This is a genomic window from Nitrospirillum karajorum, assembly GCF_036348415.1.
Taxonomy (GTDB): domain Bacteria; phylum Pseudomonadota; class Alphaproteobacteria; order Azospirillales; family Azospirillaceae; genus Nitrospirillum; species Nitrospirillum amazonense_B.
This window is the reverse complement of record NZ_JAZBQB010000001.1, coordinates 684,317-908,192: the sequence shown is the minus strand read 5'-3', so window position 1 is coordinate 908,192 and position 223,876 is coordinate 684,317. Positions and strand designations below refer to the sequence as shown.

The 223,876-nt window shown below is 65.7% G+C and carries 212 protein-coding genes, 2 tRNA genes and 5 pseudogenes (2 of these 219 cut by a window edge); 114 read left to right on the top strand and 105 right to left on the bottom strand.

The annotated features are described in order from the left end of the window. Window positions 1-897, top strand: partial view of a glycine--tRNA ligase subunit beta gene (gene glyS / locus UCD39_RS04150; protein WP_330494823.1) — the final stretch only. Its footprint begins 1,233 nt before the window's first position; 897 of the gene's 2,130 nt are visible here — the last part of the coding sequence; its start codon lies beyond the left edge, outside the window; it ends in the stop codon at window positions 895-897. A gap of 260 nt (window positions 898-1,157) precedes the next feature. Beyond that, window positions 1,158-3,845, top strand: a complete 2,688-nt coding sequence (gene ppdK, locus UCD39_RS04145) for a pyruvate, phosphate dikinase (RefSeq protein ID WP_330494822.1) — start codon at window positions 1,158-1,160, stop codon at window positions 3,843-3,845. Window positions 3,846-4,049: 204 nt separating this feature from the next. Here the strand turns inward: ppdK and UCD39_RS04140 are convergent, their stop codons facing one another. From UCD39_RS04140 to UCD39_RS04130, 3 genes are all read right to left on the bottom strand, one after another. After that, window positions 4,050-4,835, bottom strand: coding sequence for a transporter substrate-binding domain-containing protein (locus tag UCD39_RS04140; protein WP_330494821.1), 786 nt, complete (start codon window positions 4,833-4,835; stop codon window positions 4,050-4,052). Between the two features lie 295 nt (window positions 4,836-5,130). Continuing rightward, window positions 5,131-5,952 (bottom strand): transporter substrate-binding domain-containing protein, encoded by an 822-nt coding sequence (locus tag UCD39_RS04135; protein WP_330494820.1) that lies wholly within the window; start codon window positions 5,950-5,952, stop codon window positions 5,131-5,133. A gap of 62 nt (window positions 5,953-6,014) precedes the next feature. Continuing rightward, window positions 6,015-6,503, bottom strand: coding sequence for an Lrp/AsnC family transcriptional regulator (locus tag UCD39_RS04130; protein ID WP_330494819.1), 489 nt, complete (start codon window positions 6,501-6,503; stop codon window positions 6,015-6,017). 138 nt (window positions 6,504-6,641) lie between these two features. Here UCD39_RS04130 and UCD39_RS04125 point away from each other — a divergent pair, with 138 nt between their 5' ends. Both UCD39_RS04125 and UCD39_RS04120 read left to right on the top strand, forming a co-directional pair. Beyond that, complete coding sequence (locus UCD39_RS04125; protein ID WP_330494818.1) at window positions 6,642-7,001, top strand: hypothetical protein; 360 nt, start codon at window positions 6,642-6,644, stop codon at window positions 6,999-7,001. Further along, complete coding sequence (locus UCD39_RS04120; protein WP_330494817.1) at window positions 6,998-7,279, top strand: hypothetical protein; 282 nt, start codon at window positions 6,998-7,000, stop codon at window positions 7,277-7,279. Before UCD39_RS04125 ends, UCD39_RS04120 begins: the two co-directional genes overlap by 4 nt. A gap of 49 nt (window positions 7,280-7,328) precedes the next feature. On the opposite strand, the gene pnuC is transcribed toward UCD39_RS04120, so the two are convergent. Genes pnuC through UCD39_RS04105 form a run of 3 tightly spaced genes read right to left on the bottom strand, consistent with a single transcriptional unit; the run spans window position 7,329 to window position 11,372 of the window. Further along, window positions 7,329-7,904 (bottom strand): nicotinamide riboside transporter PnuC, encoded by a 576-nt coding sequence (gene pnuC, locus UCD39_RS04115; protein ID WP_330494816.1) that lies wholly within the window; start codon window positions 7,902-7,904, stop codon window positions 7,329-7,331. A 51-nt stretch (window positions 7,905-7,955) separates the two neighbouring features. Further along, the gene (locus UCD39_RS04110) at window positions 7,956-9,155 is read right to left on the bottom strand and encodes a phosphotransferase enzyme family protein (RefSeq protein ID WP_330494815.1); all 1,200 of its coding nucleotides are present in this window, start codon (window positions 9,153-9,155) and stop codon (window positions 7,956-7,958) included. A 33-nt stretch (window positions 9,156-9,188) separates the two neighbouring features. Next, window positions 9,189-11,372, bottom strand: a complete 2,184-nt coding sequence (locus UCD39_RS04105) for a TonB-dependent siderophore receptor (RefSeq protein ID WP_330494814.1) — start codon at window positions 11,370-11,372, stop codon at window positions 9,189-9,191. Between the two features lie 239 nt (window positions 11,373-11,611). Between UCD39_RS04105 and UCD39_RS04100 the strand changes: the two genes are divergently transcribed. Beyond that, a complete protein-coding gene (locus tag UCD39_RS04100; protein ID WP_330494813.1) occupies window positions 11,612-13,918 on the top strand; it encodes a TonB-dependent hemoglobin/transferrin/lactoferrin family receptor in 2,307 nt (768 codons plus the stop codon). 129 nt (window positions 13,919-14,047) lie between these two features. Continuing rightward, window positions 14,048-15,064, top strand: coding sequence for a DUF6607 family protein (locus UCD39_RS04095; protein WP_330494812.1), 1,017 nt, complete (start codon window positions 14,048-14,050; stop codon window positions 15,062-15,064). A gap of 64 nt (window positions 15,065-15,128) precedes the next feature. Here UCD39_RS04095 and UCD39_RS04090 read toward each other — a convergent pair whose 3' ends face one another. The 4 genes from UCD39_RS04090 to UCD39_RS04075 form a co-directional block, all read right to left on the bottom strand. Then, the gene (locus UCD39_RS04090; protein ID WP_330494811.1) at window positions 15,129-15,491 is read right to left on the bottom strand and encodes a DUF1304 domain-containing protein; all 363 of its coding nucleotides are present in this window, start codon (window positions 15,489-15,491) and stop codon (window positions 15,129-15,131) included. 122 nt (window positions 15,492-15,613) lie between these two features. After that, on the bottom strand, window positions 15,614-18,037 hold the full coding sequence (locus UCD39_RS04085; protein WP_330494810.1) for a TonB-dependent receptor plug domain-containing protein: 2,424 nt from the start codon (window positions 18,035-18,037) through the stop codon (window positions 15,614-15,616). A gap of 326 nt (window positions 18,038-18,363) precedes the next feature. After that, window positions 18,364-20,376, bottom strand: coding sequence for an FAD-dependent oxidoreductase (locus UCD39_RS04080; protein ID WP_330494809.1), 2,013 nt, complete (start codon window positions 20,374-20,376; stop codon window positions 18,364-18,366). A 78-nt stretch (window positions 20,377-20,454) separates the two neighbouring features. Then, window positions 20,455-21,018 (bottom strand): RidA family protein, encoded by a 564-nt coding sequence (locus UCD39_RS04075; RefSeq protein WP_330494808.1) that lies wholly within the window; start codon window positions 21,016-21,018, stop codon window positions 20,455-20,457. A gap of 268 nt (window positions 21,019-21,286) precedes the next feature. On the opposite strand from UCD39_RS04075, the gene UCD39_RS04070 reads away from it, so the two are divergent. From UCD39_RS04070 to UCD39_RS04060, 3 genes are all read left to right on the top strand, one after another. Then, a complete protein-coding gene (locus tag UCD39_RS04070) occupies window positions 21,287-21,655 on the top strand; it encodes a hypothetical protein (protein WP_330494807.1) in 369 nt (122 codons plus the stop codon). 168 nt (window positions 21,656-21,823) lie between these two features. Next, a complete protein-coding gene (locus tag UCD39_RS04065; protein WP_330494806.1) occupies window positions 21,824-23,101 on the top strand; it encodes an MFS transporter in 1,278 nt (425 codons plus the stop codon). A gap of 144 nt (window positions 23,102-23,245) precedes the next feature. Further along, window positions 23,246-23,917: a LysE family translocator gene (locus tag UCD39_RS04060; protein ID WP_330494805.1), complete on the top strand. Its 672-nt coding sequence runs from the start codon at window positions 23,246-23,248 to the stop codon at window positions 23,915-23,917. Between the two features lie 38 nt (window positions 23,918-23,955). Here the strand turns inward: UCD39_RS04060 and UCD39_RS04055 are convergent, their stop codons facing one another. After that, window positions 23,956-24,699, bottom strand: coding sequence for an acetoacetate decarboxylase (locus tag UCD39_RS04055; protein WP_145734615.1), 744 nt, complete (start codon window positions 24,697-24,699; stop codon window positions 23,956-23,958). Between the two features lie 443 nt (window positions 24,700-25,142). Here UCD39_RS04055 and UCD39_RS04050 point away from each other — a divergent pair, with 443 nt between their 5' ends. After that, window positions 25,143-25,589: a hypothetical protein gene (locus tag UCD39_RS04050; protein ID WP_330494804.1), complete on the top strand. Its 447-nt coding sequence runs from the start codon at window positions 25,143-25,145 to the stop codon at window positions 25,587-25,589. A gap of 75 nt (window positions 25,590-25,664) precedes the next feature. Here UCD39_RS04050 and UCD39_RS04045 read toward each other — a convergent pair whose 3' ends face one another. Then, entirely contained in the window at window positions 25,665-28,004 is a 2,340-nt protein-coding gene (locus UCD39_RS04045) for a HAMP domain-containing protein (RefSeq protein ID WP_330494803.1), read from the bottom strand. Window positions 28,005-28,333: 329 nt separating this feature from the next. Here UCD39_RS04045 and UCD39_RS04040 point away from each other — a divergent pair, with 329 nt between their 5' ends. After that, window positions 28,334-29,530: a glycosyltransferase gene (locus UCD39_RS04040; RefSeq protein ID WP_330494802.1), complete on the top strand. Its 1,197-nt coding sequence runs from the start codon at window positions 28,334-28,336 to the stop codon at window positions 29,528-29,530. Here UCD39_RS04040 and ygfZ read toward each other — a convergent pair. Then, the gene (gene ygfZ / locus UCD39_RS04035; RefSeq protein WP_330494801.1) at window positions 29,499-30,419 is read right to left on the bottom strand and encodes a CAF17-like 4Fe-4S cluster assembly/insertion protein YgfZ; all 921 of its coding nucleotides are present in this window, start codon (window positions 30,417-30,419) and stop codon (window positions 29,499-29,501) included. The genes UCD39_RS04040 and ygfZ overlap by 32 nt on opposite strands. A 181-nt stretch (window positions 30,420-30,600) precedes the next feature. Here ygfZ and UCD39_RS04030 point away from each other — a divergent pair, with 181 nt between their 5' ends. From UCD39_RS04030 to UCD39_RS04020, 3 genes are all read left to right on the top strand, one after another. After that, entirely contained in the window at window positions 30,601-31,551 is a 951-nt protein-coding gene (locus tag UCD39_RS04030; protein WP_330494800.1) for a glycosyltransferase family 9 protein, read from the top strand. A 131-nt stretch (window positions 31,552-31,682) separates the two neighbouring features. Beyond that, the gene (locus UCD39_RS04025) at window positions 31,683-33,092 is read left to right on the top strand and encodes an O-antigen ligase family protein (RefSeq protein WP_330494799.1); all 1,410 of its coding nucleotides are present in this window, start codon (window positions 31,683-31,685) and stop codon (window positions 33,090-33,092) included. Window positions 33,093-33,173: 81 nt separating this feature from the next. After that, a complete protein-coding gene (locus UCD39_RS04020; protein ID WP_145732618.1) occupies window positions 33,174-33,518 on the top strand; it encodes a hypothetical protein in 345 nt (114 codons plus the stop codon). Between the two features lie 71 nt (window positions 33,519-33,589). Here the strand turns inward: UCD39_RS04020 and UCD39_RS04015 are convergent, their stop codons facing one another. From UCD39_RS04015 to UCD39_RS04000, 4 genes are all read right to left on the bottom strand, one after another. Further along, window positions 33,590-34,552 (bottom strand): NAD(P)H-dependent flavin oxidoreductase, encoded by a 963-nt coding sequence (locus UCD39_RS04015; protein ID WP_330494798.1) that lies wholly within the window; start codon window positions 34,550-34,552, stop codon window positions 33,590-33,592. 264 nt (window positions 34,553-34,816) lie between these two features. Further along, window positions 34,817-35,098 (bottom strand): hypothetical protein, encoded by a 282-nt coding sequence (locus UCD39_RS04010; protein WP_330494797.1) that lies wholly within the window; start codon window positions 35,096-35,098, stop codon window positions 34,817-34,819. Window positions 35,099-35,368: 270 nt separating this feature from the next. After that, window positions 35,369-36,262: an SDR family oxidoreductase gene (locus UCD39_RS04005; RefSeq protein WP_330494796.1), complete on the bottom strand. Its 894-nt coding sequence runs from the start codon at window positions 36,260-36,262 to the stop codon at window positions 35,369-35,371. 35 nt (window positions 36,263-36,297) lie between these two features. Continuing rightward, window positions 36,298-37,050: an SDR family oxidoreductase gene (locus UCD39_RS04000; protein ID WP_330494795.1), complete on the bottom strand. Its 753-nt coding sequence runs from the start codon at window positions 37,048-37,050 to the stop codon at window positions 36,298-36,300. 178 nt (window positions 37,051-37,228) lie between these two features. Here UCD39_RS04000 and UCD39_RS03995 point away from each other — a divergent pair, with 178 nt between their 5' ends. Next, the gene (locus tag UCD39_RS03995) at window positions 37,229-38,095 is read left to right on the top strand and encodes a LysR family transcriptional regulator (RefSeq protein WP_442943557.1); all 867 of its coding nucleotides are present in this window, start codon (window positions 37,229-37,231) and stop codon (window positions 38,093-38,095) included. On the opposite strand, the pseudogene UCD39_RS28430 reads toward UCD39_RS03995, so the two are convergent. From UCD39_RS28430 to UCD39_RS03970, 4 genes and pseudogenes are all read right to left on the bottom strand, one after another. Then, window positions 38,085-39,040 (bottom strand): annotated as a pseudogene (locus UCD39_RS28430) (NAD-dependent epimerase/dehydratase family protein). The gene UCD39_RS03995 and the pseudogene UCD39_RS28430 sit on opposite strands and share 11 nt — an antisense overlap. Window positions 39,041-39,114: 74 nt before the next feature. Then, window positions 39,115-39,468, bottom strand: a complete 354-nt coding sequence (locus UCD39_RS03980; RefSeq protein WP_330494791.1) for a hypothetical protein — start codon at window positions 39,466-39,468, stop codon at window positions 39,115-39,117. Between the two features lie 232 nt (window positions 39,469-39,700). Continuing rightward, a complete protein-coding gene (locus tag UCD39_RS03975) occupies window positions 39,701-41,071 on the bottom strand; it encodes an MFS transporter (RefSeq protein WP_330494790.1) in 1,371 nt (456 codons plus the stop codon). Window positions 41,072-41,078: 7 nt separating this feature from the next. Next, window positions 41,079-41,774 (bottom strand): PadR family transcriptional regulator, encoded by a 696-nt coding sequence (locus tag UCD39_RS03970; RefSeq protein WP_330494789.1) that lies wholly within the window; start codon window positions 41,772-41,774, stop codon window positions 41,079-41,081. A 120-nt stretch (window positions 41,775-41,894) separates the two neighbouring features. Here UCD39_RS03970 and UCD39_RS03965 point away from each other — a divergent pair, with 120 nt between their 5' ends. Continuing rightward, the gene (locus UCD39_RS03965) at window positions 41,895-42,242 is read left to right on the top strand and encodes a winged helix-turn-helix domain-containing protein (RefSeq protein ID WP_330494788.1); all 348 of its coding nucleotides are present in this window, start codon (window positions 41,895-41,897) and stop codon (window positions 42,240-42,242) included. Here UCD39_RS03965 and modC read toward each other — a convergent pair. From modC to modA, 3 genes are read right to left on the bottom strand one after another with little or no spacing between them, the layout of a single operon-like run. Next, complete coding sequence (gene modC / locus UCD39_RS03960) at window positions 42,239-43,339, bottom strand: molybdenum ABC transporter ATP-binding protein (protein WP_330494787.1); 1,101 nt, start codon at window positions 43,337-43,339, stop codon at window positions 42,239-42,241. The two genes, UCD39_RS03965 and modC, sit on opposite strands and share 4 nt — an antisense overlap. Beyond that, window positions 43,339-44,040 carry a molybdate ABC transporter permease subunit gene (gene modB, locus UCD39_RS03955; RefSeq protein ID WP_330494786.1) on the bottom strand — a complete coding sequence of 234 codons (702 nt, stop codon included), beginning with the start codon at window positions 44,038-44,040 and terminating at the stop codon, window positions 43,339-43,341. The genes modC and modB overlap by 1 nt, the downstream gene beginning before the upstream one ends. 24 nt (window positions 44,041-44,064) lie before the next feature. Further along, window positions 44,065-44,865, bottom strand: coding sequence for a molybdate ABC transporter substrate-binding protein (gene modA / locus UCD39_RS03950; protein ID WP_330494785.1), 801 nt, complete (start codon window positions 44,863-44,865; stop codon window positions 44,065-44,067). A 266-nt stretch (window positions 44,866-45,131) separates the two neighbouring features. On the opposite strand from modA, the gene UCD39_RS03945 reads away from it, so the two are divergent. Beyond that, window positions 45,132-45,506 carry a hypothetical protein gene (locus tag UCD39_RS03945; RefSeq protein WP_330494784.1) on the top strand — a complete coding sequence of 125 codons (375 nt, stop codon included), beginning with the start codon at window positions 45,132-45,134 and terminating at the stop codon, window positions 45,504-45,506. Window positions 45,507-45,610: 104 nt separating this feature from the next. Continuing rightward, entirely contained in the window at window positions 45,611-46,093 is a 483-nt protein-coding gene (locus UCD39_RS03940) for a glutathione peroxidase (protein WP_330494783.1), read from the top strand. On the opposite strand, the gene UCD39_RS03935 is transcribed toward UCD39_RS03940, so the two are convergent. The 8 genes from UCD39_RS03935 to UCD39_RS03900 form a co-directional block, all read right to left on the bottom strand. Then, the gene (locus UCD39_RS03935) at window positions 46,090-46,671 is read right to left on the bottom strand and encodes a GNAT family N-acetyltransferase (protein ID WP_330494782.1); all 582 of its coding nucleotides are present in this window, start codon (window positions 46,669-46,671) and stop codon (window positions 46,090-46,092) included. The genes UCD39_RS03940 and UCD39_RS03935 overlap by 4 nt on opposite strands. Before the next feature lie 68 nt (window positions 46,672-46,739). Continuing rightward, window positions 46,740-47,168: a hypothetical protein gene (locus UCD39_RS03930; RefSeq protein WP_330494781.1), complete on the bottom strand. Its 429-nt coding sequence runs from the start codon at window positions 47,166-47,168 to the stop codon at window positions 46,740-46,742. Between the two features lie 82 nt (window positions 47,169-47,250). After that, entirely contained in the window at window positions 47,251-48,663 is a 1,413-nt protein-coding gene (locus UCD39_RS03925) for a short-chain fatty acid transporter (protein ID WP_330494780.1), read from the bottom strand. A gap of 89 nt (window positions 48,664-48,752) precedes the next feature. Then, complete coding sequence (locus tag UCD39_RS03920; protein WP_330494779.1) at window positions 48,753-49,328, bottom strand: RDD family protein; 576 nt, start codon at window positions 49,326-49,328, stop codon at window positions 48,753-48,755. A gap of 537 nt (window positions 49,329-49,865) precedes the next feature. Then, window positions 49,866-50,912 (bottom strand): aspartyl protease family protein, encoded by a 1,047-nt coding sequence (locus tag UCD39_RS03915; RefSeq protein ID WP_330494778.1) that lies wholly within the window; start codon window positions 50,910-50,912, stop codon window positions 49,866-49,868. A 180-nt stretch (window positions 50,913-51,092) separates the two neighbouring features. Then, window positions 51,093-52,166, bottom strand: coding sequence for an aspartyl protease family protein (locus UCD39_RS03910; RefSeq protein ID WP_330494777.1), 1,074 nt, complete (start codon window positions 52,164-52,166; stop codon window positions 51,093-51,095). Window positions 52,167-52,396: 230 nt separating this feature from the next. Beyond that, entirely contained in the window at window positions 52,397-53,473 is a 1,077-nt protein-coding gene (locus UCD39_RS03905; RefSeq protein WP_330494776.1) for an aspartyl protease family protein, read from the bottom strand. 426 nt (window positions 53,474-53,899) lie between these two features. Beyond that, window positions 53,900-54,583 carry a Crp/Fnr family transcriptional regulator gene (locus tag UCD39_RS03900; RefSeq protein WP_330494775.1) on the bottom strand — a complete coding sequence of 228 codons (684 nt, stop codon included), beginning with the start codon at window positions 54,581-54,583 and terminating at the stop codon, window positions 53,900-53,902. 107 nt (window positions 54,584-54,690) lie between these two features. On the opposite strand from UCD39_RS03900, the gene UCD39_RS03895 reads away from it, so the two are divergent. Further along, the gene (locus UCD39_RS03895; RefSeq protein ID WP_330494774.1) at window positions 54,691-55,479 is read left to right on the top strand and encodes a class II aldolase/adducin family protein; all 789 of its coding nucleotides are present in this window, start codon (window positions 54,691-54,693) and stop codon (window positions 55,477-55,479) included. A gap of 45 nt (window positions 55,480-55,524) precedes the next feature. On the opposite strand, the gene ppk2 is transcribed toward UCD39_RS03895, so the two are convergent. Then, a complete protein-coding gene (gene ppk2 / locus UCD39_RS03890) occupies window positions 55,525-56,520 on the bottom strand; it encodes a polyphosphate kinase 2 (RefSeq protein ID WP_330494773.1) in 996 nt (331 codons plus the stop codon). A 196-nt stretch (window positions 56,521-56,716) separates the two neighbouring features. Between ppk2 and UCD39_RS03885 the strand changes: the two genes are divergently transcribed. Further along, window positions 56,717-57,211 (top strand): PaaI family thioesterase, encoded by a 495-nt coding sequence (locus UCD39_RS03885; RefSeq protein WP_330494772.1) that lies wholly within the window; start codon window positions 56,717-56,719, stop codon window positions 57,209-57,211. Here the strand turns inward: UCD39_RS03885 and UCD39_RS03880 are convergent. After that, window positions 57,155-58,633, bottom strand: coding sequence for an MFS transporter (locus UCD39_RS03880; RefSeq protein ID WP_330494771.1), 1,479 nt, complete (start codon window positions 58,631-58,633; stop codon window positions 57,155-57,157). The two genes, UCD39_RS03885 and UCD39_RS03880, sit on opposite strands and share 57 nt — an antisense overlap. 261 nt (window positions 58,634-58,894) lie before the next feature. Here UCD39_RS03880 and UCD39_RS03875 point away from each other — a divergent pair, with 261 nt between their 5' ends. Then, the gene (locus UCD39_RS03875) at window positions 58,895-59,944 is read left to right on the top strand and encodes a LacI family DNA-binding transcriptional regulator (RefSeq protein ID WP_145732574.1); all 1,050 of its coding nucleotides are present in this window, start codon (window positions 58,895-58,897) and stop codon (window positions 59,942-59,944) included. Between the two features lie 17 nt (window positions 59,945-59,961). Here the strand turns inward: UCD39_RS03875 and UCD39_RS03870 are convergent, their stop codons facing one another. Beyond that, on the bottom strand, window positions 59,962-61,611 hold the full coding sequence (locus UCD39_RS03870) for a tryptophan halogenase family protein (protein WP_330494770.1): 1,650 nt from the start codon (window positions 61,609-61,611) through the stop codon (window positions 59,962-59,964). Between the two features lie 344 nt (window positions 61,612-61,955). On the opposite strand from UCD39_RS03870, the gene UCD39_RS03865 reads away from it, so the two are divergent. The 3 genes from UCD39_RS03865 (at window position 61,956) to UCD39_RS03855 (ending at window position 67,193) form a co-directional block, all read left to right on the top strand. Continuing rightward, window positions 61,956-64,256, top strand: coding sequence for a TonB-dependent receptor (locus UCD39_RS03865; protein WP_330494769.1), 2,301 nt, complete (start codon window positions 61,956-61,958; stop codon window positions 64,254-64,256). 218 nt (window positions 64,257-64,474) lie between these two features. Next, complete coding sequence (locus UCD39_RS03860; RefSeq protein ID WP_330494768.1) at window positions 64,475-65,530, top strand: LacI family DNA-binding transcriptional regulator; 1,056 nt, start codon at window positions 64,475-64,477, stop codon at window positions 65,528-65,530. A 196-nt stretch (window positions 65,531-65,726) separates the two neighbouring features. Continuing rightward, window positions 65,727-67,193 (top strand): hypothetical protein, encoded by a 1,467-nt coding sequence (locus UCD39_RS03855; RefSeq protein WP_330494767.1) that lies wholly within the window; start codon window positions 65,727-65,729, stop codon window positions 67,191-67,193. 17 nt (window positions 67,194-67,210) lie between these two features. Here the strand turns inward: UCD39_RS03855 and UCD39_RS03850 are convergent, their stop codons facing one another. Both UCD39_RS03850 and UCD39_RS03845 read right to left on the bottom strand, forming a co-directional pair. Continuing rightward, entirely contained in the window at window positions 67,211-68,200 is a 990-nt protein-coding gene (locus tag UCD39_RS03850; protein ID WP_330494766.1) for a tetratricopeptide repeat protein, read from the bottom strand. Window positions 68,201-68,252: 52 nt separating this feature from the next. Next, entirely contained in the window at window positions 68,253-69,221 is a 969-nt protein-coding gene (locus tag UCD39_RS03845; protein WP_145732563.1) for a LysR family transcriptional regulator, read from the bottom strand. A gap of 78 nt (window positions 69,222-69,299) precedes the next feature. Here UCD39_RS03845 and UCD39_RS03840 point away from each other — a divergent pair, with 78 nt between their 5' ends. From UCD39_RS03840 to UCD39_RS03820, 5 genes are read left to right on the top strand one after another with little or no spacing between them, the layout of a single operon-like run. Then, on the top strand, window positions 69,300-70,544 hold the full coding sequence (locus tag UCD39_RS03840) for an acyl-CoA dehydrogenase family protein (protein ID WP_330494765.1): 1,245 nt from the start codon (window positions 69,300-69,302) through the stop codon (window positions 70,542-70,544). A 4-nt stretch (window positions 70,545-70,548) separates the two neighbouring features. Then, window positions 70,549-71,430, top strand: coding sequence for an SDR family oxidoreductase (locus tag UCD39_RS03835; RefSeq protein ID WP_330494764.1), 882 nt, complete (start codon window positions 70,549-70,551; stop codon window positions 71,428-71,430). After that, window positions 71,427-72,545 carry a phosphotransferase family protein gene (locus UCD39_RS03830; protein ID WP_330494763.1) on the top strand — a complete coding sequence of 373 codons (1,119 nt, stop codon included), beginning with the start codon at window positions 71,427-71,429 and terminating at the stop codon, window positions 72,543-72,545. The genes UCD39_RS03835 and UCD39_RS03830 overlap by 4 nt, the downstream gene beginning before the upstream one ends. 4 nt (window positions 72,546-72,549) lie before the next feature. Beyond that, window positions 72,550-73,281, top strand: a complete 732-nt coding sequence (locus tag UCD39_RS03825; protein WP_330494762.1) for a histidine phosphatase family protein — start codon at window positions 72,550-72,552, stop codon at window positions 73,279-73,281. 25 nt (window positions 73,282-73,306) lie between these two features. Further along, complete coding sequence (locus UCD39_RS03820) at window positions 73,307-74,071, top strand: SDR family oxidoreductase (RefSeq protein ID WP_330494761.1); 765 nt, start codon at window positions 73,307-73,309, stop codon at window positions 74,069-74,071. On the opposite strand, the gene UCD39_RS03815 is transcribed toward UCD39_RS03820, so the two are convergent. Then, window positions 74,068-74,967, bottom strand: a complete 900-nt coding sequence (locus tag UCD39_RS03815; RefSeq protein ID WP_330494760.1) for a DUF4349 domain-containing protein — start codon at window positions 74,965-74,967, stop codon at window positions 74,068-74,070. The genes UCD39_RS03820 and UCD39_RS03815 overlap by 4 nt on opposite strands. Window positions 74,968-75,208: 241 nt before the next feature. Here UCD39_RS03815 and UCD39_RS03810 point away from each other — a divergent pair, with 241 nt between their 5' ends. The 3 genes from UCD39_RS03810 (at window position 75,209) to UCD39_RS03800 (ending at window position 78,783) form a co-directional block, all read left to right on the top strand. Continuing rightward, window positions 75,209-76,696 carry a metallophosphoesterase gene (locus tag UCD39_RS03810; protein WP_330494759.1) on the top strand — a complete coding sequence of 496 codons (1,488 nt, stop codon included), beginning with the start codon at window positions 75,209-75,211 and terminating at the stop codon, window positions 76,694-76,696. 14 nt (window positions 76,697-76,710) lie between these two features. Beyond that, window positions 76,711-77,421, top strand: coding sequence for an HAD family acid phosphatase (locus UCD39_RS03805; RefSeq protein WP_330494758.1), 711 nt, complete (start codon window positions 76,711-76,713; stop codon window positions 77,419-77,421). Window positions 77,422-77,532: 111 nt separating this feature from the next. Next, window positions 77,533-78,783, top strand: coding sequence for a DUF3667 domain-containing protein (locus UCD39_RS03800; RefSeq protein ID WP_330494757.1), 1,251 nt, complete (start codon window positions 77,533-77,535; stop codon window positions 78,781-78,783). Between the two features lie 25 nt (window positions 78,784-78,808). Here the strand turns inward: UCD39_RS03800 and UCD39_RS03795 are convergent, their stop codons facing one another. Beyond that, window positions 78,809-79,720 (bottom strand): hypothetical protein, encoded by a 912-nt coding sequence (locus UCD39_RS03795; protein ID WP_330494756.1) that lies wholly within the window; start codon window positions 79,718-79,720, stop codon window positions 78,809-78,811. A 505-nt stretch (window positions 79,721-80,225) separates the two neighbouring features. Here UCD39_RS03795 and UCD39_RS03790 point away from each other — a divergent pair. From UCD39_RS03790 to UCD39_RS03780, 3 genes are all read left to right on the top strand, one after another. Then, window positions 80,226-81,926: a methyl-accepting chemotaxis protein gene (locus UCD39_RS03790; protein ID WP_330494755.1), complete on the top strand. Its 1,701-nt coding sequence runs from the start codon at window positions 80,226-80,228 to the stop codon at window positions 81,924-81,926. A 191-nt stretch (window positions 81,927-82,117) separates the two neighbouring features. Then, the gene (locus UCD39_RS03785; RefSeq protein WP_330494754.1) at window positions 82,118-82,525 is read left to right on the top strand and encodes a hypothetical protein; all 408 of its coding nucleotides are present in this window, start codon (window positions 82,118-82,120) and stop codon (window positions 82,523-82,525) included. Between the two features lie 207 nt (window positions 82,526-82,732). Then, on the top strand, window positions 82,733-85,258 hold the full coding sequence (locus tag UCD39_RS03780) for a DUF3141 domain-containing protein (RefSeq protein ID WP_330494753.1): 2,526 nt from the start codon (window positions 82,733-82,735) through the stop codon (window positions 85,256-85,258). A gap of 7 nt (window positions 85,259-85,265) precedes the next feature. Here UCD39_RS03780 and UCD39_RS03775 read toward each other — a convergent pair whose 3' ends face one another. After that, window positions 85,266-86,144, bottom strand: a complete 879-nt coding sequence (locus UCD39_RS03775; protein ID WP_330494752.1) for a hydrogen peroxide-inducible genes activator — start codon at window positions 86,142-86,144, stop codon at window positions 85,266-85,268. A 158-nt stretch (window positions 86,145-86,302) separates the two neighbouring features. On the opposite strand from UCD39_RS03775, the gene UCD39_RS03770 reads away from it, so the two are divergent. The 9 genes from UCD39_RS03770 to UCD39_RS03735 all read left to right on the top strand — a co-directional run bounded on the left by UCD39_RS03770 (window position 86,303) and on the right by UCD39_RS03735 (window position 93,175). Continuing rightward, window positions 86,303-87,784 carry a catalase gene (locus tag UCD39_RS03770; protein ID WP_330494751.1) on the top strand — a complete coding sequence of 494 codons (1,482 nt, stop codon included), beginning with the start codon at window positions 86,303-86,305 and terminating at the stop codon, window positions 87,782-87,784. A 521-nt stretch (window positions 87,785-88,305) separates the two neighbouring features. Continuing rightward, a complete protein-coding gene (locus tag UCD39_RS03765) occupies window positions 88,306-88,716 on the top strand; it encodes a LysE family translocator (protein ID WP_330494750.1) in 411 nt (136 codons plus the stop codon). Between the two features lie 38 nt (window positions 88,717-88,754). After that, a complete protein-coding gene (locus UCD39_RS03760) occupies window positions 88,755-88,994 on the top strand; it encodes a hypothetical protein (protein WP_330494749.1) in 240 nt (79 codons plus the stop codon). 132 nt (window positions 88,995-89,126) lie between these two features. Then, complete coding sequence (gene hisG / locus UCD39_RS03755) at window positions 89,127-89,870, top strand: ATP phosphoribosyltransferase (protein WP_330494748.1); 744 nt, start codon at window positions 89,127-89,129, stop codon at window positions 89,868-89,870. After that, a complete protein-coding gene (gene hisD / locus UCD39_RS03750; protein ID WP_330494747.1) occupies window positions 89,860-91,152 on the top strand; it encodes a histidinol dehydrogenase in 1,293 nt (430 codons plus the stop codon). Before hisG ends, hisD begins: the two co-directional genes overlap by 11 nt. Window positions 91,153-91,164: 12 nt before the next feature. After that, window positions 91,165-91,665, top strand: coding sequence for a UPF0262 family protein (locus UCD39_RS03745; RefSeq protein WP_145732515.1), 501 nt, complete (start codon window positions 91,165-91,167; stop codon window positions 91,663-91,665). Between the two features lie 8 nt (window positions 91,666-91,673). Further along, on the top strand, window positions 91,674-92,162 hold the full coding sequence (locus tag UCD39_RS03740) for an arsenate-mycothiol transferase ArsC (RefSeq protein ID WP_145732513.1): 489 nt from the start codon (window positions 91,674-91,676) through the stop codon (window positions 92,160-92,162). A gap of 86 nt (window positions 92,163-92,248) precedes the next feature. After that, window positions 92,249-92,770, top strand: coding sequence for a type VI secretion system amidase effector protein Tae4 (locus UCD39_RS28425; RefSeq protein WP_442943592.1), 522 nt, complete (start codon window positions 92,249-92,251; stop codon window positions 92,768-92,770). Then, window positions 92,771-93,175 (top strand): hypothetical protein, encoded by a 405-nt coding sequence (locus UCD39_RS03735; protein WP_330494746.1) that lies wholly within the window; start codon window positions 92,771-92,773, stop codon window positions 93,173-93,175. It begins immediately after the preceding gene. 8 nt (window positions 93,176-93,183) lie between these two features. On the opposite strand, the gene UCD39_RS03730 is transcribed toward UCD39_RS03735, so the two are convergent. After that, window positions 93,184-94,110, bottom strand: a complete 927-nt coding sequence (locus UCD39_RS03730; protein WP_330494745.1) for a transporter substrate-binding domain-containing protein — start codon at window positions 94,108-94,110, stop codon at window positions 93,184-93,186. A gap of 390 nt (window positions 94,111-94,500) precedes the next feature. Between UCD39_RS03730 and UCD39_RS03725 the strand changes: the two genes are divergently transcribed. The 3 genes from UCD39_RS03725 (at window position 94,501) to UCD39_RS03715 (ending at window position 98,562) form a co-directional block, all read left to right on the top strand. Continuing rightward, window positions 94,501-97,755: a S41 family peptidase gene (locus UCD39_RS03725; protein ID WP_330494744.1), complete on the top strand. Its 3,255-nt coding sequence runs from the start codon at window positions 94,501-94,503 to the stop codon at window positions 97,753-97,755. 103 nt (window positions 97,756-97,858) lie between these two features. Next, the gene (locus tag UCD39_RS03720; RefSeq protein WP_330494743.1) at window positions 97,859-98,095 is read left to right on the top strand and encodes a type II toxin-antitoxin system Phd/YefM family antitoxin; all 237 of its coding nucleotides are present in this window, start codon (window positions 97,859-97,861) and stop codon (window positions 98,093-98,095) included. A gap of 8 nt (window positions 98,096-98,103) precedes the next feature. Further along, complete coding sequence (locus UCD39_RS03715) at window positions 98,104-98,562, top strand: PIN domain-containing protein (RefSeq protein ID WP_330494742.1); 459 nt, start codon at window positions 98,104-98,106, stop codon at window positions 98,560-98,562. Here the strand turns inward: UCD39_RS03715 and ybaL are convergent, their stop codons facing one another. The 6 genes from ybaL to tyrS all read right to left on the bottom strand — a co-directional run bounded on the left by ybaL (window position 98,563) and on the right by tyrS (window position 107,663). Next, the gene (ybaL, locus tag UCD39_RS03710; protein ID WP_330494741.1) at window positions 98,563-100,305 is read right to left on the bottom strand and encodes a YbaL family putative K(+) efflux transporter; all 1,743 of its coding nucleotides are present in this window, start codon (window positions 100,303-100,305) and stop codon (window positions 98,563-98,565) included. Window positions 100,306-100,490: 185 nt separating this feature from the next. Next, entirely contained in the window at window positions 100,491-104,129 is a 3,639-nt protein-coding gene (locus UCD39_RS03705) for a M1 family aminopeptidase (protein WP_330494740.1), read from the bottom strand. Between the two features lie 41 nt (window positions 104,130-104,170). Beyond that, window positions 104,171-105,061, bottom strand: a complete 891-nt coding sequence (locus tag UCD39_RS03700) for an ABC transporter ATP-binding protein (RefSeq protein ID WP_330494739.1) — start codon at window positions 105,059-105,061, stop codon at window positions 104,171-104,173. A gap of 134 nt (window positions 105,062-105,195) precedes the next feature. Further along, on the bottom strand, window positions 105,196-105,945 hold the full coding sequence (locus UCD39_RS03695; RefSeq protein WP_330494738.1) for a hypothetical protein: 750 nt from the start codon (window positions 105,943-105,945) through the stop codon (window positions 105,196-105,198). A gap of 129 nt (window positions 105,946-106,074) precedes the next feature. Continuing rightward, window positions 106,075-106,380 carry a hypothetical protein gene (locus UCD39_RS03690; RefSeq protein ID WP_145732499.1) on the bottom strand — a complete coding sequence of 102 codons (306 nt, stop codon included), beginning with the start codon at window positions 106,378-106,380 and terminating at the stop codon, window positions 106,075-106,077. After that, window positions 106,377-107,663, bottom strand: coding sequence for a tyrosine--tRNA ligase (gene tyrS, locus UCD39_RS03685; protein ID WP_330494737.1), 1,287 nt, complete (start codon window positions 107,661-107,663; stop codon window positions 106,377-106,379). Before tyrS ends, UCD39_RS03690 begins: the two co-directional genes overlap by 4 nt. A 146-nt stretch (window positions 107,664-107,809) precedes the next feature. Here tyrS and UCD39_RS03680 point away from each other — a divergent pair, with 146 nt between their 5' ends. After that, entirely contained in the window at window positions 107,810-108,901 is a 1,092-nt protein-coding gene (locus UCD39_RS03680) for an anhydro-N-acetylmuramic acid kinase (RefSeq protein ID WP_330494736.1), read from the top strand. 12 nt (window positions 108,902-108,913) lie between these two features. On the opposite strand, the gene UCD39_RS03675 is transcribed toward UCD39_RS03680, so the two are convergent. Further along, window positions 108,914-109,693 carry a substrate-binding periplasmic protein gene (locus UCD39_RS03675; protein ID WP_330494735.1) on the bottom strand — a complete coding sequence of 260 codons (780 nt, stop codon included), beginning with the start codon at window positions 109,691-109,693 and terminating at the stop codon, window positions 108,914-108,916. Window positions 109,694-109,799: 106 nt separating this feature from the next. Next, window positions 109,800-110,456 carry an alpha/beta hydrolase gene (locus tag UCD39_RS03670; protein WP_004271979.1) on the bottom strand — a complete coding sequence of 219 codons (657 nt, stop codon included), beginning with the start codon at window positions 110,454-110,456 and terminating at the stop codon, window positions 109,800-109,802. Window positions 110,457-110,717: 261 nt separating this feature from the next. Between UCD39_RS03670 and cysE the strand changes: the two genes are divergently transcribed. From cysE to UCD39_RS03650, 4 genes and pseudogenes are all read left to right on the top strand, one after another. Then, window positions 110,718-111,458, top strand: coding sequence for a serine O-acetyltransferase (cysE, locus tag UCD39_RS03665; RefSeq protein ID WP_330494734.1), 741 nt, complete (start codon window positions 110,718-110,720; stop codon window positions 111,456-111,458). A 40-nt stretch (window positions 111,459-111,498) separates the two neighbouring features. Continuing rightward, window positions 111,499-112,662 carry a cysteine desulfurase family protein gene (locus UCD39_RS03660; RefSeq protein ID WP_330494733.1) on the top strand — a complete coding sequence of 388 codons (1,164 nt, stop codon included), beginning with the start codon at window positions 111,499-111,501 and terminating at the stop codon, window positions 112,660-112,662. A gap of 81 nt (window positions 112,663-112,743) precedes the next feature. Further along, window positions 112,744-113,436 carry a hypothetical protein gene (locus UCD39_RS03655; protein ID WP_330494732.1) on the top strand — a complete coding sequence of 231 codons (693 nt, stop codon included), beginning with the start codon at window positions 112,744-112,746 and terminating at the stop codon, window positions 113,434-113,436. 156 nt (window positions 113,437-113,592) lie between these two features. Then, window positions 113,593-114,336, top strand: a pseudogene (locus tag UCD39_RS03650) (YoaK family protein); the annotation flags it as partial. A gap of 43 nt (window positions 114,337-114,379) precedes the next feature. Here the strand turns inward: UCD39_RS03650 and UCD39_RS03645 are convergent. After that, window positions 114,380-115,558, bottom strand: coding sequence for a CocE/NonD family hydrolase (locus tag UCD39_RS03645; RefSeq protein ID WP_330495483.1), 1,179 nt, complete (start codon window positions 115,556-115,558; stop codon window positions 114,380-114,382). Window positions 115,559-115,587: 29 nt separating this feature from the next. Next, window positions 115,588-116,448, bottom strand: a complete 861-nt coding sequence (locus UCD39_RS03640; RefSeq protein ID WP_330494731.1) for a CocE/NonD family hydrolase — start codon at window positions 116,446-116,448, stop codon at window positions 115,588-115,590. Window positions 116,449-116,761: 313 nt separating this feature from the next. Between UCD39_RS03640 and UCD39_RS03635 the strand changes: the two genes are divergently transcribed. The 5 genes from UCD39_RS03635 to UCD39_RS03615 all read left to right on the top strand — a co-directional run bounded on the left by UCD39_RS03635 (window position 116,762) and on the right by UCD39_RS03615 (window position 121,063). Then, the gene (locus UCD39_RS03635; RefSeq protein WP_145732486.1) at window positions 116,762-117,076 is read left to right on the top strand and encodes a ferredoxin family 2Fe-2S iron-sulfur cluster binding protein; all 315 of its coding nucleotides are present in this window, start codon (window positions 116,762-116,764) and stop codon (window positions 117,074-117,076) included. Between the two features lie 205 nt (window positions 117,077-117,281). Beyond that, window positions 117,282-118,424 carry a tRNA 2-thiouridine(34) synthase MnmA gene (gene mnmA, locus UCD39_RS03630; protein ID WP_330494730.1) on the top strand — a complete coding sequence of 381 codons (1,143 nt, stop codon included), beginning with the start codon at window positions 117,282-117,284 and terminating at the stop codon, window positions 118,422-118,424. 38 nt (window positions 118,425-118,462) lie between these two features. Further along, window positions 118,463-119,338, top strand: coding sequence for a class I SAM-dependent methyltransferase (locus UCD39_RS03625; protein ID WP_330494729.1), 876 nt, complete (start codon window positions 118,463-118,465; stop codon window positions 119,336-119,338). Window positions 119,339-119,402: 64 nt separating this feature from the next. After that, a complete protein-coding gene (locus tag UCD39_RS03620) occupies window positions 119,403-120,425 on the top strand; it encodes an alpha/beta hydrolase family protein (RefSeq protein WP_330494728.1) in 1,023 nt (340 codons plus the stop codon). 116 nt (window positions 120,426-120,541) lie between these two features. Next, window positions 120,542-121,063 carry an META domain-containing protein gene (locus UCD39_RS03615; protein ID WP_330494727.1) on the top strand — a complete coding sequence of 174 codons (522 nt, stop codon included), beginning with the start codon at window positions 120,542-120,544 and terminating at the stop codon, window positions 121,061-121,063. A gap of 100 nt (window positions 121,064-121,163) precedes the next feature. On the opposite strand, the gene UCD39_RS03610 is transcribed toward UCD39_RS03615, so the two are convergent. After that, a tRNA-Met gene (locus UCD39_RS03610) sits at window positions 121,164-121,238 on the bottom strand. A 255-nt stretch (window positions 121,239-121,493) separates the two neighbouring features. Between UCD39_RS03610 and UCD39_RS03605 the strand changes: the two genes are divergently transcribed. Then, complete coding sequence (locus UCD39_RS03605) at window positions 121,494-122,066, top strand: hypothetical protein (RefSeq protein ID WP_330494726.1); 573 nt, start codon at window positions 121,494-121,496, stop codon at window positions 122,064-122,066. Here UCD39_RS03605 and UCD39_RS03600 read toward each other — a convergent pair. Together UCD39_RS03600 and UCD39_RS03595 are read right to left on the bottom strand one after the other, a co-directional pair. Further along, window positions 122,036-123,382 carry an AmpG family muropeptide MFS transporter gene (locus UCD39_RS03600; RefSeq protein ID WP_330494725.1) on the bottom strand — a complete coding sequence of 449 codons (1,347 nt, stop codon included), beginning with the start codon at window positions 123,380-123,382 and terminating at the stop codon, window positions 122,036-122,038. The genes UCD39_RS03605 and UCD39_RS03600 overlap by 31 nt on opposite strands. A 103-nt stretch (window positions 123,383-123,485) precedes the next feature. Next, entirely contained in the window at window positions 123,486-124,124 is a 639-nt protein-coding gene (locus UCD39_RS03595; protein WP_330494724.1) for a TetR/AcrR family transcriptional regulator, read from the bottom strand. Window positions 124,125-124,187: 63 nt separating this feature from the next. Between UCD39_RS03595 and UCD39_RS03590 the strand changes: the two genes are divergently transcribed. The 5 genes from UCD39_RS03590 to UCD39_RS03570 all read left to right on the top strand — a co-directional run bounded on the left by UCD39_RS03590 (window position 124,188) and on the right by UCD39_RS03570 (window position 126,767). Continuing rightward, window positions 124,188-124,637 carry a phenylacetaldoxime dehydratase family protein gene (locus UCD39_RS03590; RefSeq protein ID WP_330494723.1) on the top strand — a complete coding sequence of 150 codons (450 nt, stop codon included), beginning with the start codon at window positions 124,188-124,190 and terminating at the stop codon, window positions 124,635-124,637. 102 nt (window positions 124,638-124,739) lie between these two features. Then, entirely contained in the window at window positions 124,740-125,852 is a 1,113-nt protein-coding gene (locus UCD39_RS03585) for an isoaspartyl peptidase/L-asparaginase family protein (RefSeq protein WP_330494722.1), read from the top strand. A gap of 4 nt (window positions 125,853-125,856) precedes the next feature. Next, window positions 125,857-126,018 (top strand): hypothetical protein, encoded by a 162-nt coding sequence (locus UCD39_RS03580; protein ID WP_330494721.1) that lies wholly within the window; start codon window positions 125,857-125,859, stop codon window positions 126,016-126,018. Between the two features lie 27 nt (window positions 126,019-126,045). Continuing rightward, window positions 126,046-126,333, top strand: coding sequence for a type II toxin-antitoxin system Phd/YefM family antitoxin (locus UCD39_RS03575; RefSeq protein ID WP_330494720.1), 288 nt, complete (start codon window positions 126,046-126,048; stop codon window positions 126,331-126,333). Continuing rightward, on the top strand, window positions 126,330-126,767 hold the full coding sequence (locus UCD39_RS03570; protein WP_330494719.1) for a type II toxin-antitoxin system VapC family toxin: 438 nt from the start codon (window positions 126,330-126,332) through the stop codon (window positions 126,765-126,767). The genes UCD39_RS03575 and UCD39_RS03570 overlap by 4 nt, the downstream gene beginning before the upstream one ends. Here UCD39_RS03570 and UCD39_RS03565 read toward each other — a convergent pair whose 3' ends face one another. The 4 genes from UCD39_RS03565 to UCD39_RS03550 form a co-directional block, all read right to left on the bottom strand. Next, window positions 126,768-127,376 (bottom strand): glutathione S-transferase family protein, encoded by a 609-nt coding sequence (locus UCD39_RS03565; protein ID WP_330494718.1) that lies wholly within the window; start codon window positions 127,374-127,376, stop codon window positions 126,768-126,770. A gap of 147 nt (window positions 127,377-127,523) precedes the next feature. Then, a complete protein-coding gene (locus tag UCD39_RS03560) occupies window positions 127,524-128,030 on the bottom strand; it encodes a DUF1993 domain-containing protein (protein ID WP_145732463.1) in 507 nt (168 codons plus the stop codon). A 118-nt stretch (window positions 128,031-128,148) separates the two neighbouring features. After that, the gene (locus UCD39_RS03555) at window positions 128,149-128,520 is read right to left on the bottom strand and encodes a hypothetical protein (protein WP_330494717.1); all 372 of its coding nucleotides are present in this window, start codon (window positions 128,518-128,520) and stop codon (window positions 128,149-128,151) included. Continuing rightward, entirely contained in the window at window positions 128,433-130,526 is a 2,094-nt protein-coding gene (locus tag UCD39_RS03550; RefSeq protein ID WP_330494716.1) for a S8 family serine peptidase, read from the bottom strand. Before UCD39_RS03550 ends, UCD39_RS03555 begins: the two co-directional genes overlap by 88 nt. Window positions 130,527-130,864: 338 nt before the next feature. Here UCD39_RS03550 and UCD39_RS03545 point away from each other — a divergent pair, with 338 nt between their 5' ends. Beyond that, window positions 130,865-132,259 carry a class II 3-deoxy-7-phosphoheptulonate synthase gene (locus UCD39_RS03545; RefSeq protein WP_330494715.1) on the top strand — a complete coding sequence of 465 codons (1,395 nt, stop codon included), beginning with the start codon at window positions 130,865-130,867 and terminating at the stop codon, window positions 132,257-132,259. A 78-nt stretch (window positions 132,260-132,337) separates the two neighbouring features. Here UCD39_RS03545 and UCD39_RS03540 read toward each other — a convergent pair whose 3' ends face one another. Continuing rightward, window positions 132,338-132,769 carry an OsmC family protein gene (locus UCD39_RS03540; protein ID WP_145732457.1) on the bottom strand — a complete coding sequence of 144 codons (432 nt, stop codon included), beginning with the start codon at window positions 132,767-132,769 and terminating at the stop codon, window positions 132,338-132,340. 269 nt (window positions 132,770-133,038) lie between these two features. Between UCD39_RS03540 and UCD39_RS03535 the strand changes: the two genes are divergently transcribed. Next, window positions 133,039-133,812: a hypothetical protein gene (locus UCD39_RS03535; protein WP_330494714.1), complete on the top strand. Its 774-nt coding sequence runs from the start codon at window positions 133,039-133,041 to the stop codon at window positions 133,810-133,812. A gap of 11 nt (window positions 133,813-133,823) precedes the next feature. Here UCD39_RS03535 and UCD39_RS03530 read toward each other — a convergent pair whose 3' ends face one another. Together UCD39_RS03530 and UCD39_RS03525 are read right to left on the bottom strand one after the other, a co-directional pair. Beyond that, window positions 133,824-134,327 carry a hypothetical protein gene (locus UCD39_RS03530; protein WP_330494713.1) on the bottom strand — a complete coding sequence of 168 codons (504 nt, stop codon included), beginning with the start codon at window positions 134,325-134,327 and terminating at the stop codon, window positions 133,824-133,826. A gap of 167 nt (window positions 134,328-134,494) precedes the next feature. Beyond that, window positions 134,495-135,043 (bottom strand): TetR/AcrR family transcriptional regulator, encoded by a 549-nt coding sequence (locus UCD39_RS03525; RefSeq protein ID WP_330494712.1) that lies wholly within the window; start codon window positions 135,041-135,043, stop codon window positions 134,495-134,497. Window positions 135,044-135,141: 98 nt separating this feature from the next. On the opposite strand from UCD39_RS03525, the gene UCD39_RS03520 reads away from it, so the two are divergent. Then, the gene (locus UCD39_RS03520) at window positions 135,142-136,011 is read left to right on the top strand and encodes an alpha/beta hydrolase family protein (protein WP_330494711.1); all 870 of its coding nucleotides are present in this window, start codon (window positions 135,142-135,144) and stop codon (window positions 136,009-136,011) included. On the opposite strand, the gene UCD39_RS03515 is transcribed toward UCD39_RS03520, so the two are convergent. Beyond that, the gene (locus UCD39_RS03515) at window positions 136,008-136,724 is read right to left on the bottom strand and encodes a hypothetical protein (RefSeq protein WP_330494710.1); all 717 of its coding nucleotides are present in this window, start codon (window positions 136,722-136,724) and stop codon (window positions 136,008-136,010) included. The two genes, UCD39_RS03520 and UCD39_RS03515, sit on opposite strands and share 4 nt — an antisense overlap. A 208-nt stretch (window positions 136,725-136,932) precedes the next feature. Here UCD39_RS03515 and UCD39_RS03510 point away from each other — a divergent pair, with 208 nt between their 5' ends. Continuing rightward, the gene (locus tag UCD39_RS03510; protein WP_330494709.1) at window positions 136,933-139,293 is read left to right on the top strand and encodes a DUF6600 domain-containing protein; all 2,361 of its coding nucleotides are present in this window, start codon (window positions 136,933-136,935) and stop codon (window positions 139,291-139,293) included. Between the two features lie 23 nt (window positions 139,294-139,316). Here UCD39_RS03510 and UCD39_RS03505 read toward each other — a convergent pair whose 3' ends face one another. Beyond that, window positions 139,317-139,634 (bottom strand): chorismate mutase, encoded by a 318-nt coding sequence (locus UCD39_RS03505; protein ID WP_145732443.1) that lies wholly within the window; start codon window positions 139,632-139,634, stop codon window positions 139,317-139,319. A gap of 303 nt (window positions 139,635-139,937) precedes the next feature. Between UCD39_RS03505 and UCD39_RS03500 the strand changes: the two genes are divergently transcribed. The 4 genes from UCD39_RS03500 to UCD39_RS03485 all read left to right on the top strand — a co-directional run bounded on the left by UCD39_RS03500 (window position 139,938) and on the right by UCD39_RS03485 (window position 143,792). Next, window positions 139,938-140,189, top strand: a complete 252-nt coding sequence (locus UCD39_RS03500) for a hypothetical protein (RefSeq protein WP_330494708.1) — start codon at window positions 139,938-139,940, stop codon at window positions 140,187-140,189. A 271-nt stretch (window positions 140,190-140,460) separates the two neighbouring features. Further along, window positions 140,461-140,970 (top strand): hypothetical protein, encoded by a 510-nt coding sequence (locus UCD39_RS03495; RefSeq protein WP_330494707.1) that lies wholly within the window; start codon window positions 140,461-140,463, stop codon window positions 140,968-140,970. 203 nt (window positions 140,971-141,173) lie between these two features. Then, on the top strand, window positions 141,174-142,382 hold the full coding sequence (locus UCD39_RS03490) for a glycoside hydrolase family 27 protein (protein WP_330494706.1): 1,209 nt from the start codon (window positions 141,174-141,176) through the stop codon (window positions 142,380-142,382). A gap of 150 nt (window positions 142,383-142,532) precedes the next feature. Then, window positions 142,533-143,792, top strand: a complete 1,260-nt coding sequence (locus UCD39_RS03485) for an alkaline phosphatase family protein (RefSeq protein ID WP_330494705.1) — start codon at window positions 142,533-142,535, stop codon at window positions 143,790-143,792. A gap of 7 nt (window positions 143,793-143,799) precedes the next feature. On the opposite strand, the gene UCD39_RS03480 is transcribed toward UCD39_RS03485, so the two are convergent. The 4 genes from UCD39_RS03480 to UCD39_RS03465 form a co-directional block, all read right to left on the bottom strand. Continuing rightward, the gene (locus tag UCD39_RS03480) at window positions 143,800-146,244 is read right to left on the bottom strand and encodes a methyl-accepting chemotaxis protein (RefSeq protein ID WP_330494704.1); all 2,445 of its coding nucleotides are present in this window, start codon (window positions 146,242-146,244) and stop codon (window positions 143,800-143,802) included. Between the two features lie 165 nt (window positions 146,245-146,409). Then, window positions 146,410-147,513 (bottom strand): alpha/beta fold hydrolase, encoded by a 1,104-nt coding sequence (locus tag UCD39_RS03475; RefSeq protein WP_330494703.1) that lies wholly within the window; start codon window positions 147,511-147,513, stop codon window positions 146,410-146,412. Window positions 147,514-147,604: 91 nt separating this feature from the next. Further along, the gene (locus UCD39_RS03470) at window positions 147,605-148,966 is read right to left on the bottom strand and encodes a chloride channel protein (protein ID WP_330494702.1); all 1,362 of its coding nucleotides are present in this window, start codon (window positions 148,964-148,966) and stop codon (window positions 147,605-147,607) included. Window positions 148,967-149,068: 102 nt separating this feature from the next. Next, a complete protein-coding gene (locus UCD39_RS03465; RefSeq protein ID WP_330494701.1) occupies window positions 149,069-149,410 on the bottom strand; it encodes a BufA1 family periplasmic bufferin-type metallophore in 342 nt (113 codons plus the stop codon). 190 nt (window positions 149,411-149,600) lie between these two features. Between UCD39_RS03465 and UCD39_RS03450 the strand changes: the two genes are divergently transcribed. Next, the gene (locus tag UCD39_RS03450) at window positions 149,601-151,871 is read left to right on the top strand and encodes a tetratricopeptide repeat protein (protein WP_442943553.1); all 2,271 of its coding nucleotides are present in this window, start codon (window positions 149,601-149,603) and stop codon (window positions 151,869-151,871) included. A 63-nt stretch (window positions 151,872-151,934) separates the two neighbouring features. Further along, the gene (locus UCD39_RS03445) at window positions 151,935-152,618 is read left to right on the top strand and encodes a hypothetical protein (RefSeq protein ID WP_330494700.1); all 684 of its coding nucleotides are present in this window, start codon (window positions 151,935-151,937) and stop codon (window positions 152,616-152,618) included. A gap of 26 nt (window positions 152,619-152,644) precedes the next feature. On the opposite strand, the gene UCD39_RS03440 is transcribed toward UCD39_RS03445, so the two are convergent. The 6 genes from UCD39_RS03440 to UCD39_RS03415 all read right to left on the bottom strand — a co-directional run bounded on the left by UCD39_RS03440 (window position 152,645) and on the right by UCD39_RS03415 (window position 157,205). After that, on the bottom strand, window positions 152,645-152,845 hold the full coding sequence (locus UCD39_RS03440) for a helix-turn-helix transcriptional regulator (protein ID WP_330494699.1): 201 nt from the start codon (window positions 152,843-152,845) through the stop codon (window positions 152,645-152,647). Window positions 152,846-152,878: 33 nt separating this feature from the next. Further along, window positions 152,879-153,295: a hypothetical protein gene (locus UCD39_RS03435; RefSeq protein ID WP_330494698.1), complete on the bottom strand. Its 417-nt coding sequence runs from the start codon at window positions 153,293-153,295 to the stop codon at window positions 152,879-152,881. 155 nt (window positions 153,296-153,450) lie between these two features. Beyond that, window positions 153,451-154,206 (bottom strand): substrate-binding periplasmic protein, encoded by a 756-nt coding sequence (locus tag UCD39_RS03430; RefSeq protein ID WP_330494697.1) that lies wholly within the window; start codon window positions 154,204-154,206, stop codon window positions 153,451-153,453. A 195-nt stretch (window positions 154,207-154,401) separates the two neighbouring features. Then, entirely contained in the window at window positions 154,402-155,283 is an 882-nt protein-coding gene (locus UCD39_RS03425; RefSeq protein WP_330494696.1) for a protein phosphatase CheZ, read from the bottom strand. Further along, window positions 155,283-155,666: a chemotaxis response regulator CheY gene (locus UCD39_RS03420; RefSeq protein ID WP_276509093.1), complete on the bottom strand. Its 384-nt coding sequence runs from the start codon at window positions 155,664-155,666 to the stop codon at window positions 155,283-155,285. The genes UCD39_RS03425 and UCD39_RS03420 overlap by 1 nt, the downstream gene beginning before the upstream one ends. A 297-nt stretch (window positions 155,667-155,963) precedes the next feature. After that, a complete protein-coding gene (locus UCD39_RS03415) occupies window positions 155,964-157,205 on the bottom strand; it encodes a glycosyltransferase (protein WP_330494695.1) in 1,242 nt (413 codons plus the stop codon). Window positions 157,206-157,563: 358 nt separating this feature from the next. On the opposite strand from UCD39_RS03415, the gene UCD39_RS03410 reads away from it, so the two are divergent. The 4 genes from UCD39_RS03410 to UCD39_RS03395 all read left to right on the top strand — a co-directional run bounded on the left by UCD39_RS03410 (window position 157,564) and on the right by UCD39_RS03395 (window position 163,018). Then, window positions 157,564-158,121 carry a hypothetical protein gene (locus tag UCD39_RS03410; protein ID WP_330494694.1) on the top strand — a complete coding sequence of 186 codons (558 nt, stop codon included), beginning with the start codon at window positions 157,564-157,566 and terminating at the stop codon, window positions 158,119-158,121. A gap of 117 nt (window positions 158,122-158,238) precedes the next feature. Beyond that, window positions 158,239-158,781 (top strand): FKBP-type peptidyl-prolyl cis-trans isomerase, encoded by a 543-nt coding sequence (locus UCD39_RS03405; protein ID WP_330494693.1) that lies wholly within the window; start codon window positions 158,239-158,241, stop codon window positions 158,779-158,781. Between the two features lie 180 nt (window positions 158,782-158,961). Further along, window positions 158,962-162,090, top strand: a complete 3,129-nt coding sequence (locus UCD39_RS03400) for a ligand-binding sensor domain-containing diguanylate cyclase (protein ID WP_330495481.1) — start codon at window positions 158,962-158,964, stop codon at window positions 162,088-162,090. 136 nt (window positions 162,091-162,226) lie between these two features. Continuing rightward, window positions 162,227-163,018, top strand: a complete 792-nt coding sequence (locus tag UCD39_RS03395) for a crotonase/enoyl-CoA hydratase family protein (RefSeq protein ID WP_330494692.1) — start codon at window positions 162,227-162,229, stop codon at window positions 163,016-163,018. Here UCD39_RS03395 and gcvA read toward each other — a convergent pair. The 4 genes from gcvA to UCD39_RS03375 form a co-directional block, all read right to left on the bottom strand. Continuing rightward, complete coding sequence (gene gcvA, locus UCD39_RS03390) at window positions 163,003-163,923, bottom strand: transcriptional regulator GcvA (protein WP_330494691.1); 921 nt, start codon at window positions 163,921-163,923, stop codon at window positions 163,003-163,005. The genes UCD39_RS03395 and gcvA overlap by 16 nt on opposite strands. A gap of 76 nt (window positions 163,924-163,999) precedes the next feature. Further along, window positions 164,000-165,283 carry a UDP-N-acetylglucosamine 1-carboxyvinyltransferase gene (gene murA / locus UCD39_RS03385; protein WP_322484463.1) on the bottom strand — a complete coding sequence of 428 codons (1,284 nt, stop codon included), beginning with the start codon at window positions 165,281-165,283 and terminating at the stop codon, window positions 164,000-164,002. Window positions 165,284-165,431: 148 nt separating this feature from the next. Further along, window positions 165,432-165,986 carry a dCTP deaminase gene (dcd, locus tag UCD39_RS03380; protein WP_088873773.1) on the bottom strand — a complete coding sequence of 185 codons (555 nt, stop codon included), beginning with the start codon at window positions 165,984-165,986 and terminating at the stop codon, window positions 165,432-165,434. Window positions 165,987-166,178: 192 nt separating this feature from the next. Next, on the bottom strand, window positions 166,179-166,334 hold the full coding sequence (locus UCD39_RS03375) for a hypothetical protein (protein WP_186455766.1): 156 nt from the start codon (window positions 166,332-166,334) through the stop codon (window positions 166,179-166,181). 222 nt (window positions 166,335-166,556) lie between these two features. On the opposite strand from UCD39_RS03375, the gene UCD39_RS03370 reads away from it, so the two are divergent. From UCD39_RS03370 to UCD39_RS03360, 3 genes are all read left to right on the top strand, one after another. Then, window positions 166,557-166,631 (top strand) — tRNA-Thr (locus tag UCD39_RS03370). 294 nt (window positions 166,632-166,925) lie between these two features. After that, the gene (locus tag UCD39_RS03365) at window positions 166,926-168,341 is read left to right on the top strand and encodes a DUF2252 domain-containing protein (RefSeq protein WP_330494690.1); all 1,416 of its coding nucleotides are present in this window, start codon (window positions 166,926-166,928) and stop codon (window positions 168,339-168,341) included. 320 nt (window positions 168,342-168,661) lie between these two features. Next, the gene (locus tag UCD39_RS03360) at window positions 168,662-171,067 is read left to right on the top strand and encodes a TonB-dependent receptor (RefSeq protein WP_330494689.1); all 2,406 of its coding nucleotides are present in this window, start codon (window positions 168,662-168,664) and stop codon (window positions 171,065-171,067) included. On the opposite strand, the gene UCD39_RS03355 is transcribed toward UCD39_RS03360, so the two are convergent. Continuing rightward, window positions 171,061-172,122 carry a helix-turn-helix transcriptional regulator gene (locus UCD39_RS03355; RefSeq protein ID WP_330494688.1) on the bottom strand — a complete coding sequence of 354 codons (1,062 nt, stop codon included), beginning with the start codon at window positions 172,120-172,122 and terminating at the stop codon, window positions 171,061-171,063. The genes UCD39_RS03360 and UCD39_RS03355 overlap by 7 nt on opposite strands. 108 nt (window positions 172,123-172,230) lie before the next feature. Between UCD39_RS03355 and UCD39_RS03350 the strand changes: the two genes are divergently transcribed. The 3 genes from UCD39_RS03350 (at window position 172,231) to UCD39_RS03340 (ending at window position 173,791) form a co-directional block, all read left to right on the top strand. Further along, window positions 172,231-172,872, top strand: a complete 642-nt coding sequence (locus UCD39_RS03350) for a hypothetical protein (RefSeq protein ID WP_330494687.1) — start codon at window positions 172,231-172,233, stop codon at window positions 172,870-172,872. A 76-nt stretch (window positions 172,873-172,948) separates the two neighbouring features. Continuing rightward, the gene (locus tag UCD39_RS03345; RefSeq protein WP_330494686.1) at window positions 172,949-173,341 is read left to right on the top strand and encodes a hypothetical protein; all 393 of its coding nucleotides are present in this window, start codon (window positions 172,949-172,951) and stop codon (window positions 173,339-173,341) included. Window positions 173,342-173,455: 114 nt separating this feature from the next. Then, window positions 173,456-173,791, top strand: a complete 336-nt coding sequence (locus UCD39_RS03340; RefSeq protein ID WP_330494685.1) for a hypothetical protein — start codon at window positions 173,456-173,458, stop codon at window positions 173,789-173,791. On the opposite strand, the gene UCD39_RS03335 is transcribed toward UCD39_RS03340, so the two are convergent. After that, window positions 173,701-174,339 carry a hypothetical protein gene (locus UCD39_RS03335; RefSeq protein ID WP_330494684.1) on the bottom strand — a complete coding sequence of 213 codons (639 nt, stop codon included), beginning with the start codon at window positions 174,337-174,339 and terminating at the stop codon, window positions 173,701-173,703. The two genes, UCD39_RS03340 and UCD39_RS03335, sit on opposite strands and share 91 nt — an antisense overlap. Window positions 174,340-174,894: 555 nt before the next feature. Between UCD39_RS03335 and UCD39_RS03330 the strand changes: the two genes are divergently transcribed. Continuing rightward, window positions 174,895-175,254, top strand: coding sequence for a hypothetical protein (locus UCD39_RS03330; RefSeq protein WP_330494683.1), 360 nt, complete (start codon window positions 174,895-174,897; stop codon window positions 175,252-175,254). 44 nt (window positions 175,255-175,298) lie between these two features. On the opposite strand, the gene UCD39_RS03325 is transcribed toward UCD39_RS03330, so the two are convergent. Then, window positions 175,299-175,772, bottom strand: a complete 474-nt coding sequence (locus tag UCD39_RS03325; protein WP_330494682.1) for a helix-turn-helix domain-containing protein — start codon at window positions 175,770-175,772, stop codon at window positions 175,299-175,301. 126 nt (window positions 175,773-175,898) lie between these two features. Between UCD39_RS03325 and UCD39_RS03320 the strand changes: the two genes are divergently transcribed. Together UCD39_RS03320 and UCD39_RS03315 are read left to right on the top strand one after the other, a co-directional pair. Then, window positions 175,899-176,315: a hypothetical protein gene (locus UCD39_RS03320; protein WP_330494681.1), complete on the top strand. Its 417-nt coding sequence runs from the start codon at window positions 175,899-175,901 to the stop codon at window positions 176,313-176,315. A 45-nt stretch (window positions 176,316-176,360) separates the two neighbouring features. After that, window positions 176,361-176,843, top strand: coding sequence for a hypothetical protein (locus tag UCD39_RS03315; protein ID WP_145616825.1), 483 nt, complete (start codon window positions 176,361-176,363; stop codon window positions 176,841-176,843). 1,252 nt (window positions 176,844-178,095) lie between these two features. Here the strand turns inward: UCD39_RS03315 and UCD39_RS03310 are convergent. Beyond that, complete coding sequence (locus UCD39_RS03310; protein WP_330494680.1) at window positions 178,096-178,782, bottom strand: hypothetical protein; 687 nt, start codon at window positions 178,780-178,782, stop codon at window positions 178,096-178,098. 22 nt (window positions 178,783-178,804) lie between these two features. Further along, window positions 178,805-179,056, bottom strand: coding sequence for a hypothetical protein (locus tag UCD39_RS03305; protein ID WP_330494679.1), 252 nt, complete (start codon window positions 179,054-179,056; stop codon window positions 178,805-178,807). A gap of 203 nt (window positions 179,057-179,259) precedes the next feature. Here UCD39_RS03305 and UCD39_RS03300 point away from each other — a divergent pair, with 203 nt between their 5' ends. Then, window positions 179,260-180,123 (top strand): hypothetical protein, encoded by an 864-nt coding sequence (locus UCD39_RS03300; RefSeq protein ID WP_330494678.1) that lies wholly within the window; start codon window positions 179,260-179,262, stop codon window positions 180,121-180,123. Window positions 180,124-180,503: 380 nt separating this feature from the next. On the opposite strand, the pseudogene UCD39_RS03295 reads toward UCD39_RS03300, so the two are convergent. The 3 genes and pseudogenes from UCD39_RS03295 to UCD39_RS03285 form a co-directional block, all read right to left on the bottom strand. Continuing rightward, window positions 180,504-180,680 (bottom strand): annotated as a pseudogene (locus UCD39_RS03295) (IS5/IS1182 family transposase); the annotation flags it as partial. A 178-nt stretch (window positions 180,681-180,858) separates the two neighbouring features. Next, window positions 180,859-182,799 carry an ATP-binding protein gene (locus UCD39_RS03290; protein WP_330494677.1) on the bottom strand — a complete coding sequence of 647 codons (1,941 nt, stop codon included), beginning with the start codon at window positions 182,797-182,799 and terminating at the stop codon, window positions 180,859-180,861. Window positions 182,800-183,630: 831 nt separating this feature from the next. After that, window positions 183,631-183,939 (bottom strand): annotated as a pseudogene (locus UCD39_RS03285) (helix-turn-helix domain-containing protein); the annotation flags it as partial. A gap of 165 nt (window positions 183,940-184,104) precedes the next feature. Between UCD39_RS03285 and UCD39_RS03280 the strand changes: the two are divergent. From UCD39_RS03280 to UCD39_RS03250, 7 genes are all read left to right on the top strand, one after another. After that, entirely contained in the window at window positions 184,105-185,412 is a 1,308-nt protein-coding gene (locus tag UCD39_RS03280; RefSeq protein WP_330494676.1) for an exonuclease SbcCD subunit D, read from the top strand. Continuing rightward, window positions 185,331-189,071 carry an AAA family ATPase gene (locus UCD39_RS03275; protein ID WP_330494675.1) on the top strand — a complete coding sequence of 1,247 codons (3,741 nt, stop codon included), beginning with the start codon at window positions 185,331-185,333 and terminating at the stop codon, window positions 189,069-189,071. The genes UCD39_RS03280 and UCD39_RS03275 overlap by 82 nt, the downstream gene beginning before the upstream one ends. Then, window positions 189,068-189,241, top strand: coding sequence for a hypothetical protein (locus UCD39_RS03270; RefSeq protein WP_330494674.1), 174 nt, complete (start codon window positions 189,068-189,070; stop codon window positions 189,239-189,241). The genes UCD39_RS03275 and UCD39_RS03270 overlap by 4 nt, the downstream gene beginning before the upstream one ends. A 146-nt stretch (window positions 189,242-189,387) precedes the next feature. Beyond that, complete coding sequence (locus UCD39_RS03265) at window positions 189,388-189,813, top strand: hypothetical protein (protein WP_330494673.1); 426 nt, start codon at window positions 189,388-189,390, stop codon at window positions 189,811-189,813. A gap of 24 nt (window positions 189,814-189,837) precedes the next feature. Then, complete coding sequence (locus tag UCD39_RS03260) at window positions 189,838-190,683, top strand: hypothetical protein (protein ID WP_330494672.1); 846 nt, start codon at window positions 189,838-189,840, stop codon at window positions 190,681-190,683. Window positions 190,684-190,758: 75 nt separating this feature from the next. Next, on the top strand, window positions 190,759-191,052 hold the full coding sequence (locus UCD39_RS03255) for a hypothetical protein (RefSeq protein ID WP_330494671.1): 294 nt from the start codon (window positions 190,759-190,761) through the stop codon (window positions 191,050-191,052). A gap of 15 nt (window positions 191,053-191,067) precedes the next feature. Further along, window positions 191,068-191,280: a hypothetical protein gene (locus UCD39_RS03250; RefSeq protein ID WP_330494670.1), complete on the top strand. Its 213-nt coding sequence runs from the start codon at window positions 191,068-191,070 to the stop codon at window positions 191,278-191,280. 10 nt (window positions 191,281-191,290) lie between these two features. Here the strand turns inward: UCD39_RS03250 and UCD39_RS03245 are convergent, their stop codons facing one another. Beyond that, a complete protein-coding gene (locus UCD39_RS03245) occupies window positions 191,291-191,899 on the bottom strand; it encodes a hypothetical protein (protein WP_330494669.1) in 609 nt (202 codons plus the stop codon). Window positions 191,900-192,073: 174 nt separating this feature from the next. On the opposite strand from UCD39_RS03245, the gene UCD39_RS03240 reads away from it, so the two are divergent. The 4 genes from UCD39_RS03240 (at window position 192,074) to UCD39_RS03225 (ending at window position 194,830) form a co-directional block, all read left to right on the top strand. After that, window positions 192,074-192,268 (top strand): hypothetical protein, encoded by a 195-nt coding sequence (locus tag UCD39_RS03240; RefSeq protein WP_330494668.1) that lies wholly within the window; start codon window positions 192,074-192,076, stop codon window positions 192,266-192,268. 142 nt (window positions 192,269-192,410) lie between these two features. Further along, window positions 192,411-192,890 carry a toll/interleukin-1 receptor domain-containing protein gene (locus tag UCD39_RS03235; RefSeq protein ID WP_330495480.1) on the top strand — a complete coding sequence of 160 codons (480 nt, stop codon included), beginning with the start codon at window positions 192,411-192,413 and terminating at the stop codon, window positions 192,888-192,890. Window positions 192,891-192,914: 24 nt separating this feature from the next. Further along, window positions 192,915-194,504: a competence protein CoiA family protein gene (locus UCD39_RS03230; protein ID WP_330494667.1), complete on the top strand. Its 1,590-nt coding sequence runs from the start codon at window positions 192,915-192,917 to the stop codon at window positions 194,502-194,504. 113 nt (window positions 194,505-194,617) lie between these two features. Further along, on the top strand, window positions 194,618-194,830 hold the full coding sequence (locus tag UCD39_RS03225; protein ID WP_330494666.1) for a hypothetical protein: 213 nt from the start codon (window positions 194,618-194,620) through the stop codon (window positions 194,828-194,830). A gap of 172 nt (window positions 194,831-195,002) precedes the next feature. Here UCD39_RS03225 and UCD39_RS03220 read toward each other — a convergent pair whose 3' ends face one another. Beyond that, a complete protein-coding gene (locus UCD39_RS03220; protein ID WP_330494665.1) occupies window positions 195,003-195,506 on the bottom strand; it encodes a hypothetical protein in 504 nt (167 codons plus the stop codon). Window positions 195,507-195,598: 92 nt separating this feature from the next. Here UCD39_RS03220 and UCD39_RS03215 point away from each other — a divergent pair, with 92 nt between their 5' ends. After that, window positions 195,599-196,135 carry a hypothetical protein gene (locus UCD39_RS03215; protein WP_330494664.1) on the top strand — a complete coding sequence of 179 codons (537 nt, stop codon included), beginning with the start codon at window positions 195,599-195,601 and terminating at the stop codon, window positions 196,133-196,135. Window positions 196,136-196,787: 652 nt separating this feature from the next. Next, the gene (locus tag UCD39_RS03210; RefSeq protein WP_330494663.1) at window positions 196,788-197,768 is read left to right on the top strand and encodes a toll/interleukin-1 receptor domain-containing protein; all 981 of its coding nucleotides are present in this window, start codon (window positions 196,788-196,790) and stop codon (window positions 197,766-197,768) included. A gap of 161 nt (window positions 197,769-197,929) precedes the next feature. On the opposite strand, the gene UCD39_RS03205 is transcribed toward UCD39_RS03210, so the two are convergent. From UCD39_RS03205 to UCD39_RS03160, 12 genes are all read right to left on the bottom strand, one after another. Next, window positions 197,930-198,229 carry a hypothetical protein gene (locus UCD39_RS03205; protein ID WP_330494662.1) on the bottom strand — a complete coding sequence of 100 codons (300 nt, stop codon included), beginning with the start codon at window positions 198,227-198,229 and terminating at the stop codon, window positions 197,930-197,932. After that, entirely contained in the window at window positions 198,181-199,833 is a 1,653-nt protein-coding gene (gene tnpC / locus UCD39_RS03200; RefSeq protein WP_442943550.1) for an IS66 family transposase, read from the bottom strand. The genes UCD39_RS03205 and tnpC overlap by 49 nt, the downstream gene beginning before the upstream one ends. Before the next feature lie 59 nt (window positions 199,834-199,892). Next, a complete protein-coding gene (tnpB, locus tag UCD39_RS03195; RefSeq protein WP_330494661.1) occupies window positions 199,893-200,240 on the bottom strand; it encodes an IS66 family insertion sequence element accessory protein TnpB in 348 nt (115 codons plus the stop codon). Beyond that, entirely contained in the window at window positions 200,237-200,605 is a 369-nt protein-coding gene (gene tnpA / locus UCD39_RS03190) for an IS66-like element accessory protein TnpA (RefSeq protein ID WP_330494660.1), read from the bottom strand. Before tnpA ends, tnpB begins: the two co-directional genes overlap by 4 nt. Window positions 200,606-200,852: 247 nt before the next feature. Further along, window positions 200,853-201,824, bottom strand: coding sequence for a CBASS cGAMP-activated phospholipase (locus UCD39_RS03185; RefSeq protein WP_330494659.1), 972 nt, complete (start codon window positions 201,822-201,824; stop codon window positions 200,853-200,855). Between the two features lie 463 nt (window positions 201,825-202,287). Next, window positions 202,288-202,731: a type II toxin-antitoxin system prevent-host-death family antitoxin gene (locus UCD39_RS03180; protein ID WP_330494658.1), complete on the bottom strand. Its 444-nt coding sequence runs from the start codon at window positions 202,729-202,731 to the stop codon at window positions 202,288-202,290. Window positions 202,732-203,325: 594 nt separating this feature from the next. Next, window positions 203,326-204,021, bottom strand: a complete 696-nt coding sequence (locus UCD39_RS03175; protein WP_330494657.1) for a hypothetical protein — start codon at window positions 204,019-204,021, stop codon at window positions 203,326-203,328. A 243-nt stretch (window positions 204,022-204,264) separates the two neighbouring features. After that, the gene (locus UCD39_RS03170) at window positions 204,265-204,972 is read right to left on the bottom strand and encodes a metallophosphoesterase family protein (RefSeq protein ID WP_330494656.1); all 708 of its coding nucleotides are present in this window, start codon (window positions 204,970-204,972) and stop codon (window positions 204,265-204,267) included. 17 nt (window positions 204,973-204,989) lie between these two features. Further along, entirely contained in the window at window positions 204,990-205,895 is a 906-nt protein-coding gene (locus UCD39_RS03165) for a metallophosphoesterase (RefSeq protein ID WP_330494655.1), read from the bottom strand. A 103-nt stretch (window positions 205,896-205,998) separates the two neighbouring features. Then, window positions 205,999-206,292: a DUF6634 family protein gene (locus tag UCD39_RS28420; protein ID WP_442943591.1), complete on the bottom strand. Its 294-nt coding sequence runs from the start codon at window positions 206,290-206,292 to the stop codon at window positions 205,999-206,001. 208 nt (window positions 206,293-206,500) lie between these two features. Then, complete coding sequence (locus UCD39_RS28415; RefSeq protein WP_442943590.1) at window positions 206,501-206,695, bottom strand: response regulator transcription factor; 195 nt, start codon at window positions 206,693-206,695, stop codon at window positions 206,501-206,503. A 96-nt stretch (window positions 206,696-206,791) separates the two neighbouring features. Beyond that, window positions 206,792-207,013 carry a response regulator transcription factor gene (locus tag UCD39_RS03160; RefSeq protein WP_330494654.1) on the bottom strand — a complete coding sequence of 74 codons (222 nt, stop codon included), beginning with the start codon at window positions 207,011-207,013 and terminating at the stop codon, window positions 206,792-206,794. 106 nt (window positions 207,014-207,119) lie between these two features. Between UCD39_RS03160 and UCD39_RS28410 the strand changes: the two genes are divergently transcribed. The 3 genes from UCD39_RS28410 (at window position 207,120) to UCD39_RS03145 (ending at window position 209,506) form a co-directional block, all read left to right on the top strand. Next, window positions 207,120-207,461, top strand: a complete 342-nt coding sequence (locus tag UCD39_RS28410; RefSeq protein WP_442943549.1) for a helix-turn-helix domain-containing protein — start codon at window positions 207,120-207,122, stop codon at window positions 207,459-207,461. A gap of 298 nt (window positions 207,462-207,759) precedes the next feature. Then, window positions 207,760-208,908 carry a hypothetical protein gene (locus UCD39_RS03150; RefSeq protein WP_330494652.1) on the top strand — a complete coding sequence of 383 codons (1,149 nt, stop codon included), beginning with the start codon at window positions 207,760-207,762 and terminating at the stop codon, window positions 208,906-208,908. A 118-nt stretch (window positions 208,909-209,026) separates the two neighbouring features. Then, a complete protein-coding gene (locus UCD39_RS03145) occupies window positions 209,027-209,506 on the top strand; it encodes an antitoxin Xre/MbcA/ParS toxin-binding domain-containing protein (RefSeq protein WP_330494651.1) in 480 nt (159 codons plus the stop codon). A gap of 331 nt (window positions 209,507-209,837) precedes the next feature. On the opposite strand, the gene UCD39_RS03140 is transcribed toward UCD39_RS03145, so the two are convergent. Both UCD39_RS03140 and UCD39_RS03135 read right to left on the bottom strand, forming a co-directional pair. Further along, window positions 209,838-210,137, bottom strand: coding sequence for a contact-dependent growth inhibition system immunity protein (locus tag UCD39_RS03140; protein WP_330494650.1), 300 nt, complete (start codon window positions 210,135-210,137; stop codon window positions 209,838-209,840). 9 nt (window positions 210,138-210,146) lie between these two features. Beyond that, a complete protein-coding gene (locus UCD39_RS03135) occupies window positions 210,147-211,007 on the bottom strand; it encodes an RNase A-like domain-containing protein (RefSeq protein WP_330494649.1) in 861 nt (286 codons plus the stop codon). 479 nt (window positions 211,008-211,486) lie between these two features. On the opposite strand from UCD39_RS03135, the gene UCD39_RS03130 reads away from it, so the two are divergent. Further along, complete coding sequence (locus UCD39_RS03130; protein WP_330494648.1) at window positions 211,487-211,912, top strand: Ros/MucR family transcriptional regulator; 426 nt, start codon at window positions 211,487-211,489, stop codon at window positions 211,910-211,912. A gap of 476 nt (window positions 211,913-212,388) precedes the next feature. Next, window positions 212,389-212,817, top strand: coding sequence for a hypothetical protein (locus UCD39_RS03125; protein WP_330494647.1), 429 nt, complete (start codon window positions 212,389-212,391; stop codon window positions 212,815-212,817). A 90-nt stretch (window positions 212,818-212,907) separates the two neighbouring features. Here UCD39_RS03125 and UCD39_RS03120 read toward each other — a convergent pair. Beyond that, window positions 212,908-213,216: pseudogene (locus UCD39_RS03120) on the bottom strand (transposase); the annotation flags it as partial. 134 nt (window positions 213,217-213,350) lie between these two features. Here UCD39_RS03120 and UCD39_RS03115 point away from each other — a divergent pair. Beyond that, complete coding sequence (locus UCD39_RS03115; protein WP_330494646.1) at window positions 213,351-214,091, top strand: DUF4365 domain-containing protein; 741 nt, start codon at window positions 213,351-213,353, stop codon at window positions 214,089-214,091. Between the two features lie 96 nt (window positions 214,092-214,187). Here UCD39_RS03115 and UCD39_RS03110 read toward each other — a convergent pair whose 3' ends face one another. Further along, window positions 214,188-215,405, bottom strand: a complete 1,218-nt coding sequence (locus tag UCD39_RS03110) for a hypothetical protein (protein ID WP_330494645.1) — start codon at window positions 215,403-215,405, stop codon at window positions 214,188-214,190. Window positions 215,406-215,600: 195 nt separating this feature from the next. Between UCD39_RS03110 and UCD39_RS03105 the strand changes: the two genes are divergently transcribed. Together UCD39_RS03105 and UCD39_RS03100 are read left to right on the top strand one after the other, a co-directional pair. Beyond that, window positions 215,601-215,861, top strand: coding sequence for a hypothetical protein (locus UCD39_RS03105; protein WP_330494644.1), 261 nt, complete (start codon window positions 215,601-215,603; stop codon window positions 215,859-215,861). Window positions 215,862-215,947: 86 nt separating this feature from the next. Beyond that, on the top strand, window positions 215,948-216,424 hold the full coding sequence (locus tag UCD39_RS03100) for a hypothetical protein (protein ID WP_330494643.1): 477 nt from the start codon (window positions 215,948-215,950) through the stop codon (window positions 216,422-216,424). Between the two features lie 50 nt (window positions 216,425-216,474). Here UCD39_RS03100 and UCD39_RS03095 read toward each other — a convergent pair whose 3' ends face one another. Then, a complete protein-coding gene (locus UCD39_RS03095) occupies window positions 216,475-217,044 on the bottom strand; it encodes an OB-fold nucleic acid binding domain-containing protein (RefSeq protein WP_330494642.1) in 570 nt (189 codons plus the stop codon). Window positions 217,045-217,054: 10 nt separating this feature from the next. Further along, window positions 217,055-217,390: an SOS response-associated peptidase family protein gene (locus UCD39_RS28405; protein WP_442943548.1), complete on the bottom strand. Its 336-nt coding sequence runs from the start codon at window positions 217,388-217,390 to the stop codon at window positions 217,055-217,057. Between the two features lie 333 nt (window positions 217,391-217,723). On the opposite strand from UCD39_RS28405, the gene UCD39_RS03090 reads away from it, so the two are divergent. From UCD39_RS03090 to UCD39_RS03065, 6 genes are all read left to right on the top strand, one after another. Next, window positions 217,724-218,002: a type II toxin-antitoxin system Phd/YefM family antitoxin gene (locus tag UCD39_RS03090; protein ID WP_330494641.1), complete on the top strand. Its 279-nt coding sequence runs from the start codon at window positions 217,724-217,726 to the stop codon at window positions 218,000-218,002. 3 nt (window positions 218,003-218,005) lie between these two features. Next, window positions 218,006-218,467 carry a PIN domain-containing protein gene (locus tag UCD39_RS03085; RefSeq protein ID WP_330494640.1) on the top strand — a complete coding sequence of 154 codons (462 nt, stop codon included), beginning with the start codon at window positions 218,006-218,008 and terminating at the stop codon, window positions 218,465-218,467. Between the two features lie 1,403 nt (window positions 218,468-219,870). Then, window positions 219,871-220,392 carry a hypothetical protein gene (locus tag UCD39_RS03080; protein WP_330494639.1) on the top strand — a complete coding sequence of 174 codons (522 nt, stop codon included), beginning with the start codon at window positions 219,871-219,873 and terminating at the stop codon, window positions 220,390-220,392. Further along, window positions 220,389-222,539, top strand: coding sequence for a TnsB C-terminal domain-containing protein (locus tag UCD39_RS03075; protein WP_330494638.1), 2,151 nt, complete (start codon window positions 220,389-220,391; stop codon window positions 222,537-222,539). Before UCD39_RS03080 ends, UCD39_RS03075 begins: the two co-directional genes overlap by 4 nt. 1 nt (window position 222,540) lies before the next feature. Further along, complete coding sequence (locus tag UCD39_RS03070; protein ID WP_330494637.1) at window positions 222,541-223,524, top strand: TniB family NTP-binding protein; 984 nt, start codon at window positions 222,541-222,543, stop codon at window positions 223,522-223,524. A gap of 2 nt (window positions 223,525-223,526) precedes the next feature. Beyond that, window positions 223,527-223,876, top strand: partial view of a TniQ family protein gene (locus UCD39_RS03065; protein ID WP_330494636.1) — the 5' end (the start) only. It continues 1,063 nt past the right edge of the window; the window shows 350 of its 1,413 coding nt (coding positions 1-350); the start codon lies at window positions 223,527-223,529; its stop codon lies off the right edge, out of view.

The window sequence follows — 223,876 nt, the reverse complement described above, 5'->3', positions numbered from 1 at the left end:
GATCTGGTGACTGGTCTGGTGGGGGAGTTCCCCGAGGTGCAGGGCGTCGTCGGCCGCTACATCGCCTATGAGCAGGGCGAAAGCGCCGCCGTGGCGGAGGCCATCGCCGACCATTACAAGCCCCTGGGCCCCAGCGACAGCTGCCCCACGGCCCCGGTTTCTGTGGCGGTCGCCCTGGCCGACAAGATCGACACCCTGGTGGCCTTCTTCGGCATCGATGAGAAGCCCACGGGATCGCGTGATCCCTACGCTTTGCGCCGCGCCGCCCTGGGCGTCATCCGCCTGGTGGTGGAGAACGGCCTGCGTGTGGACCTTAGCGACCTGTTCCTGGTGGCGCGGGGCCAACTGGGCCTGGACCACGCCGCCTTGGATGGCGAGTTGCTGGCCTTCTTCGCCGACCGCCTGGTGGTGGCCCTGCGCGAAAAGGGCGTGCGCCACGATCTGATCGCCGCGGCGCTCGCCGGCCGGGCGGAGGGTGACTTGGTCCGCCTGCTGGCCCGCGTGGAGGCGTTGGCCGGCTTCGTCAACACCGACGATGGCGCCAACCTGCTGGCCGCCTTCCGCCGTGCCGCCAACATCCTGCGCATCGAGGAGAAGAAGGACGGCCACGCCCATGATGGCGTGCCGGACGCGGCGCTGTTGCAGGTGGATGAGGAAAAGGCGCTGGCGGCGGCGCTGGATGCCGCGCGCACGGCGTCGGAGCCGGCCCTGGCCGCCGAGAACTATGTGGGCACCATGGCGGCGCTGGCCACCCTGCGCGGCCCGGTGGACGCCTTCTTCGACAAGGTGACGGTGAACGCGGACGATCCGGCCCTGCGGGCCAACCGGCTGCGTCTGCTGGCCGGCATCCGTCGCACGCTGAACCATGTGGCGGATTTCTCGGTCATCGAGGGATGAGTTCGCGGGGGCCGGGAAACCGGCCCCCGTTTTCGTATGGGCCGCCCGCGCCCACCGCATCGGGCGGTCACAATCTTGGCCCTTCCGCTGGCCGGGATAGTTTGCAAGGCTTTGATATCAGTACGCGTGACCAAAACGGGGCCGGTCTTGGCCGGACCCCGAAAAAACATAAATCGCAGTGAAAACTTCGGGGAAACTGGCGAGCGGCGGCCCAACAGACAACCGGCCGCGGCCCCGCCGAACGCATCGGGTGAGGAACCATGAGCAGCGTGTCCAAGTGGGTGTACAGCTTCGGCGACGGCAAGGCCGAGGGCCGGGCCGAGATGAAGAACCTTCTGGGTGGCAAGGGTGCCAACCTGGCGGAGATGAGCAATCTGGGATTGCCCGTGCCGCCCGGCTTCACCATCACCACCGAGGTCTGCACCTGGTTCTATGACAACGGCCGCCAGTACCCGGCCGAGCTGAAGGACCAGGTGGCCGCCGGCTTGAAGGCGGTGGAGGGCATCATCGGCGCCACCTTCGGCGACGCGGACAACCCGCTGCTGGTCTCCGTCCGCTCCGGCGCCCGCGCCTCCATGCCCGGCATGATGGACACGGTGCTGAACCTGGGCCTGAACGACATCACCGTCCGCGGCCTGGCCAAGCGGTCGGGGGACGAGCGTTTCGCCTATGACAGTTACCGCCGCTTCATCCAGATGTACGGCAACGTCGTCCTGGACGTGGACCATCACCATTTCGAGGAGATCCTGGACAGCCACAAGCGCGACCGGGGCCTCAGCTACGATACCGACCTGGAGGCCAGCGACTGGCAGGCGGTGATCGAGGGCTATAAGGACGTGGTGCAGGAGGCCCTGGGCCGCCCCTTCCCGCAGGATGTGCAGGAACAGCTGTGGGGCGCCATCGGCGCCGTGTTCGGCAGCTGGATGAACCAGCGCGCCATCACCTATCGCAAGCTGCACGAGATTCCGGCCAGCTGGGGCACGGCGGTGAACGTCCAAGCCATGGTGTTCGGCAACATGGGCAACGACTGCGCCACCGGCGTGGCCTTCACCCGCAACCCGTCCACGGGTGAGAACGCCTTCTACGGCGAATATCTCATCAACGCCCAGGGCGAGGACGTGGTGGCCGGCATCCGCACGCCGCAGCACCTGACCATCGCCGGCCGCCAGGCCAACGGGTCCGACCTGCCGGCCATGGAAGAGAGCATGCCGGAGGTGTTCCAGCAGCTGGACGCCGTGCGCCTGAAGCTGGAGCGGCACTACCGCGACATGCAGGACATCGAGTTCACGGTGCAGCAGAAGAAGCTGTACATGCTGCAGACCCGCAATGGGAAGCGCACCACCGCCGCCGCGCTGAAGATCGCCGTGGACATGGCGCGGGAAGGGCTGATCGACGAGGCCGAGGCCGTGCGCCGCATCGAGCCCAAGTCCCTGGACCAGCTGCTGCACCCCACCCTGGACCCCAAGGCCGAGCGCAAGATCATCGCCAAGGGCCTGCCCGCCAGCCCGGGGGCGGCCTGCGGCAAGGTGGTGTTCTCGGCGGACGAGGCGGAGCGCCTGTCCCAGATGGGCGACGCCGTCATCCTCTGCCGCGTGGAAACCAGCCCGGAGGACATCCACGGCATGCACGCCGCCGCCGGCATCCTGACCACCCGCGGCGGCATGACCAGCCACGCCGCCGTGGTAGCGCGCGGCATGGGCCGGTCCTGTGTGTCGGGTGCCGGTGAACTGCGCATCGACTACAAGACCGGCGTCATGACCGTGCGCGGCGAGAAGATCGCCGCCGGCGACATCATCACCATCGACGGCTCGACCGGCGAGGTCATGCTGGGCCACGTGCCCACCATCCAGCCGGAACTGTCCGGCGACTTCGCCACCCTGATGGGCTGGGCCGACCGTTTCCGCCGCATGAAGGTGCGCACCAACGCGGAAACCCCGCTGGACGCCCGCACGGCGGTGAAGTTCGGAGCGGAGGGCATCGGCCTCTGCCGCACCGAGCACATGTTCTTCGATACCGAGCGCATCATCGCCGTGCGCGAGATGATCGTGGCGGAGACGGAGGCCGGCCGCCGTGCGGCCCTGGCCAAGATCGCCCCCATGCAGCGCCAGGATTTCGTGGAGCTGTTCCGTATCATGGCCGGCCTGCCGGTCACCATCCGCCTGCTCGATCCGCCGCTGCACGAGTTCCTGCCCAACAGCGAGGAGGAGATGGACGAGGTGGCCAAGGCCGCCGGCACGGACATCCAGCGGGTGCGCCACCGCGCCCTGCAGCTGCACGAGGCCAACCCCATGCTGGGCCATCGCGGCTGCCGCCTGGGCATCTCCTACCCCGAAATCTATGAGATGCAGGCCCGCGCCATCTTCGAGGCGGCGGTCGAGGTGGGCAAGGCCGGTCAGACCGTGACGCCTGAGATCATGATCCCCCTGGTCGGCACCAAGAAGGAACTGGACATCCTGAAGGCCGTCATCGACCGGGTGGCGGGCGAGGTGAAGCAGTCCTCCGGCGTGCAGATCGACTATCTGGTCGGCACCATGATCGAGCTGCCGCGCGCGGCCTTGCGGGCGGCGGAGATCGCCCAGTCGGCGGAGTTCTTCAGCTTCGGCACCAACGACCTGACGCAGACCACCTTTGGCATCAGCCGCGACGACGCCGCCAGCTTCCTGCCCGACTATCAACGGGCCGGCATCTTCGAACACGATCCTTTCGTGACCCTGGACACGGAAGGCGTGGGCGAGCTGGTGTCCATCGCCGCCGAACGCGGCCGCAAGACCCGCCCGGACATCAAGCTGGGCATCTGCGGCGAGCACGGTGGCGACCCGGCGTCGGTCTATTTCTGTGAGAAGGTGGGGCTCAGCTACGTTTCCTGCTCCCCCTACCGCGTGCCCATCGCCCGCCTGGCGGCGGCGCAGGCGGCCCTGATGGGCGACCGGCCGGCCAGCGAGGCGTAAATCCCCGAGGCGTAAATCCCGCCAGGGGGCATCAACGGGTACCGGGGCCGGGAGGGCAACTTCCCGGCCCCGTTCTCCCAGCGGTGTCTGTGTCGACTGCCGGGTTGGGTCCGAGAGCACCAAGCGTCACGATCCGCATTGGAAGCTTTGGGAAATATATTCGTCAGGGTGTGATCGGCTCAGGTGGGCTCACCTGAGCCGTGATCAGCTGCCGTTGTCGGCCTTGTGGAAATACGGCCTGGCGATGGCGTCCAGCCGGCCTTCGCGGTACAGCGCCTCGGCCGCCTCGCGCAGGGCGGCGGTTTCCGGCGCGTCTTGGGTGGTGGGGCCACCCGCCAGCCAGGCCTCCATGGTGGTGATCTCCAGCCGGTCCCCCAACTGGTCGGCCAATCCATCCTCCCGCGCCACCACGTCGATGACCGAGGCGATGCCCAGCATGGCGTCCACCCGCCCCCGGGCCACCATGCGCAGGCCATTCACCATGGACGGCACCGCCTGCACCGATAGCCCGTAGTGCTGGATAAGGGGGGTCAGCACCTGGATGCCGGCCGCACTGACCGCTACCACCCCCAACCGGCGCAAATCGTCCGGCGTCGCCAACGGCACGCCTCGGCGGGCAAGCGCCACCACCGTTGCGCGCATGGTCAGGGCCAAGGGCACGATGGCCTGGTGACGTGCCTCAAGGGGAAGCGCGATCATGCCGTAGGTCTTGGGGCCATCGCTGCCCTGGTCCCGTAGCAGCTCGGTATAAAGGCGCACGCCTGGCAACAGTTCGATGGTGCCGCGCACGCCAGCCCGGTCCAAGATGGACTGCGCCTGTTCCACCATGACCCCTGTGGGCAGCCCTTGGGCGTTCCATGTCCCCAATACCGGCAATTCCGGCACCAGCAGGCGGATCGGCCCCGTCGGTGCCCGCGCTTGGGCGCGCCCCTTGGCGCTGGCGGTCATAGCCAGCAGCGCGAACAGCAAGGCGCGACGATCTAGAATCATGGGGCTAGAATCATGGGGCTAAAATCATGGGGCAGGCCCGCCTGGGAATGGTGACGTCATCGGTTAGGTGGGCGATAGGCGCCCTTTGGACTACCCCAATTCGACAGGTATTGGACCCAACGGCAACGCAGTCACGTCGACGCCGCCATCATCAAATTGATTTCCCGCGCGTCCAGGCGGTGTGACGGGCTCTCTTCCCGCACTCTCCCTTGGCGTCAATGCGCAGCAGGAAGTCCGCCGTCGCCTTGCCCGGCTGCAAGGGTGAGGCGTCCGGGCATGCCGGCTGACCGATGGTTCAGCTGCCGCTGTCCGCCTTGCGGAAATGCTGGTGGGCGATGGCGTCCAGCCGGCCTTCGCGGTACAGCGCCTCGGCCGCCTCGCGCAGGGCGGCGGTTTCGCGCGCGGTCCGCGCGGTGGGGGCGCAGGCCAGCCAGGCGTCCATGGTGGTGATCTCCAGCCGGTCCCCCAACTGGTCGGCCAGGCCATCCTCCCGCGCCACCACGTCGATGGCGGCGGCGATGCCCAGTATGGCGTTCACCCGTCCACGGGCCAGCATGCGCAAGCCGTTCACGACGGAGGGCACCGTCTGCACCGCGAGGCCGTACCGCTGGATGACGGGGGTCAGTGCCTGGGTGCCCGAGGCGCTGACCGCGACCGGCCCCACCTGGCGCAGATCCTCCAAGGTGGCCAGCGGCACGCCCCGGCGGGCGACCGCAATCAGGCGCGCGGACATGGTCAGGGCCAAGGGGACGATGGCTTGATAGGGCGCGCGGATGGGCAGGGCGATCATGCCGTAAGTTTTGGTGCTGCTCGCATCCGCCGGCGCCCCTGCCGGCGTCAACTCCGCCCGCGCCAGCTCGGCATAGAGGCGCACAGCCGGCACCAGCTCAATGGTGGCGGGAATGCCGGCGCGGTCCAGGATGGCCCGGGCCTGGTCCACCACCAGCCCGGTGGGGTGTCCTTGCGGATCGCGCTCCCCCAGAACCGGCAGTTCCGGCACCAACATGCGGATGCGGGCCGATGGCGCCTGCGTCCCTTCCTGGGCCGGGGCGACGCGCACCCCGCCGGCGCTGAAGGCCAGCAGCAGGGACAGGACGGTGCGGCGGTGCAGGGGCATGGTTGGCGGCCGGCCGGTAGCAAGAACGTTCCCGCTTAGGTGGGAAACGTTGGGCCTCTAAACTACCCTAAATCCGCGCGTAGCTGACCCAACGGCAACGCGGTCGTTTCCTTGACGGTCGACACTGCCATCATCGAATTGATTTCCCGCACGCCCGGCAGCTGCGACAGCCTCTTGAAGAACAGGGCCTCATAGGCCTCGACATCCTTGGCGACGATGCGCAGCAGGAAATCCACCTGGCCCATCAGCACGAAACATTCCAGCACCTCCGGGATGTCGGCGATGGCGCGGCGGAAGGCGTCCAGACTATCGCCGGCGTGCGCCTCCAGCTTCACATGGGCGAAGACCAGGAAGTTCAGGCCCAGTTCCCGCCGGTCCAGCAGGGCCACCCGCTGCCGGATCAGGCCCGTTTCCTCCAGCCGCTGGATGCGGCGCCAGCAGGGGGACTGCGACAGCCCCACCTTGTCGCCCACGTCCGCGGCCGACGCGGCGCCGTCCTGTTGCAGCACGTCGAGGATTTTCCAATCCAGCCCATCCAACTTATGTCGCATGACTCATTTCCTAAATGGTAGTTTCAAACATGACACATGCCGAGAATGGCAAAATTACACCGTCTTCGCAAAGACTATGCGCGCCATGGTCGCTATTGTTGCTCTCATCGGAACACGATTTGTTGAAGAGCCGCCGCCATGCCCCCCTTGGATTGTTCCCCCGCCGATTACGCCGTCCTGCATCCCACCCTGACGCTGGTGCGCAGCGGCGAAGGCTTCGTCGCCCTGGCCGTCAACCGCGCCGGTCCGTTGGACGTGACCCTGGACTGGAGCCGCCTGGACCCGGTGGAGAACACCGACGGCCTGGACGCCGCCATCGACTACGCCCTGTCGGTCGCCCGCCATCGGGGCGAGGCCGACCGGCGGGCCGGCCGGCCCTGGGCCACGGCCCACGCCGTCGTCGTCGGGCACGAGGGGGCCGCGGCTGAGGCTGCCGTGCGCCGGGCCGTGGCCGTGGCCGCCGTGCCGGTGGCCGGCCTGCCGGAGACCCGGGTATGAGCGCGGCCGCGGCCGCCGCGCCCCTGAACTCCAGCCCCGTCATGCTTTCGGTGGCGGCCGACGCCAGCCCCGGCCTGCTGTCCCGCTTGATGGGCACGCTGGCCCGGCTGGACATCGTTCCTCTGCACGTCTACGCCCGCCGCCGCGCCGACGCCCCGGGTGAGGACATGCTGGAGGTGGACATCCAGCTGCCCGATACGGCATCGGCCTACAGCGACCGGGTGGCGGCCCTATTCCGCAACGTGGTGGGCGTGCATCAAGTCGCCGGTTCGGTCTAAGGAAAAAATTAGGACGCGACCGCGTCCACCCGGCAATTAAGGGAACAGCTTAAAGCGGCTGCACGGCCGGTGCTTCGGTGCCGGCCCGCCAGCTGCGCAGGCCCAGGATGGCCAGTACGATGAAAGCGGCGTAGAGGCCGGCGGTCAGGTACAGGTCCTTGACCAGGTACAGGGCGACATAGGCCACGTCGACCGCGATCCACAGCCACCAATTCTCGATATGCTTGCGGGCGGTCCAATACTGGGCCACCAGGCTGAAGCCGGCCAGGGTGGCGTCCAGATAAGGCAGGGAGGCATCGGTCCAACGAGCCATGGCCAGGCCCCAGGCGGCGCTGGCGACGGCGCCGGCGGCCAGGGCCAGGATGGCGTTCCGGGTGGACAGCGGCCGCACCACCACCTGTCCCTCATCGCGCACGCCCCGGCGCCAGCAGACCCAGCCATAGACCAGGAAGGCGCCGAACACCGCCTGCAGCACCATGTCGGAATAGAGATTGGCCTCCAGGAAGACCACGCCGTAGAGCGCGACGGACGCCAGACCCAGCGGCCAGCACCACAGGGACCGGCGGGTGGTGGTCCAGACGGCCAGGGCGCTGACGACGACGGCGACGATTTCCAGCGGGGACATGGGGGCGGCGCCGTTCGTTGTTACAGGGGGGCGTTGTTACGGGTTTCGTTGTTACAGGGGCAGGTCGCGGATGAAGGCCAGCAGGGCCTGGCCGTCGGCGCCATGGAACCATTCGGCATGGCTCAGGAAATAGCCCTCGTAGGCCAGGCCGGCATTCCCGGCCGACCGCGTGACCCCGTGGAAATAATCGGTTTCCGCCAGGGCGAATTCCGCATGCACCAGGGGCAGCAGGGCGGCCAGCGCCTGGCGCCGTCCGGCGTCCAAGGGGCTGACGGCATGATAGCCGGCCAGCAGGGCCGCCACCTGGTCGTGATGTACCTTGGGGGCCCGCGATTCCGTCAGGGCCAGCCATTCCACCGTGTTGCGCTCGATGGCCGTGGCCAGGTCGTAGAGCGCGGTGGTGCGGTCGGCCAGCCCGAAATCCAGCACCGCCGCCACCGTCGCCGTGGGGCCGGCCCCCGTCCAGGTGAGGTTGGAGGCGTGCAGGTCATTGTGCGTCCACAAGGGCGCCAGGTGGCCCAGATGGGGCCTCAGCCGGTCATGGAAGGGCAGCAGCAGGCGCCGCGTGTCGTCTCGCCAGGGCCGGATGGACAGATAGTCGGCCAGGGCGGGCCGGGCGGCGACATAATCCGCCATGGCTGCCAGCGGATCGTCGCCGGCGAACAGGGTGAAGCCTGACACCAGCGGCTGGCCGGCACGATGCGGCCGGTTGAACCCCGCCGCCGCCTGGTGCAGGCGGGCCATGACCCTGCCCGCCGCCTGGGCGTGGGTGACCTCCTGGAACGGGGTCCAGGATGGCGCCTCCCGATACACATCCAGGCCCGGCGCCAGGCCGTGCACCTCGTAGGTCCACTCGCCCAGGGTCAGGGCGCGGGCGCCCGTGCCGGTGACCAACACCTCGCAGATCCCCACCCCCAAGGCCGCGCCGTTGCGGCGCAGGTGGTCCATGAAGGCGTGTTCGTCTTCCAACTGGGCGGCGCTGCGCACCCGCGCGTGGTGGCGCTTCACGAACACCGCCGCGCGGCTTCCCCCCACCGTCGCCACCACCGAGGCGGCGGAGAACGGGCGGGGGCTGTGGCTCAGGATGCCGCGCACCGCGCCCGCGTCGGGGTAATGGCGCAGCAGGCCCGCCACCTCCGCCACCGTCAGGGGGGGCCAGTCGGGCAGCACCGCGTCCACGCCCATGCCGTGGGCAAGGGGAGGGGCGTGGTGCGGGCTCTCTAACCGGGACCGGGCGGGGGAGGCGCTCATGAAAAGGGGCGGACCTTACAGAGACTGTTGGCCTTACAGGGAATACTGGATCGTGAAGCGCGCCGTGCGCGGCGCCCCCAGATGCAGATAGGCGTCGCCGGCGCTTTCGCCAACATCCTTCCAGTAGCGCCGATCCAGCAGGTTGTCGACCGACAGCCGCAGGGTCAGCTTTTCGTCCAGCGCGCTGGGGGCGTAGCGCAGGCCGGCGTTGAACAAATGATAGGCCGGCGCGGTGGCCACGGCGTCGCGCGCCGCCGCCCGCGCGCCCACATACTGCCACCCGGCCAGCAGGGCCAGCCCGTCCAGGTGGGGCAGGGTGTAATCGGCGTACAGGGCCGTGCGCACATGGGGCACGTTGATGGCCTGGTGGCCGTCATAGGCGGGCGTGCCCGTGCCATAGGCCACGGCGTGCATGAAGGTGGCGCTGGCCGTCAGGCGCAGGGCCTCAGTCACCTGGCCGGCGGCGTTCAGTTCCAGCCCGTCGTGCCGCTCCGTCCCCTGGCGCACATAGGTGAAGCCATAGGCGCTGTCGTCGGGCTTGGCATACTCATAGGCCTTGCTCAGGCGGAAGACGCTGGCGCCCAGCAGCAGGCCGTTCCAGTCGTACTTGGCGCCCACCTCGTCCTGCCAGGACAGCGACGGCGACAGGATCTCGCTGGCGTTGGTGGCCCAGGCCGGCGCCTGCCCGCCCAGCGACAGGCCGCGCGAATGGCTGGCATACAGGGTCACGGCCGCCAGCGGCTTGTAGACCAGGGCCGCCTGCGGCAGGGGCAGGGTCTCCGCCGTGTTGCGGATGGTGGTGTGGCTGACGTCATAGGCGCGTTCGCGCAGGAACACGCCACGCACGCCGGCGTCCAGCTCCAGCCCCCGGACCAGGGCGCCCAGGTCCACCCTGTCCATGCCGATGAGCGCGTATTGGCGGCTGTCCAGCCGCTGGTAATTGGCGCCCGGGTTGTTGGGAGAACGGTCGAAGGCCAGGGGGGTGGGGTTATAGATGTTGTCGCTGCCGACATAGTCATAGACGTAGTCGGTCTGCGTCACCGTGCGGCGAAAGACGCTGGCGCCCAGGGTCAGGCTGTGGCCGATGGCGCCCGTCGCCGCCTTGCCCAGCAGCAGGGCCTGGGCCTGGTCATCCTCCCGCGCGTCGTTCGGGCTGCGGTAGTCGTAGACGTCGAAGTCGCCGTTGGGCGCGAAGTAGTAACCGGGTGACTCGCCGGCGGCGCAACTGGGGACGTTGTAGCAGCCATAGGCGAAGGCCACGTTGTCGTCGATGACCGTGCGGCTGTGGCCGGCCGAAACCGCCAGGCGCCAGTCTTCACTGAACCGGTGCTCATACTGGCCGGACAGGTTCAGGGCGTTGATGGTCACCGGCTTGGTCCAGGACTGCGCGCCCAGCATCCGTTCCGGCGACACCGTGTCCAGCGCCGGCAGGGCGGTGCCGCCCAGCAACTGGTAGCCGGAGACGGAGTGCTGCACCCGGCGCTGGTATTCCAGGTCCAGATTAAAGGTATCGTCCTCCGTCGCCCGCCAGTCGCCGGCGATGGAGCCGAAGTTGCGGTAGCCATCGGCATGGTCGACGTAACTGGCGATGTCCTCATGCGCCGCATTCAGGCGCAGGCCGTACTGCTTGCGCTCGCCAAAGACGGAACCGACGTCCACCGCGCTGTAGAAACCGCCCCGGTTGTCGGTGCCCAGGGTCAGGCTGCGCACATTCGCCGGCCGCTTGGTGACGTAATCGACCAGGCCGCCCGGAGCCACCACGCCGGCATCCACCCCGGCCAGGCCCTTCAGGAACTCCACCCGCTGCTTGTTTTCCAGCGCCACCGGCTGTTCCCCGGCGATGGTCAGGCCGTTGATCTGCAGGCCGGTGGCCAGATCCAGCGGGAAGCCGCGGATGGCGATGTCTTCGTAATAGCCCTCCGGCGCGTAGTTCTCACCGATGGAGGCGTCGTTGCGGATCAGATCGCTCAGGCGCCGGGCCTGCTGGTCGTCCATCAGGTCGCGGGTGACGACGCTGACCGACGCTGGGGTGTCCAGCACCGTGCCGGCGGCGCCGAACTGGGTGTCGGTGGCGCGGAAGCCCTGGTCGCGCACGCCGGTGATGATGACGGTGGCCGGCTGGTCGGCCGGCTCGGCCTGCGCGGCCCCACCCACCACCAGGGCGATCGCCGCCACGGAGTGCATAAGGCGGTGGGGGCGGCGGAGGAAAATCGTCACGGGGCTGTCATCCTGAAAGGGGCGGCCCGCCATGTCCGCCGCGGAAGAGCGGCGTGGGGCAAGCCACGAACAGAATTGGGATTGGCGGTTTTTTGGCGGATTCACGCCGCCGGGTCAAACCTCTGCCTGGTCAGGGCCGGGTTGCGCGCCCGCCAAACCGGCAATTAAGAATGATATTGATTCTTAATATCATGCATCATATAGCTGCGGCAGGAACCAACCTCACGGGGAAAACAAAAATGCAGCGAACGCTGTTACAGGCGACCGTTCCGCTTTGGCTGTTGGCGGCGCTGGGGGGCGCCACCCTGTCCCACGCCGCGTCGGCGGCGGTGTCCGATACCGCGTCGTCGGCGGCCCCACCTGACGCGGCGCCCGCGGATGCGGCCGACACCGCGGCGACGATCACCATTACCGCCACGCGCACGGCCAAGGACATCAGTGACGTCCCCGCCAGCGTCAGCGTCATCACCAGCCAGCAGATCGACGACCAACTGGTGACGGACATCAAGGATCTGGTGCGCTACGAACCCGGTGTCTCGGTCCGCAAAAGCCCGGCGCGCTTCACCTTGGCCGGGTCATCCACCGGGCGCGATGGCGACAGCGGTTTCAACATCCGCGGGCTGGAGGGCAATCGCGTCCTGATGCTGACCGACGGCATCCGCGTGCCCGATGCCTACAGCTTCGGCGCCCAGAACATGGGGCGCGGCGATTATGTCGACCTGGGGCTGTTGAAGTCCGTGGAAATCCTGCGCGGCCCCGCATCGGCGCTGTACGGCAGCGACGGCGTGGCCGGCGCCGTCAGCTTCATCACCAAGGATCCGGAAGATTTTCTGACCGCGGGCCCAGATGGGAAAACAAGGGATTGGGCGGCGCAGGGCTCGGTCGGCTACACCTCCGCCGATGGCGCCTGGTCCAAGGGGGCCGTGGCCGCGGGCCGGGTGGGCAAGCTGCAGGCCCTGGTGGCCTATACCCGGCGCGACGGCAACGAGACCGCGACCAATGGCGACAACAACGCCGCCAACACCGACCGCACGACCGCCAACCCGCAGGATCTGCAGTCCAACGCCGTCCTGGCCAAGGTGGTCTATGAGCCGTCGGACGCGCACCGCCTGCGCCTGACCTTCGACCATGATGACAACCACACCAACACCACGGTGTTGAGCGCCATCGCCAAGCCGCCGCTGTCCTCCACCAGCGTGCTGGGCCTCATCGCCCGCGACCGCGAGGACCGCAACCGCGTCAGCCTGGACCACCGCTATGACATCGGCGCGGACGTGATCGAAAGCCTGCGCTGGACGGCCTACTACCAAGAAACCCACGCCACCCAGTATGGGGCGGAGGATCGCAACACCGCCGCCGATCGCACGCGCGACAGCACCTTCGACACCCGTGTCTATGGCGTCGACCTTCAGGCGCAGAGCAAGACGCTGGGCCACGACCTGACGCACACCTTCGTCTACGGCGGCGACTACTCCGTCACCCACCAGGAGTCGCTGCGCGATGGCACGGTGCCCTCCGCCGGCGATGCCTTCCCCTCCCGCGCCTATCCCACCACCGACTATACGCTGGCGGGCGTTTTCGTGCAGGACGAGATCAACGCCTTCGACCGCCGGCTGACGCTCTACCCCGCCGTCCGGTTCGACTATTACGATCTGTCGCCCAAAAAGAACGACCCGCTGTTCACGGCGCTGACGCCCATTTCCAAGAACGACAGCCATGTCTCGCCCAAGCTGGGCCTCCTCTACCACGTGCTGCCGGACGTGGGCGTGTTCGTGAACCTGGCGGAAGGCTTCAAGGCGCCGTCGCCGTCGCAGGTGAACAACGGTTTCGCCAACCCCACGCAGAACTACAAGTCCGTCTCCAACCCCAACCTGAAGGCGGAAACCAGCCAGACCATCGAGGGGGGCTTCAAGTTCAACGGGGGCTGGGGGGCTGGCGTCGAGAACGCCGCGTTGGGCGGCGGCCGCTGGGACGCCAGCGTCACCGGCTATGCCGGCCGCTACCGCGACTTCATCGACCAGGTGCAGGTTGGCGGCACCTTCACCGCCGCCAACCCGGCGATCTACCAGTACGTGAACCTGTCGCGGGTGACCTTGCGCGGGGCGGAGGCCAAGGGCCAGGTCACCCTGAACTCCGGCATCGGGGCGCTGGCCGCCTTTTCCTACACCCAGGGCGACAGCACCTCCGGCGGTGTCACCACGCCGCTGGACAGCGTCGATCCGTGGAAGGTGGTGCTGGGCTTGACCTACCGCGACCCGGCCGGCCGGTACGGTGGCCAGCTGACCATGACCCATTCCGGCGCCAAGGACCGGTCCGATGTCAGCAGCGCCACCTACTTCCTGCCCAAGGCCTTCACCATCGTCGATGCTACGGCCTACTGGACCGTGACAGAGAACGCCAGCCTGCGCGTCGGCATCTTCAACCTGACGGATGAGAAGTACTGGTGGTGGGGTGATGTGCGCGGCCAGTCCGCGACCTCCACCGTGCTGGATGCGTGGACCCAGCCGGGCCGCAACGTTGGCGCCTCGCTGACCCTGAAGCTGTGACCCTGATGCGCTGATACCGATCCGGCCGGCGGGGGGACGTCCGGCCGGATCCTGGTGGCGGCGGGCCCCGCCCGTGCCCGCCGCCACCTTCCTCCCCGCTCGCATGACCTGCCCAAGGAGGGCACCCCGATGACCATGCATGAGACGCTTAAAGCCGGCCGCCGCACTTTCATGACCGGCGCCGCCCTGCTGGGTGTCGCCACCCACCTGCCGCTGGCGGCCCGCGCGGCCGAAGCGGCCACCGCTTCCGTGGCCCCCACCCCGGAACAGGACAGGCGGGCCATCCTGGGCATGGCCGGCACCTACAAGGTGACCTTCGATTTCCGCGAGACCACGCCCTTCCTGCCCGACTACACGCCCATCGCGCCCAAGGTCAGCGGTGGGGATGAGGTGGTGCGGGTGGTGGAGGACGCTGGCTCCATCATTCGCCTGCAGCACATCCTGGTGGTGGACGGCGAGGACGGCCTGCCCGTGGTGGTCAAGCACTGGCGGCAGGACTGGACCTACCAGCCGGCCGCCGTGCTGGCCTACCAGGGCACGGGCCACTGGTCGCTGACCCCGGTGGACGGGGCGGCGGCCAAGGGGGCCTGGTCCCAGACCGTTTGGCAGACGGATGATTCCCCGCGCTATGGCGGGGTGGGCTGCTGGCGCCACGACGCCGGCGTCTCGCGGTGGACCGGTAACGAGACGTGGCGCCCCCTGGCCCGTCGTGACGCCACCCGCCACCCGCCCTATGACCGCTACAGCGGCACCAACCGCCACGCGCTGACGCCCGCCGGCTGGGTGCATGAGCAGGACAACGCCAAGCTGGGGCTGCGGGAGGGGGGCTTGGTCACCTTCGTGCATGAAACGGTGATCAACACCTACAGCCGGTCCAACGCCTTCCCCGTCGCCGTGGCGGATGAGTACTGGACCAAGACCATGACCTATTGGGCGGCCGTGCGCGCCGCCTGGGACCAGGTCATCGCCCGGCACCAGGGCGTCAGCGTGGCGGAAGAGGCCAACAACGGCTCCGTCACCGGCAAGGCGCTGATGGGCCTGGCCGACAGCATTGCCAAGGGGGGCAAGGGCGTCCCGGACGCAATCGCCGAAGCCCGCCGCGTCATCGCCGATGCGACGCAGGGCTCCGCGAAGTCCGGCGCCTGACGTCCCCCGGCCGGCGCCCCCTTTACCTGCCCGTACCAGGGGGCGCCGGTCTTTTTTCAGGAGTTCACGCCAGCCACAGCGCCGCCAGGGCCACGGCCGCCGGCAGGGCCTGGATCATCAGGATGCGGCGGCTGACAGACCAGGCGCCGTAAGCGCCGGCCACGATCACGCACAACAGGAAGAAGGTCTTGATGTGCAGGGCGGCCGACGGGTCCGGATAGACCAGGCCCCACAACAGACCCGCCGACAGGAAACCATTGTACAGACCCTGGTTGGCGGCCAGCACGGCCGTCTGTGCCGCCCTTTCCGGAGAGTTGCGGAAGGCCCGCAGGCCCGCGGGCTTGGTCCACAAGACCATTTCCAGCACCAGAATCCAGGCGTGCAACAGGGCCACGAGGGCCACCAGGATGTTCGCGATCATGCTCATGAAAAGGGCATTCCCCATTTTTGCGTTGTTATGGCTGCCACTATGACGGGAAAGACCGCGTTCGCCCAAAGAAAAAGCCGCCCGGTTTCCCGGACGGCCTTCCCTTGCGCCCTGTTGGGCGATCAGAACTTGTACGCCAGGCGGAAATAATACATGCCGCCGTCATAGCCGAAGGGCGAGGTGTCCGGGTACTGGTCGCCATAATTCAGGCGGGCGGTGCTGCGATTCTTCTGCGGATAGGTATCGAACAGGTTCTGCGCGCCGACGGTGGCGGTCAGGTCCTCGGTCACCTTGTAGGCGACCTCCGCGTCGAAGATCCAATTGGGGTCGTAATGCTGGCCGGCGCTGGAGTTGTCCTGCCAGGCGCCGTAATAGCTGCCGCGATACATGAAACTGAATGCGCCGACGTCATAGGTGGCGGTCAGGTTCACGCGGTAATGCGGCAGGCCGTTCTGGATATCCTGCTTGCGGTTGTCGTCGATCACCGTCGGGTCGTACTTGGTGACATCGGTGTGGTTGATGTTGGCCGCCGCCGTCAGGCGCAGTTCGCCGTCATACAGGTCAAAGGTCTTGTTGGCGACGATGTCGACGCCCTGGCTGCGGGTGTCGAAGGCGTTGGCGAAGTAGTTGACGTTGCCCAGGGTGTTGGCGCCCACCACGCCCAGCGCCGCCAATTTCACCTGGTCGGCGGCGGACACGGTGAAGTCGCTGGTGATGCCGATGCGGTCTTCGACCTTGATGTTGTAATAGTCGACGGTCAGGTTGACCCCGCCCGGCAGGTCGAAGACCAGGCCACCGGCGATGTTGAACGAGGTTTCGGGCTTCAGCGTCTTGGCGCCGTAGAATTTGGCCACAGGGCTGTCGACCGGGAAAGTGCCCAGCACAATGGGTTCCGGGCTGCCCGCCTTGAAGGTGGTCTGCGTGCTGCTGATGTGCGATTGGCCCGGCGTCGGCGCGCGGAAGCCGGTGTTGACGGACGAGCGGACGGCCAGCCAGTCGGTCAGCTGATAGCGGCCGAAGACCTTCCAGTTGGTGGTGTCGCCGAAATCGTCGAAGTCTTCATAGCGCAGGGCCACGCCGGCGCTCAGGTTCTTGATGATGTCGGCTTCCGCGTCGGCGTAAAAGGCGTAGTTGCCGCGCGGATACTGGCCGGCGTCATTGGCGGTGAAGCCGGGATAGCCGTTGGACCCGATGGGCATGCCGGAGGTGTAGTACTTGCCCGCCTGGTACGAGGCCACATCCCCCGACTTGATGGTGTAGGTTTCGCGCCGGTATTCGCCGCCGCCCGCCAGGGTCAACGGGCTGGCCAGCCAGCTGAGGTTCACGGGATAGGTCAGGTCCAGGTTCAGGTTGGTTTCCTCCTGAATCTGGGTGCCGACGTAGAACTGCCGGGGGCTGCTGGGCCCGAGCGAGGGGTTGACGGTGTTGCGGATGCTGTAGCGCAGCTCATCCTTGCCGTAGCTGGCGCTGGCGTCGATCATCAGGCCGTTCTTCAGCGTCGTCTTGTAGCCGCCGGTGATGCTGCTATCCAGGATGTCGCCGTAGAACCAGGGCGTGAAGCCGTTGGGGAAGACGCTGTTCCACTGGAAGGTGGCGCCGCTGTCCAACGCGAACGGCGTTTTCAACCACGACACCGTGGTGGGGTTGCGGTAGTTGAAGCTTTCCTTGGCGTAGCTGTGGCCGAAGTTGCCGAACAGATAGACCTTGGAATTGTCGCCCAGGTCGATGCCGCTGTTGACGAACAGGCGTTCCGCCTCCACCGCGGGGTCGCCGAAGCGCTGGGCGGGATTGGGGATGGTCAGGCCCTGGGCCGCCAGCTTGGCGGCGTCGGGGCGCTGGGTGCCGCGCGACGTCGGATCGTTCTTCACGTACTCGGCACTGATGTTGACGAAGCCGCGATCACCCAGGGGCAGGCCGGAATTGGCCTGGATGTGGGCGCTGCCGCCGTCGCCGGCATAGGTCTGGCCCCACTGGGCCACCACCGTGCCCTGGTCGGCGCTGTCCTTCAGGGTGAAGTTCATGACGCCAGCGATGGCGTCGGAACCGTACTGGGCGGCGGCGCCGTCGCGCAGCACTTCCAGCTGCTTGATGGCGATGGCCGGGATCTGCGCCAGGTCGGGGCCCTGCGATCCCTGGGTCAGGCCGTTGGCGCCGATCTGCACCAGGGCGGAGCGATGGAAGCGCTTGCCGTTGATCAGCACCAGGGTTTCATCGGGCGGCAGGCCGCGCAAGGTCGGCGGGCGGACGAAGGTCGACCCGTCGGAGATGGAGAAGCGGGCGACGTTGAAGGACGGCACCAGCTGGCGCAGCAGATCGTTGGTGTCGCCGCCAGCCTGGCGGGACAGATCCTCCGGCGAGAAGACGTCGATGGGCGACGGCGAGTCCGCGACCGACCGGTCGACGCGGCGGCTGCCGGTCACCACGATTTCCGACAGGCTGTCCGTGTCCGCCGCCGGTGCCGGTGCCGTGGCGGCGCTGGCCGTGCCCATGGCGAGATAACCTGCCGTGCAGAGCAGGGCGATGGTCCAGGCTTTACGCGCGCTCATGGCACGCGCACTTATGGCGTTGGTGTTGTTTGTATGCGTCATGTTGGCCCCCTGATCTTTGGATTTTGTTAGATCACGGCGCTTGATGGCGCGATTCCCCGCAATTTTTCAGAATAAGGCGGCTCATTAGCCCCGTCCGCCTCTTTTCAAAGTCTCAAACAACTGTTCAGCGCAAGTCCAGCCGCCTTTTGAAAAGGTGTCGTGACTTGCCATTGCACTCCTTTCGTTTTCCGCCCCTTGGGTTCCGGGTCCGGGCTGGAAGCTTCCCGACTTCCAGCCCGGTCACGATGTCCTTGGGGCCCGTTGAAACCTTGCCGCCGTTCCGCTCAATGCGTGACGGTCGGCGCCTTGTCCTGCGGATGGGCGTTCGTTTTCACGGTGACGACGAAGCCCGCGTTTACGGCTGGCGCGCTGTTGCCCCAGGCCTGCCGGATGTAGCTGATGATGTCGGCCAGTTGATCCTCGCTCAGCAGTGCCGCGAAGGTGGGCATGCCGCCCCGGCCCTGCAGCACGGTGCGCACCACCGGTTCGGGGTCGCCCAGGACGAAGGGGTCCCCCGCCAGCGCGGGGAAGGCGCCCTTCACCCCCAAACCCGTCTTCTGATGACAGGCGGCGCATTTATGGTTGAACAGATCCTGACCCCTGGCCACGTCTTGCGCCAGGGCGGGCGCCGTGGTCAGAAAGGTGCCGGCGACAAGGGCGGCGGCAAGAAGGGCTGTACGCATCCTGTCCCCCCTCACGCCGCGACGCGCTGATGGATTTGCGCGATCTGGTGCCAGGCGGATTTCGATGGCGCCGGCCTGCCAGCCGCCGATGTAGCTGATATGCTCCCCCGCCAGGTAAATGCGGCGGTCGGGCTTGTTCAGCACGGGATAGGCCACCTTCCGCGCCTCCGCGCTCCAGTTGCCCCAGCCGCCCAGATTGTACTGGATCAGGTGCCAGGACGCGGAGAACGAGGTTTCAAAGTTCTCCTTGTATTGCGGGAAGATGCGCTGCCCCACGTCCAACGCGATGGCCGTGCGCTCCGCCGGGGTGTTGCCGCTCATGTCGGTGGCGTCGGCCCCGAACATGTAATAGCCCAGCAGCACGCCCTTGGCCGACTGCCAGCCCGAGGACGGCAGGCTGATCAAATTGATGCCGGGCGCGTCGGTGTAGACATGGCCGCCATAGATGGCGTCGTCCTCCTCCCAGAACCGGCGCTTCATCTGCAGGCCGATCTTGCACACCGGGTCATAGGACAGCAGGGCCATGGCCTGCTTGTAGGTGTCGGAGAAATCGGCGTCGATGGTGCGCAGCACGCTGACCGGGATGGTGCACAGGCAGTAATCGGCGCTGATGGTGCTGCGCTTGCCGGTCTTGGTGTCGAGATAGTCCACCGTCACGCCACCGTCGGACTGGCGGATGCGCTCCACCTCCGCGTTGTACTTGATCAGGTGGCCGACGTGCTTCTCGAAGCCCTTGGCGATACGGTCCATGCCGCCCACCGGCTGGAACATGGTGTGCTGCTGGTCGAAGGTGCCGACCGACTGCACCATGCGCCACAGCTTGGACTGCACCAGGTCGGGGAAGGCGTAGGGCGTGCTGGGCACGCCGGGGCCGGGGTCGTCGATGCCGGCGCCCGGATTGACCTTGTACCCCCGGCCTTCCGTGCCGCGGTAGCTGAGGTCGTTTTCCAGATAGCCTTCGCCGCGCAGATACTCGACGAACAGTTCCACGTCATCCTTGGCCAGGCCGGTATCCAGCTTGCCCGAGGTGGCCGCCTTGGCCACCAGTTCCGAGGTATAGCCGCGCATGTCGGCCCGGACCTCGAACTGGCGCACCCGCTTGCCGGCTAGCGGCCCCTTCACCGTGTCGAAGCGGGCGTAGCTGGCGTCGTTCTCGTTGACCAGAACCTCCAGCGGGATGCCGAAGGTCTTGGTGTAATGAAGGGTGGAGCGGTGGCAGAACGGGATGCGCCAGGGGCCGTGGTTCAGGTACAGCCCCTCATCGAACTTGCACTCCTGTTCCTCCCCGCCCAGCTCCGTCAACTTGAAGCCCTTGCGCGCCGTCTGGCAGCGGCCGCCGCCGAAGGCGCGGGCCTCCAGGATGGTGACCTGGTAGCCCAGCTTGGACATCTCATAAGCCGCGGTCATACCGGCGACGCCGGCCCCCAGGATCAGCAGCTTGTGCCCCGCACCGGACCCACGCAGGGCGGGCGGCGCGCTGGTCATGGAGGCGATGCCGGCGCCCCAGGCGTTCAAGGCGGTCATCACCATGGCGCTGCCGCCCAGCAGCGCCGCCTTTTCCAGGAAATGGCGCCGTGTCACCCCGGCGCCGGGCAGTTCGGTCATGGCAGGCATATGCACCTTCCTCGTCTGCGTCAGCGATCGTCTGGCCGTTCCGTCACCCGGCGGTGGCCTGGTGGCGGACGCCCCGGCTCAGGGAGCGCGGGCGGCGATCACCTCGATCTCGACCAACAGGCCGGGGGAGGCGAGGCCCGCCACCTGCAGGGTGCTGCGGGCGGGCTTGTTCGGCTGGTCGGCGGTGCCGAAGAACTGGGTGTAGCCGGACATCATGCCGGCGAAGTCCATCTTGCCGTCATGGGCCGGATCGCCCACCAGGTAGACGTGCATCATGACCACGTCGCCCATGGTCAGCTTCTGGGCGGCCAGCGCCTCCTTGATCTTGTTCAGGACGCTGACGGTCTGGGTGGCGGTGTCGCCATACGACTCGATGCTGCCCTTGGGCGCGTTCGGGTCGGCGACCGACGGCGTCATGCCGCTGAGATACACGACGTCCGATCCCGCCGGGACGGACACGGCGGCGGAGATGGGGAAGCTGCCCGCATCGGTGCGGGTGATGGGCTGCTTGGCCGTGGCCGTCCCGCTGGACGAGATGACGCCGGCCTCGGTGATGATGGCGGCCAGCACGGCCGTCAGGGCCAGGGCGCCCAGGAAACGGGCCATGCGGCGCTCGGCGCGCTGCGGAGGATTCGTGGTCAAGGCAAGGCTCTCCTGTTCGATTATTTTTTGTGGTCCTGCATCCGCCCGCCCCAAGGGTGACGGGGGCGCGGCGTCGTCTGCGACTTTCGTCTCCGGCCCGCCGGGTCGGACCCGGCGGGCGGAGTGGGGTAATCGGCGGCGGCCGGGTGCGATGCACCAATCAATAGCCGCCGGTGACGGGTCGCGCTGCCGGGTCAGCGCCGCGCTCGGCTCCCGGGGCGTTGCCTCATGCTGGGGTTGAAGGGTAATGGAGGGTGCGGAAATACAAATGGCCGCCCTGACGGGCGGCGATATTAAAGGAGTATTTGTGTATTTTCGAAATATCGAGAGCTGGAATCATCCCGGGTGCCGTGAAAATGTGCCGGTCATCAGCGCCCGGCATCCGGCTTATGGCTTTGACAATGATGGTGACGGCCCGTTTCGTCATTCGTCTCTGTCAATTCATGGGTTGGGGAAAATCGGTTACTCGCTCTCTTTACTCGACCCATCTGCCAAAACAGTGCTGCCCGACGCCCGATTAAGGGGCGTGGGACCGCTTTCACTCTATCTTGGGGTGTCAGCAATAACCGGGCCAATTGCTTCGCTGCTGCGATATAAGCATTTCGGCTGCGCGCAGGGTGGGGCCAGCGCCCAGTGATTGGGCAGTTCTGGATTGTTACAGGCATGTTGCCGCAAAGCTGTGCAGCTTTTGGGCGATAAGCGCCCCGATGCGGCCGCTGTGGGGTTCGCCACTGCGCGGATCGTCCGCTTATTGTAAGCAGGGGCCCGCGCCCGTCCTTCCGGTCCTCAGCCTAAAGCCCCACCCATGCGCCTGTTGAAACCTTTGACGCACGGTCCCATCGCCCGTCTATGGGGCGCATTGTCGCTCTCGGCCGTGGGCGACCAACTGCACCAGATGGCCCTGGTCTGGCTGGCCGTGGGCCTGGTGGGGGCGGACACCGGCTATGTCGCGGCGGCCGACACGCTGGCGCTCATGACCGTGGCCCTGCTGGCCGGCGCCTGGGTCGGGCGATGGGACCATGGCAGCGTCATGATGGCGGCCGACCTGGCGCGGGCCGGGCTGGCGGCGGTGCCGGTGCTGGCGGCTGTGAGCGGCCATCTGACGCTGTGGACCCTGGTGGTGCCGTCGGTGGCGCTGTCCGCCCTGGCCGGCCTGTTCGATCCCGCGCTTCAGGCGTCGCTGCCCCGGTTGGCGGGCGACCGCAGCCTGCTGGCCGCCACCAATGCCCTGTTCGACGGCACGCTGCGCCTGGCCCGGCTGGTGGGCCCCACACTGGCGGGGGCCTTGGCGACGCTGATGCCGCCGGTGGCCCTGATGGGGGTGAACGGCATCAGCTTCCTGGCTTCCGCCGTCGCGGTATTCAGCGTGCGGCCCTACCTCGCCGATCCGCCGGCATCGGAACCGATGCCGCCCACCCGAGTCGCGGACGGATTGTCCGCCCGGCTGTTGGCGGGCTGGCGCCTGGTGCGGCGCGAACCGCCCTTCACCTATCTGCTCTGGCGCAACGGGCTGACCGGCGGACTGTGGACCCTGACCATCTGGCTGTCGCTGCCGCTGCTGGTGCGGCAGCAGGGCGTGGAAGGCTTCGGCCTCAGCGGCCTGTCGGCGCTGGCCCTGCTGTTCTCCGCCTACGGCGCTGGCAATCTGGTCAGCAACCTGGTGGTGGGCAGCCTGCCACCGGGCGGCATGCTCGCGCGGCGGCCGCTAATCCTCGTGATGGCTGGCGATATGCTGGTCGGGGGCGGCTTCGTCGTGCTGTCGCTGGCCACGCTGCTGCCGGCCCCCTGGACGTTGCCGGCCATGGCGATCGCAGCCATGGGGACCGCCACCGGCGGCCCGCTGTCGCAGATTCCGGTGACCACGCTGCGGCAGACGCGGTTCACCGGCGGGGAAATCGCGGCCGTCTTCCGCCTGTTCCTGGTGCTGGACTGCCTGGGGACGCTGGTGGCCATGATGGCGGCGCCCACGCTGCTGACCCTGCTGCCCACGCCCCTGGTCATGGCCTCCTGCGGGTTTGCCATCCTGGCCATGGCCGGCATCTTCGGCCGGCGGGCGGATCGGCAAGGCGCGGTTGCGGGCTGAGCCCGCAGCGGTTACGCTCCCCCATCCGCGTGACTGGCGCAGGCCCCGGGCGACGGGGCCAAAGATGGGGCACCATCGGTAAGCGCGGGGGCATCCCGTGCCGCGCGCCTGGGCCATCCACCGTCGCAACGGAAGGGACGCCCCATGCTTGCCAGCCTGATCCCTATTCTTGTCGCCTTGTTGCTGGGGGCCATGTCCCCCGGACCCAGCTTCGTGCTGGTCACCCGCACCGCCGTCGGCCAATCCCGCCGCAACGGCTTGGCTGCCGCAGCCGGCATGGGCGTGGGTGGCACCCTCTTCGGCACCCTGGCCTTGCTGGGCCTGACCGCGCTGCTGACCCAGGTGGTCTGGTTGAACATGGTCTTGCGCCTGGCGGGTGGCCTCTATCTTCTCTATCTCGCCGTGCGCATGTGGCAGGGGGCCGGCACGCCCCTTGCCACGCCCTTGGCCATGACTGATGGCGCGCCGGCGGGCGGTCAGGTGCCGTCGCTGGGCCGCGCCTTCATCGTGGCGCTGGCGACCCAGCTCAGCAATCCCAAGACCGCCATCGCCTATGCCAGCATTTTCGCGGCCTTGCTGCCCGCCCCGTCCCAGGTCGGGGAACCGTCGCGCCACCTGCTGGTCCTGCCGCCCATGATCTTCCTGATCGAGGCCGGCTGGTACAGCGTGGTGGCCCTGGCCTTTTCCTTGGAGGCGCCGCGCCGCGCCTACCTGAGGGCCAAGGGCGGCATCGACCGGGTGACCGGCACCGTCATGGGCGCCCTGGGCCTGCACCTCATGGTGGATGCCGTCCGCGACGCCGTCTCAGCCCGTTGAGCGGGGAAAGGTGGGCGCGGATGCGCCCACCAGCCGTATCAAGCCAGATAATCGTGCAGCACCCGCCCGAACGGCAGGGTGAAGTCCACCACCTGGTGCCGCCCGCCGACGATGCGGCGGACCGGCAGGTCGGCGACGCGGCAATTCACATGCGGCGTCAGGTGCAGGCGGGCGGGGCCGTCCCAGGCGCCATGCACATGGATGTCAGTCAGGTTGTAGCCCACCAGCTGGGCCACCTTGGGCCCGCCATCCACATCGGGAATGAACTTCAGGTTCACGTTCAGCTTGCCGATGCCCTTGGCCACCTCATCCAGGCGGTCGGCCAGGCTGTGGTGCTTATAGGTCATGGTGCCCATGGCCACCCGCTCCTCATCATAGTGCAGGGTGCCGGTCAGGGTGTCCTTCTGCACCTTGAGGCGTGGGACGCCGTATTTCTTGGGGAAGCCCCATATCTCGCGGCCGGCGGTGATGGGCGGCTCGTCATCCAGGTACATCTGTACCGAGAAGTTGCACGGCTCCCCGTTCCACTGGGCGACGATGCCGGTGCCGCTTTCCTCGTAATCGCCGAAGCCGGAGCTGTCGGGCATCTTCATCCACTCATAAAAGCAAAGGTTGCCCGGCGCCGGCTCCAACGGTTCGGGCAGGGCCCGGCGGATGGCCTCGGGATCGCTCTCATAGGTGATGATCAGGTATTCCCGGCGCATGAAACGGTAGGGCCCCCGCGGATAGCTGGGGCTGAACAGCGGCATGGAACTGGCGGAGAGGATCTCGTCACGATTCATGTCGGCACGACTCCCGGGGTTGGGGAAAAAAGGGAGATGAGGTGCCGGGACCGGTCAACGGGGCGGGTGGGCTGACGTGGCATGGACCGATACCCGGGCGGAGCGAACCCAGGATGACGGACACATCCCGGGAAAACCATTCCCCGCCCGAGTAATCTTTGTTGCGTTGCACCTAAGCCAAACGGGGGCGGGGGGCGGCGGATGGCCGCACCTTCCGACCCGAAGCCGATATCCCACGCGAATGCGGTTCTTATCCCTTCTTCAGCCAGCCGTCGGGCCTATGACGCGGCGCATTTAGAAGGGAGGAGTAGACCACAGCACCCCGGCGGTATGCGACATTGTGTCGCTGAGGCGGCGGGTCGTTAACCGCAATCGTGCAATGAATAACGGTCGTGCAACCAATATGCTCCCGAGCCTTACTATCCATTAAGTGGTGACTCGTTATGCATATTCGGTTAGCGCTTGCTGCCACCCTGGCCATATTCAGCTTGTCGGCTTGCTCCTCCATTATTGAGGGCACCTCCCAGGAAATCGCCATCAACACCAATCCCGCCGGCGCCAGCTGCGCCCTGGAACGGGAAGGCACGGTCATCGCCCGCGTGAGCCAGACCCCCGCCTCGGCCACGGTGAAGAAGACGAAACACGACATCACCATCCGGTGCACCAAGGATGGTTTCCAGGAAGCGACCTTCCTGAACAAATCCGGCACCGCCGGCGCCACCGTCGGCAATATCCTGGCCGGTGGCGGTATCGGTTGGGCGATCGACAGCGCCAGCGGCGCTGATAACAAGTACGACAGTCCCGTGAACGTCACGCTGGTGCCGGTGGGGACCGCCGCCCCGGCTCCGGCCGCCGCGCCCGTGGCGCCGGCCGCCCCGGCGGCGAAATAAGCCAGCCGCTGCGGAAGCCAAAAGGGCGGCGGCTGATTGGCCGTCGCCCTTTTTCTTTCCCCTGAGGGAACCTCCTCAGCCGCCGGTGGCGGCGCGCAGCTGTTCCGCGATGGCCGCCAGGCGGTCGCCCAGCTCCTTGGTCGCGGCGGTGCTCGCCTGCTCATGGGCGCGGCTGGTGTCGACCAGCGCCTTCAGATGGTCCGTCAGGTCCAACAGGCCGCGTATGGTGCGGTCGGCCGCCTCCATGCGGATGCGCAGGCCGTCGGCCAGCGTCGCGACGGTGGCCAGATTGGGGTCCACCCGCGGGGCCAGCGCCTCCGCCAGGCTTCCGGTCAGGGCGCGCAGCGCCTCCGTCGCCTCGTCCTGGCGTGCCAGGGCGCGGTTCAGCGCGTTGGTGGCGCCGCTGGCGTCGGTCGCCAGGCTGGCGGCCTCGCGCTGAAGGTCGCGCACCGCCCCCTCCACCTTGGCGCCGGCGTCGCCCAGGCCGGCGCTCAGCATGTCCGACAGGCGGGTGGCGGTGTCGCCGATGCTGCCCGCCCGGTCGCCCAGGGCGTGGGCGGTCGCCTCCAGCCGGGCGATGGCCTCGTCGGCGGCGGCTTTCTGGTCGGGATCGGCGCTGCGGCGTTCCAGCTCGGCGCGCATGGCTTCCGACACCTTGCCCAGTCCCTCCAGGGTGCGGGTCATTTCGCCGGCGCGTAGCGCCACACCGGCGGCGGCGCCCGCCAGGTCGCGCTGTACCGCGGCCAGGCTTTCCGCCACCGGCTCCAGCCGTGTGCTGTTGGCCTCGGCGGCCGTCTCGATCAGGCGGTTGGCCCGGTTCAGCCCCTCCAGCGCGCCCGACAGGTTGCGCGTAACCTCGTCCGCCGTGCCGCGCAGCAGCTCGGCCGAGCTTTCCACGCGGCCGGTCACCCGCTCCAGCCGGTCGCCGGCGTGGGCCAGGGCCGCCTGCAGGTTGCGGTCGCTGTTGCCCACCGCTTCCGTCGCCCGGGTCAGGCCGCTCGTGGCCTCCGCCGTGCTGCTGGCCAACATCTCACCCGACGCGCGCAGCAGCTTGACCGAGGCCAGCAACTTGGATTGCAGGTCGCCCATGGCGGTGTTCATGCGCTCGTTGGCTTCCTGCGCGTCGCCGGTGGCGCGGCGCAACGCGCCCTCCGTCTCCGACAGGCCGCGCACCACGCGGCCCACATCCTCGCCCGCGGTCAGGACCGTGCTGGCCACCAGGTCGGCGTTGCGGCGCAGGGCTTCCACCAGATTGTCCAGCCCGCCGCCGCCGCCCCGGTCGTCAAAGGCGTGCACCTGCAGGGCGGCGCGGCTCAACAGCTCCGTCGCCTCCTTGATCTCGCGGTTGCTGTCGCCGGCCGCCTTGGCCACGGCGCCGCACAGTTCGCCCATGCGGCGCACGCCGTCGGTCAACTCCCGGCGCGTGTCGCCCAGCAGCGCCGTCAGGTCGCGCCGCGTATCGGCCACCAGGCTGGACACGGCGTCGCCGTTGCCGGCCAGGGTGTCGCCGGCGCTGCGCAGCCGGCTGGTCAGTTGGCCGAACAGGTCGCCGGCGCCCCCGTCGAACTTCAGGCGCGCCCGCCCGTCCTCGGTGATGATGGAGACGTCCGGCAGGTCGGCCACTTGGCGGCGGAAGGAGTCGATGGCGCGGGCCATGTCGCCCAACTCGTCGGCGCGGTCGGTGCCGGCCACCGGCACGCGCCAGTCGCCCCGGGCCACGCCGCTCACGCTGTCCCGCAGCTGGTCCAGCGGCACCAGCAGCCGCAGCCGGATCAGCCATAGCGCGGCGGCGGCGGTGGCCAGCATGGCGCCAACCGCCGCGATGCCCAACCAGAACCCGGCGCGGGCCGGCCCAGCCAGGACATCGGCCGTGGCCTGCACCTCTTGCCGGCGCAATTGGGCGATACGGTCGGCCACGGCGGCGTGCAGTGTCATCAGCGACAGGCCGGTGGCGCCGGACAGCGCCTGCGGCTTGTCGCCCGCCGCATTCACCGCCGCCCGGTACCGGTCGACCAGACGGTGGAGGTCGCGCGCCAAATCCGACTCGGCGGTGGTCAGGCGGTTGCCTTCAAAGGCCCGAACGTTGCGGTCGGCCGTCTCCAGGGCCTGGGAAATGTCGGCCCGCGCCTGCGCGCTGCCGGTCTCGGCATAGACAGCCAGGGCGTTCAGCAGGCCACCGTTGCCCAACGCCGAGCGCGCCTCATCCAAGGCGCGGGACTTGGCCGCGGCCACGGCCGGCGTTTCATCCAGCGAGCGGTCGACCCGGCTGAACAAGGCCATGTTATAGGTCGCTGCCGCCACCAGGGCGATCGAGACGGCGATGACCAGGGCGGTGATCCAGCGGCTGGCGCGACGCAGACTGCCCCCCGTCGCGCCCCTCTTGGCCGTGGGCGTTGAACTGACCCCTGACTTCATACCCCCACCCGCCTATCGCCCGCGCGTACCGGGCCACCGGAGGCGACCCATTTCCAAGGCGTCATGGTGTGTAAGGGTGGCCGGCCTTCGTCAATTACTTTGTAAGGCGCGGTTCGGCCACAGGGCGGCGATGGGTTGGTGTCGCTGGCGCGTAATAAGAAAGCGCGCCCTGCGACCTTACGCGCCGGGTGCCGCCCCGGGGCTTGCCCCCACGCCGGCCAGGGCGTAGGAAGGATCAGGTCGGGCAGGATGACATGCCTGGATCCTGGCTGCGGGGGCCCGGTTGGCCGCACCGGTGTGGCTGCGCGGGTTTCGTGTCGAGGGCCTGTATGCGTATCGTCCAGATTATCTTGTCCAAGGGCTTTCGCGGGGCCGAGCGCCACGTGGCCAGTCTGGCCATGTCCCAGGCGCGCCATCACGATGTTTTGCTGATCGTGCGGGCCGACTGCGCCGACGCGGGCGGCCGGTCCATTCGCGACGAGCTGCCGCCCTCCGGCGAACTGCCGGGTCTGAGGGTGGTGACGGTGGGACCTGGGCTGATGGCGCCGGGGATTTGGAGTCATATCCGCCGGTTCCGGCCGGATGTCATCCATTGCCATGGCGGCCGGGCGGGCCAAACCGTGGGACGGCTGCGGCCTTTACTCCCGGGGCGGCCATCGGTGCTGGCGACCATGCATCCCGATTACCGTCGCCGTTGGTACCAGAATCACGATGCCGTCGTCGCAACCACGGACTGGCAGGCGCAGGAAGCCAAGCTGGGCGGCTTCGAGGGGCGCATCGCCCGTGTGAATCTGTGGCAACAGGCCCATCCCGTCCCTGACAGGGGCCGCGTCGCCGCGTTGCGCGCCGAAATGGGCGCTGAACTGCCGGGCGACATGCTGGTGTTGGGTGTGGGGCCGCTGATGCGGGAAAAGGGCTTCGACCTGCTGGTCAGCGCCGTGCGGGGCCTGGATCGTCCGAACCTGAAATTGGCCATCGTGGGCGACGGGCCCGAGATGGGTCCCCTGCGTCAGCAGGCGGCCGATTGCCCCGCCATCCGTCTCATGGGCTTTCGCGGCGACGTTAAGGATTTCTACCACGCCGCCGACCTGTTCTGTTCCCCCTCCCGGTTCGAACCTTTCGGCCTGGTGTTCCTCGAGGCCTTGGACGCCGGCGTGCCGGTGGTGGCTTCCGCCTCGGAAGGCGCGCGCACCGTGCTGCAACCGCCGTCGCTGGAGGGTCATGACGCCTTCGGCGTGGCGGACGGCGTGCGCACGGGCAACGGACTTGCGCTGGCACCCTTGGCGGCGCTGGGCGATGCCGATGATTTGGCGGAGGCCCTGGGCGTGGCGCTGAACGCCGTGGCGCAGGCCCGGGACTCCGGTATCCGCCTGCGTCATCGCCCCACGCTCGCCGCATACAGCCAGGCCGCCAGTCTGGAGGCGTTGGAGCGCCTCTATGCCGAGTTGGTCGCGTCCGCTGAGGCCACGGCGTCCGCCGAAGCTGGCACGGTGCCTAAGGCCGGGGCGCCGGCACCGGGCCACTGACCACAAGCGGCACACCGCCGCTGGTCAGGGCCACGTCAGGCTTTTCCACATCCTCGATACGCAGCAGGGCCAGGCCGTGCGCGCCCAGGCCGCTGCGCATCTCCCCCACCTCGCGGTCGCCCCAGACGACCGGCGTCCCGGCGGGCGGCAGGGACTGGCCGGCGGTCGCCGCCACCCGCATGAGGCGCTTGCGGATAAGCGCGCGGTAGTGAGTGCGCGCCGTCAATTCCTGCCCCATGTAGCACCCCTTGTCGAAGGCCACGGCGTGCAGATGGTCCATGCCGTTTTCCAGCGGTATGGATTTCTCGGGCACCAGGTCGCGGCTGCCGTCGGGCACGCCGAGGTCCAGGCGCAGGCGGGTATAAGCCTCCGACGCGTCCGGCAGGACTTCCACCGCCGCGCGCGGCGCCAGCAGGCGCAGGCCAAGGCCGGGATGGCGCGGGTCGGTGTAGGCGATGGCGCTTCCGTCCGGCGTCTCCACCGTCCAGGCGCTTCCGGGCTCCCCGTTCCCGGCCGCGCCAGGAGCCACGGCCACGGCCCACTGCGCGCTGGCGTCGGCCAACGTCACCTTGGACCGCAGCTTGTACAGGGACAGGCGGCGCAGCAGGTCGGCGGCCCGCGCGGCCTCCGTCTCGATCAGCAGCGTCTCTTCCCCGGCGGCGTCGACATGGGCGATCACGAACATTTCGTGCAGGAACTTGCCCTGGGCCGTCAGGAACAGGGCATAGATGGCGTGCGACGGGGCGACGCGCCGGACATCGTTGGTGATCAGGCCCTGCAGGAAGGTGCGGGCGTCGGGCCCGGTCAGCGCCAGGACGCCCCGCTCTGCCAATCGGCCGGCACCCGCCGCCGGGACGGGGGGCCAGGAAAGTGCGACGCCTTCAGTCATGATGCCGAACCTGAACAGTTTCCCAAGGAATGGCTTCAACACGTAAGGGACGGGGCCCCTCACCGCAAGGGGTGCGGTTCCGAGGCAATGGTCCGCCGCCATCGCCGCATTGGCAAGCGTCTGATGACGCTTGTATAAGGGGCCGTCGCCGGAATCGGCCGTGGGTGTGGGGGTCAGTCTGTTGCGGGTTCTGTTCATCACCTCCACCCGTCTGGGCGACGCGGTGCTGACCACTGGCCTTCTGGGGCATCTGGTGGACAACCTGCCCGATGCGCGTTTCACCATCGCCTGCGGTCCAATCGCCGCCCCCTTGTTCCGTGCCGTGCCGCGCCTGGACCAGATCATCGCCATGCCCAAGCGGCGCATGGCCGGCCATTGGCTGGCCCTGTGGCGCCACGTGGTGGGCCATCGCTGGGATCTGGTGGTGGACCTGCGCGACAGCGCGGTTTCCTGGCTGATCCTGGCCCGTCGCCGAGCCACCTTCCGGGGCGGCGATGATCGCCAGCCCAAGGTCGTCTCCCTAGGCCGGGTGCTGGGCCTGGACCCGCCCCCCAGCCCGCGCCTTTTCCTGGATGACGCCATTCGGGCCCAGGCGCGCGCGCTGGTCCGCCCCGATGGCGGGCCCATCCTGGCGCTGGGGCCCGCAGCCAATTGGACGGGCAAGGAATGGCCCGCCGACCGCTTCGCCGCGCTGGCCCAATGCCTGGTGGCGGGGCCGCTGGCCGCCGGGCAAGCCCCCGCCCGGGTCATGGTCCTGGCGGCGGAGGCGGAACGGCCGCGTTGCGCCCCGGTGCTGGATGCCCTGTCCGCGGCGCTGGGCGCGCACCGCGTCATCGACCTGGTGGGCCGCACCGATCCCCTGCTGGCGGGGGCCTGCCTGGAACACGCCCGCCTGTTCGTGGGCAACGACAGTGGCCTTATGCATGTCGCGGCGGCGGCAGGAACGCCCACCCTGGGCCTGTTCGGTCCCACGCCGTCGCATCTTTACGCCCCTTGGGGCCCCCGGGCCCAGGCCGTGGTGGCGCCGGCCCCGGCGAATGGCGGGGGCGAGGCCACGGCCGAGGCCCGCATGGCGGCGCTGCCGCTGGAGCAGGTGGCCGCTGCCGCGGCCGGCTTGCTGGCCCGGATATGATCCCGCATGTCGTGCCAATGGTATGATTCTGTGAAAAAGCGCTGGGAGCTGGCCTATTCCCGAGTAAAAGGGGTGGGGCTTGCATGGCGGGGCTGGGGGGCCTTGAGCCATCGGACAGAGACTGGAGCGAGATGTCGTTGACCCGGACCACGCCTGACCTGCGGACCACAGCGCCGGTTCTCCCCCCGCCTCATCCCATCGGGCGTACCGTCGCCACCCCGGTGCCGCCGTTCAGCCTGCCATGGATGGGGCTGACGCTGTTCCTGGTGACGATACTCGGCTTCATCTGCGCCCTGCTGCCCCTGGGCACGGCACCCACGCTGATCAGCCTGTCGCTCCTGGGGGGCATCCTCTATGCGTTGCGTGCCCGGCGGCTTCCCGCGTTCCTGACCGCCCGCGCCACCTGGCGGGCCAGCCCGATGCTGCCGCTCGTGCTGTGCCTGGCGCTGGGCGCGGTTTCCGTGTTGTGGACGCCGGTGCGCAAGGACGGCGTCACCCAACTGCTGACCTTCCTCTACACGGTCGTGCCGTTCCTGTTCTGGATGGGCACCCTGCGCGAGGTGGATGACCGGCGGCGCTGGCTGCTGCTGCGCTGGGCCACCCTGGGCATGGTCGTGGGCCTCGCCATCTTCGCCATCGAGGTCCTGGGTGATCAGCCCATCTATCGTCTGGAAAAGGCGCTGGAGGGCACCAAGGTGGATCATGACCGGGCGTTGAACCGGCCGGCCGTGCTGTTCGCCACCCTGGCGTGGCCCCTGGGCCTGGCGCTGGCCCGCCTGGCCTGGGTCACCGGCCGCGGCGCGTTCGCCCGGCTGCCGGCGCTGGCGGCGATGGCGCCGCCCCCGGCGGGGCGCGCCATGCCCTGGGCCTGGGTCATGCCCGCCGCCTTTTTCCTGACGGCCTTGGGCGGCACCAGCGCCTCGGCCAAGGTGGGCCTGGGGGCCGGCCTGGTGTTCTACGGCCTGGCGCGGTTGTCGGCCCGCACGGCGCGGGTGGTGATGATCGCCGTGCTGCTGGCCGGGCCCGTGCTGTCGATCCCCATTTCCCTGGGCCTGCACCGCGCCGGCCTGACGGAAGAGACGAGGATGCCGTGGAGCTTCCGCCATCGGGTGGAAATATGGGACGTCGCCGCCCGCCGCATTCTGGAAAAGCCGGTGTTCGGCTGGGGGCTCGACAGCTCCCGCAACATCCCGGATGAAGGCGAAGTTTCCAAGTTCCATCCCGAATCCCCCATCATTCCCCTGCATCCGCACAACATTTTCCTTCAGGTGTTGTTGGAGCTGGGCGTGGTGGGCAGCATCCTGCACACTTGGCTGGGGGCGGGGCTGGCCTTGGCGACGCGGCGTCTGCCCGCCTATGCCCAGGCCACGGCGTTGGCGGCCATCGCCGCCACCATCGCGGTGGGCTGCTTCTCCTACGGCGCGTGGCAGACCTGGTGGCTGTGCGGCATCATGCTGGCGGCGGGCCTGCTGGAACTGAATTTGCCGGCGGGCTGGTGGGCGCGCGGCCAAGGATCGGCGAAGGCTCGTCAGAAACGCTGATGGCTTGCGGGCGGTGGGCTGGCGGGCGTAAATGGCAACCCCATATCACCGCTCTCCCATCATTCCTTTGAGGACCCGCCCATGTCGCCCGCGAAAAAGAACCCGCTGAAGCTGAATCCCCTGCAGCTCAAGACCCTGACCCTGCTGCAGGTTTTGGCCGGGATCGAGGGCGTGGGCCAGCCGGTGGTCGAGGGCGGCGTCCTGGTCGACCGTTTCCCCCATGCGCATGGCAACCATTTCCACCTGGGGCCCTATACCGTGATGTCGGCCGACGCCACGGGCCTGTCCAACCCGGCCGCCTGGGTGGCGCTGGAGCGCAAGGGCCTGATCAAGTCGCAGTTCCCCAACGCCGCCATCATCACCGAGGAAGGCCTGGCCTACGACACCGGCATCCGCGACCAGATCCTGCACGGCTCCGATCACTAAGCCTGGGTTGAATAAAAAGGGGCGCGACGGTCCGGCCGTCGCGCCCCCTTTTCTTTTGTTGGCATTTTTCCTTACAGGCTCAACCGGGCGCGGGCGGCGGCATACTCCGCCTTCAGCCGCGCGATAAGGTCGGCGGTGGGCATGACGTCACCTATGGCGCCCACGCCCTGGCCGGCCCCCCAGATGTCCTTCCAAGCCTTGGCGCCCGGTGCCGCCGCCGCGCCGAAGTTCATCTTGCTGCGGTCCACCTGGGGCAGGTTGTCGGGGTCCATGCCCGCGGCCACGATGCTGGACTTCAGGTAGTTGCCCGCCACCCCGGTGAAGAAGGGCGTGTAGACGATGTCGGACGCGCTGGCGTCGACGATGGCCTGCTTGTAGGCGGCGGCGGCGTTGGCCTCGGCCGTGGCGATGAAGCGGGTGCCCATGTAGGCGAGGTCGGCGCCCATGGCCTGGGCCGCCAGGATGGCGTCGCCGGTGGCGATGGCGCCGGACAGGATGATGGGGCCGTCGTAGAAGCGCCGCACCTCCCCCACCAGGGCGAAGGGGCTCAACGCCCCGGCATGCCCGCCGGCCCCGGCGGCCACCAGGATCAGCCCATCCACCCCGGCCTCCAGCGCCTTTTCAGCGTGGCGCAGGCTGATAACGTCGTGGAACACCAGGCCGCCATAGCTGTGGACATGGGGCACGATATCGCCGGGCGCGCGCAATGAGGTGATGATGATCGGCACCTTGTGCCGCACGCACACCTCCATGTCGTGCTCCAGCCGGTCGTTGGACTGGTGGATGATCTGGTTGACGGCATAGGGCGCGACCTTCGCGTCCGGGTTGGCGGCGCGGGCGTCGGCCAGGGTGGTGTCGATGCGCGTCAGCCACGCGTCCAGCGCCTCCTTCGGCCGGGCGTTCAGCGCCGGGAAGGATCCGACGATGCCGCCCAGGCACTGGGCGATGACCAGATCCGGGTTGGACACGATGAACATGGGCGAGGCGATGACCGGCAGCGCCAGGTTCTGGGCAAGGACGGGCGGCAGGCTCATGGAATGGCATCTCCCCTGTATTTCTTGAACGGCCGCGGGCGGCCGATCCGGCCTCAATGCCATGGGCCCCCGGGGCCGTCAATGCGGGGAGGGGGGCCGCTTTTCCAGGAGAAATGGCAAAGCCCAGGCGCAGCCCACTGCCGGTGCGGACAAATTTTTTCAGGGGACCGGCGCACAAGAAAACGGGTGGGGACCGGGGCCGCCGGTCCCCACCCGAGGCGCCTCAGACGGGAGGGGAACCACGAGACTGAGGACTGGGAGGGATTAAGGGTAGTTCCGCGGCACCGGCGCCGGGGGTGGCGCCATGGTGGTGGAATTGGGCGGGGCGACGCTGCCGATCAGGTTGTTGTCGGCGTCATAAACCGCGCCTCCGCCGGCGGGATAGAACACCACTTGGCCGGCGGTGCGGCCGCGCTCATCCACCATGCGGTAGCTGTGGCTGAGGTCCACGCGTTCGGGCCGGGGTGATCCGCAGGCGGCGACGGTGGTCAGCGCGGCGCCGGCCAATAGGCCGCGCCAAAGGAAGCGATGGCGATTATTTTCCATGATTTTCTCCGGTCGGCATGGGTTTCAACGACGCCCCCAAGTCTTTTTCGCGGATCAGGAAACGAGACTGCAAATAACCAATCACAGGTGGAACGCTAACATGGGCGCCGCCACCTGTCATGAAGCAGTCCGGCGTAGGCGGAAAGGACGGTGAATTCTGGTCTTTGTCTTTCCAATGACGAAAGGGGGTGCCAGACGACTAGGAAACCCCCTTCCGGTCTACGCGGGTCGGTCTATAAAAGGCTGGCTCGGACTATTCGGCTTGGCGTTTCAGGACTTAGGAGACAGCAGGTCTTCCAGCCCGATGCGGCGGAACATCTCGGCCCGCACGCGGTCGGCGACGCCGTTCACCACCTCCGCCCCGTCCTGCGACGGGTCAATGTGGGTACGGAAGGGGCGCTTGCCATGAGGTAAGCCCACCACCCGCACGATGGCCTCGGCCACGCTGGCGGCGTCGGCGTCCGGCGGCTCCAACGCGGCCAGGCCCTCCAGCGCTTGGGTCGGCACGCCGGCGTAGGGTCCCTCATCGTACTCGGCGGCGCGGGCGGTATCGGCGGGGGAGCCGGCATGGGCGAAGTGGTTGGTGCCTTTGGTGAAGGCGCCCGGGACGATGATGGTGGTCTCGATGCCCCAGCGTGTCAGTTCCGAGGCATAGCTGACGGCCAGGCTGTCCATGGCGGCCTTGGCGGCGAAATAGGGCGCCAGATAGGGTGGGGTTCCGCCCCGAGCGCTGCTGCTGGACACCCACACCACCAGGCCCTTGCCCTGGCGCCGCAGGTGGGGCAGGGCCGCGCGGTTCAGCCGCTGGGTGCTCAGCACGTTGATGTCGAACAGCTGGGCGTACTGCTCCGGCGTGAAGGCCTCGGCCGGGCCGAAGGACATGTGGCCCGCATTATGGACGATCACATCCAATCGGCCCGCCTCCTGGACGATCTGGGCCACGGCGGCTTCGACGGAGGCGTCGGACTGCACGTCCATGTCCGCCGTGCGCAAGGCCACGCCGTGCTCAGCGGCAAACGCTTTGGCCTTTTCCACCTGCGGGGCGTTGCGGCCCCTTGTGTCGCGCATGGTGGCGTAAACGGTGTGGCCGGCCCGGGCCAGGGCGCGGGCGGCCATCGCGCCGAAACCGCTGGAGGCACCGGTGATGACGATGATCTGCTTCATGATCGGGTCCTCGCAATTCTGTCAGGGTGCGGATTTCAGATGATGCCGCCGTTGGCGCGCAGCACTTGCCCGTTGATCCAGGTGCCGTCCGGGCCCACCAGGAACGCGACGGCGGCGGCGATGTCCTCGGGCTGTCCCAACCGCTCCAGCGGGGCCTGCTTGGCCAGGCGGTCCACCACCTCCTGCGGCTTACCGTCCAGGAACAGGTCGGTGGCGGTGGGCCCCGGGGCGATGGCGTTCACCGTGATGGACCGCCCACGCATCTCCCGCGCCATGACGATGGTCAGGGCCTCCACCGCCGCCTTGGTGGCTGCGTACACGCCGTACGTGGGCGGGTACAGCCCCACGATGCTGGAGGAGAAATTGACGATCCGGCCGCCGTCGCGCAGGCGCTGCGCCGCCTCCCGCAGGGTGTTGAAGGTGCCCTTCAGGTTGACATCGACCAGCTTGTCGAAGGTGTCGTCACCCATGTCGCCGATGGCCCCCAGGGGCATGATGCCGGCGTTGTTCACCAGGATGTCGATGCCGCCGAACGCGGCCTCCACCCGGTCGAACATGGTCTTCACCGCTGCGGCGTCGGCCACATCCGCCTGTACGGTCAGGGCCCGTCCGCCCGCCGCCTCGATCGTCGCGGCCACGGCATCGGCGGCGGCGGCATTGCCTGCGTAGTTGACGATGACGGTGTGGCCGTCGCGACCCAGCCGTTGGGCGATGGCGGCGCCGATGCCGCGGGACGCGCCGGTTACCAGCGCGATCCTCGGGGCGGTCTTGGTGGTCGTCGTGGTCATGGTGTGATCCTTTTCTTCGCCAGGGGCCTCTGCCGGGACCTCCCCGTTGCGGGGGCGCCCGTGGTGGTGATGAAGAAAAGGTGCCCACTCAGAGTTCCTTGGATAAACAGCCCGTTTTTGGCATTACTAGACAAGTTCCATCAACAATCCGCCGGGCATCATGGACCGCTTCGACGCCATGCGCGTTTTCACCCGTATCGTCGAGCGGCGCAGCTTTACCGCGGCGGCGGAGGATCTGGGCATGCCCCGCGCCACCGTGACCCACACCCTGCAGCAGTTGGAGGGGCGACTGGGCACGCGGCTGCTGAACCGCACCACCCGGCATGTCAGCCCCACGCTGGACGGCGAAGCCTACTACCACCGCTGCCTGCGCCTGTTGGCCGACATGGAGGAGGCGGAGGGCGCCTTCCGCGCCACCGATCCAAAGGGGCTGCTGCGGGTTGATGTGCACGGCACGCTGGCGCGCCACTTCCTGTTCCCCGCCCTGCCAGACCTCCTGGCCCGCCACCCGGGCCTGGAGCTGAGCATCAGCGAGGGCGATCGCCTGGTCGACCTGGTGCGGGAGGGGGTGGATTGCGTGCTGCGGGTGGGCGAACCGCGCGACAGCGCCCTCATCGGGCGCCGGGTGGCCTTGCTGCCCCAGGCCACGGTGGCCAGTCCGGCCTATCTGGAACGCTTCGGCATACCAGCGACGCTTGCGGCGCTGGAGGGCCACCAGGCGGTGAACTTCGTGTCCTCCTCCACCGGCCGGCCTTATCCCTTCGAATTCACGGTGGGGGAGGAAACGCGGCGCCTGACCCTGCCCGGACGGATCAGCGTCACCGGCGCCGACAGCTTCACCGCCGCGGCGCGCCTGGGGTTGGGCCTGATCCAGGTGCCGCGCTATCATCTGGCGGCGGACCTGGCGGCAGGCACCATGGTGGAGGTCCTGCCCCTGTATCCCCCGCCCGCCCTGCCGGTATCGGTGCTCTATCCGCAGAACCGGCAGTTGTCGCCGCGGGTGCGGGTGTTTGTGGACTGGGTCGCGGCGCTGTTCAGGGCGTAGGCCGGACGCCGCGCAGGTGAGCGCCCACCGTGCGGGCCAGGGCGTCGTCCTGGGTCAGCGGCGGCTGCCAGTCGAAGGCCGCACGGAAGGCGGCGTCATCGATCTCCAGCGACCCGGTCAGCCGATCGACGATGCCAGCCAGGCGGGGCAGGCGGCCAGCCAGGCGCCAGATGGCCGGCGGCAAGGTGACCAGCCAGGGGCGCTTGCCGGCCGCGGCGGCCAGGCGCGTCACCAGCTGGCTTGTGGACAGGGCCGGCTGGTCGGCGACCAGGAAGGTGCCGGTCACGTCCGGCCGCTCCACCGCGCGGGTGATGGCGTCGGTCAGGCTGTCCAGGCTGATCAGGCTGCGCCGGTTGCCGATGCCGCCCAGGGGCAGCACGGGCCAGTCCGTTGCCAGGCGCAGCAACGCCGCCATGTTGGCCTTGACGCCCGGCCCGTGCACCAGGGGCGGACGCAGGATGGCCAGTGACAGGGCGCCGTCCGGCGGGCATAGCGCCAGCAACGCCTGCTCCGCCGCGCGCTTGGAATCGCCGTAGGCGTCCTCGGGCCGGGCCGGGTCCCGTTCCGTCAGGGGGCGGCCGGGGGGCTGTGGTCGCCCTGGGCCTTCACGCTGCTGAGATAGACCAGGCGGCGCAGTCCCGCCGCTTGCGCCGCCTCCGCCAGCCGTACGGTGGCGGTGACGTTCAGGGCCTGCAGCGCCGTCGGCGTGACATGGCGCTGATGCGCCAGGCCCGCCAGGTGGATCAAGGCTTCCGCGCCTGCCAGCACCGGGGCCCAATTCACGGGGCCGGCGATGTCACCCACCGGCGCCGCCATCACGCCAGCCGGCAGGGGGGCGTCGGGTGTACGCACCACGGCCACGACCTCGTGGCCACCCGCCCGCAGGCGGGGCAGCAGGGCGCGGCCCACGAATCCGGTGGCCCCGGTCACCACGATCTTGGCCATGTCCGCCTTCCCGATCCCCGTCTCTTCCGGCGCCTCAATGACACGGACGCGCCCCGTACGGCAACCGGATACGGTCAATGCAGGTTCGCGGCGGTGGCGATCTTGTGGCGGACGCGGCCGGTCGCGGCCGCCAGGGCGGTCGCGCGCTGCAGCAGCCAGCCCCGCAACTCCACCGGTTGGCGCTGCAGGATGGCCTCCACCGCCAGGGCGTCGGCCGCGGTGAGATCGGTGTCGGCGTTCAGCAGCAATTCCGCCAGCGCGCGACAGTCGGCGGTTTGGGCCGCCGTTCCGGTGTGGAACAGGTGGCGCATGCGGGCGGCGGCACCATCCGGGTCCTGGCCATACGGCAGGCCCCCGCCCGGTAGGGTGTGGGGTTGGGCCTCGCACGGGGGCTTCGGCTCGATCTCGGGGATGTCTGGTGGCGTCATCGGGCCGTTCCTTCGGAGGGGAAGTGGTCGGTCGGGACTACGCGTGATTCGTTGGCGCCCCGCCAGCCCTCTTCGGGGCTGTTGACCGGCCTTTCATGCGATGGGCCTGAGGGTGGGGGACGGGATGTTGAACGCCGTCACCCTACCATCCGGGCGCCCCCGTCGGGAGGCTGCCAAACGGAGAGGGTCGTTCGGGCTAGCCCCCCTATTTTGACAGGCGGACACCAGGCGGTCAGACCGCCGATGGGGTTTCCAACGGCGTCTCTGCCGGCGCGGTGGCGGGCGGGGTGCGGGGCGGCAGGGCGATGGCCCGCAGCGACCGGGACGTCAGGCCCAGGCTGACGATGCCCCACAGGGCCAGCCCGCTGCCCAGGAACATGATCTGCGGCGGCACATAGCGCATCAGCCAGCCGCACAGGGCGGAGGACAGGGGCGCCAGGCTCATGACGATGAACATGAACAGACTCATGCCCCGCCCCAGCATGGCGGGCGGGATGCGGCGCTGGATCCAGGTGAAGACGCCGATCTGGATGAAGCCGGCCAGGCAGCCCGCGGCCCCCATCAGCAAGGCGGCTTGCCAGGTGTGCCGGGCCAACCCCATGGGCATGAACACCAGTGCCAACAGCGTGTCCACCAGCAGGATGGTGGCGCCCAGCGTGCGCAGGCGGAAGGACGGCCGGGCGCCGGACACCATCATGCCCACCAGGGTGCCCACGCCATGCAGACCCATCATCAGGCCGTAGCCATCGGCCCCATCGCCCAGCCGGTCGCGGGCGAAGACCGGCAGCACCGCCTGCATCGGCCCGCCGATGAAGAAGGTGGTGGCGGAGAAGTAGAGGCAGAGGGCCCGCAGCTCCGGGTCGTTCCAGAAGTGGCGGATGCCATCGCCGATGGATCGGAAGACCGTGCCCAGCCGTTCCACCCGTGCCGGCTGGCCATCCCCCGGCAGGGTCAGCATCCGCACCCGGTAAAGCGTGACGGCGGAGATGACAAACGTGGCGCAGTCCACCAGGAACGCGGTGCCCAGGCCGGCCAGATCGCCGGCCGCCTGTGCCCCGGCGGCGGCCCTTCCGCTGCCGCCCACCACCGCGATCAGGCCACCGGCCATCAGCGGTCCCAGCAGCAGGGTGGCCTGGCGCAGGCCCATCAGCATGCCGTTGGCCGCCTGCAACTGGTCGCCCGGCACCACACGGGGCAGGATGGTGGTGCCGGCCGGTATGCTGAAGGCGCTGGCCAAGCCTATGCTGAAGGCGACGACACACAGGATGGGCACCGTCAGGGTGCCGGTCAGCACCCCGATGCCCAGTCCGCCCAGCAGCACCGCGTTCACATATTTGGTCAACAGCAGCACGCTGCGGGCCGGATAGCGATCCACCAGCGCGCCCCCCACCAGCAGGAACACGGCGCGCGGCAGGCTGATCAGACCCAGCACCACCCCCATGGTCAGCGTGTCGTTGGTGACGGCCAGCACCAGCCAGGGCATGGCCAGCAGGCTGAACTGGTCGCCCAGCATGGAAATGACGCCGCCGCTCATCAGCCACAGGAAGTTGCTGTTGCGCATCAGGGAGTTCGGCGGGCGCTTGGGTTTGGCTTCGCGGCGCATGCGGGCCTCACGGGGATGGGGGTGGAGCGGGCTTGGACGCCCTGCGGGACCGTCTGGGCCGCGTGGCCTTGGCGGCGGGCGGCGGGGGCAACTGCTGGTATTCGGGCGGAAGAGTGACCTGGCCGGTGGGAAACAGCCCCATGCGGCGGGCGGCGTCATAATCGGGCGGGCGGATGTCGCCCGTCTCCAGCGTCTCCACCAGCTTGGCCAGCCAGGTGTTCTCCGTCTCCAGATGCGCCAGGCCGTTTTCCAGGATGGCCCGCATGCCGGTGGAATGGATGGGCGCCATGTAATCCGCCAGGGCCTTAAGGGGCGCGTAATAGCCGCGCTGCGCCTCCAGCCGCTGGCGGAGGGCCGCCGCCACTGTGGCTGGGTCGGTATGGTGCAGGAACATCAGCGCGGGATAGAGCGGATGATAGCGGGGTGTCAGGTCGGCCAGCCGTTCCGCCATCAGGGCGTGGAACCGGGCGCGGCCGGCGGTCGTCAGGCCATAGGTGGTGCGTTCGCCACCCCGGGCCACCGCCTCCACCCCCTTGGCCTCGATCAGCCCGTCCCGGGCCAGGCTGCGCACGGCGTAGTACAGCGTGCCCACGTCCACGTCGATGTAATGGTCGACATGGGCCGCTGTTAGCCGCCGCTTGATTTCATAGGGGTGCAGGTCGCCGCCGTGCAGCACGCCCAGGATGAGGAGTTCCGCTTTCATAGTTTAATCAAACTAATATAGTTGAATTAAACTATCAACCCGCTTCGGTCGAGCTTTTACGGGCGGGGCCCCCGCATGCCTCTTGCGGGCGGGCCCGCCCCGCGATTCAATGCGCGGGCCATGAACCGTCTCACCCTCCGCATCGATTTCGGTGACCAAGGCGCCGTCGGCCCCGGCAAGATCCGTCTGCTGGAGGCCATCGCCGAGCACCGCTCCATCTCCGCCGCCGGGCGGGCCATGGGCATGTCCTATCGCCGCGCCTGGCAACTGGTGGATGCCCTCAACCAGACGTTCGCCCAGCCCTCCGTCACCACCCAGGTGGGCGGTGGCGGTGGCGGCGGTGCCGCGCTGACGGAGTTTGGCCAGGAACTGGTGGCGGCCTATCGCGCCATGGAGAAGGCGGCCACGGCGGCCACGGCGGACATCCGGGCCGGCCTGGCCGCCCGCCTGCGGGCCCCGGCCGATTAGCTTCCCTGGTCCAAGGCCACGGCCTTGACGATGGCCCACAGCGATTGTCCGGGGGTGATGGCCAGCGCGCTTGCGCTGGTTCGGGTGACGCGGGCCAGAAGGGGGGCGCCCCCGCAGTCCAGCCGCACCACCCGGCTGCCGTCGGCATCCTCCCGCACGTCGTCCACCACACCCGGCAGGACGTTCAGGGCCGACAACCCCTGTGGCGGCCGGTCGGACAGCAGCACGTCACGCGCGGGAATGCGCAATCGGGTACGGGCGCCGGGCACCAGGTGCCCCGGCCCGTGGGGGACCAGGATACGGCCGGCAGGGGTGTCCAAGGCGAATAGCCCATCCCCGCCCTCGTGGCTCACCACGGCGTCCAGCAGCGCCCCCGCCTCCGCCCCGCCCGTCAGGTCCATCAGGTCGGGGCGGGACCAGAGGGTGGAGGGCGCACCCAAGGCGCGGACGCGGCCCTGGTCCATCATCACCACCGTGGTGGCCAGGCGTGCCACCTCCGCCACCGCATGGGTGACGTACAGGATGGGCAGGCCGGCATGGTCGCGCAGCCGCTCCAGATAAGGCAGGATCTCGGCCTTGCGCGCCTCATCCAGTGCGGCCAGGGGCTCATCCATCAGCAGGATGCGCGGCAGCGCCAGCAGGGCGCGGCCCAGGGCCACGCGCGCCTTCTCCCCGCCCGACAGCGCAGCGGGCCGCCGGTTCAGCAGATGCGTGATGCCCAGCAGGTCAGCCACCGACTCGCAAGTGGGCGACTCCGCCGTCAGATGCCGGCGCGCGAACCAGCGGCCGTACAACAGGTTCTGCCGCACCGTCAGGTGGGGCAACAGCCGCGCCTCCTGGAACACATAGCCGACGCGCCGACGGTGGGACGGCAGCCACAGGCCCGCGGCCGTGTCCACGAGGGGCACCCCGCCCACGGTGATCCGGCCCCGGTCCGGCCGCTTCAGGCCCGCCACCAGGTCAATCAGGGTGCTTTTGCCCGACCCGGACGGACCAAACAGCACGGTCAGGCCCGGGCCGGCGCTGATCTTGGCGTCAACTTGGAATGTCCCCTGGCGCAGGGCGATGTCCAGGTCCAGCGCCGCGGCTTGGGCCATCACGACACCCCGCCCAGGCGCCGCCCGACTTTGCGTGCCAGCGCTTCCGACAGCAGCAACGCCATCAGTGACAGCGCCACCGACACCGCCACCAGCCGTAGGGCCCCGGCGTCACCGCCGGGGGACTGGGTGTAGGTGTAGATGGCGCCCGACAGGGTTTGGGTACGGCCGGGGATGTTGGAGACGAAGGTGATGGTGGCGCCGAATTCCCCCAGCGCCTTGGCGAAGGCCAGCACCGCCCCCGCCAGCACGCCGGGCAGCATCAGGGGCAGGGTCACGGTGGCGAACACCCACAGCGGCGGTGCGCCCAGCGTGCCGGCCGCTTGCTCCAGCTTCGTGTCCACCGCCTCGATGGACAGGCGGATGGCCCGCACCATGAGGGGAAAGCCCATCACCCCCGCCGCCAGGGCCGCCCCCGTCCAGTTGAAGGCGAAGACGATGCCCAGGCTGGACAGGGGCTTGCCCAACCACCCCTGCCGGCCCATCAGCAGCAGCAGGCCATAGCCGGTCACCACCGGCGGCAGGATCAGGGGCAGGTGGATGACGCCGTTCAGCAGGTCGCGGCCCCAGAACCGGCCGCGCGCCAGCGCCAGCGCCACGGCGATGCCGGGGGGCAGCGCCGCCAGGGTGGCCCAGATGGCCACCTTCAGGCTGAGCTGGATGGCGGCCACCTCATCCGGGCCGAAGCCAAGGTCGATCATGTAGGCTCGTTGCTCAGCAGAGGGTCACTTCGCCGAGAGTACGGTGAAACCCTGTGCCTCGAACAGGGGGCGCGCCTTGGCGCTGGCCAGGAACTCCAGGAAGGCCTGCGCCTGGGGACTGGTGCTGTCCTTAACCAGGGCGATCGGGTAGAGGATGGGCGCGTGGCTGTCGGCCGGGAAGGTGGCGACGATGCGCACGCCCGGTTCCGCCACGGCATCGGTGGCGTAGACGATGCCCAGCGGCGCCTCGCCCCGCGCCACCAGGGCCAGGGCGGCGCGCACGTTTTCGGCCGGGGCCAGCCGGTCCTGCACCTTGTCCCAGGCGCCCAGCTTCTGCAGCGCGGCCTTGGCGTATTTGCCGGCGGGCACGGCGGCCGGGTCGCCCACGGCCAGGCGGCCGCCTTTCTGCGCGGCGTCCAGCGCCTGGTCCAGGGCGACGCCCGGCTTGATCTCGACGGCGGCTTTGCTGTCGGCGGCTGCGACCAGCACCAGGCGGTTGCCCAGCAGGTCGCGGCGGGTGGCGGGCTGGACCAGGCCCTTGCCGGCCAGATAGTCCATCCAGTCCTCATCGGCCGAGATGAAGATGTCGGCGGGCGCGCCCGCCTCGATCTGCTTGGCGAGGGCGGAACTGGCCGCGTACGTCACGGTGGCCTTGGCCCCGCCGCTGGCGACATAGGCGGCGTTGGCGGCATCCAATGCATTCTTCAGGCTGGCCGCCGCGAAGACCAGAGGGCCCGCCGATTGCGCCCGACCGGGGGCGGCCCCCACCGCCACCGCCGAAATCAGGACCGCGGCCAGCACCAGCCGATTTAAAAACCTACCCATGTTCCTGCCCCCTTGCGCTTAATCCGAACGCTATATCTAGAGGAATATAGCGTGTAGCGCCGTCCGCCGCCATGGGAACCGGTGCCACGACCGCATCACGGCCGATCCGCCAACGGCATGGGGGGAAAAGACAGTCGCGGTATTTACGGGCGGACCGCATGCCCTCTTGTCGCTGGCGACCGGATGGGCGCGCGCGCCACCTTGGTTCCTGTCCGCATGCGGGGGCTTTCCCCGCGCCTGTGCCACGCCTTTTGGGGGATGTCGCCATGACCAGCATTTCGTCGACCACCGGCACCAACATGACGGTTTCGCTCACCTCGCTGCTGCAAAGCGGCGGGTCCACCGCCAGCAGCGCGTCCTCGGCATCGTCGTCTTCATCGTCGACCGACAGCAGCAGCTCCGCCAGCGGCAGCTCCTCCACGAAGACCGTGACCAGCACGGTCACCACCACCGCCTCCGACGGGTCGACCACCACCACCGTCACCTATTCCGACGGCTCCACGACCGTGACCACCACCCCGGCCACCCAGTCGGCCAGTCAATCCACGGGCGGCAGCCAATCCGGCGCCGGCAATGATGGCGGTGCCAGCGATAGCGCCAGTCAGGGCTCGCAGATCAGCTCGCTCAACATGCTGGTGTAATCAAATTACATTGCGTACAATCGAATTAATCCTGTAGCCTCGGGATCGAATAGGATCCCGGGGGCGGCAGCCCTACGGGACGTCTGGTCTGGATGGGGGGCAACATGGCCACGGTTTACGACTACACGGTTCGGGACGCCGCCGGCGCCCCGGTGGATATGGCGGCCTACAAGGGCAAGGTCGTGCTGGTGGTCAATGTCGCCAGCAAGTGCGGCTTCACCCCACAGTACAAGGGGCTTGAGGCCCTCTATCGCAAGTACAAGGACCAGGGCCTGGTTATCCTGGGCTTCCCCTGCAACCAGTTCGGCCAGCAGGAACCGGGCGACGCGCAGGAAATCCAAAGCTTCTGTTCCCTGACCTACGACGTCACTTTCCCGGTGTTGGCCAAGGTCGAGGTCAACGGCCCCGGCGCGGAACCGTTTTATGAGCACCTGAAAGCCCGCGCCCGCGGCTTCCTGGGCAGCAAGTCCATCAAGTGGAATTTCACCAAGTTCCTGGTAGGCAAGGATGGCAAGGTGAAGCGCTACCCCCCGCTGGCCAAGCCCGAGCAACTGGAAAAGGCCATCCAGGCGGCGCTGGCGGCCTAACCCGCCTCTTCCCTGTACTCATCGGCCAGCAGGCCCATGACCAGGCTGTCGTGCCAGTGGCCCATCAGGGAAAAGGTCTGCCGCTCGCGTCCCTCGATGCGGAAGCCCAGCGTCTCATAGCAATGGATGGCGCGGGTGTTGATGGTCAGGACCCGCAGGCCGATGCGGTGCAGGCCCAGGGGGCCGAAGGCGTAGGGGAACAGCAGGCGCATCGCGCGCATGCCCAGGCCCCGGTCCAGCACGGCCGGGTCCAGCAAGCCGATGCCCAGGCTGGCGGTGCGCAGGCCAGGAGCCAGCGCCTCGTTCACCCCGCCCAGGCGGACGCTGCCCACCATGCGATCGGGCAAGGGGCCGCTCGCTCCTCCGGCGCCGGGCTCCGGCAGGGCGATGGCCCAGGTGTAGGGAAACTTGAGCTGGTCCGCCATCCATGCCTCGGCATCCGCCAAGGCATAGGGCGGGTTCCCGCCACTGCCATCCCAGCCCATCAGGCGGTGGATTTCCGCGTCCCTTCCCAGAGCGAGGCGCGCGACGCAGTCGTTGCCGCGCAACGGCCGCAGGATGACGCCGCCGTCGCTCAAGGTAGGGAGAATGGGGGGGCGGGAATCACCGCCGCATCGGTCATGATGGCATCGCCGCCTAGGGGTCGTCAGGACTCGATCTTGATCTGGTCTGGATCGGACACCACGATGTGGGTCTGGTAATAGAACTTGTCGGTGCGCTCCCCCTTCTGGTTCAGGTACCAGATGGTCACGCGCCGCGCCTCCCCCAGGACGATGATGCGATGACCCTTGAAGGTGGCATCGGCATCCTGGCCGTACGCCTGCTTGAACGCCGGCAGGGCGCTGGGCAGGATCTCGATCGTCAGGGTGCGCGGGTCCCGATAATCCTCCTGGGAGTTCAGGAAGATACGGCCGTTCTGCCGCCCCGTCGCCACCACGTCCAGGATGTACGTGTCGGACCAGACGTCGGGCGCGACGGTGGCCGCGTAATGGACCGCGTCCTCCGTCGTCAGGGGCTGGGTGGCACACCCCGCCAGCAGGGCGGAACCGAGGACGAGAAGGGCGGCGGTTTTCATGGGCGAACCTTTTGGCCAGGTTGAGGCGCCGGCAGGATAGATCAAGCCGGCGCCCGTCTTCAATTTCGGGCGTGGCGCCCCGTCAGGCCGCCGGTGCCAGCAGCCACAACAGGAACAACACCAAAGGTAGGTGGAACAGTAGCTGCGTAAAGCTGAAGCCCACGATGTCCTTGGCCTTCAGGCCCAGCACGCCCAGCAAGGGCAGCATCCAGAACGGGTTGATCAGGTTGGGCAGGGCCTCGGCCGCGTTGTAGATTTGCACGGCCCAGCCCTTGTGGGCGTTCACGTCGATGGCGGCCTGCATGACATAGGGCGCCTCGATGATCCATTTGCCGCCGCCCGATGGCACCAGAAAGCCCAGCACGGCGGAATAGACGCCGATGACCACGGGGAAGGTGCCGCCGTTGGCCAGGCTGACGAACAGGTGCGCCAGATGGTGGGAAATGGATTGTCCATCCGCCCCCGGCACCTGGGTCAGCAACTGGGCGATGGCGCCGTAGAAGGGGAACTGGATCAGGACGCCGGCCGTGCTGGGCACGGCCTTGGATACCGCGTTCAGAAAGCCGCGCAGCCGGCCGTGCAGCAGCAGACCCAGCATGACGAAGAAGAAATTGTAGGTGTTGAGGTTGGAGATGACAGCCAGCGCCGGCTTGTTCTGGAATTCATGCACCAGGAATCCGGCGCCCAGCGCCACGATGACCAGCGGCAGCAGGGGGGTCAGTTCCAGCCAGTCGCCGGGGCGCGCGACGGCGCTCTTTTCAGGGATCGCCTCGGTCACGTCGATGCCCAGGTCGGCGGCGGTCCGAGCCTGCGCATCGCCAGGGGCCGAGTAATAGGCGATGGCCACGGAGGCCAGCAGGATCACCAGCCCCATCGCCATGGATTGCCACAGGAAGATGGTCTGGCTGAGGGGGATGACGCCGGTGATGTCAGCCACCGCTTTGGGCAGGCTGGCGGGATTGGCTTGCAACATGGCGGCGGATGAGCTGAGGCCCAGGGCCCAGGTGGCGCCCAGGCCCAGATAGGCGGCGGCCCCCGCCGCGCGGTAATCCACGCGGATGTCCCGCCGCCGCGCCAGCGCCCGCACCAGCAGGGCGCCCAGCACCAGGCTTAGGGCATAGTTCAGGTAGGATGCCGCCATGCTGACGAAGGCGGTGAAGGCCACCGCCCCCCGGCCCGTGGCCGGGACGCGCGCCAGCCACTCGATCAGCCGCAGCACCGGGGGCGAACTGGCCACGACATAGCCGGTGATCACCACCATGGACATCTGGATGGTGAAGGGAATCAGCGACCAGAAGCCATCGCCCATGCCGGTGGCAATGGCTGCCACCGGCGCGCCCGTCGCTAGGTTGCCCGCCGCCACGATGATCACCCCCAGCACGACGAACACGAAGGCGTCGGGGAACCACTTTTCCGCCCAGCGGGTGAACGCGATGGCGCTGCGCGCCAACAGCCCACCATCCGCTCCGGCATCCACCATCTTGTTGATTGCCATTCACGTTTCCTCCACGCGGATCTTCCCGCCGCGTCATCAACCTTAACGGTGGGCGCGGGGAAAACCAGCGGGAAGGTGGGGCTTCGGGCTTAAACCGACTCGTCAGGGCGGTGGAACACCCGGGTGCCGCAGATGCGATCGTGGCCGGCGGTTTTCTGGTCGGTGAAGGCCACCATCAGGTAATTGACCAGGATGGCCACGCAGACGATCAGGGCCACGCCGCCGTACAGCAGCGGCGACGCCTTGCCCAACGGTTGCAGCAGCACCAGGGGCAGGCTGATCAATTCCTGCACGCCGATGCGCGCGAAGGCCAAGGCGGGGCTGACGGGCGCGCCATCGGGCCTGCCCACCACCAGGTTCATGAAGCGCTTGCCCGGTGTCGCCCGCATCCGGCTGGCGACGAACAGGGTATGATAACCAAGGTATAGGGCGATGTTCACAAACACCGCCGTTGGCGGCGTCAGCGCGGCGAGGTCAATGGTGTCAGGTGGCGGGGGCGCCAGGGGATAGCCGAAGAGTACGGCCAGGGTCAGCGACAGGACAAACAGGATCAGGCCGTCGATGATTGCGGCCAGGGCCCGGCGCCAAAAACCGCCATAAGTCCATCCTGCAGGAATGGCCGTGTCGGTGACGGTGAAGGCGGCTTCGGTCGTTTCGACGCTCATGAGCCCTCGATATCGTGTGAATGGGGGTGGGGACCCTTAAGGACATAGATCCCGCACCTATAAGGACAATGCCGCCACAACATGTGTCACCGCCTGAAATGAGGCGGGGCCCGGGAGGGCAGCGGCAATGTCCGTAATATTATCTCTATTAAAACGCCGTTTACATTAAAAAAGGGTGCTCTGCCGAATTAATGGGCCGTTCATCCCAAGTAAACGACGCTGTGATTATTGTGGGATAACGCTTATCACCCTGGGGTCGACAGGGCAAGAGGGGTGACATGATAGTTTGTTGACTGAGCGCTGACCCGTGACAGGTTTTGACAGTTTGTGCATCCCTTCGGATTTGCTGGGAGTCAAAGTTCAATTTTTGATTGGGCTTTCTCGCCGCCCGGTCACATTTGCCGGCGGGGCGATGGGGCGGCCGTCCTTGCGGGAACCATCCCCATTGCCTCCAAAAGCCCGGCGAGTCGGTGTCGCGCGCGGATGGGGGCCGTCGGTTCCCAACCATTGGCCATGGGATGGGAATGATCTGCGTGTTTAGGGGTGCTTGTCGGTGTCCGTCACGGTGGCCGATGGCGCGGCCGGGGACGCGTCATCGGCCAAGGGCGCCGGCTGCGGGGCCACCCGGCGCAGCCGCGGGCCGGTCACCTGGAAGATGGGCCCGCCGACATAGCTGAAGTATACTTTGCGCTGGCTGTGGGCGACGAACATGCGGTGCGCCCTCAGGAAATCCAGGCCCAGCAGCATCTCCGGTATTTCCCTCCCGCCGTGGCTGAACAATTCGCCAAAGCGCAGGCGCACGTGCCTGATTTGCTCATCCCCCAATTCGAAGCTGTCGAACACGCCGATGTAGTCGTCGACCGCGTCGTTGCCGATGCCATGTGACGTGCCGCTGCGGGTGACACCGGGGCTGTCCTTGGTGACACCCGCCTTTTCCGCCGCGCGCTCGGTCATCACCGAGGTATAGGCCCCGGTGTCCAGGGCGGCGCGCAGTTCCGTGCCGTTCACCTTCACCGTCAGCCAAATCTTGGGATTGGTCTCGCTGGATCGGCCGATATCGGCCTCATTGTACGCTCCGCCCCAATAGGCGAGCACGACGTCGTCGCAATCCTTGGGCTTGAACAGTTTCACCCGGCTATGGGCGATGTCCAGGTCAAGGTCGAACCGGGACAGGAAGCTCTCGCCCAACAGGCCCACGACGTTGGGGGGACCAATGTCATGGTTGCCCGCCACAGGGAAATCCAGGTTATGGGTCGTCCACAGGCCCAGAGAGAAATCCTTGATCCTGGCGACGTCGACGCTGACCCGCCCCCCGACGCCATCGACATACAGGTTGGGCACCCAGTGATGGGTGAGGTTCAGGCGGGCGGCGGCGGGCGTGGTCAGCATGCCCATGGCGGCACCCGTGTCCATCAGCAGATAGACCTTCTGCGCGTTCACCTCGACCGGCACCAGGGGCGCGTTGCCGTCCATGACCAGGTCCAGCGTGCCGACCGAGAGCAACTGGCATTTCGAGGATTCGGCCGCCGCACCCGGCAGGGCCAGGAGCATCCCGACGATGACGCCGGCCACGCGTCCCGGCATCCCACTCCAAAGCGTCATCCCCAGATCCCGCTTTCGTTTTCGGCGCCCCAGCGCCGCGTCCTTCGGCGTGTCTCACGTCTGGGTCCAGAAACACAAGCAAGTGTTGTGGCCTTTTTGTCGCAGGGTGGGGCCGCATATCGGCATCCCCACCCCCGCAAGGCCAAGGGACAGGCGCCCCTGTTACTTTTTGCCGTCCGCCTGGGCGTCTTTGGATGCGTCTTCAGCGCCCGGCTCGGGGGTTTCCCGGCGCAGGCGGGGCCCCATGACCTGGAAGACCGGTCCGCCGACATAGGAGAAGTAAATCTTGTGCTGGCTGTGGGAGATGAACATGCGATGCGCGCGCAGGAAGTCCAGGCCCAGCAGCATCTCCGGGTTCAAGCCGCTGAGGCCGAACATTTCCCCGAACCGCAAGCGGACATGCTTGATCTCCTCATCCCCCAAGCGGAAAGTGTCGAAAACCCCGACATAGTCGTCCACCTCGTCATCGCCCACACCGCTGCTCTTCCCGGCATGTTTCACACCGGGGCTTTCCGGTGTCAGCCCCGCCCGCGCCGCCGCGCGCTCGGTCAATATCGAGGTGGAGGCGCCGGTATCCAAAATGGCGCGGACTTCCTTTCCGTTGATGACGACGTTCAGCGTTATGACCGGATCGTCTTTTGAGAAGCGGTCCATGTCGACTTCGTTGAAGTCCCCACCCCAGTAAGCCAGGGTGGTGTCTTCGCAATTCCGGGGTTGAAACAGCGTGACCTTGTTATGGGCGATGTCGATGTCCAGGTCGAACTTCGCCAGGAAATTTTCACCCAGGACGCCGAAGATATTCTGATTGTCGGACAGGTCATGGTTTGACCCGACTGGGAAATCCATATGGTGGACGGTCCAGTCGCCCAGCCGCAAATCGTCAATCCGCGCTTCCTGGACGTTGATAAGCCCGCCCACACCCTCCATGTGAAGGCCCGGAACCAACCGCGGGCGCAATTCAAGACGCTGCGCCGCTGGCTTGGTGATCATGCCGTAGGCGGCGCCCGTATCCATCATTAGGTACCCGTCATGGCCGTTCACCGACACGTCCAGCAAGGGCATGTTGGAGTCCATGGTCAGACTGAAGGTGCCAACATGCAGCAACTGGCATCTCTGCTTATCCTCCCCCGCCTGGGCGCGGCCATGCGGGCCCGGCGCGGCACAGGCCAGGGGCAGACTCAACAGGGCCCCCACAATGTGGCGGAAGGCGCGACGGCGATACGTCGTCATGATCATGCGTCTCTCTGCTTTGAAGGCCGACGGCTGCCGGACACCATGAAAGGCCGTGGTTTTAGAACGAATTGCTTTGGAGCGTGAATCCGATTGCTGAACAATGACTTGGAGCCGAGCGTGTTTCCGGTTAAACGCGGTCGGCTCTCGTTGCGCTTGAACCTTGATGGCTTGGGTCCGGCCTGTGCCTGATGACCACGCGTCAAGCTGCGGCCCGGCCCATCCAGCGTATGCGATTACTTTTTTTCTTCTGATTGATCGGCCGGCGGCGTGCCCTCCGCCGCAGGCTCCGGCTGGGAGGACTCGCGGCGCAGGCGAGGGCCCATGACCTGGAAGACCGGTCCGCCGACATAGGAGAAGTAAATCTTACGCTGGCCGTGGGAGATGAACATGTGGTGGGCGCGCAGGAAGTCCAAGCCCAGCAGCATCTCCGGCATGTCGCGCCCGCCATGGCTGAACAGTTCGCCAAAGCGCAGCCGGACATGCTTGATCTCCTCATCCCCCAGGCGGAAGCTGTCGAAGACGCCGACATAGTCCTGTACCAGATCGTCGCCTATGCCCACCGACTTACCAGTACGCGTTACGCCCGGACTTTCCGGGGTCAGCCCCGCCCGGGCCGCCGCCCGTTCGGTCAAGATCGAGGTGGACGCGCCGGTGTCCAGGATGGCCCGGATTTCCTCACCATTGATCTGGACCTTCAGCCAGATCTTCGGATTTTCTCTCGAGAATCGGCTGAATTCCGCTTCGTTAAAAGTGTCAGTCCAGTAGGCTAAGGCAAAATCCTCACAGTCCTTGGGCTGAAAAAGCCCCACATTATTATGGGCGATATCAATATCCAGATCGAATTTTGATAGGAAATTCTCCCCCATCACGCCGAATATCTTCTCATTATCCGACAGGTCATGGTTGGTGAAGACCGGATAGTCAACATGGTGGGCCTTCCAATCGCCCAGACGCAATTCATCGAGCCTGGCTTCCTCAACGCTGACCCGGCCTCCGACACCTTCCATATAAATTCCAGGGACCCAATGGCCGGACAGATTCAGCCTTTTCGCCGCTGGCTTTGTGATCGTGCCGAAGGTGGCGCCAGTGTCCATTATCAGGTAGCCGTCCTGGCCATTCACGCCCACATCCAGCAAGGGCATGTTGGCATCCATGGTCAGGGCAAGGGTTCCGACGCGCAGCAACTGGCACTTCGGCTTGTCCTCCCCCGCCCATGCACGGCCGTGGGGCCCAGGCGCGGCGCAGGCCAGGGTCAGGCTCAACAGTGCCCCCGCAAGGCGGCGGAAGGCGCGACGGCGATGCGTCGTCATAGTCATGCGTCTCTCTGATTTGAAGGCCGCGAACCGGCTGATCCGTAGGGTCGGGAGTGACGGTTCCAGGTGGGCCCCCGGCTGGGAGCCCATGTTGAGGACCTAGGTGGGGAGGGCCCAGCGGCCAAGCCGAACTCGGCCTTAACGACGGCAACGATCCGGCAGACGGCCGCCGCGTCAATGAAGTCCGTCGGCGGGCGGGTTGGCGCCGGCGCAATGCATACGGCCCGACACCCCCCGGCGTCGAAACCATGCCGATCCCCAACCGGGACCGGGTTCCCCATCGTCACAGTCCGATATCCCCAAGGCCGTCACACCACGCGCGGCCATTGCATGAACAATGCCATGACCCTCTCGGGTTGTGAAAGGTGGTAGATGCCGATTTGCAAATAGCGGCCGCGCCAGGGCTGGGACTTATTGCCTCACCTAACCCTCAAAACCCTCCAGGGCTGCCAGGTCCCGCACCTCGATGCCGCCATATCCCCGGCGCACCAGACCGGCCGCCTCCAGCCGGCCCAGCGCCCGGTTGGCCGTCTGGCGGCTGAGGCCCAACATGCCGGCCAGATCCTCCTGCGATAAGGGCAGCAGCACCGGCCCGTTTCCCGCATCCTCTTCCAGCCGGCAGAGCAGGGCCAGCAGGCGGGCGGTGCGCTGGGGGGTGGGCAGGGCCAGCACCTCGCCCAGGTAATGGGTGGCCTGGCGCAGGTGGCGGCTGAGGATGCCGGCGAAGTTGGCCCAGCGGCGGGGATCGGCCTCCACGATGCGCGCGAAGGCCTCGCCCGGCAGATGCAGAACCAGGCTGTCGCCCTTGGCCACCGCCGTCTGCCCCCGGGGCAGGCCATCGACCATGGACACCTCGCCGAACCAGTGGCCGGGCCCGGCATGCAGGATCACCACCTCCCGCCCGTCCTCCTGCACGGTGGCCAGGCGCATGCGGCCCATGACCAGGGCGTACAGCCCATCCGGCGCGTCGCCGCCACGATAGACCGCCTGGCTGTCGGCGTAGGCCCGCAGGCGTCCCCGCGCCAGAATCTCGGCGCGCAGGTCCGCCGGCTGCTCCGCCAGCCATCCCCGCCCCTCCAGCACCTGGGCTGCCGCCCGTTTGTCCATTTGGCCGCTCCTCCCGTGCAGTCGGGCAAGATTGTCAAATCCGCGACATTCTTGGAAGCCGTCCGGGCGTAGGCTGTGTCCATCATAAAAACACTGGGAGGATCGCCATGTTCGACACTGCGCCCACGCTGGCCCCCGCCGACCAGCCGCCAATACGCGACCGCGTCTCACCCGAGGAGTGGCGGTCGCGCGTCGATCTGGCGGCGGCGTATCGCCTGGTCGCCCTGTTCGGTTGGGACGATCTGGTGTTCACCCATATCTCGGCCCGGGTACCGGGGCCGGAACACCATTTCCTCATCAACCCCTACGGCATGCTGTTCGAGGAGATCACGGCCAGCAGCCTGGTGAAGGTGGACATGGACGGCAAGGTGGTGCTGGACACCGGCTTCCCCGTGAATCCCGCCGGCTTCACCATCCATTCCGCCGTGCATCAGGTGCGGGAGGATGCGGGTTGCGTGCTTCACCTGCACACCGCCGACGGCACGGCGGTGTCGACGCTGGAGGAGGGGCTGCTGCCCCTGAACCAGACGGCGCAGTTGGTGATCGACGACCTGGCCTATCATGACTACGAAGGGGTAGCGTTCGAGCATGACGAGCGGCCGCGCCTGCAGCGCGACCTGGGTGCCAAGAACACCATGCTGTTGCGCAACCACGGCACCCTGACCGTGGGCCGCACGGTGGCGGAGGCGTTCACCCGCATGTACTTCCTGGAACGGTCCTGCACCATGCAGGTGCGCACCCTGACCATGGGGCGGCCGCTCTACCCCGCCGCCCAGGGGGCGATCGAGCGCAACATCCAGATCAGCCGCATGGGGGTGTCCCAGGCGGCCAACCTGCTGGTCTGGCCGGCCCTGCTGCGCCGCCTGGCGCGGCAGATGCCGGGGTATCAAGACTGATAAACACGGCATGGGCGAGGGGCCTCAACCGCTCGCCCATCTCCATCAATACCCCTCGTCCACCCAGTGCTGCGTCGACTTCTTCGGTCGCTTGTAGCCGTTGTCCGGCTGGCGCGGGGGCAGGGGCAGGTCCACCGGGCTCAGATCCTTGTAGGGGATCTGGTGCAGCAGGTGGGCGATACAGTTCAGGCGCGCCTTCTTCTTGTTGTCGGCGTCGACGATGTACCAGGGGGCGTGGGCATGGTCGGTATGGGCCAGCATCACGTCCTTGGCCTTGGAATACTCCACCCAGCGGCCCCGCGATTCCAGGTCCATGGGCGACAGCTTCCAGCGCTTCATGGGGTTGTGCATGCGCTCCACGAAGCGCTTCTCCTGCTCCTCATCGCTGACGGAGAACCAGTACTTGATCAGGATGATGCCGGATTTCACCAGCATCTCCTCGAACAGGGGGCAGGCGCGCAGGAACTCTTGGTATTCATCCTCGGTGCAGAAGCCCATGACCTTTTCGACGCCGGCGCGGTTGTACCAGCTGCGGTCGAACAGGACCATTTCACCCTGGCCGGGCAGATGCTGGACATAGCGCTGGAAATACCATTGGCCCTTCTCCCGCTCCGTCGGGGTGGCCAGGGCGACCACGCGGCAGATGCGGGGGTTCAGGCTCTCGGTGATGCGCTTGATCACCCCGCCCTTGCCAGCGGCGTCACGCCCCTCGAACAGCACCACGACCTTCAGGCCCTGGATGCGCACCCACTCCTGCAGCTTCAGCAGCTCGAACTGCAGGCGGGCCATCTCATCAATGTATTTGTAGTGCTTGGGCGGCCGTCCGGGCTTGCCCGGGCCCAGGATGTTCCAGCGGTCCTCGATGCGCTTGTGTTCCTTGGCGTTGCGCAGGATTTCGCCGTCCAGCGGCGCGGCCGGGCTGATGTCCGCCATTTCTTCCGGCGTGGGGTTCCCCACTTCACCGCTCGCCTCGGCGCCTGGGGCGGCGCCGTTGCCGTTCTGCGTGTTCTGGTTCGCGTGCTTCTTGGACTTGCCGGCCATGGCGTATCAGGCCTCTCGGTAAAGTGGGCGGGTGAACCGTTATGGTTCCTTGCCAAGTACCTTGTCCCCGAATGGGGCGCCCCATCCTTGCGCCATGTCAATGCTCACCCTTTGGTTATGTGGCTTGCATCATGAAAGCCATAGGGCCAGAATCGCGCCCGACGCCACGACGACGGGAGGGATGATGATGGCCCAGGTGAACGACGCAGAAAAGCCGATGGGCGAGGCGGAGCGCATGGCGGCGCTGGCCCGTATGGATGGCTTGGCCTTCCTGCACGCCCTGATGGCGGGGGATCTGCCCCCGCCGCCTATCAACCAGACGCTGGGCTTCACCCTGAGCCATGCCGAGGTTGGCTACGCTGTTTTCACCGGAACCCCGGTCCACGCCTATTACAACCCCATCGGGTCCGTCCACGGCGGGTGGATCGCCACCCTGCTGGACAGCTGCATGGCCTGCGCCATTCAGACCACGCTCACCGGCGGGCGTGGCTACACCACCCTGGAACTGAAGATCAACTACGTCCGCGCGGTGACGGAGGCGACGGGCCCGGTGCGGGCCGAGGGGCGCATCATCCACGCCGGTGGCCGCACCGCCACGTCCGAGGGCCGGCTGCTGGATGGCCAGGGGCGGCTGTTAGCCCACGGCACCACCACGTGTCTGATGTTCGATCCCCGGCCGCCCAAGGCCTGAGGGGGGAACGGGTAATGGGGTGGCGGGCGTGGTTCCCGCCGCGCGACCGGCCAGCGCCTCCACCACCCGGCGATGCATGGCGCCATCCAGCGGGTATCCCGCCATCAGCGCCAGGGTGGTGAGGAACAGGCCGCAGGGCAGCAGCGACATCAGTTGGCGCAGGCCGCTCAGCGTTTCCGCCGATTGCGTGGCGTTGGGCACGAAGCCGATGGCGGACAGCAGCCAGCCCAGCAGGGCGCCGGCCAGGCCCAGCGCCACCTTCTGCGCCAGGGAGGCGACGCCGAAAATCTTGGCCTCATCCCGGCGGCCGAAGCGCCATTCGTTGTAATCGACCAGGTCGGGCAGCATGGCCCAGAAGCCCACGGCATGGACGGTGCAGCCCACGAACAGGGCCGCGATGGCCGCCACCGCCAGGGCGGGCTGGTCGCTGGGCGCCAGCAGGAAAGCCAGGGATGACAGGGCCGCCAGGCCGGTGCCCAACTGCCACGACACCTTCTTGCTGGTGCGGCGCGACAGCCACACCCAGAAGGGGACGCTGATGGCGCTGGCGGCGGAGAAGGCGGGCATGGCATAGGCGGCCAGGTCCATGTCGCCCACGTCATACTTGAAGAAATAGACCAGGTTGCGGAACTGCAGGGCGCCGGCCACCTGGATGAGGCCGATGGACAGCAGCAGCCGCATCAGCGGGCTGGAGCGGCCCAGGGTGCGCAGGAAGCCGACGACATCGCTGTCAAGGGTGGCGCGGGAGGCCGGCGCCAGGGCTGGCCACGGCTCCTCCTTCACCACGCTGGCGCACAGCCAGAACAGGGCGACGGACAGGGCGCCGACCACCAAGCCGCTGATGCTGTACCCCAAACCCCCATAGGCGCTGGCGTGTCCGCCGGTCGCCATGTGGTCGATCCGGGCGGCCAGCGCCGGCAGCAGGAACGACACGGTGATGCCGCCGATGAAGGCGCAGGTCATGCGATAGCCCGTCAGGCTGGACCGCTCCTCCGCGTCCTGGGTGATGCGCGCCGACAGCGAAGCGTAGGGGATGGACACGATGGTGTAGACGCCGCGCCACACGGTATGGCTCAGGATGGCATAGGCGATCAGTCCGCCCTGGCCCAGACTCGGCGCGGCGAAGCACGCCGCCATCACCGCCCCCAGGGGCAGGCCCCCCCACAGGATGAAGGGGCGGTAACGGCCCAGCCGGGTGCTGGTGCGGTCGGCCCAGACCCCCATCAGCGGGTTGGCCAGGCCGTCGACGATGGCGGCCACCAGGAAGCCCACCCCCACCCACACTGGGGGCACGCCCTGCACGTCCGTCTGGAAATAGGCCAGGAACAGGGTCATCGCCTGCCAATGCAGGTTCAGGCCGAGGTCGCCGATGGCGTAGCCCAGCTTGATCTTCAAGGCGACGGGCGCCTGTCCGTAAGCCATTTTCCCCCCTGGGTCTTTATCCGTGGGTCCGGTGGCGCCATGGGGGAATGACAGCGGTGCCATCGTCCCTTAGCGCCCCGACCGTCCCCAGGAAACAACATCCTGTGGCGGTCGCGCCAGCGTCCCTTTCGGCCAGGTGGGGGGCAAAGACGGTCAAATGATGGACGCGCGCGTTTTTTTGCGCCAACGATGCAGGATTGCCGCAACCGGGCGCCTTGGGCGATTGTGAGCCGGCATAGTTGAGGAATGGGGAGTGGACATATGGCGGGGCCTGACCGCAAGCCGACGATCATCGATGTGGCGCGCCTGGCGGGGGCGTCCATCAAGACGGTGTCGCGGGTCATCAACAAGGAACGCTATGTCAGCCCCGACATGCAGGAACGCATCGAGAAGGCGGTGGCCGAATTGGGCTATCAGCCCAACATGATGGCCCGCAGCCTGGCCAGCGAGCGGTCCAACCTCATCGGCCATCTCTACGGTGACGCCGGCGGCCCCTACACCCTGGAAATCCAGGTGGGCCTGCTGAACCGCTGCCGCGACCACGGCTACCACTTGATGATCGAGGAAATCGATTATCGCAGCGCCAATGTGGAGCAACGGGCCAGCGCCATCGTCAACCAGATGCGCCTGGACGGCGTGGTGCTGACGGCCCCGGTGACCGACAACCCCGTCGTGCTGCGCATCCTGGAGGATGCGGGCGTGCCCTATGTCCGGGTCACGCCGCAGCAGGAATCGGAAACCTCCCCGTCCGTCCGTATCGACGAGCGGCAGGCGGCCTATACCCTGACCCAGCACCTGCTGGCGCTGGGGCACCGCCGCATCGGCTTCATCAAGGGCAAGGCCAACCACACCGCCACCATCCTGCGCTACACCGGCTATTGCCAGGCGCTGACCGATGCCGGCGTGGCGGTGGATCCGGTGCTGGTGGAGCAGGGGGAGTTCACCTACGCCTCGGCCGTGCCCTGCGCCCGCCGCCTGCTGGATCAGCACAACCGGCCCACGGCCATTTTCGCCAGCAACGACGAAATGGCCGCCGCCGTGGTGGCGGAGGCGCACAACCGCAGCTTCAGCCTGCCGGCCCAGTTGTCCGTCGTCGGCTTTGACGACACGCCCCTGGCCGAAATGATGTGGCCGCCCCTGACCACCGTGCGCCAGCCGGTGCGCGAAATGGCGGAGGCGGCGGCCGACATCCTGATCGGCCTACTGTCCCAGCGCGGCAAGGTCGATTGGCCCAAGCCCGTGCCCCACCAGGTGCTGGCCCATACCATCCTGCTGCGCCAGTCCACCGCCCGTCCGCCGGCCAAGGGCTGAGGGCCGCCTCTGCGGGATCAGTGGCGGCTGCCAGCCTGCGCGGCGGGGGGTGGACGGAAGCCGTTGCGATAGACCTCCTCCACCAGGTCGCGGTGGCTGGGCAGGCTGGACAGGGCCTGGGGCGTCACGGTGCGCAGCCCCTGGAACTCGTGCCGCGCCTCCTCCATGCGGCGGTACAGCGTCCGTGCCGGCTCCAGGTCGGTTTTGAAGCCCATGCCATACAGGACGTATTGATAGCTGGCCGGCAGGAAGGTTTCATGGTCGGCCACGAAATCGAACCGGCCGGGCGGCCGGTGGGCCCAGAGGGCAAGGCGGTCGCGCAGCGAGCCCGGCACGGTGGCGGGGTCGGCGTTGTCCCGCCAATAGGCGCTGTCCGTCCGCCGGGTCAGGCAATAGTGCAGCTTCAGGAAATCGACGATGCGGTCATACCGCGCGCCCATCAGCGCGTTGTAGGTCCGGGCGGTGGCGGCCATGGCCGCCGCTGTCTGGGCGCTGTCCAGGCCCGATGGCCCCCAGGGGAAGAACTGGGCGATCATGTGGGCCGCCACCTCGATCAGCATGATGCCGGTCGATTCCAGCGGTTCGAAAAAGCCGCCGGACAGGCCCACCGCCACGCAGTTGCCCACCCAATGCCGGCTGCGGCGGCCGGACTCGAACTTCAGCAGGCGCACGTCACGCCCGGCCGCCATGGGCCCGATGTACCGGCGCAGCACCTCTTCCGCGCGGGCGTCGTCGGTGTGGCGGCTGGAATAGACATAGCCGGTGCCGCGGCGGTCGTTCAGGCCGATGTCCCATGTCCAGCCCGCCTCATGCGCCGTGGCCACGGTGTAGGACGGGATGGGCGCGTCCGGCCGGTCGTAGGGCACCTGCAGGGCAACGGCCCGGTCGTTGAACAGCACGTCGCCACAGGGTTTGAAAGGCACCTTCAGCGCCTGGCCGATAATCTGCGCCCGGAACCCGGTGCAGTCGATGTACAGGTCGGCTGTCAGGCCGCCGTGCTCGCGCGTGTCCAGCCGCGCCACGGCGCCGCTGCCGTCCAGCACCACCCCATCGACCGTGCCCACCAGATGGCGGACCCCCAATTCCACCGCCACGGTCCGCAGCAGGACGGCCAGCCGGTTGGCGTCGAAATGATAGGCGTAGTTCAGCGGCGCGTGATAGGGCGGGTCGATGGCCCGCTTCGGCCCCCGGCAGGCATCCGCCACCGCCTTCTGCAGGGTCACGGCTTCCGCGAACGGCAGGTTCCCGGCGGCGCCCAGCAGCCAGTAGGGCAGCAATTCCGGCCCTTTGACCTGGTGGGGAAAATTGAAGGGGTGGAAATAGTGGCTGTGCCCCGGCACGGCGCCCAGGGCCTGGGTGGGGGCCGCGTCCGGCGCCGGCGCTTCCGCCCAGTCCACGAAATGGACGCCTTGCTTGAAGGTGGCGCTGCTTTCCCGCAGGAAGCGCGCCTCATCGATGCCGATGGCCGCCAGGGTGGAACGGATGGTGGGGAAGGTGCCTTCCCCCACGCCGATGATGCCGATGTCGGTCGATTCGATCAGGGTGATGTCTGTCCCGCCGGACAGGCCCGTGCCTAAGGTTTTGGCCAGGTAGGCCGCCGTCAGCCAACCGGCAGTACCCCCGCCCACGATCAAGATCCGGCGCCGGGCGCCCTCCGCAACGGTCATTCGCATCCTCCCTGCCGCGCCGGGCGCCCGACGGCGCCATGGCGGATTTTCTTATGTTTCCCAACGTCTGAGGCCAGATCTCTCCGCCAGCGGGGCTTGGAATCGCCCCTTGGTTGCGGGCCTGTTGTTGCAGTGCCGCAGGCGTCATTTTGGCCATGGGGCAAGAATACCACGATTGGCGCAACATGACAGCGCTGTGCGACAACGTTGTCATAATTTTGTTGACAGCATGGACCGGCCCGCTAAACATGCCAGCCACAACAGCACCGCACCCAACGCGTGTAGCGGTCGCTGCTGAATATCCGCCTTGAGTAATCGGGCTAGAATAAAAGGGAGGAAGCGAGATGAAGGCGAGACTCGGACTCTATCTGCAAGCTGCGGCCGTGATTGCCCTTTCCGGTGGCGCGTACGCGCAGACCGCGTCGGCTCCGGCCAACTCAGACACCATTGCCGAAATCGTCGTTACCGCGACCAAGCGGGAAACCAAGCTGCAGGAAACCCCGATCGCCGTCTCGGCGTTCAGCCAGGATAGCCTGGACAAGCAGCAGGTGAAGGACATCACCGACCTGTCCAAATACGTGCCCAGCCTGGCCTTTGGCCAGCAGGGCGACCAGAACGCCATCACCCTGACCCTGCGCGGCATCGGCAACGACAGCGCGTATACCGAGGTGGCCGACCCCGAGGTCGCCATGTATGTCGACGGCATCTATTCGCCGCGCGCCCAGGGCGCCTCGGTGCTGATGTACGATATGGAGCGCGTGGAAGTGCTGCGCGGGCCACAGGGCACGCTGTTCGGCCGCAACGCCACCGTCGGCGCCGTCAGCCTGATCTCCGCCAAGCCGACCTTCGACAAGGAATACGGCAATGCCGAGGTCGTCGCCGGCTCCTACGCCCGCTTCGGCACGCGCGGCATGTTCAACCTGCCCGTTTCTGACAAGCTGGCCTTCCGCGTCGCCTTCGTGACGGATAAGCACGACGGCTACGTCGATTACCAGCCGGCCCCCAACGTGGCCGGCGTCAATCCCGCCGCCTACGTGACCAGCGGCCCGAAATACTACGCCGGCGACCAGAAGTCCTTCCGTGTCAGCGGCGCCTGGCGGCCGACGGACAGCTTCAGCTGGGACCTGAACTTCGAATGGTATGAGGACACCGGCACCCCGGTCGAACCCCTGATGCAGACCCCGCGTCCGGGCAACAATTTGTGGTCGGTGCAGGCCGACACCGCGCCGTTCCAGGACCGCACCGCGAAGTCCGTCCACAGCAAGATGGACTACGACATCAACGATTACCTGCAATTCTCCTACATCGCCGGCGCCTCCTGGCTGGGCGGCAACAACCAGGTGGATGCCGACGCCGGCACCCTGCCGCCGACCAGCGCCACCACCCCGTCCGGCGCGTTCGAGCAGAACAGCACCGTCTGGTCCAGCTATGAGTTCTTCAGTCACGAGCTGCAGCTGAAGTCGTCGGGCGTTCACACCGTCGACTGGATCGTGGGTGCCTATTATTCCCACGAAACCAACAAGATCCGCTTCGACATCGACCAGGCCAACGGCTATCGCCTGGGAACCTTCAGCTGGGCCGGCAGCTTCATCCAGTCGGACCGTGAGATCGAATCCGCCGCCGGTTTCGGCCAGGCCACCTGGCACGTCACCGACGACATCCGCCTGACGGGCGGTGTGCGCTATACCCGCGACGACAAGGAAGACATCGGCGGCCGCAACGTCACCTGCAACGGCTGCACCCAGGGCATCTTCGGCCGCGATCCCTATTCCATCCCCGGCTACACGGCGTCGCCCAACGACGTCTATGGCCAGTGGAGCAAGGCCACCTGGCTGGTTCGCGCCGACGCCGACGTCATCAAGGACGTGCTGATGACCTATGCCAGCGTCGGCACGGGCTTCAAGTCGGGCAACATCGAGGACGGCGGCAAGCTGGCCGGCCCCGAGACCCTGACCAACTACGAAGTCGGCGCCAAGACGACGCTGTTCGGCGGCCGCGCCACCTTCAACGTGGCGGCCTATTATGAAGACTTCACGGGCTATCAGGTGAACCAGGCGGTCACCACCCGTGACGCCGCCGGCCATGTCATCGGCTCGCAGATCGTCACCCAGAACGCCAAGGGCGCCAAGGCCTATGGCCTGGAAGCCGAACTGGCGGCCAAGATCACCCCGCGTGACACGATCAACCTGGCGCTGTCCGCCCAGCATACCGAGCTGGAGGAACTGCAGAGCATCGACGCCCGGCTGTACAGCGGCGGCGACGTTTCCCACCTGGTCGAGCTGAAGGGCAACGAGCTGCCCCATGCCCCGTCCCTGTCGGGCACTGTCGGGTATGAGCACGTCTTCGACCTGCCCAACGGTGGCACGCTGACGCCGCGCGTCTCCACCCACTTCGAGACGCGCAGCTACCTGTCCTTCTTCAACGTCGCCAACTATGACGAGCAGAAGGCCTACACCCGCACTGACCTGTCGGTCCGCTACGACGCGCCCAGCGGCAAGTGGTCCTTGGAAGGCTTCGTCCAGAACCTGGAAAACGCCAACATCAAGACTAATGCCGGCGCCTTCGGTGGGCCGGCGACCCCGGTGTGGACCGCTGTGTACCAGCCGCCCCAGACCTGGGGTGTGCGGGCCCGCGCCAGCTTCTGATCCGTTCGTTCGCGTGTTGACCCCCGGGGCCTGGGGGAATGGTTCTCCCCAGGCCCCGGATACCCTTCCTGGCAGGATGCACTCTCCCCGAATCCTGCGCCTTGATGGGCGGCGCCCCCGCGCCGCCCATCCTTTATCCCTTTTTCTTTATTCCTTTTCCGTCGCCCTATCCGGCGCCATAACGATGGCGCCCCACACCCCTTGATTTGGAATACTCCATGGTCCAGCCGGACAAGCGGTCGATCACCATCCGGGAGGTCGCGGACCTGGCCAAGGTGTCCATCAAGACCGTGTCGCGGGTCATCAACCGCGAGGCCGGCGTTTCCCATGAGACCCAGAGCCGCGTCCAGGATGCCATCAACCGCCTGGACTACCGCCCCAACCTGAACGCCCGGGGCCTGGCCGGCGACCGTTCCTTCCTGATCGGGTTGTTTTATGACAATCCCAGCGCCCACTATATGAGCGACGTGCAGACGGGTGCTGTGGCCCGCTGCCGCGAGGGCGGCTTCCATCTGCTGGTGGAACCGTGGGACAGCACGGACCCCGCCGTCGGCGACCAGGTTCTCGACCTCATTTCCCAGTTGCGGCTGGAGGGCGTCATCCTGACTCCGCCGCTGGTGGATCATGCCGGGGTGCTGCAGGCTTTGCGCACGTCCCGCATTCCGCTGGTGCGCATCGCCCCCGACACGGACCGCGAGACGGCACCCTTCGTCTACATGGACGACTATGCCGCCGCCCGCCAGATGACGGCCTATCTCATCAGCCTGGGCCATCGCCGCATCGGCTTCCTGCTGGGCCATCCCGATCATGGCGCCACGGAACAACGCTACCAGGGCTTTCGCGACGAATTGGCGGATCACCGTATCCCGCTGGAACCCGACCTGGTGCGGCCTGGCCATTTCTCCTACCGCACCGGCATGGCCTGCGCCGAGCAGCTCCTGACCCTGGCCGATCGACCCACCGCCATCTTCGCCAGCAACGACGACATGGCGGCGGCCTCGGTCGCGGTGGCGCAGCGCCTGGGCTTGTCCGTGCCTACCGACCTGTCGGTCGCCGGTTTCGACGATACCCCGGTCGCGCGCATCATCTGGCCGCAGCTGACCACCATCCGCCAACCTATCACCCGCATGGCGGCCGCCGCCGCCGACCTGCTGATTGACCGGGCGGTCCGGCGCCAGCCGTGGAGCCATCCCATGCCGCGGCGGTTGCTGGAGTTCGAGGTGGTGGTGCGGGAATCGACAGCGCCCCCTCCCTCGAAAGGGGTTCGCCGCTGACCCCGCCGGGCTAACCCGCCTGTTATAGTTCTCTTGGCTCGCTGGTACCGGCACCATGAAAGGGATGCATGGGCAAGCGGGGGCGACAGACGGCGGCATGTCCAATCTGATCACCAAAATAACGGCTTGGTGGCAGGGGGATGACCCGCCCGGGCCGCGCCCGGCGACTTCGGCGCGGCGACCATCCCTGGAATCCGTGACGCCCGAGTCGGTTTCGGACGATTTGCAGAACCGTCTGAGCACCATCCTGGAACGCCAGGCCAGGATCTGCGCCGGCACGGTCCAGCTGCTGGGCCTGGAAAGCCTGAGGGACAGGCTGGGGGCCCGTTGGCCAGCCGTCCGGGATCGGGTGCATCAGTTGACCGAACGGCTGCTGAAGCAATCGCTGGACCCGGCCGATATCGTTTTCCCTTATGGCACCGACACCTATCTGGTGGTGTTCGCGCGCCTGGACGAACGCGCCGCCAGCCTGCTGTGCGCGCGCATCCTGCAGGATCTCCAACGCCTGCTGCTGGGGGACGCCGATGCCGCCACCATCGTGGTGCGCACCGCCGTGCGCCAGGTTTCCGGTGACCTGGTGGTCCGGCCGCACCGCCTGTCCGACATGATGTCGGACGCCGCTGACGCCGACGCCGCGTCCGAATCCGGGGCCGAATCCGGGGCCGACTCGGGGGGCGGATCAGGGGTCGACCACCAAGGCCCACCGGGCGGACGGGCCCCTGCCACCCTGGCCGGCGCCGGTGGCGCCGCTGGCGAACCGGGGTGGGTGCCGCTGACGGCGCAGGGGGGAGGCAGCTTTCGCCAGGAGGACGTGACGGCCGCCTGGGCGGCGCGGGGACAACTGGGACCGCTGGAAATCGTCTACCGCCCCGTCTGGGATGCCATCCACCAGTCCGTATCGCTTTATGTCGCGCGCGGCCGGCGGGTGCGGCGCGGGGGCCAGGCGGTTTACGGCTACGACACCATTCCGCAGACCGCCGCCGGCAGCCTGTCCGCCGAGAACCTCGCCGCCATCCTGGAGATGGATGAGGAAACGATGCGGCAGGCCATTGCCGTGTATCTGGACCTGTATGACAGCCGTTTCCGGTTCTACCTGTCCTTGCCCGTCCACTACGAAACCCTGGCGGCCATGCGCCGCCGCCGGTCCTATCTCGCGTTGGCCGGCCGCATCCCGGCCCATCTTGTGCCGTTTCTCAGCTATCATCTCGTGGGCTTACCCGCCGGCACGCCCACCGGCCGCCTTGCCGACTTCGTCACCGCCCTGCGCCCGGTTGGCCGGGGGGTCACGGTGGAGGTGCGCCTGGGCCGCCAGGACATGGGCATCCTGGAGGCTGCGGGGGTGAAGGGCGTCGGTGTCACCCTTCCCGGGGCCGACGATCCCCTGGCGCTTCCCACGGCCTTGGATAGCCCTGGAGCGGAACGGCCCCCCGCGGACCGGGTGGCCACCGATTTGGGCCTGGTCGCGGCGGAGGCGCAGCGGCGGCGCCTCAAGCTCTATGTCGAGGGCGTGCACACGGTGGAGGCGGAGGCCTTGATCGACCGTGTCGGCGCCGATTTCCTGGCCGGCGACCTTATCGGCGGCTGGACGATGACACCCCGGCACATCGCCCGCCTGACGCGCGTCGAGCTGCTGGCTAATTCGCGTCAGACTTCCGGCAGGTGATGGGAACCGGGCTGGGGCTACTGCGCCGTCGTCCCCGGCCGCCGGTCCGCGGGCAGCAGGGCGCGCAGGCGTTTGGCCTCCGCCAGGTCCTTGGGCGCCCCGTCGCCGTTTTCGTACATCTGCGCCAGCAGGGTGATGGCGCCCTGTTCCCCGCCATCGGCCGCCTTGCGCAGCCACTGCAGGGCCTTGGCGTCGTCACGGGGGACGCCTTCGCCCTGGCGGTATTGGAATCCCAGGGCGAACTGGGCGGGCACCCACCCCCGCTCCGCCGCCATCATGTTCCAGCGCGCGGCCTCGACCGGGTCCTTGGCGACGCCCAGGCCGGCCAGGTAGATGGCCCCCATCTGGCCCTGGGCGCGAACGAAGCCCTGGCTGGCCGCCTGCTTGTACAGGCGCGCGGCCTCCGTGAGGTTGGCCTGCACGCCGGTGCCGTTCTGGTACATCCAGCCCAGGTTGGTGAGACCGGCGGGATCGCCCTGGCGGGCACCCAGGGTATAGAGGCGCACCGCCTCGGCCACGTCCTGGGGCACGCCGCTGCCGTGCTCATAATGCCAGCCCAGGCTGACCTGGCCGCGGGCGTTGCCCTGGTCGGCCGCTAGTTTGTACAGGCGCGCGGCTTCCACCGGGTCCTTGGGCAGGCCGTTGCTGCCCTGGTCGTACAGCACCGCCAGCCCCACCTGGGCCTGGGCGTTGCCCCTGTCCGCCGCCTGGCGCAGATAGGCCAGGGCCTTGTCCTTATCCACAGTCACGCCCAGGCCTTGGCCGTATGCCTTGGCCAGTTCCACCATGGCCCCGGCATCCCCCTGCTGGGCCAGCGCCGTCAGCTTGGGCAGGGCGTCGGCATAATCATGCCTGGCCATGGCCAGGCGGGCCATGGCCAGGTCGGCCGCGGTGTCGGCCCGGGCGGGGCCCGCCCCCAGGCCAAACCCCAGCAGGGCGGCGAAGGCCAAGGGCAGGATGCGTCGGAACAACGGGCTTAAGCGGGCGGGGCGCAGGAATCGCGGCATGGCGGTGGTCCTTGACCTTGAAATGACGGCGACCTTGTGATGACGGCGCCCCTCAAGCCGGGCGCAGAACGTCGCGCAGCCAGCGACTGGCGGGATCGGTGTCGCTGGTCCGATGCCAGTAGAGATTAAACGCCAATGGCGGCATGTCCAGGGGAAGGGGCAGGATGTTCAGGGTACCCCGGCTGCCATCCACCAGCGGCTGGCCATGATGGCGGCCCATGGTCAGCAAAAGCCCACCCCCATTCAGGCCGGTTTCCGCTACCACGCGGCAGGCGGTTTCATACCGTTGGCAGCGCAGGGCGATTTTTCGCTGTATGCCCAGGCGCAGCAGGGCGTAGTCCTCCACCGCCGGCCCGCTGCGGCGGGAGGAGACGGCGATGTGGGCCGCCGTCCGATATCCGTCCAGGTCCACCGGCGCATGGCCGGCCGCCGCGACCAGGCAATAATCGTCCCGCAGCAGGGGCAGGTGGCACAGGTCCGGGTCGGGCGCCAGCGCCACGTCAACCGCCAGATCCATGCGCCCCCGGGCCAGGTCGGCCTTCATGGTGGCGCGATCCAGCCGCACGCTGTCCAGCCGGGGGCTGGATCCTTCCGCCAGATGCTGTCTCAGGCGCGCCATCATGACCGGCAGCAGGGCCGGCTCCACCGCCTCGGGCATGGCGATGACGGCCTGGCGCAGGTCGCGGTCCGGCTGAAAGTCCTGTACGTCGGCCAGGGCCCGTCCCAGGGCGGCCAGCGCCTCCCTCACCCGGGGCGCCAGGCGGCGCGCCAGGGCCGAGGGGGCCACCCCCCGGCCGTCGCGGGGAAACAGCGGTTCATTTCCAACCCCCGTGGCCCCCGTGCCCAGGTGCGGGCCCAACTGGTCGCGCAGGCGGGCCAGGGCGTGGCTTACCGCCGACTGCGACAGCGCCAGCTCATCCGCCGCGCGGGTCAGGCTGCGCGCCCGGTACACGGCGTCGAATACCCGCAGCAGGTTCAGGTCCAGCCTGGCCAGCAGGCGCGTATCATGAACGTCATTCATGGTTTATCGCGCATAAACTTCCGGACTGTTCATGTCAATCCGGCGCTACACTCCCCTCAACAAAAGGGAGAGGACGCCATGGACTTTCAGCCCAGCGCGCGGGCCCAGGACTATCTGGACCGTGTCCGCCGCTTCATCGCCGATCATATCGCGCCGGTGGAGGCTCAGTACTGGCGCGACGTGGCGGCCCATGACGGGCCCGACTGGACCGGCTGGCGTGTGCCGCCGAAGATGGAAGAGCTGAAGGCCCGCGCCAAGGCGGAGGGCTTGTGGAACCTGTTCCTGCCCGACGCGGAATTGGGCGCCGGCCTCAGCACCCTGGAATACGCCCCCATCGCCGAGGCCACCGGCCACAGCCTGATGGCGCCGGAGGTGTTCAACTGCAACGCCCCCGACACCGGCAATATGGAGGTCCTGTGGCGCTATGGCAGCCCGGCGCAGCGGGAACAATGGCTGAAACCCCTGCTGGCCGGTGAGATCCGCAGCGTCTTCTGCATGACGGAGCCGGAGGTCGCCTCCTCCGACGCCACCAATATGGCCGCCACGGCGGTGGTGGAGGGGGATGAGGTGGTGGTGACGGGCCGCAAATGGTGGTCCAGCGGCATCGGCGACCCCCGCGCCCGCATCGCCATCGTCATGGCCCGAACCCCGGATGAAAGCCGCGATCGGCATCACCAGCATTCCATGGTGCTGGTGCCCCTGGACGCGCCCGGCGTGCGGATCGAACGCATGCTGCCGGTCTTCGGCAGCCTGGACGCGCCGCACGGCCATGGTGAGGTGACGTTCGACCGGGTCCGCGTGCCCGCGTCCAACCTGATCGCCGGGCCCGGCATGGGGTTCGAGATCGCGCAGGGCCGCCTGGGCCCCGGCCGTATCCACCATTGCATGCGCTGCCTGGGGGCGGCCGAGGCGGCCTTGGACCTGATGATCCGCCGGGGCATGGCCCGCACTGCCTTCGGCCGGCCGCTGATCGACCTGGGTGGTAACCGTGAGCGGGTGGCGGAGGCCCGCGTGGCCATCGACCAGGCCCGCCTGCTGACCCTCTACGCCGCCTGGAAGATGGACAAGGTGGGGACCCAGGCCGCGTTGACCGAGATATCCGCCATCAAGGTGGTGGCGCCCAGCGTGCTGGAGCGGGTGGTGGACGCCGCCATCCAGATCCATGGCGGCGCTGGTGTATCGGGTGACACACCCCTGGCCGGGTTCTACGCCCAGGCGCGGTCCCTGCGTCTGGCCGACGGGCCGGATGAGGTGCACAAGGCCATGATCGCCCGGATCGAACTGGCCAAGCGCGGCTACAAAAAGACCAAAGGGGAGGGTTGACGGCATGGTGGCGATCACACCGAAGATGGGTAGCGGCGGCGGGCGCATCTTCATCACCGGCGGGGCCAGTGGCCTGGGCCTGGCGTTGGGCAAGCGCTACGCTCGGGCGGGCTGGCGGGTGGCCCTGGGCGACATCAACCCGGATGCCCTGGCGGCGGCGGTGGCGGAGCTGTCGGCCATCGCCCCGGATGCCTTCGCCATCCCGTGCGACGTGCGCGACGACGGCGCCCTGGACGCCGCAGCCCAGGCCCTGACCCAGCGCTGGGGCGGGGTCGACATCGTCGTCAACAACGCCGGCGTGGCCCAGGCCGGCAACATCGACGACACGCCGCTGGATGACTGGCGCTGGATCATCGACATCAACCTGATGGGGGTGGTGCGGGGCTGCAAAGCCTTCACGCCGATGTTCAAGGCGCAGGGCCATGGCTATTTCGTCAACACCGCCTCCATGGCTGGCCTGCTCGATATGCCGACGATGAGCGCCTACAACGCCACCAAGGCGGCGGTGGTGTCGCTCTCGGAAACCTTGCAGCATGAGCTGGCGCCCTGCGGCATCGGCGTCAGCGTCATCTGCCCGTCCTTCTTCAAGACCAACCTGGCGTCCAGCCTGCGCACCACCGATCCCCGGCTGCGCGCCCGGGTGGACAAGCTGCTGAACCGTCCCGGCATCACGGCCGACGATGTGGCCGAGTATGTCTACCAGGGCGTGGCCGTGGGCCGCTGCCATTTGCTGCCGCACAAGGAGGGGCGCCGCTTCTGGTTGATGAAGCGGTTGATGCCCCGCGCCTGGTACGTGGCCATGATCGATCGGCGGGCCCGCAGCATGGCGACACCGTCGCGCACCGCCGCCGCCCAGGCCCCGCAGCCGACGGCCGGCGCCCGATGACGGTGGCCCAGGCGGAGACCCCACCCCGGCCCGTGACCGACCGGGCCGGCCCGGTGCGGGCGGGGGAGGAGCTGGACGTGGCCACGGTCGACCGCTGGCTGAAGGGCCAGCGACCAACGCTCACGGGCCAGCCGCAAGTGACGCAATATTCCGGCGGCGCCAGCAACTGGACCTATCGCCTGGCCTATGGCGAGGACGGGGCGGAGGGGGACTTCATCCTGCGGCGTCCCCCGGCCGGCACCAAGGCCAAGTCCGCGCACGACATGGTCCGTGAATTTCGCGTGCAGCAGGCGCTCAAGCCCGTCTTCCCCTGGGTTCCCACCATGGTGGGGCTGTGCCAGGACGACCGGCTCATCGGTGCCGACTTTTATGTCATGGAACGCATCGCCGGCATCATTCCCCGCGCCAACCTGCCGCGTGGCCTGGACATGAGCCCGGATGCCGTGCGCCGCCTGTGCCTGGCCATGGTGGACAAGCTGGTGGCGCTGCACCGGGTGGACCCGGAGGCGGCCGGGTTGTCGGGCCTGGGCAAGGGGGAGGGCTATTGCCGCCGCCAGGTGGAGGGCTGGTCAGGGCGCTACCTCAAGGCGCGCACCTGGAACGTGCCCTCCTTCGCCCGGGTGCGGGCCTGGCTGGCGGCCAACACCCCGGCGGACAGCGCCGCCTGTGTCATCCACAACGACTGGCGCTTCGACAATCTGGTGCTGGACGCCGCCGACCCGACGCGCGTGATCGGCGTGCTGGACTGGGAGATGGCCACCATCGGCGACCCGCTGATGGATTTGGGCGGGGCACTGGCCTATTGGGTGCAGGCGGACGATGATTTCATCATGCGCTCCACCCGCCGGCAGCCCACCCACCTGCCCGGCATGCTGACCCGCGACGCGGTGGTGGCCCACTATCTGGCGGCCATGGGGGACAGGCTGGACGCCCAGGCGGTGGACTGGACCTTCTACGAGGTGTTCGGCCTCTTCCGCCTGGCCGTCATCGCCCAGCAGATCTACTACCGCTATCACCACCGACAGACCCGCAACCCGGCGTTCAAGCGCTTCTGGCTGCTGGTGACGTATCTGGACTGGCGCTGCCGCCGCATTCTGCGCTGGGCCGGGCGCTGATCCCATGGTGGCGCTGTACCTCATCCGCCATGGCCAGGCGTCCTTCGGGGCGGACGATTACGACCGGCTGTCGGCGCTGGGCATCGCCCAGGGCCGGGTGGTGGGCCAACTGCTGGGCGCGCGTTTGGGCGATACGGGCGTCGTCGCCATCAGCGGCAGCTTGACCCGTCACCGCGATACCGCCGCCGCCTGTCTTGAGGCCATGGGCCGGGCCGGGACCGCCGTGGCCGTCGACACGGACCTCAACGAGTACGACCCCGCCGACCTGGTCGCCCGCCATCGGCCGGATTTGGCCGATGCCGCCGCGCTTCGGGCGGAACTTTCCACCGCGCCCGATCCCCGCCGCGCCTATCAGGCGCTGTTCGCCGAGGCGGTGACCCGGTGGATGGCCGGGGACCATGATGCCGACTACGCCGAAAGCTGGCCCGTGTTCCGCCACCGCGTGCTGGCCGGTCTGGCCCGGGCGGCCCAGACGGGTGGTCAGACGAGCGGACAGACGGGCGCCGCCGTCCTGGTCTTCTCCTCCGGCGGGCCCATCATGGTGGCGGTGCAGGCGGTGCTGGGCCTGGATGCCGCCGCCGCCCGCCAGGTCCATTGGGGCCTGGTTAATGGCGGTGTCACCAAGCTGCTGGTCCCGACCCGGGCCGTGGGCCGGGTCGGGCCTGGCTGGTCGCTGTCCAGCCTCAATGAGCAGGCGGGCCTGGAAGGGCCGGATGGCTTGCTTACCTATCGCTGACCCGACGTCCCGAATCGAGGCTCCCATGACGGCCCCATCCACCCCAAATCGCACGATCCTCATCACCGGCGCCAGCTCCGGCCTGGGCCTGGGCATGGCCCGGGAATTCGCCGCCCTCGGCCGGGACTTGGCCCTCTGTGCGAGGCGCGCCGACCGGCTGGAGGCGTTGCGGCGGGACCTGCTGCAGGCGCATCCCGGCATCCGTGTCGCCATACGCCCGCTGGACGTCACCGACCACGCGGCGGTGTTTGAGACCTTCCATGCTTTCGATAGCGAAATGGGTGGATTGGACCGCATCGTCGTCAATGCCGGCATCGGCTCCGGCCGGCGCATCGGCACCGGCCATTTCGCCGAGAACCTGGCGACGGCCCAGACCAATTTCGTGGCGGCCCTGGCGCAGTGCGAGGCGGCTGTTGAGTTATTCCGATCTCGTAATAAAGGCCATCTGGTGGTCGTCTCCTCCATGAGCGCGCTGCGCGGCCTGCCCAAGCACCTGACCACCTACGCCGCCACCAAGGCGGGCCTGGCCGCCCTGGCGGAGGGCATCCGGGCCGAGCTGTTGCGCACCCCCATCCGGGTCACCACCCTGTTCCCCGGCTATATCCACACCGAACTGAATGCGGGCGCCAAGCGCCTGCCCTTCGCCATCCCCGGCGATGTGGGCAGCCGCCTGCTGGTTCGCACCATCGAGCGGGAACCGGCCACGGCCCACGTCCCCGCCTGGCCCTGGGCCTATATGGCGCCGGTCCTGAAGCTGCTGCCCCTGTCGCTGGTGGCGCGGCTGGCTTAAGCGGGCGTGGTTTCCATAGGTGGTTTGTTGCCGGGGTGCCGGCCACGGCGTAGACGCCGCGCGAAGCGTCGCAACAGCCAGGCAGCCAGTAGGACCAGGGGCAGCCACGGCAGGATGATGGCGACGAAGTCCACCAAGGTGGCCACCGAGCCGATCAGCGTCTGGCCGAATTCCTTCACGGCGTCACGGATGGGCCCCCAGTTCAGGCCCGCCTGGGGCGCTTTCGCGGGGGCCTCACCGTTGTAATTGATCGTAATGTCGACGGTGTCGGTGACGGTGCGCAGGTGGTCGCGCTGAGCCGTGGTGCTTTCGATGTCGCCTTGCACCTCGGCGATCTGTTGTTCCAGTTCCAGCAGATCATGGACGCTTTTCGAGGTCGTGCTGTGCAGCAGGGTCGTTAGCCGCTCGCGCAGGGCGCTCTTGGTTTCCAGGCGCTTGTCCACATCCAGGACCGCGAGGGTCTTGTCTTCCGCCGTGCGGGAATGCGCCGTCACCTCCACCGGCGGGGCGGTCAAGTCCTTCGTGAAGGCCTCCATCCCCTGCGGCGGCAGGCGCAGCTCGGTGGTGGCCTTGATCGAGCCGTCCGAAATACGGTCCAGGGTGCTTTTCAGGATGAAGCAGTTGAGCTTGGCGCAGGTGTCGAGATGGCGTTGCTGTGTCGCCTCCACGGCGGCAGCGGGCAGTTTCACCGTGTAGACATGGCTGACGGCGACATATTTGCGCGCCGCCATATCCATGGGCAGGGCGCCAATAGGCACCTCGACCGGTGGGACGAAGGGCGGTGGGGCGAGTTCGGTGATTTGCCCGTTGTAGACGACCTCGTCCTTCTTCTTGCACCCTGCCAGCGCCATCAGCGCCACCGCCGTAAGCACCAGACCCCATCCCGTCCGTCCCATGTCCCCGCCCCATGATGTCGCCGGCCTGCAATTCGGCGTTAATACGAAACGGTATCCAGCCACTCGGTTGAATACAACCAGGAAGACCCAAGTTTCCGGGAAATAAACGGTGGCGGGCCGGGTCAAATCCTGTCCATTTGGTCATGTTTTTGCGGTGTGGCGGCCAGCGCCATTGACAGGGCGGGGGCGGCCCGCCATCAACGGGGCGCGATACCGTGGGTGCGAAACCAAGGGGCAGCTGGTGGTGAAGCGGATGACCTTGCCGGGCCTGGCCACGGCGGTGGCGATGGGCTTGTGCCTGTTGGGGGCAAGTGTGGCCTGGGCGGCCAAGCCGGCCGGTACCGTGGCCCCGGTGGCGGAGCCGGCACCCTTCCTGGTGGTCAGCGACCTGCATTTCAATCCCTTGGACGACGCCAGCCTGGCCGCCCGGCTGGACGCGGCACCCGCAAAGGACTGGCCGGCCATCCTGGACAGCGCCGCCGACCGGCGCCTGTCTCCCTTCGGCCGGGACAGCAACTGGTTCCTGCTCCGCTCCGCCTTCGCGGCGATGCGGCAGGCCCAGCGGCATCCCGCCTACATCCTGCACACCGGCGACATGCTGGCCCACGACTTCCGCGACACGTTCGAGGAGACCTTGCCGGCGCACAAGGGGGATGATGCGGCCTACCGCGCCTTTGCGTTGAAGACGGTGACGGTGCTGCTGGAAACCCTGCGGCAGACCTTCCCGGGCGTTCCGGTGCTGACGGCGCTGGGCAACAATGACAGCTATTGCGGCGACTATGCCGTGGCGCCCAACGGCCCGTTCCTGGCGGACACCCTGCCGCTGCTGACCCAGGGTTTCGGCCCCGGTCTTGGCGGCGGAGCGGATCAGGCGGCCATCGCCCGGGACTGGCGCCTGGCCGGCAACTACGTCATCCGCCATCCGACCTTGAAGGGCGTGCGCATCGTGTCCTTCGACACGGTGCCCCTGGCCCGCAAGTACAAGAACAGCTGCGGGCGCCCCGGTGACACGCCGCAGGACACCACGCTGGCCTGGCTGCACCAGGCGTTGGCGGACGCCAAGGCCGCCGGCGACAGCGTCTGGCTGATCACCCATGTCGTGCCGGGCATCGACAGCTATGCCACCGCCAGCGCCTGGGCCAAGGCGGGGAAGGAGGCGGTCACCGCCGGCCAGCCGGTGCCCGCCTGCACCGCGCCTGTCGAATTGTTCGCCCCCGGCATGGAGGCGCGGTTCGAGGCGGAGATGGCGCCCTACCATGACATCGTGAAGGTGCTGTTCGCCGGCCATGTCCATATGGACGATTTGCGCCTGGTGGGTCCTTCCGGTGCCGGGGTGCCCGTGCTGGTGACCCCGGCCGTCAGCCCGGTCTATCAGCAAAGCCCGGCGTTCAAGCTGGGGGTGGCGGCGGCCGATGGCTCGGTCGCCCACCTGACCACCTACTACCTGGCCAACCTGGCCGAAGGGCCCAGCCTGCGCACCGCCCGCTGGCTGCCCGAGTACGACACGGCACGGGCCTGGGGCACCCAGACCCTGACGCCCCAGGCCCTGCGTGGCATCATCGCGCACATCCGCGACAGCGGGCCGGTCCAGGCGCGCTATCGCGCCATTTACAGCGTCGCCCGGCCAGAGGCCTCCGCCATGACGCCGGATAATCAGCCGCTGTATCTGTGCGCCTTGGACCAGACCCTGGTCGATGGCTACACCCGCTGCGCTTGTCCTCAGCCCTGAAGGAGCCCGCCCGCATGTCCGTTCGCGCCCTGTCCATTCGGGTCCTGACCTCCCTGCTGCTGGCCGGTTGCGCCCAACAGGCGCCCTTGGCGACGCCGGCGCCCGGCTTGCCCAACCTGGGCGTGGTGAAGACCCAACTAGTGGCCTATCACGACAGCGGCGCCTATGACCGCGACCTGGCCCGCGTGGCGGGCGAGGCCGCCGCCTGGATCAAGACGCGTACCGTCGCCTTGCCGGCCGGCGTCCGTCCCGCCCTGGTGCTGGACATTGACGAGACATCGCTCAGCAACTGGCCGCAATTGCGGATCAACGACTTCGGCTACATCACCGCCGGCGGCTGCGACCTGGAGCGGGGGCCGTGCGCCGCCCCGGCCTGGGAGATGATGGGCCGGGCGACCGTCATCGCGCCGACGTTGGAGGTCTACCGTCAGGCGCGGGCCGCCGGCGTCGCCGTCTTTTTCATCACCGGCCGGCCGGAAACGGAGCGTGAGGCCACCGCCCGCAACCTGACGGCCGTGGGCTATGAGGGCTGGGCCGGCCTGGTGCTGCGGACACCCGGGACCCACAGTCCATCGGCGGCGGACTACAAGGCGGCGGAGCGGGCGCGTATCGAGGCCCAAGGCTACACCATCATCGCCAACATGGGCGATCAGGACAGCGACCTGGCCGGCGGCCATGCCGAGCGTGGCTTCAAACTGCCCAACCCCTTCTATTTCATCCCTTAAGCCTTCCTAACGCCGTAGGGCGCCCCGCCAATCTTGCAATTAAGCCGTGCTGCCCGCATCCTCGGCGCCGGCCCCGCGCCGCTGCGGGGGATGGCCTTGGGGGGCAGGGGAATGAGCGGGGAGATTGAGGCGGCTGGCGGCCTGGCGGAAGCCAGCCTGGTCGCCAGGGCGATCGAGGGTGAGCGGCATCAGGCCGCCGTCACCCATGAGGATGGCCACCACCGGTGCGCCAATTGCGGCACGCATCTGACCGGGGCCTACTGCCACGCCTGCGGCCAGCCGGGGCACGTCCACCGGTCCATGCTGCACATCGTGGAGGAGTTCTTCCACGGCATCCTGCATTTCGACAGCAAGGTGTGGCGCACCTTCCCCATGCTGGCCTTCCGCCCCGGCAGCCTGACGCGGCGCTATGTCCAAGGGCATCGCGTGCGCTACGTCTCGCCCTTGGCGCTGTTCCTGTTCTGCGTCTTCCTGATGTTCTTCTCCCTGTCCTTCGTCGATACGCCGGCGAAGTCACTGGGCGGCAACCCGCTGAAAAGCCTGGATCATCAGTCTCTGGCGGAAGGGCGGGCGGAACTGGAGTCCACCGTCGCCGACGCCAAGGGGGAACTCAAGGACGCGGAAAACGATCTGGCGGAGGCCCAGCGCGAGGGACGTGACGTCGCCGACGCCACTGCCCTGCGGGACAAGCGCCGGCAGGAACTGAAGGTGGCGGAGGCCATGCTGAAGGCCTTCGACGCGGCGGCGGCGGCCGGCCTGAAGGCCAAGGCCGCGACCGAGGCGGTTGGCGGGGAGACGAAACCGGACGCCCCAACGATCAAGGCGCCAGCCGTCACCGATGAGGAACCCGCCACCACCGATGAGCCGGCCTGGGCCCGCTCCGCCAAGCAACTGGCCGATTCCAAACAACTGTTCGACGTGGACCTAGGCATGCCCAAGCTGGAGGAGCATGTCCGCCACGCCCTGCGCAATCCCGAACTGACGCTCTACAAGATGAAGGAATTGGCCTCCAAGCTGTCCTTCCTGCTGGTGCCGCTGTCGGTGCCCTTCATCTGGCTGATGTTCCTGTTCAAGCGCGGCGTCTTTCTCTACGACCATGTGGTCTTCGCCCTGCACTCCCTCTCCTTCATGGCGGTGCTGACGGCGGTCGCGGCCCTGGGTTCCCGGGCCGGGCTGGGGGCGGACGCCATCGGCGTCCTGATGTGCTTCGTTCCCCCCATCCACATGTACGCCCACCTCAAGGGCGCCTACCGGCTGGGCACGTTCGGCGCCCTATGGCGCACCATCGGCCTGTTGTGGGTGGCCATGCTGGCGCTGACCTTCTACCTGATCTTCATCGTTTCCATGGGCCTGGTGGAGTAGGCGGCGGCGGAATGGCGGCCCGCCGCTATTCCAGGCTTTCCGTCAGGCTGGCGGCCAAGGCGCGGGTGGGGGTGGTCGCATCGGGATTGGGCAGGGCCAGCACCCGCCGGCCCTGCTTGGTGTAGGCCATGGCCGCCTGGATTTGCGGGTCGTTGCGGAACAGGGCCATGAACGAGCCGTCGGCATAGGCCTCATACAGGCCGTCCAGCAGCATGTCGGCCAGGCGGTCGTTATGCTTGGCCACGAAGAAGTAGAGGTAGAAGTCGCGGTAGAACAGGGCGACATCGCGTGCCACCGTCACCGGCACGCCCGCCGCTTGCGCCCGTTCCACCTCTTGCTCGATGTCCAGGCTGCTGCGGGGCACGGCGTCCGCGGCGCCATCGGCGACGTCGGCGTACGGGTTGCCGGTCGTCTCGCGCACGGTTTGGCCGGCGGCGCGCAGCAGGCGGGCTTCCGGCCACCCGGTTCCCTGCGCCAGGGCCAGGGGCTGGCCGTCCTGCAGCTTGGCTTGGCCGGCCTCACCCACCGCCAGCAGGCGATATCCCATCAGTCCCCGGTCCAGCGGCACCCGCACCGGCTGGAAATGTGCCTCCAGCGCCGGCGCCGTGGGCAGCCAATAGACATCCACCACACCGTTGTCCGGCTGCTCCAGCAGGCGCAGCACCCGGGCGGTGGGCAGGGGGTGGTCGTCGATCTTCAGCACATAGGGCCGGCCGCTTTTGGCCAGCGCCAGCTTCAACACCTTCAGCACATAGGCGGAGGCCGTGCCCTGGTTCAAGGCATGCACCACCAGCGGCGCCGGCGCGGGGGGCGCGGCCGTCGGCGCGGCCAGGCCGCCCATGTCGACGGGGTCGTCGTTGCGGCCGGCGCCCAGGGCTGGCACCGCCATCAGGCAGAGCACCAGCCACAGGGCGCATAAACGGGGAAGAATGGGCATGGCGCAAACACATCCTGCGGCCGCCTTCTGCCAAAGGGGCCGTTCTCGCTTGGTGGTGGCGGGTCCTGCCGGCGGATGTCCCGCTTGGGGCCCTTGTTGGGACCGACCTTATCGGCGGCCTTCTCCCTCGGCGACCGCTGATCGTTCGGACCAGCGTTGCCTGACAGGCTCAAGACTAGGCCATTAAGGGTTAGCGGGTCGTTAACGCTTGCGACCTAGGCCGCAACGCGCCTGCACCTACCCGGTGCAATAAATCGACCTTTACGGGTGCGGCATTTACGCGCGCTGCTGCCATGGCGAGGTCCGCTGATAATGGGAGCAACAATATAAAACTTTTAGAATCAACAATTTATGACGGTATCGGGCGTGGCATGGAAGGATGGGGAATTAACCCCTCCTTAACCGGAAAGGTTGAATGAGGGATGGTGGTGGTATGGCCCCTGCCGACGGGCGTCCATGGCCGATCCCAACCCGATTTCAGGACCATCCAGGAAAGGAAGAAATCATGACTGCCTGGCGCAACCTTTCCATCCGCCTCAAAATCCTGACGGCTTTTCTGGTGGTGTTTCTGACGACACTGGGACTGGGCTTGTTCGGTCTCAGCCGGACGGCGGCGGTGAGCGACACCGCCGCCGACATGCGCGACAACTGGCTGCCCTCCACCGCGGCCTTGGGCCGGCTGGGGGTGGCGGTGACCGATGCCCGCGCGGTGGAGGGGCGCCTGGTCATGGCCGCTGTCGCCAATGACGCCGCCCTGCTGAAGGCTGCGGAGGCCCAGTACACCGACGCGGTGGGCCAGGCGGACAAGGCGCGGGCCGATTACCAGCCGCTGGTCACCCTGGGCACGGATGACGAACGCCTGATGAAGGCTTTCGACGACATGTGGGCCCAGTATAAGACGATGGCCGCCCAGGTGGATGACCTGGCCCATAAGGAGGCGGCGGCGAAGGCCCTGCCCCTGTTCCTGGGTGATGAACTCAAGGTCTTCAAGGCCGCGCAGGAAAGCGTCCTGGCCGACACCGACTTCAATCGGATGGAAGGCAAAAAGGCCGCCGATCGTGGCGCCGCCCTGTATGCCACCGCCCTTTGGATGACCTGGGCGGCCATCGCCGCCAGCGCCCTGCTGTGCGCGGGCGCCACCGTGGTGATCGTCGCCGGCGTGGTCCGGCCCATCGCCCGCACCACCGGCGTGGTCGAAACCATGGCCGCCGGCGACCTGGCCGTTGCCATCCCCGATACCGACCGGGGTGATGAGGTGGGAACCCTGGCTCGCGCGCTGCGGGTGTTCCGCGACAGCATGGTCCAGGCCCGCGATCTTGCCCAGGTCCAGGAAATGGAACGTCAAGCCAAGGAACGCCGCGCCCAGGCCCTGGAACATCTGGTCCAGGGATTCGAGGCCAAGGTGGCCCAGTTGGTCAACGCCCTGGCGGGGGCCGCCACGGAGATGGAGGCCACGGCGCAGAGCATGACCAGCACGGCGGAACAGACGAACGCCCAGTCCAGCGCCGTGGCCGCCGCCGCGCAGCAGGCCTCCGCCAACGTCCAGACCGTGGCCTCCGCCACCGATGAGATGGTGGCGACCGTGCAGGAGATCGGCAGCCAGGTGGAAAAGTCCCGCACCATCGCCACCAAGGCGATCCAGGAGGCGACAGAGACCAGCGGCACCGCGCGCCGCCTGGCCGACAGCGCCCACCGGATCGGCGAGATCGTGCAACTCATCAGCGACATCGCCGGCCAGACCAACCTGCTGGCCCTCAACGCCACCATTGAGGCGGCGCGGGCGGGTGAGGCGGGCAAGGGCTTCGCCGTCGTGGCCGGCGAGGTGAAAAGCCTGGCCAACCAGACCGCCAAGGCGACGGGCGACATCGAAAGCCAGATTGGCGAAATCCAGGGCCTGACGACCCAGGCCGTGGCCGCCATCGAAAGCGTCAGCCGCACCATCAACCAGATGTCGGACATCGCCATGGCCATCGCCTCCGCCATTGAGGAACAGTCGGCAACCACCTCGGAAATCGCCCGCAGCGTGAATGAGGCCGCCAAGGGGACCGAGGATGTATCCCGCAACATCACGGGTGTGCATCAGGCGGCGGTGGCGACCGGTGCCGCCGCTGGTCAGTTGCAAGAGTCCGCGCGCGACGTGTCGCACCAGGCGGAGGATCTGAACGCCGAGGTTTCGCGGTTCATCACCGGCGTCAAGGCGGCCTGACATCGAACCGCCGAGGGGACGCCGATGCCCGGGATAATCCGGTCCCGGGGGCGGCGCCCTTGCCGGACGTGGCCGCCCCCAAGCCCCGGTTATCGCGGCTTTAATGAACGGCGGGGGTTTCTGCTATGGAATTTTAATGCCCGCCTGGCGGCTCAATGGGGGCCTGAACGACCCTTGCCGGATAGGCCGCCATGTTGGGCTTCAACACCCTGATCGACCTCGTCACCCACGCCACGGCCCAGCGGACCGCGCCGCCCGACGCGCCCGCGCCCCGGGCCGCCGATTGGTCCTTCGCCACGCCCGCCCATCTGCCGGCTGGCGGTTCCGTCATCGTCGACCTTGCCGCCGGCCGGGTGTGGATCAGCGACCCCCGCCGCGCGGGCGACTTCCCCCTGGCGCAGGTGACGGTTCAGCCCGTGCGTCCCGCCGACATCGCCCGGCCGGAGGCGCTGGCCCAAATCGTGGTGTGGGCGGGCGAGCCCGTGCCCTGGCGCTATCGCATCCCCTGCGCCTCGTGGCGGCAGGCCCGCACCGTGGCCGCCGAATTGGCCATCGTGCTGGACGGCGCGACGGCCGGGGACCGTTGCCTCAGCTACTGATCCAGCTACATGACGGTCGGGGTGGTGGGCGACACCTGGACGCCCCGAGCCGGGATAGGCCGCCGGTCGAGACCGCCGGCGGCCTATCCCTTTTGTGCGACGCAAAACCTTCTTCGCGCTCGCGGGAGCGGTTGGCTATACTCCCACCCCGCGGGGTTATTCCGTCGTCCTGGCAGTGGGACGGGAAGGATTGGAGAGGGACAGCCGATGGCTTCTACCGACGCGACCAGCCCTATGGGCCCGTTCCGGGTGCCGGAGGGCTTCCTGGATCCCAGCAATCATTGGCCTTTCCGCCTGTGGCAGGATGGCTTGGCGTACACCATCGACGCCTGCCAGCGCACCGCCTTGGTCATGGATGTGCTGCGCCAGCGCGGCGCCCAGTACCATGAGCACATGGCCCAGACGGCCCCCACGGTGCTGAGCTTCGAGAGCGAGACGGTGCTGGACGGCGCCACCTTGCCCCGGCCGGTGAATTATTCGCTGCAGCGCATTATCCCGCCGGCGGGCGTGGAACTGGATCTGAAGAAGCGCCCCTTCGTCATTGTCGATCCCCGGGCCGGCCATGGCCCCGGCATCGGCGGCTTCAAGTCGGACAGCGAGATCGGCGTGGCCCTGGGCGCCGGCCATCCCTGCTATTTCATCGGCTTCCTGCCGCGGCCCATTCCGGGCCAGACGGTGGAGGATGTGATCGCGGCCGAGGCGGCCTGCCTGGAAAAGGTCATCGAGCTGCACCCGGAGGCCGAGGGCAAGCCGGTGGTTATCGGCAACTGCCAGGCCGGCTGGCAGCTGATGATGACGGCCGCCATCCGCCCCGACCTGTTCGGTCCCATCATCATCGCCGGCACGCCCTTGTCCTTCTGGGCCGGTCAGCGGGGGAAGGACCCCATGCGCTACAGCGGCGGGCTGCTGGGCGGCAGCTGGCTGACGGCGCTTGCCAGTGACCTGGGCGCCGGCCTGTTCGATGGCGCCTGGCTGGTGCAGAACTTCGAGAACCTGAACCCCGCCAACACCCTGGTGGGCAAGCAGTACGCCCTGTGGGACAAGGTCGATACCGAGGCGCCGCGCTATCTGGGCTTCGAGAAGTGGTGGAACGGCCACGTCCTGCTGAACGGCGATGAAATCCAGTACATCGTCGACAAGCTGTTCGTCGGCAACCGCCTGGCCACCGCCGACATCGTCACCAAGGATGGCGTGCGCGTGGACCTGCGGGCCATCCGCTCGCCCATCATCGTCTTCTGCTCCAAGGGCGACAACATCTCGCCGCCACCGCAGGCCCTGGGCTGGATCTGCGACCTGTATGAAAGCGTGGACGACATCCGCTGCCACGGCCAGACCATCGTCTACGCCGTGCATGAGAGCGTGGGCCATCTGGGGATCTTCGTCTCCGCCTCGGTGGCGCGGAAGGAGCATCGGGAGTTCGCGTCCAATATTGATTTCATCGACGTGCTGCCCCCCGGCCTGTACGAGGCGCAAATCCTGCCCGCCGAGGCCGCGCCCTCCGGCAAATCGGGGCAGGAAGGGGACCCCAACGTCCTGCGCTTCGCCGCGCGCAGCATCAACGACGTGGCGGCGCACGTGCAGCCGCTGCCCGACGATGAACGTCGCTTCGCCACCGTGGACCGCCTATCGCGGGTGAATCTGGGCCTGTACCGTGACTTCGTGCAGCCCTGGGTGCGCCAGTTGGTGGGTGAAACCACGGCGGAGGCGCTGCGCAACCTGCACCCCCTGCGCCTCAGCTACGAACTATTCTCCGACACCAACCCCTGGCTGAACGGCGTGCCGGCGCTGGCCGCCGCCGCCCGCCGCGACCGCCGCGCGGTGGGGGAGGAGAATATGTGGCGCCGCATGGAGCAGCACCTGGCGCATCACATGGAAACGGCGCTGGACGTCTACCGCGACCGCCGCGACGCGACGGCGGAGGCGCTGTTCATGGGCCTTTACGGCCACCCCCTGACCCAGGCGCTGTTCGGTCTGGACGCTGACGACGCCCCGCCGCGCAGCCACCCGGGCGAAACGCCGGAACACCGCCGCTTCCTGGCGGAGCAGGGGGCGGAACTGCGCCGCCGTCTGCATGTCGGTGGCCTGCGCGAGGCCGGCATGCGCGCCCTGCTGCATGTCGCCTTGGCCGAGCGCATGGCCGACGCCCGGGGCTTCAACGCCCTGCGGGCTTTACGCGATACCCACGGCCGTGGGCTGGAGCTGGCGGAGTTCAAGCAACTGGTGCGGGACCAATTCCTGATGTTGCTGCTGGACCCGGCCGCCGCCCTGGAAACCCTGCCGGAACTGCTGGCCGGCGCCACGGCGGAGGAGATCCACGCCTTGTCGGACACCCTGGTGGCGGTGGCCAATGCCGCCGGTGCCCTGGACACGCGCGGCCAGGAACGGCTGGACAGCATCGTGGCCCTGTTCCGCGATGTCGCGGCCAAGAAGGCGCCCGGCGGCGCGGTGTCCCAGCCAACGCCCGCGCCGGATGAGGCGCCGAAGCCGGCCACGGCCAAGGTGCGCCGCGCCAAGGCGGCCCCCACCCCCAGCGAGCCACCGCCGGCCGAGACGTCGGTTATCAGCGAAGCGCCCACCAGCCCGCCGGTGGACGGGACGGCGGAACCCGAGCCCGGCCCCGTCGCCACCGCACCCGTCACCGCCCCCACTGCCGCTGGCCCCGTTGGCACTGCCCCGGCGAGCGTACCCAAGCGTGCGCCCGCCCCCCGTCGCGCCACGGTGCCGCGGCGCTGATATAGGGTCAAGCGGTCACCGCCTTCACCAATCCGGCCAGCGCGTCCAGCGCCGGCTGGCGGGTGAAGGTGGCGCGGCTGACCAGGCGGATCAGCCGCCCCGCCGCCGCACCGGCCAGGGGGCGAAAGACCACGTCCTGGCGGCTGGCGTGAACCTGGGCCGCCAGCGCCGGCACCAGCGTCGTGCCATAGCCGGCGGCCACCATGTTCAACAAAGTTTCCAGGCTGGTGGCGCGCAGGGACCATCCGCCGGGATCGGGCCGGGCGCACGCCGCCAGGGCCTGCTCGCGCAGGCAATGGCCGTCGGCCAGCACCAGCAGGTCGGCCGCCAGGGCCGCCTCGTCCACCGCTTCGCCGCTTTCCGCGAGCGCGTGGTCGGGGGGCAGGGCGGCCAGGAATCCTTCCTGGAACAGCGGCCGCTCCGCCAGATCGTCACCTGCCACGGGCGTCGCGATCAGGGCGGCGTCCAGTTGGCGGCGACGCAGCCGTTCCACCACCGCGTCGGTGGTGTCCTCCCACAATTCCAGGGTCAGGGCCGGACAGCGTTGGCGTAGGGGCGCGAAGATCCGGGGCATGAGATAGGGGCCCAGGGTGGGGATGACGCCCAGGGTCAGGGGCCCGGCCAGGGGGTCGCGGGCGCCCGCCAGCGCCACGATGGCGTCCGCCTCCGCCACCGCGCGGGCGGCATGGACCAGCACCTCCTCGCCCAAGGGGGTCGGCGCTACCCATTTGTTGGTGCGCTCGAACAGGGGCGCGCCCAGCCGCGCCTCCAGCTTGGCCACTTGGCTGCTCAATGTCGGCTGGCTGACGTGGCAGGCGGCGGCGGCCCGGCCGAAATGACGGTGCTGGGCCACCGCCAGCAGATATCGCAGATCACGCAGGTTCATGGGGCGCCCTTCGCCTCGTGTCATAGGCCCGTTGATATATGTGACCTATCGTCACGATTTGAACAATCGATTTTACCAATGGGTGTGAACAGCCTAGCTTTGCGGTGTCGGGCGCCGCGGGTGCCCCCAAACCAATGAGACGACGAGGGACCTTCGCCATGACCCAGCAGCCGCCCCGCATGACCACCACGGCCGGCGCCCCCATCGCCGACAACCAGAACAGCCTGACCGCCGGCCCGCGCGGCCCCGTCCTGATGCAGGACTATCAGCTGATGGAAAAGCTGGCGCACCAGAACCGCGAGCGCATTCCCGAGCGCGTGGTGCATGCCAAGGGCTGGGGCGCCTTCGGCACCCTGACCGTGACCCATGACATCACCCGTTATACCCGGGCCAAGCTGTTCGGCGCCGTGGGCAAGAAGACCGACCTGCTGATCCGCTTCTCCACCGTCGCCGGTGAACTGGGTGCCGCGGATGCCGAGCGGGATGTGCGCGGCTTCGCCGTCAAGTTCTATACCGAGGAAGGCAACTGGGACGTGGTCGGCAACAACACGCCGGTCTTCTTCATCCGCGACCCGCTGAAGTTCCCCGACTTCATCCACACGCAGAAGCGCCATCCCCGCACGAACCTGCGCAGCCCCACGGCCATGTGGGACTTCTGGTCCCTGTCGCCGGAAAGCCTGCACCAGGTCACCATCCTGATGTCGGACCGTGGGCTGCCGCCCAGCCCGCGCTTCATGAACGGCTACGGCAGCCATACCTACAGCTTTTGGAACGACCAGGGCGAACGCTTCTGGGTGAAGTTCCACTTCAAGACCCAGCAGGGCCACAAGCACCTGACCAATGACGAGGCGGCCCAGGTGGTGGGCCGGTCGCGCGAAAGCTATCAGGAGGACCTGTTCGGCAGCATCGAGGCGGGTGACTTCCCGCGCTGGACCCTGCAGATCCAGGTGATGCCCGAGGCCGATGCCGACAAGACGCCCTACAATCCCTTCGACCTGACGAAGGTATGGCCGCATGGCGACTATCCGCTGATCGACGTCGGCGTGGTGGAGCTGAACCGCAACCCGGACAACTACTTCGCGGAGATCGAGCAGGCGGCGTTCAGCCCGTCCAACGTCGTGCCGGGCATCGGCCACAGCCCGGACAAGATGCTGCAGGCCCGCATCTTCTCCTACGCCGACGCCCACCGCTACCGCCTGGGCACGCATTACGAGGCGCTGCCGGTGAACCAGCCGAAGTGTCCGGTGCACCACTATCACAAGGACGGGGCCATGCGCTTCTTCCGCAACGACACCGGCAACCCCGACGCCTATTACGAGCCCAACAGCCTGGGCGGCCCGGCCCAGGACCCCAGCGTCGCCGAACCGCCCCTGCGCCTGTCGGGTGAGGTCGGCCGCCATGACCACCGTGAGGGCAATGACGATTACAGCCAGCCCCGTGCCCTGTTCAGCCTGATGGACCAGGGCCAGAAGCACCGGTTGTTCGCCAACATCGCCGCCGCCATGCAGGGGGTGCCCGACACCATCGTGGAGCGTCAGCTGGGCCACTTCGCCCAGGTCCACCCCGATTACGCCGAGGGCGTGCGGCGGGCCTTGGCCCAGGCGGCCGATGCCGACCGCCCGGAAACCGCCATCCCGTGACGGGACATCCTGTGATTTAGCCATCCCCCACCCTGGAGCCCGTCCCCCAAACCGGCCCTTCCCCGTACGTCCCCTTACCGGGAACTGGCCTTGGCACCAGGGAGCCTGGTGACCGGGTGTGCCCTGAAAGCCACCCGGTCGCCTTTTTCTTTAACCAAACCGCACTTTATAGATTGTGAATTGATGGGCTGCCGGCTTAGCCTCCAGCCCATCACAACAAATGGTCATATTCCGATGCGCCTCGTCCCCCAATTTAGCCAGCAAACCGCTGTGCCGGTTGGGGCGGGGCTTTGTCTGTTTATGGCAGGGGTATTGGGGGACAACGGCTAAACGCCGCCACCAACGCACCCGATAACAGGCCCCGCGAGCACCGCCCGCGGGGCTTTTTTGTATTTCCGACTCCCCAATCCCGCCGATGCCGTCGCCCGTCCCCCATCGTCCGTTCTGGGGGGGCGATGGACTCACCGCCTGGCATTTCCAGTGTGGCGCGGGAACGACCTTTTAAAATTGGGATGGTTCTCATGGATCTGGACACGCTGATCACCATCGCGCCCAACCTGTTCCTACCGGCCGCCTTCGCCGGCGTCTTCCTCAAGGCCATGCTGTTGGGCCTGGGCGTGGCCGCCCCGGTGGGCCCCATGGCCTTCCTGTGCATGCGGCGCACCTTGGCCGGCGGCTGGCGCCTGGGCTTGGCAACCGGGGTGGGCATCGCCAGCGGCGACGGGGTCTATGCCGGTGTCGCCGCCCTGGGGCTGACGGAGGTATCGGCCTTCGTGGCCGACCATGGCCGGCCCCTGCACCTGGCGGCCGGCCTGTTCCTTGCCTGGCTGGCGGTTGCCGCGCTGCGCCTGAAGCCGCCGGCCGCTGACAGCCGGCCGGTGGTGAGCGCCCCCTGTCCGTATCCCGGGCCTGGGGTTCCGCCTTCCTGCTGACCCTGACCAACCCGCCCACCATCATCGTCTTCGCCGCCATGCTCACCGCCGTCGTCCCCCCGGCCGCCCTGGCGGGCGCCGACATGGCCCGGCTGCGCATCACCACCACAGTCGCCGGCGTGGCGGCCGGATCGATGCTGTGGTGGGCCATCCTGGTCGCCGGGGTGGGAACTCTGCACGGCATGATGGCGCCCCGCCTGGCCCGCGCCCTGGACATCACCACCGGCCTGGCCTTCCTGGCGTTCGCGGGGCTGGAGCTGTGGCGGGCGGCGCTATGACCGCCGGGGCGGCGCCTCCCGCAAACGGGCAGGTCTGCCCTCCATCCCAGGGCGTTGGCGGGGGCGGATGATCTGCTATTCTGCGGCCCTCCGGACCCGGAATGGGGTTCGTCCATCGGAGCCCGCGTTTACATGCCTGCCGCCGCGCCGCCCTCATCCGTCCCGCTGTCCCCGGCTTCCCCGTCCGGGCACGCGCATAGGGCTGCCGTCTCCGGCGCGCCGGAGCGGCTGACCCTGGCCCTGCCCAAGGGCCGCATCCTGGATGAGGTGCGGCCTCTGTTGGAAGCCGTGGGGTTGAGGCCCGAGGCGGCCTTCGATGACCCCAAGAGCCGGGCGCTGCGCTTCGCCACCAACCTGCCGCATGTCGAGATCATCCGGGTGCGCAGCTTCGACGTCGCCACCTTCGTCGCCTTCGGCGCCGCCCAGATGGGCGTGTGCGGCAACGATGTGCTGATGGAATTCGACTACCCCGAAATCTACGCGCCCTTGGACCTGGGCATCGGCCATTGCCGCCTGGCCGTGGCCGAGCCGGTGGCCGAGGCGCAGGGCGACGACCCCTCGCGCTGGAGCCATGTGCGCGTCGCCACCAAATATCCCGAGGTCACCCGCCGCCACTTCGCCCGCCGCGGCGTGCAGGCCGAATGCATCAAGCTGAACGGCGCCATGGAGCTGGCGCCCAGCCTGGGCCTGTGCCAGCGCATTGTCGACCTGGTGTCCAGCGGCGCCACGCTGAAGGCCAATGGCCTGGTGGAGATCGAGCATATTGCCGACGTGACCTCGCGCCTTATCGTCAATCGCGCCGCGTTCAAGACGCGCCACCCCGAGGTCCAGGATTGGATCAACCGTTTCACGGAGGTTGTCAGCCATGCCGCGTGACCTGCGCACCACCGATGCCGGCTTCGAGGCGGACTTCGACCGGCTGCTGCATGCCAAGCGGGAATCCCAGAGCGACGTGGCCGACGCCGTGGCCGAGGTGCTGCGCGACGTGCGCCTGCATGGCGATGAGGCGCTGATCAAATACACCAGCCGTTGGGACCAACTGGACCTGACGCCCGACCGGCTGCGCATCGCCGAGTGTGAGATCGAGGCCGCAATGGCCGCCTGCGATCCCGAGGTGATCGAGGCGCTGACGGTCGCCGCCACCCGTATCGAGGCCTTCCACCGCCGTCAGACGCCAGACACCTACGATTACGTGGACGACGCGGGCGTGCGCCTGGGCGCGCGCTGGACGCCGCTGTCGGCCGTGGGTTTGTACGTGCCCGGCGGTTTGGCCTCCTACCCCAGTTCAGTCCTGATGAACGCCATTCCGGCCAAGGTGGCGGGCGTGCCGCGCCTGGCCATGGTGGTGCCGACGCCGGAGGGGGCGCTGTCGCCTCTGGTGCTGGCCGCCGCCCGCATCGCCGGGGTGGATGAGATCTACCGCGTGGGTGGCGCGCAGGCGGTGGCGGCCCTGGCCTACGGCACGGCCACCATACGCCCGGTGGACAAGATCGTGGGACCCGGCAACGCCTATGTCGCCGCCGCCAAGCGCCAGGTGTTCGGTACCGTGGGCATCGACATGATCGCCGGTCCGTCCGAAATCCTGGTGGTGGCCGACGGCGCCAATGACCCCAGCTGGATCGCGGCCGACCTCTTGTCGCAGGCGGAGCATGACAGCAGCGCCCAGTCTATCCTGATCAGCGATGACGCCGCCTTCATCCAGGCGGTGCGGGCGGCGGTGGACACCCACCTGAAGACGCTGCCCCGCGCTGTCATCGCCGGCGCCAGCTGGCGCAACAACGGCGCCACCATCTTGGTGCGCGACCTGGATGAGGCGGTGGCCCTGGTCGACCGCCTGGCGCCGGAACACCTGGAACTGGCCGTCGCCGATCCAGACGCCCTTGCGGCCAAGGTCACCCACGCCGGCGCCATCTTCCTGGGCCGCTACACGCCCGAGGCCATCGGCGATTATATCGCCGGCCCCAACCATGTGCTGCCCACGGCCCGCAGCGCCCGCTTCTCCTCCGGCCTGAACGTGCTGGACTTCATGAAGCGCACCACGCTGGTGGGTTGCGATGCCGCCAGCCTGGGCCGCCTGGGGCCCCAGGCGGCCATCCTGGCGGATGCCGAGGGCCTGGGCGCCCACGCGCTGTCGGTCCGCGTTCGGTTGGGCCGCTGAGGGGGCGCCCGGATGTCCGACGCCAAGCCTCCGGATGATGGCCGCCAGCGCATCGTCCACGTCCAGCTGGTGGAGCAGACGGCCATCCGCCGCCGGCCGGAGGTGGAGCATGAGCGCGCGGTGGCCCTGTTCGACCTGGTGGAGGAGAACCAGCAGTTCCAGCTGGTGGACCATCCGGACGCCGGCCCCTATCGCCTGTACCTGTCCATCGAGGACAACCGCATGGTCTTCGACCTGCGGGACGAAGGGGATGCGGAGGTTGATCGCATCACCCTGCCACTGACCCCGCTGCGCACGGTCATCCGCGACTATTTCCTGATCTGCGAGGGCTATTACAAGGCCATCAAGACCGCCAGCCCCTCGCAGATCGAGGCCATCGACATGGGGCGGCGGGGCCTGCACAACGAAGGCTCCGACCTGCTTCGTGAGCGGCTGGCCGCCAAGGTGACCATGGACCATGGCACCGCCCGCCGCCTGTTCACCCTCATCTGCGTCCTGCATATCCGGGGCTGAGGGCGGCAATGGCGGATACCCCGGATCCTTTCGCCGCCTTCGCCCCCGCCGTGCACCCGGCCCAGATCACCAGCGTCCTGTTCGCCTGCACCCACAATTCCATTCGGTCGCCCATGGCGGCCGCCCTGCTGCGCCACCTGCACGGCCATCGCCTCTATGTCGACAGCGCCGGCGTGCGCGAGGGCGACCCCGACCCCTTCGCCGCCGCGGTGATGGAGGAAATGGGCATCGACATCAGCCGCCACCGCGCCAAGACCTTCGACCAGCTGGAGGACACCAGCTTCGACCTGGTGGTGTCGCTGTCGCCCGAGGCGCAGCACCGCGCGGTGGAGATGACCCGCACCACGGCCTGTGACGTGGAATTCTGGCACACCTTCGACCCCAGCTTCATCGAAGGCAACCGCGAAACCCGCCTGGCCGCCTACCGCCAGGTGCGCGACAGCCTGCTGGCCCGCATCAAGCAGCGCTTTCCGCTGGGGCCTGTGCCGGTGTTATAGCCCATCCGGTGGCGCTTGATGCCGTCGTTTCTCGGCCTAGTTTCGTAACGGCGAGAGCCAATGCGGCTTCGTTTTTCTTGCAAGTGATGGAGAAACGATTGAAGCCAAGCTTTGACCGTATGTGGGCGAACTTCCCTGATCACAGCACTTACCCCACGTTACGGGATTTATACACGTGGCTTGGTGGGGCGGCGGAAAAAAATATTCAGAGTGAAGGGTTCGGACAAAACGGGAATACATGCGCCTCTCGAATGAGCGTTGCTCTAAACAAGTCTGGAGCCCCAATCGTCGGAAATATGCCCGGTGTCCGAACAATTGGTGCGGCTGATGGTTCTCGAATTATATTCGCTGTGGCGGATATGAGGACTTATCTTGCTCACACGTTAGGGAAGCCAGACATAGACAACACAAGCCCGTTTGATGATAAATTCAAAAATAAGAAGGGTATACTTGCGTTCAGCGTAAACTGGACTGGCGCATCAGGTCATATCGCACTTTGGAATGGCGCTACATATCGTGAGCCAGCGCACGACAACTTCGCAACCTATGTCCATCCAGTTATCTCAAGTATTAGAACGTCAAGGGGTGAATTTTGGGAGTTGATATAAATGAATATGAAATTTTTGTGCGTTCTCATGGGAGTTGTTAGCTTTTTCGCCGCCGGTTCCATTGCCCTTGCTGCAGGCCGCAGCGCGATACAGCGGGATGTTGAAAGCTACGCCATCGCCGTTTGCTTCGCGTCTCAGGAGGATCAACCTTACCTGAAGGACCAGGGGTATGCCTGGGCGGAGGTCATCGTCCAGGGGCGCGGGCGGGGACCAGAGTCATTGGAGCCCTTGCGGGCAGCCGTAAAGAAGGTGTTGGCCAAGGGCCATGTGCCGGTGGGATTTGACGAGGCTCATCCCATGGAAGGCAAGGCGCTTCCCGTGCTCTATTGCGGCGAGATCATCGACAATCCGACCGTGCGCGCCGCCATTACCGAGGTTGTGGCCAAGATCGCCAAGAGTCGCTGATTTTCAGCTCACCGTCCGTCCCGCCCATACCAGAACTTGTCCGGCAGGGCGGCCATCTCCGGCGACAGCAGCGGGTTGGGGATGTCGATGCGGCGGCGGGTGTCCAGGTGGGCCTCGGTCAGCATCTGGCGGATGTAGGGGCTGTTGTTGAAGTATTTGAGGTAAGACCCGTCCTCATAGGCTTTCAGCAGGCCCTGTTCGATCACCGACGCCAGGGCCTCGTTGGCCTTGCTGGTGTAGAAAAAGCTGTCGAAGGGATAGACCAGGACCAGGTCCTGCTCCACCGCCAGATCGGGCACCTCGGGTGCGCGCTGAGCCACCTCGGCGAAGATCTCGTTGGCGCCGCGGGGGAAATAGTCGATGCGGTTCAGGCCGACCAGGCGGAACAGCAGGTCATAGCGAAAGGCCTCCACCGGCAATCCCGCCGCCTGCAGGATGTCCACGTCCGGCCAGCCCAGGGCCTGGCCCGCCGTCAGCGCCTTCAGGTCTTCCAGACCCCGGACGGTGGAGAACCGGGCCTGCGCCGCCCTGTTGATGATGAACAGGCGATAGCCCAGGACGCCGCGGTAGATCGGGATGCGGATGGGCCGCAACTCCCGCTCCAGCCGGGCGGACATGCCGTTCCACAGCAGCGTGATCTCCCGCCCCTGTTGCAGGGCGACGGCGGCGCGTGCCTGCTCCATGGCCAGGGCGCTGGGGCGGATGGTGTAATGGGCGCCCATCTTGTCCAGCGCCAGGCGCAGCAATCCCAAGGGGTAGTCGTCACGCGGGTCGGTGGCGTTCTCCGTGGCGCGGGGATAGACGATGGTGAAGAAGGCGGGGGCGTCGGCCGGCTGTGGCCCGCTGGCCAGGGCCCGGCCTGGCGACGCCACCAGTCCCCCCACCACCAGTCCCCCCACCATCAGGGCCCCTACTGTCAGAGCCCTGCGCAACACGGCCCCGGGCCACCGTTTCCAGCCCATCGCTTTTCCCCCCTGGCCCATGGGACCGGGTTCCGGTCCTGGTGCCGGCGCGGATTCTGCCATCCCGGACAGCATTTCCCACCGGGAATCGACGGCGCGACATCGATTTGAGAAAGGATCGGGGGCAGCCGTCCAGGGTGCGACCGTCGGCCCAGTCTTGCCGGTCATCAAGGCCGTTCAAGGCTGTAGCGGGCGGCTGCACGGTATGGAACAATCAGCCCAAGTCTTTTCACAACTCGGCGGTGTCTGATGCGTTGGCTTGGCGTGGCGCTCGCGTGCCTTTTGGTTTCCGGTTCCGTCCTATCCTCTGGGGCCACGGCCCAGGTCAAACCGCCCGAATCAAAATCCGCCCCGGCGCCATTGATGCTGCAGCATCCCAGCCTGTCGGCCAGCCTGATCGCCTTCGACTATGGCGGACAGATCTGGACCGTGCCGCGGGCGGGCGGCCAGGCGACGCTTCTGGTGGCGGGGCAGGGGCAGAACAGCGGCCCCGTCTTCTCCCCCGACGGCAGCCTGGTGGCCTACACCGGCACCTATGACGGCAACACCGACGTCTATGTCGTGCCCGCCACCGGCGGCCAGCCGCAGCGCCTGACCTGGCATCCGGGCCGCGACGTGGTGGTGGGCTGGACGCCGGATGGCAAGAACGTGCTGTTCCGCACCCTGCGCACCACGCCGCGCGACCTGGAACAGCTCTACACCATTCCGGTCGGCGGTGGGGTACCGGTGCAGCTGCCGCTGCCCTCCGGTTTCCAGGCCAGTTATTCGGCGGACGGCGCCCGCCTGGCCTATGTCCCGTTCTCGCAGTGGCAGCCGGCGTGGAAGCATTACCGTGGCGGCCAAACCTCGCGCGTCTGGATCGCGGCGTTGAGCGACAGCAGCGTGATCAAGATCCCGCGCGACAACTCCAACGACCGCAACCCGATCTGGGTGGGCGACACCGTCTATTTCCTGTCGGACCGTGACGGGCCCGTGGCCCTCTACGCCTACGACGTCAAGACGGCCAAGGTCTCGTCCGTCGTCCGCAATGAGAAGGGCTTCGATATCCAGTCGGCGGCGGCCGGCCCCGGCGGCATCGTCTATGACCAGTTCGGCAGCCTGAACCTGTACGACACCGCGACGCATCAGACGCGTGCGGTGCCGGTGACCATCTCCGGGGAACTGCCGCAGACCCGGGCGCACCTGGAAACCCTGGACCCGGATCAGATCCTGCACGCCGCACTCTCCCCCACCGGCAAGCGCGTGCTGTTTGAGACGCATGGCGAGATTCTGTCGGTGCCGGCGGAAAAGGGCGACGTGCGCAACCTGACGCAAAGCCCCGGCGTGGCCGACCGCGACCCGGCCTGGTCGCCGGACGGCAAGACGGTGGCCTGGTTCTCCGACGAAGGGGGGGAATACGCCCTGCACCTGCGGTCGTCGGACGGGCAGGGGCCGGTGAAGGTGATCAGCCTGGGCCAGCCGCCCAGCTATTTCTACAGCCCGGTCTGGGCGCCCGACAGCAAGAAGATCGCCTATACGGATAAGCGGCTGAACCTGTGGGTGATCGACGTGGAGCACCCCGGTGACCACCCCACCCCGGTGAAGGTGGACACCGACCGCTATGACAGTCCCACCAGCCAGCTGAGCCCGGCCTGGTCGCCGGACAGCCGCTGGATCGCCTATTCCAAGCAATTGCCCAACCATCTGCACGGCATCTTCGTCTACAACCTGGCCGACAAGAAGACGCAGATGGTGACGGACGGGCGCAGCAACGCCATGTCGCCGCGCTTCGACCGGGGCGGCAAGTACCTGTATTTCGTGTCGTTCACCGACAACGGCCTGGACCAGGGCTGGCTGGACATGTCCAGCATGGGCCGCGCCACCAATGGCCGTGTCTATGTCATGGTGCTGCGCCGCGACCTGCCGTCGCCCCTGGCGCCCGAGAGCGATGAGGAGCCGGCGGCCGACAAGAAGGATGACGGCAAAAAGGACGGGGATAAGAAGGACGGCGATAAGAAGGGTGAAGGCAAGAAGGGCGCGGAGGTCCGCATCGACTTCGCCGGCCTGGAGCAGCGCACCCTGGCCCTGCCTATCCCGCGCGTGAACCTGGCGGGCCTCGACGTGGGGGCGGAGGGCGTCATCTTCGCCAGCGCCGGCCCCGTCGCCCTGACGGACGAGGATTACCTGGAGGGCGGCGAGAACGGCCCGCCCAGCCTGGAGGTCGCCCGTTTCGACCTGAAGACACGCAAGACCGACAAGTTCCTGGACAGCGTGGACCCCGGCAGCTTCTTCGTCTCGGCCGACGGACAGAAGGTGCTGTACGCCCAGCACGGCCGGTGGTTCGTGAACGGGGCCGACAAGGCGCCGGAGGCGGGAGCCGGGGCCCTGAAGCTGGACGATATGCAGGTGTGGGTGGACCCGCGTGCCGAGTGGCGGCAGATGTATCATGAGGCTTGGCGCATCGAGCGTGACTTCCTCTACGACCCCAAGGCCCAGGGCCTGGACTTGGCCAAGGCTGAGCGGGTCTACGCCCCCTTCCTGGAAGCGCTGGCCGGCCGCGTGGATCTGAACACCCTGTTCGCCGAGATGACCGGCCATATCGGCCTGGGCCACACCTTCGTGGGCGGCGGCACCTTCCCCAAGCAGGACAAGGTCAGCGTCGGCCTGCTGGGCGCCGACTACAAGGTGGTGGGCAACCGCTATCAATTCGCCCGCATCCTGGAGGGCGAGAACTGGACGCCAGGCGCGCGCGCACCCCTGACCCAGCCGGGCGTGAACGTCGCCGTGGGCGACTATCTGCTGGCGGTCAACGGCAACGAGGTGAAGGCGGATCAGGAGGTCTACCGCTATTTCCTGGGCACGGCCGGCAAGCAGACCGTGCTGACCGTGGGCCCCAAGGCCGACGGCGGCGGCTCGCGCCAGGTGACGGTGGTGCCCCTGGCCTCGGAGGCCAAGCTGCGGCTGCACACCTGGATGGAGGAAAACCGGCGCAAGGTCGACGAACTGTCCGGTGGGCGCCTGGCCTACGTCTACCTGCCGGACACGGCGGCCGGCGGCTTCGCCAACTTCAACCGCTACTACTACTCCCAGGTGGGCAAGCAGGGCGCCATCATCGATGAGCGCTTCAACCACGGCGGCCAGATCGCGGACTTCATTGTCGAGCAGATGAAGAAGACACCGCAGATGATCAACACCACCCGCGAGGGTGAGGACATGGTGGAGCCCGCCCAGGCCATCTATGGCCCAAAGGTCATGATCATCAACCAGATGTCGGGATCGGGCGGCGACGCCTTGCCCTGGCTGTTCCGCAAGGCGCAACTGGGCACGCTGGTGGGCGTGCGCACCTGGGGCGGCCTGGTCGGCATCGGCGGCTATCCCCCGCTGATGGACGGCGGTTCCATCACCGCCCCGCGCTGGGCGATCTACGGCACCCATGGCGAGTGGGAGGTGGAGAACATCGGCATCCCGCCGGATGTGGAGGTGGAGCAGGACCCCGCCCTGATCCGCCAGGGCCACGACCCGCAACTGGAAAAGGCGGTGGCCGTGGCGCTGGAGCAACTGGCCAAGAACCCGCCGCCGACCTTCAAGCGGCCTGCCTATCCGGACCGCAAGCCGGTGCTGCCGGACCCGGCACGCTGAGGTCGCCGTGGGGATGTAGGTATGTACCTACATCCCCACTTGATTGTATCCGGTCCCAGCGGCATCCTGGGGGCGAGGCGAATTCTATCCAGGGGATTGAGCCATGACCCGCATTGTCTCGGCCCGCGATGCCAATCAACAATTCTCCGACATTCTGGGCGAGGCGGCAAACGGGGGAACTGTGATCATAACCCGCCGGGGCGCGCCGGTTGCCAAGCTGGTGCCCTATACGGCTCCGGTGGATGATGGCGCCTGGGATAAACTCATGGCGATGCTTGAGGAAGGGCTGCCTCTGGGGGGCGGAGCCTTCAGCCGGGACGACTTGTACGACGACCGCTGAGATTATCCATGCGGTTCACCATCGACACCAACATTCTGGTCTATGCTGCGGACAATCAAGCCGGTGACAGGCACCGCAAGGCGGTGGATGTCTTGACGCGCGCGCATGGACGGGACTGCGTTTTGACCGTTCAGGCTTTGGCGGAATTTTTCCGCACACTGACGGGCCGCCACAAGGTTCCGGCGACCCGGGCCGCGGCCATGGTTCAGTTATGGCGTGACGCACTGCCGGTTGTGGCGGCCGACGACATTTGTTTGGTCGATGCCATGGATGCAGTCGCCTCCCACAACTGGTCATTCTGGGACGCCATGATATGGGCGACCGCCAAGCGGGCGGGGTGCCGCCTGCTGATCACCGAGGATGGACAGGACGGGCGGACCTTGGGCGGAGTTACCCTGGTCAATCCTTTCGCCGATAACCCCACCCCCTTGCTAGCTGCAGCCTTGGGAGGGTGGGGCGCCACTTAACTATACCGCTTCCGCCATCGCCCCGTCCGGCGGGGGTTCCCGGGCCGGCGCGGGGTCGGGGATGCGCAGGCCGTGGGTGTGGGCCAGCATGGCCTGGGCGATCTCCCGCTCCCCCATGATGACCAGGCTGGCACCGTGCTGGCGCAGGTGGTCCACGGCGGCGTCGGTGTGGGCGCGGGCGATGATGTCCAGATGCGGGTTGCGCTTGCGCGCCTGGGCCACCACCTGGCCGGCCTCGAAGCTGTTGGGCACCGCCACGAACAGCCACCGCGCCCCCTCGACATTGGCGGCGGCCAGCACGTCGGGCTGGGCGGCGTTGCCGGCGATGACCTCCTGCCCGCTGGCGCGCAGCTGTTCCAGGATGCCGGTGTCCTCTTCCACCACCAGCACCGGCGTGCCGTCTTGGCGCAGGGCCTCCCCCACCAGCCGGCCGACGCGGCCATAGCCGATGATGATGGCATGCTCCTCCAAGGTGGTGGGCTCAGGTGCCGTGAAGACCTTGACCTTGGCCGGGGCTTCCGCCACCTCGGCCGCTCCCGGCGCCGCGACCTTGCGCTGGCGCAGGGTGGCCACCCGCTGCAGACCGATGAACACCACGGGGTTCAGCAGGATGGACAAGATGGCGCCGGCCAGGATCAGGCTCTGCCCCGTGGGGGGCAGCAGGCCCAGATCGACTCCGAACGCCGCCAGGATGAAGGAGAATTCGCCGATCTGCGCCAGCCCGCCGGCGATGGTCAGCGCTGTCGTCTCGCTGTGGCGGAAGGCCCGGACCAGGGCATAGGCCGCCGCGACCTTGCCCACCAGGATGATGGCCAGGGTGCCCAGCAGGGGCAGGGGATGCTGGATGATGATGTGCCAGTCGAACAGCATGCCGACGGACACGAAGAACAGCACGGCGAAGGCGTCGCGCAGCGGCAGCGATTCCTCCGCCGCCTCATGCGCCAGGGGAGATTCGGCCAGGGTCATGCCGGCGAAGAAGGCGCCCAGGGCGAAGGATACGCCGAACAGTTCGGCGGCGCCGAAGGCCACGCCCAGGGCCACCGCCAGCACCGCCAGGCGGAACAGCTCGCGTGAGCCGGTCTGGGCGACGCGGTGCAGGACCCAGGGGATCAGCCGCCGCCCGCCCACCAGCATCAGGGCCACGAACACCGCCACCTTGCCCAGGGTCACCGCCAGGGTCAGGCCCAACTGCGACATCGACGGCGTGCCCATGCCGCCCAGCAGGTCACCCAGCGCCGGCAACAGCACCAGGGCCAACACCATGGCCATGTCCTCGACCACCAGCCAGCCGATGGCGATCTTGCCACCTTGCGTTTCCATCAGCCGCCGCTCCTGCAGGGTGCGCAGCAGCACCACGGTGCTGGCGACCGACAGGGCCAGGCCGAAGACCAAGCCTGCCCCCAGGCCCCAGCCCATCAGGTGGGCCAGGCCCATGCCCATCAGGGTGGCCACGCCGATCTGCGCCAGGGCGCCCGGTATGGCGATCAGCTTCACCGACATGAGGTCGGAGAGGGAGAAGTGCAGGCCCACCCCGAACATCAGCAGGATGACGCCGATCTCCGCCAGCTGCGGCGCCAGGTGCTGGTCCGCGACGAAGCCGGGCGTGAACGGGCCCAGGATGACCCCCGCCAGCAGATAGCCCACCAGGGGCGAGATGCGCAGGCGTGTGGCAATGGCGCCCAGAACGAAGGCGCAGCCAAGGCCGCCGACGATGGTGGCAATCAGGGGGGTCTCATGCATCATGGGCGGGGGGTGGCCTCCGGGATATGGTTCTGGGGGCGGACGCCCCGGTTGGGGGCAGCCTACCAGGACGGGCCCTCCGGTCCCACCCCGCAGCGGGCCAAATCCGCACGCAGGCCCTATTTTACCCGGTTAAAAGGAACCAGCAGTGACGGGGGGCACGGATGCCCGCCCGCCACCGCCGGCCCTCACGGCGTGGATTGGCCCAGCCGCGCCACGTTGTCGTCGGAGTTGCGATCGATCAGCTTGTTGTAGGGATCGATGCCGACATAGTCCGGCTTCTTGTCCACCACCAGCTCGATGGTCTGCTCCCCGAAATGAAGCGGGTGCTTGGCCAGGTGGATGACGTCATGATCGCCGAAGGTGGGCGCCCCCGGGTCGGCGCGGAACAGGCCGATGTCGATGGGCATGGCGACGAAGGGGACGGGCGTTTCCTTGCCCTGGCCATCCGCCTCGAATTTCGAGGCGCTGACCGTCACGCTGACCTTGAAACGGCCATCGGGCAGGGCCTCCGCGTGCGAGCCCGTGACCTTCAGGTCGTACAGCACGATCTTCTCCAGCAGGTCGCTGATCAGGTCCGCCTGGTCCGGCGCCTCCGCCTTCAAGGCCGCCACCAGGTCGGTGGACAGGGCGTAGCGGTCGGTGCGGGCCTTGCCGTCCTTCAGCAGGCGGGCCAGTGCCCGGTTCACCGTATCCTCGCCCAGGTAATCCTTCAGCGCGTACATGGCCAGTGAGCCCTTCCGGTAATGGATGTAGGGCTGTCCCTCGACGCGCACCAGCGGCAGTTCCTCCAGTTCCTCATGGCCGCGACTGCGCAGATAGTTGTCCAGTTCGTATTTCAGGAAACGGCGGATTTGGTTGGGGCCGTATTCATGCTCCATCACCATCAGCGCGCTGTACTGCGCCAGGCTTTCCACCAGCAGGGTGGTGCCCTGCACATTGGCGGCGATCAACTGATGGCCCCACCACTGATGGGCCACCTCATGCGCTGTCACATAGAAGACGGGGTCGATCTTGGTCTTGTCCCGCAGGTCGGCGATGAAGCCGATGCCCTCGGAATAGGGCACGGTGTTGGGGAAGCTCTGGGCGAAGCTGGCGTAGTCCGGAAACTCCAGCACCCGCAGTTGGCGGTGCTGGTAGGGGCCGAAGTTGGCGCTGCAATAGCTCAGCGCCCGCTTCATGCCCAGGATCATGCGATCCACGTTCCAGACATGCGGCGCGTGGTAATAGACGGCCAGGTCCACGGCGTGGTCGCCCTCGCCCCAGGTATCCCGCGCCACGGTGTAGCGGGCCGACAGCCAGGACTCGAAATGGGCGATGGGGCTGTCGGTGTGATAGTGGAAATAGTGGCGGTCGCGGCCAGCCGCGTCCTTGGCCGTCCATTCCCGGTCCAGATAGCCCGGCGCGATGGCCGTCTGGTCCGGCGCGGTGGAGACGGTGGTCTCGAAGTCCACCAAATCCGCGTCCGGCCCCAGGTCCGACACCGCCCATTGGCTCTGGTCCTCCAACTTGGGTAAGCGGTCGATGGGGGCCAGGCCGTAGCGGCGGCGCTTGAACTTGTCATCCAGCAGGCGCGCGCGGTCGAACCCGATGATGGGCAGGGCGCGGCGATAGCCGATGAAGCTGCCGTTATCCACGACAAGGGGGACTGTGGCGTCGTTGGTGAAGCCGGGGTTGCGCTGGCTGATGGCGAAGTCCAGCTGCCGCGTCTCCCCCGGGGCCAGCGGCTGGTCCAGGGTGAAGATGTAATAGTTCAGGGCGTGGTCTTCGGTGGTCAGCTTGGCCCCCTCAAGCGCCGTCTTCTCCAGCGTGATGCGCACGGGCAGCACCATGTGCACCTGGGCGATGGGGGCCTGGGTGTGGTTCCTCAGGGTATAGTGCCCGCGGGCGTCGAAGCCCTGCAGCTCGGGATAGATGTCCACATCCACCGAGACCTTGGTGATGCGCGGCTGGGGCAGGGTCTCGTACTGGCGATAGGCCCGTTCGAACGCCACCTCCTGGTCCTCGTTCATCTGCCGGTCGCGGTATTCGTTCAGGACGTGGGTGTTGTGGTGGATCCAGACGCCGCTGCCGATGAAGCCCAGCAGCAGCAGGACCGCCAGGGCGCGGGTGGGCCCGGTCCAGCCGGTCACCAGGGCCCGGCCCCGGTCGCGCCAAGTCAAGGCGCGGCTGCGCGGCCACAGCAGATGGGTCAGCAGCAGCAGCAGCAGCGCCGCCATGCCCCAGTAGACGTTGAACCAGGTGTCGGCCAGCAGGAACCGGCCATAACCGTTCATGTCCGACAGCAGTAGGGTCGGCGAGCCGCCATAGAGCAGCAGGTTGTCCTCCAGCCCCAGGCGCTGCGCCACCAGGGTCAGCACGACATAGACCACCATGATGGCGTAGCCGACGAACTTGTTGGGGGACAGCACCTGCACGAACAGGGTCAGCGCCGCCACGATCAGCATGCCGGGAAAGGCCATGCCCAACAGGGGCGTCAGGTACAGGCCGGGTTCGATGGGCACCGGCCCCCGGGCGATCTGCATCGCCATCGTGGGCACCATGGCCACCAGCCACAGGCCGGCCAGTACCATGGCCACCGCCAGGAACTTGGACAGGGTGAAGACCCATCCGGGCGCGGGTGTCGCGCCCAGGATCTCGGCCACGCCCGCCTGCCGCTCCCGCCACACGAATTCGCCGGTGTAGTAACCGGCGATGGCCAGGGGGGCGATGGAGAAGGTGCCCAGGATCGCTTGCACCATCAACCGGGTCACGGGGTAGGTGGCGGTGCCGTAGAGCGTTTTCTGCAGCAGCAGCGAAGCCACCATGTTGACGATGCTGAGCGCCAGCAGGATCCAAAGGCTGGGGCTGCGCAGGGTGGCGCCCACCTCGAACGCCAGGCGCCGGCGCAGCATCTGCCAGGCGGCCCCGGCCCCTAGGCGCCCAGTTCCCAGGCGCGGGGCGACGGGCCGCAGAGGCGCTGGTGGCGCGGTGGTGTCTTTGGCGGGCCGGGGGGCGGCCTGGCGGGGGCCACGGCGCAAGGCCCAGCCATCAGCCGCCAGCCCCAGGCCGAACAGGACCAGGGCCGCGCTGATCCAGATCAGGCGGTTGCCCAGCAACTCCCCCGCCAGGGCGGGCAACTGGGTGTTACGCTCCACCACCGTCCAGTAGCGGGTGGCGTTGGCCAGTGGCGCCAGGCCGAACGGGTCGACATAGGCCGCGAGGACGCGGCGGGAGGGTTCCGCCAGGGCGCTGCTGATCAGGGCGTAACCGCTGATCAGCACGATCATGACGACATAGGTCGCCATCTGCCGGCGGGTGAGTGCGGCCACCAGGAAGAACAGGGCGCCCGTCACCAGCAGGTTGGGCAGGCTGAACACGCCCAGCGCGAACAGGTAGTCCAGCGGGCGGAAGGCGCCGAAATGCTCCGGGTCCACCCACCAGGCCAGGCGCCCCAGCAGGATGCCCCATTGGCAGGAGGAAACCGCGGCGGCGCAGGCCACGAAGGCGCCAAGCAGCCGCCCCGTCAGCATCAGGGGGCGTCGCACCGGCGTGGCCCCCACGATGCCGGCCATGCCGGTGTCGGCGTCGCGCAGCACCGGGTCGGTCAGGCCGCGCAGGCCGATGGTCATGCCGAACAGGCTGAGGATGGCCGCGATCTGCAGCACCATGACCGGGCTATCCATATGGACGCCGTTGCTGCGGCCCCCGATCTGGATCTGGTCGATGGTGGTGGCCAGGAAGGTGATCAGGAAAAAGATGATGAAATTGATGATCAACGCTGGTTGGCGCAGCTGATAGCGCAGCTCGAACCAGGCGATACGGGCGATGAGGCACAGCGCGGCCATGGGGGCGGACCTGTCCGTTGGCGTGGTGGCGGGAAGGGGGATCAGGCGGCCAGCACGGCGGGATGGCGCCGCTGGTACAGGGCGGCGAAGTACACATCCTCCAGGTCGCCCGGCACCGCCTCGAACCCGTCGCCGGGGCTGGCGTCGGCCAGCACGTGCAGGACGCTGCGCCCACCCACCAGGCGGGTGGCGATGACCTGATACGCCTGTCGGTGAGCCTCCACCTCCGCCTTGGCCACCACCTTGCGCCAGACACGGCCGCGCATGCCCTCGATCAGCGCGGCGGGGTCGCCGGCCGCCACGATCTGCCCGCCCTCAATGATGGCCATGCGCGGGCACAGGTCGGCCACGTCGTCCACGATGTGGGTGGAAAGGATGACCACCACGTTCTCGCCGATGTCCGACAGCAGGCCGTGGAAGCGGTTGCGCTCCTCCGGGTCCAGGCCGGCGGTGGGCTCATCCACGATGATCAGGCGCGGGTCGCCCAGCAGGGCCTGGGCGATGCCAAAACGCTGGCGCATGCCCCCTGAAAAGCCCGACAGCGCCTTCTTGCGCACGTCGTACAGATTGGTCTGCTGCAGCAAGGCCGCGACCTGCTCCCGCCGTTCCGCCTTGTTGGCCAGCCCCTTCAGCACCGCCAGATGGTCCAGCATGTCCTCCGCCGAGACGCGGGGATAGACGCCGAATTCCTGCGGCAGATAGCCCAGGGATTGGCGCAGGCGCGCCGGTTCGGCCAGGACGTCGATACCATCGAAGGTGATGCGCCCGCTGGTGGGCTGCTGCAGGGTGGCGATGGTGCGCATCAGGGTGGATTTGCCGGCGCCGTTGGGGCCCAACAGGCCGAACATCCCCCGCGGAATGTCCAAGGTCAGGCCGCGCAGCGCCTGCACGCCGTTGGCATAGGTGTGCGTCAGCCCATCGATCTGCAGCATCGTGTGAATGTCCCCCGCGTTTTTCCCTGGAATCAGGGCGTTGGCAGCCATGGTATTGCGAGCGCGACGCAAATCAACGCCATTATGGGGCGATGGCATGGGGCCAATTACGCCTTTGCCTTGTGGCGCATCGTTCAGGTGCCCGTCCGTTTGTCTGCCGGTGGGGGCGTGACCTTGCGCGGTGCGCGCTTGCGCTTGGGCTTAAGGGGCGCCTCGGGGGCGGGCACTATCGCGGGCGTGACCGGCAGCGCGGCCTCCGCCGGTGGCGTGTCCTCCGGCATGGCGGGGACCTTGCCGGCCACGGCATCCGACCCCATCGGGACTGGTGGCGCCGTTTCGCTGCCGGCTTGGCGGACCCGGGTCCAGGCATAGATGAGGGCCATCAGCACGAAGGACAGGGAAAGCAGGCCGCCCGCCAGCATGTGCACCGTGTCGCCCCGGCGCAGCAGGCTGAGGCCGAACAGGATGCCCAGGGCGCACTGCCCCGGCACGAGCAGACGCGCGCCCAGCCGCCGCCAGGGATAGGCTCTCAGGTGGACCAGGGCCGGCCGCGCCCTGGCGCGCGTGGCTTGCCAAACCTGATCCGCCTGGCCGCGCAGGCGCCGCGCCAACGGCTTCAGGCGCATCCACGCCAGCGCGCCCGCGTGGGCCGCGCGGCGCATCCCCTGCCGACGCGCCCGCCAGGCCGTCCGTAGGCGTGCGACGGCGGCCGTGGCCATCCGCGCTGTGACGGGCCGTGCCTGGTGCCGTAGCGTGCCCAGCCATAGGCGGCCCAGTGTCCAGGCGATGGTGGCCCGACGGCCGAGACCGGCGCGCAGGCGATACAGGATGCGGGCTGCGGCCCCCGCCGGCCGGCCGCTTTCCGGATTGGCGTCTTGCGACATGGGCGCCCCCTTGCTCCCCCCGGGGCGCCGCCCCCGGCCCACCCCATGCCACCAGTCTGGCATGTCGGCGGCGGCCCGCAAGACCGCCGGCCTATGCCCTATGGACAGGGGTTACGCTCTGGGGCGGGATCAGAACCCGAGGCCGAAGGCCAGGCGCAGGCCCTCGTGCAATTGCGCGCCATAGCCGCCCAGCACCGCCAGCCGTTCGATGACCACCAGGATCAGCACCGAGAACAGCACCAGGCGCAGGGTGGCGCGCAGCCGTCGCTCCGGCTTCACCTTGGTCCAAACCCGCATCAGGGCCGCCAGGAAGCCCAAGCCCAGCAGACCGGCCGCCACCCGCAGGGCGACGACCATGCCCAGTGTGCCGAACAGCGCCACGCAGACCGCCATGCCCAGCAGGATCAGGCGCAGGGTCATGCCCTTGGTGTTCATCGGGCGACCTTCACCAAGGCGTGGTTCTTCTTGCCGGACGACAGCTTGATGATGTCGCCGTCGGTGATGTCGGCGGTGGTGATCTTCGCCTGTTCATCGGCGATGCGGATGTCGTTCACCTTGGCGCCGCCGCCCTTGATCAGGCGCCGGGCCTCGCCATTGCTGCCGGCCAGGCCGGACCGCAGCAGCAGGGCGTAGGCGGGGATGCCTTCCTCCAGCTCCGCCAGGCCGACGTCGATGGTGGGCAGGCCTTCCGCCGTGGCGCCTTGCTCGAAGGTCTGGCGGGCGGTTTCGGCGGCGGCGGCCCCCGCTTCTTCGCCCCGCATCAGGGCGGTGACGGCGTTGGCCAGGATCTTCTTGGCCTCGTTGATCTCGGCACCCTGCAACGCCTCCAGCCGCGCGATCTCATCCAGCGGCAGTTCGGTGAACAGGCGCAGGAAGCGGCCCACGTCCGCATCCTCGGTGTTGCGCCAGTACTGCCAGAAATCCCAGTCGCTGAGGCGTTCGGGGTTCAGCCAGACGGCGCCGTTGGCGGTCTTGCCCATCTTGGCGCCCGACGCGGTGGTCAGCAGCGGCGCGGTCAGGCCGAATAGGGCGGCCTGCGACACGCGCCGGCCCAGTTCCACGCCGTTGACGATGTTGCCCCACTGGTCGGACCCGCCGCATTGCAGGCTGCAGCCGTACCGGCGGTTCAGCTCCACGAAGTCGTAGGCCTGCAGGATCATGTAGTTGAATTCCAGGAAGGTCAGCGGCTGTTCCCGGTCCAGGCGCAGCTTCACGGAATCGAAGGTCAGCATGCGGTTGATGGTGAAATGGCGGCCCACGTCACGCAGGAAGGGGATGTAGGCCAGCTCATCCAGCCAATCGGCATTGTTGGCCAGGATGGCGCCGTTGGGCCCGTCATTGAAATCGAGCAGCCGGTCCAGCGGCTTGCGGATGCCCACGATGTTCTGGGCGATGGCGTCGTTGGTCAGCAGCTGGCGGGATTCGTCCTTGCCCGACGGATCGCCGATCTTGGTGGTGCCGCCGCCCATCAGCGCGATGGGGCGGTGCCCCGTCTTCTGCATCCAGCGCAGGATCATGATCTGCACCAGGCTGCCCACGTGCAGGCTGTCGGCGGTGGCGTCGAAGCCGATATAGCCCGTCACCGGGCCGGCCAGGAAGGCGGCGTCCAGCCCTTCAAGATCGGTGCATTGATTGAAGAACCCGCGATCGACCATCGCGCGCAGGAAGTCGGACTTGGGGGCGTAGGGGTGGGGGGCGTAGGGGGACGCGCTGCTCATGGGATGAACTCTGCCAGCTTTGGAAGCGACTGTCGGAAAGGAAGACGTCTGTTATCACATCCCGTGATTTCGTAAAACCAAACGGGCCACAAATCGGGCGGGAACCGGAAGCCGTTCGGGACCGGCGCCGGGGAAGGAACGGGATGATGAGCATGGTTTGCGCGCTGGGCCTGATGAGCGGCACCTCGCTGGATGGTATCGATGCCGCCCTGGTGCGCACCGATGGCCGTGACCGGGTGGAGCCGGGTGCCCACCTGACGCTGCCCTATGAAGACGGGTTCCGCGACCGGCTGCGCGCCGTCCTGGGGCAGGTGGACGGTCCCCAGGTGCGGACGGTGGAGGACGAACTGACCCGGCTGCACGCCCACGCCGTTTCCGTGCTGCTGGAGCAGGCCGGCCTGGCGCCGGCGCAGGTGGACCTCATCGGTTTCCATGGCCACACCATCCACCATGCCCCGCACCAGGGCATTACGCGCCAGATTGGCGACGGCGCCTTGTTGGCGGCCCTGACGCGCGTGCCCGTGATCAATGATTTCCGCACCGCCGACGTGGCGGCGGGCGGGCAGGGCGCGCCCCTGGTGCCGCTGTTCCACCGGGCCCTGGCGGCGGACCTGCCCCGGCCGGTGGCCCTGCTGAACATCGGCGGAGTGGCCAACGTCACCTGGCTGGGGAGCGATGAGGATGCGGTGCTTGGGTTCGACACCGGTCCCGGCAACGCCCTGATCGACGATTGGGTGCGGGCCAAGGCTGGCCTGGCTTATGACGAGGGCGGGGGGCTGGCGGCACGGGGCCGGGTGGATGCGGTGGCACTGGCGGCCTTGATGGCCCATCCCTATTTCGCGGCGCCGGCGCCCAAGTCGCTGGATCGCGACGCCTTCGATCCGGCGCCGGTGGCCCACCTGTCCGCTGCCGACGGGGCGGCCACCCTGGCCCATTTCACCGCCGCCGCCGTGGCCGCCAGCGTGGCGCACATGCCGGAGGCGCCCCGCACCTGGCTGGCCTGCGGGGGTGGGCGGCATAACCGGACCCTGATGCGGGCCCTGTCGGACGCCCTCGGCGCGCGGGTGGGCAGCGTGGATGAGGTCGGTTGGTCGGGCGACGCGGTGGAAGCCCAGGCCTTCGGCTATCTGGCGGTGCGCTCCCGCCTGGGCCTGCCACTTTCCCTGCCCGGCACCACCGGCGTGCCGGCGCCCCTGACGGGCGGCCGGTTCCACCCGGCGCCGGGACGGGGACGGTAACGGGGCGGGGGCTCAGTCGCCCGCCAGCGGCAGTCGGGCTTCTTCGACGATGGCTTGATTCAGCCGCTCGATCACCGTGTTGGGGGTGGACAGGGTGCACATCACCCGCCCCGGCTGGTTGGGGCCGACGTTGGGGGCCGATATGGTGCGCAGGTCGCCCGCGGGGATGCCCTGTTCCGCCATGATGCGGTCCAGGGATCGGTGGTCGATGATGGCGTAGTCGATGCGGCCCTTGTTGATCATGGCCACCAGGACGCTCATGCCGCCGCGCACCCGTTCCCGGTTGGGGGCGTCATGCGGAGGGACATTGCGCGCCCTGGAGGCGTCCGCCGCCGCGTTCGGGGCGGGGTGGACATAACGCTCCTCCGCCCACGACCCATCGGAAAAGCCGAAGACCAAGTCAGGGCGGGCCAGCAATTCCGGCAAGGTCGGCGCGTTACCGATGCGGGGGTCGCTGGTCCGCACCAGCAGCACCCAGTCCGGCACCGGGCCCAGCGGCTCGGTGAATTTGAAACGTTTGGCACGGTCGGCGGTCAGTGCCCAGTTCACCGTGCACAAAGGTTGCCGGCCGGCCTCCAGATCCGTCAGCAGGCGGCGCCTGGCCCAGGGCTCCTGCCACACCAGGGTCAGGCCGGCGCGGGCCGCCACGCGGTTCATCACGGTGGCCAGCGGACCGTAAGGCTGCTGCGTTTCCCGGTTCCAGCCCAGCAGGGGCGGCTGCTCGGCGAACACCATGGTCAGGGTCGGGTTGGGCGGCGTCGCGTCATCGATGACCGCCCACGCCGCCGGCACGCCGCAAAACGAAATACCCAGGAAAAAAAAGATACCAACCGGGGAAACGGCTTTCAGTGCGCGTCTCCCCAGGCGGGCACACACTTGGACAAAGGCTTGGCCGCAGCTATTCAGCGGCAAGTGTCTTGCCCAGGTTGCTGTCCAGGTAGGTCCCAACGACCTCGTTCAACGCGTCGGAGCGGTCGTTGAAGAAATGGTTGGCCCCCTCGACCTTCTTGAAGTCGATCTTGATGTCGCGCTGGTTCGACAGCTTGTTGACCAGCTTGGTCACCGCCGCGTCGGGTACCAGCTCGTCCTTGTCACCATGGACGATGAGGCCAGAGGAGGGGCAGGGCGCCAGGAAGCTGAAATCGAACATGTTGGCGGGCGGGGCCACCGACACGAAGCCGTCTATTTCCGGCCGGCGCATCAGCAACTGCATGCCGATCCACGCCCCGAAGGAAAAGCCGCCGATCCAGCAGGCCGTGGCGTTGGGATTGTAGGTTTGCAGCCAATCCAGCGCCGACGCCGCGTCCGACAGCTCGCCCTCGCCGCGGTCATAGGTGCCCTGGCTACGGCCGACGCCGCGGAAATTGAAGCGCAGGCAAGAGAACCCGCGCTGGGCGAAGGCGTGGAACAGGGTGTAGACCACCTTGTTGTTCATGGTCCCGCCATACTGCGGGTGCGGATGCAACAGCAGGGCGATGGGGGCGTTGGTCGACTTGCCGTGAAGGTAGCGCCCTTCGATCCGTCCGGCCGGCCCGTTGATGATGACTTCAGGCATCGTGCTCCGTTTCCGCTGCTGTAGGGGAACTGCCACCCGTACCATGGGGACCCGAAGGGGGAAGGACCGGCCGTGTCATGGCCCCGGCCCCCGGCATCGCTTGACCCGGCATGCGCGCGATCTTATATCGCAAGGCTGGGCCTCCTGGAGCCGTGTGCGGACGCATCGAACAATCTGACCCCCCGTTTGGCGGGATGGCCAGGCTGCGCTGATGGCAGGACGACCATTCCGGGCGCGATTTATACCACAGCGAGCGCATCGGTGTTCAAGCGTCTTCAAGAAGAGATCGAGGGCATCAAGGCCCGCGACCCCGCCGCGCGCTCCACGTTGGAGGTCCTGCTGTGCTATCCGGGCCTACATGCTGTGCTTTTGTACCGGATCGCCAACCACTGCTGGCGTCATGGCTGGCCGACGCTGGGGCGATTTATTTCGCACGTCGCGCGCATGGCCACCGGCATCGAAATCCACCCGGGCGCCACCATCGGTGCCGGATTCTTCATCGATCACGGCATGGGCGTGGTGATCGGCGAGACGGCGGAGATCGGGCGTAACGTCCACCTCTATCACGCGGTCACTCTGGGCGGCACGTCGCTCAGCAAGGGCAAGCGCCATCCCACCGTGGGCGATAACGTCATCATCGGCGCCGGCGCCAAGATCCTGGGCGCCATCACCATCGGCGCCGGTGCCCGCATTGGCGCCAACGCCGTGGTCGTTTCCGACGTGGCGGCCGGCGCCACCATGGTGGGCATCCCCGCCCGCGCCGTCACCTCCAAGGCGAAGACGGAAAAGGACCAGTTCCTGGCCTACGGCACACCATGCAGCAATATGCCCGACCCCGTCGCCCGCGCCTTGCAGGCATTGACCGACCAGGTCAGCACGCTCAGTCGCCGCATCGAGGAGCTGGAACAGGCGGCCCCCGCCGTTCCCCTGGTGCCGCCACAGATGATTTCCGCCGCCGTTCTGGACGAGGATGGCGGCAAGCCCGGCTGGCCGTCCATCTAGGCGTGTCCGGCGTTCCTTCTTCCGTGATTGGTCATAGCTGATGCCGTCGATCTATCTCGACCATAACGGCACCTGTCCGCCCCGCCCCGAGGCCGTCGCCGCCATGGTGGCGGTGCTGTCCCTGCCGGGCAACCCGTCCTCCGTCCATGCCCAGGGGCGTGAGGCGCGGCGGCGGGTGGAGGTGGCGCGCCGACAGGTGGCGGACCTTCTGGGCCTGCCGCCCGCCACCCTCATCTTCACCGGCAGCGGGACGGAGGCCAACGCCCTGGCGCTGGCCAGCGCCGCTGGCCGGCGGGTGATCACCAGCGCCATCGAGCATGCCAGCGTGCTGGAGGCCACCCCGGGCGCCATCCGCTGCCCGGTCACGGCCGACGGTGTCGTGGATGTCGGCGCCTTGGACGGGCTGCTGACCGGTGGCCCAGCGGTGCTGTCCCTCATGGCCGTCAATAACGAGACGGGCGTCATCCAGCCGGTGGCCGAGGTGGCGGCCCTGGCGCGTCGGCACGGCGCCCTGTTCCATTGCGACGCCAGCCAGGCGGTGGGCCGCCTGTCCTGGGATTGGGCGGCCATCGCCCCCGATTACCTGACCGTTTCCGCGCACAAGATCGGCGGACCGCAGGGGGTGGGTGCGCTCGCGGTGCGTGACGGCGTGCCCCTGACCCCCCTTTTGCGGGGCGGCGGGCAGGAGCGGCGGCGCCGGGCCGGCACGGAGAATGTCGCCGGCATCGTGGGCTTCGGCGCCGCGGCCGCCGTCTGTGACGTGGCCGCCTTCAATCGGCTGGCCAGTTTGCGCGATGGGCTGGAGACGCGGTTGCGCACGGCGGTGCCGGCTTTGAGGGTGGCGGGCGCCGGGGCGGACCGGGTCGCCAACACCAGTTGCTTGGTGACGCCCGGCTGGCGCGGGGAAACCCAGGTTATGGCCCTGGACCTGGCGGGATTTGCCGTCAGCAGCGGCTCCGCCTGTTCCAGCGGCAAGGTCGCCGCCTCCCATGTGCTGGCGGCCATGGGCATGGCGCCGGACCTGGCCGGGGCCGCCATCCGTGTCAGCCTGGGTTGGTCCACCACGGCGGAAGAGGTGGCGCGCTTCGCGGACGCTTGGATCAGCCTGCACGCCCGCCGCGCGCCGTCGCCGGTGGCGCAGCAGGCGGACCTATCGCCACAGGATAGGCAGTCTGTCGTTTCCCAGACGGCACAGCAGCAGTAGGGTTGCGCCCCGGCCGACGCGAGAAGGCCGGACTGAGTAAAGTGTCCCCGGGGGCGGGGGTGTAGCAGGGGTGGCGGACGCATGGTCGAGGGAACTGGCGGGACTGAAGGCCCGCGCAATGGTGTGGGACAGGGTGTCTCCGGCGTGGTGCCGGGTGGCATGAGCGATTGCTGGGCCTGCGGCAAGCCGGTTTCCGGTCGGGCGCTGTTCTGCCACAACTGTGGCGCCATCCAGCCGCCGGCCGACCTCGACGCCTTCGCGCGCCTGAACCTGGAACGGCGGTTCGATGTTGAACGCGCCGTGCTGGACCGGCAGCGGGCGGGCTTCACCCGCATCCTGGCCCCGGATCGGCTGAAGACGCGGGGGCCCCAGGAACGCGCCCTGGCCGATCGCCATCGCCAGGCGGTGGAGCAGGCCTATGCCATCCTGCGCGACCCGGCCGCGCGTGCCCGTTACCTGCTGGACCTGGTGCGGCCGGAGGGCCCGTTGCCCGGCACGCCCGGCAAGGGGCCGGAGGACGCCGACATGGCGGACCTGGCCGCCCAGGTGGCGGACCTGCACGCGGCCAACCCGGTGGACGAGGATTTGCTGGAACAAGCGACCCTCGGGGTCATCGGCGCCATCGCCGGTGCCTTGGTGGACCTGTCCGCCGCGTTCCACAATGACAACCTGGCGGCCGTGCCGCCGTTGGCCGACCGCCTGTCCCTGTGTCAGCAATTGGGGGAGGCGTTGGGCGCCGTCACGCCGCCGGCCAACGATCCCGCCAACGATTAAGACGCAACATCCTTGATCGTGCCCCATCCCCCGGCGCTATCCTGGGGCGGGCGGCGCCCGTGCCGCCCGGCAGCCACCGGGATGTGGGGCATGGACAAGACCTACAGCGGCGTTTCTTCCTTTGACGATATTCCCCGGCCAGGGCCGGCCGGGCCCTTGGACCGCCTGCGGCGCCTGATCGCGCCGGAACGCGGCGACCGGGAGGATGCGCAACTGGCCGTGGCCTTGTGCTTCGTCGCCGGCATGACCAACGCCGGCGGTTTCCTGGCGGTGGGGCAGTACACCTCGCACATGTCCGGGGTGGTGTCTGGCCTGGCCGACAACCTGGTGCTGGGCGCCAGGGACATGGTTTTGATGGGGCTGAGCGCGCTGGGCGCCTTCCTGGCCGGTGCCGCCTCTTCCGCCATCCTGATCAACTGGGGGCGCCGCCGCGGCAACACCAGCCAATATGCCATGCCCCTGTCGCTGGAGGCGGCCCTGCTGCTGCTGTTCGGCGCGCTGGGCATCCTGCGCCCGGACGTCCCCTACTTCCTGAATATCGCCGTGCCCCTGCTGTGCTTCATCATGGGCCTGCAGAACGCCATCATCACCAAGATATCCCGTGCCCGCATCCGCACCACCCACATGACGGGGATGGTGACGGATATCGGGATCGAGCTGGGCAAGATGCTCTATTGGAACCGGCGGTCGCAGGACGCGGTCAGGGCTGTCGGCCAGGATGGTGCCCGCGTCCAGGCCGACCTGCCCAAGCTGCGCCTGTTGAGCAGCCTGGTCGGGTCGTTCTTCGGCGGCGGGGTTGTCGGCGCCCTGGGGTTCAAGGTCATCGGCTTTTCCGTGACGGTGCCGCTGGCCCTGCTGCTTCTGCTGCTGGCCATCGTGCCGCTGATCGACGACCTGCGGCGCGTGCCCGCGCCCCGTTGAGGGGGGGCGGGTTGAGTGGGGGTCAGGGCGCCCCCACCCCCGGCATCACCCGCACCTCCAGCGCCGAGGGATAGTCGGGGCTGCGATAAATCCGCTCCCGCGCGGCCTTGAAGTCTTCCGGCTTGGCGTTGGGGATGTCGACGAAGGTCTGGGGGTTGCGGTCGGTCAGGGGGAACCAGCTGCTCTGGATCTGCACCATGATGCGGTGGCCGCGGCGGAAGGTGTGGTTGATGTCGGCCAGGGCGTAGCGGATGGGCGTCACCTGGTCCGGCACCATGGGTTCCGGCTTCTCGAAGCTGTTACGGAACTTGCCCCGCAGCGGGTCACCGCGCACCAGTTGCTGGTAGCCGCCCATCTCCACCGAGGGCGGCGGCACGTCCGCCTTGGGGTCGCCCGGCCCTTCGCCGCCGGCCTGGCCGGGCGGCAGCTCCTGGGGATAGACGTCGATCAGCTTCACCACCCAGTCGCTGTCGGTGCCGGAGGTGGAGACGAACAGCTTGGGCGACACCGGACCAACGATGGTCACGTCGTTCTCCAGCGGGGCGGTCTGGTAGACCAGCACATCCGGCCGCGTGGTGGCGAAGCGCTGGTCGGCCACCATGTACTCCTTGGGCACGTCGGTGGTGACATAGCCGACATAGGGCACCGGGTGGGCCGGGTCGCTGACATATTCGTCGAACTTGGCCCCGTTCTTGGCCTGCGCCGGCGCCGTCCAGGCCAGTCCGCCGCCGGGCTGCAGGTACAGGGTGCGCGTCTGCGCCTGCTTCGGCGGCCAGGAGGCGTACTGGCGCCAGACGTTGGTGCCCGTCTCGAACACCGTGGCCTTGGCCAGCTTGGCGTCGGGCGCGCCCTTCAGATGCTGCTCGAAGAAGGGGAAAAGGATGTTCTTGCGATAATAGTCGCCGGTGTCGGACGCGAAATCGACCGCGCCCAGCTTGCGGCCGTAGGACCGGGCCCAGCCGCCATGCACCCAGGGGCCGATCACCAGGTTGTTGGGCGTGCCGGGGTTCTGCGCCTCGATGGCGTTGTAGGTGGTGAAGGGGCCGTGCAGATCCTCCGCATCGAACCAGCCGCCCACGGTCAGCACGGCGGCCTTGATGTTCTTCAGGTGCGGGGCGATGGCGCGCGGCTTCCAATAGTCGTCATAGGTGGGGTGGTCCACCATCTCGCGCCAGTTGATCCCGTCCTCCTTGCTGAACAGGTCGCTGATCTGCGCCAGGCTGCCCTTCTTCAGGTAGAAGTCATAGCCGTCGGTGGTGCCGAAATCATAGTCCCCCAGCCGCGCGGCTCGGTCGTGGGGTTCTTTTGCGGCTTGAAGGCGGCGTAGAAGCTGAAGTTGGCGGCCAGCATGTAGGCGCCGCCATGATAGGCGTCATCCCCCATATAAAGGTCGGTCACCGGCGCCTGGGGGGAGGCCGCCTTGATGGCCGGGTGGCTGTCGATGATGCTGGATGATGTAAAGAACCCCGGGTAGCTGATGCCCCAGATGCCGACCTTGCCGTTGTTGCCCGGCACGTTCTTCAGCAGCCAGTCCACGCTGTCGTGCATGTCGCTGCTGTCGTCCGTATCGGTCTTGGACTTCTTCACGTCGATGTGCGGGCGCATCTCCACCCAACTGGCGCCGGACATATAGCGGCCGCGCACATCCTGGAAGACGAAGATGTAGCCGGACTTGTCGAAGTCCGGCGACGGGCCCAGCTGCCTGGGGTAGGCCTCGCTGCCGTACCACAGCTCCCCATGTCCGACCCGCGCGCCGGCGCCGTAGGGCGTGCGCACCATCAGGAAAGGATAGGTCTTGGACTGGTCCTTGGGCACGTAGACGACGGTGAACAGCTCCACCCCGTCGCGCATGGGAATGCGGTATTCGTACTTGGTGTAATGTTCCGGCACGCTGTAGGGCTTGTCCTGCCCTTGTTGCGCCGCGCCCTGGGACGCCCCTTGCGCCAGCGCCACCGGCGCCGTCATCACTCCCGTCAGCGTCATCGTCAGGCCCAGCGCCGCCATGGCGCGCCGCACGCCCTTGCCCAATCCCCGATCCATGCGATCCCCATCCAGGATGGTTCGACGCCCGGCGCCCGAACCGTTGGGCATCCAAGCTAAGCCATTATGGATTCAGGGGGAAGGGCGGACTGGGAACCGGTTTCAGAGGCAGCCGTCGGTGAGAGGGGGCATCCGCAATTCGGTGGCGGACGATGTCGCTGCTGCAATAGGGCTTCCTGATCCGCCGGCTGCGGGTGCAACTCTGGTCGCAGGGGCCGCTCTTTGGCGGCCGGCATGCGCGACGCCATCTTTACAAGCGCCCCGCCGCCCTCTACCAAAGCAGGCTGATCCGGCGGGCGTCCGCAGCGCCCGAGGGTCACATCCCGATTTGTTGGCCAACCCCTAGTTAGAGCGATGCAGTGCCATGCCCAAGATGACGTTCGTTGAGACCGATGGAACCCGCCGCGAGGTGGACGCGCCGCTGGGCCTGTCGATCCTGGAGGTCGCGCGTCGGCACAACATCGATCTGGAAGGCGCCTGCGAGGGCTCGCTGGCTTGCTCCACCTGCCATGTCGTCGTGGCGCCGGAATGGTATGACCTGCTGCCCGACGCCAAGGAGGATGAGGAGGACATGCTGGACCTGGCGTTCGGCCTGACCAAGACCTCCCGCCTGGGCTGCCAGATCCGTATCTCCGAGGAGCTGGACGGCCTCGTCGTCATGCTGCCGGGCGCCAAGTGATTCCAACGGCATGAGGTTCGCCTCATGCCGCTGTAGCCCGCGACCGCGGGCGCCGGAGCGAGCACCGAAGGGCGGAGCGAGGAAGCCAAGCCTGCGGATGCGGGCGCCCGGCGCCTGAGGGCATGCAAACGCACAAGCCGGCCTTGCGGGAACGACCGCCGGGCCGTGCTTGCGCTTTGCCGTCTCTTGGCCCATATGCGGACCCATGAATTCCCTAGGCTTCGATAAGGCGCCGGCCGACACCCGCGTGGTGGTCGCCATGTCCGGCGGGGTGGACAGCTCGGTCACCGCGGCCCTCCTGAAGGAGGAGGGCTACGACGTGGTCGGCGTCACTCTGCAGCTGTACGACCATGGCATGGCCGTGGGGCGCAAGGGCGCCTGTTGCGCCGGTCAGGACATCTACGACGCCTCCCGCGTGGCCGAGACCATCGGCATCCCCCATTATGTCCTGGACTATGAGTCCCGCTTTTCCGACGCGGTGATGCAGGACTTCGCCGACAGCTACCTGCGCGGTGAAACGCCCATCCCCTGCGTGCGTTGCAACCAGCGGGTCAAGTTCCGCGACCTGCTGGACCAGGCCCGCGACCTGGGGGCGGAGGCCTTGGCCACCGGCCATTACGTGCGCCGGGTGCAGGGCGCCAACGGGGCGGAACTGCACCGCGCCGCAGACCCGGCCAAGGACCAGAGCTATTTCCTGTTCGCCACCACCCAGGCACAACTGGATTTTCTGCGCTTCCCCCTGGGCGGCATGCCCAAGACGGAAACCCGGGCGTTGGCCGACCGCTATAACCTGCCGGTGGCCGACAAGCCCGACAGCCAGGACATCTGCTTCGTCCCCAACGGCTCCTACGCTGCCGTGGTGAACCGCCTGCGTCCCGGCGCCGTGACGCCGGGGGACATCGCCCATGTCGATGGCCGCGTTTTGGGCCGACATGACGGCGTCATCAACTACACCGTGGGCCAGCGCAAGGGCTTGGGCTTGGGCGGCAACGCCACCCTGGCGGCGGAGCCCGGCGGCGACACCGATCCGCTGTACGTCGTGCGCGTGGACGCCGCCAGCGCCCAGGTGGTGGTGGGCCCCCGCGCCGCGCTCGCCCGCACCCGGGTGATGGTGCGCGAGGTCAACTGGCTGGGCGGCGGCGCCCCGGCCGATGGGTTGCCCGTGACGGTCAAGCTACGCTCCGCCCAGCCGGCCTTGTCGGCCCGTCTGTTCATGGAGAGGGATGGGGCGGGGAGTGCCATCGTGGACCTGGACCAGCCCCAATTCGGCGTCGCCCCCGGCCAGGCCGCCGTCTTCTATCAGGGCGACCGCGTCCTGGGTGGCGGCTGGATCGTCGGGGCGGCCTAGCATAAGGTGGGCTTCCCTCGTTTCGGAGCGGAAGCCCTATGCATCCCGGACGCCCCAGCCGCACCGCCCTTGCCGTCGCCGGTTTGCGGGCGGCGCACCAGATCATGGACGGGCCGGTGGTTTTCGCTGATCCGGTCGCCCTGCCCATCCTGGGGCCGGGTGCCGAGGCGCGCATCCGCTCGGATGAGGCGCGGCTGAACACGCCCACCGTGCGCTTCCTGCGCGCCTCCGTCGTGGCCCGCAGCCGGTTCGCCGAGGATACGCTGGCCGCCGCCGTCGCCGATGGCGTGCGGCAGTACGTGGTGCTGGGCGCCGGTCTCGACACCTTCGCCTACCGCAATCCCTATCCCGATCTGCGGGTGTTCGAGGTCGATCACCCGGCGACGCAGGCGTGGAAGCGGGACACGCTGGCGGTGGCGGGCATCCTGCCGCCATCCAGTGTCAACTATGCCGGCGTGGATTTCGAGCGTGACACCTTGGCGGAGGGGCTGGCCCGCGCCGGCTTTGACCGGAGCCGGCCGGCTTTCGTCGCGTGGTTGGGGGTGGCCATCTATCTCACGCGCGACGCCATCCTGGACACGCTGCGCGCCGTCGCGGCCCTGCCTCTCGGCAGCGGCATCGTTTTCGACTACAGCCTGCCACCGGACACCCTGAGTGAGAAACAGCGCGCCGCCTTTCAGGCCATGGCGGACCGAGCGGCGGCGGAGGGGGAGCCGTGGCGCAGCTTCTTCACCCCTGAAACCCTGGCGGCGGATTTGCGCGCCCTCGGCTTTGGCACGGTCAGGGATGTCGGACCGGCGGAGTTGAACCCCTGGTACTTCGCCGGCCGCGCCGACGGCCTGGGCCTGGGCGGTATCAGCAGGCTGGCGCATGCGGTCGTTACCGATCCGTCACCAATCGCGCCTGGATTGTAGCGGTCCTTGTTCCTACACTCCTCGGTGAAACGCGACCGGGGAATGGGTAATGCGGATAGGGCTGATGGCGCTGGGCTTTTGGGGGTGGGCGCTGACGGGGCAGGCGGCTGGGGTCCCGGTGCCGGGATGGCCGCTGCTGGAACATCATGTCACCGATCCGCTGGGCCGCGACATCACCTATTACCTGTCCGTGGCCCAGGGGCCGCCCCGTCCGCTTGCAGTCATCATCCAGGGGTCCGGTTGCGCCGCGCTGTTCCATGACCGGGAAGGGGCGGTGAATGGACGGAAGAGCACCAGCTTCTTCGCCCTGGGCGCCGCCCTGAAGGATGGCCGCTTCACCGTCCTGGCGGTGGAAAAGCCGTACGCCGGCCTGCCACTAGGGGCCAAGACATCGGGCGCCGAAGGGTGTGCGGCCGAGTTCAACCGGGACTTCACGGCCGAACGGTGGCTGGTCGCGTTGCAGGCGGCGCTGGCGGACGCGCGACGGCAGCCCGGGGTCGATCCCGCCCGCACCCTGGCATTCGGTCATTCCGAAGGGGCGGTGATGGCCACCCTGCTGGCGGGGCACGACGCCACCATCACCGACGTCGCGGCCTTCGGCGCCGGCGGCCCCACCCCCCTGTTCGACATCGTCGCCTTCGCCTATCTGGGCGGTGGCTGGGCCCATGTCGGCCGGGATGGCCTGGATGGTCTGGCCGATCAGGTGCGGGCCATCAATGCCGACCCTGACAACGCCACCGCCTTCGTCTGGGGCCATCCCTATCGGCGGTGGAGTTCCTTCCTACGGGTGTCGGCGACAGAGGAACTGCGCCACGCCAAGGCGCGGGTCTACCTGGCGGGCGGGACGGAGGATCAGGCGACGCCGCTGCTGTCCCTGGAACTGACGGCCGCCACCCTGCTGGCCGATGGGCGGGACGTCACCCTGCGCCGCGTCGCCGGCGCCGACCACAGCCTGGCGGTCACGCCCGGTGCCGCGTCGGAAACCGGGGCGGAATATGCCCGCGCGTTCGCCTGGTTCTGGCAAAAGGACGGTTCCACGCCCCCGCCTGGCCCGGCCCCGCTTAGGCCAGAGGGCAAGGGCCCCTAGCCGGTCGGTTCAATCATAAGGAGGTATCGCCAGGGGGGACCCGGCGCGCGCATAGTGATCACACCACATTCGGCATGCGGAACAAGGGCTTGCCGGAAATTCTGGAGGGATGAGGGATGCGGCGTGCCGTTGTGATCGCCTGTCTGGCAACCTGGGCCTTAGCCGGCTGTTCCATGCCCAAGCCCATGTCCAACGTCTCGGCGGAGGACTTGGCGGGCACCGGCTGGGAACTACAGCATTGGGAGCAGAACAACGGCGCCGCCTATCCCCTGATGCCGGGCGGCAATGGCGGCCCCATCAGCATCCGCTTCAGCCGTGACGGCGCCGCCAACATCCTGTCGGGCAGCGCCGGCTGCAACCGCTACCGTGGCGGCTACACGCTGGCCAGCGGCTATCTGCAGGTGATGCCGGCCGCCACCACCCGCATGGCCTGCCTGTCCCCGGAACGCGCCAAGCTGGAGCAGGACTATCTCGCCGTCCTGGCCAACGCCACCACCCTGACCCGGGAGGTGGACCCCGGCCGCAACGTGGACACCCTGACCCTGGCCAGCAGCGCGGGCGACGAACTGCTGTTCGTGCGGGTGATGAATGGGGAGGCGCCAGAGCCGGCGTCCGTCGGCAACACCGTGGGCCAGTAAGGGCTATACGGGGCGTCCTGAAACAACAAACCCCCGGGAGCCGTGCAGGTCTTCCCGGGGGTTCGTGTAAGCGGCCGGTGCGGGTTGGACACCGCCGGATTGGTAGCAGCGGAGGGATTTGAACCCCCGACCAAGGGATTATGATTCCCCTGCTCTACCACTGAGCTACGCTGCCATAAACCGCCGCCGGACGGGCCGGCGTTGGTGAGGGCCGTCATGTAGGACACCTGACGGGGGCCTGTCAAGGGCTTGGCCAAGGCCATGGCGCATTTTTCGGCATGGGTCCGATGCGTGAACCATCGCGGCTCTTGTCAGGCGCCAATCTCTGCCGCGCGGGGAGATCGGCACGGCCAAGAACAGGTGGCGGGGCTATGATACCACCGGTACAGTCACCGCCGCATCCTATCCGCCTGGACGCCGTCAAACCCGCATGCTGTCCCTGATCACGGCCCCCTTCCGCCTGCTGTTCCGCCTGGTGACGTTCCTCATCCTGATGGCGGTCGTGCTGGTGGTGGTCTTTCCGTATGCGGTGGACCTGCCCGGCTGGGCGCAGACCGTCATGGCGCGCCTGAGCGACGATCCCGCCAGTGGCGTGGTGATCCGGGCCCATCCCGAAGTGCGGCGCGGCTTCATCGCCCGCCTGGTGCTGCATGACCTCAGACTGGCCAATCCCCTGACGCCGGACCGCCCCTCCATCACCGCCGCCCGCGCGGTGGTGGAGGTGGATCCGCTGGCCTCGCTGACCAGCGGCCGCCTGGTGCTGCGCACCCAGGTGCTGGACCCGGTGATCTATGCCGACCGGCCCATCAATCTGCGTGGCCTGCTGGCGGGGGTGGATCGCAACCTGGGCGCCGCCGGCGTGGCCAACACCGTCAGCCTGATGGGCGGCAGCGTCAGGCTGTCCACCAAGGGCGGGGAGGGGGGCATCGACCTGGGGGCGGTGACGCTGGAGGCGGCGCCCACCCGGACGGATCACGCGGGCACGGGGCGCGACCCGTCCTGATCCGCCGCCCCGATGTCGTCGGGGCGGTGGTGGATGTCGGCCGTCCGTGCCAGCCACGCCAGCAGCAGCAGGCCGGGAACGCCCAGGCTGGCGCTGACGGTGAAATATAACGGCCAGGAATTGAGATGATCCGCCAGCCAGCCGGTGCCGCCCGACAGGATGTCCAGCGGCAGGGTGGCCAGGCTGGACAGCAGGGCGTATTGCGTGGCGGTGAAGCCCGCGTCGCACAGGCGGGAAAGGAAGGCGGTGAAGGCCGCGGCACTCATACCCCCGGCGAAGAACTCCAGCCCCACCACCAGGCCCAGCAGGACCACGCTGTGCGGCTGGGTCGCCAGCACGGCGTACATCAGGTTGGTGATGATCATGCAGGTGCCGCACAGGAACAGTCCCCGCACCTGACCGATGCGCGCGGCCAGGGTGCCGCCGATGACGGCGCCGGCGATGGCGCAGGCCATGCTCAGCATCTTGGTGACGGCCGCGATCTCCACCTTGGTGTAGCCTTCGCTCAAATAGAAATTCGTGGCCATCACGTTCACATAGACGTCGCCCAGCTTGTAGATGGCGACGAACACCAGGATGGCCAGCCAGCCGCGCCGTGTGGCGAAGTGGGTGAAGGGCGCCACCACCGCCTCCTGCACCCAGACGTCGAAGCGCTGGTGCGGCGGCGCCGGCGGGCGCGCCGGCTCCGGCGCCAGCACCACGGCCACCATGCCGATGGCGACCAGCGCCGCCATGACGGTATAGACGGTGGACCAGGGCATCAGGGTGGAGAGATAGAGGGCGCCGGCCCCCGCCACGATCATGCCCAGGCGATATCCCACCAGATAGGCGCTGGCCCCGGGGGCCTGTAAGGTTTCCGGCAGCAGTTCAATGCGCAGCGCGTCGAGCACGATGTCCTGGCTGGCCGAAGCGAAGGAGGTCGCGACCGTGGCCACCGCCAGCCAATAGAGGTTGGCGGCGGGGTCGCTGGACGCCATGGCCAGCAGGGCCAGCATCAGGGCCGCCTGCGTGGCCAGGGCCCAGCCCCGCCGCTGTCCCAGCACGCGCGTCAACACCGGCAGGGGCAGCCGGTCGATCAGCGGCGCCCACAACGGTTTGAAGGTGAAGGGACTGCGCACCATGGCGAACAGGCCAATGGCCGTGCGGCTGACATGCACCTCCGTCAGCCAGGCCGACAGGGTGGAGAACAACAGGAAATAGGGCAGGCCGCTGGCGAATCCCAGGAACAGCACCGTCAGCACGCGGCGGTCCAGCCATTGGGTCCAGCCGGCGGCGGCCGGGCCCGTGGCGCTGGGCGGGGCGGAGGGTGCGGTCATGGGGGCGGCGCTATCTGCAAGGGCGGTTCTTGGGGGCGGCATCATCGCCTGTGGGGGACGCCCCCGTCCAGGCTTGAGGCGTCCAGGCTTCAGGCGTCCCGGTTCAGGCGTCCGGGGCCGGTGGCGCCACGGCAGCCAGGCCGGCGGTGAACAGGCTGGTCACCTGCCGTGCCAGGGCCTCGGGCACCCCCATCTCCCCAAGCACGCCGTGCAGGCGGCCATCCACCGCCAGGCAGGCCAGGCCATGGACCAGGGACCAGGCCGCGACCACGGCGGTATCGCGCCGGTCCTCCGCGACCAGTCCGGCCACCCGGGCGGACAGGATGTCATAGCCGCTGCTGGCTTTCTCTGGGCCGGCCTGTATGGAGGCGGGGGGCGTGGGTCCGGAGGCCGTGCCCGCGACCGGCGCCCCCAACATCAGGCGGAACAGGGCCGGCCGCTCACAGGCGAAGCGCACGTAGGCGATACCCTGTTCCACCAGGGCCTGGCGCGGGTCCGCCTGGGCGTCCGCCTCGGCCAGCCGGTCGCGCAAATCCGCATATCCCTGGTCCGCCACCGCCGCCAACAGGGCGGCCTTGTCGGCGAAATGGCGATAGGGCGCCATGGCCGACACGCCGGCACCCCGTGCCGCCGCGCGCAGGCTCAGCGCCTCCACCCCGCTTTCCTCCAGCAGGGTCAGGGCGGTGCGCACCAGGGTTTCGCGCAGGTTGCCGTGATGATAGCCCGCCTTCTCTGTTGACACTGTAAACATTCCCGCTGTAAATGGTCTGTATGTTTACGTAGTAAACTTCATCGTGAGGGTGCCATGCAACAGCGCCGCGCCTCGGTTGACCTGTGCGCCTATCCGGACCTGGTCGTGATCTACCTGGGTTTTCATGTGAACAGCCTGCGCGGCCTTCTCGGCCTGATGCGCCTGGGCCGGGGCCTGACCCGCATTGCCCGGGACTTTCCCGAGGGCCTGCTGGCGCATGAGCAGATCATCTACGGCCTGCGCCATATCGGCATGCGGCAATACTGGCGCGACTTGGACAGCCTGGAGCGCTTCACCCGCAGCGAACCCCACCGCACGTGGTGGCGGGAGTTCCTGGCCAAGGACAGCGGGGCCGGCTTCTGGCATGAGACCTACCGCCGCCAGGGCGGGATGGAGGCCGTCTACGTCAACATGCCCCGGCCCATCGGCTTTGGCGCCTTCGCCGATGCCCGCCCACCCACGGGCCCGTTCATGAGCGCGCGCGACCGCCTGGCCACCGGCTAACCGTTTCGACGGCGGGGTCTTTATCCTTTATCCGTTTTGCGAGACTATCGTCAGCCCCCTCTTGGGGACGGGCAAACGAAACGGCGTTGGGCGGAGGGGCATATGGGGACGAACGGGGCACGGCTGCTGGCGGGTATGGCGCTGGGCTGGGCGTTGCTGGGCGGCACCGCCCTGGCGGCGGAGAAGGCGCACCCCTGGGCGCTGGAACTGCACGGCGGCGCTGGCACCGTCGATCCCGCCAAGCTGACGCCGGAGGCGGCGGCCGCCTACCAGGCCGGCATGACCGCAGCGCTGGAAGCCGGCACCGCCGTTCTGAAGTCCGGCGGCACAGCGCTGGACGCGGTCGAGGCCGCGGTGAAGGTGCTGGAGGATGATCCCCTGTTCAACGCCGGCCGGGGTGCCGTCTTCACCGCCGCCGGCCGCAACGAGATGGACGCCGCCATCATGGATGGCGCCACCCTGAAGGCGGGATCCGTCGCCACCGTCACCCATACCCGCCACCCCATCAGCCTGGCCCGCGCCGTCATGGAAAAGACGCCGCATGTCATGCTGGCGGGCGAGGGGGCGGACGCCTTTTCCAAGGAGGCGGGCCTGGAACAGGCCGACCCCGCCTGGTTCTTCACCGAGCGGCGCTGGCAGGCGCTGGTGAAGGAGCTGACGGACAAGGGCCTGCCCGTGCCGCCGCGCCCCGTCGGCGCCCCGCCGGAACCGGACAAGCACACCCTGCTGGACCTGCGGAATTTCGAGCCGGCGGACGCCCATCGCTTCGGCACCGTGGGCGCCGTGGCCGTGGACGCCCAGGGCAACGTGGCCGCCGCCACCTCCACCGGCGGCATGACGGCCAAGCGGCCGGGCCGCATCGGTGACAGCCCCATCATTGGTGCCGGCACCTATGCCTCCAACCAGTCCTGCGCCGTTTCCGCCACCGGGTCCGGCGAATATTTCATCCGCCTGACGGTGGCGCGCGAGATCTGCGCGCTGGTGCAGTACAAGCATATGAAGCTGCAGGCGGCGGTGGATGAGGTCATTCAGCACCGGCTGACAGCCCTTGGCGGCGACGGCGGCGTCATCGCCGCCGCGCCCGACGGCACGCTGGCCTGGGGCTTCAACACCAGCGGCATGTACCGCATCCGGGTGAAGCAGGGCGGCGCGCCGGAATTCGGCATCTTCAAGGACGAGGGTGCCGCCAAGGCCCACCCCAAGAACGAGCCCTGACGCCATGCGCCGGTTCACTCCAAGGGGGCTGCTCGCGGCCTGCGCCGCCCTTTGCGTCGCCGTGATGCCGCTGGCGGCCCGGGCGGATGAGGTGGTCCCCCATGCCGGCTGGGCCGTGCTCGTGCAGGGCTATCATAATGGCGCGATCCACGGCTTTCCGGTATGATCTGGTCAGCTAGTCAGATGGTATTCTATGACCCGTAAAGCCAAGATCAGCGGCACCGTTGGCACCACCTGGAAGCTGGAAGATGCAAAGGCGCGTTTCAGCGAAGTGGTGCGGCGTGCGCGTACCGAGGGGCCGCAGACCGTGACCACGCGGGGGCGGGACCCGGTGGTGGTGATCGCCATGGAAGACCTTGCCCGGCTCACGCCGCCACAGCCTCCCCGGCAACCCCTCGTCCAGTTTCTTGAAAGTCTTTATGGCGGAGATGATCTGGAGCCGGTGCGGGATCGGGATATCGGCCGGGAAATCGACCTTTGACGACCAAGGGCTGGTTGCTGGACACGAATGTCGTCGCGGCACTGATCAACCCCAACGGTGCGCCGTCCGTAAAGAACTGGGTGTCGCAGGTGGATGAGGATCGCCTTTTCCTCAGCGTCCTAACCTTGGGCGAATATGAGAAGGGCATTTACAATCTGCCCGAAGATGACCCCCGTCGCTCCCGTATCGGCACAATCCGGGATGGGCTCACCGCCCGTTTCGAAGGACGCACGTTACCTGTCACAGAGGGGGTGGTGCGCCGATGGGGAAAGGCGGCCGGTACTGTCAAACGCCTAACCGGCCACCCACCACCCGTTATCGACACGTTGTTGGCGGCCACGGCGCTGGAGTACGGTTTGACCTTGGTCACCCGGAACGTCCAGGACGTGAGACATAGTGGTGCCGTTGTTTTCAATCCCTGGGAAACACCTTGATCACGCCGCCATAGCCTTTGCGAAGCGCTGGAAGGCCGGGCGGTCGGCCAGACGGTTGAGATAGGCGCGGAAGATCGGCTTGTCCTGGAACAGGCCCATGACATCCATGGCCCAGTACAGCATGACGCCCCACTGGGTGTCGGCGGCGGTGAAGCGGTCGCCGACGGCGTAAGCGTGGGTGGTCAAGGTGCGTTCCATGGTCGCCACCATGTCCGCGAAGGTGCCGAAGGCCGCCCCCTTGCCCTCGTACTGCCATTGATTCAGGTGCGCCACCAGGCAGGGATCCGCCACGGCGTCGACGTAAACGACACTGGTCAGGTAGGGGCCGCGGCGCGGATCGTCCAGGGCGGGGGCCAGGCCCGCCTGCGGAAAGGCGTCGGCAAGGTAGAGGGTGATGGCCGCGCGTTCCGTCACCACCACATCGCCTTGGGCCGTGGCGTGGCGGATGGCCGGCACCTTCTTGTGCGGCTGGACGGCGCGATAGCTTTCCGGGGCGCCCCCCTGGGCGTGGATGTCGATGATCTCGGTTTCATAAGGCACGCCCAACTCCTCCAGCAGATAGTGAATGCTGGAGGAACGGGTGTGCGGGCAGTGGAAGAAGGTGAGCATTCGGGGCCTCCCGGGGTTGGTGTCGGAAGGAGCCTGGCAGGGTATACTGACAGAATATGGCAGTAATCTCTTGCCCATGAAACCCGGCCAGAAAAAGGCGGCGCCCCGGGGGACGCCGCCTTCCGCTGAGGAATCCTTGGATGTCGTTTACGACCGGCCCAGGAAGTCCATCTTGCCCAGCTCCACGCCGTTGTGACGCAGGATGTCGTAGGCGGTGGTGACGTGGAAATAGAAGTTGGGCGTGGCGAAGAACAGCAGGAAGGCCTGGCCAGGGAAATGCATGTCCTCGCCCCGGATCTTCAGGGTGACGGTGCGCTCCTCACTGCCGTCGACCTGGGCCGGGGTCACGCTCTTCAGGAAGTCCACCGTCTTGGCGATACGGGCCTGCAGGTCGGCGAAGGTGGTTTCGGTATCGGGGAAGCTGGGGACTTCAATGCCGGCAAGGCGGGCGACCGCGCCCTTGGCGGCATCGCTGGCGATCTGAATCTGGCGGGCCAGGGGGTGCATGTCGGGGGCGAGGCGGGCGTTCACGAACACCGACGGGTCGATCTTCTTGGCCTCGGCATGGGCCTGGGCCTTTTCCAGGATGGCCGACAGGTTGCCGAGCAGGCGCAGGAACACCGGCACGGACGCCTGGTACATGGAAAGCGACATCGGGTGCGCTCCGATCAAGGTTGGAATGCCGGCCAAGATACGGAGCGGACGCGCGGCGGATGTGCGCCCGGTCACCCTGACACCTGAATTTCACAGGACCGGAATGGCGAACCCGTCCCTAGAACCGGAAGTTGAGGCCGACGCGGGCGACATGATCGGTCAGGCCCCGGATGTTGCCGGCGTCCTGGCGCAGTTCCAAGCTGGTGTTCAGGGTCAGGGCCTGGCCCCAGCGGCCGGTGGCCACGGGGGCCGCGTAGGTCAGGGCCATGTCGGTTTCCGCCCCGTCCGGTCGCAGGGAAACCCGGGTCGGCACCGTGGTGGCGTATCCCTGGTCGTCCACGCTGGTCATCAGCAGGGTGGCGCTGCCGGCCACCACCCGCAGGGGCCGGCGCCAGAGGGCCGTCAGGCTGTCGCCCGCCGCGATGGCATCGCGCTGGGCCAGCGCCAGGCCGTAGGACCGGGACAGCAGCGGGCCGATGCCGCTGACCACGCCCTGGGCGTTGTCCGCCCCCCGGTGCGCGCCAGGCTGGCATCCAACATCAGGCTGCCGCCCTGCCACAGGGTCATCGCGGTCGCCACACCCACCGAGACAGTGTTGTTGTGGTCGCCCAGTCCTAGGACGCCGCCGCCGCGATACCGGCTGCCCAGCAGGCCGTCGCGTTCATCCAATAGGCTGGCGGTCAGGCTGGTGGTCCAGCCCCGCGCCAGGGTCCAGTTCAGGCCGGCGGCCACGGCGTCGGCCCGGCGGTCCCAGCCGGCCCCCGTCAGTACCGGACCACGCCAGGGGTTCCAGTCGGCGCCCAGGTCGCGGCGATCCGTGCCGTCCAGCGCCGAGGCGCCCGACCAACTGACGGCCAGCCGCGCGCCGCCCAGGGCGCGGCCCAGCCAGCCGTCCAGATCCGCCCCCAGGGCCGCGAAGCCGCCGCCCTGGGCTAAACCGGTGAGGGCGGTCGACACGCCCAGGGTGCCGGCGGCGTCGGCCACCGCTGTGCCGCCGCCCCATAGCGCCTGCGCGAAGGATGCCGAGGCCGGGAAGCCCCTGCCGGTGGCGAGCGTCAGGCCACCCTGGCTGTAGGCCAGGGCCCAGCCGTCGCGGCCGGCATAGCCCTCGCGCCCTGCCAGGGGCAGGCTGGCCGGGAAGGCCCGCGCGCTGGCGCCGCCAACGCTGGCATCGCCGGTATAGGCCAGCGTCAGGCTACCGCCATCGGCGAACTTGCTGCTGCTGGTCGTCACCATGGGCGCTGGCAGGGCCGCGACGATGGACGACGCGGACACCGGCTGCTTGGCGATCAGGCCGCTGAGGTTGACGGTGAAGTTGCGCTGATAGCCGTCGAAGGCGGTATAGGCCGCCAACTGGGCGCTGATGCTGTTCAGCGCGCCCAGCGCGCCGCCGGTGATCAGCGCGCCGCTCAGGCTGGTGACGGGCAGGGACTTGCCGTTGGCCTGCACCACCGACAGCGTTCCCAGCGGCTTGAACGCCGCCGTCAGGTTCATAAGGCCGTTGCCGTACGTGCTGTCCACGCCCTTGGTGCCCATGTCGGTGGCGGAAGCGAACAGGACGGCGGTGGCGGTGCCGTTGCGGTACAGCACGGGCCACGTCGCCTCCAGCAAGGCGACGGCGCCGGACACCATGGGCGCCGCCATGGAGGTGCCGCTCCAGTAGGCCAGGGCGTTGCTGCCATACTGGATGCCGGGCGCGACGATGCTTTCCCCTGGCGCCATCAGCCAGAGCGAGGCGTAGCTGACCCGCGTGGTGCCGGCGATGGCCGATCCGGCACCGGGCGTGTTGGAAAAGCTGGACAGCTTGTTGGCGCCGTTGACCGACCCGGCAAAGGCCAGGTGGGTCAGCGCGGCGGCGGACAGGCCGCCGGTGTTGGCGCCGCCGTTCAGCACGGTCGCGGAGTTGCCGCCGGCGTACACCAGCACCGCCCCCTTGGCGGCCGCGTAGTTGATGGCGGAGACGATGGCGCTGGTGGGCAGATAGGTCAGCGACAGGTTGATGACCCGGGCGCCGGCGTCGGCGGCCTTGATGATGCCGTTGGCGACATCCACGTCGCTGCCGCTGCCGCCGACGTTCAACGCCTTTTCCGCCAGGATGGTGGCCTTGGGCGCGATCCCGGCCATGCCGCCGCCCGAGCTGGTGACGGCACCGGCGGCGATGGCGGCTGTGGCGGTGCCGTGGCCGTTGTCGTCGGTATAGGCCTTGGGGCAGGTGAAGGTGCGCGCCGCGCAGGCGGAGGCGGTGGACACGCGGCCCGCGACGTCCGCCTGGGTCGCCACCAGGCCGGTATCGACCACGCCGATGGTGATGCCGCTGCCGCCGGTGGCCGCCACCTCAATGGCGTTGGTCAGGCCCAGTTGCGACCACCAGCTGGAGGAGTAGCCCGGCGCGTAGGTCTGCGCAGTCGCCATCCCGGGGACGAAGAGGCCGGCCAGCAAGCCCAGGCGGGCCAGAGGAGCGAAGGTGGCGCGCGGGCGCGTGTGCTGGGCGGTCATACCATGTCTCCCGGGCGCCTTTGGCGGCCCCGCGACCTGCCCGTTCTGGGCATGCGAAGGCGCCCAGTCTAATCCAATTTGCCTAGGCCTGTGCACTGCCATCTGGATAGGTGGCTTTGGTTCGAGGACGGGCGCCGTCGGCAACCGCGTTTGCTGGGTAACAGTAATGCGCAAAAAGCCCCCAAGAAGACTGGAAAAGTATAAAATGGGGCAGTACATAACGAGACCGGCTTGTTGCCAGACTAGAGGGGCCTTCCGCCCGCGACCTGGGTAATCCCCCGGCGCTACTCTTAACGTCTTGGGATACGGGGCGGTTTTCGGGTTTCACGAGGTGGGTCATGGCACTGGAAAAGGCGGGGCGCTGGGCGCCCGATAGCTGGCGGTCTCGGGAAGTGCGGCAGATGCCGTCATATCCGGACATGCGGCGCCTGGAGGCTGTTGAGGCCCGCCTGGCCAATTACCCGCCGCTGGTCTTCGCCGGCGAGGCCCGGCGCCTGAAGGACCACCTGGCGCGGGTGGCCAAGGGCCAGGGTTTCCTGCTGCAAGGCGGCGACTGTGCCGAGAGCTTCGCCGAATTCCACCCGAACAACATCCGCGACACCTTCCGCGTGATGCTGCAGATGGCGGTGGTGCTGACCTTCGGTGGCGCCACGCCGGTGGTGAAGGTCGGCCGCATGGCTGGCCAGTTCGCCAAGCCGCGCTCCGCCGACCTGGAGGAGATCGGCGGTACCGCGCTGCCGTCCTACCGGGGCGACATCATCAACGGCTTCGACTTCACCGCCGACGCGCGGGTGCCGGACCCGGAGCGCATGGTGCAGGCCTACAACCAAGCCGCCAGCACCCTGAACCTGCTGCGCGCCTTCGCCCAGGGCGGTTATGCCGACCTGCACAAGGTGCACCAGTGGAACCTGGGCTTCGTTGACCGCAGCCCGCAGGGTGAGCGGTACCGCGATCTGGCCAACCGCCTGGATGAGACGCTGGCCTTCATGGCCGCGTGCGGCATCACGGCGGAAACCACGGCCCAGATCCGCGAGACGGAGTTCTTCACCAGCCACGAGGCGCTGCTGCTGCCGTACGAGCAGGCGTTGACCCGCATCGACAGCACGACGGGCGATTGGTACGACGTTTCCGCCCACATGCTGTGGATCGGCGACCGCACCCGCCAGCCCGACGGCGCCCATGTGGAATTCCTGCGCGGCGTGAAGAACCCCATCGGCCTGAAGTGCGGCCCGACCACCGATCCGGATGAGCTGATCCGCCTGATCGACATCCTGAACCCAACGGATGAGGCCGGCCGCCTGACCCTGATCGCCCGCATGGGGCATGACAAGGTGGGGGACAAGCTGGCGCCGCTGCTACGCCGCGTGCGCGACGAAGGCCGCACCGTGGTGTGGAGCTGCGACCCCATGCACGGCAACACCGTCAAGTCGGCCACCGGCTACAAGACGCGGCCGTTCGAGCGCATCCTGGCCGAGGTGCGGGGCTTCTTCGACGCCTGCCGGGCGGAGGGCGTGCATGCCGGCGGCGTGCATTTCGAGATGACGGGCCAGGACGTGACGGAGTGCACGGGCGGCGCCCAGGCCATCACGGAGCATGCTTTGGCCCAGCGCTACCACACCGCCTGCGACCCGCGCCTGAACGCCAATCAGGCCTTGGAACTGGCCTTCCTGGTCGCTGAGGGCCTGAAGGCCTCCCGCACTGGTCAGCCCCGTCGGACAGAGGCTGCCGAGTAAGGGCTGTTTCGGTATCGACATGAAACGGGCGGGGCCTCGCGGCACCCGCCCGTTTTTTTCTGCGCTGGGCGGCGGCGATCAAGCCAACGCGGCGTCGAGCGTGATCTCGGCGTTCAGCACGCGGGAAACCGGGCAGTTGGCCTTGGCCTCGGCGGCGATGTCCTGGAACTTGCCGGCCTCGATGCCCGGCACCTTGGCCCGCACCGTCAGCTTGACGGCGGAAATGCGCCAGCCGGCACCCTCGCCCTCCATGGTCAGCAGCGCGTCGGACTTGATCTCTTCGGGGGTGAAGCCGGCGCCCGAGAGCATGAAGGCCAGCGCCATGCTGAAGCAGCCGGCGTGGGCGGCGGCGATCAGTTCCTCCGGGTTGGTGCCTTTGCCGTCGCCGAAACGGGCGATGTAGGAATAGGGCACGCTGGACAGGGTGGCGCTCTGCGTCGTCAAGGCGCCGTCGCCGTCCTTGCCCGTGCCATGCCAGACGGCATTGGCGGTGCGCTTCAACTGGGCCATGCGATCTCTCCTCGATGGGGGGTACACCCTTGGCCGATCTATCGACGGGCCGGGCGATGGGGATAGACTAACAAGCTATCGTGTCAGTTCCATGCGGATGTCCCGCGATGCGCTGGCCGCAACCAGTACGGGCCCGCAATGCATCACTTTCGCCTTCTCTCGTCCGTCTGCCCGGGACATGCCCGGTGACGGGGCGATCGTTTTGGTTGGTGTTGTGCAGCCTTTGCGCGGGCGTCATCCTGCTTCCCGCCACGAATGCGCGGTCCCAGGTGTCGTACCAGGATCGGGCCTGGCAGCGAGTGGACCCGGCGACCCTCGCCTTCCGGGGTGAAATCCTGCCCCGGCGTTTCCTGCCGGGGGAACATCCGCTGGGGGATGCCGACCTGCTGGCCCGCAACCTGACGGCGGAGACACGGACCCTGGTGCTGGATTCCGGCGGCGGCGACGTGACGGTCGCCCTGGCCATGGCGCGCCTGATCCATGATCGCGGGCTGGATGTCAGGGTCGACGGACGCTGTGCCTCGGCTTGCGCCCTGCTGCCCTTCCTGGCGGGGCGGCACAAGGTGGTGGCACCCGGCGCCGTGGTGGAATTCCACTCCACCAACAGCCTGGATCCGCGCGACACCCCGGACGCGCGCGCCCGGCTGACGCGGGAAATGGAGGCGATCCGTGGACAATTGCCCGACCTGTCCCGGGATGGCGTCACGATCACGCCGCCGGACCTGGGGGGCGCCACCGTGGACGCCATCCTGGCCGCCCGGCGGGGCAACGCTGCGCAATTGCGTCAGGCCATCGCCGGGCTCTATGGGGAATGGGGGATGGCCCCCGCGCTGCTGGATGACATCGACCGGGCGACCGACGCCTACCTGGCCGGCCATCCCGGCCTGTTGCGCGACCAGGTCTGGTGGTGGTTTCCCTCCAGCCTGATGACGGAGCGCTACGGTGTCACCGGGTTGGACGCCAGTCTAGTGACGGCCGACACGCTGATGCGCCTGGGCCGGGAGGTGGGCGGCATCCACCTGTCGGCGGAACACCGGCCCTGACGCGTTCCGGCTTATGAACTGTGAGGATCCATCCACCACCGGCGGCTCAGGGTTTTCACGTCGTCCATCTGCCGGTCCAGCACGCCCAGCATCCCCCCGGTCCAGGTTTCGAATGCGGCGCCGCCATCCAGGGTCCGCACGTTTTGGGGCAGGGTGCGGATCAGGGCGGCAATGTTCTGTCCCTGGCCGTAATCATGCCCCAGTTGCCGGAAATAGAACCCGGGCAGGATGAAGCGGGGCGCGCCCCGGTAGGCGAGAACGACCGTGTCGTAGCTGTGTTCGTTCAGCGCGGCCGCGGCTTGCAACAGGACACGCAAGACGTCCAACGGCGTGGCGGTGCGCTGGGCGCCCCACACGTCCACCACCAGCGTCCCCGGCAGGACCAGGGCCCGGTGGTAGGCCACGACGTGGACGGTGCTGTTGGCGGGATCCTGATCCAAGGCCCGCGCCACGGGCAGGGTGACGCTGGCCAGGTTCCACCCGGCGACCATCGCGGCCACGACGGCCAGGCCCAAGGCCCCTTTCGCCCACTTGATCAAAACCCAACCTCGCCAACCAACGCGTTGGCGTCATGCTAGCGCGCCCAGGAAGGAATGCAATCCATAGGCGTAAAATGCCGCAATATTAATCTGTTAACGGGTAAGCTCTTCTACCTTTGTATTCAGACGGGCCGTTACCTGGCTTACAGCACCATGGCTGCGGCCAACCGGAACGGCGCCCGGCTGCGTTGCACCCGCGCCAGCAGCCAGGCACCCTCCAGCGCGATGAAGAATCGCGCCGCGCGTTCGCGCGGATCGCTGACCCCTAGACGCTCGGCATGTCCCGCCGTGCGCGCCGCCCAATCCTCCAGCACCTCCGCCACGACGACGGACAGGCGGGTGGACTCCGGTATGGCACCGATGACCAGGGCGGTGACGGGGCAACCGTCGCGCCAGTCCGACGCCTCGAACCAATCGGCGATGGTGTCGGCCAGGGCCTGCACACCGTCGGCAAAGGTGGGGGCGTCGGCGAACGCCTGGTCGATCATGCGGCCGATGCGGTGGCCCGCCAGCCGGGCCGCCTCTTCCGCCAGCTCTTCCTTGCCGCCGGGGAAGTGATGGTAGAACGAGCCCTTCGGGGCGCCGCTCACGGCGATGATCTCATTCAGGCCGACGCCATTGTAGCCCCTGCGCCGGAACAGGGTCACGGCGGTATCAACGAAGTGCTTCTTGGCATCGGACAGGCGTGGCATGCCTCTTCATGCCAATTGTATGTCGGTCGGTCTAGTGATATCCATTCTATGGTGATCGCCATAGAATGGATCACCAACCGCACGACAAGGGGGGATGGATGCCGGAGGGCGCAGTGGAACAGGCGGTGGACTTCGCCACCCCGGACGGCGCCCTGTTGGCTGGCCGGCTGACGCTGCCGCCTCACGGGCGGGAACCGGCGCTGGCGATCGTCCTGCATGGGGCCACAGGTGTGCCCCGCGATTACTATCGCCGCTTCGCCGCATGGCTCTCCGTTGCCAAGGATGCGGCGGTGCTGACCTATGATTATCGGGATTTCGGTGCTTCCGCCGCCGGTCCGGTCAGCCGGTCGGATGCCACCATGGCCGCATGGGGGGTGGTCGACCAAGCCACGGCGCTGGATCACGTGTGTCAGCGGTATCCCCAAGCCGAGATTTGGGTCGTCGGCCATTCATTGGGCGGCATGTGCCTGCCCTTCCATGCCAGTGCCGGACGCGTGGCGCGGTTGATCGCCGTGGCTTCCGGCCCCGCCTATTGGACCAAGCATCCCTGGCGCTACATGCCCGCGGTCATCGCGTTCTGGTTCCTGCTGGGGCCGCTGGCGACCCTGATGTGCGGCTATCTGCCGGGTCGCCTGTTGGGCCTGGGCGCGGACCTGCCCAAGGGGGTGTTCTGGCAATGGCGGCGCTGGTGCCTGTCCCGTGGCTTCTACCGGGCCGACTGGGGGCGGACCATGCCCCATCCGGTGCCGGACCGCATGACTGGATCGGTGACCTTGGTCGGCATCGCGGATGATGACATGATGCCGCCGGAGAGGGTGCGCCGGTTGGCGGAATTTTATCCCGCCGCGACCATCCGTCACCGCGTCATAACCCCGGCGGAGGCTGGGGCGAAGGCCATCGGGCACTTGCGCCTGTTCGCTGAGCGCAATGCCCAGGCGTGGCCGCTGTTGCTGGAGGGGGGCGTTTAGGCGGCCACGGCCGCCGGCGGCGTCACCGCGCGCTCCAGGCGGCCCAACAGGGTGCCGAACAGGGCGGTTTCCAGGGCGCACATCCGGCCCAGGCGCACCGGGTCCCAGGCGCCCAGCGCCTTCAGCCGGTCCGCCATGTCACCGAGATGGCCTTGCTCCTCCGCCAGCAGGCTTTTCAGCGAGATCCGCGACCCCGCCTGGCGCAGCGCCGTCTCATACAGGTGGTAGAACCACACGGCGCGGAATTCCACAATCAGCGACACATGCAGGTACAGCACCTTTGAGCGGGGCGGCTCACCGGCCAGCGCCTGCTCCACGCCGATGTCCAGCTTCTGGAAGTACAGCCGCCCAGCGGCCGGGGACAGCAAATCAGCCTGGACGTAGTCCAGCGGGCGGCGGGCCACCGCCTCGGCCTGACGTTTGAAGAAGAAGGCGTGGCGGGCCTCTTCCGCCAGGTGCTTCAGTGTCGGCAGGTCCATGCCGGGGCCGTGCTGGGTGGCCATGATCTTGTTGCTGCCCATATGCTCCATGAGGGATAGCTCATTCATGAAGCGGGCATGCGAGAGCGGCGTGCGCAGCACGTTGGCCAGGAAGGCCCGGACCCGGGGAACGAGGGGGGCGTTGTCGGTTTCGAACATGCCCCGCACTGTTTCCAAGGGGACCGCCCCCAACGGGACCGTGTCGGGGGAAACCGCATCCAAAGACTGCTGCATGACCTCAATCCTATTCACTCGGACCTTCACGCCGGCCGGCGCGCCGATTTGGAACTTTGGCGCGGGGCCGCACTGTGCGCGTGCCTTTTGGTGCCGGGCAACATGAATCGCATCCTGTCCAAATAGGGGCCATCATTCGGCGCAGTTATGCCACCATCGGGGAGCAGCCTGACATGGATCGAGGATAACCAGGGTGGATTCCGCCATCATGTCCAGTTTCATCGTGCCCCGGCGCTCCGCCGTTCTGCGCGGCACCATGACCGCGCTGGCGGTTTTATTGGCCTTCTCCCCCGTGATGAGCGGCACGGCGCGGGCCCAGGAAGGGCCGTCCGCTTACGACGATGGCGGCGACCAGTACGCCGGCGATCCGCCCGCCCGCGTGGGACGCCTGGCACGGGTGCAGGGCACCGTGTCCTTCCATACCGCGGATGGAACGCAGTGGAATCCCGCCATCCCCAACTATCCGCTGACCAGCGGCAACGCCCTGTGGACCGAGCCAGGTTCCAGCGCCACCGTCGACGTGTCCACCACCCGCCTAGTGATGGACGGGGCCACCGAGTTGGACATCGACACGCTGGATGACCGCAACATGAGCGCCGACTTGGCGCAAGGACGCGTCTATGTCCGGGTTCGGGGCCTGTTGCCGGGCGAAAGCTACAGCGTGCGCACGCCGCGCGGCACCGTGACGCTGGACGCCCCCGGCCGCTATGAGATCGTGGCGGGCGACACCGAAACCCCAACGCGCGTCACCGTGCTGGAGGGGGCGGCGCGCGTCGGCGGGCAGGGGTTATCCCTGAGCCTCAACGGCGGTCAGACGGGTGAAATCACGGGCGACACTCCGCCCAATGTCGATGTCCGCCCCGCCGATCATGATTCCTTCCTTGTCGCCATGCTGCGGGCCGACCGTGTCGGTTCCTCCACGTCGCCGGCGGCGGTGGCCGCCATGCCAGGCGCCGACGACCTGAATGAATACGGCAGTTGGCAGGCGACGCCTCAATACGGCCAGGTCTGGTATCCCCAAGTGGATCCCGGCTGGGTCCCCTACCGCGATGGCCATTGGGCCTACGTCGCGCCCTGGGGGTGGACCTGGATCGACAATGCGCCCTGGGGCTTCGCCCCCTTCCATTACGGACGCTGGGTAGATGTCGGTGGCCGGTGGGCATGGGCCCCGGCGGGCGCCGTGGTCACCGTCGGTCCGCCGCCCCCGCCGGTCTATGCCCCGGCGCTGGTGGCGTTCTTCGGAGCGGGCGTGGCCATCGGGGTTTCCATCGGCGGTCCCCATTACGCCGATCATCCTCCGGTCGGCTGGTGCCCGTTGGGGTGGCAGGAGCCCTACCATCCCTGGTATCGGGCCAGCCCGCGCTATGTCGAATATGTGAACAGGCCGGTGGTGCGCGACATCACGGTCATCCACAATGTCACCAACGTCACGAACGTCACCAATATCACCATCAACAACTTCGCCAATCGCCGCGGCGCCTCGATGATGCCGGCCGATGCCATGGTCGCGGGGCGTTTCGGCCACCGCGACGATGGCGCACGCCCTTGGGATGGCCGGCAGTTCGCCGACGCTCGCATGGTGGTGGGCCGGCCCCCGGTGCAGCCGACGGCCGCCACCCTGGGCGTCACGCCCCAGATGGCGCAGCGCCTGCACCTGCCGGGGCCGCCGCCAGGCATGGGGGGCGGTCAGCCCCCGCCCAGCCCCGGTCCCCAATTCCAGCCCCATCCGCCGGGTGGTCCGTCCCGTCCCCTGGACCTGCGTGGCCCCGGCGGTGGACCCCATCCCGACGCCGCCCAGGCGGGCGCTTTCCGCCCTGGCGATCCGCGGGGTGACAGGCCGGGCTTCGATCATGCCGGGGGCATCCGCGCCCTGGACCGTCGCGCCGATGAGCCGGGCTTCCGCGCCAACTCTCCGGCGCCCAACCCATCCTCGCCCAACCCCATGGCACCCAACGCCCCGACACCCAATGCCGCCGCGCAGGGGCGGCCTATGACCCAGCTTGGCGCGTCCCCGGCGAGCCCGCTGCCACCGTTGGCCAACCACAACCAACCGCCCGGCCCGCCCGCCTGGCGCGGCCGCCCCGGTCCGTCGATGGAGCCGTCGGCGCCCCATTCACCCACGCCGACTCCACCCGCGCCTGGCCAGCCGGCCGCCCCGGCACCGCAACACCCGGCGCCGGCCCAGCCGCAACCCCATCCGCCTCAGCCTCAGTCGCAGGCGACGCACCAGCCTGAACGGCCCCAGCAGGATTTCCAGAGGGATTTTCACCGGGATTTCCAACGGGATTTCCGGCGGGACATTCCTCAGCCGGCCGGACGGCCGGAGGGGCCTCAGATGCGGCCGCAATCACCGCCGGAGCCCCAGCTCCACAGGGACGCGGAGCATCGGCCCCAGCCCCCGCAAATGCCACCGCCGCACATGCCACCGCCCCAGGCGCGGCCGGAGCCGCCGCACGCGCCCCCGCCGCAACAGCAGCACCCGCAACCGCCGCAGCATCATCCAGAGCCGCAGAAGCCGCAACCGGCACCGGGGCGCAATAATGATGCGCCCCAGCCCCATGGTCCCTGACCCGACAGCCCCGGATCGCTATCTCAGGCCTGGTCCGCCGCCCGGAAGCTGTCGTGGTGGCGGATGACCTCCTTGATGATGAAGGTCAGGAACTTGGTCGCGAAATCGGGGTCCAGGTTCGCCCCCTCTGCCAGGCGGCGCAGACGTTCGATTTGCGCCGCCTCCCGGCCGGGGTCGCTGCTCGGCAGGTCGATACGCGCCTTCAGCGCGCCGACCTGCTGGGTGCATTTGAAGCGCTCCGCCAGCATGTAGATCAGGGCGGCATCGATGTTATCGATGCTGTCGCGCAGGCGCTTCAGCTCGGGATGGATGGCGGGGGCAGGGTGCTCGGCGCCGGACATGGCCACTCCTTGAATTCGCAGACGGCGCCGACAGTACAGTCCAGCGGCCGGGATCGTCAGTGAAAATTATAAGCGGCCGTTTATAACAAACGATCGCAGCTACCCCAAAAGGTGGAAGGGGCGGTCCGGAAATCCGGGAAAAGCGTACTGAATTTGCGTTGGCGCGTCGGGCCGGGGGGCCGTGCCCCGCCTCGGGATGGTCTTATTGAATCCCGCGGCGCGGCGTTTTTTCGCCACCTTTGGGCGGTCTCCTGAACAGGCCCGGAAGCACCGGGAACTGTTTCCGTCAGAAGGATTGAGATCATGCCCGTCCTGACCCGCCCCACCACCAGTCCGTCGCCCGTTGGCCAGTTCTGGGGCCAGTCCTGGCGCCGTCGCGGGATCGCTGCCCTGACCTTGGCCTTCGGCCTGGCGTTGGCGCCGCTGATGACGGCGGGCAGCGCCCAGGCGGAGGTGATGCACCATCGGGCGGCTCACCGCCCCCATCATCACCACCATCACCATCATCACGCCGTGCACCATGTTCACCACCGGGTGGCCCACCCGCACGGCTAATCCGGCCATCGGTGCTGCGGCGCCTGCTGGGTAATGCGCGCCCCGGTGGAACCGGGCGGTTCCCCGGGGCGTTTTTGATGCGGATACGATTTGAAGCCAGCAGGGGGCTGCCAGCAGGTGTTTGGCGGCAAGCCTTTTGCGGAGCAAAGGGCATACGCCCCACTCGCATCACATTATTTGCGGTGTTGCGACTTCTTTTTGCCACCTTTGGCCGCTCCCCTGACGGCACCCCTCTCATGAGGCCCTTTCAATGAGGAATGGAGGACGACCCATGTTCACGAAGTTGACCACCGCGGGATGGGCCCGCACGGCGACCGCGCTGACCCTGGCCGCCGGGCTGGCGTCCGCCCCCGTTCTGAATGCCGCCGCCTGGGCGCAGACAGCGCCGCCGGAGGGCACCCCCATGCCGGGCACCCCCCAGGCGGGGGATACCCAGCCGCCTGGCCCGGATGCAACCACCCCCAGCCCGTCCAATGCCCATAGCCTGCCGGCCGACCGCAGCGGCCCGGACATGTCCTCGCCCTCGACCATGCCGCCGGCGCCCTCGGACCAGAGCGGTCCCATGGCGTCCCCGTCCGCCCCGGCGGTGACGGAAAAGCCGCCGGTGGTCCAGCCCTTGCCTCCGCACGATCCCAATGACGACAAGGGCAAGGCCCACAAGGCGTCCAAGAAGTCCGGCAAGCACACGTCCCACCATAAGAAGATGGACGGTGATGACGGGGACGCCGCGCCGTCCGGCGACAGTGGCGCCACCGGGCAGCCGGACATGCCGCACCTGTAACCTACCTTTTCGCACGCCGCTTGGTGTGAATGGCAAACCCCCGGGGCTTCCATCCCCGGGGGTTTTGTCGTTGGGGGACGGGCCTGACGCCCGAGAATGAATTGTGAGGATGGCATATTAATCGTATAATTAAGACGTAAGGCGACATCCCGCCCAACAAAGGGCCCCACGGCATAACGGGGCTGGAACGGAGGAGACGTTCGATGCGAAAAATCATCTTGGCCCTGGCGGCCCTGCTTCTGATACCGCTGCTGACCTTGGCCCACCCGGCCAAGGCGGAGGATCGCAAGGAGCCGCCCCGCCAGCCCAACGGTCTGGCCCTGACCCCGCCCATGGGCTGGAACACCTGGAACAAGTTCGCCTGCGAGATCAACGAGGAGGTGATCCGCAAGGCCGCCGACGCCCTTGTGAGCAGCGGCATGGCCGCCGTGGGATACAAGTATGTGGTGATCGACGATTGCTGGCACGGTGCGCGCGACGCCCACGGCGACATTCAGGCCGACCCGGCGCGCTTTCCGTCGGGCATAAGGGCGCTGGCCGACTATATCCATGCCAAGGGCCTGAAGTTCGGCATCTATTCCGATGCGGGCCGCCTGACCTGCGCCGAGCGGCCGGGCAGCCTGGGGCATGAGTACCAGGACGCGGCCCAGTATGCCGCCTGGGGGGTGGATTACCTGAAATACGATTGGTGCTTCACCGGCACGCAGGACGCCAAGGCCGCCTACACCCTGATGAGCGACGCGTTGCGCGCCTCGGGCCGCGACATCGTCTTCAGCATGTGCGAATGGGGCACCGCCAAGCCCTGGCTGTGGGGCCGTAACGTCGGCAACCTGTGGCGCAGCACCTGGGATATTTATGACGGCTGGCAGGGCCGGCAGGGTAATTCGCTGGGGGTGATGGACATCCTGGACCAGATGGCGGAGCTCTATCCCTATGCCGGCCCCGGCCACTGGAACGACCCCGACATGCTGGAGGTCGGGAACGGCGGCATGTCGGATACCGAGTACCGCGCCCACTTCAGCCTATGGGCCGTGCTGGCCGCCCCACTTATCGCGGGCAATGACCTGACCACCATGACGCCGGCAATCAAGGCCATCCTGACCAATACCGAGGTCATCGCTGTGGACCAGGACCCCTTGGGCGCCCAAGGCCGCCGTGTGGCCAAGCAGGGGGACCTGGAGGTTTGGGCCCGGCCCCTGGCCAGCGGTGACAGGGCCGTCGTCCTGCTGAACCGGGGCACGGCGCCCGCGACGATCACCGTCAACTGGCCGGACCTGGGATATCCGGCGAAGCTGCCGGCCAAGGTGCGCGACCTGTGGCAGGCCAAGGACCAGGGCACGTCCAAGGGCAGCTACACCGCCGAGGTGGCGGGGCACGGCGTCGTCATGGTGACGATCCGCCCGGCCGTCTGACGCCCCCGCGCCCCTTTTTCCCGACGGGTGCCGCAGCCTTGCCGCGTGTCAGTGCCTCAGTAGCGCGGGAAAAAGGGGCGGTTTGGCATCATGGGGGTTATGTGGAATCGGGCCAGGAGTGCAGGGCAGCGGCTGGGGCAGGCTTTTGCCGTGGGGGCATTGGCCGCCCTTGCCGCGTGCGTCGACATTCCGGACGGAGCGCCGCTGCCGGACGCTGCGGCGCCACCTCCGCCGGCCTATGTGGTCGACGCCGTGCCGCCGCCCTTGATCCTGGTGTCCATCGATGGCTTCCGGGCCGACCTGATCGACCGGGGCCAGACGCCCACGCTGTCGGCGCTGGCGGCGGATGGCGTGAGGGCCCAGGCCATGCGGCCGTCCTTTCCGTCGCTGACCTTTCCCAACCATTACACGCTGGTGACGGGGCTCTACCCCGATCACCACGGCGTTGTGGACAACAATATGGAGGACGAGGTGCTGGGGCGTTTCGCCTACAGCGACCGCGACGCCGCGGGCGACGCCCGCTGGTGGAACCAGGCGACGCCCCTGTGGGTCAGCGTGCAGGAAGCGGGGCGCCACAGCGCCACCATGTTCTGGCCGGGGTCCGAAGCGCCCATCCAGGGGGTGCGGCCCGACCATTGGTTGCCCTTCGATGCCAAGATGGCGCCGGACCAGCGGGTGGACACCGTGCTGGGTTGGCTGGACCTGCCGGGCGACCAGCGACCCGCTTTCCTGACGCTTTATTTCGATCAGGTCGACCATGCGGAGCATGAGGCCGGGCCGGCCAGCCCGGCGGCCGACGCGGCCGCCGCCCAGGTGGACCGGGCACTGGCCCGCCTGGTGGAAGGCTTGAAGCGGCGGGGACTGTTCGATGGGGTGAACCTGGTCATCGTCTCGGACCACGGCATGACCGCCACGTCGCCGGACCGCCGTATCGTGCTGGATGACCGGGTGGACATGGCCGCGCTGCATGTGGTGACGACTGGTCCGCTGGCGACCCTGAGCGTCGACCCCGCCCGGCCGGAGGTGGCGGCCCGCCTGCTGAGCCGGCAGGACCATATGGAGTGCTGGCGCAAACAAGATGTGCCACCGCGTTTCCACTACGGCCGTAACGAGCGGGTGCCGCCCATCCTCTGCCTGGCGGACGAGGGCTGGGTGATCACCAACCGCGCCACCCTGGCCGCTCGCAAGGACAAGCCGGTCACCTTGGGCGAGCACGGCTACGACAACGCGCTTCCCGCGATGCGCGCGCTGTTCGTGGCCCACGGCCCCGCCTTCCGCCACGGTGTGGTGGTGCCGGAATTCCCCAACGTCGACGTCTATCCCCTGCTGGCCCGTTTGGTGAGCATTCGGCCCGAACGCAACGATGGCCATGTCGAGGACGTGCTGGACATGCTGCGTCCGGGGTTCTAGCCCCAACCTAGAATTCGAAGCCCAGGCGTACGTTTCCCCACAGGCGGCGGTCCACCACGATGGGGCAGTCGATTTCCTTCATGCGCCGGGTGCGGCCGTCACCCTCGTCGCGGTGATAGGCCTGGATCAGGAAGGGGCGGCTGTTGCGCGCCGCCGCCAGCGCCGTGCGGTCCATGTAGCGGCGGCGGCCCTGGGCCCTGTCAGAGGTCGTCAGGCGTGCGTTGTGGGTGGGCACGTAGCCGTTGGTCGCCGTCGCCACACAGAAAGCGATCCGCCGGTCCAGGCCCAGCACCGGGTCCTGCAAGGGCGGGAACACCGCGTCCGCCAAAGCGGCATAAGGGGCGGTGAACTGCTCCGGCGCCGTTCCGGGAATGGGCTCCAGCCCCTGGTCGAACAGCGCGTCATGACCGATGCGCCCGTCGCGCAGCGCCTGGGTCAGCGCTCGGGCGATGCCGGCGGCGACGTCCTGCGCGGCGGTGATCAGCACCTCATCGGCCGCGATCATGGCGTGATATACCACGGCCAGCCGCTCCCGGCTCGCGCCGTCCAGATCCCGGAACCGCACATGCAAGCCGGCGGGGCTGCGGCCGGCCAGGTCGCAGGCCAGGTCGCCGACGCCATCCAGGTGGAGGGTCGCCGCCGTCCCGTCGGACGCCGGGGCCCTCTCCTCCCCCTCCGGCAGGGCCACCGCCCCGCCCAGGGACAGATCCGTGACCCGGACCACCACGCGACGGCCATCCAGGGTGAGGGCCGCGGGCAGGTCGCAGGGGATGCGGTCGAATGCGCGCCTGTCGCCCGCCACCGACTGGCGCAGCACCATCAACAGGCGCTTCTTCATCTCGCCGACCGCCTGGTTGGTGGCGGCGACCTGGCGGCTGACCGTGCCCGCGGCCAGGCAAACGGTCTCGGCCTGCCCCCGGATATGATCCACGCTGCCTGAGACCTGGTTGGCGACGTCGGCGGATTGCGCGGCCCCGCGTCCGATCTCGGCATTGGCGGCGGCTTGTTCCTCGACCGCCGCCGCCGTCGCCGTGGCCGCTTGATCAATCAGCTCGATGGTGCGGATGACGGCGTCCAGCGCCTGGACACTGCCGTCCATGGCGCCGGCGATGTCGGTCACCTGCCGGGCGATCTGGTCCGTCGCCCGGGCGGTTTGGGCGGACAGGCTCTTCACCTCCCCCGCCACCACGGAAAAGCCTTTGCCGGCCTCGCCCGCGCGCGCCGCCTCGATGGTGGCGTTCAGCGCCAGAAGGTTGGTCTGGTTGGCGATGTCGTTGATCAGGGCCAGCACCTGGCCCACCTCCGCCGTGGCGGTTTCCATGCGCCGCAGGGCGCGGGCGGCGTGGCGGGCGTCCTCCACCGCGCGGCGGGCAATGTCGCTGGAGCGGGCCGCCTGGCTGGCGATCTCTGTTCCGGCCGCCCCTTGTTGCTCCGCCGCGGCAGCCACGGTGGTGGCGGTACCGCTGGCCTGCGCGGCGGCGGCGGCCACCACCACCGTGTCCTGGCGCACCTCCTGGATGTTGCCCAGCAGCCCGGCCACGGCGGACTCCACCTCCGCCGAGGTTCGGTTGATGTCGCGCCAGGTGGTTTCCAGGTCGCTCTCGATCAACTGGCAGGTTTCCAGCAGGGCGCGTCGGCTGGCCTCCCGGCTCCGGGTTTCCAGTTCCGCGCGCTCGCGCGCCTGATAGGCCAGGATGGCGCGCAAAGCGCGCAGCCGGGCGGCGGCGGGTTGGAAATCACGCAGGGGCGGCAGGTCGATGACGCGCAGATGGTCGCCCTGGATCAGGGCGTCGATGTCCTTGCGCTGCCGCTCCAGGATGTCCCGGATGCGTCGCGCCAGCAGCCACGCCTGGACCAGCGCGCCCGGCACCGCGAAAGCCGCGGCTGCCGCGACCGGCGCTCCGACCGCGACGGCCCCCACCCCGGCGACGGGCATCGCGGCCAGGCCCGCCAGGCGGGCATCCAGCGTACCCAGCCAACGCAGGGCCGCGTGCACGGGCCCCCTTCGCAGGACTTGGCCCCCCAGCAAGCGCAGGCCGCGTCCACCCTGGCGAAGTGTGGCGTACAGCCGCTCCGCCGCTGCCACGTCGCCTGGGCCGGGCTTGGTGCGGATGGAAACGTAGCCGGTGACGCGGCCGTCTTCCTGCACCGGGGTGACGTTGGCCCGAACCCAGTAATGGGCGCCCGACTTGGCGCGGTTCTTTACCACCCCTTCCCAGGGCTGGCCCGCTCGTACCGTGGCCCACAGGTCGGCGAAGGCGGCCTTGGGCATGTCCGGGTGCCGGACCAGGTTGTGGGGGGCGCCCAACAGTTCCGCTTCGCTGAAGCCGCTGGTGGCGACGAAGGTTTGATTGACAAAGGTGATCCGTCCTTTGTCATCGGTTCTGGAAACCAGCATGTCCCCATCGGTGATGGGGACTTCCTGCTGGGTGACGGGGCCGTTGTCGCGCATGTCGTCTCCTGCCAAGTCTTGGCGGTGGCGGCGTTTTGCGGCCTTTGTCCTTTATTTTATCCGTCTGGGATTGATGTGGCGCAAAGCTATACCAAAGAGTGTGGGCACTTTATTTGGGAAATAATGCGCCTTGCTACTCTTGCGGTGACTGACGTCCTGGTGTCGTCAGCCCTTGACTGCCGTGCGGGCCAGCAGATCAGCCAGCTTATCCTGCCATAGCATTGCCCAGGTATGGCTGCCGTGGCCATGGGTCTGGTCGCTGGCCGGGATCAGGATGAACTGGCCGCGGGGGATGCGCTTCACCAGTTGTTCGGCGATGCCCAGTTCCGGCGGATTGATGAAATCGTCGCCGGAGTTGATCCACAGCACCGGCGCCTTGATGGTTTCCAGCTTGGGCGAGGGATCATAGGTGCGCGAGGCGTCCAACTGATAAATCAGGTCGTTGGCGTCGATGTGGTCCATCTGCGCATGGGTCAGGGTGTCCACCGCCTGGTCGGCCGCACCCCGCGTGGGATAGGCCTTCTGCATCTGGATGGGCGCGCTGCCGGCGATGATCAGCAGGCTGGCGGCGGTGCGCAGGCCCTGCTGGGGCTGGGTCTTGTACTCGCCCCCCTGCCAGGCCGGGTCGGCCTTGATGGCGGCGATGGCCATCTGACGCCATAGGCGGTTGCGTCCCGCGATGGTCTGCGGCAGGCAGGCCAGGGGCATCAGCGTGTCCATGGCGTCGGGGTAGGTCTCACCCCAGACGAAGGCGTGCATGCAGCCCATGGACGTGCCCATGACCAGGCGCAGATGGTCCACGCCCAGCTTGGTCACCAGTTGATGCTCCAGCGCCACCATGTCGTCGTAGTCGTACTGGGGGAAACGGGCGCGTAGGCCGTCGCTGGGCTTGCTCGACTTACCGTGGCCCACGTCGTCGGGCAGGATGATGTAATAGCGTGCCGGGTCCAGTACCCCACCCGGCTGGAACAGCACGTCGCTGAACTGTGGGCGCAGGAACTGGGCGCCGGTGCCACCCGTGCCGTGCATGATCAGGATGGCGTTGTCGACACGGCCCTTGGCGTCGCGGTGCGGCGTGCCCAGGGTGGTGTAGTGCAGCCGCACCTCCGGCAGGGTCTCCCCAGTCCTGAACTTGAAATCCGTCACCGTCACGTCGCCCTCTCGGGTGAGCGGCGCCACCGGCCCGGCGGCGAGGGCCGTGGCGCCGGCCAGCAGGGCGGCGCCGAGCATCAAGGGCGCCCAAACGGCGCGGGCGACGGATCGGATCATGGGGTGAAGGCTCCAGGCGGGTTGTTATCGTATGCAATATACGGTGACGACCCGGGAGCCCGGTATAGGCCGTTGGTCAGGAACCGCTGGATCAGCGGGCGGTGGAGGGGCCGCGCGCCGCGATGGCCTTGTGCGCCCGGTCCAGGAACCCATGGGACAGGGCGTGGTACACGGCCTCCGCCCCCATCATGCGGGCGGCGCCGCAGCCGATCAGGCTGCCGGCCATGATGGGCACCGCCATGGCGTGGTTGCCCGTCATCTCCAGCACGATGACGAAGGCGGTGATGGGCGCCTGCACCACCCCGGCGAAATAGGCGACCATGCCCACCAGCACCGCGACCTCGCCATTGGCGCCGGGCAGCAGGTGCCCCAGTTCCGCGCCCAAACCCGCCCCTACGGCCAGTGAGGGAGAGAAGATGCCGCCCGGGATGCCGCTGACGGATGACAGGGCGGTGGCCAGCCATTTGGCCGGGCCGAAGATGGGGGAAACCGCGGCGGCGGCTTCCGGATGGGAGGCAGCCTCCAGCAGGGCCTTGGCTTGGGCATAGCCAGTGCCGTAGGTGTCGCCGCCGGTGGCCAGGCCCACCAAGGCCAGGACCAGGCCGCACAGGGCCGCGAAGGGAACGGGATGGGCCTTGACCCAGCGCCCCACCCGGCCGGCATGGCCGGGCCAATGGCCAATGCCCTTGGCCATGCGCACCACCACGCGGCTGAAGGCGCCGCCGGCCAGGCCGCCGACCACCCCGCACAGCGGCACCAGGACCCAGTCCTGCCAGGTGGCCATGTGGGCCGTGCTCTGCCCGAAATAGAGATAGTCGCCTTGGATGGCCAGGGGGGCGGCGCCCGCCACGGTCACGGCGGCCAGCACCAGGGCGCCGGTCCGCATGTCGAAGCCGCGCCCCATCTCCTCGATGGCGAAGACGATGCCGGCCAGCGGCGTGTTGAAGGCGGCGGCGACGCCGGCGGCGCCACCAGCCAACAGCAGGCCGGGGAAGCGTCCGCCGAAGGTGGCGCCCACCCGGTGCATGAGCGAGGCGCCCACCTGCACCGTCGGCCCCTCTCGCCCGATGGAGGCGCCGACCGCCAGTCCCACCAGGGTCAGCACGATTTTGCCCACCGCCAGGCGGATGGACACCAGCGCCGTCCGTTCCCGCTGGTCGCGCAGCTCACGCGCCGCGATGGCCTGGGGAATGCCGCTGCCGCCGGCGTTGGGGAAATAGCTCCGCGTCAGCCAGGCCGACAGCGCCAACCCGGCCGGGGTCAATAGCAGGGGCAGCCAAGGGCGCCCGGCGGTGGCGGCGCCGAACAGTTCCTGCGCCTTGTCCGCCAAGGCGGCGAAGACGACGGCCGCCAAGCCCACCAGCACGCCGCCGCCCCAGAACACCAGGCGCCGCTGCCAGCCCTCGCGGGAGAACCACAGGCGCCGGGTCCGTCGATATGCTGCCAATGCCATGGGGTACGCCCATCCAACGCGGGTGAAAGATGGGCCGATCATGCCCTAGCGAAGACGGCGGCAGGGCTGCCCATCGGGTAGCCCTGCCGCCCGCCCGATATCTTACTTGCCGTCCTTGGGCGTGCCGGTGCCGTTGAACGGTTCCGTCTTGCCGCCCATGCTGGCGCAGGTGCCGGCCTTCACGGCCTTCCAATCCTGGCCGTCATAGTTCTTGGTGGATTGTCCGGCGCAGGAATGGGTGCCGGCGGCGTTGGCGCAGCTGTTCTGCCCGGCCTTGGACACGCCGTAGCACTTCTCGGTGCTGTCGGCGGCATGGGCGGGTGCTGCGAATGTAGCGAGCGCCAACGCCCCCGCCAGGGCGACCGCGACGGTGGCCGCGGTCTGGGGCGCGGCCGGGGTATCGGTGACCTGCCGGATAAGGGACGGAACGCGGGAATGAGACATGGCCTTCCTCCTGTTGCGACCGGACAGCGACCCTCGTGGCCTGCGCCGGATAGCGCGAAGATAAGGGCAGGCGCGACCAGTTGCAAAACGCCCTTTGGCTGGATTATGCGGCAAAACGCATAATGGTCGGCGCCGGGTCGCGGCACCATGCCCGTGCAAGACGTAGACGCCCCCAAGGAAACGACGCCCCATGACCGACCTGCTGCCCGCCGACGATCTGGTGCGCTATGCCGTGGGCCTGCATAAGGCCGGCCGGCATGAGGCCGCCGAGGCGATCTTCCGCCAGGTGCTGGCGCGGGACCCGGGCCGCGGCGACGCTGCGCACCTGTTGGGCATGGTCCTGGCGCAGACCGGCCGCCTGAAGGAGGCGGAGGCCCACATCCGCCAAGCCCTGACGCGTTTCGATGCCATGGCCGACCTGCATGCCAGCCTGGGCCTGGTCCTGGCGGACCTGCACCGCCTGGACGAGGCGGTGGCGTGCTGGCGGCGTGCGCTCGCCCTGGCGCCTGCGGACACCGCGTGGGCGGAAGAGATACGGGGACGCCTGGCCGCCGCCGCCAAGGCGCTGCCTATGCCGCCGCCAAAGGGCGACGCGGCAGCCCTGCTGGCTTTGGCGCGGCAGCGGCTGCGCGCGGATGACCTGGGCGGGGCGGAGCGCCTGTGCCGGGAGGCGCTGGCCGAGGATGACAGTTATGCCGACGCCTGGAACATGTTGGGTGTGTTGGCCCTGCAGACACGGGATGAGGCCGCCATCGGCCATTTCGCGGCGGCGGTGCGACATGCGCCGCAGGTCGTGGCCCACCGCGCCAACCACGCCACCGCCCTGTATCAGCTGGGCCGCCTGGCTGACGCGGCCGAGGTGGTGAACAATGCCCTGGTGGTGATCGGGGCCCGCGCCAGCCTGCTGGCGCACCTGGGCGACATCCGGTTCGCCCAGGGGGACAGCTTCGCCGCCGCCGCCGCCTATCGGCTGGCGCTGGAGCATCTGGACCGGGAGCAGGACCAAGGCGTGGCGCCGGGGGTGGAGCGCCCCCGTGTCCAGGGCAATCTGGCCCGCGCGCTGTGCGCCTGCGGCTTGGTCCGCGACGCCGCGGCGGTGGCCCGTGACCGGGCGTCGTCGGCGCCCGGCATCGACGCCTGGCGGGACCTTGCGATCACCCTGCTGGCCGCCCACGACGCCGACGCGGCGATCGACCCCATCCTGCGCGCGGTGGCGGCGGCGCCCGAGCGGGCCGACCTGCGGGTGACGGCCGCCGCCGCCTTCATCGACGCCAACCGCATCGATGAGGCGGTGGCCCATGTCGCCACCGCCCTGGACCTGGACCCCGGTTCCGCCGAAGCGTATGCCAACCGCGGCTTCATCGCCTTGCGACGGGGCGACCCCGTGGCGGCGGCGGCGGACTTCCGCGCCGCCCTGGATCGGCACCCGCCGACGCGGGACGCCAACATCGCCGTCCTGCACCAGGGGTTGGGCATGTCCCTTCTGCAACAGGGGGACATCGCCGCTGGCGCCCCCCATTTCGCCTGGCGCCGCCACATGCCGGGCCTGGGGCCCGCGCTGCCCGGTTTACCGGAATGGGATGGCGCGGTGATGCCGGGCGCCCACCTGGTCGTCACCGCCACCCGGGGGCATGGCGACGTGCTGCACTTCATCCGCTATGCCCCGTTGCTGCGGGCGGCGGGCATGCGCGTGGTGTTCCGGGGCATGGACACGCTGCTGGACCTGATCGCCGCGTCCAACCTGGTGGAGGAGGTGGGCCCGTTGGGCCAGCCCCTGCCGCCCCCCTGGCCGGGCGGCCAGTGGGTGCAGGCGGATTGCATGGCCCTCCTGTCTTTGGCCGGGACGCCGCTGGGCTGGGCCGGGCACACCGTCCCCTACTTGACGCCGCCGCCCGACGCCGTGGCCCGCTGGCACGGCGTGCTGGATATCCTGCCGCCGGTGCGGGTCGCCCTCAGCTGGGCGGGCTCCACCCTGTTTCCCTATCACCGTCACCGGTCGCCGCGCCTGGCGCCCCTGCTGCCGTTGCTGACCGATCCGCGCCTGGCGGGCCGGGTGGGCTGGGTTTCGGTGCAGACGGACGATGGGCGCCGGGACCTGGACACGGTGGACCTGCCCCTGGCGGCGCGGGAGGACTTCCTGGACATGGCCGATGGCCTGCGCAGTTTCGCCGACACCGCCGCCGTCCTGGCCCAGGTGGACCTCGTCATCAGCATGGACACGGCCGTCGCCCACCTGGCCGGGGGCCTGGGGCGCCCCCTGTGGCTGATGCTGGACACCGGGGCGGAATGGCGATGGCTGACCGCGCGCGCCGACAGCCCCTGGTATCCCACCGCCACCCTGTTCCGCCAGGCGCGGCCTGGCGATTGGCCGGGTGTCGTCGCGACGTTGGCCGATGCGCTGGCCGCCCATGTCGGGTCCGTGCCGACGCCAGCCGCCCTTGGGTCAGGTCATTCGGGTTAGGGGCGGGCCTCAGCGCTTGAAACCACCCACCTCTCCGCCTCATCGTTTCGGGGTGAGGTGACGATGCTGGACTTGACGGGCGTTTTTGATCGGTCGGGGGCGCTGCCCCGTCCCCCCTATCGCGGCCTATGGGCGGAGTTCTGGTCCTTGCCCACCTATCGGCCCGCGCCGCCGCCGGCGGTGCCGCCCGGCGACCGGACCGTCCTGGTCATTCCCGCCTTCCTGACCGCCGATCCCTTCACCCAGCCCCTGCGCCAATTCCTGACCCGATGCGGCCACACCCCCCACCCGTGGCGGCAGGGCATCAACGTCGGCCCCACGGCGGCGGCTCGAACCGGGCTGCGCCATCGGTTGGACGCGCTCTCTCAGGCCGCGGGCGGGCCCATCGATCTGGTGGGCATCAGCCTGGGCGGCCTTCTGGCCCGGGATCTGGCGCAGGCGCGCCCGGACCAGGTGCGGCGGGTGGTCACCATCGGCAGTCCGGTCCGCCTGCCGACCGCCACGCCCCTGGAACCCCTGATCCGCTTGTTGGCGCGCCACTATGCCGACGACCTTGATCCCGGCCGGCTATCCCAGCCCCTGCCCATGCCGACCACGGCGATCTACAGCCGCGACGACGGCGTGGTCGCCTGGGAAAGCTGCTGGGTGCCTGAGCCCTTGGGCCGCGTGGTAGCCGTGGACGGCGCCCACGTCACCATGTGCCGCAACCCCGACGTCCTGCGGGCCGTAGCCGAGGCGCTGGCGTAAGGGCGCGCCAACCCGGATGGCGGATGTCAGGACGTTACGTCGTCGCGGAAGATCATTTCGATGGGCAGGCCGAACAGCCGCCCGATCTTGAAGGCCAAGGGCAGTGAGGGGTCATAGCGCCCGGTCTCCAGGGCGTTGACCGTTTGGCGCGACACCTCCAGCCGGCGGGCCAAGTCGGCCTGGGTCCAGCCGTAGCGGGCGCGCATCTCACGCAGGCGGTTGTTCATGACGGCGGCGTCCCTTCGTGGCCGGTGGGGGCCTCACGCCTCATCATTCTCCTCCCCCTCCAGCCCATCCGCCGTTCCTTGCAGCCAGCGCGCGAGGAACTGCCCCAGGACCAGCAGCACCACCATCAGCGGCCACACCAGGAACATGGACAGGCGTGGAAAACCCGCGACCTCCAGGAAACCATAGGTGACGGTGATGAGGGCGGTGCCGGCGAAGGCGAAGCCGATGGCGATCAGCTGCACCCGGCCCTCCTCGGGCCCGCTACGCTTCAGATGGCGCACCACCGCCCCCCAGATGCCGACGCAGGCCACCATGGGGGCGATGGCCACCACCGTCCGCATGCCCCCTTGCACCCAGCCGTTGTTCAACGCCACCAGGGACAAGGTCATCAGCAGGGCGTAAGCCAGCAGGGCGACGACGAACTCGATCAAATACCGTTTGCCGGGCATGGGCGTCTTCCGTTGGGGCGTTTCCCTTGGCGGGCGGGGCTATCCCCCGGAGAATACAGGCCCCTTTAGAATACAGGCATCGTGACCGCTGGGACAAGTATGCGTGACATTCTAGTCCAGGCTAGCTCAAGCCAGTCCAACGTGGCCCCGGTCCGCTAGGCTTCGGTGATGACGCTGTTGAGGGCGTCCAGGCGGCCAGAGAGCGGGCCGTCGCGGCGGATCAGCATGCGGACCTGAAGGGCGGCCAGGGCGAAGGGCAGGGGCGCCAGCTCCTCCTCCAATCGCATCCTGTCCAGCAGGTGCAGGCCGTTGAGGCGCACCAGCACGCAGAAATCCGCCCGGCCATAGCGGACGCGTTGCAGCATGCCCTCCACCGTGCCGCTGCGCTCGAGCTTCAGGCCACGCGCCTCCAGCGCATCCATGTCGGCGCCGTAGGCACTGCCCAGCGGGGCGACACCGACGCGTCCCAACAGATCGTCCACGCCGCGATACGCGCCCATGTCCTGGCGGCGGACAAAGGCGCACACCTCATCATTGGCATAGGGCGCGGTATAGAGCATGCGATCCGTCCGCTCCGCGTTCCACAGGGCGGAAACCAGCAGGTCCACCTGGCCATGGGCCAGTGCCGCCAGGGCGCGCTGCCACCGGCCGAACGCCAGCGGGGCGGTGGACAGGCCCATGTGTCCCAGGGCGGCGTCTGCGCGCTCCACCCCCAGGCCGCGCAGGTGGTCGCCCTCCTCCCAGCTATAGGGGTACCAGGCGGGGTTGCCGGCGATGCGGATGATGCCGGGCTGCGCCTTCACGCCGCCGCCCGCCGCCGCCAGGGCGAATGCGCCCCAGGCCAAGCCGCGGCCCAGAAGGCGGCGGCGATCCATCTCGCCTCGGGCGATGCTGTTGCCGGATGCCCTCATCCGCGCCGTCCCATCCCAGCCTGGGGAAATCCAGTCCAACCGGTCGCCGGCCGAACCATCCAAGGTCATTCCCGGACAGGATGGCAAAGGACGATGGGACTGTCGCCCGCTTATGTCGTCCGGCCACGATCTTTCATACGGGCTTTTACAGGAGGCAAAGCAAACCCCCGGACCAGGGGGCCGGGGGTGTTGGCATTACGGGAACATATCGTCCACGGCGCTTTGGCTTAGCTTGCCGTCGCTGCTGGGCGGTTCAGGCGCCTTCGCGGGCTTGGGCGGCGGCGGGGGAGGTGGCGGCGGTGGGGGGACCGGCGCCGGGGCGGCGACGGGCGCGGGCGGTGGCGGAGGGGGAGCGGGCGGCGCCACCGGCGCGAAACCGCCGTCCATGAGCGCATCCACCATGTTCTGGTCGATGCCGCCACGCAGGGCCGGGCCGTGCATCAGGTGCGAATCCGGCCGGACATCCTGCGGATCGTCCATGATGGCCTCGGCGGCTTCGCTTTCCAGGCCCCAGATCTCGATCATGGTGTGCACCCGGCGCTCGATATAGCGCATGGTGTTCACGACCTTGGTCATGCGTTGGCCGGTGATGTCCTGGAAGCTGCACGCGGTCATGATTTCCATGACCTCATTATCCAGCTCTCCGGCCACTGCCGGCGACTCGCCGCGCAGGCGGTCGGCCACCGACTGGATGCGCTCGGCACCGTTCAGGATCTCGGTGGTGGCATGTTCGGTGGCTTGGAGGATGGCGTCCAATTCCTCGGTCGCCAGCATGATGCGGTTGGCGGAGGGATCGTCCGGCTTCAGGGCCGCGATCTCCCGCCGGGTCTGGGCGATGTGCGACGCCATCTCCTGCAACTCGCGGCGCAGGATGCGGATATGGGCGCCGGAGCTGTCGACCTCGCCCCCCGTCTTGGCTTCCTTCAGCAGACGGCGCACGTCGTCGATGGCGACGACGCGGCCCCGGCGGTCCCGCATGCGCAGAAAAGCACGACCCCGCGCCGTGGACTGCAGCGCGTCCTCGATACGGGCGTATTCCTCGTCAGACAGGTCGGAAAAGAAATCCGACACAGGCATCACCCCAACGCGCCGATAACGCTCTCGATCTTTTTCTTCAGCGTGTCGGCGTTAAAAGGTTTCACGATGTAGTTGTTGACGCCGGCTTCCTTGGCGGCGACCACGTTCTCGGTCTTGGACTCGGCGGTCACCATGATGAAGGGCGTGCCCTTCAGCCGGACGTCGGCGCGCACTTCCTTCAGAAGTTGCAGGCCGGTCATCGGTTCCATGTTCCAGTCCGAGATGACCAAGCCAAAGCTGGACGCGCGCAGCTTGGCCAAGGCCTCGGCGCCGTCGGCGGCCTCGTCGATCTTGGTGAAACCGATCTGCGTGAGCAGGTTCCTGATGATGCGCCGCATCGTCGCGTAGTCGTCGACGACAAGGACCTGGATATTCAAGGACACGCAAACCCCCAAGAGCCAAAGTTGAGCGGAGGATGGAAACAGGGCGCGGGAGAGTGCCCCCTCCGATCCGGTGGCCGGTCAGGAAATCCTGCCGGTTGGGCATTCTGCCCATTCCGGGACATGAAAACACTCCCCGGCGCGTCCCTTCTGAACGGCGCCGCGCGGCACTTTGGAAGGGGGCCAAACGGTTGTCAAGCATCGCCCCGGGATAGCTTGTCTCTTTGCCGGGCGTACCAGGGCCGCCGTCAAACGCTTGAGCGCCTTGCAACTCTTGGATGGACGGCCGCCGGCGACCGCTTAGCGCCGCTGGGCCAAGGCCAGGATATGGTCGCAAGCCTCCGCCACGGCGGTGCCGGTGCCGACGCCGGCCGCCACTTCGGCGCACCGTCGCCTGATGGTCCCGTCGGTATCCAGGCGCGTCAGCGCCGCCGCCACGGCGGCGGGGCGATAGTCCCGCGAGGACAGCCGCGCGGCGACGCCCAGCGCCACGGCGCGGGCGGCGTTGTCGAACTGGTCGTGGGCCATGGGGCGGATCAGCTGCGGCACGCCCGCCGCCAGGGCTTGGCTGGTGGTGCCGATGCCGCCATGGTGGACGAAGGCGGCGCAGCGGGGCAGCAGCCGGCTGAAGGGGGCGTAATCCACGCGGATGACGTCCGGCGGCAAGGAGGTCGGCACCTGGTCGGCATGGCGGGTCAGCAGGATGGCCCTGTGGCCGGACAGGCGGCAGGCCGCGACCGAGGTGGCGAAGAAATCCAGGGCGCGCGCCGTGGCGGTGCCGGACGTGAAGGCCACGGGCGCCGGCCCCGCCGCCAGGAAATCCGCAAGATCGGATGGCAAGTCCGTTCCCGGCAGGCCGTCGTAAAGGGGAAACCCGGTCAGGGCCAGGTTTGCCGGCCAATCCGGCTGGCGCGGCGCGAACCAGTCGGGAAACAGCCCGATCACCCGGTCCGACTGGTTCAGCCACGCCCCCATGGGCCGGCGCACCGGCGCCAGACCAATGGCGCGCCGGTGGCGGTTCAGCACCGCGCCCAGAGTGGGCGCCACTACCAGGGCATCCACCAGGCGCCAGAAAAGGCGCTTCAGCCAGGGCGGAAGGGCGATGCCGTTCGCGGGGCCGGGCAGGGTGTTCTCGCTGCGCAGGGCGGCCGGGGCCAGGTGAACCGTGACGCACGGAACCCCGTGCCGTTCCGCCAGCGACCGGATGACGAAGGCCAGCGTGCTGCCGACCACCAGCGTTTCCCCGGGTATGACGGCAGCATCCAAGATGGGCCAGGCGGTCTCGCCCGTCTGCTCCATGGCCCGCGCCATGACGCCCAGCGAGCGCAGGGGGCGGTTCAGGTCGGGATGGCGCAGCAGCGCGTCGTAAAATTCCGCCGTGCCCACCGCCGTGAAGCGCAGGCCCGCCTCGCGCGCCACGGTCTCGAACACCGCGGCGGCATAGAGATGCGGCGCGTGCCCGCGCCGCTGCAATTCCCGGCCCAAGGCGATGAAGGGCAGGACGTCCCCGTGCGACCCGGCAGCGATGATCAGGATTTTCACGAGGGGACGCCTGCCTTGCACGGGTTGATGCCCAGGGCTTACGCCGGATGCCGGGGTGGGGCAAGAGGGGGAGGTCCATCCGGCGGGCGGGCCTCGGCCATTGCCTGGCACCGGCTCGGACGTTAGGGTCCCCGTCCCACTCTCGCCATACCGGAAGGGGCATTCCGCCCATGCGACGTCCGTTCCTCCTCGCGGGGCTCGTGCCCGCCATCCTCCTGACGCTGTCATCCGCCGCGTTTTCGCAGACGGCGTCATCGGCCAAGACGTCCCCCGCAGCTGCGGCGCCGGCCAAACCGGCACCTGTTAAGCCAGCCCCTGCCCGGCCGGCGGCCGACCTTCCGGGGGCGGGCTGCCCCGGATGGGCGGCGACTATCAAGCGGCTGAGGCCTTGACGGTCAATGGCGTGCGCCAGGACCTGCGCATTTTCCGGGACCAGGGGCGGGAACGGCGTGAGATGACGGAAGGCGGCCTCAGCACCATCCTGATTCTGCGCCCCGACCGCGACGCGGCGTTCGTGCTGCAGCCGGAATCGCACATGGCGGCCCCCTTGTCGCCCCAGGACCCGGAGGCCGCGCACGATTTGACCCGCCTGTCCCAGCTGGATGCCGAGGCCTTGGGGCGGGAGACATTGGGGGGCGAGGCGGTGGTGCGCTATCGCGTCGTCGGCACCTATGAGCAGGGCGGCGGCTTCGAGGGCCAGGTCTGGTCCACCACCGATGGGATCTACATGCGGGTCGAGGGCACGGCCAATGACGGCGACGGGCCGGTCAACATCCGGCTGGACCTTACCGACCTGAAGCGCGGGCGCCAGGGTGACGGCCTGTTCGAGCTGCCCAAGGGCTACACCATGATGAATTTCGGCCCAATCGACGCGCCCGTGCCGGAGGGCTTGCGCGGGGACGCGCCCAAGCCGTAATCCTTATTCCCGCGTGGTGGGGGCAAGCCACGATCCAGGGTATAAACACCGGCGCCCATCGCCTGACGCCGCCCTGTCGGGTGGCTGGCGGGCGGCCGGTTTCGCAGGAGCGGTTTGATGCGCGGGCATAACTTTATGTACTCCACCCTGCTGGCGGTGACGCTGGCCCTTCCGTTCCTGGCAGGTGCCGCCCAGGCGCAGGTGCCGTTGAACGCCCGCCCGGCCATCGGTGGCCAGGTCGACGCCCAGCACCAGTTCATCCTGGATTACGCCAAGCAGCCCGGCGTGGAAATGTCCACCAACGGCGTGGCCTATCGCTTCCTGCGCAAGAAGGAACCGGCGGTCGGCCAGCAGCCCGGCCCCAGCAACCGCATCCGCGTGCATTACGAGGGCCGGCTGATCGACGGCACCGTCTTCGACAGCTCCTACCAGCGGGACGAAACGGCGGTCATGTCGCTGGAAAAGGTGGTGAAGGGTTGGGTCGAGGTGGTCCCCCGCATGCATGTCGGCGACAAGATCGAAATGGTCATCCCGGCGGAAATGGGCTACGGCCAGAAGGGCTCGGGCGATGGGGTCATTCCCCCCGGCGCCACCCTGATCTTCAAGGTTGAATTGTTCGAAGTCATGCCTGGTGAGCTGCGCAGCAAGGGCGCCGGCTGATCCTACGGCACCACGCCCGTCGCTCCTCCGGTACCGCCTTGCCAGACGGGCCCTTAAAGGGCCTTGCGTTGTCGCGCCCAACCCCGTCAGATCATGGGGCATACGCCATCCGGGGAATAACCTCGAGGATGGCAGGGGGCAGACATAGGCAACGTTTTGGATCCAGCCACCATCGTGAGCATGGCAACCGCCACCACCGCCAGGGGGCCAAGGCTAGGGGGGCCAAGGCTGGGCCGCTGGGCGGCCGTCCTGCTTTTTCTTGTTTTGGGCCTGGGGTTCGTGCGGTCCCCGGCGACAGCCCAGGAATACGCTTTCCGCTCCTATACCCAAGAGGACGGTCTGGGTAACCTGTCCATCACCGCCCTGGCCCAGGACTCCCTGGGCTTCCTCTGGGTGGGGACGGAGAATGGCCTTTATCGTTTCGACGGCGGAAAGTTCCAGCGTTTCGGCCCCGCTGATGGGTTGAAAGAGCCCTATGTCAGCGCTGTTCACATCACCCCGTCCGGTGTTCTGTGGGTTGGCACCACGGGGGGACTTTATCGCTGGGATGGCCGCCACGCTTTCGTTCCGGTGACACGGGACGGACGTCCCGTGCCGGTCTGGCAGGGACAGAAATTGGCGTCGCTTGATGCCAGTCGTCTGCTGGTCGTGGGACGGGAGGAACTGCTGGTGGTGGAGGCGGAAAGGTCCGCCGCCGCCGGCCCCAGCTGGGTCGCCCACCCCTATTTCACAGCCGAACAGAAGGCGGCCCAACCGGCGCTTGCCCGAATCCTGAGCGTTCGGGTTTTCGGCGTGGGGGAGCAGGGGGGCGGCGATATCTGGCTGGGCTGCGCGGATGCCTTGTGTGAGATACGTCAGGGCGTCGTGACGCTGTGGGGCCCCGACCAGGGCGTGCCCGAGGATCGCTGGGGCGGTGTGGTGCGCGATGTGGACGGTACGCTGTGGGCGCGCGGTACCCATCAACTGCTGGCGCTGGCCCCTGGTGCCGGTCGCTTCACGGCGGAATTGCCACAGCCGTCGAACCGCAGCACCGTGCGGGTGTTCCTGCCGCTGCTGCAGGACATGGACCGTGCCATCGTCACCTTCGGCGATCGGGGGTTGATGCGCTTGGTGCGCGCCGGGGAAGGGGACACCGAGCCCCATTGGGAAGAGGTGAGCGACGCCAATGACCTGCCCGCGCGGGAGGTCAGCGCCTTGCTGGTCGATCATGACGGCGATCTTTGGATAGGCTCTGGCGGCCTGGGGCTGACACACTGGGTCGGCTATCGCAGCTGGGCCAACTGGACGGCGCGCCAGGGACTGATCCATGACTCGGTTTGGTCCTTCCACCGTGACCGCGCGGGGGGGCTGGTCATCGGTACCGACGCCGGCCTAGCCCGCCTGGAAGACGAGGATGACGGCGCCCCGCGCCTGGGCCCGGCGCCGGGCGGGCAACCGGTGCGCAATCACCAGGTGGGCGCGCTGACGCTCGACAAGTCCGGGCGCCTCTGGGGCGGCACCTTCTCCGGCCTGCTGTTTTATCAGGATGCGGGCAAGAATGGCGCGGAGCCGCCGCCGGCCGTCGTCGTGGGCCATTTGCCCCTGATCTTCCAGCTGCTGGTCGACGACCGGGGGCGACTTTGGGTCATGACCCGGAAAAAGGGCCTATTCGTCGTCGACAGGCCGGACGGACCCGATCCGCAGGTGACACCCCTGGGTGCCGCCCTGCCTATTCCCCCGGATAGTTCGATTTCCAGCGGTTGCCAGGCGCCGTCCGGGGCCCTGTGGTTCGCAACCGAAGCCGGCTTGCTGCGCTATGGCGAGGGCAAGTGGACGGCGCCTGGCATCGCCGGTGTGGCCTCCAGCACCCGCTTCAACGTCATCGCGTGCGCCCGTGACGGTAGCCTGTGGCTGGGGGGCGAGACGGTCCGTCTGGCGCATCTGCGGGAACCGCTGGGGGCAGCGCCGGGCGCGGGCGGCACCCTGCTGCAGCCGGTGGGTGATGTCGCGAACGATCTGGTGGGGGACCGCCAGGTGTTGGGCGTGGTCGAGGACAGGCGGGGGTGGATATGGCTGGCCACGGACAGTGGCGTTCTGGTGTGGAATGCCGGGGCCCTGCGGCAGTTCAGCCACGACAGCGGCCTGGTATGGAACGACTGCAACCAGAGCGCCTTGATGGAGGATGCCGACGGCACCCTGTGGGTGGGCACCAGCAAGGGGCTGACACACATCACCCGGCCGGATCTGCTGTTCAATCGGCCGGCGCTGGTGACCCGGGTCACGGGCATCGAGCGTAACGGCGTCGACCTGCCGGCGGATGGCAATTTCGAACTGCCGTGGGATACCTCCCCGCTGACCTTCCACCTGACCACGCCCAGCTTCCGCAGCCGCGGGGGGCAAATCTATCGCTATCGCCTGAATGGTCTGGAAGGGAACTGGAACATCACCGCCACGGAGGAAATCCGCTATTCGGCACTGCCGCCGGGTGCCTATGAGCTGGAGATTGTCGCCCGTAACACGGCGTTGCAGGCCATGGCGCCGTCCGTCCTGGTGCCCTTCACCATCCGGCCCCCCTGGTGGCAGACCAGGCTGTTCTTCGCGGGCGCCGCCCTGGGTATCGTCGCGCTGGGCGTTGGGATTTATCGCTGGCGCAGCCACGCCGACCTGGAACGGCGCCGCACCCTGGAAATCCTGGTGGAGGCGCGAACCCGCGAGCTGGAGGCCTCGCGCGAGCAGTTGCGCCAACTGGCCATGTACGACAGCCTGACCCGCTTGTGGAACCGTCGCGCCATCCTGGACCTGCTGGAACTGGAATTGGCGCGCCGGCGGGATGATGGCGCGCTGACCGTGGTGCTGGCGGATGTCGACCATTTCAAGCGCATCAATGACACCCACGGTCATCCGGCGGGCGATGCCGTGCTGGTTGAGGTGGCGCGCCGGCTGTCGGCCGCCGTGCGCAGCTATGATGCCGTCGGCCGCTACGGGGGCGAGGAGTTCCTGATCCTGCTGCCCGGGCTGGGGCGGGATGATTGCGCCGATGTGCTGAACCGCCTCCACGACGCCATTCGCCAGACCCCCATTCCCTTGGGCGACGGCGTCCCCGCTGTATCCCATGAAGACCCGGACGCGGATGGGCAGGCGCCAGGCGTGCATGTCGACGCCTTCGGCGTCAGCCTGACCGTCACCTGTAGTTTCGGTGTCATCAGCGTGGGGCCCGGCAATTCGGTGCCGCCCCTGGCGGAGATCATCAAGCGGGCGGACCAGGCGCTCTATCGCGCCAAACACCAGGGACGGAACCGGGTGGAGTATGCGGACGGCACCCCCGCCTGACTGGGCGGGGTCCCGCCTGGGCGGTCCTGGCTACGACGTCGGATGAGTAACCTTCACCTGAGGGTGAGAAAGGCCCGTTTGTCCGGGCGGCGACGACCGGTGAACAGTGGGGGCATCCTTCCCATTGAGGTGTCCCATGACCATCCTGATCAGCGCCGTCGATGACCACGGCATCGCCACCCTGACCCTTAATCGGCCCGAAAAGCTGAATGCCCTCAATTATGCCCTGGTGGACGCCCTGCTGGCCGCATTGGAGGCGATGGAGGATGACGGGACGGTGCGCGCGGTCATCCTGACCGGGGCTGGCGACCGGGCCTTTTCCGCTGGCGGCGACATCCTGGAATTTGCCGCCAGCGTCCGCCGGGGTGCGGCGGCGGCGGTGCGCGACTTCGTGCGCCGGGGCCAGGCGCTGACCAGCCGCATCGAGGCCTACCCCAAGCCCATCATCGTCGCCGTCAACGGTCTGGCCTATGGCGGCGGCTGCGAGATCACGGAGGCTGCCCCCCTTGCCATCGCCAGCGACCGCGCGCTTTTCGCCAAGCCGGAAATCAAGCTGGCCATGCCGCCCACCTTCGGCGGAACGCAGCGCCTTCCCCGCCTGGCGGGACGGAAGCGGGCGTTGGAGCTTCTGCTGACCGGTGACAGCTTCACGCCGCAGCGGGCGCTGGACCTGGGGTTGGTGAACGGCGTCGTGCCGCATGACCAGCTGATGTCAGCCGCCCGGGACTTGGCGCACCGCATCATTCGCCACGCGCCCGGTGCGGTGGCCGGCATCCTGGCCGCCGTGACGCGCGGGGTGAACGTGCCCATCGCCGAAGGGCTGGCGGTGGAAAGCGCGGCCTTCGCCGCCCTGGTGCCCGGCCATGACCTGGCGGAGGGCCTTGATGCCTGGATTGGTCGGCGTCCCGCCGTCTATACCGGGCGTTGACCGGCGGGCGTAGGAGCGGATAATTCCGCCTTGAGCCAGGCACGGAAGGCCGCGACCTCCGGACGGTTGCGGCCCATCCGGCTGGTCACCAGCCAATAGCTGGTGCGGATGGCCTGGGGAGGGCCCAGTACGGTGACCAGGCGACCCGCGGCCAAGTCCCCCTCCACGATGGGCAGCCGGCCCATGGCGACCCCCAGGCCGCTGGCCGCCGCGTCCAGCGCCATATGCACGGTGTCGAAATGGATGCCGGCTTTGGTGGATGGCAGGACGGCGCCGCGCAGCGTGGCCCAGGCGCCCCATTCCTCCGCCACGCTATCGACATGCAGCAGGGCGTGGGCCGCGAGATCGGCCACAGAGTGCAATCGCGTGGCCAGGCTGGGGGCGCAGACCGGTACCAGGGACTCATCCACCAGCCGGCTGGCGTGCAGATTGGTGCCCTCCTCCGGCCGCCAGTCGTCCTGGCGCATGCGGATGGCCACGTCCACCCCGTCGCGGGGCAGATCGGCCGGCCGGTGGCTGGTGTCCAGTACCAGGGCTATGTCGGGGTGCTTGTCGCGGAAGTGCGGCAGGCGCGGCACCAGCCAGCGCAAGCCGAAGGTGGGGGCGACGCTGACGGTCAATGACCCCGCCGGTGTGGTGCCGGGAAGGGCGGCGGTCACGCTGGCCAGTCGGTCCAGCATGGCGCGGACTTCAGGCAGCAAGGCCTGACCCGCCGCCGTCAGGGCCAAGCTGCGGTGCTGGCGCACAAAAAGGGGACTGCCCAGCCATTGCTCCAGCGTCTGAAGCGCGTGGCTGACGGCGCTGGGTGTCAGGTTCAGCTCCTCCGCCGCCCGTTTGAAGCTCAAGTGCCGTCCCGCCGCCTCGAACGGACGCAGAGTGTTGAGCGGCGGCAGTCGGTAAGGCATGGCTATGACTCATCCATTTCGGATGAGCATAATTCATCCTGGGGACGGTATGCCACGTCCCCAGGATGCCATCGCATCAGTCACCCTTCAGACGCTCCATCTGGGCGCCGCAGGCGTTCAGCTTGTCCTCGATGCGCTCATAGCCGCGATCCAGGTGGTAGATGCGGTTGACGGTGGTTTCGCCCTGCGCGGCCAATCCCGCCAGCACCAGCGAAACCGAGGCGCGCAGGTCGGTCGCCATCACCGGCGCGCCGGTCAGGCGCGGCACGCCGCGCACCAGGGCGGACGAGCCGTGGACGGTGATGTTGGCGCCCATGCGCGCCAGTTCCGGCACATGCATGAAGCGGTTCTCGAAGATGGTCTCGGTGATCATCGAGGCGCCCTTGGCCGTGCACATCAGCGCCATCATCTGGGCCTGCAGGTCGGTGGGGAAGCCGGGGAAGGGCTCCGTCATCACGTCCACGCCCAGCACCTCGCCATTGGCGCGCTTCACCTTGAAGCCGGTGTCGGTGGGGGTGAACACCACCTCCGCGCCCGTCAGGGCCGTGGCCACCGCCTGGATGTGCTCCAGGTTGCCGCCCACCAGTTCCAGTTCTCCGCCGGTGATCGCGGCGGCCATGACATAGGTGCCGGTCTCGATGCGGTCGGACACGATGCGATGGCGGGCACCGTGCAGCGTCGGCTTGCCCACGATGTGCAGGCGGTCGGTGCCGATGCCGTGAATCTCGGCGCCCATGGCCACCAGGCAGTGGGCCAGGTCGGTGATCTCCGGCTCGCGCGCGGCGTTGATCAGGACCGTCTCGCCCTTGGCCAGGCAGGCGGCCATCAGCAAATTCTCGGTGGCGCCCACCGACACCTGGGGGAAGACGAACTCGGCCCCCCGCAACCCGTCGGGAGCGGAGGCGTGGATATAGCCGGCCTCAAGCTCGATCTTGGCGCCCATGGCCTGCAGCCCCTTGATGTGCAGGTCCACGGGGCGGGTGCCGATGGCGCAGCCGCCTGGCAGCGACACCTTGGCCTGGCCGAAGCGGGCCACCAAGGGGCCCAGCACCAGCACGCTGGCGCGCATCTTGCGCACCAGGTCGTAGGGCGCCTCGGTGGAGGTGATGGTGGCCGCGGTCAGGTTCACCGCCCGCTGGGCGCAGGAGGTTGCGCCCCCCTCGTACACCATGTCCACACCATGCTGGGCCAGCAGGTTGGCCATGGTGGTGATGTCGGCCAGGTGGGGCAGGTTGTCCAGCGTCAGCGTCCCCTCGGTCAGGAGACAGGCGGCCATCAGCGGCAGGGCCGCGTTCTTGGCGCCGCTGATGCGGATGCTGCCGTTCAGCGGCGCGCCGCCGCGGATGCGTAACTTGTCCATGGGAAAGGGCCGATCGGTTCGAACGTGCCGGTCTTGGGGCCCGGGTCGGGCGGTGCCGGCTGAAATGGCGGAAAGGGTGATGACGAAAAGGTGTGGCGGAATTGGGGCGACGGCGGGCCGCCGCCCGAATGGCCGAGCGGGCCGCCGTTTACAGGCGCGGGAGGGTCACGCCGCGCTGGCCCATATACTTGCCCGAGCGGTCGGCGTAGGACGTCTCGCAGATGGTGTCGCCCTTCAGGAAAAGGAACTGGCACAGGCCCTCGTTGGCGTAGACCTTGGCGGGCAGGGGCGTGGTGTTGCTGATTTCCAGGGTCACATGGCCCTCCCACTCCGGCTCCAGCGGCGTGACGTTCACGATCAGGCCGCATCGGGCGTAGGTGCTTTTGCCCAGGCAGATCACCAGCACGTCGCGGGGGACCCGGAAGTACTCCACCGTGCGGGCCAGCGCGAAGCTGTTGGGCGGGATGACGCAGACATCGGTCTTGCGATCAACGAAGCTGGCGTCGTCGAACCGCTTGGGATCGACGATGGCGCTGTCGACATTGGTGAAAATCTTGAACTCGTCCGCCACGCGCGCGTCATAGCCGTAGGAGGACAGGCCGTAGGAGATGACACCCTCGCGCTTCTGCGCCTCCACGAACGGTTCGATCATGCCCCGGTTCTGCGCCATGTCGCGGATCCAGGTGTCGGGCATGATGGCCATGGGCGTCGCTCCTGCGGTGGATGGGTGTCATGTATCGCGCGATGCAATACGTATTGCTCTTCTTAGACCCTCCCCGCCCTACGCTCAAGGTGACTCTGACGCTTGCCGGGGGCGCCTGCCTGGCGGGGATACGCACCAGGAATGGGCGCCACGATGCGGCCCCACCTACCAGATGTGGTTAAGCCGCCGGGCTTATTCGCCATCGGCCGCCGGGGTGTCGGCGGCGTCCTCCCGCTCGCGCGACTGCACCTTGCGGCGGCGCAGGTTTTCACGCAGGGCGGCGGCCAGACGCTCTTCCCGGGTCATGGACTTATCGGCGCCGGATTTCGCGGGCGGCTTGTCGGTCATCGAATGGTGCTACTCCTGAGGGAGGGGCTGGTGGTTGGCGGCTGTGGCGTTTGCCCTATCGCGGGGCTTCGAAAATAGGCGCAGAATGGCGGTGCGCCAAGGGTTTCGGCCTGGCGAGGCGGAGCGCTGCCGCCACCCCGATCAAAATTCTTTCATTTTCTTCGCTCAAAAGGCTTGCATCCCCTCCGCCCCTGTGGCAATTACCCCGCCCACCGGACGGGCGCTGCCGTAGCTCAGTGGTAGAGCACTCCCTTGGTAAGGGAGAGGTCGAGAGTTCAATCCTCTCTGGCAGCACCATCCGAACTTCCTAAAAATCAAATGCTTAGGTCCGCGTCGCGGTAACGTGACGGTGCGGGCGATTGTCGTTTCAGCGGCTTGTTGCTTCCATGATCAGGCATGGAACAGCCCAGCGCCCGCTCAAGCATCCACCCCCTCTGAACCCTCCGTGCGGTCGATGTTGGTTCCGGCTCCCTGGGCGGGGGTCCACATCGGTGCCACAATCCCATCCGACAGTTTGGTCCTTCCGACACTTTGGCGCTTGCCCCGCGGCCCCGCCGCCTTCCCGGCCGCCCCCGCCCCCGGAGATGCCTCATGCCCGACCTCGCCGCCCTGCGCGCCCTGCCCGCGGAAAAACGCAAGGAGGCTGGCAAGGCCCTGCGCGATGCCGCCCCCCGCTCCGGTAATGCCGCCCTGCCTTCCCTGGCGGGCCGGTCCGACCCCATCGCCCTGTTGTTGTCCACCTCGGCCCAGCGCATCCAGTCGCTGCTGCCGGTGCGGTGGGCCCGCATGGCGGCCAGTCCTTTCACGTTCCTGCGCGGTGCCGCGGCCGTCATGGCCCGCGACCTGGGACAACTGCCGGTCAGCGGCATCCGCGTCCAGGCGTCCGGCGACTGTCACCTGATGAATTTCGGCGTCTATGCCAGTCCGGAGGGGCGGGCGGTTTTCGATCTCAACGACTTTGACGAGACGCAGTCGGCCCCCTTCGAATGGGATGTGAAGCGGCTGGCGGCATCCCTGGTGCTGGCCGCGCAGGATGCGGGTCACGCGCCCGGTGCCGCGAAGGACATGGCCCGGGCCGCCGTCACCGCCTATCGCCTGCGCATGGCCGAACTGGCGACGTTGGATCCGCTGGTCGCCTGGACCAGCCGGGTGGACATCACCGCAATGGCGCAATGCATCCAGGATGAGGCCGCCCGCACCAAGGAAATGGACCTGCTGGCCAAGGCCGCGGCCACCCCGTCGGCGGGCGACGATTTCCCCCGGCTTGCCGAGGGCGACGGGCGTGAGGCTCGCATCCGTGACGTCCCGCCCCTGATCTATCACTTTGATGAAGAGACGGACCGTCAGGGCCAGGCGGCCCTGCGTGCCCGCGCCCTGTTTGCCCGCTACCGGGACACCTTGCCGGAGGAACGGCGCTTTCTCATCGACCGCTATCAGTTGGCCGACGTGGCCTTCAAGGTGGTGGGCGTCGGCTCCGTCGGCACGTTCTGCGCCATCGGTTTGTTCACCGACCCCGATGACCATCCCCTGTTCCTGCAGGTGAAGGAGGCGATGACGTCCGTCCTGGCGCCTTATGCCGGCGCGTCCCCCTACGCCAACCAGGGACAGCGGGTTGTGGTGGGACAGCGCACCCTGCAGACGGTCAGCGATGGTTTCCTGGGGTGGGCGGCGGATGACGCGGGCCGCCATTTCTATATCCGCCAGTTGAAGGACCGCCGCCTGGCGTCTGCCGGCACCCTGATGGAAGGCGACCGCCTGGACTTCTATGCCACCCTGTGCGGCGCCACGCTGGCCCGTGCCCACGCCCGCTCCGGCGATGCCGCGCTCATCGCGGGTTACCTCGGCAATTCCGAGACCTTTGACGACGCCGTGGCCGGCTTCGCCGCCGGCTATGCCGAGATCAGCGCGGCGGACCACGCCCTTCTGAAGCAGGCTGTCGCCGATGGCCGGCTGGCGGTGGCAGACTTGCCCGCCAAGGGCAAAGGCAAGGGGAAGAAGGGCGGCTGAGCGTCGGTCGCCGCCCCCACATGCCACCCGAAGCCTGATCGTCGCGATTTTGCGCCGATTCGCTTTTTCCGTGCGCCCTTGAAGGGTGTGGGTGCGGCAATTTGTCTGACCGTGTGGTCAGAAAACAGTCACAAAACCTGACCGTTTGATCAAGTTTCTGTCAAATTCGCTCTCGCGAAGCGCGAAGGGCATACCGCCATCGAGCTTTCCCCCCAACGTCTTGAAGTTGCAACATTCCAATGTTAGTGCAAATGCACAAACTTTGAGGGGCGGCCCGTCGGGAAGCAGGGCGCCGGTTGGATAAATATCGGGGGATTCTCATGATGATTTTCACGCGGGGCGGTGCTGCCGCCCGCGAATGCTCACGCCTGCGCGGCATTCTGCTGGCGGGGGCGGCGCTCAACGTGATGGTGTGCGCGGGCGCCATGGCGCAGGAGGCCTCTTCGGCCGGCGACGTGGAAACCATCCTGATCACCGGCAGCCGGCCGGTGAACGCCAACGGCATGATCACAGTGCAGGAGGCGCCGAAGTCGGCCTCCTCCGTGACCCAGGAATTCATCAAGGACCAGCCGGCGGCGGCCAACCCCTTTCAGCTGATCAACCTGGCGCCGGGCGTCAACTCCAATGGTCGCGACGCCACCGGTACCGGTCGTGGCGCCATTTCCGTGCGCGGGTTCCAGTCCAACCAGATCGGCCTGATCCTGGACGGTGTGCCGGTGAACGACAGCGGCACCTTCAACGTCTATCCCCAGGAATACATCGATGCCGAGAACCTGTCCCAAGTCTACATCATGCAGGGGGCGGGCGACGCCGACACCCCCAATGTGGGTGAGACGGGTGGCAACATCGGCATGGTGATCCAGAAGCCGTCCGACGATTTCCATGTCATGGTGCAGCAGGGCCTGGGCGATAATAGCCTGCGCCGCGAATTCGTGCGCGTGGACACCGGCGACATCGGCTTCCGCACCAAGGCCTTCATCTCCTACTCCAACGCCGCGGTGGACGTGTGGCGTGGCGAGGGCACGACCAAGCGCCAGCATGTCGACGCCTCCATCGCCCACGACATCGGGGACAGCAGCCGCATCGCGCTCAGTGCCTTCTACAACACGGCCGAAACCTATTCCTACCAGGCGCTGAACAAGGCGCAGTTGGCCCAGTATGGCTATGACTTCAACTTCGCCACCGCCTATGCCCCCACCGCGCCAGCGGTGAACGGCACGGTGCAGAACGACAACAACGGCCCGCTGCTGACCCAGCGCTCCAACTACTACAAGCTGGCGACCAATCCGTTTGAAAACCTGGTGGTGTCGGTGAAGGGCAACTTCGCCCTGACGGATAATATCCGCCTCGATGTCCAGCCCTACCTCTGGTACGGCTTTGGCGGCGGCGGCACCGCCGGCTACTTCTCCGAAACCAATGCGGCGCAGTTCGGTGTCGCGGGCCAGAAGTTCACGGGCGTCGACCTCAACGGCGACGGTGACAAGCTGGACACCAAGCTGTTCTACAACCCCTTCGCCCAGCAGCAGATGCGTCCCGGCTTCCTGACCCGCGGCAAGTGGACCTATGGCCACAACGAACTGGTGATGGGCTTCCAGTACGAAATCGGCAAGCTACGGGAATGGAAGCCGCTGCTGTCCGTGGACGCCTACGGCAACCCGGTCAGCCTGTGGCCCGACCTCTATAACGAGCACGTGGTCCGTGCCGATGGTTCCGTGGTCCGCACCCAGGACCAGAAGACGACGACGGAAGTGGTGCGTCCCTTCGTGGTCGACACCCTGAACCTGTTCGATGACAAGCTGGCGCTCAGCGTCGGACTGCAGCACTCGCAGATCAACCGCAGCGGCATCAACTATCTGCCGGTCAGCCTGCGCACCGCCGGCAACGCCGTGGCGCCGACCCGGCCGGAACTGGACCAGGGCAAGTTCGTGCCCAGCGCCGGCGCCGTCTATCATATCGACGACAGCAACCAGGTCTTCGTCTCGGCCACCCAAACCTTCCGCGCCACCGACAACTCCGCCCTCTACACGCCGGGCGTGAACCTCTCCACCATCCAGCCGGAAACCACGGTGGATCTGGAGGCGGGCTACCGCTACGGCGGGCCGTGGTTCATCAGCTCCTTCACGATCTTCAACACCAACTACAGCAACCGCCAGCAGTCGTTGTTCGACGTCACCGCCAACACCACGGTGTCGAAGAACATCGGCGGCGTCATCATCAAGGGCATGGAGGCTGAGGTCGGCACGAAGCCCATCGACGGCTTCTCCGCCTATCTGTCGGCGGCCTACACCCAGAGCCATCTGAAGAACGACATTTATGTCGGCCTGGCCAACGGCACGACCGTTCCACTGCCGACGGCGGGCAAGCAGCTGACCGATACGCCGGAATGGTTGGTGTCTTCGCTGCTGCGCTATGAGCGGGACAACTACTTCGCCCAAATCCAGGGCAAGTACACCGCCCACCGCTTCAGCAGCCTGACCAATGACGAGGAGGTGCCGTCCTTCTACACCTTCGACGTCGCGGCCGGGTACACCCTGCCGGAATCGCTGACCGGCCGGTTCAACACCCGCCTTGTGCTGTCGGTCACCAACCTGTTCGACAAGCGCTACTTGGGTGGCATCAACTTCGGCAACAACGCCCAGCCCTACAACGGCGTGGCGGCCAACCTGCCCAGCTATCAGCCGGCGCCGCCCCGTTTCATTTCCGCCAAGATGACGGTCACCTACTGATCCAGGGGATCATCGTCGGGGGAGGGCACCGGCGGCGACGCCGGTGCCCTTTCCGTGTCAGCCGTCCGTGTCGTCTGATACCGGCGATGCAATTCGGCCGCCAGGCCCGCCATATGGGTGCGCAGTTCCGGCGGGCCCAGCACCTCCACCGTCAGGCCCAGTCCCAACAGCTGGCGCGCGGTCCAGTCCACCGATTCCAGGGGTATGTCGGCCTCTGTCCAGCCGTCGGCGCCGGCCGGTTCCAAGGAGGCGCTGATCCGTTCGTTGAAGGCGGGGCCCAGGTTGCGCAGGGATTTCAGGCCGGCCGCGGTGGCCCTCACCCGGGCCGTGCCGATGTAAAGGCCGGCCTCGAAGCTCTGCAGCGATGCCTGCCAATGGGCGGGCAGGTCAAAATCCACCGGCCGGTCGAACCGCCGCTCCAGCACCGTATGGGCCAGGATGCTGGAGACGCGATAGGTGCGCGGGCCGCCCGCTGGCTTGCCGGCCTCCGCCAGTGATTGGGCCACCAGGTACCAGACGCCCCCTTTCAGGACCAGGCCCAGGGGCTCCACCGTGCGCTCCACGATGCCGGTCCAGCGCTCATAGCGCATGCGGATGATCTGCTCGTTCCATACCGCGCGGGCGATGTCGGGCAGGATGTCCACCTTGCCCGGCTCCTGGAACCAACCCACCGGGTCCAGGTGGATGCGGGCGTTCAGGCGCGCGGCCATGTGGCGACCCTGTTCGGGCAAGGCCGCCAGCAGCTTCAACTGGGCCGCGGCCAAGGTATCGCCCAGCCCCAGGTCCGCCGCCGGTCCCGGCAGGCCCGCCAGGAACAGGCTTTCCGCCTCCTGCGCCGTCATGCCGGTCAAGCGGGTCCGATAGCCATCCATCAGTTGAAAGCCGCCGTCGCGTCCCCGGTCCGCATAGACGGGAATGCCGGCCGCGCTGAGGTCATCGATATCGCGGTAGATGGTACGGACGGTGACCTCAAGCTCATCGGCCAGGGCCTGGGCGGTCTGGCGACCCCGAGTCTGAAGCAGCATGAGCAGCGAGAGAAGACGGCTGGCGCGCATGAATTTCAAATTAGCAGATCATACCTGACAAAGGATGTCAGGTTTTGCCCGGTAAAGTGCGTTCACCGGACAAAACGCCCGGTTTTCCCATCGCGGAGGACCGTTTCCATGGACATCGCCAGCACCTTTACCCCTACCCGCCGTGCCGCCCTGATGGGCGCCGGCCTCATGGCCTTCGCCGCCGTCCCGGCACGGGCGGAGCGCTTGCCCACGGTCGACCGCCGTCCGACCGATCCGGACCAGCCGGACCTGCTCACTGGCGGCCCGGGAGCGGGCGACTTCGATTTCCTGGCCGGCCGCTGGTCGGTGCTGAGCCGCCGCCGGTTGAACCGTTGGGTGGGGGATGATCGCTGGGACGAGACGCCGGCCAGCGCCCACGGGCAAGTCATGCTGGGCGGCCTGGCCTGCCTGGATGAACTGGCACTGCCGGCCTTGGCGGACCAGCCCGGTGCCGCCGTCACCTTCCGCCTGTACGACCCGGCGGCCCGGCACTGGGCCTTTCACCGGGTGGACGGGCGCACCGGCACCCTGCAAGCCCCCCTGACCGGGCGTTTCAGCGGGGGCCTGTTCGCCGGCCGGCGGGGTGACTTTCGCGGCCAGGATTTCGATCCGCTGCTGGGCCAGCCGGTTGAGGCGCGGGTGGTCTGGTCGCGCATCACCACCACCTCCGCCCTGTGGGAGCAGGCTTGGTCGGCTGATGCGGGCCGCAGCTGGGAAACCAATTGGACCCTGACTTTCACCCGAACCTGATGGGGCTTGACCTCAACTATACTTGAGGTTCTAGCGTGATCAGCGGTTTCCGTGACAAGAGGGAAGGAAGGCCGCCATGAAACTGCAAGCCGCTGCATTGCTCACATTGACCCTGATTGTTGGGGCGGGGGTGGCCGACCGGGCCCTGGCTTGGCCGCCCGACCTGCTGCCTGCGGATGCCTTGCCCCTGAAGGCCGCGCTCCGCGCTGATCCGCCACCCCTGCCGCGCCCGCCGGTTGCTGCTGTCCCGCAGGCGGCGCCGGAGGACGGGATGAACCCTGATGGCCCGGGGTTGCGGGTGGCGCCGGCCAGTTGCTCGCGCTGGACAGACGGTGACGTCGGCGCGTCGCTTGGCGGGCAACTGGCTTCTGCCCCTTTGGATGCGTTTGATCAGCATCGCGGGCACGCCGTCGTTTCCTGGTGGCCGCGGGCGGCTCTGACTTCCGGATCTCGGTTGGCGCCATTCTGATAAGACCTATGACCTTGGTTCGCCCTTGTGGGGCCGCCTTTTGGCGGGCTTGGCGTTTCACCGCGCCATCGGGACAGTGCGTGGGTTGCCCTGTTCCCCCTCCGGGAGGCCAAAGTGGACCAATCCGTAGTGCAGACCCTGTTCCCGCCCGCGATCCAGGCGCGTCGCCGGCGCTGGCTCAAGCCTTTGCTTTTAGGGACGGCCATCATGGGCGCCGGGCTGTTGCTCAGCGCCTGTGCCACCCAGCCGCCGCCCATGACTGGGCGCGAATTGCCGGGCTTTCTCTATGGTCTCCTGCACGGGCTCATCGCGCCCTTCAGCTTTCTGTACAGCTTGGTTTCCGATACCCGTGTCTACGCCTATCCCAACCCGGGCCGCTGGTACGATTTCGGTTTTCTGCTCGGGGTCAGCGCCTGGGGCAGCGGCGGCACCACGGTGGTGCGCCGCTGACTCCCTCCTGGGCAGGTCTTAGGGCGATGGCGCCCCGATCGGGCTGTTGGCCGGATAGCGGGGGGCAGGGCGCGGATAAGCACATCCGTCCCCGGTGTTGGGCTGAAGGGCGGTACCAGGGCCAGACCGCGCTCCAGCGTCCAGAGTGCCGCCTCGCGGCTATCGCCCGCCTCCTCCGCCAGGCCGGCCTGGGCCAGCACGTCCGCCTGCTTCAATAGGCTGGCCGCCGCTTGCATGCGGACGCGCAAGGTGGCGGCCGGGCGCAAGTCCGCCTCGCGGATTTGGCCGTGCGCTTCCAGCGCGGCTTCCAGCTGTCCCATTCCCTCCAGCGCCTGCTCCAGCGACGGCACCGCCGTCTCCGCCAGCTCATTCAAGGCGGCTTGCCCATGCCTTTGGTCCAGGCGCCGGCTGGCCAGACGGACGCTCAGCGCTGCCTGCGCCACCAGGCGGGCCACGACCGGGACTTGCGCGGCCAAGGCAGGTGGGGCCGAGGGGCGCGAGGAGAGGGGGGCGAGGGGAATGGGCGGCGCGGATGTCGCGGAAGGCATGGGGGCGGGCTCCGTCATTGGCTTTTGAAAGGGAACCCCGGGGCGGTGGCCGCCGATCGGCGCCTGCCCGCCCCGGGGAAGGGGCGACCCACCCGGGGAGGGGCGGGGGCAGGTCGCCGTCGCCGGGCGGCGCCGATGGGGAAGGCGCCGGCCGGTGAAGATTACCCTGCCGGGAGAAAAATACTCCGTCAAGCGAAATCGGAGATAAATCCCCCTTTCGGAAAAATCTCCCATCTCTGCCCTTGGCGCCACCGCTTGACCGTTCTTCGCTAAAATGAGAACGTAAAGAGAACATACGGCGGGGTGTCGTGGGGCGCTTCGCGTCCAAGGGTGCACGTTAATCGGGAGTTAAAGTCTAAAATTATCGACATCGTATGCGTTGCGTTCACGCTCTGGCTTGGCTCCCCAGCCGGGAAACAGGCCGGAGCTGAGTGCGGCTGCATCAGGGAACGGCGCTCCGGGATTAGGACCGGCGCCATTGCGGGATAGAGGAGTGGAATGTCGGGTCGCGTGTCGCAACGGCGCTTGCCCCTGGCCGGGGAGGTTCATTCCGGCATGCCCGAAGTTTCGCCCGTCGGGCGACGCTTGCGGGTGATGGTGGGCGGCCTGCCGGTGGTGGCGGCGGTCAGTGACACCTGGCCTTGGACGTTGTTGTCATTGGCCCGGCATCGGCAGGTCGACATGCTGCCCTCCCTCCATCGGGTGGCGGGGGGTGTGGCCATCGCCGCCGACGCCTGGGTGGCGCTGGAAACGTCCCCAGCCCCCGTCGACGGACCCGCCGGTTTGCGTGTGCGCCTCTATCTGGTGGATGCCTTGCCAGCCGACTCCGTGGCGATGGCGGATGCCGCCCCCGATCCAACGGACATGGTGCTCAGCCGCGACTTGGCGGCCAGCCTGGGGTGGGTGTCATGTTGATCCGTTTTTTCGCAAAGGCTTGCAAAGACGGCGCCACCGGTGCGTCAGCGCTGGGCGATCTCGCGTTCTATCTTCAGCTTTTCCAGGTCCAGTTGGAACAGACGCACAAGCTGGGCGGCCAAGTCCAGGTCGCCCTGGCGATAGGCGGCGCGCACCTTGTCCAGCACCGCGTCCAAAACGGCATGCTCCGGCAATGGCGGCGGTTCATGCCCGGCATAGGGTACGGAGGGTGGGGCGCTGAGATGACCGGCCTCGGTACCCGAGTCGCCACTCAATCGGCTCTCCCCGATCAGATCCTCGATTCGGCAGCCCAGGCCCCGCGCGATCTTATAGATGGTGTCCGCCCGGGGGGAGGCGGACTTGCCGTACATGATGCCTTTGATGGTGCCTTCGTTCAGGCCGGCCACCCGTTCGAACTCCGCATACCCAAGGCCCAGCGCCGCCAGGCGACGGCCCAGCCGCTCAGCCAGCGGGCTGGGCGCGGGGGTGTTTGGAGGGGCTTTGGCGGGAGAGGTCATGTGGGGAAATTTACCCTGGAACGGACGCGGCGTCGTGGGAGAATTATACCCTAGCTTGTGGGGGATTTTTATCCTATCCTTGGCGGTATGACCAGGGGCTAACATCCCTTTTCATAGAAATCCAGATTGATCAAGGAAAGGCAGACTGGTTGCAGATTGCGTCAACAAATTCGCGTGCGAGAAAATATTGATCTATTTCCAGTAAGTTATCAAGAATCTCCAGGTTTCCGACCCGAGTTCGGCATCGGGTTGCGCAAGGGACAGCTGCCCGCCGGTTCCGGGGAAGGCCAGGGCATGCCCGGCCGGACGAAGGGGACGTCCATCATCGCACCTCGGGTCTTTGTGCCGGAGAAATTTATGTCCGAATTCGAGGTCGGCGGCCGATACATCGTGTTTGGGACCTGGAAGGCTAACCAGAATGCTTGGACCTCGAAGGATGGGAAGTCATCCATCCTGTTTCGAAACTTAAAAATGATAGCGTATCAGAAGGCCCAATTCTGTCGTATCGATTTGCCAGTTGAAGGTGAGGACGAGGAAGTTTAAATGCGGGGTGAATGCAATCCATTACCCAACGATTAAGGGCCTTATATGTCTGACGTGATCCAATTTTTCCTCAAGATGGCCGCTGGCTTCGACGAGAGGGCCGTTGAGCCCCCGTATCTCGTTCAATTTGGTATCGAGCGAGCAAGACTTTCTGATGCTCGCAAAAAGGCTGAAGGACTAGTCACCCAGCTGTATAAGCATCGGAATTTCAAGAATGGTTCCCATGCAGCTCAATTCTCGATCGCGGATGCAGTCCTGGCCAATGGGCACACGGACCAACGTATTCAGCAGATGCTCGCCCTGCTGATTGTCCACCTCGCCACGGACTCCCAGCAGAAGCTGGACACCATCGCTGCTGGGGCCGACAAAGTTGGGTACGTCATGTCGCTGTCTGACGATTCTCTGCGGGCCATGGAGCAGACCGACGGAACGGACGAAGATTTTGAGAGTGTCGCCAGTGGAATGCTGGCTGAGGGTAACTCGCCCTTCAAATTCAAATTTGTCGCTCTGTCATCAGCCATTTCGTGATTGGCGAGCCGCTGTCCCACGGTGCCTTCAGATTGTACAGAGACGGTTATCCCCTGACAGTCGCCCCATCTGGTGAGGTTATCAGGCGGCGGGTTTGAGGTTTGCTTCGGGCGCCTCCTGCTTTGGCCGGTTCCGGGAAGCAGAGGGCAGCTCGTGGAACTTGAAAGGGCACCCAGGCAGCGTGTTGGGGGGGGTGCCTATTCAGTGTGCCCGTTCCGGCGGCCAGGCGATCATCACCCAGCCGCCGAATTGGGCGGCCAGTCATATCAAATGGCAAGAGATCACCCCATGCCGAGAGCGGAGCCTATACAGCGGACGGATAGGGTGATTTGTGGCCGCTAGCAAGGCTTCTCTGCTAACTTCGATCAGGCCTTCACGGCTTGGCAGGACCGGCCATTTAACGCCCTATTGCCGCTTCCGTGCTTTCGTATCGAAAGGCCGTAAGGCATTTCATGAAACCAGAATGACTACTTAGCCTAAGATGCGTTACCCACCCCCAGCAGCCCGCAAAAACTGAGGCGATGGAGGTGGATAACGCTGTGGAGATGGCTTTCCAAAGCAGGGGCTCTCAGTGGCGACCTTTAATGCTGAAGTCGCCATTTTCTCCCGAAGAATCTGATTAAGTGCTAGGGACGCAATTCGGAGACAGCATTCGGTACATGACGATTCCATGGATAAATGTCGAAATCCACATACCGACGCTGAATCACATCTCTGTGAGGGAAGTTTGGTTCATTATAATGCAGTCTTACACGACCGGAGGGTATTCTCTCCCACGAGAGAAAATTACTTTTACTAACTGAAACAAGAGGTTCTCCGCTCGTGCCTAAAATAAAGAAGACTCTATTGTGCAGCATGCTTGGTCTCCTGGATAAGATTTCATCCGCTGAGGAAAATTGCCGGTTAACACCAGCGCCGATTAGGAAAAATCGACGGAATGAAAACTTCAGCTCAAGCAGCATAAAAAACAGCGAAGCCATAAATCCGCTTCACCCACTATGGGTAGTATCATGGGGCGTGTTTATTCAAATATCAAGTCTATATGTTGACAGACTCTGGCCGAATGAACCGATGCCTCAACTCGGAATCTCGGCTTGTAAAATTAAACCCTGGGATATCAAAGACCTCGCCTCACATAGGTCCTCAACTTACTCCCCGAGGTCACCGGCAACCCTTTGGCGCAGGTACAGTAGCTGTTTCTGCGCCGAGGATCGCCAACGACGCTATCAGCGACCTCTCCACCGTGCGGGGGTCAGAATCCTTTCGCGCCCTTCTGCCTATCAATTGCGGCCTTGTCCTTCTTGATTTTGGCCTCAACGGTCGGATTGATGAACTCAATTCGCGACATGTGCATATCCAGGTAGTAGAGCGACAATCTAAGAGTTCCCTGAGGAAAATTCCAGTCACACTGCCTATTGTTAAAAATTAGACCGTATCCGCCATACGTATTTACGTATTCGTCCCGATTTGGCTTTCCATACTTTCCTTCCATCATGTTTCTAATCGTTTCAAATTTTACGATGCTAAATCCGACATCGATGGAAGCTAATTTACCGTCATAATAATCATAATTAATGCGATCTATTTCAACGTCGCCAATGTTATATGATCCGAGAGAGCTTCTTGGATTTACGGCTTCCCGTTTCTCAGGGCATGCCAAGTAGCCGGATACTACCTCATCATGACAGCCTCTGATCCCGTAAGGGTCTTTGTTTCGCCAATCGGGAAATGACAACTCAATCGGCTCTCCCAGCGTATGGCCTCGGAATTCGAAGGTCTTGGCCATGGCGCCGTGGGTAAGCGCCAGGCCCGCGGCAAGAATTCCGATCCGGAGCACATTCTGAATTGACATGGTTGTCCTGAATTTCATCGCGGAATCGAGATAGGCGCCGCTGGGCATATGGCAGGCTGCCTCCTCAAGTGGGGTGTTGTCGATCAACGGCTTCAGGTGAGCGAAGCCGTCAGTGCCCTTCAGCCTGACGGTTACCGGCGGCTTCGGCGGCCTTCTGGCACATATAGAAGCCGTCCTTGGTGGTGCCGTAGTACCGGCTGCCGGGCAGGTGATAGACGCCGGAGTTGGGGTTGACCCACACAACAGGCGACTTGCAGACCTTGGCGGCGGCGGCTGGGTCGGCGTAGTGCTTGCCTTCAGCCAGGGCGGTCGGTGACGCGAGCAGAACGGCGGCGAAAAAGGCGGCAACGAGACGGCGCATTGCGAGAAATCCTTGCGGCAGAGAAATCCTTGCGGGATTGTAGGCATTGCACGGGATGCGGGCAAGAATCCTTAAATTGCTCCCCGGATGGGCGGTTGTTTCCTGCTCATGCATCGAGGAAGCCGCGTGGCTCTGAGGCATCTCCTTTTCCGGCAATGAGTGTCTGACCGCTCCTGTCCTTCCATTAAGTATCGGGGAATCCGATGACGTATTGCTTCGCATTTATTGACCCTGGTTCAGGGATTGGATTCGTTACAGACCGTAGAGTTGTAACGATGACCAAATTTGGCGACATTTCGGTAGTGACTGAGGATGCTATTAAGGTTGTTGCTATAAATAATAGAGCAATTGTGGCCGTCGCAGGCGATGTTAATTTGCTCTCCGCTCTTACATTCGATTTGGACATTATATTAATGGCACTGAATCCGAAGAATTGGCATGAAGTATTTAAAAAAGAAATGAGGAAACGATATCAGAATCTCATGACGTTCAACCCGGAATTGAGGGGGTGTACAGCGCAGATAATATTTGCAATGGCGCGAACTTCTAAATCCAAGAAAGTATTTAATTTATTAAGAATGGAATTTGGATTTCGGAACAACTCTTGTCATATAGGTGTTGGAGCTGGCTGCACATACGCAGCAATTGGTACGAGCCCTCAAATCCGGAAGAGATTAAATGATGCGGCAATTTATAACTTAAACGACCTTTACGAAAAAAGAATAACCGTTCGATCACTTACGCAGGAAGAGTGGCACGGGATAAAGAACCTGAACGAGATGCGAAATGCATCTGACGAGCCGCCCATAGATTCTTACATGATAGATAGCACAGGTGGACGGCCATTCCCCCACGTCATGAATGAAATATCAAGAGGAATGAATCGTGCAGCTCTGAATTTAAACAGCACGCTAATGTTGGCCATGGCTGCCAGTAAAGCAATTGGAATGGAGAACATGGCAATTAAAGAAGAGGGGGCTGAATACGGGGAACTGGTAGGCGATTCTTGGCAAATTTCGACTTTGAGGATTCCAGAGGGCTTTAAAATTGGCGATACGGCGGGCTAGTGCTCGACGCTACATCAAAACCCATTGTCTTGTTTATGCAGCTGCCACCTCGGTTGGCCACCATTCGCCGATAGAATCGCTAAATTGATCTTGCCGTTGACCACGGAACAAAAAAGAGAACAGCGTCGCCCGACGCTCAGTCCCCTGGAACGGTATGGAGGAGAGAATGACGCCATCGATGTCCTTGTTGGTCACCGCGTCCGAACCGGATTAAGTGTCCCTACTGGTGGCGGACCTGATCTACCTGTACGGCACGCGGATCCAGGTGACCGAACGCTTCACAGACCCAGCGGACGGCGGCATGGCTGCCCATTGCGCGTCCTTGGAAATCCGCCGCCCAGAGGCTGCCCACGTTCCATAAGCCAGTTCGGCCGCTTGCATCGGAGGGGATGCGGCGGCTGGCCTGGCCCGCCGCGATGGACCCCGCCCAGGCGTTGTTCCAGGAAGCCCCAGTTGATCTTGCCCGCCAGCACCACCAGGGGATGCTTCAGGTCGATGATCTGGTCCAGGGCTGGACGCACAAGGTCCTTCTGACGGGTGTCCCGAGGTCGCGACATGGTCTGTTCCCACCGCTGTTCACAGGGGGAATCGAATCACGAAACGGTCCAAATGGGGACCCCAAATCGCAAGAAAGCGGAGCCAAAGACCCCGCTATCTTGCAAATCCGATTATTGGGCCAGCGCTGAAATCACCCCCCCAATCAGAGCTTTAAGCGATCATTCACGGACGGCTAGGTCACAGATGCTGGCGTATCGCGTCAATCCATTCCCGGACTTCGTGCCGATCCGCACCATTTTCTTGATATGTGGCACGAATTCGAATTTCGTCGGCGGTCATGTGTCTCATAATATGAGCGCATATGATTCTTTTACAAGCGGTCGCGCTCGTCTTGGTAATACATGTTCCATTGTGTTCGGTCGGCCGGTAGGAAAAGCCCGTTACTCTCGCATTTTCTCTTGCTCTGGTAAGATGTATAGAAAATTCATCCGCCATCTTTATATAATCGATGTCGATGTCAGCGGGTAGGTTCAAGAGATTGTTGGTGAGGCGAGGTATGACATCAGGATGTAAATAGTTATCCATGCTCCGTTTCCTGGTAAGGAAAGGCCAAACATTTCGCCTGTTTTGCATGTCACGGAGCCACTGTTCTTTGTTTGCCGCAATTGGCAACGCCGCGTTTGTGCGGTCCGAATCTTGGATCATCACCTGGGGAACATTCAGCTTGTCGAGGTAACGACGCTCCACCCAATCACTCAACGTGTTATCGCCCCCACCAATTGTCCAGAAGACCGGCCCTTCATCGAACGCGTCGATTTCCCCGGCTTCCACCAGCACCTGGATCATTGAACGAAGGGCATCAATGTCCGTTTTTCCTTCCACCAGCACGGCGACCTTGATGCCGGGTTTGATCAATGGATCTGGTAGGACGCCTAGCGCGTCAGCGATTTCCTGATAGAGCGCCTCGCTTCCTGCTCCGTCACGCACCCGTACAGCACCGCTCACAGGGTCGCGATCGACATAGCGGAGACTGTCGACGGGAATAAGAGCGGCTAGGGCTGGGACGTGTGTCGTCACAATGACCTGATCGCCCGTATCCGCGAGTTCACGAAGCGCTTTGATAATCCGCTCTTGGTTGTCCGGGTGCTGGGAGGTTTCCGGTTCCTCAATGGCGTAAACAACCTTGCGGCGGAGACCATTGCCGGTTTCAGCTTCCGTCCTACGCTTTTCCGCTTCTGCCTGAAAGAAGCTCAACAATACGAGGCGTCTTACTCCAGAACCGCGCTTATTCAGCGGGATACCATCATCTGCCTCAAGGTCAAGCTTGAAGATAGTTTTCCAAGATGGCCGTTTAAATTTCGGCTCAAGAGTAGAGGCAATTTCAGGATAAAATTCTTGTAGCTTCTGTAGTGTTCTTTTAGCTGTTTCTTGGGCCTTTAATTGTACCTCGGCGGAAATCCGATCCAATTCCGCAGCTTGTTCTTCAAGTGCCTGTTCAATTGCTATCTTCATCGGATTTTGTACTTCTGGATCTTGGTCGCTGCTTGGGCGGTCTGATTGGAATAGCGCGAAGATAGGTATATAATTCTGAAGAGAAGCCCAAATCGCCTTACCATTTTCTTCGTTAAGCGGAACCGGACGGAGGCGTAGGTCTAGATCGCCGATATTTTGGTACAATGCTGAGCGCATGGATGGGTTTTCTGTCTGGCTACAATTATTTTGTAAGCCGCGCTCTCTGATTAGCGCACGAAGGTCCTTTTGGGACTTCTGCAAAATATCAGCCGCCACGGCTGAATTCGGATGTACAGCTATGGCTTGGATGCTGGGTCTAGGTGTCTGATTAGAGCAATTGAAGGTCTTGTGAATCTCTAAATCCCCATCGGCATTTAGGAGATATTCGGCACTTAGTGTGGTCAGTGCGTTAGAATCTAGAATAAATTGCTCCGGCAGTTCTGTGAAAACGATACCAATGATAACATTTTTAGGATCTCCGCCTTTATTAGCATCAGATTGTTCGATCTTCTTTACGCCTCCTTCGAAGAAAATGTCCAAGGCTTCAAGAATTGTCGATTTACCGGCATCGTTGCGACCGATGAACCCGGTGAGGTGGGTAAAAGGAATAATCGTGCGAGTTCTATAAGAGCGAAAATTTTCAAGGATGAGGGATTTGATGATCATAGCGTGTTCCCCCTGGGCTTTAATAGGGCGCGGGCTTGAGCCGCAATGCTAACGGTCCAATCGCTCAGATTGGAGGCTATCCCTGCTAGATGGTCGATTGTGGAAATTTAGGCAAGGGTATGCTCGCAAAAGTGATATACCACCGCCCACATCACGCATCTTTGGTCGCTCATAAGCAAGTTCAGCCGTCAGTGATCAACCTGTCTTCCGACAACAGATTGACTGCGGCTAGGTACGGAACTGCGGGAGTGAGGAGCCATTTCAGTTCAACCGCGCTTCCGTGTCAGACGGAGAAGGCAGCCAGAGTTATTTGAATATAGGCTCTTGACCAAAAATGGAGCTACCGACAGCATATGTAAGGATCTGAAGAAATTGATAAAATTTGAAATAACGGGGGTGCACATGACTGATCGTTGCCATCGCTGTGGGGATGTGATTGAAGGACGTGCTGTCCGTCGTAGAGTTAAAATTGGAAGCAGTGTGAGGGATGGAAAAACGGAGTCCCGATACGAAGACAGGTGGTTCGACCCGAGGTGCGCCAATATTTTGGCGAAAGAGGATATGTTCAAAGGTTTGCTGCTTTTGGTAGCTGCTGCGGTTGGTGCGGTGTATTTTCTTTATCTCAAGAAATAAATGCTGCACTGGCGGGGTGTGCAGAGATGGTTATCCCCTGACAGTCGCCTCCTCTGGTGAGGTTATCGGGCGGCGGGTTTGAGGTTGGCTTCGGGCGCCTCCTTCTTGTGGCTTGGGGATACCGTCGCGGAAGGCCTGGAGGGCGTGCGTCCCTTCATGCCGCGTCCCTGGTGGGGCCGCTTGGTATTGTAGACAACATGATACCTGGATGTTCCGCATCGCCAGTTCCTGGGCCACCCGCAGGGGGCCGTGGCAGGGATGGGTCAGGGCGTGATCCAGCACCGCCGTTTCCACCTCCGCCGACACGCGGTTGGGATTGGGGCCGCGCGGGTCGGGCAGACGGTCGATCAGGCCGTCCGCGCCAAAGGTTTGGTAGTTCCTTCTGATCTCGTAGAATTGCTATCGGCTGTAGCCCATCACCTTGCAGGCTTTGCTGACGTTGCCGAGGTCAGACGCAAGTTCAAGCAGGCTAAGCTTACGGCGTGCTACCTTATGTGCCGTGGTCATGTCGCTGCCCGGTTCCAGGGTTGATGTTGCTCGCAACTCCATCAAACCCCACCATAGGTGGCATGGCCACATCGGCCCCCGCGCAGGGGCCAGTGTGGCCGGTACTGTCAGGTCATCACTCTCAGCACAGTTTGGGTATCCAGGTGGAACAGGGCAGACTGCACCTTGCGTATTCTACACACCGCCGACTGGCATATCGGGCAGACGCTGAACGGCTGGACCCGCGAGGTCGAGCACCAGGCGTTCCTGGCCCACCTGGCCGATGTCATCGAAGAAGAAGCGGTCGATGCGCTGGTCATCGCCGGGGACGTGTTCGACGGCATCAATCCCTCTGGTGACGCCCAGCGCATGCTGTACTCAGCTTTGGCCAAGTTCAGGCAGCGGCGCCCTCATCTGACGACGGTGATGGTCGCGGGGAACCACGATCCGGCCGCTCGATTGGAAGCGCCCGATGCGGTGCTTCAGGTAGTCGGCGTGCATGCTCTGGGCACCTTGCGCTGGAAGGATGGCCAGGTCGATATGGACCGCCACCTCATCCCGGTCGCCGATTCCGATGGGCAGGTGCGGGCGATGGTGTTGGCCATCCCCTTTCTGCGCGCCGCCGATCTGCCCGGCCTCACGCTTGGCGCTGAAGCCACCACAGGTTCCCCCGTGGTCGCGGCGACCCGGGCGTTCCATCAGCAACTTGCTGCCCAGGCGCAGGCCCGCGCGGGCGGACTACCGATCATTGCCACTGGCCACCTCCACTGTGCCGGTGGAACCGAATCCGAGGGTGTGGAGCGGCGCATCCTGATCGGCGGTGAACACGCGGTGCCCCCTGAGATCTATGACCCCGCATTCGCTTACGTGGCCCTCGGCCACCTTCACCGACCGCAGAACCTTGGTGGCGGGCGGGTGAGATATTCCGGTTCGCCCTTCCCCCTGTCGGCGGCGGAGATCGGCTACGACCATGGCGTCACCTTGGTCGACATCCGGGAAGATGGGGTGACTGCTACTCACCGCCCGCTTCCACGTCCCATCCCATGCCTGCAATTGCCGGAGCGGGGTGGAATGAGCGTTGGGGACCTGGATGCGGTCCTGACGGCGCTAAACCTCGATGTATCGGCTCCACGGGATCGGCATCCCTTCGTCTGGCTCAGGTTCCTGGCAGACCGTCCCGTGCCCAACCTGTTGGCTGAAATCGAGACGGTGCTGGAACGCCATGCCGTTCGGCGGGCGGGCGTCAGGATTGAGCAGGCGGTCCGCGCTGCATCGGAAACTGCCCCGCCGGTGTCTTTGGCCGAAACCTCCCCCGAGGAGCTGTTCGTGAGCGTGTTCCAGGACATGCACGGGATGCCACCAGATGCCCGCCACCTCGCGGCTTTTCGCGACGCCCAGGTGGGGGATAGGCGATGCGGATCCTCGCCATCAGGGGCCAGAACATCGCCAGCCTGGCCGACAAGTTCGAGATCGATTTCACGGCGGAGCCACTGAAGTCGGCGGGCCTGTTCGCCATCACGGGTGAAACGGGTGCTGGCAAGTCGTCCATCCTGGACGCCCTTTGTCTCGCGCTCTATGGGGATTGTCCGCGCTTTGGCCTGACGGGTGGCAATGAGGATGTGCCCGACGCCAGTGGCGAATCGATTAAGGCTCGCGACGCACGTGGTGTCCTGCGCCGAGGGGCGTCACAGGGCCATGCGACGGTGGACTTTGTCGGGCTCGACGATGAAGCCTATCGCGCAACCTGGACAGCCCGACGAGCGCGCGGGCGGGCAGCCGGGCGTCTACAGAGCATCGAGCGCAGTGTTCAGCGCCTGTCCGATGGCCAGGTGCTGGATAGCCAGATCAAGGCGGTCGAAACCAGGATCCTTGCGCTGACGGGGCTCACATACGACGAGTTCCGCCGTACGGTGCTGCTGGCCCAGGGTGACTTCGACGCCTTCCTCCGAGCTGACACCAAGGATCGTGGTGCCCTGCTTGAGAAAGTGACGGGCACGGAGATCTACCGCGACATATCGATTCGCGTTTTCGAGCGATACAGCAAGGCGAAGGCTGATCACGACCTGCTGGTAGCCCGCCGGGCTGAGCACCAGCTTCCCTCTGAAGAGGAACGCGCTGCCCTCGACGACGAAGAGAAGACCCTCCTGGCGGCCATCGTGGCGGCGCGAACCGGGCGTCAGATCCTTGAAGCGGACGTTGCTCGTCATCGTGCCCTGGGTGAGGCTCAACGCCGCCACGGGGAGGCTGTTCGGGTCGCGGCCGATGCGGACGCCGCGCTTGTGGAGGCGGCGGAAGATCGTGCCGACCTGGAACGGATTGACCAGGTTGAACCACTTCGTCTCCCGTGGGCCCGCGCCAGGACGGCATCAGCCAGTGTGACCAAGGCAGAGGGAGAGGTTTCGCGAGCGCAGATCACCCTGGAGCAGGTTGCCCAGCAGGCTGTTGCCCGCCGACAAGAGCAGGACATCGCGCAGGCCGCCGTGGATGAGGCCGAGCGGGTCTTCAAGGAGTTCGGGCCCATCTGGTCCAAGGCTGCGGACCTTGACAGCCGTATCGTCCGCGCCGACCAGGAGGCCTCCCAAGCCGCCATGGCAACGGCAGCAGCGGTGGACGAGCATTCACAGGCTCTGGTGCAGTTACGCGAGCTGGATGCCGAAAGGGCCCAAGCCCAGGCCCGGCGACAAGATGCCCAGGCTATTCTGGAGGCGCGGCCCCAGGCGGCTGTGCTGGTTCGGAATTGGAACCAGATCACCCAGGCCTTCGATGACCGGCACACGGCCCGCCGGAGCGCCCTTAAAGCTCGCCAGCAGGCTGGTGTGGTTGATGCCGAGGTGCAGGAGCTGCGGGCGGCGCTTGGCGAGTTGGAGAAGCAGGATGTTGCTGACCAGGCGGCGCGGTCCGAGTTGAATCGCGGCATCCTGGACCATCAGGATCGGCTCGTCCGGCTGGCGCCCGAGGTCACTGCGCGCCGGGTGGAAGCCTTGGGCGACCAACTGACTGTTTTGGGCGACCTGAAGCGTGCGTCAGAGGATTATGACAGGGCTCAAGCGCAGGCCCGCACGGCTCAGACATCCCTCGCGGTAGCCGAGGCGGACAGAGATGCGGCAGCGAAGCAGGTCCAGGACGCAGAGCGGGGCATTGGAGAGGCCGAAGCAGAGGTCAAAGCGCTGATGGCGCCGACTGATCGTGCATTGGCTGCTGTCTCGGATAGCGCGCAGCATTTTAGGAAGGGATTGGTGCCAGGACAGCCTTGTCCGGTTTGTGGCGCCAAGGAGCATCCCATTCATGCCGACGCGGTATTGGCTGAGTTGGCTCGTGGCCTTCAGGCTGACCTTGATGCGGCTCGGGAACGTGCTGAGAAAGGTCGGCATCTCCTTACGAGGGCCCAGGGGAAGGTCGCGCAGGCGGAAGCCGCGGCCAAGCAGTTACGGACCAACATTCAAGAGGCCGGGGACAGGGCTGAAGCGGCCGAACGCCTTTACGTCGAGACCCTTCCCAAGGCGGAGCGATCTGACCTTCCCGCCGGACCGGCCGGTGCTGTGACCGCCATACTTGAGGTGGGCCGACAGCTTGCCGAGGAGCGGCGAACCCTACAGAGCCAACTTGGGCAGGCGGAAGAATTGCGTCAGGCAATCACCCGCCTGACCGCCGAGCGAGACCGGCTGACAGACGCGCTGGAACAGCGGCAGGGAACGCGGCAACGCCTTTCCGATGACGCGAACGCCAAAGGGCAGGCCCATGCGCTTCGTATGCAGGCTGCCGCCACGGCCGAGGAGCGTATCAAAGCCATCGATGCGGGCCTCGCCCCGGCGCTGGAGGCTGGGGATTTGACTCAGGCCGACCTGGAGATTGACGCGGACGAGGTACGTCGGGTTCTCGCCGACCTGGTGACCGAACGAGAAAATGCTGAGGCCGAGGTTCTTGCGGTGGACGCTGCCTTGGCTGGGCTCGCTCCTCGTATCAGCGGGATACAGGCGCGTGCTGACGAGCTGCTCATCGGCGCCGAAAAATTGAAGGCGGCGGCCGACGCGCGGGCGGCGGAACTGAACCAATTGCGGGATGAACGCGCGGGGCTTCTCGACGGTGAGGCCACTGATGTTCACCGGACTCGGATCAATGACGCCCGGACGGCGGCCATTGCCGCCAGGGATGAGGGGCAGCAGAAGGTCCAGGCTGCGGAGTCGGCGGTCGCCACGGCCAAGCAGGCGCTGTCGGGGGCGGCAACGGCTTTGGCCGAGTCTCAGGCTGAGCAGGCGGAGGCCGACGGCATTCTGGATGAGGCTCTGGTGAGCGTCGGGCTGACCGCTGAGGGGCTTTCCGAAATACTGTCCCGGCCGCGATCTGATGTGGATGCGCTGCGGACTCGTCTGACGGCACTGGCTGACCGGCGGACGAGTGCGCACGCGGCGCTTCGGGAGCGTCAGGGTGACCTGGCTACTGCGGAGGCCGCCGGTGTTCCGGAGGTGCCGCTGGAGGATCTGCAGCAGCAAATTTCCAGCATCGACAGCGAACAGTCTTCTCGGCTGGAGCGAGTTGGGGCCATTCGCGGGCAGATGCAGATGGATGCCCAGGCCAGGAAGAACCTGGCTGGGCTTGAGGCCGAAATCGCAGAGGCGCGGGCTACGTTCGATGTCTGGCAAGCGGTCAACAGTGCTGTGGGTTCCAAGAACGGTGACCGGTTCGTCCAGCACGCGCAGTCGATCACGTTGGACCTCCTGGTCGACCGGGCGAACCACCATCTCGCGGACTTGAAGCCCCGGTACCGACTGGTCCGTGCTGCGGGCCAAGACCTGGCCATGCATGTCGTGGATCGGGACATGGGGGACGAGGTTCGGTCGGTTCGCAGCTTGTCCGGCGGCGAGCGCTTCCTGGTTTCCCTGGCCTTGGCTTTGGCGCTGTCCCGGATGGGTGGACATGGTGGGCTGGCGGCCACGCTGTTCATCGACGAGGGCTTTGGGTCGCTGGACGCCGAGAGTTTGGACTTGGCTATCGATGCGCTGGAGGCGTTGCAGAGCCAGGGGCGCACCGTGGGTGTCATCAGCCACGTCGAGATGATGAAGGACCGGATCCCCGTGCAGGTGAATGTGACGCGGTCGGGTGGCGGCAAGAGCCGCGTGTCCATCAAGGGGACGAACTGGGCTGAAAGCGCATGACTGAAGCTGCCACGGTTGAACTGATCGAGCTGCTGCCGAACGGCTTAGTTTCGATCCTGAAGGCAAGGCAGGGCATCAATCTCATGAGCTTTGCCTTCGCCCGTGGGGAAGGCCTGCATCCTAAGAAATGTCATAGTTTTCGCTCCTCTTTGGGTTGGGTATATACGTAAGTATATATATCGATTGGCCTGCGCGACCTTGACTGCTCGTTTCGTTGGAGTAGTCTATGCAACTAATAAGGGATAAAGTGTGAGCATCTGGGCTTTTCTCCAATGCCGTGACACTAATAGTCTGCAATTTTCTCACGGAGAATATCATGTCTGACATAGTAGAAGTTGCTACGTCCGTTAGCGGTCTCCTAATTATGTGGATCGTCATGATCATATTTAATGTCGCGGTTTTAAAATTGTTAACCGGATCATGGGGTAAAATTGACGTTAGAGATATGGTCAGGGAAAAAAATCCGAAATTATCTTTGAATACCGTGCCTGTTATTCCAAATCAAGATGGCCAAACATCTGATAAATCGACAAATACGAGCTACAGTAGAGTTTCTGGCCTCGTTGGCGCTATCGTTCTTACTTGCTTCTTCTGGGCATTTGGGAACGTGATTATCTACAAATTCTTTGTTCACCCAACAGATATCGAAGTTGGGGTAAAGGGTGCCGCTGGGTTTTTGCTGGCTGGCTCCGCGCTTTTTGCTCCGTATGCTTTTAATCAACTGAGTAGCGCCTTCAAATAGTGGCGAAAATTGAGCGAGGAAAACATGTACGCCATTGGTGCTCGATGCGTGTGCGTTGTTGCTAGCATGGCAATACTCGGTGGGTGTGTTCGGTATTCCGCACCCGATATAATGTCAATTAATGCTGCAACTAGCGTATTTCCCGCCTTGAAGAAACCAGACGATGTTTCCGAATTGGCAAGGAAATATGCTTTTGTTTATGCGTCAAGGGCAGATGATGCCGCTGTCTCTGTTTCTATCATAGATTATGGAGTAATCGGTGCTGCGGGGGTCGCCGCAGGCGGTGCGCTGTTTAAATCCCACTCAGATCTTCTAAAGGGAGCTGGGTTGGCTGGCGGCATGTTAGCGGCATTCGATACCCAACTTGACCCGAAAGATAATGCGGCCCTGAATGCTGATGCGGCAGCCGCGATGGTGTGCGTCGCAGAGTTGGCAGATGAAGTAACAACTATGTATAAGGATGTGGATGGCACTGATAATGACGAATTTGAGACCCTAAAAAGTGCATTTGCGCAGCGGAGCGGAGATAGCGGGTTATCAGATGCCGTAAGTTTGCCTAGGGTTTCTGTTTATTCTTTAATAAATGTTATGATGGAAATCAATAAGGCATATACGGAGCAGGCGTTATCTCATCGAGTTCGCCCGGATTTCAAAAGTATTTCGGATGGAATTAAGCAGTCGTCGGAGGGCGTTTCCGCTGCTGTTGTCAATAGTAGCAGTGCAATTAACGGCCTCATGCTGACGAGAGCTAATGGCTTCACAGGTGTTATAGAAGAAGATCAGAATTATGATATCGCGAATTTCGTAAAATTCGCAGCTGAATTTCGGTCAAGAATTAAGGTATGTAAGTCAATTATGGGCTTGCAATGATATTTTGCACTATCTCTTATTTGGCTAGATAGTCGACTGCTCCAATACCATCTAAGTGATGGAGTGGTTGCAATTATGCGGAGCGAAGGGATGCACTGGCTCAGGCTGGTGATCGCCACTGTGTTGCTGGCGGTCGGACTGTTGTTCACCGGCGCCACGGCATCGGTGGCGGGTGCTGTGGCGCTCTTCCAGACGGCGCAGTCGGCAGCGGCTCATTGTCCGAAGGACGTGGTGGTGTGGGTGAACACCCATACCGGCGTCTTCCACTTCAAGGGGCAGCGTTGGTACGCGGCGACCAAGCAGGGAGCCTTTGTGTGTGAGGCCGAGGCCCTGCAAGGTGGCATGCGAGCGACGAGAAACGGTCAGTAGTGCCCGGGGGAGTGGATGGTCAATTCGATCAGCGGTCGCGACGTATGGTTGGCAGCCAATGTGCTGGTGAGGCAGCATGGAGTCGATGCCCCGATCTTTGCCGCCACGCGAGCTGATGAATGGCTGGCGGCGGGCGACATGGACCAGTACCTGTTGTCTAAACGCATCCTGCATGCCGTCGATCAGCTACTGCTCGCCACGGCACCGGAAGGCGGCCAGGTCATCTGAGGGGGACGCCTTAGGGGTGGGGCTTTGGGCGCCAAGGGCTATGGGCGCAGGTCGTCTCCCACATCACGGGCACGTCCCCGTCTGGCTTCCACATTTTTACCCAGAATCTCTCACGCGCGCTGGTTCTCTGCGGCGCGATGCCAAAATTGAACTCCTTGCCAACAAATGCCTCGGTGACTATGTCGTCGGTTAAAGGCTTCCCGGTATCTGGAACCTTGCGCATGCCATTATCATAATCGATTTCAGATATATCGGAGCCATTCACCCAAATAGGGTGCGAGTAAATGACGGAAGAGGCGACATCGATCACGTCACCTTTTTGCATTTCGTCCTGGCTATTGGGCATGACTTCTATTACGCGGACCTTTAGGTGGATTAACTCGGTTGGAATGCAGAATGTTGAGTTCGGGGGCATGGTCAATCGGCAGTCCTTGCTCCGAGCTTCAACAACCTCACCTCGGACCATCGATGACGCTCCGCAGACCAACTGCTCTCGCGAGGCGGGCGTTATTGCACCTGCCGACGAGCTGAACAGGCCTGCGATGGCTCCCAGAATGCCGATCCTCGATATCCGCCGTCTCATGGATTCTCCCATTCCATCCCCGGTGATGATGTCCATCGAATGAGCCTGTGTCTATCTGTCCGCTTCCCGGCGGTCGGGCTATGGGCCGTGAGACCGGCTTTACTGAACCACATTATCTGCGCGGGCGAGCTAGGCGTCGTTCCGTTGACATAAGAACAAAAGAAGAACAGTATCCCCGTGACGTTCCTGACATGCGGACCGGAGGAGAGAATGACGCCATCGATGTCCCTGCTGATCACCGCGTCCGAGCCGGACCAGGTGTCTCTGCTGCTGGCCGATCTGATCTATCTGTACGGCACGCGGATCGAAGTGACCGAACGCTTCACCGATCCCACGGATGGCGACGCTGTCACCCACTGCGCGTCGCTGGAAATCCGTCGCCCAGAGGCTGCCCACGCTCCATAAGGCAACTCGGCCGCCTGCATCGGAGGGGATGCAGGTGGCGTGGCCGTGGGCCAATGAATGATGAATCCATGTCCGGATCACCGCCGCCCAAGGAATGCGGCGGGTATCCCCTCTTTGTATCCGGAGGTCTGCCTTGGTTCGCGTGTTCATGTCATACTCCCATGCCGACGAGGCGCTGCGGGATCGCCTGGAGGTGCACCTGACGCCCCTGAAGCGTCGCGGTCTGGCGGTGTGGCACGACCGGCGGATGCTGCCGGGCGACGAAATTGATGAGGGGATCCAGCAGGCGATGGCGGCGGCTGACATCGCGCTGATGCTGGTCAGCCCGGATTTTCTGGCGTCGGCATATTGCCATGATATCGAGATGCAGCGGGCGGTCGACCGTCATCGTGCGGGTTTGTGCCGTGTTGTCCCGGTGATCCTGCGACCGTGTGACTGGCCTTCAACACCGTTGCGGCAGTTATTGGCGCTTCCCTGCGATGGGAAGCCGGTGACGCAGTGGGCGGACCAAGATCAGGCGTTTTATGAGGTGGCCGTGGCGGTCCGAAAGGCCGTCCTTGAGAGTCCCTTTTCCTTTTGCGGGAAAAGGGTTGACGGACAGATGTCGCCGCGTTGGGATTAGGCACCAGGACAGATCCGGTGTGCTATGCCTCAGTATGCTCTTTATGGAAATGAGCGTTTGGTTGCGGCTGATGCTGATGACCAAAAAGTCCTTGAGCGATTTAGGCGACTTAGCAAAGATCGTGATTTCCGGATGCGATGCTGTCCGCACATCCGGGCCCAATTCGTTAAGCGAGAGAATGGAACGGTATTCTTCCGACATTTCGGCGGAGTGGGCCACAATTGCTCCGGTAGCAAGGTTAGTGAGGAACACGAGCGCCTAAAGGTCGCAGCATATAGGGTCGCAAAGATCCACGGTAGATTAGCTGAATTTGAAGTGAGCGGACCTGGCTGGCGCGCTGATGTTTTAATGACAAATCCAAAAACCGGAAGACGGACCGCAATTGAAATTCAGCGGTCTGACCAGACTATTGACGAGACGCGTGATAGAGTTACGACTCATACGTCTTCTGACGTTACGAGCATGTGGTTCTTCCTCAAGGAGGAAAACTATAAGGAAGTGCCAACCGACCTAAAGAATGCTGGCTTGCCAGCGTTCTTGCTGTCTGGAGACTCGGCCGAGGATAGGGAAATTCTTCTAAAAGAAATACTGGGGAATATTCTTACTGGTAAGCTCGTGTTTGATGACGGCGCCCCCTTGGAGGGTGCGGACCTAGAGATTGTTGGCTATGACTACCCTTGTGTCTGTGGAGAGGAGTGGTTTAGGACAAGCTACGCAGTCGTGTATCCGAATAGAATTCGCGGAGATCAGCTCGTATATGCGAAGCCAATAGGAAGTCTACCGGGCGCTCAAAGATATATCGAAATGTGCGGCCAGGTTCTGGCCAGGAAAACAGGAATTATACGGAAGTCATCACTGGGAACTATGGAGCTATGCTGCCCATCATGTTCGCACAGCTATGGAGATGAGTTTCTAACTTCGGAGCAGGCAATAGTCTGCCCTGAAACTATAAAGGTGGGCGCCTATGATGCTAGAGCCGATATTCACGATTTTCGCCCACAATGGCGGAGTCCGTCCCCTCCAAGCTACCGGGAACAGACGTGGGAAGCCGAGAGATGGAAAAACTTAATTGGTCAGGGGCGCTTTAGAATACTGGAGGACAGAAGAACCAGGCGTGAGCAGGAGATTCGTCGGATACAAGCTGAGGAGGAGCAAAGACACCGTATAGAAGAAGAAAAAAGACTTTATAAGGAGCGCGAGATCGCAGAAATATTTTCTAGAGAATTTGCGCGACTACGCACATATGTTCAAGATGCCATGAGCGAAGATGAATTTAATTCATGGATTACGCGGCCGATTGCGCTGTTGGATGGGCGTTCGCCGGAAGTCTGTCTAAAGGAGCATGCTAGTGCTGTGTGGAATACGGCGGGGTATGCAAATTCTGCGGTCACAAAGTATGTCATTGAGGTAAGGGAGGGAGGGCAGCACTTCCTGGCAGCGGCGCTTGGAATGGAAAATTTCCATTTCCGAGCAATTCGCCGGAAGAGAATTAAAGGATTGCAGGAAAATTCAATCCAAAATTCCGAAGGAGTTGCCCAGTATATTGGGAGATCTCTGGCAATGATAGCAACTGACTTTAAAAATTATCTACTCGATTGTCTTTTCTATCGTTAAAAGCCACCATTCGGTGCCGATCTAAGCTGCTTGACCTCCGGCAATAGCTACAGGATTTGGCGTCGGCATTGAGTGAATGCTGCACCGAGGCATTGGCAAGAGGAGCAGATGACTTGGTTGGGTATGTCAGCGAACGGGACGTCTGGCTGGCAGCCAACACCCTGGTGAAACACCACGGGTCTGAAGCCGCGGTATTCGCGGCCATGCGCGCCGACGAATGGCTCAGCAAGGGGGACATGGACCAGTACAGCCTGTCACGGCGTATCCTGGCGGCAGTGGACCAGCTACTAGCGGCCGCCCCATCGCCAGGAAGCAGGCCGTCGTGACGGCCAACCCGATATCGGCCGTCACAGGAGCGGGCCTACACTGTCACGGCGTATCCTGGCGGCAGTGGACCAGCTACTAGCGGCCGCCCCATCGCCAGGAAGCAGGCCGTCGTGACGGCCAACCCGATATCGGCCGTCACAGGAGCGGGCCTACACTGCGGGCAAGAAGCGGTTATTCAGTAAGCCATTCGTCCAGATCGATCTTGGACCGGAAGTAGATGGATTGGATGACAGCTTCGCCACGATATAAGGGAGTGCCGTGAAACACGACGTACATCACCTTCTTGGATGTAATGGCGGGGATCAGGTTCCAGAGGACGGACATGGGGAGGCTGCCGAGATAGCCGGACTTATTCGCCCGTAGGGTCAGGGTCCCGACGCACCTGGGAATGAACTCGCCGTCTTTGTCAGCATCCAGCGACTTGTCGATGTCCCGATTGCCCAGTAGGTGACCTTCGATCTGGCGGCCCGCGATGCTGGAGGGAGCGATAAAGTGGAGGTTCAGCAGAAGGGTAGCGTACTCGCGATAAGGCCTTGCTGGCTTTGGCTCGTCACCCACCGCCAGGAGATAGTCCAGGCCATGGTCATCGATCTGGGCGACATACGATTGCATCTTGGATTTTGCCGGACCCCGGCGCCGCTTTGTTCCCGCCGTCGATTTTCCTGAAGATGCCATGATGGGGGCTCCGCTTATCTCCCAGCCGGTGCTCTCCCTTGAAAATTGGGGATGGTGGCCCCAAGTTCCGGGGAAAATATGTGGGGGATGCTATGACCATCGCGGTTGTGATTACGGCCGTATTCTCATATTTCTCATCTGCATATGTTGCGAAGGCGGCTTGTGTGCCCTTAGCGTGGCTCGCATCTAAAAGAATAAATACGGGTGCGTTCCATATAAAATCGATAAGGTGGGTTACGCCTTTGTTATGTCGTGCGTCCATTTCATTATATTTGGTGTTTCTTGTTGATCATGTAAGGGCAGCGTTACTGGGAGACAGTCCGCTGAATGCAATGATTGCTGGTTCGGCATTAATTTCTGCCGCAGTTCTTTATTTATTTTTCATGTTGATGGTGGCGTCTGTGCCGACAATTCAGCGGGACAGTCTACGTGCGGCACACCGTCAACGTGGATGGATTATATTCTATACGCTGGTCACGGGATGTTTGGGGTATTTGGCTTGGTATGATTTCAATTGGTTGGATCCATACGCCATCAGGTTTGCGGCCCTGCCAGTTGTTTACTTGCTAATGGGCTTGCCGATTATCTCTGGGCGCTGGTTCTTTTATGCTGCAAGTTTCTTTAACTGATGTTGGCTCATCCGATATGGGCATGGGGGTGGCCAGGAGCATATAATCTGTATGCGATGATGGGCAGCCTATTACCATATATGGTATGGCTCTCCCTGCTGTGCTACCTAGGTGCAGCGCTGCTAAGTGACTAGAAGATGATTGAGCTAACCAGCGGCCCCGCAATGAAGATCCTCCATGACGTGGAGCATGGAGAGCTTGTGCTATTTTCCCTTTCAGGGAACCCTGCGTGGGGTCTGGTGCTCGGCCAGACTGGGGTGGCTGGTCGTCTCGTTTTAATATTGAGGTCTAGTGGGGATGGACAATATCCAGCCCATGGCCATTTCGATGGGGGCTTGCCAATAATTCCTTTTGGGAGGGATTATCGTATAGCAATTTCATTGGATACTAATGAGATCGGCGTAGATTTTTACGGCCCTGGGAGTGTGGGCTGGATAGTAATTAGTGATCGAAAGAAGTACGTTCGATCAAATGGTTTAAGTTGGCGGCCAGGATCTTCATTAGTTTGCCTTGATGATGGGTCGATGACTTATAGCGCTAGTGATAGTGTGGTCGTTAAGACGTGGTCATTAAACGTCAAATCGGGCGATGGCTTGACGTACGAGCCCCTAGTGAGTTTTTCCATATCTTAAGTTGATTTCGAGGGCTAATCGTGACGCGGGTCTTTTGTTCGTACTCTCATGCTGATGAAGCTCTGAGGAAGCGGTTGGACGTTCACCTGGTGCCACATAAGCGGCAGGGGGCGACCATCTGGAACGACCGAGAAATGTTGGCCGGAGATCAGTTGGATGAAACTATCCGGCAGGAGCTTGCTGCCGCCGACGTGATTCTGTTGCTGCTGAGTCCAGACTTCATCGCGTCTCCATACTGCTACGATGTCGAGATGCAGCGGGCGATTGAGCGAAATCAGAAGGGCGAATGCCGGGTGATCCCGGTTATCCTCAGGCCCTGTGCGTGGTTGTCGACGCCGTTGAAGAGCCTGTTGGCAGTGCCCAAGGACGGAAAACCTGTAACCCAGTGGCCTGACGAAGATCTGGTGCTGCACGAGGTGGCTACGGAGATCGGCAGGGCTATTGCGGCGCCTAAACGAGCGCCTGCGGTGGCTCAGGCCCCGTCCGCCGGTGCGGCCCCATTCCAGGCGGCGTCGGTGATGCCTCCCGTGCCGCAGAAGGTAACCTCGTCTGTGTTGCCGAAGCTGAACGTTCGGCGTTCATTTACCGATGCTGACAAGGACCGTTTCCTCGACCAGGCATTCGAGGAGATCGCCCAGTTCTTCCAAGCCGCCTTGGCTCAGGCGGAACAGGAAAACCAACACGTCACGACATCGTTCAAACGAGTCGACGCCAACACCTTTCACGCCAACATCTATGTTGACGGGCAGGCTAAGGCCCGGTGCAAAATATGGAATGGCGGGCAGCGTGGTTTCGCCGGGGGAATTGCGTATTCCCAAGACCAGTCGCCAACCACAAGCTCCCTGAACGAAAGCCTTTCGGTAGACATGACGGAAACCACCCTCGGCTTACGGCCGATGGGTATGACTGCGATGGGCAACTCCAATCGGCAAGGCGTGCTCGACGTACAGGCGGGGGCGGAGTATCTCTGGGAGGTGCTCGTCAGGCCTTTACGACGATAGAGCCCAACGGAATTTTGAGTGCTGCGCGCTTCCGAAGTGGGTCTCGATTATACGATTTGTACTTTGGCTGACTATCTACAGTCCTGCGTCGTTGTTGCCATTAAAGTTGTGAGCGTAAAGCCCTGTTGAGAGGTAAGCATGCGGCGTAGGCCGCAGGCTGGCTATTCGGGCGCGATCCATCGCTTGAGCAGTCCGGGATTGTCCTTGTGGATCTGGACCAGGTCGGTAAGCGTCTCGATGCCGAAGTCGGTGAAGGCCATGACGGTCTCTTCGCCCAAGCCGTAGACCCAGATCAATCCGTCTTCCTGGTCCATTTCGGAAGCGACGTCCCATAGCCAGTCCTCGTCCTCGCCGAGCAGCTGGGCGACGCGGGTGATGGTCTGGACGTGATGGACCTTGTTGACCTGCACCGTCAGGCCGCCACGGCGGGTGTCGCCGCCGCCTTGGGTGTCCAGCGCCACGGCAGCAGGTCGTCGAGCCTGTGAGCCGGGTGCGCGGCGATGCGGGCGAGGACGTCGGCCAGCCAGGCTTGTGGGTTGACGCCGTTCATCTTGGCGGTGACGATCAGGCTGTACAGGGCGGCGGCACGCTGGCCGCCGCGGTCGGAGCCACAGAACATCCAGGACTTCCGTCCCAGGGCAATGCCACGCAAGGCGCGTTCGGCGGCATTGTTCGACAGGCAGACGCGTCCATCGTCCAGGAACAGGGTGAAGGCAGCCCACCGCTTCAGGACATAGTCGATGGCCTTGGCGAGGTCATGTCCACGGGACAGCTTGGCGCGCTGCTCATGCAGGTAGGCCCGCAGATCCTCAACCAGCGGCTTGCTCAATTCCTGGCGGACCGCCCGGCGCTCCTCGGCGCTCTTGCCGTTGATCGGCCGCTCGATGGCGAACAGGGCGTCGATGCGGCGCACCACCTCGATGGCGATGGGCGAGAGCGCGATCGTCTTCTTGCCTGCGGCCTGGCGCCGGGCGTTCTCCTCAAGATCGGCCAAGGCGAAGAACGGTCGCCGGGCATGCACCCAGCATCCCGCCTCCCGGATCCGGCCGGGACTTCGCTCGGCCGCGTACAGCGCACGATAGCCGTCGAAGGCGTCGGCCTGGAACAGCCCGGCATATCCGGCCAGGTGGCCCTGCGGATGCTCGCCCTTGCGGTCGCGCGAGTAGCGGAACAGCGCCGCCGGCGGCGCCGTCCCGCCGAACGGCCGGTCGTCACGGACATAGACCCAGCAGCGCCCGGTGTCGGTCTTGCCCTTGGCCAGGACCGGCACGGTCGTATCATCGCCATGCAGGCGCTCCGCCGCCATCACATGGGCCTCGACCCGCCGCAGCAGCGGCTCCAGCGCGGCACAGCTCGCCCCCACGGCGTCGGCCATGGTCGACAGGCTGACCGGCACGCCTTCCAGCGCATAGCGCTCGGCCTGCCGGTTCAGCGGCTGGTGCTGGCCGAACTTCTCGAACAGGATCATCGCCAGCAGGCTGGGGCCCGCCCATCCCCGGGGAATGGCATGGAAGGGGGCGGGGGCCTGGCTCACCTTCTCGCAGTCCCGGCAGCTGAACTTCTCCCGCACCGTCTCGACCACCTTCCACTGGCGCGGGATCACTTCCAGCGTCCGGGTCACGTCCTCGCCCAGCTTGCGCAGCCGCGTGCTGCCGCAACAGCCACAGGCCGTCGGCGGATCGATCACCACCCGCTCACGCGGCAGATGGTCGGGGAATGTGGCGCGCTCGGCATGCTTGCGGGTGAAGCCCGCCACGGTCGTGGTCTTGGCGACGGCGGTCTCCGCCGCCAGCTCGTCCTCGGTGGCGCTGGCCTCCAGTTCCTCGAACCGCAGGGCCAACTGATCGACCAGCCGCGCCGACCGTTCCGAGCGCTGGCCATAAACCTGGCGCTCCAGCTGGGCGATCCGCAGCTTCTGGTGCGCGATCAGGGCCAGGTCTTCCGACGCCCGCGCCCGTGCCACCGCCAGCTCCGCCGCCGCTTCCAGCGCCTGCGCGCGCGCCATCACCAGTGCTGCTTTCAGCGCATCGATGTCGTCCGGCATGGGGGCATGATCGGTATCCATGACGCTGAGTGAATCATGAATCCGCCCCCGCCGCTCCTGGAAAGTGGCGCTGGTCGACCCTATCCGGCACTGCTCGGCCGCCAGGTGTGCCGGGGGTTGCGCCAATCGATGCCGTCGAGCAGATAGGCCAGCTGCGCCGCCGATATCCCCACCACGCCGTCGGCCGGTGACGGCCACAGGAAGCGCCCCTTCTCCAGCCGCTTCGCATAAAGCGACATGCCCAGGCCGTCATGCCACAGGATCTTGATCAGGTCGCCCCGGCCGCCCCGGAAGACGTAAAGGTCACCCGCGTGCGGATCGCGGCCCAACGCCTCCTGCACCTGTAGGGCCAGGCCGGTCATCCCGCGCCGCATGTCTGTCCGGCCCACCGCCAGCCAGACCCGCACACCCGACGGCACCGGGATCATCGCCGCTCCAGAACATCGAGCACACGGCGGAGTGCCTTGCCATCAACCGTGGCCTCAACCCGGAGGCGGTAGCCATTCGGCAATTCGATCTCGATCCGTCCAGCATCCATCGGTGCCGACCTCTTCTCCGCGCTTCGCACGTCCGTGATCGTCACCGGCAGCAACGCGGGGCCGTCCTCACACGTCGGGACCAGCAGACCGTTGCCATACTGCCGCCGCCAGATGAACAGCTGGTTGGTGTTCACATCGTAACGCCGCGCGACCACCGAAGCCGATGCGCCGGGCTCGAACGACGCCGCCACGATCTCACGCTTCAGCGCTTCACTCCACGTCCGACGCCGGCGCTTGCCGCCCATCGTGTCCATTATCCCGCTCGTGGACACTTCACACCCTCACAGGCCAGATCTCCTGCCATCTTCAGCGAGCGGTATCACAGATGGAAGGCGGCCCTCAGCGGAGGGGTACGTTGAGAGCCAAGGAAATTTGATGAATCTGCATGGATCAAAGCGCAGGTTCAATTCAATAGGGCATAGATGCGTAGGTTAAAAGCTAAACACGGGCGATCGATTTTGGGTAAGAATCACGAATGTATTTTTTGTAAATAGAATATGATTATATCCTCGATTTGTGACGCATAATCTCTCCAAGTATTTGCCTATCGCGACCGGGCATATCTTGCAGGGATTCATTCGCTAGTGATTCTAAAGTGCTCGTTGCGAATTCTCCGGTCTTGTCCATTCCTATTTTTTTTCTTTGCTGCTGGGATGGCTCATTGTCAATTCTAATGTGTCTGTCTAATAAGAATTGAGATGTTAGTTCAATAGAAAGTCTCTCTTGCGCTCTCATGGTAATATCGTAAAGCCGACGAGCAAGGAGCCAGCGAATAGCCCCGTATTTCCCTGGCACTCGGTAATGGTCATTTAAGCTTTCCCCGGCAGTGCCGATGCTGAGCATCTTTAGCTCGTGCCGATCAGGGGCCCATATAGACAGAGCTTTGATTAAAGCAATTGAATCAGGGGAGTTTGCAATTATCCCGCCATCGACAAGGTTGTCTCCTTTGATGGCTTGCTCGGGAAAGTAGGTTGGTGCTGCTGAGGTAGATAAACATGCTTCGAGAAGAGTTACATCGGAGTACGACTCGTTTAGAAATGGTCCCGTGGAAAAGATAACGGGCTTGGCCAGTGATCTATTGACTGAAATAATAAGTAGAGGTTTCTCAATCTGAGAAAGTTTAGAAGATGCTTTATCCCCAAGAACTGCCTCTATTGTGCTCTTTAGCCCATCAGCACTATATCGTGTCCTCAATATTCCTTTCCGAGGGAGGGGAATATTGAATCCTAACAAAGGCAATCTGATAGAAGAATCGAATATTGCCGGGCCATTTTTTTTCATCGCAGAATGTATTTGACTCACCGGAATGCCAGCGGCCAAGCCACATGCTATAATGCCGCCAATAGAGGTTCCAGCTATCAAGTCAAAACGGTCAACGATTGGCAGATCGCTCTTTTCTTGCAGAGCCATTAGTATTTTTGCGGTAAAAATACCGCGATATCCGCCACCGGACAGGGAGAGTATTTGGCGCAATATGATCCCTCCCTTTTCTAAATCAATAATTAATGAAACTAAGGCCGCGAGATGATAATACTTGATGATACGGTAGGCTGCGTTCTACTAACTGTAGCTGGGCTTGCATTGCTGTGGCTACGACTTGGCGAGAATCATCTCCCAACTCGACGAGTTGCCCGTGCTGATCTATGGAGTCAAGTTGCAGATTCAGTAAGTCAGACCAAATAATCGATGTTTGCCAATCAAATGGGAGAACAAGGCCCCGGGTGCTCGATGAGTGAACGAGGTTTCTTAGTCTTTGTTCTAGAGTCTGTTTATGTGGGTTGGCAATGGGTATCTTTCTTATAGCCTCATATGCTCGCCCTATGGAGATGGTGCTAATGTGAATCTGATTATTTCTATAAGGAGCAAGAGCTTGTGTTATTGACTTCTTAAGTCCAATAACATCCAAGAGCGCGCGCGTGCTCAGGAGAAGCATCGTTTAGATCCGGAATGAGTTCGTGTTGCTAAGCTCATCTTCTAAATCTTTTTCAGGTGCGTCCGCCAGCAAAAAAGAACTCTGAATATCCTCGCGTGAGCGCGGGCGTTCAGAGAACGGGATGTCATATGACCCACCAGTTTGGAAGCACGGTATTTCCATTAAGAATTCTATGAAAGGCTGGGAATCAATAATTTCCGAAACTAACTCAGTTAGGTCTTTCGCTGAAATTATAACGACCGAGCTTTCAGATTCAGAAGATCCTATTACCTGGGCATGCCCATCTCGTGCAGCGCGAACAATCTTTGAGAACTGATCTCTGGCTTCCCGCACCCCTAAGATGTTGCCAGCCGCTTCTGTCAGGGCGGCTGTCATATTTTTTGCCGCTGCGTCCTTGTTCCCAGACATCAAGTTCTGACTGATACGGTTTAGCTGGAACCATTCCATAAGGGCCTCCATAGGATATGCTAGACTTACGCCGGTGGCCACGGAATGTCAAGACGGTGGCCACCTTCCGCTCTGCCTTTAAGTCGCCGGAACCGCTGGGCCAGAGGTAAGCCTTGGCATGTTCAGCCGATGCGGGTTGCGAGAATAATCCCAGTATGGCTTGCATAAACAGTCCTAGACAGCGCTGTTGAGATGGGGCCACCGACGAGACATTTCCACAGACAATAGGCGAAACCAAAGACGAGCAGATATCATTCAAAATTATAATAGACTCTGCTTTTGCAAGAGACTGGGCTTATATCTCAGGGGGTGGCTGGAATGATGGGCGAAGAAAGTTTATGGACTTTGTGATGAGGGCGACAGCCTCTACAAAATTGGTTCGTCGATGGTCAATTCGCTACTCCTGAGGTCCAAATCTCGCTCGCCTATGGAGCAGATCACCGGGCTCCTTTGGTCTGAAAATACGACGACACCTAAACAAGATAGTTTTTTGGAGGCCCATCAAGGTCGGCCCCCTGGAAGGGGCACATAGTCAGCTCAAAGCCATTGCGCGGAGGACGCACCCACCCTAGCCGTTAGAAGCCAATCGCTCTCTTAATGAAACGTTGTCGATTGGCCGCGAAAATGACAGTTAGGCTGATGACAGCCATGGTCCAGACGATGATGCGCACCATGAAGAAGGCGTGCTTGATGGTGTGCTCGGCGAACACGACGTGCCAGACCGGCACCACCAGGAAGGCCCCGAGCAGGAGAGGCCACCGGGTGTGCCGCGCCGGATCCCAAGCGCCAACCGCTGATGGCCAGGGCGACGGTTGCCACCATCACGGATGTCCCTAATGCCAGGATACTGATACCCCGGGCACCCCACGCCATGATTGGCATCATGTGGGCCACCTTGGCGAAAGCGTACGCGGCGGCCAGAACGCGGGTGTGGGACAGCATCTCGCTGGTGATGCCATAGGGCGCCAACATCGCCTGCTCCCGCGCCGACAGATCGACGCTGTGCCCCATCCGAACAGCCAACTCGTCGGTAAAGGGCTTCAACTCGCCCCAGCCCCAGACGCCCATCACGCAGGCCATCTTCAGGGCAAAGCACAGCAGGCCGGTCAGCAGGAACCACAGGAGCCCGGTGATCGCCCGGCGCCGTATCAAGGCCGTCTCTCCACCGTCCAGCGCCAACATCATGAAGAAGACGCAGACGGACGCGGGGATGGCGCCCGTCAGGAAGTCCAAGCTCGCGGTCAGCGCGCCATAGAAGGCTATGATGGTGGCGAAGGTGACCTCGCTCATCCGCGACATCGGCCGCCACTATGATCAAAAAGCCCAACGCCCGCTCCCTGTTGGCTTTCCAGCCGAACGCGGCCGACATCACGTTGGCCGCCAACACATGAACCAATACCGCTTCTCGCAATGCCTCCTGATGACGATAGACCAGCTCTTGGCGAACGCCCCATCACCAGGAAGTAGGCCATCCGAAATCGGCCAGCAGTCCATTCTGAATGTCAGTAAGCCTTCACCGAGGCACTGCGCAAATCAGAACTGCACGACCCAAGGTTCGCCCCTCGCAAGGCCGCGGACCTTGCAGCCGTTGGGTAGGACGCCCTCATAGCTTTGGTGATGATGTCCATGGATGACCAGTTTGGCGCCGCAGGCTTCCGCGGCCTGCTGGATCCCCAGGAAGCCGTACCGATGCGTTGGCGGTGCCTCGTGGGTGAGGAGAATATCGGCCCTTTCCACGCGGCCAATTTCCGCCAGCAGATCATGGTCTTCCGGAAAAATCAGGCCATGGTATTTGATTGGCAGTCCGCGACCGTCCCGGGCGCCCACGTCCCGCTGTCGCTGGAGGTGCGGATGCTTCCGCAGCCACGCCTCCCGTGACCAGAAGAACGGACCCAGGTGCTCATGGGAGGATTTCGGGAACCAGACCATCGGGCTGTAGATTCCCGATAATCCGGCGACCATCACACCTTCAATTTCCTCGGCGCGTCCGTGCAGGTTCCCGGTCGGATGGTCCTCGACCAGGTTGGCAAACCAGGCTGGGCTGTCGACGTCATGATTCCCAATGACATAACGAACCCGGATGCCAGCCTCCCACAAAGGCGCCAGCGTCTCGTGGATTGGGCGGCTCAGGTCACAGTCCCCGACTATCAGAACGGCGGCGGGGCGCACACGCTGGCACACTTCGAGCAGCGGCTGCCAATCCCCGTGGGGGTCACCCACCGCCACGATGGGGCGTCGCATCAGCTTCTCCTCAGTCGCTAGACCTCAATGACTTTGGGCCGGAATTCCTCAGATCCAGGCTCGTAGCCTAGATAGCCGCGCTGAGCCGCCACGACGCGAGTGCCGCCGATCTGGGTGTCCAAGTTGAAATGCGTGTGCCCGAAGATCCAGGCCACTGGCCGCCAGGAAATGATCTCCTGCGTCAGGTCGCTGGCGAATGCCGGTGACAACGGATCACCCACGTACTGCGGTCCGCTTGCGCCCCTGACTGGAGCGTGATGCGTGACGATCAGGATTTTGGCGTCTTCGCCGCCTTCGGCCCGGATGCGTTTCACTTCCTCCGCCAACCAGGCCCGGCTTACCAGGTGCCTCTGCCTGGCCAGGTACGGCGTGAACGGCTGCCCATTCACCGAAATCCGCACATGGTCGTTTAAGCTGTCACCGGCACGTTCCATCGAGTGCGCGATCTCGTCCGAATCGGAGCCGTTCATCGCGTAGTCAGTCCACAACGTGCAGCCAAGGACATGGAGGCGTTGACCGTCGAAATCGAACACCGCGACCTGGTTCTCCAAAAAAGTCACCGACCCTTTCGTCGCATCCGCGGCGTTCCGGAATTCCTCGGCCAGCAGGTCCAGGTCGCGGCCGTTGTAAGCTTCATGATTGCCCATCACGTAGACGGTCTTCGCACCGATAAGCTGCGCCACCTCTCGGGCATATTCGATGCCCCGCACCCCGACATTGATGTCCCCGGCGAGAATGACGAGGTCGATCTGGTCGCCGATTAGGCCATCCAGTAGCGGCCCCATCGTCGGATGGCCCGGGATGCGCCTGCGGCCCTCATCCAGTGCCAGCGAGGCCGCGGTCGGTCTTCTGGAGCCCTGCGCCGCCTCGAATTCATTGTGGAGGTCCGACATCACTGCCAGACGGATCTTCCGGTCGGTCATGATTGGGTTTCCAGGTAGATGGCTGGCCGAGCCGGATTTCCGCGCGCGTACATAGCTGCCGCGAAAATCCGGGCTGGCTTACCTTGCGTATGATGGCGTCAGTTTAAGGGCCGCTGGTGGCCTGATTGGGCTCGGCAGGCTCCCCAAGGCGATAGTACCGCGACAAAGTCCTTGCCCAGCCATCCTCGCGGTTAAAGATAATTAGCTGGCTGGTAAATATAGGGCCGTCCTCAATTAAGGGGTGGCCATAGGATTTTCCGGCCAATATGTCGTATTCACGCCTGGTGATTCGGTAGCAATTGAGTATCGGTGCTTTCGAAATTTCCGCTGATGACGGCGAAATTCCTTGCGAGAACAGCTCAAGGTCCCTGGCAATCCGACTGTATTTTCCGGCCATCTCGATTGCACTGCGTCTAATATTGGGGGATACCATAGTCTTCCTTCCAGAGTGAATGATGTCCGTTTCAGGCGGGGCTCAGCACGAGTTGGCTGTCGCCTGGGCCATTCGGCGTACCGGCGCGTGCCGATAGCAGATGGTGGACCGCGAATTCTTTGGCTTGGGCGCTCAAGACAATGCGCCCAGCAGCGGCCAAGCAAAGTCCAGGTCACCGCAAAAGACCCTGCCGAGAGGCGAGAAATACGGCGTGCGGCAGCGACTTAGCATTAAGCTTTGCGCGGGCTCTGGACAGGTACAGATCGACGGAAACGACCTTCAGATCCAGGTCGTATGCGATCTCCTTTGGCGAACTGCCATGAGCCAGGAGGTGTAGGCATTTCAACTCTCGTGGAGAGGGCGGCATAGGCATGGCAATCTCCGGCGCACGGCGGCCTGAGGTCGTCGTCTCGACTTCGCTATTTTGGAATGGTGATCACAGGCCTGGCGGCGTTACCGCCTTTCAGGGCTCGCTCAACAGGCCCGCTGTCGAGGCGATGACGGCGGCATGCGTGGAATTGCGGGCGCCAAGCTTTTTTCGAGCCCTACCCAGGTAGGCATCCACAGACCTGGAACTCAGCCCCAGCGTATGGGCGATCTGCTTGGAACTTTCGCCTCGGGCGAGCAAGCGCAGGCATTCAGCTTCCCGGGGTGTCAGCGGGTGTGTCAGCGCAGGGACGGTCATGGGCTCAAACGCGCAAGGAGACGATGGGAAAAATACCGAAATGGCATTTTTAGAAACGCCAATTCGGTAATAGCGCGCCGACGGCACGGGCGCCACTAATCTCAGCATGAAGGGATTTGGGGAAAGATTGCGCGCGCGATCGAAAGCGCTTGGCCTAACCGACGCCGAGGTCGCCGAACGCCTGGGCTTGAGCCAGCCCCGATACGCCCGGTACGTGTCCGATTCCCGGGAACCCGACTTCGACACGCTGCTTCGGATCTGTGGCGCGCTCGACATCAGCCCTAACGAGTTGCTCATGGGTGGCGAGCCGACGCGGGTTACGGACCCGGATATTGATCGTGCTGTGGTGGCCCTTATGGGCATGGACAGTCAACTCCGCCAAGTAGTTGTTAGCATGGTTCTCACTGCTCAGAAGCAGGCAACCAAGCAAAAGAAGGCTTTGAGCTAAAGGTTTTGAACAGCGGCCGCAATATGGTGAATTCTCCATATAGACCGAGCCCTGGGATTTGTTGTATGGCGCGCCCGCGCTCTGCACCATGAGCCGCCTGTTCTGGCTGTATTTAGATCTAATTGATGGTCATTAGGCGGATTCCGCAAGGATTTATTTAGTGTTGACATGAATTATGCCAAGGATTCACGGCGATAAGCACATTTTAAGCGCGAGCGCAATATAGAAGATTCCGTACCTTTCCCACTGGGCCGCGGCGATGCACGTTGGGCGCGCATAGCCCACCGTGGGGGAATCGATGATTTCGAAGATTGCCGTCGCCGCTGTCGTGGCGACTGGGATGCTGCTTGGGGCGGTCGGCGCCAAAGCGGCTGAGGAGCTGACCGGCGAGCTGGCCGCCCTCTACTATCACAAGAAAAGTGGCGACCCGCTCGACGTCGCGGGCGCGGCGGCTGGCGCAAAGCCAGTAACAACCGCCAGCCATTTTGACCGCCCAGAAGCCCAAAAAGCTGAAGAAGCCAGGCTCCGGGCTGCCCAAGCCACGGTTGACGACTCGACGCCACTGGTGGTCCTGACGAACGTGACACTGGGCGAGTACGACCGGAGCGCGGGCCAGTACACCATCAACGACCTGCTCCCTGGCCACTATCTGAGCCAAATCGTTTTCGGCCGGACCTATAAAATCGGCTTCTCGAATGGCGCGCCGGTTCCGCTCCTGCTGCCGATGGAGGAGGCGCGGAAGGTCGACCGTCAACGCGTCATCGCCCAGGTCGAAGGCCACTTCGCGGGTGTGGGCGACCCAAACGGCAAGCTGGATAGCCGCTATACGGTGCTGGTTGCGATCAGCAAGGTCACCCTGAAGATCGCGGACAATGGCAAGGTGCTGACGGAATTTACGCCGTCGGCGGCGGCGCCGGTCGCGCCCGCCAAGGCCGCCGCCGATTTCGACGTCAGCGGCTTGAAAGTCGGAATGACGGAGAGCCAACTGACAGCGGCAGCAAAGGCCTCCTTTACCGACAAGAACCTGGTCATGGGATCCGACCAGGCGTGCGGAGGTGGCTCCACGATGACCGTGTTGACGAAGCCAGCTGTGGGCACGGTGTGCGTCACCTACAAGGTTGCCGACGGCAAGGCCACCAGCATCACCGTGCGGCAGGTGCTGACGTACACCAAGACCGTTGTCGACGATGTTCGGAAGGGCCTGATCGCGAAATATGGTCCGCCCGGCGCCGCGGCCAGCCAGCGGTTCTTTGGCTGGGGTCAGAGCGTCGGTAAGCGGCCGCAGGATTTCCAGCTGTATGCGGCGCTCGACGCCGTCCAGACCAGCATGGAATACGACGCGGGTGAATCGGGCACCCCGGTTCTTTCGGTAACACTGACGGATGCAGCGACGCTCCAGGCCAAGGCTGCGCCGGCGCAGCCCCAGAATGGGACGCCGCATCTTTGATAATGGTGGCGCCCCAACGCTCTGGGGCGCCATTCAATGCCCAAGAGACCCTGCTCTGGATGGTCTATCGGAAGTTTGTAATGACCCTAGGAAGGAAGGCTCGCCCGGCGGTCCTGGGATGGTCGTCATCAGGGACCTAGCCATCGCCGACGTCCGCCGGGTCAGCGGTCCCGGCATGAGGGCATTCCTGGCAATCGCCGACCACTGGGGGCTTACCGCCCGAGAGCAGCTTAACGTCCTTGGCAAGCCTGGGCACTCCGCCTATCGCAGATGGGCGACCAGGGCCCTGTCCGGCGCCGAGCTGGCGCTGCCCATTGATACGTTACTCAGGATCTCCGCGGTGCTCGGAATCCACCAGGCGCTGCGAACGATTTTTGCGCGGGACGATGACGGCATCCGGTGGCTCAAGAGTCCCAACAGCGGTCCGCTTTTCGGCGGACAGGCGCCTTTGGCCTTGGTTACCAATGCCACCCAGGACGGCATTCTCGTTGTTCGGCGGCACCTCGATGCTTGGTGCGGCGGCCTATTCACCGCGCCTGTCCCAGGGTTCGACGACCTGGTCAGGCCCATTACCAGCAACGACTTGCTGTTCCTGTGATGCTGCTGTCGAGTACGTATCCGATGCGGTGCGTCGGGAGCGGCGATAGCCAATCTCAGCCATCAATCCGTCTTGGGCCTTACATTTTTTCTGCGGCAAACTTTTCATAAACCGCGTTCAGGACGCGTTACTGACAGTTTGCCGCTAGGCTTCTCGCTCGCGAGTTCGACTGCCAAGACAGAGGACGGGCTTTTGGCCGTCGAGGTCTGGAGTACGGGATGAACTCAACCGACGGAGCTTGGCGATCCCAGGACTGACCTTCCTGACGCAGAGGTTCACCAACGGCGTCCCCAGGATTACCCGCTGGCCTCCAGGTTTGCCAGCCCCACTCCTACGCCCTGGCCAACAGCCCATCCAGCCAGAGTAGGTATTCACGGGCGCCCGTCCCCGGTTCACGCGCCCAGTCGCCGCTGGTCAACTCCTCCAGCGCGGCATCAAGGTGGCCAGCCTTGGCCCTGAGGAAACGCGCGATGTCCTCGCGGCCTGCCGTGATCTCGTCGGCCGAAGCATCATCGATGAACGCCATCACCGCATCCTCCAGTTTGGGGCCGTAGATGGTGTGGTCTTGGTTCAGGTAGCCGCCGATGATCTGGAGAAGTGCGGGGAACTCCCGCTCGATAGTGCTTTCCATGATTGCCCTTCAGACCGATGGGTAGGCAGTGAGGATGAAATAGACCTTGTTGCCGGTCGTCGCTCGTCGGAGAACCACAATCATCTTTGACGTGCGGGACATTGTGCCGGTGACGCGCGGAATCACCCACCCCACCGATTGGCCAGCATCATATTTCAGACGTAGCACCCTGGAATTGGTGGTGGCCCATTGCTGGATCTTGGGCGCGTTCGCTTTCATCGCCTCGCTGATGAACTTCTCGGCTTCTGACCGGGTGACGAATGTCCCAGCACCTGGGATGGTGGGCTCATTGACCAGACGCTGCCGAAGATAGGCTTCCTCCTTGCGGACGTGCCGTTCAGCGATATGTCCGCCCGCATCATCCTCGACCGCGACGCTGATCCAGCCGTTGCGGATGGAGATGATCCTGAGTGCCGCCCATTTGGCGGCAATGCTTGCGGGCACAGCGATCTCGACCGCCAGGCCTACCTCGTCGGCAGTGTCGGGATCGCAGCCCAGTGCTCGCGCAGCAGCGGCGGCCCCCTGGTAGGTGAGCGTGCTGTACTCGCGTCCGGTCCATAGTTTCTTTAGGCCGGTGGAGACGTTGTCGACGGCATCCAAGGCCATGACCGTGCCGCCGACTTTGGTCAGCATGGTGGGCTCCGGCGTCACCATCAGGAACGACGCGCCCATGAACTCGATGGCGCCACCGACGATTTCCAGGGCGCCGAAAGCACGGGTCATGAAATGGCCGGTGTCGGTCTCACCGCTGGTGATCGACAGGCCTTGGAGGATGGCGGACAGTTGGACCGGCGACAGGATGACGCTCAGACCGTCATCGTCCTGCTTGGTTGTGACGTTGGCTTCCTGAAGCCATTCCAGCCCATCCATCACTCCTCCTTGGCCTCTCCGGCGCCCGGTCAGGTGATTAAGGGTGGTGTGTGACTGAGGTCCTTCAACGTGGAGCGAGGCGATATGCCGAATGGGGGGCTTGGGCGGCGGGGAAGCTACGGCTTCACTGCGTTCGGTCTGCCGCCGACATCGCGGCATTCGCATTCATGAAATATCTGACCTTGGGGTAGCAGCCGCTGGTGACCGGCGAAGTGGACAGCCAGGAGCCGTCTGGTCGCTGGACCGCCCATCCGAATTTGGCATCCGGGGATATGAGTTGCGCTGTCATTCCATCCAAGCGGACCCACGTTCCGTTGCCATCTTCCACCCAATCCAGAGTTCCCGCGAACTTCCCCACTATTCCTCCACTGCAAATGTTCCGGTGAATCAGGGTGCGCCCATACACTTTGCCGCGTATCTGAGGTAGACGCCAGCTTCAGGAAATGTACCATGCCCGGAGTGATAATAATGGGCCTATCATGAACGACTTTTTGAAGCTGTCGGCGGACATCGTCGCCGCATACGTCACAAAGAATCAGGTCGCGCCGAACGATCTGCCCGGGTTGATCCAATCTGTTTACGGTGGCCTGGTCCGCGTCGATAGCCCAGCGCCCGAGGTTATTCCCGAGGTCAAGCAGGCACCTGCCGTTTCCATTCGGAAGTCGGTTACGCCTGATTACATCGTGTGCTTAGAAGACGGCAAGAAGCTGAAGATGCTGAAGCGGTATCTGCGCACGGCCTATAACCTGACGCCGGACGAATATCGCGCCAAGTGGGGGCTGCCTGCCGACTACCCGATGGTCGCGCCGAACTACGCTGAGCAGCGCTCCGGGCTGGCAAAGCAGATCGGCCTGGGCAGCCGGACGCGGCAGCCCGAGGCGAAGAAGGGCAAGAGCGCTGCCTAAATTGCTGCCCTGCTAAGGGTGACGGGGGCTGAAGACGCCGGTAACGGTCAAGCTGAAGGCCACTGAGGCATCCAGTTAGGCATGCGCGGTGCGCGTCCCCACTGGGTTTGGCGGTTGACGCCTCCGTTGGCACCGCAGCAGCGTTCGTATTTCTTGCCGGACCCGCGGGGGCGCGGGTTGTTGCGTCCGACCTTGGTCTGACGGACGGGGGCTGGCTTTGCGGGTGGACGCGCCAACCTGATCTTGGCGATCTTGTGCAAGACCAGGATGGCGCGGAAGATTTGTCTGGCGGCTTCATAGAGGCGGTTATATCCAAAAGGGGATTTTGGATATAACTGTAAACGGCGAAGTGATTTTCCCCAGAAGTGGCGACTTAAAAATCCTCAGATGGTTTGTTTGGCTAATTGATTAGGTGGGTGTCGGCGGGCCTCACTTTCGGCGGTCTTCCGCGTTTCCGGATGGCTTGGAGCGGGGCGGTGTCTGGTCTTCGCCGCACGTTCTCGGCGCCGGAGCAGGCGATGTTGGCGCCCTATGGCATCACCAGCGAGATGCTGGCCCATAGCCGCGTTCTGGCCGCCGCATACGCCTTCGCCAAGGTAGCCTATATGATGCCCATCATGGCCTGGGGCGCCAGAGGTGTCGGCATTCTGGTGCTGGGGATCTCCGTGATGGTGGCGGCCATCTCTCCGGCCATCAGCGGGCGGCGCTTGAATCGGGAACATCGCACCCAGTGGCTTCTCCTACTGGGGGCCTGTCTGGCGGTGCCGGTCTGGTACGTCGTGTTCGCCGAGCACACCATTAAGCACGCCTTCTTCATGGTGCGTATCATCGTCTGGACCATGGCCGCCGGTGGGATCGCGGCGACGGGTCTCCGCTCGCGACTGCATTTCGGGCGCTGGATGTGAATCGGCACGATCAAATGATCCTGCCGACTTCAATAGTATCAAACGGATATCGTGCCAATCGGCGCCCAAGCTGCGTGCCGATTAATAGCCGACTGCCCGCTTGAACGCCGGGTCACGACGCAGCCGGTCACAGTCGTTGGTGTCGGGATATCCCGCCGCGATCGCCAAGGCGCGGAACCGAATCATCTCAGCCAACCCGTGGACCACTCGCTCCGGCGCGAGGGGCTTTGACGCAGCGCGCCAGCCGCCTTGCGATCTTCAGCCGGTGGTCCACCTCGGCCAGAAGCAGGGTGCTACCGTCCGACGACAGCGGCCCCCGTCAAAGCGGGCGACGACGGGCTTGTCGCAGACCGGTGACAGGTCCGGCATGGGCAGGGTAGGATCAACTTCAGCGGGCATGGCACTCTGGAAACAGCAGGTTCGGCCCTAGCAGTCGAACTCCACCTGATTCCAAAGCACTAAGCCGCTCCCGCCAACGCTGTCGAATTATCCAGGCTAGATCTGTTGTGTAACGGTGTTCCGGGAGCGGTAAGATGACCATAGGTAAGCAATTCAATGCGAACAACGCGACAGGCGAGATTGGCGTCAATCTTCTTGCCACCTTTGGCCTGAAGAATCTAGGCGTCATTGCTCGGCATCAATTGACAGACGTTGGCGTCGATATCGAATTCGAATTCCTGAATCAGAATGGCTTCATTGATGGCCTGATGCTCAAGGTCCAAGTTAAATCGACTGCGGTGCCCCCGACTGGCTCCGAATATATTTCATTGACCATGGAATATAAAGACATCCATTACCTGGCCAGACTGCCAGTGCCTGCTATCATATGTTTTGTCAGCACTAGCGATGAAGCAATATGGTGGAAGGCCGTAGATGATAACTTGGCCATTAATTTCCATGGGATCGTTCATTTTCATCGCGATCGCGATCGCTTAACGGCTGCCTCGCGAGATGCTCTCCGAAATTATGCGATGGCTGGCGTAACCACCGTCGCGAATAATGTTCTAGGCGTATACCAATTCCTCCAGAGGATAGAGTTAGGCATTCATAATTTAGATATGCCAGGAGATTGGGATACCGATATTCGTCTTGCCAATGACTGGATCGTGGAGGGCGCCACGAGAATTATAAATTCAAGATTTATGGATTTGGATATGAAGGAAATCGCCAGAAAAACGGTGACAGGCGTGCAATATTATTTCCAAGCCATCCCTCGTTGGGAATCTGATGGGCGGATCCTATCTGCTGATATTACGATATGTCCAATTCCATGAAGTCTCGCTGTTGACTGGCGTCGTGGCGTTGTTCGCCGAAGACCCCAGCTAAGCCCTTAACGCCGCTCCAAGGGATAGTAAGTTCAGCTCGATGGGCTATTCTCTGCAAGTAGGTTCGAGTTCGATAGTGTCCCAGTCCGGCTCTTTGCCGTGCCGAAAATATCTGCCCATCAATTTCACAAACACCGCCGTGGCTTCGGTAATAACGCTAAGGGCATCAGAGCTTTTTCCAATATTTATCGACCCGTGAGCTACTTTATGACGCAAATCAAATAGGCTTTTGACCTTTCGTCGAATTTCCTTCCTTTCGGATATTGAGCCACCTATCATTTGCGCAGCGCGATGAGTTGCTTTCCAGCTTATAGCTCCGCCACTTCCGTCACGTCCCAGAGCTATTTCAAAGGAAATCGCTAAATCTAGCGCGCGATTAGATAAATCGTGGCGGCACAGACTCAGTCGGAATCGCTCTGAAGCGAGCGATAAATGCGACCTCCAGGCTTCTTCCAGGCGACAAAAATACGCTACTTGTTCCGCGATCCTATTGATTTCGATAGCAGTATTATTACCAACCCACGGTGCCACCTCAGCAAAGTCCCAAATAAAGAAATTTTCTGATCTTGATAAATCGATAGAACTGTCCTCGTACTCCATCCAATATGCCGTTACGAGTGATGTTCCTAGAATGCTCGATTCTATAACTCTGGATATGACTCGAGCCGTTTCCCTAAATTCATCCACCAAATTGAACGCAGTGTCGTCATTGATCAGATAAGGAAATTTGTCAATTTCCTTTACGAGAACGGCTCCAGGAAGGGCGAATTGTCGGCGCGACCACCATACCGCTCCATCCGCGAGTTCTTGCGCCGCATTTCGTATGTGCTCCTTGAAGCTTGTTTCCGGCAGGTTGTCGAATGGAACGAATCGGAATCCTGGTAAAATCTCGACATCTTCATTAACCGCAACTCCCCATACGGCGGCTCGTTGTATAGCTTTGGTTGTCTCTGTACTGAGAACGCGGAAAAGCAAATCAATCGCCTGAGGAACTCCACCATAGGCCCACCCTAATGCTTTCCGGGCAAGGAGTTCCGAGGTGAGCACCGGGGCGCCAGTACCACTATATATCGGGCGTCCGTTAACTGCTTGATATTCCGGCAGCGCGTCGATGGCGGCGGCAACTGGAGAGATCTCAGCCTCACTTATGACAGGTCGCAGTAGCAAGGGTGTGCTTGCCGTCCGGTTCTCATAAGCGGTGACGATCCCATCGATAATTGAAGCCAACTCCTGCTTCCGTGCAGCCTGATCAGTCTGGATCATTTCGTCGCCTCATTTTTCCGTTATTCCTCATATCGTTGAGTGGTGACAGGCGCTAAGCATGCGGTTGCCACATTGCCTTTCACGAGCGTCAAAAATATTGGAGTCAGGAAGCGGCATGGGGTCATGGATGAGAGACTACTATCTCATTTGAAGCGGATCTGGTAAATTTACACCACATAGGCGTCGGCGGCATAAATGAAAATAGTCAATCTTAAGAATCTTCGAGTTGGTGATGTTATATTAGAAACTGGCATTCGGAAGATCGCCAGCGCCACAGATGATGGTCGATATGGCCATGCCAGTATTGCCCTTGGCCGCCTTATAAAGATGGAGACAGGAGTAGAGAAAGGTGCTGTAATCGCGCCGTTTGACGCTGAAATATTTTCTATGGGAAGTGATACAATTATTGGATCAAAATATGATCATGAAGTTCTTGTTCGAAGGCCAAAAAAATAGTTAGTAAAATAGATATAATATCGAGAACAATCGGAGTATTGGGTAGAGAATACTCAAAGCCAGAGCAATTAGAGAAATTTCCAAACTTGGATGAAAAAGCAAAAAGACTTATTAATATTTGGAAAATAGCGCAGGGAAGGGGGAAATTAGTTAGTATGACGGGGCGTGCCAGCGAGAATTCCCTTCCTGGGTTCTTCTGTTCGCAGATTGTTGCGGATTTGCTTGGATTTGAAAATTCGTTAATTAGTCCAAACGAACTTTCTTCACACAACGATTTGGAAACGATTACTGAGGCTTTGCAATCTGGGGACGATTGGCGCAGCGTTGGTGAGGCGTCGTACCTCAATGAAGTGAATACGGTTCTGGATCAGGGACCGAAGTCCCCGATCGTGGACGCTTGGGACTGCGTGAGAGCAGTCGCAGATGCCTGGGGCGAGTCCCAAATCGATGATGCCAAGGACAAAATAGTTAATGGTATTACGTCTCAGATTGATAAAATGATTGAGAAGGCCGTTAGAATGATAATAGATATTGAGAAGATAGAAGATAAGGTATTTTTATGAAAATAGGTCACGGCTCACTATGATTTCTATATCGTAATTGATGTGAGTGCTTATCGAAAATTCCGTCCCTGCCCATACACCAGCCGTAATGAGCCTGGCTCTGGCCGCCGAACCTCATCAGCCCGCGCCAGCGGCGTCTCGAACGGCCCGTCCAATTCGGTCAGCCCCCTGAGGATATGCCAGAGGTCCACCAGCCGGTCAGCGATGACATGGATGACTTCGCCTTCACGCTGGAGGCGCCCATGGACACCCAGCATGGTGGCCGTCAACACCTCCCGGCGCTGCTTCGCGAACAAGGACGGCCAGACAATGGCGTTCACGATGCCAGTTTCGTCCTCCAAGGTCTCAAAGATCACCCCTGACGCCGTGCCTGGCTGCTGACGGATCAGCACCAAGCCCGCGACCGCCACCCGGGCGCCATCCTTGAGACCGGCCAGCATGACCGCGGGCGTCATCCCCAATGCCGCGAGCTGGGGCCGCAGCAGGGCGCGAGGATAGCCCCTAAGGGACAGGTGGAGCGTCCGATAGTCCTCGCGGATGGCCTCGCCCAGTGGCATCGCAGGCAGCGTCAGGAAGGGCTCCTCGCCGAACTCGACCGGTGGCCGGTTGTCGCCCAGCAAGCCCCAGCCATCAGCGGCTTCTAACAGTGGCAACGGCGCGTCCCCGAGTCGCTTGACCTCCCATAGCGCCCGGCGCCGGTCCACGCCCAGGCTGCCAAACGCATCCGCTCCAGCCAGCCGCTCTCCACGGCACCGACAGAAGCCTTCGCTGTGAATCGGTACGGAATAATGCCGCCGATGACAGACCAAGGTGCCGCTCGCCGGTTTCCGAATGCAGCTGGGTAACTGGCGCCGAGGCGGTCGGAGGAAGATTGTATCGGGGTGCGAAATTCGGGAGCGGACCCAGCGTGGCGAAGAGCTGACGAAGAGCTTCTGGAGGGGTCGTGATGGAATAGCGACCACACATTTCTATCCCGATTCCCAAAGCTGCCTGAGATCTATTCTCTTCGTTTCTTGGCAAACATTACAAATCCGGCGTGAGCTGGGAGATGATTTTTCCTTAAAAAGACGGGATCAAAAAGGACAAGTGATCCGAAATTTTTCGACCCCTTGAATTCGAAATCACAAAGCTCCGTTTATCCGAAGAGACCTTGCCCGGCTGAAATGTGCGGCATAGGCTTTCTCAGGAATTCCTGAGGGCGCGATTTTCTGGGGCGTGTAGACCCGGTAGATACCGGCGGACCCTGCATGTCCCGATACGCTTGTGTACGCCCTGGTGAAGTGCCGAGGCTAAGTCAGTATGGCGAACAAGGACTCCTGGGAACTGGGGCCTCTCGGCGATGGTGTTGCCGAGGTCGTCACGGCATGCCAACACGACGGCCCGCAATCCCTCGCCAGCAGCGGCGCCAACATTGCCGTCGTGATCTCCCAAGCCGACTGGTTGGCCATTCGATCTCTACTGAAAGATCACTTGGCCGCCGGATCGGCAGCCGCATACCCTGGTGGCCGGGCCGGTGACACCCCGTTCACCTGGATCCCCAGAGTAGTCGGCAGGCAGGCCGGGGAGGATGGGAAATGACCGGTGACATACGTTGTCGACACCTGTGTCCTGTCCGATCTTCGGCGCGGCACTAAACACCCGGAACTGCTGAGATGGTGGACTGACACGTCCCCCGACCAGCTCTTGGTCCCTGCCGTGGTGATCTCGGAGATAGAACGCGGGATAACCCGCCTGCGTATCCAGGGCCGAATAGCCGAGGCCAACGACAACGACCTCTGGTTCCGCGCCCTGACGTTGGCGCTGCCGATCATTCCCTACGACGGCCAGATCGCCAGGCTCCATGGGGCACTCTCCATCTCCGTTCCCCATGACGGGACCCCAAGCTTCGAGCGGGACCTCATGATCGCGGCAACGGCCTTGGACACGGGCGCGATAATAGCGACCCGCAACATACGCCACTTTTCCCTCATCGCCGCCAGCACGGGTCTTGAGCTGCTGAACCCCTACGACAGCCCGATTAATATCGAGGCGCAGTCGGGTTAGCCGCCGCCGTCTTCAGGCCCACCAGCGCCGATAAGTCGACATGAACATTGGGGCGCCGCTTCAGGCCGATCGGAACCATCCCCTCCGCGACGTCAGCCAACTGCTCTACTGGCGGGATCAGCACCGGCGCGGGGATCGGGCCCATTCAAGACCCTCAACAATTTCCTCGATCAGCAAGTCGTGCCAAAAGCCGGGCGCCTTCTCGGACATCGCGTCCTCCATGTCTGGTTGGGCCCGCCATCCCTTCAGGGTGGCCATGCCGGTCAGCCTACGCCTATTTGCCCGACGACGGGACTCGATTCGGAAACTATCGGTGGCGGACGAATACTCCCCAGAAGTGGCGCCTGAATTTTCCCCAGTTTCGCTGATCGGTCAGATTTCGGGGAGCATGCCTCCCGAGACCTCGTGGCCGGTAACCCGAACTGCCGTCGCAAGCGCGACGGGAGGCGGGAACTCACCTGCGGACGCTTGGGCGCTGGAATTGAAGGGTTTATCCCGCAAATGGGTAATTCCGGGAAAACGCGGGATAAAGCGAAACCCCACCAGCTGCTCAACTCGCGTCCGAATTCGACAGGATATAGAATGTCCCGACAACCAGTGACTTGGCTGTTCTTAAGATAAAGACTTTACGCCGAGACTATATCGGAAAAGTTCATTTTGCTTCTTGATGGAAATATCCAGAGTAGGTCTAATGATCGGCAGGCTCCTCACATCCGGTGACGCGCTATGATCGACCACTTAATGTTCTGCCAAGTACACGGCCCATATCTGCGGTCCCAATTTGGACTCGCAATGCGCCAGGGGGACTTCATAAGCGGTGATATAGCCTCCGCCAGCATACGGCTGATAGGCACTTATTTCGGGATCTGACCGTTAAAGCGGCCCAACCAAGGCCCCTGAAAATACACAGCCTTGGTTTGAAACAATCTAGCCGAACCACGGATCGTAGATCGCTAATCGCCCATTTCTGATCAGATTAATACATCAGCTTGAGGTCGTGCGCAATTGTTGCTGACGCACATCTGCGTGTATGCAAGTTGTGCCGCTACCCCGGGCCGGAGTACAAAATCATGGCCAGCACGAATGACGCCACGTATTCGACGGAATATTGGCCAATTGTTGCGGCGATTTCAGCAGACATACTCCAAATAATATGACCTGAAGCCGACGTTTTCACGTCAGCTGGTCCTGTTATTGGAATCCACCGAATAAGCGGGGGTATTATGCCTTCGAGCATTTCATTTTCGGGACCTGATCGAGGTCTCGGGCCTGGAGCTATTCAACTTTCACAAGCTGATGGTACTCCGCCTAAAGGCTATCGGGCTCGGCAGAGTGGCATTTTCGCGACCAGGAAAGTTGTCGAAGGACAAGCTCGCTGGTACCGCGACATTGACCGCGACTTCATGTACCTGCTCCAGGCAGACCCCTCCGTCATCGGGTTCCAGTCAAGGCCACACGTCGCTCACTATATCCTCAACGGCAAGCCGACCTCCCACGTCGTCGCATTCATCGTGCAGGCGGAGGCCGCCACCTACGCTGTCGACATCATCGACACGAGGCAGAAGCCGAAGGCTCGATATTGCGACGCCGACCTCCTGACCATGGCATATGGCCGGTGGGGGATTGACTATCGCTGCCTCGATGACCGGTTCGTCCACCTCGAACCCAGGTTCAAAAACGCAGTCGAACTGAACCGATGGAAGACCGCGCCCCTAAACCGGGCCAGCGAGCTTTCCGTCATCGAGGCGATCTCCAACGGTGCTGACACCGTGGGCAAGGTCATCCAGGCCATAGGCGGCACCGAGGTCACAGGCCTGGCCCACGTCTACGGACTGGCTCTCAAAGGCAAGCTGCGGCTCAGCATGGGGCAGCCCTTATCCGCCAATACATCAGTTTGCCTCGTCACGGGGAGGAAGACGCTATGACCAGCATTGCCCTGTTCCGCGACCAGTACCTGCGTATCGAAGGGCGAATGGTTGCTTTTGAGCGCCGTGACGCATGCCGCAACCTGGTGTTCCAGGATGTCGCCAACAGTTCCCCTTTCGTGGTTCGCGAAGACGAGCTGCTGGACCTGATGGCGAAGGGACAAGCGTATCGCGTCGGCGGTGCTGAAGAACGCGCCTTCAAGGAAGGCCGCAAGAGCGACCTGACATCGCTGGCCCAGCTCCAAGTCGATGAAGACCTGAAGGCCCGGACCCTGCGCCGAGTGACCTACGTCCAGGCTTGGGAAAGGAGTGGGCTGAAAACCCGGAAGCGGCAGGAACTCGTCCCTGTCATCGAAGCCACAGCCGCCGTGCTGAACGACCGTCACCCTCCTCAACCGGGCACCCTCCAGAGTTGGATCACCGAATGGGAGAAAAGCGGACGCGATTTCCAGGCCTTGATGGACCGCATTGCCCAGCGCGGGCGCCGCGGCTCACAGCAGAAGCTCGATGCGCAGAACCTGTTTGACGAAACGGTCGAGGGCCTCTTCCTGAATTCAATGCAGTACGACGTGAGCAACGTCTACAGACAGGTCCGCGACGTGTTCACGCGTCGCAATCGGCTGACCGGCGACACGTGGGTGCCGAGCTACTCCACCGTCTACCGGAAAATCAAAACCTACGACCGATACGTGGCCACCGCGAACCGGAAAGGTGTCGCCGTGGCAGACCGGATTTATCGGCCGAAGACCGGACATGTCTCGACTGAGCGCCACCACGAGCGCACTGAACTGGATCTGCTCAAGACCGACTTAATCGTGGTCGACAAGGATGGAAATCCCATCGACCGTCCCGTCGTCATTATCGCTTACGACCATTTCAGCAGGATGCCGGTTGGCCGCTACATCGGCTTCGAGCAATCTGTCGCTGCTGCCATCGAATGCATCCATCACGCGACCTACCCAAAAACGTATGTGAAGGAAAAGTACCCTGACATCAAAGGGGCGTGGCCGTGCTGGGGGTTGTCGGAAAATTACTTCGCGGACCTGGGGAGCCAATTCGTCGCCAATGACTTCTCGGCGATGCTCAAGCTGCTTGGTTGCAACATCACCTTCGCGGCCCGCGAGACGCCCAACGACAAGGCGGCAATCGAACAATTCTTCGGCACCTTCACCCGCAGCCTGGTCCGCTACATTCCGGGTCGGACCTTCGAAGACTTTTATCGGCGGCGGAACGAAGAAGCCGTCGAAATGCAGCCTGTCGTTACGCTGGAGGAGCTGGACTACCTGGTCCATCGCTGGATTATCGAGGTCTATTCCCAACAGTTCCACACCGGAATCAACGACGCGCCTCATCGCCGGTGGCTGGAAAGCGTGGCGCGGCACCACATTATTCCGCTGCCCGAACCGGAGGTGTTGAAAGCGGCGTTCTGTCTGACAACGCATCGGCGGCTGTTCGATTACGGCGTCAGGATCAACAACCTGATCTACAACGGGCCGGAAATCGCGAGCATTCGCACCAGCCCCGCCTTTAACCCCGGCGGCACGGTGATGTGCAAGATCGACCCTAAAGACCTGGGAGCCATCCAGGTCTACGACCCCGGCCGAGAGCGCTTCGTTACCGTCCAACAATCACCCGGTTCGCGGCGGATGTTCGACGCGCGCGGTGTGACGCTCGTGCAGCAGACCCTGGCCCTGAAACTCATCAAGGCCCGACCGGAAAAATATAGCGAGGACAGCGTCGCGGCAGCCCACGCCGACCTACAGCGGTACATCCAAGACAAGCATGTTCCCAAAGACCGAAAGGTTCGACGGCTGAAAGCTGCTTATGGCGTCCCTAAGCACCAGATCCCCAGTCCCATCAATCCGGCGCTAAGCGACCTTTCCATTTCGGACGCATTGGAGCAGCTGCCGGACTCGGTTCTTGCTGGGGAATTCACCATTCCGGACGAGGACGACAACATCGGCCAGGACTTCACCGCTTCCGCACCAACCCCGGAAGTCATGGAACTACTCCCGTCCCCGACCGAACCCGTCGCGTCGGATTTATCAGCCTCGGGGACCAACTCGTCAGCTTCCAGCGCAGCAAGGTTTGCAGAGATGGCTCGCCGTATGGGGGTCACTGGTCGGGGTGGAAATAAGGATGCCTAACATGGATCGTGAAGAGCGACTTGAACGCTTCAGAAACATTGTAAAAATCGCTATCGACCTGCCCCAACAGGCTCAAATCAAGCAGCGGATTCGCAACGCAATAGACATTGGTTGTTGCGGTAAGGAAGCCCAGTCGATGATGTTGCTGGGGCCTACGGGCACCGGCAAGTCTACCCTCCTCAAGGAGATTGTCGACGAGTACCCGGCTGAACAGCGGGGCCGCTATCTCTATCGCCCGGTCCTATATGTTGAGATTCCTCCTCAATCGACGCTGAAGGCCTTGGCTATCGCGATCTTGAAAGCGTTGGGCGACGTTTCCTCGAATCGCAGCATGTCCGAGTATACCCACATTGTTATCCAGACACTGACCCGGGCGGCGCCCAAACTCATCGTCTTTGATGAGATCCAGCACATCGTCAGCCGGGGGAATACGGCCGCCCACGCATATGCCTCGGGCGACCTTATCAAAGCCATCCTGAATGCCCGTGTCTGCCCGGTCGTTCTCGCGGGTCAACCCGAAGGAAAAGAGGTCGTCCGTACAAATCCCCAGTCAGAGCGTCGGAATAGATGGTGTGAAGATCTGAAGCCATTCGATTGGTTAAAACAGGCGGACCGGGATATCTACCAATCTTTTCTCTACATGTATGAAGAACGCATGGGCCTCCCAGCGCCGTCGAACCTGTTCGACGATGACATGGCATTTCGCCTTTGGATCGCTTCTGGCGGCTTAATTGGAAGAACCACCAAATGGCTCCAAATGGCGGCGGAAATGGCGCTGGTTGAACGCAGCTCTCCATTGCCCTGCCTAAGCCAGGAACTCCTCGCTGAAGCCTTCGAAAGGGGACAGGTCGGGGCCGACCGCCGAGAGCCCAATCCGTTCCTGGCCGATAAGCATTCCCTGAAGGTGCTGCCCGCGCCAACCACGGAGAAACTTCGTCTTCCCCGGCCGCGTAAAAGCGATCACGCGCTGAAGGAACTGCTGTAACCATGTTCAAATTGATTTTCCCGCTGGTACCCTACGCTGATGAAGGGTTCCTTGGTTTCGTCGCCAGGTCTGCTGAAGAGAACTTCAGGCCCACCCCTTGGGCCGTGCTGACATATGTAGCTCCGCGCCTCATGGCGGCCCGCGCCTTCATGCTGTCGGATACCGACATGGAGCCCCTTCGCCGCCTCCTGTCGATGACGCCTGCCGAACTGGAACGCATGTCCTACCGCGCAGCCGATACCCGACACGTGCGCCTCCTCGGGCACACGCTGCCGAAGGAACTCGTCTCCCTCATTTGGCGGAAATGCTGCCCGCTGTGCCTGGCTGAAGCCCCTTATCATCGCGCTGTCTG

What these genes read in the sequence shown, in the direction of transcription:
- UCD39_RS03245 (WP_330494669.1), bottom strand. Translation starts at nt 191,899, where the DNA reads ATGGACATCATCACCGGGGATGGAATGGGAGAATCCATGAGACGGCGG.
- UCD39_RS03615 (WP_330494727.1), top strand. Translation starts at nt 120,542, where the DNA reads ATGCGGCGTGCCGTTGTGATCGCCTGTCTGGCAACCTGGGCCTTAGCC.
- UCD39_RS28410 (WP_442943549.1), top strand. Translation starts at nt 207,120, where the DNA reads ATGAAGGGATTTGGGGAAAGATTGCGCGCGCGATCGAAAGCGCTTGGC.
- UCD39_RS03775 (WP_330494752.1), bottom strand. Translation starts at nt 86,144, where the DNA reads ATGAACCTGCGTGATCTGCGATATCTGCTGGCGGTGGCCCAGCACCGT.
- UCD39_RS03760 (WP_330494749.1), top strand. Translation starts at nt 88,755, where the DNA reads ATGCTCACCGCCGTCGTCCCCCCGGCCGCCCTGGCGGGCGCCGACATG.
- UCD39_RS03840 (WP_330494765.1), top strand. Translation starts at nt 69,300, where the DNA reads ATGGACTTTCAGCCCAGCGCGCGGGCCCAGGACTATCTGGACCGTGTC.
- UCD39_RS03550 (WP_330494716.1), bottom strand. Translation starts at nt 130,526, where the DNA reads ATGACCGCCCAGCACACGCGCCCGCGCGCCACCTTCGCTCCTCTGGCC.
- UCD39_RS03325 (WP_330494682.1), bottom strand. Translation starts at nt 175,772, where the DNA reads ATGACCTCTCCCGCCAAAGCCCCTCCAAACACCCCCGCGCCCAGCCCG.
- UCD39_RS03980 (WP_330494791.1), bottom strand. Translation starts at nt 39,468, where the DNA reads ATGACGCCACCAGACATCCCCGAGATCGAGCCGAAGCCCCCGTGCGAG.
- UCD39_RS03180 (WP_330494658.1), bottom strand. Translation starts at nt 202,731, where the DNA reads ATGGAATGGTTCCAGCTAAACCGTATCAGTCAGAACTTGATGTCTGGG.
- UCD39_RS03910 (WP_330494777.1), bottom strand. Translation starts at nt 52,166, where the DNA reads ATGATCATGACGACGTATCGCCGTCGCGCCTTCCGCCACATTGTGGGG.
- UCD39_RS03410 (WP_330494694.1), top strand. Translation starts at nt 157,564, where the DNA reads ATGGGCGGCGACTATCAAGCGGCTGAGGCCTTGACGGTCAATGGCGTG.
- UCD39_RS03075 (WP_330494638.1), top strand. Translation starts at nt 220,389, where the DNA reads ATGACCAGCATTGCCCTGTTCCGCGACCAGTACCTGCGTATCGAAGGG.
- UCD39_RS03365 (WP_330494690.1), top strand. Translation starts at nt 166,926, where the DNA reads ATGCCCGACCTCGCCGCCCTGCGCGCCCTGCCCGCGGAAAAACGCAAG.
- UCD39_RS04025 (WP_330494799.1), top strand. Translation starts at nt 31,683, where the DNA reads ATGTCGTTGACCCGGACCACGCCTGACCTGCGGACCACAGCGCCGGTT.
- UCD39_RS03870 (WP_330494770.1), bottom strand. Translation starts at nt 61,611, where the DNA reads ATGACCGTTGCGGAGGGCGCCCGGCGCCGGATCTTGATCGTGGGCGGG.
- UCD39_RS03680 (WP_330494736.1), top strand. Translation starts at nt 107,810, where the DNA reads ATGAGCATGGTTTGCGCGCTGGGCCTGATGAGCGGCACCTCGCTGGAT.
- UCD39_RS03580 (WP_330494721.1), top strand. Translation starts at nt 125,857, where the DNA reads ATGCGCCGGTTCACTCCAAGGGGGCTGCTCGCGGCCTGCGCCGCCCTT.
- UCD39_RS03575 (WP_330494720.1), top strand. Translation starts at nt 126,046, where the DNA reads ATGACCCGTAAAGCCAAGATCAGCGGCACCGTTGGCACCACCTGGAAG.
- UCD39_RS03175 (WP_330494657.1), bottom strand. Translation starts at nt 204,021, where the DNA reads ATGAGCGAGGTCACCTTCGCCACCATCATAGCCTTCTATGGCGCGCTG.
- UCD39_RS03925 (WP_330494780.1), bottom strand. Translation starts at nt 48,663, where the DNA reads ATGGCAATCAACAAGATGGTGGATGCCGGAGCGGATGGTGGGCTGTTG.
- UCD39_RS03070 (WP_330494637.1), top strand. Translation starts at nt 222,541, where the DNA reads ATGGATCGTGAAGAGCGACTTGAACGCTTCAGAAACATTGTAAAAATC.
- UCD39_RS03670 (WP_004271979.1), bottom strand. Translation starts at nt 110,456, where the DNA reads ATGCCTGAAGTCATCATCAACGGGCCGGCCGGACGGATCGAAGGGCGC.
- UCD39_RS03160 (WP_330494654.1), bottom strand. Translation starts at nt 207,013, where the DNA reads ATGACCGTCCCTGCGCTGACACACCCGCTGACACCCCGGGAAGCTGAA.
- UCD39_RS03825 (WP_330494762.1), top strand. Translation starts at nt 72,550, where the DNA reads ATGGTGGCGCTGTACCTCATCCGCCATGGCCAGGCGTCCTTCGGGGCG.
- UCD39_RS03745 (WP_145732515.1), top strand. Translation starts at nt 91,165, where the DNA reads ATGTCCGACGCCAAGCCTCCGGATGATGGCCGCCAGCGCATCGTCCAC.
- UCD39_RS04090 (WP_330494811.1), bottom strand. Translation starts at nt 15,491, where the DNA reads ATGAGCATGATCGCGAACATCCTGGTGGCCCTCGTGGCCCTGTTGCAC.
- UCD39_RS03240 (WP_330494668.1), top strand. Translation starts at nt 192,074, where the DNA reads ATGACGCCATCGATGTCCCTGCTGATCACCGCGTCCGAGCCGGACCAG.
- UCD39_RS03945 (WP_330494784.1), top strand. Translation starts at nt 45,132, where the DNA reads ATGACCAGCATTTCGTCGACCACCGGCACCAACATGACGGTTTCGCTC.
- UCD39_RS03900 (WP_330494775.1), bottom strand. Translation starts at nt 54,583, where the DNA reads ATGGACAAACGGGCGGCAGCCCAGGTGCTGGAGGGGCGGGGATGGCTG.
- UCD39_RS03795 (WP_330494756.1), bottom strand. Translation starts at nt 79,720, where the DNA reads ATGCCCATTCTTCCCCGTTTATGCGCCCTGTGGCTGGTGCTCTGCCTG.
- UCD39_RS03930 (WP_330494781.1), bottom strand. Translation starts at nt 47,168, where the DNA reads ATGAAAACCGCCGCCCTTCTCGTCCTCGGTTCCGCCCTGCTGGCGGGG.
- UCD39_RS03495 (WP_330494707.1), top strand. Translation starts at nt 140,461, where the DNA reads ATGTTCACGAAGTTGACCACCGCGGGATGGGCCCGCACGGCGACCGCG.
- UCD39_RS03165 (WP_330494655.1), bottom strand. Translation starts at nt 205,895, where the DNA reads ATGACCGACCGGAAGATCCGTCTGGCAGTGATGTCGGACCTCCACAAT.
- UCD39_RS03995 (WP_442943557.1), top strand. Translation starts at nt 37,229, where the DNA reads ATGCGCGTTTTCACCCGTATCGTCGAGCGGCGCAGCTTTACCGCGGCG.
- UCD39_RS03135 (WP_330494649.1), bottom strand. Translation starts at nt 211,007, where the DNA reads ATGGATGGGCTGGAATGGCTTCAGGAAGCCAACGTCACAACCAAGCAG.
- UCD39_RS03865 (WP_330494769.1), top strand. Translation starts at nt 61,956, where the DNA reads ATGAAGGCGAGACTCGGACTCTATCTGCAAGCTGCGGCCGTGATTGCC.
- UCD39_RS03170 (WP_330494656.1), bottom strand. Translation starts at nt 204,972, where the DNA reads ATGCGACGCCCCATCGTGGCGGTGGGTGACCCCCACGGGGATTGGCAG.
- UCD39_RS03430 (WP_330494697.1), bottom strand. Translation starts at nt 154,206, where the DNA reads ATGAGGGCATCCGGCAACAGCATCGCCCGAGGCGAGATGGATCGCCGC.
- UCD39_RS03450 (WP_442943553.1), top strand. Translation starts at nt 149,601, where the DNA reads ATGACCGACCTGCTGCCCGCCGACGATCTGGTGCGCTATGCCGTGGGC.
- UCD39_RS03800 (WP_330494757.1), top strand. Translation starts at nt 77,533, where the DNA reads ATGAGCGGGGAGATTGAGGCGGCTGGCGGCCTGGCGGAAGCCAGCCTG.
- modA (WP_330494785.1), bottom strand. Translation starts at nt 44,865, where the DNA reads ATGGGTAGGTTTTTAAATCGGCTGGTGCTGGCCGCGGTCCTGATTTCG.
- UCD39_RS04135 (WP_330494820.1), bottom strand. Translation starts at nt 5,952, where the DNA reads ATGCCCCTGCACCGCCGCACCGTCCTGTCCCTGCTGCTGGCCTTCAGC.
- UCD39_RS03230 (WP_330494667.1), top strand. Translation starts at nt 192,915, where the DNA reads ATGCCTCAGTATGCTCTTTATGGAAATGAGCGTTTGGTTGCGGCTGAT.
- UCD39_RS03080 (WP_330494639.1), top strand. Translation starts at nt 219,871, where the DNA reads ATGTACCTGCTCCAGGCAGACCCCTCCGTCATCGGGTTCCAGTCAAGG.
- modB (WP_330494786.1), bottom strand. Translation starts at nt 44,040, where the DNA reads ATGATCGACCTTGGCTTCGGCCCGGATGAGGTGGCCGCCATCCAGCTC.
- UCD39_RS03250 (WP_330494670.1), top strand. Translation starts at nt 191,068, where the DNA reads ATGGTCAATTCGATCAGCGGTCGCGACGTATGGTTGGCAGCCAATGTG.
- UCD39_RS03770 (WP_330494751.1), top strand. Translation starts at nt 86,303, where the DNA reads ATGACCCAGCAGCCGCCCCGCATGACCACCACGGCCGGCGCCCCCATC.
- UCD39_RS03540 (WP_145732457.1), bottom strand. Translation starts at nt 132,769, where the DNA reads ATGGCCCAGTTGAAGCGCACCGCCAATGCCGTCTGGCATGGCACGGGC.
- UCD39_RS03585 (WP_330494722.1), top strand. Translation starts at nt 124,740, where the DNA reads ATGGGGACGAACGGGGCACGGCTGCTGGCGGGTATGGCGCTGGGCTGG.
- UCD39_RS03445 (WP_330494700.1), top strand. Translation starts at nt 151,935, where the DNA reads ATGCTGGACTTGACGGGCGTTTTTGATCGGTCGGGGGCGCTGCCCCGT.
- UCD39_RS03375 (WP_186455766.1), bottom strand. Translation starts at nt 166,334, where the DNA reads ATGACCGACAAGCCGCCCGCGAAATCCGGCGCCGATAAGTCCATGACC.
- UCD39_RS03465 (WP_330494701.1), bottom strand. Translation starts at nt 149,410, where the DNA reads ATGTCTCATTCCCGCGTTCCGTCCCTTATCCGGCAGGTCACCGATACC.
- ppdK (WP_330494822.1), top strand. Translation starts at nt 1,158, where the DNA reads ATGAGCAGCGTGTCCAAGTGGGTGTACAGCTTCGGCGACGGCAAGGCC.
- UCD39_RS03725 (WP_330494744.1), top strand. Translation starts at nt 94,501, where the DNA reads ATGCTGCAGCATCCCAGCCTGTCGGCCAGCCTGATCGCCTTCGACTAT.
- UCD39_RS03705 (WP_330494740.1), bottom strand. Translation starts at nt 104,129, where the DNA reads ATGGCCGCGCTGTGCCTCATCGCCCGTATCGCCTGGTTCGAGCTGCGC.
- UCD39_RS03400 (WP_330495481.1), top strand. Translation starts at nt 158,962, where the DNA reads ATGGCAACCGCCACCACCGCCAGGGGGCCAAGGCTAGGGGGGCCAAGG.
- UCD39_RS03975 (WP_330494790.1), bottom strand. Translation starts at nt 41,071, where the DNA reads ATGCGCCGCGAAGCCAAACCCAAGCGCCCGCCGAACTCCCTGATGCGC.
- ybaL (WP_330494741.1), bottom strand. Translation starts at nt 100,305, where the DNA reads ATGATGCATGAGACCCCCCTGATTGCCACCATCGTCGGCGGCCTTGGC.
- ppk2 (WP_330494773.1), bottom strand. Translation starts at nt 56,520, where the DNA reads ATGGCCGGCAAGTCCAAGAAGCACGCGAACCAGAACACGCAGAACGGC.
- tyrS (WP_330494737.1), bottom strand. Translation starts at nt 107,663, where the DNA reads ATGAGCAGCGCGTCCCCCTACGCCCCCCACCCCTACGCCCCCAAGTCC.
- UCD39_RS03970 (WP_330494789.1), bottom strand. Translation starts at nt 41,774, where the DNA reads ATGAAAGCGGAACTCCTCATCCTGGGCGTGCTGCACGGCGGCGACCTG.
- UCD39_RS03720 (WP_330494743.1), top strand. Translation starts at nt 97,859, where the DNA reads ATGACCCGCATTGTCTCGGCCCGCGATGCCAATCAACAATTCTCCGAC.
- UCD39_RS03490 (WP_330494706.1), top strand. Translation starts at nt 141,174, where the DNA reads ATGCGAAAAATCATCTTGGCCCTGGCGGCCCTGCTTCTGATACCGCTG.
- UCD39_RS03905 (WP_330494776.1), bottom strand. Translation starts at nt 53,473, where the DNA reads ATGACGACGCATCGCCGTCGCGCCTTCCGCCGCCTTGCGGGGGCACTG.
- UCD39_RS28405 (WP_442943548.1), bottom strand. Translation starts at nt 217,390, where the DNA reads ATGTGTGGTCGCTATTCCATCACGACCCCTCCAGAAGCTCTTCGTCAG.
- UCD39_RS04085 (WP_330494810.1), bottom strand. Translation starts at nt 18,037, where the DNA reads ATGAGCGCGCGTAAAGCCTGGACCATCGCCCTGCTCTGCACGGCAGGT.
- UCD39_RS03715 (WP_330494742.1), top strand. Translation starts at nt 98,104, where the DNA reads ATGCGGTTCACCATCGACACCAACATTCTGGTCTATGCTGCGGACAAT.
- UCD39_RS03620 (WP_330494728.1), top strand. Translation starts at nt 119,403, where the DNA reads ATGGCGCTGGGCTTTTGGGGGTGGGCGCTGACGGGGCAGGCGGCTGGG.
- UCD39_RS04130 (WP_330494819.1), bottom strand. Translation starts at nt 6,503, where the DNA reads ATGCGACATAAGTTGGATGGGCTGGATTGGAAAATCCTCGACGTGCTG.
- hisG (WP_330494748.1), top strand. Translation starts at nt 89,127, where the DNA reads ATGCCTGCCGCCGCGCCGCCCTCATCCGTCCCGCTGTCCCCGGCTTCC.
- UCD39_RS03735 (WP_330494746.1), top strand. Translation starts at nt 92,771, where the DNA reads ATGAATATGAAATTTTTGTGCGTTCTCATGGGAGTTGTTAGCTTTTTC.
- UCD39_RS03470 (WP_330494702.1), bottom strand. Translation starts at nt 148,966, where the DNA reads ATGGCATTGGCAGCATATCGACGGACCCGGCGCCTGTGGTTCTCCCGC.
- UCD39_RS04020 (WP_145732618.1), top strand. Translation starts at nt 33,174, where the DNA reads ATGTCGCCCGCGAAAAAGAACCCGCTGAAGCTGAATCCCCTGCAGCTC.
- UCD39_RS03850 (WP_330494766.1), bottom strand. Translation starts at nt 68,200, where the DNA reads ATGCCGCGATTCCTGCGCCCCGCCCGCTTAAGCCCGTTGTTCCGACGC.
- UCD39_RS03660 (WP_330494733.1), top strand. Translation starts at nt 111,499, where the DNA reads ATGCCGTCGATCTATCTCGACCATAACGGCACCTGTCCGCCCCGCCCC.
- modC (WP_330494787.1), bottom strand. Translation starts at nt 43,339, where the DNA reads ATGGCCCAAGCCGCGGCGCTGGACCTGGACATCGCCCTGCGCCAGGGG.
- UCD39_RS03515 (WP_330494710.1), bottom strand. Translation starts at nt 136,724, where the DNA reads ATGCAGCAGTCTTTGGATGCGGTTTCCCCCGACACGGTCCCGTTGGGG.
- UCD39_RS03835 (WP_330494764.1), top strand. Translation starts at nt 70,549, where the DNA reads ATGGTGGCGATCACACCGAAGATGGGTAGCGGCGGCGGGCGCATCTTC.
- UCD39_RS03545 (WP_330494715.1), top strand. Translation starts at nt 130,865, where the DNA reads ATGGCACTGGAAAAGGCGGGGCGCTGGGCGCCCGATAGCTGGCGGTCT.
- UCD39_RS03640 (WP_330494731.1), bottom strand. Translation starts at nt 116,448, where the DNA reads ATGCCCAACGGTTCGGGCGCCGGGCGTCGAACCATCCTGGATGGGGAT.
- UCD39_RS03260 (WP_330494672.1), top strand. Translation starts at nt 189,838, where the DNA reads ATGTACGCCATTGGTGCTCGATGCGTGTGCGTTGTTGCTAGCATGGCA.
- UCD39_RS03270 (WP_330494674.1), top strand. Translation starts at nt 189,068, where the DNA reads ATGACTGAAGCTGCCACGGTTGAACTGATCGAGCTGCTGCCGAACGGC.
- UCD39_RS03625 (WP_330494729.1), top strand. Translation starts at nt 118,463, where the DNA reads ATGCATCCCGGACGCCCCAGCCGCACCGCCCTTGCCGTCGCCGGTTTG.
- UCD39_RS04110 (WP_330494815.1), bottom strand. Translation starts at nt 9,155, where the DNA reads ATGAGCGCCTCCCCCGCCCGGTCCCGGTTAGAGAGCCCGCACCACGCC.
- UCD39_RS03565 (WP_330494718.1), bottom strand. Translation starts at nt 127,376, where the DNA reads ATGCTCACCTTCTTCCACTGCCCGCACACCCGTTCCTCCAGCATTCAC.
- UCD39_RS03360 (WP_330494689.1), top strand. Translation starts at nt 168,662, where the DNA reads ATGATGATTTTCACGCGGGGCGGTGCTGCCGCCCGCGAATGCTCACGC.
- gcvA (WP_330494691.1), bottom strand. Translation starts at nt 163,923, where the DNA reads ATGCCTTACCGACTGCCGCCGCTCAACACTCTGCGTCCGTTCGAGGCG.
- UCD39_RS28420 (WP_442943591.1), bottom strand. Translation starts at nt 206,292, where the DNA reads ATGGCCGGAAAATACAGTCGGATTGCCAGGGACCTTGAGCTGTTCTCG.
- UCD39_RS03440 (WP_330494699.1), bottom strand. Translation starts at nt 152,845, where the DNA reads ATGAACAACCGCCTGCGTGAGATGCGCGCCCGCTACGGCTGGACCCAG.
- UCD39_RS03830 (WP_330494763.1), top strand. Translation starts at nt 71,427, where the DNA reads ATGACGGTGGCCCAGGCGGAGACCCCACCCCGGCCCGTGACCGACCGG.
- UCD39_RS03105 (WP_330494644.1), top strand. Translation starts at nt 215,601, where the DNA reads ATGAAAATAGTCAATCTTAAGAATCTTCGAGTTGGTGATGTTATATTA.
- ygfZ (WP_330494801.1), bottom strand. Translation starts at nt 30,419, where the DNA reads ATGACTGAAGGCGTCGCACTTTCCTGGCCCCCCGTCCCGGCGGCGGGT.
- UCD39_RS03335 (WP_330494684.1), bottom strand. Translation starts at nt 174,339, where the DNA reads ATGCCTTCCGCGACATCCGCGCCGCCCATTCCCCTCGCCCCCCTCTCC.
- UCD39_RS03275 (WP_330494675.1), top strand. Translation starts at nt 185,331, where the DNA reads ATGCGGATCCTCGCCATCAGGGGCCAGAACATCGCCAGCCTGGCCGAC.
- UCD39_RS03860 (WP_330494768.1), top strand. Translation starts at nt 64,475, where the DNA reads ATGGTCCAGCCGGACAAGCGGTCGATCACCATCCGGGAGGTCGCGGAC.
- UCD39_RS03435 (WP_330494698.1), bottom strand. Translation starts at nt 153,295, where the DNA reads ATGCCCGGCAAACGGTATTTGATCGAGTTCGTCGTCGCCCTGCTGGCT.
- UCD39_RS03150 (WP_330494652.1), top strand. Translation starts at nt 207,760, where the DNA reads ATGATTTCGAAGATTGCCGTCGCCGCTGTCGTGGCGACTGGGATGCTG.
- tnpA (WP_330494660.1), bottom strand. Translation starts at nt 200,605, where the DNA reads ATGGACACGATGGGCGGCAAGCGCCGGCGTCGGACGTGGAGTGAAGCG.
- UCD39_RS03590 (WP_330494723.1), top strand. Translation starts at nt 124,188, where the DNA reads ATGCAACAGCGCCGCGCCTCGGTTGACCTGTGCGCCTATCCGGACCTG.
- UCD39_RS03525 (WP_330494712.1), bottom strand. Translation starts at nt 135,043, where the DNA reads ATGCCACGCCTGTCCGATGCCAAGAAGCACTTCGTTGATACCGCCGTG.
- UCD39_RS03780 (WP_330494753.1), top strand. Translation starts at nt 82,733, where the DNA reads ATGGCTTCTACCGACGCGACCAGCCCTATGGGCCCGTTCCGGGTGCCG.
- UCD39_RS28425 (WP_442943592.1), top strand. Translation starts at nt 92,249, where the DNA reads ATGGAGAAACGATTGAAGCCAAGCTTTGACCGTATGTGGGCGAACTTC.
- UCD39_RS03510 (WP_330494709.1), top strand. Translation starts at nt 136,933, where the DNA reads ATGTCCAGTTTCATCGTGCCCCGGCGCTCCGCCGTTCTGCGCGGCACC.
- UCD39_RS03090 (WP_330494641.1), top strand. Translation starts at nt 217,724, where the DNA reads ATGGCGAACAAGGACTCCTGGGAACTGGGGCCTCTCGGCGATGGTGTT.
- UCD39_RS03895 (WP_330494774.1), top strand. Translation starts at nt 54,691, where the DNA reads ATGTTCGACACTGCGCCCACGCTGGCCCCCGCCGACCAGCCGCCAATA.
- UCD39_RS04050 (WP_330494804.1), top strand. Translation starts at nt 25,143, where the DNA reads ATGCATATTCGGTTAGCGCTTGCTGCCACCCTGGCCATATTCAGCTTG.
- UCD39_RS03605 (WP_330494726.1), top strand. Translation starts at nt 121,494, where the DNA reads ATGCTGTCCCTGATCACGGCCCCCTTCCGCCTGCTGTTCCGCCTGGTG.
- UCD39_RS03395 (WP_330494692.1), top strand. Translation starts at nt 162,227, where the DNA reads ATGACCATCCTGATCAGCGCCGTCGATGACCACGGCATCGCCACCCTG.
- tnpB (WP_330494661.1), bottom strand. Translation starts at nt 200,240, where the DNA reads ATGATCCCGGTGCCGTCGGGTGTGCGGGTCTGGCTGGCGGTGGGCCGG.
- UCD39_RS03215 (WP_330494664.1), top strand. Translation starts at nt 195,599, where the DNA reads ATGACCATCGCGGTTGTGATTACGGCCGTATTCTCATATTTCTCATCT.
- UCD39_RS03140 (WP_330494650.1), bottom strand. Translation starts at nt 210,137, where the DNA reads ATGGAAAGCACTATCGAGCGGGAGTTCCCCGCACTTCTCCAGATCATC.
- UCD39_RS03785 (WP_330494754.1), top strand. Translation starts at nt 82,118, where the DNA reads ATGTTGGGCTTCAACACCCTGATCGACCTCGTCACCCACGCCACGGCC.
- UCD39_RS03500 (WP_330494708.1), top strand. Translation starts at nt 139,938, where the DNA reads ATGCCCGTCCTGACCCGCCCCACCACCAGTCCGTCGCCCGTTGGCCAG.
- UCD39_RS03520 (WP_330494711.1), top strand. Translation starts at nt 135,142, where the DNA reads ATGCCGGAGGGCGCAGTGGAACAGGCGGTGGACTTCGCCACCCCGGAC.
- UCD39_RS03130 (WP_330494648.1), top strand. Translation starts at nt 211,487, where the DNA reads ATGAACGACTTTTTGAAGCTGTCGGCGGACATCGTCGCCGCATACGTC.
- UCD39_RS03820 (WP_330494761.1), top strand. Translation starts at nt 73,307, where the DNA reads ATGACGGCCCCATCCACCCCAAATCGCACGATCCTCATCACCGGCGCC.
- UCD39_RS04125 (WP_330494818.1), top strand. Translation starts at nt 6,642, where the DNA reads ATGCCCCCCTTGGATTGTTCCCCCGCCGATTACGCCGTCCTGCATCCC.
- UCD39_RS03300 (WP_330494678.1), top strand. Translation starts at nt 179,260, where the DNA reads ATGACGTATTGCTTCGCATTTATTGACCCTGGTTCAGGGATTGGATTC.
- UCD39_RS03880 (WP_330494771.1), bottom strand. Translation starts at nt 58,633, where the DNA reads ATGGCTTACGGACAGGCGCCCGTCGCCTTGAAGATCAAGCTGGGCTAC.
- UCD39_RS03265 (WP_330494673.1), top strand. Translation starts at nt 189,388, where the DNA reads ATGTCTGACATAGTAGAAGTTGCTACGTCCGTTAGCGGTCTCCTAATT.
- tnpC (WP_442943550.1), bottom strand. Translation starts at nt 199,833, where the DNA reads ATGGATACCGATCATGCCCCCATGCCGGACGACATCGATGCGCTGAAA.
- UCD39_RS04010 (WP_330494797.1), bottom strand. Translation starts at nt 35,098, where the DNA reads ATGGAAAATAATCGCCATCGCTTCCTTTGGCGCGGCCTATTGGCCGGC.
- UCD39_RS03115 (WP_330494646.1), top strand. Translation starts at nt 213,351, where the DNA reads ATGACCATAGGTAAGCAATTCAATGCGAACAACGCGACAGGCGAGATT.
- UCD39_RS03790 (WP_330494755.1), top strand. Translation starts at nt 80,226, where the DNA reads ATGACTGCCTGGCGCAACCTTTCCATCCGCCTCAAAATCCTGACGGCT.
- UCD39_RS03315 (WP_145616825.1), top strand. Translation starts at nt 176,361, where the DNA reads ATGTCTGACGTGATCCAATTTTTCCTCAAGATGGCCGCTGGCTTCGAC.
- UCD39_RS03690 (WP_145732499.1), bottom strand. Translation starts at nt 106,380, where the DNA reads ATGAACACCAAGGGCATGACCCTGCGCCTGATCCTGCTGGGCATGGCG.
- UCD39_RS03655 (WP_330494732.1), top strand. Translation starts at nt 112,744, where the DNA reads ATGGTCGAGGGAACTGGCGGGACTGAAGGCCCGCGCAATGGTGTGGGA.
- UCD39_RS03330 (WP_330494683.1), top strand. Translation starts at nt 174,895, where the DNA reads ATGCCCGAAGTTTCGCCCGTCGGGCGACGCTTGCGGGTGATGGTGGGC.
- UCD39_RS03305 (WP_330494679.1), bottom strand. Translation starts at nt 179,056, where the DNA reads ATGCGCCGTCTCGTTGCCGCCTTTTTCGCCGCCGTTCTGCTCGCGTCA.
- UCD39_RS04140 (WP_330494821.1), bottom strand. Translation starts at nt 4,835, where the DNA reads ATGATTCTAGATCGTCGCGCCTTGCTGTTCGCGCTGCTGGCTATGACC.
- UCD39_RS03505 (WP_145732443.1), bottom strand. Translation starts at nt 139,634, where the DNA reads ATGTCCGGCGCCGAGCACCCTGCCCCCGCCATCCATCCCGAGCTGAAG.
- UCD39_RS03845 (WP_145732563.1), bottom strand. Translation starts at nt 69,221, where the DNA reads ATGAATGACGTTCATGATACGCGCCTGCTGGCCAGGCTGGACCTGAAC.
- UCD39_RS04055 (WP_145734615.1), bottom strand. Translation starts at nt 24,699, where the DNA reads ATGAATCGTGACGAGATCCTCTCCGCCAGTTCCATGCCGCTGTTCAGC.
- murA (WP_322484463.1), bottom strand. Translation starts at nt 165,283, where the DNA reads ATGGACAAGTTACGCATCCGCGGCGGCGCGCCGCTGAACGGCAGCATC.
- hisD (WP_330494747.1), top strand. Translation starts at nt 89,860, where the DNA reads ATGCCGCGTGACCTGCGCACCACCGATGCCGGCTTCGAGGCGGACTTC.
- UCD39_RS03290 (WP_330494677.1), bottom strand. Translation starts at nt 182,799, where the DNA reads ATGATCATCAAATCCCTCATCCTTGAAAATTTTCGCTCTTATAGAACT.
- UCD39_RS03600 (WP_330494725.1), bottom strand. Translation starts at nt 123,382, where the DNA reads ATGACCGCACCCTCCGCCCCGCCCAGCGCCACGGGCCCGGCCGCCGCC.
- UCD39_RS03765 (WP_330494750.1), top strand. Translation starts at nt 88,306, where the DNA reads ATGGATCTGGACACGCTGATCACCATCGCGCCCAACCTGTTCCTACCG.
- UCD39_RS03635 (WP_145732486.1), top strand. Translation starts at nt 116,762, where the DNA reads ATGCCCAAGATGACGTTCGTTGAGACCGATGGAACCCGCCGCGAGGTG.
- UCD39_RS03425 (WP_330494696.1), bottom strand. Translation starts at nt 155,283, where the DNA reads ATGCCTGTGTCGGATTTCTTTTCCGACCTGTCTGACGAGGAATACGCC.
- UCD39_RS04120 (WP_330494817.1), top strand. Translation starts at nt 6,998, where the DNA reads ATGAGCGCGGCCGCGGCCGCCGCGCCCCTGAACTCCAGCCCCGTCATG.
- UCD39_RS03700 (WP_330494739.1), bottom strand. Translation starts at nt 105,061, where the DNA reads ATGCTGCAGATCGATGGGCTGACGCACACCTATGCCAACGGCGTGCAG.
- UCD39_RS03695 (WP_330494738.1), bottom strand. Translation starts at nt 105,945, where the DNA reads ATGTCGCAAGACGCCAATCCGGAAAGCGGCCGGCCGGCGGGGGCCGCA.
- UCD39_RS03350 (WP_330494687.1), top strand. Translation starts at nt 172,231, where the DNA reads ATGGACATCGCCAGCACCTTTACCCCTACCCGCCGTGCCGCCCTGATG.
- UCD39_RS03355 (WP_330494688.1), bottom strand. Translation starts at nt 172,122, where the DNA reads ATGCGCGCCAGCCGTCTTCTCTCGCTGCTCATGCTGCTTCAGACTCGG.
- UCD39_RS03560 (WP_145732463.1), bottom strand. Translation starts at nt 128,030, where the DNA reads ATGTCGCTTTCCATGTACCAGGCGTCCGTGCCGGTGTTCCTGCGCCTG.
- UCD39_RS03805 (WP_330494758.1), top strand. Translation starts at nt 76,711, where the DNA reads ATGTCCGTTCGCGCCCTGTCCATTCGGGTCCTGACCTCCCTGCTGCTG.
- UCD39_RS04015 (WP_330494798.1), bottom strand. Translation starts at nt 34,552, where the DNA reads ATGAGCCTGCCGCCCGTCCTTGCCCAGAACCTGGCGCTGCCGGTCATC.
- UCD39_RS04070 (WP_330494807.1), top strand. Translation starts at nt 21,287, where the DNA reads ATGGCCGCCCTGACGGGCGGCGATATTAAAGGAGTATTTGTGTATTTT.
- UCD39_RS03405 (WP_330494693.1), top strand. Translation starts at nt 158,239, where the DNA reads ATGCGCGGGCATAACTTTATGTACTCCACCCTGCTGGCGGTGACGCTG.
- UCD39_RS04065 (WP_330494806.1), top strand. Translation starts at nt 21,824, where the DNA reads ATGCGCCTGTTGAAACCTTTGACGCACGGTCCCATCGCCCGTCTATGG.
- UCD39_RS04000 (WP_330494795.1), bottom strand. Translation starts at nt 37,050, where the DNA reads ATGACCACGACGACCACCAAGACCGCCCCGAGGATCGCGCTGGTAACC.
- UCD39_RS03480 (WP_330494704.1), bottom strand. Translation starts at nt 146,244, where the DNA reads ATGCGCGACAACGGCCCCGTCACCCAGCAGGAAGTCCCCATCACCGAT.
- UCD39_RS03940 (WP_330494783.1), top strand. Translation starts at nt 45,611, where the DNA reads ATGGCCACGGTTTACGACTACACGGTTCGGGACGCCGCCGGCGCCCCG.
- UCD39_RS03255 (WP_330494671.1), top strand. Translation starts at nt 190,759, where the DNA reads ATGCGGAGCGAAGGGATGCACTGGCTCAGGCTGGTGATCGCCACTGTG.
- UCD39_RS04005 (WP_330494796.1), bottom strand. Translation starts at nt 36,262, where the DNA reads ATGAAGCAGATCATCGTCATCACCGGTGCCTCCAGCGGTTTCGGCGCG.
- UCD39_RS03965 (WP_330494788.1), top strand. Translation starts at nt 41,895, where the DNA reads ATGAACCGTCTCACCCTCCGCATCGATTTCGGTGACCAAGGCGCCGTC.
- UCD39_RS03815 (WP_330494760.1), bottom strand. Translation starts at nt 74,967, where the DNA reads ATGGGACGGACGGGATGGGGTCTGGTGCTTACGGCGGTGGCGCTGATG.
- UCD39_RS04080 (WP_330494809.1), bottom strand. Translation starts at nt 20,376, where the DNA reads ATGCCTGCCATGACCGAACTGCCCGGCGCCGGGGTGACACGGCGCCAT.
- UCD39_RS03345 (WP_330494686.1), top strand. Translation starts at nt 172,949, where the DNA reads ATGAAACTGCAAGCCGCTGCATTGCTCACATTGACCCTGATTGTTGGG.
- UCD39_RS03145 (WP_330494651.1), top strand. Translation starts at nt 209,027, where the DNA reads ATGGTCGTCATCAGGGACCTAGCCATCGCCGACGTCCGCCGGGTCAGC.
- UCD39_RS04040 (WP_330494802.1), top strand. Translation starts at nt 28,334, where the DNA reads ATGCGTATCGTCCAGATTATCTTGTCCAAGGGCTTTCGCGGGGCCGAG.
- UCD39_RS03920 (WP_330494779.1), bottom strand. Translation starts at nt 49,328, where the DNA reads ATGAGCGTCGAAACGACCGAAGCCGCCTTCACCGTCACCGACACGGCC.
- UCD39_RS03220 (WP_330494665.1), bottom strand. Translation starts at nt 195,506, where the DNA reads ATGGCATCTTCAGGAAAATCGACGGCGGGAACAAAGCGGCGCCGGGGT.
- UCD39_RS04100 (WP_330494813.1), top strand. Translation starts at nt 11,612, where the DNA reads ATGCAGCGAACGCTGTTACAGGCGACCGTTCCGCTTTGGCTGTTGGCG.
- UCD39_RS04045 (WP_330494803.1), bottom strand. Translation starts at nt 28,004, where the DNA reads ATGAAGTCAGGGGTCAGTTCAACGCCCACGGCCAAGAGGGGCGCGACG.
- UCD39_RS04060 (WP_330494805.1), top strand. Translation starts at nt 23,246, where the DNA reads ATGCTTGCCAGCCTGATCCCTATTCTTGTCGCCTTGTTGCTGGGGGCC.
- UCD39_RS03475 (WP_330494703.1), bottom strand. Translation starts at nt 147,513, where the DNA reads ATGATCCGATCCGTCGCCCGCGCCGTTTGGGCGCCCTTGATGCTCGGC.
- UCD39_RS03740 (WP_145732513.1), top strand. Translation starts at nt 91,674, where the DNA reads ATGGCGGATACCCCGGATCCTTTCGCCGCCTTCGCCCCCGCCGTGCAC.
- UCD39_RS28415 (WP_442943590.1), bottom strand. Translation starts at nt 206,695, where the DNA reads ATGCCGCCCTCTCCACGAGAGTTGAAATGCCTACACCTCCTGGCTCAT.
- UCD39_RS04095 (WP_330494812.1), top strand. Translation starts at nt 14,048, where the DNA reads ATGACCATGCATGAGACGCTTAAAGCCGGCCGCCGCACTTTCATGACC.
- UCD39_RS03110 (WP_330494645.1), bottom strand. Translation starts at nt 215,405, where the DNA reads ATGATCCAGACTGATCAGGCTGCACGGAAGCAGGAGTTGGCTTCAATT.
- pnuC (WP_330494816.1), bottom strand. Translation starts at nt 7,904, where the DNA reads ATGTCCCCGCTGGAAATCGTCGCCGTCGTCGTCAGCGCCCTGGCCGTC.
- mnmA (WP_330494730.1), top strand. Translation starts at nt 117,282, where the DNA reads ATGAATTCCCTAGGCTTCGATAAGGCGCCGGCCGACACCCGCGTGGTG.
- UCD39_RS03875 (WP_145732574.1), top strand. Translation starts at nt 58,895, where the DNA reads ATGGCGGGGCCTGACCGCAAGCCGACGATCATCGATGTGGCGCGCCTG.
- UCD39_RS03915 (WP_330494778.1), bottom strand. Translation starts at nt 50,912, where the DNA reads ATGCCGGGACGCGTGGCCGGCGTCATCGTCGGGATGCTCCTGGCCCTG.
- dcd (WP_088873773.1), bottom strand. Translation starts at nt 165,986, where the DNA reads ATGGCCATCATGCCCGACACCTGGATCCGCGACATGGCGCAGAACCGG.